This window comes from Methanofervidicoccus sp. A16, assembly GCF_003351865.1.
In the GTDB taxonomy this organism is placed as follows: Archaea; AGJL01; Methanococci; order Methanococcales; family Methanococcaceae; genus Methanofervidicoccus.
This window is the reverse complement of the sequence record NZ_CP022242.1, coordinates 1,210,260-1,440,945: the sequence shown is the minus strand read 5'-3', so window position 1 is coordinate 1,440,945 and position 230,686 is coordinate 1,210,260. Positions and strand designations below refer to the sequence as shown.

At 35.0% G+C, this 230,686-nt stretch carries 204 protein-coding genes, 4 tRNA genes and 1 pseudogene (2 of these 209 only partly in view); 74 read left to right on the top strand and 135 right to left on the bottom strand.

What is annotated here, in order from left to right; genetic code table 11:
- From tes to CFE53_RS06565, 5 genes are all read right to left on the bottom strand, one after another.
- Positions 1 to 472: the beginning of a tetraether lipid synthase Tes gene (gene tes / locus CFE53_RS06585; RefSeq protein WP_148121049.1), read on the bottom strand. Its footprint begins 1,007 nt before the window's first position; 472 of the gene's 1,479 nt are visible here — the first part of the coding sequence; it begins with the start codon at positions 470 to 472; its stop codon lies off the left edge, out of view.
- Positions 473 to 574: 102 nt separating this feature from the next.
- On the bottom strand, positions 575 to 964 hold the full coding sequence (locus CFE53_RS06580; RefSeq protein ID WP_148121048.1) for a CGGC domain-containing protein: 390 nt from the start codon (positions 962 to 964) through the stop codon (positions 575 to 577).
- A 16-nt stretch (positions 965 to 980) separates the two neighbouring features.
- Entirely contained in the window at positions 981 to 1,223 is a 243-nt protein-coding gene (locus tag CFE53_RS06575) for an MTH895/ArsE family thioredoxin-like protein (RefSeq protein ID WP_148121047.1), read from the bottom strand.
- Positions 1,224 to 1,286: 63 nt separating this feature from the next.
- Positions 1,287 to 2,384: a permease gene (locus CFE53_RS06570; protein ID WP_148121046.1), complete on the bottom strand. Its 1,098-nt coding sequence runs from the start codon at positions 2,382 to 2,384 to the stop codon at positions 1,287 to 1,289.
- 284 nt (positions 2,385 to 2,668) lie between these two features.
- Positions 2,669 to 3,082 carry a hypothetical protein gene (locus CFE53_RS06565; protein ID WP_148121045.1) on the bottom strand — a complete coding sequence of 138 codons (414 nt, stop codon included), beginning with the start codon at positions 3,080 to 3,082 and terminating at the stop codon, positions 2,669 to 2,671.
- A 182-nt stretch (positions 3,083 to 3,264) separates the two neighbouring features.
- Between CFE53_RS06565 and CFE53_RS06560 the strand changes: the two genes are divergently transcribed.
- Positions 3,265 to 3,353, top strand: a tRNA-Ser gene (locus tag CFE53_RS06560).
- Between the two features lie 43 nt (positions 3,354 to 3,396).
- Here the strand turns inward: CFE53_RS06560 and CFE53_RS06555 are convergent.
- Positions 3,397 to 4,437, bottom strand: coding sequence for an AI-2E family transporter (locus CFE53_RS06555; RefSeq protein ID WP_148121044.1), 1,041 nt, complete (start codon positions 4,435 to 4,437; stop codon positions 3,397 to 3,399).
- A 680-nt stretch (positions 4,438 to 5,117) separates the two neighbouring features.
- Between CFE53_RS06555 and gatD the strand changes: the two genes are divergently transcribed.
- Positions 5,118 to 6,383 carry a Glu-tRNA(Gln) amidotransferase subunit GatD gene (gatD, locus tag CFE53_RS06550; RefSeq protein ID WP_148121043.1) on the top strand — a complete coding sequence of 422 codons (1,266 nt, stop codon included), beginning with the start codon at positions 5,118 to 5,120 and terminating at the stop codon, positions 6,381 to 6,383.
- Here the strand turns inward: gatD and CFE53_RS06545 are convergent, their stop codons facing one another.
- On the bottom strand, positions 6,384 to 6,836 hold the full coding sequence (locus CFE53_RS06545) for an HAD family hydrolase (RefSeq protein ID WP_148121042.1): 453 nt from the start codon (positions 6,834 to 6,836) through the stop codon (positions 6,384 to 6,386). It lies immediately after the preceding gene.
- Between the two features lie 1,065 nt (positions 6,837 to 7,901).
- Here CFE53_RS06545 and CFE53_RS06540 point away from each other — a divergent pair.
- Positions 7,902 to 8,615 (top strand): 6-carboxyhexanoate--CoA ligase, encoded by a 714-nt coding sequence (locus tag CFE53_RS06540; protein ID WP_148121041.1) that lies wholly within the window; start codon positions 7,902 to 7,904, stop codon positions 8,613 to 8,615.
- A gap of 571 nt (positions 8,616 to 9,186) precedes the next feature.
- Here CFE53_RS06540 and cbiB read toward each other — a convergent pair.
- From cbiB to CFE53_RS06520, 4 genes are all read right to left on the bottom strand, one after another.
- On the bottom strand, positions 9,187 to 10,116 hold the full coding sequence (cbiB, locus tag CFE53_RS06535) for an adenosylcobinamide-phosphate synthase CbiB (RefSeq protein WP_148121040.1): 930 nt from the start codon (positions 10,114 to 10,116) through the stop codon (positions 9,187 to 9,189).
- A gap of 2 nt (positions 10,117 to 10,118) precedes the next feature.
- Positions 10,119 to 11,555 carry a DUF530 family protein gene (locus CFE53_RS06530; protein ID WP_148121039.1) on the bottom strand — a complete coding sequence of 479 codons (1,437 nt, stop codon included), beginning with the start codon at positions 11,553 to 11,555 and terminating at the stop codon, positions 10,119 to 10,121.
- A gap of 580 nt (positions 11,556 to 12,135) precedes the next feature.
- On the bottom strand, positions 12,136 to 12,300 hold the full coding sequence (locus CFE53_RS06525; protein WP_148121038.1) for an RNA-protein complex protein Nop10: 165 nt from the start codon (positions 12,298 to 12,300) through the stop codon (positions 12,136 to 12,138).
- A gap of 13 nt (positions 12,301 to 12,313) precedes the next feature.
- Positions 12,314 to 13,105, bottom strand: a complete 792-nt coding sequence (locus tag CFE53_RS06520) for a translation initiation factor IF-2 subunit alpha (protein WP_148121037.1) — start codon at positions 13,103 to 13,105, stop codon at positions 12,314 to 12,316.
- An 85-nt stretch (positions 13,106 to 13,190) separates the two neighbouring features.
- Between CFE53_RS06520 and CFE53_RS06515 the strand changes: the two genes are divergently transcribed.
- From CFE53_RS06515 to CFE53_RS06495, 5 genes are read left to right on the top strand one after another with little or no spacing between them, the layout of a single operon-like run.
- Positions 13,191 to 13,772 carry a FumA C-terminus/TtdB family hydratase beta subunit gene (locus CFE53_RS06515; protein ID WP_148121036.1) on the top strand — a complete coding sequence of 194 codons (582 nt, stop codon included), beginning with the start codon at positions 13,191 to 13,193 and terminating at the stop codon, positions 13,770 to 13,772.
- Positions 13,773 to 13,782: 10 nt separating this feature from the next.
- Positions 13,783 to 14,259 (top strand): RNA-binding protein, encoded by a 477-nt coding sequence (locus tag CFE53_RS06510; RefSeq protein WP_148121035.1) that lies wholly within the window; start codon positions 13,783 to 13,785, stop codon positions 14,257 to 14,259.
- A gap of 7 nt (positions 14,260 to 14,266) precedes the next feature.
- Complete coding sequence (locus tag CFE53_RS06505; protein WP_148121034.1) at positions 14,267 to 14,905, top strand: HemK2/MTQ2 family protein methyltransferase; 639 nt, start codon at positions 14,267 to 14,269, stop codon at positions 14,903 to 14,905.
- Positions 14,905 to 15,651, top strand: a complete 747-nt coding sequence (locus tag CFE53_RS06500; RefSeq protein ID WP_148121033.1) for a Nif3-like dinuclear metal center hexameric protein — start codon at positions 14,905 to 14,907, stop codon at positions 15,649 to 15,651. Before CFE53_RS06505 ends, CFE53_RS06500 begins: the two co-directional genes overlap by 1 nt.
- Positions 15,652 to 15,660: 9 nt before the next feature.
- Complete coding sequence (locus tag CFE53_RS06495; protein WP_148121032.1) at positions 15,661 to 16,074, top strand: DUF356 domain-containing protein; 414 nt, start codon at positions 15,661 to 15,663, stop codon at positions 16,072 to 16,074.
- A 175-nt stretch (positions 16,075 to 16,249) separates the two neighbouring features.
- Here CFE53_RS06495 and CFE53_RS06490 read toward each other — a convergent pair whose 3' ends face one another.
- The 8 genes from CFE53_RS06490 to CFE53_RS06455 form a co-directional block, all read right to left on the bottom strand.
- Complete coding sequence (locus CFE53_RS06490; protein WP_148121031.1) at positions 16,250 to 17,260, bottom strand: TRC40/GET3/ArsA family transport-energizing ATPase; 1,011 nt, start codon at positions 17,258 to 17,260, stop codon at positions 16,250 to 16,252.
- A gap of 4 nt (positions 17,261 to 17,264) precedes the next feature.
- Complete coding sequence (locus CFE53_RS06485) at positions 17,265 to 17,915, bottom strand: DUF116 domain-containing protein (RefSeq protein WP_148121030.1); 651 nt, start codon at positions 17,913 to 17,915, stop codon at positions 17,265 to 17,267.
- Positions 17,916 to 17,930: 15 nt separating this feature from the next.
- Entirely contained in the window at positions 17,931 to 18,713 is a 783-nt protein-coding gene (locus CFE53_RS06480) for a 4-phosphopantoate--beta-alanine ligase (protein WP_148121029.1), read from the bottom strand.
- 4 nt (positions 18,714 to 18,717) lie between these two features.
- Entirely contained in the window at positions 18,718 to 19,518 is an 801-nt protein-coding gene (locus CFE53_RS06475) for a CBS domain-containing protein (RefSeq protein WP_148121028.1), read from the bottom strand.
- 12 nt (positions 19,519 to 19,530) lie between these two features.
- On the bottom strand, positions 19,531 to 19,794 hold the full coding sequence (locus CFE53_RS06470) for an RNA repair domain-containing protein (protein ID WP_148121027.1): 264 nt from the start codon (positions 19,792 to 19,794) through the stop codon (positions 19,531 to 19,533).
- A 248-nt stretch (positions 19,795 to 20,042) separates the two neighbouring features.
- Positions 20,043 to 20,762, bottom strand: a complete 720-nt coding sequence (locus CFE53_RS06465) for a 4Fe-4S binding protein (protein ID WP_253254749.1) — start codon at positions 20,760 to 20,762, stop codon at positions 20,043 to 20,045.
- A 461-nt stretch (positions 20,763 to 21,223) separates the two neighbouring features.
- The gene (locus CFE53_RS06460) at positions 21,224 to 21,580 is read right to left on the bottom strand and encodes a hypothetical protein (protein ID WP_148121026.1); all 357 of its coding nucleotides are present in this window, start codon (positions 21,578 to 21,580) and stop codon (positions 21,224 to 21,226) included.
- Between the two features lie 283 nt (positions 21,581 to 21,863).
- Positions 21,864 to 23,330, bottom strand: a complete 1,467-nt coding sequence (locus CFE53_RS06455; RefSeq protein ID WP_148121025.1) for a DHH family phosphoesterase — start codon at positions 23,328 to 23,330, stop codon at positions 21,864 to 21,866.
- Between the two features lie 195 nt (positions 23,331 to 23,525).
- On the opposite strand from CFE53_RS06455, the gene topA reads away from it, so the two are divergent.
- The gene (gene topA / locus CFE53_RS06450) at positions 23,526 to 25,430 is read left to right on the top strand and encodes a DNA topoisomerase I (protein ID WP_148121024.1); all 1,905 of its coding nucleotides are present in this window, start codon (positions 23,526 to 23,528) and stop codon (positions 25,428 to 25,430) included.
- Positions 25,431 to 26,491: 1,061 nt separating this feature from the next.
- Here the strand turns inward: topA and smc are convergent.
- Both smc and prf1 read right to left on the bottom strand, forming a co-directional pair.
- Positions 26,492 to 30,049, bottom strand: a pseudogene (smc, locus tag CFE53_RS06445) (chromosome segregation protein SMC); the annotation flags it as partial.
- Between the two features lie 148 nt (positions 30,050 to 30,197).
- Complete coding sequence (gene prf1, locus CFE53_RS06440) at positions 30,198 to 31,463, bottom strand: peptide chain release factor aRF-1 (RefSeq protein ID WP_148121022.1); 1,266 nt, start codon at positions 31,461 to 31,463, stop codon at positions 30,198 to 30,200.
- A 108-nt stretch (positions 31,464 to 31,571) separates the two neighbouring features.
- Here prf1 and CFE53_RS06435 point away from each other — a divergent pair, with 108 nt between their 5' ends.
- The 3 genes from CFE53_RS06435 (at position 31,572) to hdrB (ending at position 34,689) form a co-directional block, all read left to right on the top strand.
- Entirely contained in the window at positions 31,572 to 32,297 is a 726-nt protein-coding gene (locus tag CFE53_RS06435) for a TIGR00297 family protein (RefSeq protein WP_148121190.1), read from the top strand.
- 896 nt (positions 32,298 to 33,193) lie between these two features.
- The gene (gene hdrC / locus CFE53_RS06430; RefSeq protein WP_172456376.1) at positions 33,194 to 33,781 is read left to right on the top strand and encodes a CoB--CoM heterodisulfide reductase subunit C; all 588 of its coding nucleotides are present in this window, start codon (positions 33,194 to 33,196) and stop codon (positions 33,779 to 33,781) included.
- A gap of 11 nt (positions 33,782 to 33,792) precedes the next feature.
- Positions 33,793 to 34,689 (top strand): CoB--CoM heterodisulfide reductase subunit B, encoded by an 897-nt coding sequence (gene hdrB / locus CFE53_RS06425; protein WP_148121020.1) that lies wholly within the window; start codon positions 33,793 to 33,795, stop codon positions 34,687 to 34,689.
- A 633-nt stretch (positions 34,690 to 35,322) separates the two neighbouring features.
- On the opposite strand, the gene dph2 is transcribed toward hdrB, so the two are convergent.
- Together dph2 and moaC are read right to left on the bottom strand one after the other, a co-directional pair.
- Complete coding sequence (dph2, locus tag CFE53_RS06420) at positions 35,323 to 36,285, bottom strand: diphthamide biosynthesis enzyme Dph2 (RefSeq protein ID WP_148121019.1); 963 nt, start codon at positions 36,283 to 36,285, stop codon at positions 35,323 to 35,325.
- Between the two features lie 10 nt (positions 36,286 to 36,295).
- On the bottom strand, positions 36,296 to 36,754 hold the full coding sequence (gene moaC, locus CFE53_RS06415) for a cyclic pyranopterin monophosphate synthase MoaC (RefSeq protein WP_148121018.1): 459 nt from the start codon (positions 36,752 to 36,754) through the stop codon (positions 36,296 to 36,298).
- 94 nt (positions 36,755 to 36,848) lie between these two features.
- Here moaC and CFE53_RS06410 point away from each other — a divergent pair, with 94 nt between their 5' ends.
- Positions 36,849 to 37,283 carry an ACT domain-containing protein gene (locus CFE53_RS06410; RefSeq protein ID WP_148121017.1) on the top strand — a complete coding sequence of 145 codons (435 nt, stop codon included), beginning with the start codon at positions 36,849 to 36,851 and terminating at the stop codon, positions 37,281 to 37,283.
- Positions 37,280 to 37,849, top strand: coding sequence for a class IV adenylate cyclase (gene cyaB, locus CFE53_RS06405; RefSeq protein ID WP_148121016.1), 570 nt, complete (start codon positions 37,280 to 37,282; stop codon positions 37,847 to 37,849). Before CFE53_RS06410 ends, cyaB begins: the two co-directional genes overlap by 4 nt.
- A gap of 122 nt (positions 37,850 to 37,971) precedes the next feature.
- Here cyaB and CFE53_RS06400 read toward each other — a convergent pair whose 3' ends face one another.
- Positions 37,972 to 38,190, bottom strand: coding sequence for a hypothetical protein (locus tag CFE53_RS06400; protein WP_253254748.1), 219 nt, complete (start codon positions 38,188 to 38,190; stop codon positions 37,972 to 37,974).
- Positions 38,191 to 38,349: 159 nt separating this feature from the next.
- Between CFE53_RS06400 and CFE53_RS06395 the strand changes: the two genes are divergently transcribed.
- Positions 38,350 to 39,294: a malate dehydrogenase gene (locus CFE53_RS06395; RefSeq protein ID WP_148121015.1), complete on the top strand. Its 945-nt coding sequence runs from the start codon at positions 38,350 to 38,352 to the stop codon at positions 39,292 to 39,294.
- Positions 39,295 to 40,010: 716 nt separating this feature from the next.
- On the opposite strand, the gene CFE53_RS06390 is transcribed toward CFE53_RS06395, so the two are convergent.
- On the bottom strand, positions 40,011 to 40,511 hold the full coding sequence (locus CFE53_RS06390) for a type II toxin-antitoxin system VapC family toxin (RefSeq protein ID WP_148121014.1): 501 nt from the start codon (positions 40,509 to 40,511) through the stop codon (positions 40,011 to 40,013).
- Positions 40,512 to 40,606: 95 nt separating this feature from the next.
- Positions 40,607 to 41,734: a signal recognition particle-docking protein FtsY gene (gene ftsY / locus CFE53_RS06385; protein WP_148121013.1), complete on the bottom strand. Its 1,128-nt coding sequence runs from the start codon at positions 41,732 to 41,734 to the stop codon at positions 40,607 to 40,609.
- A 93-nt stretch (positions 41,735 to 41,827) separates the two neighbouring features.
- On the opposite strand from ftsY, the gene CFE53_RS06380 reads away from it, so the two are divergent.
- Positions 41,828 to 42,289, top strand: a complete 462-nt coding sequence (locus CFE53_RS06380) for an RNA-binding domain-containing protein (protein WP_148121012.1) — start codon at positions 41,828 to 41,830, stop codon at positions 42,287 to 42,289.
- Positions 42,290 to 42,937: 648 nt separating this feature from the next.
- Positions 42,938 to 44,266 (top strand): radical SAM protein, encoded by a 1,329-nt coding sequence (locus CFE53_RS06375; RefSeq protein ID WP_148121011.1) that lies wholly within the window; start codon positions 42,938 to 42,940, stop codon positions 44,264 to 44,266.
- On the opposite strand, the gene CFE53_RS06370 is transcribed toward CFE53_RS06375, so the two are convergent.
- Entirely contained in the window at positions 44,260 to 45,732 is a 1,473-nt protein-coding gene (locus tag CFE53_RS06370; RefSeq protein ID WP_148121010.1) for a replication factor C large subunit, read from the bottom strand. The two genes, CFE53_RS06375 and CFE53_RS06370, sit on opposite strands and share 7 nt — an antisense overlap.
- 389 nt (positions 45,733 to 46,121) lie before the next feature.
- On the opposite strand from CFE53_RS06370, the gene purF reads away from it, so the two are divergent.
- Entirely contained in the window at positions 46,122 to 47,489 is a 1,368-nt protein-coding gene (gene purF / locus CFE53_RS06365; protein ID WP_148121009.1) for an amidophosphoribosyltransferase, read from the top strand.
- A gap of 1,201 nt (positions 47,490 to 48,690) precedes the next feature.
- Here the strand turns inward: purF and CFE53_RS06360 are convergent.
- The 4 genes from CFE53_RS06360 to CFE53_RS06345 form a co-directional block, all read right to left on the bottom strand.
- Positions 48,691 to 49,863 (bottom strand): preprotein translocase subunit SecD, encoded by a 1,173-nt coding sequence (locus tag CFE53_RS06360; protein ID WP_148121008.1) that lies wholly within the window; start codon positions 49,861 to 49,863, stop codon positions 48,691 to 48,693.
- A gap of 20 nt (positions 49,864 to 49,883) precedes the next feature.
- Positions 49,884 to 50,732 (bottom strand): protein translocase subunit SecF, encoded by an 849-nt coding sequence (locus CFE53_RS06355; RefSeq protein ID WP_148121007.1) that lies wholly within the window; start codon positions 50,730 to 50,732, stop codon positions 49,884 to 49,886.
- Between the two features lie 1,360 nt (positions 50,733 to 52,092).
- Positions 52,093 to 52,857, bottom strand: a complete 765-nt coding sequence (locus CFE53_RS06350) for a TatD family hydrolase (RefSeq protein WP_148121006.1) — start codon at positions 52,855 to 52,857, stop codon at positions 52,093 to 52,095.
- Between the two features lie 622 nt (positions 52,858 to 53,479).
- Complete coding sequence (locus CFE53_RS06345) at positions 53,480 to 54,742, bottom strand: tRNA (N(6)-L-threonylcarbamoyladenosine(37)-C(2))-methylthiotransferase (RefSeq protein ID WP_148121005.1); 1,263 nt, start codon at positions 54,740 to 54,742, stop codon at positions 53,480 to 53,482.
- A 510-nt stretch (positions 54,743 to 55,252) separates the two neighbouring features.
- Between CFE53_RS06345 and argF the strand changes: the two genes are divergently transcribed.
- Positions 55,253 to 56,173 (top strand): ornithine carbamoyltransferase, encoded by a 921-nt coding sequence (gene argF, locus CFE53_RS06340; protein ID WP_148121004.1) that lies wholly within the window; start codon positions 55,253 to 55,255, stop codon positions 56,171 to 56,173.
- On the opposite strand, the gene CFE53_RS06335 is transcribed toward argF, so the two are convergent.
- The 4 genes from CFE53_RS06335 to CFE53_RS06320 form a co-directional block, all read right to left on the bottom strand.
- The gene (locus tag CFE53_RS06335; protein WP_148121003.1) at positions 56,174 to 56,599 is read right to left on the bottom strand and encodes a cell division protein SepF; all 426 of its coding nucleotides are present in this window, start codon (positions 56,597 to 56,599) and stop codon (positions 56,174 to 56,176) included.
- A 20-nt stretch (positions 56,600 to 56,619) separates the two neighbouring features.
- Positions 56,620 to 57,189, bottom strand: coding sequence for an Era-like GTP-binding protein (locus CFE53_RS06330; RefSeq protein WP_148121002.1), 570 nt, complete (start codon positions 57,187 to 57,189; stop codon positions 56,620 to 56,622).
- 48 nt (positions 57,190 to 57,237) lie between these two features.
- Positions 57,238 to 58,680 (bottom strand): RtcB family protein, encoded by a 1,443-nt coding sequence (locus CFE53_RS06325; RefSeq protein ID WP_148121001.1) that lies wholly within the window; start codon positions 58,678 to 58,680, stop codon positions 57,238 to 57,240.
- 336 nt (positions 58,681 to 59,016) lie between these two features.
- Positions 59,017 to 59,703: an SWIM zinc finger domain-containing protein gene (locus tag CFE53_RS06320; protein ID WP_148121000.1), complete on the bottom strand. Its 687-nt coding sequence runs from the start codon at positions 59,701 to 59,703 to the stop codon at positions 59,017 to 59,019.
- Between the two features lie 123 nt (positions 59,704 to 59,826).
- Here CFE53_RS06320 and CFE53_RS06315 point away from each other — a divergent pair, with 123 nt between their 5' ends.
- From CFE53_RS06315 to CFE53_RS06300, 4 genes are all read left to right on the top strand, one after another.
- Positions 59,827 to 60,909 carry a glutamine amidotransferase family protein gene (locus CFE53_RS06315; protein WP_148120999.1) on the top strand — a complete coding sequence of 361 codons (1,083 nt, stop codon included), beginning with the start codon at positions 59,827 to 59,829 and terminating at the stop codon, positions 60,907 to 60,909.
- Positions 60,910 to 60,929: 20 nt separating this feature from the next.
- Positions 60,930 to 62,462 (top strand): glutamate synthase-related protein, encoded by a 1,533-nt coding sequence (locus CFE53_RS06310; protein WP_148120998.1) that lies wholly within the window; start codon positions 60,930 to 60,932, stop codon positions 62,460 to 62,462.
- Positions 62,463 to 62,636: 174 nt separating this feature from the next.
- Complete coding sequence (locus CFE53_RS06305; RefSeq protein WP_148120997.1) at positions 62,637 to 63,422, top strand: hypothetical protein; 786 nt, start codon at positions 62,637 to 62,639, stop codon at positions 63,420 to 63,422.
- Positions 63,423 to 63,440: 18 nt separating this feature from the next.
- The gene (locus CFE53_RS06300) at positions 63,441 to 64,535 is read left to right on the top strand and encodes a Coenzyme F420 hydrogenase/dehydrogenase, beta subunit C-terminal domain (protein ID WP_148120996.1); all 1,095 of its coding nucleotides are present in this window, start codon (positions 63,441 to 63,443) and stop codon (positions 64,533 to 64,535) included.
- Positions 64,536 to 64,944: 409 nt separating this feature from the next.
- On the opposite strand, the gene CFE53_RS06295 is transcribed toward CFE53_RS06300, so the two are convergent.
- Complete coding sequence (locus tag CFE53_RS06295) at positions 64,945 to 66,678, bottom strand: bifunctional NADP phosphatase/NAD kinase (protein ID WP_148120995.1); 1,734 nt, start codon at positions 66,676 to 66,678, stop codon at positions 64,945 to 64,947.
- A gap of 288 nt (positions 66,679 to 66,966) precedes the next feature.
- Between CFE53_RS06295 and CFE53_RS06290 the strand changes: the two genes are divergently transcribed.
- The 4 genes from CFE53_RS06290 to CFE53_RS06275 all read left to right on the top strand — a co-directional run bounded on the left by CFE53_RS06290 (position 66,967) and on the right by CFE53_RS06275 (position 71,966).
- Positions 66,967 to 68,820: a S16 family serine protease gene (locus CFE53_RS06290; protein WP_148120994.1), complete on the top strand. Its 1,854-nt coding sequence runs from the start codon at positions 66,967 to 66,969 to the stop codon at positions 68,818 to 68,820.
- Between the two features lie 9 nt (positions 68,821 to 68,829).
- On the top strand, positions 68,830 to 69,765 hold the full coding sequence (mptA, locus tag CFE53_RS06285) for a GTP cyclohydrolase MptA (RefSeq protein WP_148120993.1): 936 nt from the start codon (positions 68,830 to 68,832) through the stop codon (positions 69,763 to 69,765).
- A 552-nt stretch (positions 69,766 to 70,317) separates the two neighbouring features.
- Entirely contained in the window at positions 70,318 to 71,343 is a 1,026-nt protein-coding gene (locus CFE53_RS06280; protein WP_148120992.1) for a H(2)-dependent methylenetetrahydromethanopterin dehydrogenase-related protein, read from the top strand.
- Positions 71,344 to 71,480: 137 nt separating this feature from the next.
- Positions 71,481 to 71,966 (top strand): GTP-binding protein, encoded by a 486-nt coding sequence (locus CFE53_RS06275; protein WP_148120991.1) that lies wholly within the window; start codon positions 71,481 to 71,483, stop codon positions 71,964 to 71,966.
- A gap of 210 nt (positions 71,967 to 72,176) precedes the next feature.
- Here CFE53_RS06275 and cobM read toward each other — a convergent pair whose 3' ends face one another.
- From cobM to CFE53_RS06225, 10 genes are all read right to left on the bottom strand, one after another.
- The gene (gene cobM, locus CFE53_RS06270; RefSeq protein ID WP_148120990.1) at positions 72,177 to 72,944 is read right to left on the bottom strand and encodes a precorrin-4 C(11)-methyltransferase; all 768 of its coding nucleotides are present in this window, start codon (positions 72,942 to 72,944) and stop codon (positions 72,177 to 72,179) included.
- Positions 72,945 to 73,280: 336 nt separating this feature from the next.
- Positions 73,281 to 74,783, bottom strand: coding sequence for a phenylalanine--tRNA ligase subunit alpha (locus tag CFE53_RS06265; protein ID WP_172456375.1), 1,503 nt, complete (start codon positions 74,781 to 74,783; stop codon positions 73,281 to 73,283).
- 278 nt (positions 74,784 to 75,061) lie between these two features.
- Complete coding sequence (locus CFE53_RS06260; RefSeq protein WP_148120989.1) at positions 75,062 to 78,466, bottom strand: Eco57I restriction-modification methylase domain-containing protein; 3,405 nt, start codon at positions 78,464 to 78,466, stop codon at positions 75,062 to 75,064.
- The gene (locus CFE53_RS06255) at positions 78,426 to 82,142 is read right to left on the bottom strand and encodes a helicase-related protein (protein WP_148120988.1); all 3,717 of its coding nucleotides are present in this window, start codon (positions 82,140 to 82,142) and stop codon (positions 78,426 to 78,428) included. Before CFE53_RS06255 ends, CFE53_RS06260 begins: the two co-directional genes overlap by 41 nt.
- A gap of 164 nt (positions 82,143 to 82,306) precedes the next feature.
- Positions 82,307 to 83,374, bottom strand: a complete 1,068-nt coding sequence (locus CFE53_RS06250) for a type I restriction endonuclease (protein ID WP_148120987.1) — start codon at positions 83,372 to 83,374, stop codon at positions 82,307 to 82,309.
- A gap of 4 nt (positions 83,375 to 83,378) precedes the next feature.
- Positions 83,379 to 84,308 (bottom strand): topoisomerase DNA-binding C4 zinc finger domain-containing protein, encoded by a 930-nt coding sequence (locus CFE53_RS06245; RefSeq protein WP_148120986.1) that lies wholly within the window; start codon positions 84,306 to 84,308, stop codon positions 83,379 to 83,381.
- A 68-nt stretch (positions 84,309 to 84,376) separates the two neighbouring features.
- A complete protein-coding gene (locus tag CFE53_RS06240; RefSeq protein WP_148120985.1) occupies positions 84,377 to 85,861 on the bottom strand; it encodes a thiamine pyrophosphate-binding protein in 1,485 nt (494 codons plus the stop codon).
- Positions 85,862 to 86,117: 256 nt separating this feature from the next.
- Positions 86,118 to 86,501 (bottom strand): type II toxin-antitoxin system PemK/MazF family toxin, encoded by a 384-nt coding sequence (locus tag CFE53_RS06235; RefSeq protein WP_148120984.1) that lies wholly within the window; start codon positions 86,499 to 86,501, stop codon positions 86,118 to 86,120.
- Between the two features lie 20 nt (positions 86,502 to 86,521).
- Positions 86,522 to 87,211 carry a hypothetical protein gene (locus CFE53_RS06230; protein ID WP_148120983.1) on the bottom strand — a complete coding sequence of 230 codons (690 nt, stop codon included), beginning with the start codon at positions 87,209 to 87,211 and terminating at the stop codon, positions 86,522 to 86,524.
- 316 nt (positions 87,212 to 87,527) lie between these two features.
- Complete coding sequence (locus CFE53_RS06225; protein ID WP_148120982.1) at positions 87,528 to 87,983, bottom strand: 30S ribosomal protein S15; 456 nt, start codon at positions 87,981 to 87,983, stop codon at positions 87,528 to 87,530.
- Between the two features lie 155 nt (positions 87,984 to 88,138).
- Between CFE53_RS06225 and sucD the strand changes: the two genes are divergently transcribed.
- The 4 genes from sucD to CFE53_RS06205 all read left to right on the top strand — a co-directional run bounded on the left by sucD (position 88,139) and on the right by CFE53_RS06205 (position 92,892).
- Positions 88,139 to 88,999: a succinate--CoA ligase subunit alpha gene (gene sucD / locus CFE53_RS06220; protein ID WP_148120981.1), complete on the top strand. Its 861-nt coding sequence runs from the start codon at positions 88,139 to 88,141 to the stop codon at positions 88,997 to 88,999.
- A gap of 373 nt (positions 89,000 to 89,372) precedes the next feature.
- A complete protein-coding gene (locus CFE53_RS06215; RefSeq protein ID WP_148120980.1) occupies positions 89,373 to 89,822 on the top strand; it encodes a universal stress protein in 450 nt (149 codons plus the stop codon).
- A 168-nt stretch (positions 89,823 to 89,990) separates the two neighbouring features.
- Positions 89,991 to 91,826 (top strand): methyl-accepting chemotaxis protein, encoded by a 1,836-nt coding sequence (locus CFE53_RS06210; RefSeq protein WP_148120979.1) that lies wholly within the window; start codon positions 89,991 to 89,993, stop codon positions 91,824 to 91,826.
- Positions 91,827 to 92,010: 184 nt separating this feature from the next.
- On the top strand, positions 92,011 to 92,892 hold the full coding sequence (locus CFE53_RS06205; RefSeq protein WP_148120978.1) for a radical SAM protein: 882 nt from the start codon (positions 92,011 to 92,013) through the stop codon (positions 92,890 to 92,892).
- On the opposite strand, the gene CFE53_RS06200 is transcribed toward CFE53_RS06205, so the two are convergent.
- The 3 genes from CFE53_RS06200 to fni all read right to left on the bottom strand — a co-directional run bounded on the left by CFE53_RS06200 (position 92,889) and on the right by fni (position 96,569).
- Positions 92,889 to 93,848 (bottom strand): polyprenyl synthetase family protein, encoded by a 960-nt coding sequence (locus tag CFE53_RS06200; protein WP_148120977.1) that lies wholly within the window; start codon positions 93,846 to 93,848, stop codon positions 92,889 to 92,891. The genes CFE53_RS06205 and CFE53_RS06200 overlap by 4 nt on opposite strands.
- Before the next feature lie 118 nt (positions 93,849 to 93,966).
- Positions 93,967 to 95,313, bottom strand: coding sequence for an RNase J family beta-CASP ribonuclease (locus CFE53_RS06195; protein WP_148120976.1), 1,347 nt, complete (start codon positions 95,311 to 95,313; stop codon positions 93,967 to 93,969).
- Between the two features lie 185 nt (positions 95,314 to 95,498).
- Positions 95,499 to 96,569, bottom strand: coding sequence for a type 2 isopentenyl-diphosphate Delta-isomerase (gene fni / locus CFE53_RS06190; protein WP_148120975.1), 1,071 nt, complete (start codon positions 96,567 to 96,569; stop codon positions 95,499 to 95,501).
- 69 nt (positions 96,570 to 96,638) lie between these two features.
- On the opposite strand from fni, the gene CFE53_RS06185 reads away from it, so the two are divergent.
- A complete protein-coding gene (locus tag CFE53_RS06185) occupies positions 96,639 to 97,298 on the top strand; it encodes a metallophosphoesterase (protein WP_148120974.1) in 660 nt (219 codons plus the stop codon).
- Here CFE53_RS06185 and CFE53_RS06180 read toward each other — a convergent pair whose 3' ends face one another.
- From CFE53_RS06180 to CFE53_RS06140, 9 genes are all read right to left on the bottom strand, one after another.
- A complete protein-coding gene (locus CFE53_RS06180) occupies positions 97,299 to 98,126 on the bottom strand; it encodes a protein-glutamate O-methyltransferase CheR (protein ID WP_253254747.1) in 828 nt (275 codons plus the stop codon).
- Positions 98,127 to 98,188: 62 nt separating this feature from the next.
- Positions 98,189 to 99,601: a methyl-accepting chemotaxis protein gene (locus CFE53_RS06175; protein ID WP_148120973.1), complete on the bottom strand. Its 1,413-nt coding sequence runs from the start codon at positions 99,599 to 99,601 to the stop codon at positions 98,189 to 98,191.
- A gap of 312 nt (positions 99,602 to 99,913) precedes the next feature.
- Positions 99,914 to 100,375, bottom strand: coding sequence for a chemotaxis protein CheD (locus tag CFE53_RS06170; RefSeq protein WP_148120972.1), 462 nt, complete (start codon positions 100,373 to 100,375; stop codon positions 99,914 to 99,916).
- A gap of 10 nt (positions 100,376 to 100,385) precedes the next feature.
- Positions 100,386 to 103,280 carry a chemotaxis protein CheA gene (locus CFE53_RS06165; RefSeq protein ID WP_148120971.1) on the bottom strand — a complete coding sequence of 965 codons (2,895 nt, stop codon included), beginning with the start codon at positions 103,278 to 103,280 and terminating at the stop codon, positions 100,386 to 100,388.
- Positions 103,281 to 103,289: 9 nt separating this feature from the next.
- Complete coding sequence (locus CFE53_RS06160; protein WP_172456374.1) at positions 103,290 to 104,387, bottom strand: chemotaxis response regulator protein-glutamate methylesterase; 1,098 nt, start codon at positions 104,385 to 104,387, stop codon at positions 103,290 to 103,292.
- A gap of 21 nt (positions 104,388 to 104,408) precedes the next feature.
- Positions 104,409 to 104,861 (bottom strand): chemotaxis protein CheW, encoded by a 453-nt coding sequence (locus tag CFE53_RS06155; protein WP_148120969.1) that lies wholly within the window; start codon positions 104,859 to 104,861, stop codon positions 104,409 to 104,411.
- Positions 104,862 to 104,880: 19 nt separating this feature from the next.
- The gene (trmY, locus tag CFE53_RS06150) at positions 104,881 to 105,507 is read right to left on the bottom strand and encodes a tRNA (pseudouridine(54)-N(1))-methyltransferase TrmY (RefSeq protein ID WP_148120968.1); all 627 of its coding nucleotides are present in this window, start codon (positions 105,505 to 105,507) and stop codon (positions 104,881 to 104,883) included.
- Positions 105,508 to 105,516: 9 nt separating this feature from the next.
- Positions 105,517 to 106,335 (bottom strand): 4-hydroxy-tetrahydrodipicolinate reductase, encoded by an 819-nt coding sequence (dapB, locus tag CFE53_RS06145; protein ID WP_148120967.1) that lies wholly within the window; start codon positions 106,333 to 106,335, stop codon positions 105,517 to 105,519.
- A 9-nt stretch (positions 106,336 to 106,344) separates the two neighbouring features.
- Entirely contained in the window at positions 106,345 to 107,085 is a 741-nt protein-coding gene (locus CFE53_RS06140) for a hypothetical protein (protein WP_148120966.1), read from the bottom strand.
- A 273-nt stretch (positions 107,086 to 107,358) separates the two neighbouring features.
- On the opposite strand from CFE53_RS06140, the gene CFE53_RS06135 reads away from it, so the two are divergent.
- Positions 107,359 to 108,447 carry a formate--phosphoribosylaminoimidazolecarboxamide ligase gene (locus CFE53_RS06135; protein WP_148120965.1) on the top strand — a complete coding sequence of 363 codons (1,089 nt, stop codon included), beginning with the start codon at positions 107,359 to 107,361 and terminating at the stop codon, positions 108,445 to 108,447.
- Here the strand turns inward: CFE53_RS06135 and CFE53_RS06875 are convergent.
- Both CFE53_RS06875 and CFE53_RS06130 read right to left on the bottom strand, forming a co-directional pair.
- Positions 108,444 to 108,620: a hypothetical protein gene (locus CFE53_RS06875; protein WP_172456373.1), complete on the bottom strand. Its 177-nt coding sequence runs from the start codon at positions 108,618 to 108,620 to the stop codon at positions 108,444 to 108,446. The two genes, CFE53_RS06135 and CFE53_RS06875, sit on opposite strands and share 4 nt — an antisense overlap.
- A gap of 282 nt (positions 108,621 to 108,902) precedes the next feature.
- Positions 108,903 to 109,850 carry a tyrosine--tRNA ligase gene (locus CFE53_RS06130; RefSeq protein ID WP_172456372.1) on the bottom strand — a complete coding sequence of 316 codons (948 nt, stop codon included), beginning with the start codon at positions 109,848 to 109,850 and terminating at the stop codon, positions 108,903 to 108,905.
- A 203-nt stretch (positions 109,851 to 110,053) separates the two neighbouring features.
- Here CFE53_RS06130 and CFE53_RS06870 point away from each other — a divergent pair, with 203 nt between their 5' ends.
- The 7 genes from CFE53_RS06870 to fwdC all read left to right on the top strand — a co-directional run bounded on the left by CFE53_RS06870 (position 110,054) and on the right by fwdC (position 115,360).
- Positions 110,054 to 110,227 (top strand): hypothetical protein, encoded by a 174-nt coding sequence (locus CFE53_RS06870; RefSeq protein WP_172456371.1) that lies wholly within the window; start codon positions 110,054 to 110,056, stop codon positions 110,225 to 110,227.
- Positions 110,228 to 110,561: 334 nt separating this feature from the next.
- Positions 110,562 to 111,029, top strand: a complete 468-nt coding sequence (locus tag CFE53_RS06125; RefSeq protein WP_148120964.1) for a 4Fe-4S binding protein — start codon at positions 110,562 to 110,564, stop codon at positions 111,027 to 111,029.
- 1 nt (position 111,030) lies between these two features.
- Entirely contained in the window at positions 111,031 to 112,116 is a 1,086-nt protein-coding gene (gene fwdF, locus CFE53_RS06120; RefSeq protein ID WP_148120963.1) for a tungsten-dependent formylmethanofuran dehydrogenase subunit FwdF, read from the top strand.
- A gap of 18 nt (positions 112,117 to 112,134) precedes the next feature.
- The gene (locus CFE53_RS06115) at positions 112,135 to 112,374 is read left to right on the top strand and encodes a 4Fe-4S binding protein (protein ID WP_148120962.1); all 240 of its coding nucleotides are present in this window, start codon (positions 112,135 to 112,137) and stop codon (positions 112,372 to 112,374) included.
- A gap of 9 nt (positions 112,375 to 112,383) precedes the next feature.
- Positions 112,384 to 112,776, top strand: coding sequence for a tungsten-dependent formylmethanofuran dehydrogenase subunit FwdD (gene fwdD, locus CFE53_RS06110; RefSeq protein WP_148120961.1), 393 nt, complete (start codon positions 112,384 to 112,386; stop codon positions 112,774 to 112,776).
- Between the two features lie 17 nt (positions 112,777 to 112,793).
- Entirely contained in the window at positions 112,794 to 114,497 is a 1,704-nt protein-coding gene (gene fwdA, locus CFE53_RS06105) for a tungsten-dependent formylmethanofuran dehydrogenase subunit FwdA (protein WP_148120960.1), read from the top strand.
- A gap of 47 nt (positions 114,498 to 114,544) precedes the next feature.
- On the top strand, positions 114,545 to 115,360 hold the full coding sequence (gene fwdC / locus CFE53_RS06100) for a tungsten-dependent formylmethanofuran dehydrogenase subunit FwdC (protein WP_371677973.1): 816 nt from the start codon (positions 114,545 to 114,547) through the stop codon (positions 115,358 to 115,360).
- A gap of 595 nt (positions 115,361 to 115,955) precedes the next feature.
- On the opposite strand, the gene CFE53_RS06095 is transcribed toward fwdC, so the two are convergent.
- The 3 genes from CFE53_RS06095 to gatB all read right to left on the bottom strand — a co-directional run bounded on the left by CFE53_RS06095 (position 115,956) and on the right by gatB (position 120,188).
- Positions 115,956 to 116,609 (bottom strand): protein-L-isoaspartate O-methyltransferase, encoded by a 654-nt coding sequence (locus CFE53_RS06095; protein ID WP_172456370.1) that lies wholly within the window; start codon positions 116,607 to 116,609, stop codon positions 115,956 to 115,958.
- A gap of 4 nt (positions 116,610 to 116,613) precedes the next feature.
- Positions 116,614 to 117,840 carry an MFS transporter gene (locus CFE53_RS06090; protein ID WP_253254746.1) on the bottom strand — a complete coding sequence of 409 codons (1,227 nt, stop codon included), beginning with the start codon at positions 117,838 to 117,840 and terminating at the stop codon, positions 116,614 to 116,616.
- Between the two features lie 932 nt (positions 117,841 to 118,772).
- On the bottom strand, positions 118,773 to 120,188 hold the full coding sequence (gene gatB, locus CFE53_RS06085; protein ID WP_148120959.1) for an Asp-tRNA(Asn)/Glu-tRNA(Gln) amidotransferase subunit GatB: 1,416 nt from the start codon (positions 120,186 to 120,188) through the stop codon (positions 118,773 to 118,775).
- Positions 120,189 to 120,842: 654 nt separating this feature from the next.
- Between gatB and CFE53_RS06080 the strand changes: the two genes are divergently transcribed.
- Together CFE53_RS06080 and rnz are read left to right on the top strand one after the other, a co-directional pair.
- Complete coding sequence (locus CFE53_RS06080; RefSeq protein WP_148120958.1) at positions 120,843 to 121,235, top strand: helix-turn-helix domain-containing protein; 393 nt, start codon at positions 120,843 to 120,845, stop codon at positions 121,233 to 121,235.
- A gap of 17 nt (positions 121,236 to 121,252) precedes the next feature.
- The gene (gene rnz / locus CFE53_RS06075) at positions 121,253 to 122,245 is read left to right on the top strand and encodes a ribonuclease Z (protein ID WP_148120957.1); all 993 of its coding nucleotides are present in this window, start codon (positions 121,253 to 121,255) and stop codon (positions 122,243 to 122,245) included.
- On the opposite strand, the gene CFE53_RS06070 is transcribed toward rnz, so the two are convergent.
- Complete coding sequence (locus CFE53_RS06070) at positions 122,219 to 123,325, bottom strand: DNA repair exonuclease (protein WP_148120956.1); 1,107 nt, start codon at positions 123,323 to 123,325, stop codon at positions 122,219 to 122,221. The two genes, rnz and CFE53_RS06070, sit on opposite strands and share 27 nt — an antisense overlap.
- An 86-nt stretch (positions 123,326 to 123,411) precedes the next feature.
- Between CFE53_RS06070 and CFE53_RS06065 the strand changes: the two genes are divergently transcribed.
- Together CFE53_RS06065 and CFE53_RS06060 are read left to right on the top strand one after the other, a co-directional pair.
- Positions 123,412 to 124,206 (top strand): RlmF-related methyltransferase, encoded by a 795-nt coding sequence (locus CFE53_RS06065; RefSeq protein ID WP_148120955.1) that lies wholly within the window; start codon positions 123,412 to 123,414, stop codon positions 124,204 to 124,206.
- A 306-nt stretch (positions 124,207 to 124,512) separates the two neighbouring features.
- The gene (locus tag CFE53_RS06060; protein ID WP_148120954.1) at positions 124,513 to 125,778 is read left to right on the top strand and encodes an MBL fold metallo-hydrolase RNA specificity domain-containing protein; all 1,266 of its coding nucleotides are present in this window, start codon (positions 124,513 to 124,515) and stop codon (positions 125,776 to 125,778) included.
- Here the strand turns inward: CFE53_RS06060 and CFE53_RS06055 are convergent.
- Entirely contained in the window at positions 125,770 to 126,147 is a 378-nt protein-coding gene (locus CFE53_RS06055) for an Sjogren's syndrome/scleroderma autoantigen 1 family protein (protein WP_253254745.1), read from the bottom strand. The genes CFE53_RS06060 and CFE53_RS06055 overlap by 9 nt on opposite strands.
- Positions 126,148 to 126,272: 125 nt before the next feature.
- Between CFE53_RS06055 and CFE53_RS06050 the strand changes: the two genes are divergently transcribed.
- From CFE53_RS06050 to CFE53_RS06040, 3 genes are all read left to right on the top strand, one after another.
- Entirely contained in the window at positions 126,273 to 127,397 is a 1,125-nt protein-coding gene (locus CFE53_RS06050; protein ID WP_253254744.1) for a DNA double-strand break repair nuclease NurA, read from the top strand.
- 370 nt (positions 127,398 to 127,767) lie between these two features.
- Positions 127,768 to 128,550 (top strand): proteasome assembly chaperone family protein, encoded by a 783-nt coding sequence (locus tag CFE53_RS06045; protein WP_148120952.1) that lies wholly within the window; start codon positions 127,768 to 127,770, stop codon positions 128,548 to 128,550.
- Between the two features lie 185 nt (positions 128,551 to 128,735).
- Entirely contained in the window at positions 128,736 to 129,596 is an 861-nt protein-coding gene (locus tag CFE53_RS06040) for a radical SAM protein (protein WP_148120951.1), read from the top strand.
- On the opposite strand, the gene CFE53_RS06035 is transcribed toward CFE53_RS06040, so the two are convergent.
- Positions 129,580 to 130,248 (bottom strand): TIGR00266 family protein, encoded by a 669-nt coding sequence (locus tag CFE53_RS06035; protein WP_148120950.1) that lies wholly within the window; start codon positions 130,246 to 130,248, stop codon positions 129,580 to 129,582. The genes CFE53_RS06040 and CFE53_RS06035 overlap by 17 nt on opposite strands.
- A gap of 149 nt (positions 130,249 to 130,397) precedes the next feature.
- Here CFE53_RS06035 and CFE53_RS06030 point away from each other — a divergent pair.
- Positions 130,398 to 130,474 (top strand) — tRNA-Cys (locus CFE53_RS06030).
- Between the two features lie 187 nt (positions 130,475 to 130,661).
- Positions 130,662 to 131,696: a 5,10-methenyltetrahydromethanopterin hydrogenase gene (hmd, locus tag CFE53_RS06025; RefSeq protein WP_148120949.1), complete on the top strand. Its 1,035-nt coding sequence runs from the start codon at positions 130,662 to 130,664 to the stop codon at positions 131,694 to 131,696.
- A gap of 398 nt (positions 131,697 to 132,094) precedes the next feature.
- On the opposite strand, the gene CFE53_RS06020 is transcribed toward hmd, so the two are convergent.
- A complete protein-coding gene (locus tag CFE53_RS06020; RefSeq protein WP_148120948.1) occupies positions 132,095 to 132,856 on the bottom strand; it encodes an AAA family ATPase in 762 nt (253 codons plus the stop codon).
- Positions 132,857 to 133,004: 148 nt separating this feature from the next.
- Here CFE53_RS06020 and CFE53_RS06015 point away from each other — a divergent pair, with 148 nt between their 5' ends.
- Together CFE53_RS06015 and CFE53_RS06010 are read left to right on the top strand one after the other, a co-directional pair.
- Positions 133,005 to 136,265, top strand: coding sequence for a hypothetical protein (locus CFE53_RS06015; RefSeq protein ID WP_148120947.1), 3,261 nt, complete (start codon positions 133,005 to 133,007; stop codon positions 136,263 to 136,265).
- Between the two features lie 411 nt (positions 136,266 to 136,676).
- Positions 136,677 to 137,147, top strand: coding sequence for a YkgJ family cysteine cluster protein (locus CFE53_RS06010; RefSeq protein WP_148120946.1), 471 nt, complete (start codon positions 136,677 to 136,679; stop codon positions 137,145 to 137,147).
- Between the two features lie 609 nt (positions 137,148 to 137,756).
- Here the strand turns inward: CFE53_RS06010 and CFE53_RS06005 are convergent.
- Positions 137,757 to 138,806 carry a methyltransferase domain-containing protein gene (locus CFE53_RS06005; RefSeq protein ID WP_148120945.1) on the bottom strand — a complete coding sequence of 350 codons (1,050 nt, stop codon included), beginning with the start codon at positions 138,804 to 138,806 and terminating at the stop codon, positions 137,757 to 137,759.
- Between the two features lie 5 nt (positions 138,807 to 138,811).
- Positions 138,812 to 139,129: a helix-turn-helix domain-containing protein gene (locus CFE53_RS06000; RefSeq protein ID WP_148121181.1), complete on the bottom strand. Its 318-nt coding sequence runs from the start codon at positions 139,127 to 139,129 to the stop codon at positions 138,812 to 138,814.
- Between the two features lie 344 nt (positions 139,130 to 139,473).
- Here CFE53_RS06000 and larB point away from each other — a divergent pair, with 344 nt between their 5' ends.
- A complete protein-coding gene (larB, locus tag CFE53_RS05995; protein WP_148120944.1) occupies positions 139,474 to 140,274 on the top strand; it encodes a nickel pincer cofactor biosynthesis protein LarB in 801 nt (266 codons plus the stop codon).
- A 1,137-nt stretch (positions 140,275 to 141,411) separates the two neighbouring features.
- Here the strand turns inward: larB and speB are convergent.
- Together speB and CFE53_RS05985 are read right to left on the bottom strand one after the other, a co-directional pair.
- Positions 141,412 to 142,260, bottom strand: coding sequence for an agmatinase (gene speB / locus CFE53_RS05990; protein WP_148120943.1), 849 nt, complete (start codon positions 142,258 to 142,260; stop codon positions 141,412 to 141,414).
- 404 nt (positions 142,261 to 142,664) lie between these two features.
- A complete protein-coding gene (locus CFE53_RS05985) occupies positions 142,665 to 143,432 on the bottom strand; it encodes an NAD+ synthase (RefSeq protein WP_148120942.1) in 768 nt (255 codons plus the stop codon).
- A 100-nt stretch (positions 143,433 to 143,532) separates the two neighbouring features.
- Here CFE53_RS05985 and CFE53_RS05980 point away from each other — a divergent pair, with 100 nt between their 5' ends.
- Positions 143,533 to 144,399 carry a ribose-phosphate diphosphokinase gene (locus CFE53_RS05980; RefSeq protein ID WP_172456369.1) on the top strand — a complete coding sequence of 289 codons (867 nt, stop codon included), beginning with the start codon at positions 143,533 to 143,535 and terminating at the stop codon, positions 144,397 to 144,399.
- Between the two features lie 864 nt (positions 144,400 to 145,263).
- Here the strand turns inward: CFE53_RS05980 and CFE53_RS05975 are convergent.
- The 9 genes from CFE53_RS05975 to fbp form a co-directional block, all read right to left on the bottom strand.
- The gene (locus tag CFE53_RS05975) at positions 145,264 to 145,677 is read right to left on the bottom strand and encodes a 4Fe-4S binding protein (protein WP_148120941.1); all 414 of its coding nucleotides are present in this window, start codon (positions 145,675 to 145,677) and stop codon (positions 145,264 to 145,266) included.
- A 10-nt stretch (positions 145,678 to 145,687) separates the two neighbouring features.
- Positions 145,688 to 146,200, bottom strand: coding sequence for a 4Fe-4S dicluster domain-containing protein (locus tag CFE53_RS05970; RefSeq protein WP_148120940.1), 513 nt, complete (start codon positions 146,198 to 146,200; stop codon positions 145,688 to 145,690).
- Positions 146,201 to 146,231: 31 nt separating this feature from the next.
- On the bottom strand, positions 146,232 to 147,125 hold the full coding sequence (gene porB, locus CFE53_RS05965) for a pyruvate synthase subunit PorB (RefSeq protein ID WP_148120939.1): 894 nt from the start codon (positions 147,123 to 147,125) through the stop codon (positions 146,232 to 146,234).
- A gap of 11 nt (positions 147,126 to 147,136) precedes the next feature.
- The gene (gene porA / locus CFE53_RS05960) at positions 147,137 to 148,300 is read right to left on the bottom strand and encodes a pyruvate synthase subunit PorA (protein ID WP_148120938.1); all 1,164 of its coding nucleotides are present in this window, start codon (positions 148,298 to 148,300) and stop codon (positions 147,137 to 147,139) included.
- A gap of 10 nt (positions 148,301 to 148,310) precedes the next feature.
- Positions 148,311 to 148,571: a pyruvate synthase subunit PorD gene (gene porD, locus CFE53_RS05955; RefSeq protein WP_148120937.1), complete on the bottom strand. Its 261-nt coding sequence runs from the start codon at positions 148,569 to 148,571 to the stop codon at positions 148,311 to 148,313.
- Positions 148,572 to 148,584: 13 nt separating this feature from the next.
- Positions 148,585 to 149,115, bottom strand: coding sequence for a pyruvate ferredoxin oxidoreductase subunit gamma (locus CFE53_RS05950; RefSeq protein ID WP_148120936.1), 531 nt, complete (start codon positions 149,113 to 149,115; stop codon positions 148,585 to 148,587).
- Between the two features lie 301 nt (positions 149,116 to 149,416).
- Complete coding sequence (locus tag CFE53_RS05945; RefSeq protein WP_148120935.1) at positions 149,417 to 150,100, bottom strand: ScpA family protein; 684 nt, start codon at positions 150,098 to 150,100, stop codon at positions 149,417 to 149,419.
- Positions 150,101 to 150,118: 18 nt separating this feature from the next.
- The gene (locus tag CFE53_RS05940) at positions 150,119 to 150,715 is read right to left on the bottom strand and encodes a site-2 protease family protein (RefSeq protein WP_172456368.1); all 597 of its coding nucleotides are present in this window, start codon (positions 150,713 to 150,715) and stop codon (positions 150,119 to 150,121) included.
- A gap of 1,337 nt (positions 150,716 to 152,052) precedes the next feature.
- Positions 152,053 to 153,162, bottom strand: coding sequence for a fructose-1,6-bisphosphate aldolase/phosphatase (fbp, locus tag CFE53_RS05935; RefSeq protein WP_172456367.1), 1,110 nt, complete (start codon positions 153,160 to 153,162; stop codon positions 152,053 to 152,055).
- A 132-nt stretch (positions 153,163 to 153,294) separates the two neighbouring features.
- On the opposite strand from fbp, the gene CFE53_RS05930 reads away from it, so the two are divergent.
- The 6 genes from CFE53_RS05930 to CFE53_RS05905 all read left to right on the top strand — a co-directional run bounded on the left by CFE53_RS05930 (position 153,295) and on the right by CFE53_RS05905 (position 159,289).
- Complete coding sequence (locus CFE53_RS05930) at positions 153,295 to 154,098, top strand: GTP cyclohydrolase III (RefSeq protein WP_148120933.1); 804 nt, start codon at positions 153,295 to 153,297, stop codon at positions 154,096 to 154,098.
- A gap of 11 nt (positions 154,099 to 154,109) precedes the next feature.
- On the top strand, positions 154,110 to 154,907 hold the full coding sequence (locus CFE53_RS05925; protein WP_148121178.1) for an MJ0144 family RNA dihydrouridine synthase-like protein: 798 nt from the start codon (positions 154,110 to 154,112) through the stop codon (positions 154,905 to 154,907).
- Between the two features lie 351 nt (positions 154,908 to 155,258).
- On the top strand, positions 155,259 to 155,927 hold the full coding sequence (locus CFE53_RS05920; RefSeq protein ID WP_148120932.1) for a thymidylate synthase: 669 nt from the start codon (positions 155,259 to 155,261) through the stop codon (positions 155,925 to 155,927).
- A 4-nt stretch (positions 155,928 to 155,931) separates the two neighbouring features.
- Complete coding sequence (locus tag CFE53_RS05915) at positions 155,932 to 156,759, top strand: pantoate kinase (RefSeq protein WP_148120931.1); 828 nt, start codon at positions 155,932 to 155,934, stop codon at positions 156,757 to 156,759.
- Entirely contained in the window at positions 156,752 to 158,701 is a 1,950-nt protein-coding gene (metG, locus tag CFE53_RS05910) for a methionine--tRNA ligase (protein WP_148120930.1), read from the top strand. Before CFE53_RS05915 ends, metG begins: the two co-directional genes overlap by 8 nt.
- 213 nt (positions 158,702 to 158,914) lie before the next feature.
- On the top strand, positions 158,915 to 159,289 hold the full coding sequence (locus CFE53_RS05905) for a dihydroneopterin aldolase family protein (protein ID WP_148120929.1): 375 nt from the start codon (positions 158,915 to 158,917) through the stop codon (positions 159,287 to 159,289).
- Positions 159,290 to 160,022: 733 nt separating this feature from the next.
- Here the strand turns inward: CFE53_RS05905 and leuS are convergent.
- Complete coding sequence (leuS, locus tag CFE53_RS05900; protein ID WP_148120928.1) at positions 160,023 to 162,893, bottom strand: leucine--tRNA ligase; 2,871 nt, start codon at positions 162,891 to 162,893, stop codon at positions 160,023 to 160,025.
- Positions 162,894 to 162,996: 103 nt separating this feature from the next.
- Here leuS and purQ point away from each other — a divergent pair, with 103 nt between their 5' ends.
- The gene (gene purQ, locus CFE53_RS05895; RefSeq protein ID WP_148120927.1) at positions 162,997 to 163,677 is read left to right on the top strand and encodes a phosphoribosylformylglycinamidine synthase I; all 681 of its coding nucleotides are present in this window, start codon (positions 162,997 to 162,999) and stop codon (positions 163,675 to 163,677) included.
- Positions 163,678 to 163,986: 309 nt separating this feature from the next.
- Here purQ and CFE53_RS05890 read toward each other — a convergent pair whose 3' ends face one another.
- From CFE53_RS05890 to argC, 5 genes are all read right to left on the bottom strand, one after another.
- Positions 163,987 to 166,185, bottom strand: a complete 2,199-nt coding sequence (locus CFE53_RS05890) for a CDC48 family AAA ATPase (protein ID WP_148120926.1) — start codon at positions 166,183 to 166,185, stop codon at positions 163,987 to 163,989.
- A 166-nt stretch (positions 166,186 to 166,351) separates the two neighbouring features.
- Complete coding sequence (locus CFE53_RS05885) at positions 166,352 to 166,708, bottom strand: hypothetical protein (RefSeq protein ID WP_148120925.1); 357 nt, start codon at positions 166,706 to 166,708, stop codon at positions 166,352 to 166,354.
- Between the two features lie 165 nt (positions 166,709 to 166,873).
- Positions 166,874 to 167,170, bottom strand: coding sequence for a HesB-like protein (locus CFE53_RS06940; RefSeq protein WP_305791425.1), 297 nt, complete (start codon positions 167,168 to 167,170; stop codon positions 166,874 to 166,876).
- Between the two features lie 595 nt (positions 167,171 to 167,765).
- Positions 167,766 to 168,866 (bottom strand): Ni-sirohydrochlorin a,c-diamide reductive cyclase catalytic subunit, encoded by a 1,101-nt coding sequence (cfbD, locus tag CFE53_RS05880; protein ID WP_148120924.1) that lies wholly within the window; start codon positions 168,864 to 168,866, stop codon positions 167,766 to 167,768.
- A 238-nt stretch (positions 168,867 to 169,104) separates the two neighbouring features.
- Complete coding sequence (gene argC / locus CFE53_RS05875) at positions 169,105 to 170,130, bottom strand: N-acetyl-gamma-glutamyl-phosphate reductase (protein WP_148120923.1); 1,026 nt, start codon at positions 170,128 to 170,130, stop codon at positions 169,105 to 169,107.
- Between the two features lie 604 nt (positions 170,131 to 170,734).
- Here argC and rsmA point away from each other — a divergent pair.
- From rsmA to CFE53_RS05860, 3 genes are all read left to right on the top strand, one after another.
- A complete protein-coding gene (gene rsmA / locus CFE53_RS05870) occupies positions 170,735 to 171,595 on the top strand; it encodes a 16S rRNA (adenine(1518)-N(6)/adenine(1519)-N(6))-dimethyltransferase RsmA (RefSeq protein WP_148120922.1) in 861 nt (286 codons plus the stop codon).
- A gap of 557 nt (positions 171,596 to 172,152) precedes the next feature.
- On the top strand, positions 172,153 to 172,827 hold the full coding sequence (locus tag CFE53_RS05865) for a selenouridine synthase SelU-like subunit (RefSeq protein ID WP_172456366.1): 675 nt from the start codon (positions 172,153 to 172,155) through the stop codon (positions 172,825 to 172,827).
- Positions 172,809 to 173,540 carry a selenouridine synthase SelU-like subunit gene (locus CFE53_RS05860; protein ID WP_148120921.1) on the top strand — a complete coding sequence of 244 codons (732 nt, stop codon included), beginning with the start codon at positions 172,809 to 172,811 and terminating at the stop codon, positions 173,538 to 173,540. Before CFE53_RS05865 ends, CFE53_RS05860 begins: the two co-directional genes overlap by 19 nt.
- Before the next feature lie 1,251 nt (positions 173,541 to 174,791).
- Here the strand turns inward: CFE53_RS05860 and CFE53_RS05855 are convergent.
- The 23 genes from CFE53_RS05855 to CFE53_RS05745 form a co-directional block, all read right to left on the bottom strand.
- Positions 174,792 to 174,986: a hypothetical protein gene (locus CFE53_RS05855; RefSeq protein ID WP_148120920.1), complete on the bottom strand. Its 195-nt coding sequence runs from the start codon at positions 174,984 to 174,986 to the stop codon at positions 174,792 to 174,794.
- Positions 174,977 to 175,213 carry an Asp-tRNA(Asn) amidotransferase subunit GatC gene (gene gatC, locus CFE53_RS05850; protein ID WP_148120919.1) on the bottom strand — a complete coding sequence of 79 codons (237 nt, stop codon included), beginning with the start codon at positions 175,211 to 175,213 and terminating at the stop codon, positions 174,977 to 174,979. Before gatC ends, CFE53_RS05855 begins: the two co-directional genes overlap by 10 nt.
- 12 nt (positions 175,214 to 175,225) lie before the next feature.
- Positions 175,226 to 176,098: a 4-hydroxy-tetrahydrodipicolinate synthase gene (gene dapA, locus CFE53_RS05845; protein ID WP_148120918.1), complete on the bottom strand. Its 873-nt coding sequence runs from the start codon at positions 176,096 to 176,098 to the stop codon at positions 175,226 to 175,228.
- 22 nt (positions 176,099 to 176,120) lie between these two features.
- Entirely contained in the window at positions 176,121 to 176,312 is a 192-nt protein-coding gene (locus tag CFE53_RS05840) for a 30S ribosomal protein S17e (RefSeq protein WP_148120917.1), read from the bottom strand.
- A 256-nt stretch (positions 176,313 to 176,568) separates the two neighbouring features.
- Positions 176,569 to 177,189, bottom strand: a complete 621-nt coding sequence (gene hisH, locus CFE53_RS05835) for an imidazole glycerol phosphate synthase subunit HisH (protein WP_148120916.1) — start codon at positions 177,187 to 177,189, stop codon at positions 176,569 to 176,571.
- A 2-nt stretch (positions 177,190 to 177,191) separates the two neighbouring features.
- Positions 177,192 to 177,737, bottom strand: coding sequence for a TATA-box-binding protein (locus tag CFE53_RS05830; RefSeq protein WP_148120915.1), 546 nt, complete (start codon positions 177,735 to 177,737; stop codon positions 177,192 to 177,194).
- Between the two features lie 123 nt (positions 177,738 to 177,860).
- The gene (gene rpl12p, locus CFE53_RS05825) at positions 177,861 to 178,178 is read right to left on the bottom strand and encodes a 50S ribosomal protein P1 (RefSeq protein ID WP_148120914.1); all 318 of its coding nucleotides are present in this window, start codon (positions 178,176 to 178,178) and stop codon (positions 177,861 to 177,863) included.
- Between the two features lie 61 nt (positions 178,179 to 178,239).
- Positions 178,240 to 179,259, bottom strand: coding sequence for a 50S ribosomal protein L10 (locus tag CFE53_RS05820; RefSeq protein ID WP_148120913.1), 1,020 nt, complete (start codon positions 179,257 to 179,259; stop codon positions 178,240 to 178,242).
- A gap of 10 nt (positions 179,260 to 179,269) precedes the next feature.
- A complete protein-coding gene (locus CFE53_RS05815) occupies positions 179,270 to 179,911 on the bottom strand; it encodes a 50S ribosomal protein L1 (protein ID WP_148120912.1) in 642 nt (213 codons plus the stop codon).
- 187 nt (positions 179,912 to 180,098) lie between these two features.
- A complete protein-coding gene (locus tag CFE53_RS05810) occupies positions 180,099 to 180,518 on the bottom strand; it encodes a UPF0146 family protein (RefSeq protein WP_148120911.1) in 420 nt (139 codons plus the stop codon).
- A gap of 82 nt (positions 180,519 to 180,600) precedes the next feature.
- Positions 180,601 to 180,894: a phosphoribosyl-ATP diphosphatase gene (gene hisE / locus CFE53_RS05805; RefSeq protein WP_148120910.1), complete on the bottom strand. Its 294-nt coding sequence runs from the start codon at positions 180,892 to 180,894 to the stop codon at positions 180,601 to 180,603.
- Between the two features lie 14 nt (positions 180,895 to 180,908).
- Entirely contained in the window at positions 180,909 to 181,334 is a 426-nt protein-coding gene (ribH, locus tag CFE53_RS05800) for a 6,7-dimethyl-8-ribityllumazine synthase (protein ID WP_148120909.1), read from the bottom strand.
- A 14-nt stretch (positions 181,335 to 181,348) separates the two neighbouring features.
- Positions 181,349 to 181,633 (bottom strand): hypothetical protein, encoded by a 285-nt coding sequence (locus CFE53_RS05795; protein ID WP_148120908.1) that lies wholly within the window; start codon positions 181,631 to 181,633, stop codon positions 181,349 to 181,351.
- A gap of 9 nt (positions 181,634 to 181,642) precedes the next feature.
- Positions 181,643 to 182,494 (bottom strand): UTP--glucose-1-phosphate uridylyltransferase GalU, encoded by an 852-nt coding sequence (galU, locus tag CFE53_RS05790; protein ID WP_148120907.1) that lies wholly within the window; start codon positions 182,492 to 182,494, stop codon positions 181,643 to 181,645.
- Between the two features lie 136 nt (positions 182,495 to 182,630).
- Positions 182,631 to 182,774, bottom strand: a complete 144-nt coding sequence (locus CFE53_RS05785) for a 50S ribosomal protein L40e (protein ID WP_148120906.1) — start codon at positions 182,772 to 182,774, stop codon at positions 182,631 to 182,633.
- 39 nt (positions 182,775 to 182,813) lie between these two features.
- Positions 182,814 to 183,329 (bottom strand): DUF367 family protein, encoded by a 516-nt coding sequence (locus CFE53_RS05780; protein ID WP_148120905.1) that lies wholly within the window; start codon positions 183,327 to 183,329, stop codon positions 182,814 to 182,816.
- Positions 183,330 to 184,364: 1,035 nt separating this feature from the next.
- The gene (serS, locus tag CFE53_RS05775) at positions 184,365 to 185,903 is read right to left on the bottom strand and encodes a serine--tRNA ligase (RefSeq protein ID WP_148120904.1); all 1,539 of its coding nucleotides are present in this window, start codon (positions 185,901 to 185,903) and stop codon (positions 184,365 to 184,367) included.
- 225 nt (positions 185,904 to 186,128) lie between these two features.
- A complete protein-coding gene (gene ilvN, locus CFE53_RS05770; RefSeq protein WP_148120903.1) occupies positions 186,129 to 186,662 on the bottom strand; it encodes an acetolactate synthase small subunit in 534 nt (177 codons plus the stop codon).
- Between the two features lie 12 nt (positions 186,663 to 186,674).
- On the bottom strand, positions 186,675 to 188,525 hold the full coding sequence (locus tag CFE53_RS05765) for an acetolactate synthase large subunit (protein WP_148120902.1): 1,851 nt from the start codon (positions 188,523 to 188,525) through the stop codon (positions 186,675 to 186,677).
- Positions 188,526 to 189,365: 840 nt separating this feature from the next.
- Positions 189,366 to 190,085 carry a class I SAM-dependent methyltransferase gene (locus tag CFE53_RS05760; RefSeq protein WP_148120901.1) on the bottom strand — a complete coding sequence of 240 codons (720 nt, stop codon included), beginning with the start codon at positions 190,083 to 190,085 and terminating at the stop codon, positions 189,366 to 189,368.
- Positions 190,086 to 191,425: 1,340 nt separating this feature from the next.
- Positions 191,426 to 192,274: a carboxylating nicotinate-nucleotide diphosphorylase gene (gene nadC / locus CFE53_RS05755; RefSeq protein WP_148120900.1), complete on the bottom strand. Its 849-nt coding sequence runs from the start codon at positions 192,272 to 192,274 to the stop codon at positions 191,426 to 191,428.
- Positions 192,275 to 192,534: 260 nt separating this feature from the next.
- Positions 192,535 to 192,723 carry a 4Fe-4S dicluster domain-containing protein gene (locus CFE53_RS05750; protein ID WP_148120899.1) on the bottom strand — a complete coding sequence of 63 codons (189 nt, stop codon included), beginning with the start codon at positions 192,721 to 192,723 and terminating at the stop codon, positions 192,535 to 192,537.
- A gap of 472 nt (positions 192,724 to 193,195) precedes the next feature.
- Positions 193,196 to 194,608: an FAD-dependent oxidoreductase gene (locus CFE53_RS05745; protein WP_148120898.1), complete on the bottom strand. Its 1,413-nt coding sequence runs from the start codon at positions 194,606 to 194,608 to the stop codon at positions 193,196 to 193,198.
- Positions 194,609 to 195,044: 436 nt separating this feature from the next.
- Between CFE53_RS05745 and bioD the strand changes: the two genes are divergently transcribed.
- The gene (gene bioD / locus CFE53_RS05740) at positions 195,045 to 195,692 is read left to right on the top strand and encodes a dethiobiotin synthase (protein ID WP_148120897.1); all 648 of its coding nucleotides are present in this window, start codon (positions 195,045 to 195,047) and stop codon (positions 195,690 to 195,692) included.
- Here bioD and CFE53_RS05735 read toward each other — a convergent pair.
- From CFE53_RS05735 to CFE53_RS05730, 3 genes are all read right to left on the bottom strand, one after another.
- A complete protein-coding gene (locus CFE53_RS05735; RefSeq protein WP_216360696.1) occupies positions 195,681 to 196,379 on the bottom strand; it encodes a VWA domain-containing protein in 699 nt (232 codons plus the stop codon). The two genes, bioD and CFE53_RS05735, sit on opposite strands and share 12 nt — an antisense overlap.
- A 107-nt stretch (positions 196,380 to 196,486) precedes the next feature.
- Positions 196,487 to 196,618 (bottom strand): hypothetical protein, encoded by a 132-nt coding sequence (locus tag CFE53_RS06935; RefSeq protein ID WP_256386800.1) that lies wholly within the window; start codon positions 196,616 to 196,618, stop codon positions 196,487 to 196,489.
- 27 nt (positions 196,619 to 196,645) lie between these two features.
- Complete coding sequence (locus CFE53_RS05730) at positions 196,646 to 197,719, bottom strand: ATP-binding protein (protein WP_148120895.1); 1,074 nt, start codon at positions 197,717 to 197,719, stop codon at positions 196,646 to 196,648.
- Positions 197,720 to 198,086: 367 nt separating this feature from the next.
- Between CFE53_RS05730 and CFE53_RS05725 the strand changes: the two genes are divergently transcribed.
- From CFE53_RS05725 to pssA, 5 genes are all read left to right on the top strand, one after another.
- Positions 198,087 to 198,311, top strand: a complete 225-nt coding sequence (locus tag CFE53_RS05725) for a hypothetical protein (protein WP_150131696.1) — start codon at positions 198,087 to 198,089, stop codon at positions 198,309 to 198,311.
- 241 nt (positions 198,312 to 198,552) lie between these two features.
- Positions 198,553 to 199,179, top strand: a complete 627-nt coding sequence (thiE, locus tag CFE53_RS05720; protein ID WP_148120893.1) for a thiamine phosphate synthase — start codon at positions 198,553 to 198,555, stop codon at positions 199,177 to 199,179.
- A gap of 542 nt (positions 199,180 to 199,721) precedes the next feature.
- Entirely contained in the window at positions 199,722 to 200,582 is an 861-nt protein-coding gene (locus CFE53_RS05715) for an ATP-binding cassette domain-containing protein (RefSeq protein ID WP_148120892.1), read from the top strand.
- A gap of 11 nt (positions 200,583 to 200,593) precedes the next feature.
- A complete protein-coding gene (locus CFE53_RS05710; RefSeq protein ID WP_148120891.1) occupies positions 200,594 to 201,376 on the top strand; it encodes an AAA family ATPase in 783 nt (260 codons plus the stop codon).
- A 1-nt stretch (position 201,377) separates the two neighbouring features.
- Entirely contained in the window at positions 201,378 to 202,004 is a 627-nt protein-coding gene (gene pssA, locus CFE53_RS05705) for a CDP-diacylglycerol--serine O-phosphatidyltransferase (protein ID WP_148121176.1), read from the top strand.
- Positions 202,005 to 203,004: 1,000 nt separating this feature from the next.
- Here the strand turns inward: pssA and CFE53_RS05700 are convergent.
- From CFE53_RS05700 to CFE53_RS05690, 3 genes are read right to left on the bottom strand one after another with little or no spacing between them, the layout of a single operon-like run.
- Positions 203,005 to 203,457 (bottom strand): DUF1890 domain-containing protein, encoded by a 453-nt coding sequence (locus tag CFE53_RS05700; protein WP_148120890.1) that lies wholly within the window; start codon positions 203,455 to 203,457, stop codon positions 203,005 to 203,007.
- A 9-nt stretch (positions 203,458 to 203,466) separates the two neighbouring features.
- Complete coding sequence (locus CFE53_RS05695) at positions 203,467 to 203,778, bottom strand: DUF1894 domain-containing protein (protein WP_148120889.1); 312 nt, start codon at positions 203,776 to 203,778, stop codon at positions 203,467 to 203,469.
- An 11-nt stretch (positions 203,779 to 203,789) separates the two neighbouring features.
- Entirely contained in the window at positions 203,790 to 204,179 is a 390-nt protein-coding gene (locus CFE53_RS05690; RefSeq protein WP_148120888.1) for a class III signal peptide-containing protein, read from the bottom strand.
- A 94-nt stretch (positions 204,180 to 204,273) separates the two neighbouring features.
- Between CFE53_RS05690 and CFE53_RS05685 the strand changes: the two genes are divergently transcribed.
- The gene (locus CFE53_RS05685) at positions 204,274 to 205,293 is read left to right on the top strand and encodes a TrkA family potassium uptake protein (RefSeq protein WP_148120887.1); all 1,020 of its coding nucleotides are present in this window, start codon (positions 204,274 to 204,276) and stop codon (positions 205,291 to 205,293) included.
- A 562-nt stretch (positions 205,294 to 205,855) separates the two neighbouring features.
- Here CFE53_RS05685 and CFE53_RS05680 read toward each other — a convergent pair.
- From CFE53_RS05680 to eno, 3 genes are all read right to left on the bottom strand, one after another.
- Positions 205,856 to 206,128 (bottom strand): ACT domain-containing protein, encoded by a 273-nt coding sequence (locus tag CFE53_RS05680; RefSeq protein ID WP_148120886.1) that lies wholly within the window; start codon positions 206,126 to 206,128, stop codon positions 205,856 to 205,858.
- A gap of 19 nt (positions 206,129 to 206,147) precedes the next feature.
- Positions 206,148 to 207,020, bottom strand: a complete 873-nt coding sequence (locus CFE53_RS05675; RefSeq protein ID WP_148120885.1) for a radical SAM protein — start codon at positions 207,018 to 207,020, stop codon at positions 206,148 to 206,150.
- 313 nt (positions 207,021 to 207,333) lie between these two features.
- Positions 207,334 to 208,587, bottom strand: a complete 1,254-nt coding sequence (eno, locus tag CFE53_RS05670) for a phosphopyruvate hydratase (RefSeq protein WP_172456384.1) — start codon at positions 208,585 to 208,587, stop codon at positions 207,334 to 207,336.
- Positions 208,588 to 208,757: 170 nt separating this feature from the next.
- On the opposite strand from eno, the gene CFE53_RS05665 reads away from it, so the two are divergent.
- The gene (locus CFE53_RS05665) at positions 208,758 to 209,141 is read left to right on the top strand and encodes a metal-dependent transcriptional regulator (protein WP_148120883.1); all 384 of its coding nucleotides are present in this window, start codon (positions 208,758 to 208,760) and stop codon (positions 209,139 to 209,141) included.
- Here the strand turns inward: CFE53_RS05665 and CFE53_RS05660 are convergent.
- Together CFE53_RS05660 and CFE53_RS06955 are read right to left on the bottom strand one after the other, a co-directional pair.
- Positions 209,138 to 209,953: a DUF63 family protein gene (locus CFE53_RS05660; protein WP_148120882.1), complete on the bottom strand. Its 816-nt coding sequence runs from the start codon at positions 209,951 to 209,953 to the stop codon at positions 209,138 to 209,140. The genes CFE53_RS05665 and CFE53_RS05660 overlap by 4 nt on opposite strands.
- A 307-nt stretch (positions 209,954 to 210,260) precedes the next feature.
- On the bottom strand, positions 210,261 to 211,379 hold the full coding sequence (locus tag CFE53_RS06955) for an ABC transporter substrate-binding protein (protein WP_371677946.1): 1,119 nt from the start codon (positions 211,377 to 211,379) through the stop codon (positions 210,261 to 210,263).
- Positions 211,380 to 211,691: 312 nt separating this feature from the next.
- Here CFE53_RS06955 and CFE53_RS05650 point away from each other — a divergent pair, with 312 nt between their 5' ends.
- Complete coding sequence (locus CFE53_RS05650; protein WP_148120881.1) at positions 211,692 to 212,525, top strand: F420-dependent methylenetetrahydromethanopterin dehydrogenase; 834 nt, start codon at positions 211,692 to 211,694, stop codon at positions 212,523 to 212,525.
- A 616-nt stretch (positions 212,526 to 213,141) separates the two neighbouring features.
- Here the strand turns inward: CFE53_RS05650 and CFE53_RS05645 are convergent.
- The 13 genes from CFE53_RS05645 to CFE53_RS05585 form a co-directional block, all read right to left on the bottom strand.
- Entirely contained in the window at positions 213,142 to 213,831 is a 690-nt protein-coding gene (locus CFE53_RS05645; protein WP_148120880.1) for a peptidylprolyl isomerase, read from the bottom strand.
- 136 nt (positions 213,832 to 213,967) lie between these two features.
- Positions 213,968 to 214,043, bottom strand: a tRNA-Gly gene (locus CFE53_RS05640).
- A gap of 10 nt (positions 214,044 to 214,053) precedes the next feature.
- Positions 214,054 to 214,126: transfer RNA gene (locus tag CFE53_RS05635), tRNA-Gly, on the bottom strand.
- A gap of 450 nt (positions 214,127 to 214,576) precedes the next feature.
- A complete protein-coding gene (locus tag CFE53_RS05630; RefSeq protein ID WP_148120879.1) occupies positions 214,577 to 214,906 on the bottom strand; it encodes an MGMT family protein in 330 nt (109 codons plus the stop codon).
- On the bottom strand, positions 214,907 to 215,479 hold the full coding sequence (gene hisB / locus CFE53_RS05625) for an imidazoleglycerol-phosphate dehydratase HisB (RefSeq protein ID WP_148120878.1): 573 nt from the start codon (positions 215,477 to 215,479) through the stop codon (positions 214,907 to 214,909).
- 8 nt (positions 215,480 to 215,487) lie between these two features.
- The gene (locus CFE53_RS05620) at positions 215,488 to 216,273 is read right to left on the bottom strand and encodes a DUF166 domain-containing protein (RefSeq protein ID WP_148120877.1); all 786 of its coding nucleotides are present in this window, start codon (positions 216,271 to 216,273) and stop codon (positions 215,488 to 215,490) included.
- Positions 216,274 to 217,627: 1,354 nt separating this feature from the next.
- Positions 217,628 to 218,554, bottom strand: a complete 927-nt coding sequence (gene nadA, locus CFE53_RS05615; protein WP_148120876.1) for a quinolinate synthase NadA — start codon at positions 218,552 to 218,554, stop codon at positions 217,628 to 217,630.
- 9 nt (positions 218,555 to 218,563) lie between these two features.
- On the bottom strand, positions 218,564 to 219,178 hold the full coding sequence (locus tag CFE53_RS05610) for a ThiF family adenylyltransferase (RefSeq protein WP_148120875.1): 615 nt from the start codon (positions 219,176 to 219,178) through the stop codon (positions 218,564 to 218,566).
- Positions 219,179 to 219,488: 310 nt separating this feature from the next.
- Entirely contained in the window at positions 219,489 to 220,826 is a 1,338-nt protein-coding gene (cfbB, locus tag CFE53_RS05605; RefSeq protein ID WP_148120874.1) for a Ni-sirohydrochlorin a,c-diamide synthase, read from the bottom strand.
- 521 nt (positions 220,827 to 221,347) lie between these two features.
- Complete coding sequence (priS, locus tag CFE53_RS05600; protein ID WP_148120873.1) at positions 221,348 to 222,403, bottom strand: DNA primase catalytic subunit PriS; 1,056 nt, start codon at positions 222,401 to 222,403, stop codon at positions 221,348 to 221,350.
- A gap of 541 nt (positions 222,404 to 222,944) precedes the next feature.
- Entirely contained in the window at positions 222,945 to 223,244 is a 300-nt protein-coding gene (locus CFE53_RS05595) for a DUF211 domain-containing protein (protein WP_148120872.1), read from the bottom strand.
- A gap of 110 nt (positions 223,245 to 223,354) precedes the next feature.
- Complete coding sequence (locus CFE53_RS05590; protein ID WP_148120871.1) at positions 223,355 to 224,308, bottom strand: replication factor C small subunit; 954 nt, start codon at positions 224,306 to 224,308, stop codon at positions 223,355 to 223,357.
- A gap of 18 nt (positions 224,309 to 224,326) precedes the next feature.
- Complete coding sequence (locus CFE53_RS05585; RefSeq protein ID WP_148120870.1) at positions 224,327 to 226,255, bottom strand: OB-fold nucleic acid binding domain-containing protein; 1,929 nt, start codon at positions 226,253 to 226,255, stop codon at positions 224,327 to 224,329.
- Positions 226,256 to 226,389: 134 nt separating this feature from the next.
- Between CFE53_RS05585 and thrC the strand changes: the two genes are divergently transcribed.
- A complete protein-coding gene (thrC, locus tag CFE53_RS05580; RefSeq protein ID WP_148120869.1) occupies positions 226,390 to 227,607 on the top strand; it encodes a threonine synthase in 1,218 nt (405 codons plus the stop codon).
- A 12-nt stretch (positions 227,608 to 227,619) separates the two neighbouring features.
- Positions 227,620 to 228,126: a 3-isopropylmalate dehydratase small subunit gene (locus CFE53_RS05575; protein WP_148120868.1), complete on the top strand. Its 507-nt coding sequence runs from the start codon at positions 227,620 to 227,622 to the stop codon at positions 228,124 to 228,126.
- 418 nt (positions 228,127 to 228,544) lie between these two features.
- Here CFE53_RS05575 and CFE53_RS05570 read toward each other — a convergent pair whose 3' ends face one another.
- Complete coding sequence (locus CFE53_RS05570) at positions 228,545 to 228,904, bottom strand: hypothetical protein (RefSeq protein ID WP_148120867.1); 360 nt, start codon at positions 228,902 to 228,904, stop codon at positions 228,545 to 228,547.
- A 668-nt stretch (positions 228,905 to 229,572) separates the two neighbouring features.
- A protein-coding gene (hmdC, locus tag CFE53_RS05565) for a 5,10-methenyltetrahydromethanopterin hydrogenase cofactor biosynthesis protein HmdC (protein WP_148120866.1) crosses the window boundary here: on the bottom strand, positions 229,573 to 230,686 show its 3' portion. Its footprint extends 428 nt past the window's final position; 1,114 of the gene's 1,542 nt are visible here — the last part of the coding sequence; its start codon lies off the right edge, out of view; it ends in the stop codon at positions 229,573 to 229,575.

The window sequence follows — 230,686 nt, the reverse complement described above, 5'->3', positions numbered from 1 at the left end:
CGAAGAGGTCCTTCCTCAGTGTAGGCTCTCCCCCTGCAAACTGTATGGCGGGAGTAGGTGGAATCTCACTTCTTAAGATCTCCATCATCCTCTTTACTTCCTGAAAAGTTGGCTCATAGACTACCCCAGTTTTACCTGCATTTGCAAAACATATGGGACAGTTCAAATTACATCTGTTAGTTAAATCGATATTTGCAAGTACAGTTGTTGTTTTATGGTTGGGACATAATCCACAGTCGTATGGACAGCCTTTTTCTGTCTTACTATGGGTTACCTCAATACTACTTATATACTGATAACTGTTATACTTCTTATATAACTCTGCATCACCCCAGTAGATATCTCTAAATTTTCCATGTTCAGGGCATGTTTTTTCTATAAATACCTTACCATCCTCTTCGTAGAGGGTGGCAGGGATCTTTTTATAACATTTAGGGCAGATAGATACTGTTGTGCCTACAACCTCCTTCATTATACATCCCTCAAAAAAGTTTATAAAATAAGTTTTAACAATAATTATATAATAAATTTAATTATAATTAAATAAAAAAGATAAAATAATAATCCAATCTTTTTACTCTTTTTCCTCATCTCCACAGGTACATACTACAATATCTTTTTTTATAGCCTTATGTGTGCCCAATACTATAGGAATCTCCAACTCCCTCATTAACTTTTCAGTAATTTTTTCAATATCTATATATGGACATTTAGGCTCTAAAAGAGTGCAGTTTGCTATATGGACAGCCTCTGCATCACAGGCATTTTTAAGGAGTTTTATTCTAGATGGGAATCTCTTACCTGGACACCCTCCACAGGTGGTGAATGCCACTAACTCCACATCTTTGTATCTTTCAAAGGCTCCACTTTTTTCATTTATAGCCTTAAAACAGGATACACATGCTTCCTTTCCAGGACATCCTGCCATAACCATCTTTTCACATGCTATTATTCCAACCTTCATAATATCACCATCATCTTTAACCTTCTAGATACTCCTTTAATCCTCTCTTTACATCCTCTACAGTTGGTATCTTCCCCTCAAATACTACGACATCGTCAAAAACCACCCCTGGAGTAAGCATTACCCATTCAGATATCTCGTCTATGTTTTCAACCTTTATAATTTCTGCATCTATACCTAACTCCTCTACAGCCTTCTTAACATTCTCATAGGTTTTCTTACACTTGGGACATCCTGTTCCTAGTACTCTGATTATCACATTATCACCAGTTATTTTTTCCTTTACCTACAATCTATTGTCGCTAAAAATTTTTATAATTTTTTATTGTAATATAATACCAGTGATATACCCTGCAAATGTGGAGAGTATCACTACAAGGGCTAAGTAGGTAATAGCCTTTATACTTCCAAATACCCTAGAGATTGTAAGTACAGTAGGGATACTTAAACTTGGACCTGCTAAGAGTAGAGCCATAGCAGGCCCAACACCCATCCCTAGGTCCATCAACGTTTTTACAATAGGCACCTCGGTCAATGTTGCAAAGTACATAAGGGCTCCTACTAGGGAGGCTATGAAGTTAGAAAATATGGAGTTTCCACCAACGTATCTACTAATGTACTCAGGTGGAACGAATACACTTATTAAGCCTGCAATGGCCACCCCTATTATTAGGAGAGGGAATAGCATCTTCATTAAGATATAACTCTCTAGGAGCCAGGCTTTTATCTCCTCAGGTTTATACCATCTCTTTACCACTATAGCCAAGATTACAATGAGGATGGCTGTAACAATATGTTTAGTTAGTATTCCACCATAGACAGGTATATTTAGAAGAGGTACAAACTTTGGAGAGGCTGTTATAACGATGAGTATCAACAACTGTATTAGGAAAAATGTCAGAGTTTGATACCAAGGTCTAGAGGTAATACTACTTACACTTCTCCTTATACCTTTACTCTCTCTCTTTTTACCCCCTCTTTCAAAAAGTAATTCCATGGCTAGACCTATAACTATAGAGAAGGATACAGCATATAATGCCCTTAAAAATCCAATGTCCCATCCAAAAACTGCGGCAGAGTAAAAAATTGCAAGGACGTTAATAGCAGGTGCTGAAAAGAGTAAGGTGGTAACAGGCCCTATACTTCCTCCCCGCTTGTAGAGACTGGAGATCAGTGGTAGAATAGTACAGGAACATACTGCAAGGATACATCCACTTACGGCGGCAACGAGGTAGGATATCCTCTTAGGTGTATCTGGACCGAAGTACTTCAATATAAATTGCCTATTTATCATCGTAGCAATACCACCTGCCATAAGAAAGGAAAATGTTAATGCTATCACTCTATTGATACTTAGGTAATCCAATATTGTTTTTATCATGGTGTTTAGGGTGTAGATAAGTAGTTCCGAGATGTCCATAATATCCTCTCTGTTTTTATATTTAGTTAAATTTTTTATTTTATTTTTAATTTTTTAATTTTATATAATTTATTAGTCGTTATTCTTGATCTTTTTTATCTAATACTTTAAAAATATATAAAAATATTTTATTTATCAAGAATTTTAATAAAAATAGTGATAAAAAAATAGTTATAGAGAGATTGAAGTCCTCTCCTTATCGGCTGAAAACCTGTAAAAACAGGTAGCGACCTTATTAATTTTAGTTTTAGTATTTATAGAGAGATACAGGTAAAATAAGATAATTATAAATTGGAGATTATCAACTTTGTTAATATTTTACTTAGGTAGGCAACCTTCTTTGGTTTTAGTATTATTGAGGAGTGATTATTTCCCTTATGGAATCCTATAAGTATAGATGCACTTCTCCTCTCATCGGCAGGGAGGATGGCAATAGATACCCTATTACCATTACCTGCAAAACATGTTCCAATATCCTTTATTCTTCTTAGCATTACACCGTCTTTTTTGAAATCCTTGGTTATATTCTCTGCAGATATGGCGCCATAGTCTAGTAAAGTTGTAAGTAGAGATGCACTTTCAAGATCCATCTCTATTGATTCTATCTCTTTATCATTTTCATCTACCATCTTTAGTTTAATAGCACCCTCACTGTATTCAGGAACTATTGCTGTCCCACGGTTGCTAACCACCCTCATCCCTTCACCTTCTCAATTTTTAACAGTATAAAAGTAAAGATACTCATTTCTATTTTATCTTAGTATATATAACTTACGTTAGTATCTTTTATTAACTAGTATTCTTTAAAATTATGATATTGATGATCATTAATCGAAAAGTTTATATAGTAGTAATATATTTTTACTATAATGGATTTGGTGCGGAGGTGGCCCAGCCTGGTACGGCGCGGGACTGCTAATCCCGTTGGGCGTATGCCCTTCCCGAGTTCAAATCTCGGCCTCCGCGCCATAAGATATTTTTTATATTTCCTATAATTCATATTTTTAGATATTTAAATTGTCTGATTATTCTCTTCATCTTTATACTTTTCCTCCTCTAGTTTTATCCTACATATAGCATCGAAGGCTCCAATAATCAACGGCCCTATAGCAAAACCTCCAAGTCCTAAGGTGAGAGGTCCCATTAAGAAGGCTATTAAAACGAGAGAAGGATGGATATTACTCTCATTTTTTACGATAAGAGGTCTTACTACGAAATCAGGTAGAAGGGATAGAAATATTGAGCCAAAGATAAATATCCCTATACCTTTTAAGATCTCCCCTATTAAGATATAGTACAAAGATAAAGGTATATAAACAGTCCAGCCTCCTACTACTGGCAACAGTGCAAATATACCTGTTAAAACTGCTAATATGAAAGGATTAGGTACGTTAAATATGTAGAACCCTATACCTGCCATGATTCCGATAACAATGGATGTTAAAGCATTGCCTATGAACAAATTTTTATAAGATTCATTTAGTTTATCCAAGAATATCTCTGTCTTTTGATGATATTCCTTAGGAACATGGGAAATTATTACTTTTTTAATGACATCTCCATCTTTTAAAAGATAATAGGTTAAAAACAAAATTACAAGTACCTTTATAAGAAGTATTGGAAGAGCCATAACTTGAAATGCCAATTCTCTTATATGAGGCTCTAAATATGTCCAAATCTGTAATATATTTTTTACTACAGTACCTTCGTTTATATGGAGGTTATAACCTAGTTGGTTGGATATTTCAGTTAAAGTGGTATTTAAAGAGTTAATAGCACTCTGAATATCTATCTGAAGTATAAACATTGTTAAATCTCTCAACACTATAATACCTACTAGTACCGTTGGAATTATAAAAATAAGAAGACAGATCAGCGCAGAAGTAGATCTTCCAAGGTATTTCCTAACTCCATCGTATATAGGTTTGCCCATATATGCAAATGCGCAGGAGAGGGCTATAGCGTCTATAAAAGGATATATTAAATATAAAACTAGGAGAAATACAGATGCCACAAAGATTCTCGTTAATATTTTAAACTCTGTATTATCCATGATATCCCATAATTCTTTATAATTTAGATCTGTATATATTTTTTAGAAGTTAAAATAGTTATAGTTTATGACAATAATAAAGAAGTTATTATTCTAATTATAATAAAATAATTATTATAAAATTAATTAATAAAATTGGAAAATAATAATAAAAAGGACTAATAGGGTATTTTTAGATGCTCTTGGTACCAAAAATAAAAGGTATGGATTCTTCCCAATAAGATTATCGTTTCAATTGTTATTTTTGATGTGATGGTCATATAACAAAGTAGTAATTGATATTAAAATGGAAAAATTTTAACTATTATTTTTTAAAATATTTCTCTTAAAGATATACAGATTCTATAGGAGTTATAGATGGAATTCTACCAAAAGAACATAAAATTATCCTTTTTTTATAGTGTTTTAAGATTATTATTAAGATAAAGCATAATGTATGAGATTTTTTACATACTTATTAATAAAATAACATTATTATTATAATTTTTAAATTTTTTATTTAAATTTTTTATTATTTTTATTATGAAACTGTTGAATTGGAGCATATTTTTATTAATGTTGGTAATTTTAGTTTATTATATTAAATTTATAATAAATATAATAAAACCTAACTTGTTCCTATTAACATATATCTATATTTTTTACTTCGAACTGTAAAAATATCCTAAAATGGTGGAAAAATGGACAACTATCAAATTGGAGACCTAGTCTCTGTAAAAACAGAAAATACTCAATATACAGGTATAGTAATGCCCTCCTTAGATGAAGATATCCTCGTTATCAAGATGAAAAATGGATACAACGTAGGTATTTCAAAGAGGCGGATAGTATCCATAAAAAAGATAGAAGGTGGAGAAACTCCAAAGTATACAAAACCAGAGATTGCCCTTGAAAAGAGGGAAAACCTAAAAAACATCTCTATTCTATCCACTGGTGGTACTGTTGCGTCACGGGTGGATTACAACACTGGTGCAGTTCATCCAGCATTTACTGCAGAGGATTTAATACTTACATTTCCAGAGTTGTTGGAGATTGGAAATATATCAGGTAGGCCCCTTATGAACATACTAAGTGAGAATATATTACCTCTCCATTGGAAAAGGATTGCAGAGGAGATAAAAAGAGAGGTGGAAAGTGGAGCAGAGGGGATCGTTATAACCCACGGTACCGATACTATGCACTACACATCTGCTGCACTTTCCTTTATGGTAGAAACTAACATACCTATCGTACTCGTAGGTGCCCAGAGGAGTAGTGATAGGCCCTCCTCAGACGCCTCTCTGAACCTTATATCTGCAGTGATGGCTGCCACGGAACCTATAAAAGGAGTCTACGTTGTTATGCATGGAGAAAGTGGAGACACCTTTACATACCTCCACGAGGGTGTAAAGGTTAGGAAGTGCCACACCTCCAGAAGGGACGCCTTTAGATCTGTGAATACTATACCCCTTGCAAAGATATACCCAACTTTAAGAAAGATAGAGTATCTAAAGGATGTAGAAAGGGTAGAGGGAGAGGATCCTAAGGTTGAAATAAACACCAATTTAGAGGAGAGAGTGGCCCTAGTAAAGGTATATCCAGGAATAGATGGGGAGATAATTAACTATTATGTAGATAGGGGGTATAAAGGTATCCTACTTGAAGGCACCGGGTTAGGACATGCTCCAGAGACTATCTTCGATAACATAAAGTATGCTGTAGATAGGGGTGTTTTAGTGACTATGACCTCCCAGTGTATAAATGGTAGGGTAAATATGAACGTATACTCCAATGGTAGAAAACTTCTAAGGTTAGGTGTAATACCCTGTGAGGACGTGCTCCCTGAAGTGGCGTTAGTTAAGATGATGTATCTACTTGGAAACTATCCATTGGAAGAGGCTAAGAGGCTACTAACTAAGAACCTCAAGGGAGAGATAACACCATCTACAAGGTTTGACTGCTACTAACTACCCCCTAAGTGTTGCTATCAATCTTTTTTCCTTCAGTAGTAGATTTATGGCATCAACTATATCACATACTACAACATCTGCAGAGAGGAGGAGTTTAGCACTACATCCCTCTCTTCCTATAACTGCTATACTTAACTCTGCATTTTTAAATACTCCTATATCGTTGTTGCCGTTGCCTATTCCAATGTATGGAGTGTATTTTTTGGCAACTTCTGTTTTTTCTTCAGTATCTCTTATAACCTCCAAGGTTATACTATCCAATTCCTTAAATATTTCCTTGGCATTTCCAAGGGTATCTGCAGTTAGAACAACTATCTTGTAAGTTTTACTTAGTTCTTTCAAGAGATCCAATACCTCTTTATCTATATGTCCGTCTACTGCTAATGTACCGTTTAAATCGAATATAACATTTCTGGCTGTGATTCTCTTGTAGTTTGGAATGTCTAACATGGAGATTACCTGATAACTTTTATAGAGAATTGAATAAAAACTATTTTGAACCTATATAAATTATTAATAGTTATGATAAAAATAATAGTATTATAAATATAAATAAACAATTAAAATCAGAAAACTAAATGTGATTATAATTCTCCATTTACATTGAGTACTGGGAACGGGTCAGTTTTTGTTAACCTTTTTAAAATATTACTTTTTAACTTTATTTTATTTTTTATTTTATAATTTCACTTTTTATAGTCCTCTAATTCCTATCAAAATAATAAATTTATAAAAAAATAATGATAAAATTGCCCTAGTTCCCACCAAAGTGATAATATAAAAAATATTAATAAAATAAAAATAAGGATAAAACTAAAAAATTAAAAAGTAATCCTACCTCTGTTTCTTCAGTGTCTAATATATGAAGAAAGGGTTATTTTATTTTTTACATTATCAGAATTTTATTCCTTTTATTATTCCTCTTAGAAACTTTTATTATCTTATCATAATAAAATTATTATCCTAGTTCTCATCAAAAAAATAGTTTAAAAATAATAATGATCAATAAAATTATAATAATTAAAAAAATTAGAAGAAATTAAAAATAAAAAACTTCTATTATCCTAGATACAAAATTTTAAAAAGAAGATTGGAGGTGAATGATCCTCTGAAGATCTTCTAATATGGTGGATACCAAAATAAGATTTCTTATCTTACCTAAGTGTTCAGAAAGATCCCTAAGGGTATTTAATAATTTTTATATTGGTTATTTTCACTGTTCTTTTAATCCCTACTGATGGAAACTAAGGTTTTTTCTAGTCTTTTTTATTATTCTTATTTTTATTATTTAAATATTATTTAAATCGTTACTTTGATGGGAATTAAGGTTTAATTTAATAATTTTATTATATAATTATTTTATTTATTTTATTATTTAGTTAGTTTGTCATTATTATTATAGAGATTTTAAAGCAATAACTAAATTTTTTCCTTTAACTAAATTTTAGAAGGGCAGGAAAACTCCTGAAAAAATGGGTAATTAGTATAAATACTATAAAACCTATAGATAGATGTATGTACAGCATAAAGATGAGAGCATCGAAAAATGGTAGACATATCTCAGGGGCAGAAACTATAGTTGAAAAGGAGAAAATAGAGGAGTACGCCATTAAATTCATAAGGAGGGCATTCTCTCACGAGAATGGAGTTCCAGATTTCATAAACATAAAGATCGAGGAGATTAAAGAGGATATAAAGTACATAGATCATCTACCTATTAAAACTATTGAGTCTAAAAGTAAGGAGGAAGCCAGAGAGGTTGCCAAGGATATTTTGAAAAAAGAAGGGATAAAGGAGGATATAATAGAGAAAGCATTTAAAATAGTAGATAAAGGAGGTATGAGGGGAGCAAGTATAATGAATTTAGAGGGAGATAGGCTGGAACCTGACAGGGAGAGAGGTGTGAGGGTAAAGTGCATATCTACATCTGAGGAGTTAAAAGAGAGGATATTAAAGGATAATCTGGGAACAGAGAGAACTGTAGATGCTATAGCAATAGCAACTAAGGTTATAGATCTGGGAGTTGTTGCAGAGTTGTGTATCTCAGATAATCCGTCCTATACCACAGGTTATGTAGCCACTAAAAAGGGATACTTTAGGATTACAAATTTAAAGGAGAGGGGGGAACCGGGGGGCAGGGTGTTCTTTGTAGATATTCCTAAGGAGGATAGGGAGAGGTTGGAGAGGTTGATAAGGGATCTGGAGAATAGGCCCTATATTGTGAGATAAAAATTAATAATTATCTGGAGATTAAAATAAAATCCCTGATTCCTAATTAAAATAATATTAAAAATAATAAAACAATAATTATAAAAGATATTAAAAATTCTACTCAAATTAAAAATAATAAAAATAAATGTAGGATGATATTCGTTTATTTCTTTATTTATTTAAAATATTTTTTATATTACCTTAGTTCCCATCAGTAGTGATTAAAAGAACAGTGAAAATGATAATTGTTATAATAAAAATCACGATTAAAATATCAGATAAGACCATTAAACTATAAGGATCTTTCTGATCACTTAGATAAAGATAAGAAATCCTATCTGATATCTACTATATTAGAAGGTATTTAAAGAACTATCCCTCCAATCTCCTTTTTAAATTTTGTATTTGGTAATGATAGAAGTTTTTATTTTAAAATCTTTTCTTTATTTTATTTTATAATTATTTTTATTATTCTTTAAACTATCCTTTTGATGGAAACTAGGGTTTTTTATATTATTTTTATCAGAATTTTTTTAGTAATATGTTATTTCTCCATTACTATTCTTCCCATCCAGATCCCCAATAACCACTATTTAATTAATAACCAATACAAAAGAGTATAAAGTACAAGGAAAGATATCACCACAATATCTACTGCCTTTAAAGAGTCGTAAGCCTTCTTAAGATCTATCTTTCCCTCTCCCAGTTTGTAGTATCCTATTTTCTCAAGGGTCATATTTAAACTGTTGGCAACCGTTGCCATGGTATAGCCTGAATTTGGAGAGGGAGTTTTAGAACCCTCCTTAAGGAAACCGTATAGTGCCCTCCTTACACTTCCACCATAGAGTGGCGAGGTTATTACAAGGAGTAGTCCTGCAACACGTGAAGGTATAATATTTAATATGTCATCTAAGCGAGCAGCTAACTTGCCGTAGTATTCATATTTCTCGTTTCTGTATCCTATCATAGCGTCTAAGGTATTCACAGCCCTGTAGAGAAAGGCTCCAGGAAGTCCAAAGAGTGCTCCATATATTAGAGGAGCGATAATACTGTCTGTGATATTTTCAGATAGACTCTCCACCGATGCAGATAGGATATGTTCAACATCTAACTTTGAAGTATCCCTACTTACGATACACTGAAGATGTTTCCTTGCACCCTCTATATCTCCCTCTTTTATACATTCTATAGGTCTCCTTGAAAAGTCCAGAAGAGACTTATACCCTATTGTCGTCGAGAGAATAAGGGAGTAGAGAGGGTACTGAAGAATCTCAGGTAATCTATTTATAGATATCTCAAGGGCGTAGGATAATAAAAGTACCACTGTTAAAGTAATTAATGTAGTAAGGGATCCAAAAAGGAGATCTCTAACTTTATTCCTTGAGTAGGTAGATTTAAAAATATCCTCCAGAAAATAGATCAACCTACCTATCCAAACTACAGGGTGTATCCTCTCAGGAGGTTCTCCAAGAACTCTATCCAATATAACAGCGCCCCAGAGTATTAGAGGATTGAGCATAGTTACAACCTACTGAGGGCATCTAAGAACCTCTTTGTCCTCTCCCTCTTTATAGAGTTGTACTTCTCTAACTTCTTTATATCTATTCCCTTTTTACTCAAAAGGGATTTCAATTTATCTATAGGAGCCATATTTTTAAGGATCTCCTCAACATCCTCCCTTTTGAATCCGTACCTCTCCACCTCGTCCCACCCATGGACTAGATATAGGGCTACTCCTCCAAGGTTCTTAATAGGAATGCTGTACTTTGGAAGTTCCCTCTCAAGTAGGAATTTAACATCTAAAACATTTACAGGATCTATTCCATCTATCTCCATCCACTTAAGATTTAAGGGAGAAGGTGTAGTAAGAATAGATGGGAACATACTAGACCTATCCCTCTCATCGGGAGTCTTATAGAGGTAGTATTTAAAGACATCTTGAGAGAGATACTTTACAACTGTACTGTATGAGAGATTTTCCGAGATCTCCCTCTCAACCTTGAGAGCACTCTCCAACTCCTTTACTGGTTTTCCTCCTCTGTAGAGTCCCAACCTCTCCAACTCCTCCCTCATCCTTATCCTCTTTATCTTCAACTCCTCCAATACCCTAATATCTATAGTTCCCTCATCTACATCCTCCCTTAGATCTAACACAGTACTCCTATATCTCTCTATTAATTTTCTCTGATGTTCAGAGAGTTTTTCCTCGTAATTCTTTTTTATCTTCTCCTCTATCTCGTTCCAATAAGCCAGTAAATAAGTCAGTGCCAAGGTTTTCCTTACATAACCGTCGGATATCAGTTTATTTTTAGTGTAGTTTTTCTTTATAGAGGTTATAAGTACATCTCCGTAGTTTTTCTTAAGGTATCCCTCATAATCTTCCTCTTCTATCTTTACCCTTTTTAACTTCCTCTTTCCATCCTCCATTACTAGAAATGTTATAGTAACAGAACTAACTGCCCCCTTGCCCTCGGACTCCAATATATTTAAAAGTCTCTTGTACGTCCTAATAAAGAGAGTTGGCATATTGAAGAGTATATCTTTATTGGAGCCGTCGTAAGGTAGAAAATGTACTATTCTCCTATTTCCCTCTTTCTCCTTTAGATGTCCTAAGGCTATCCTGTGGGACACTATAGCGTACCTTACCCTCTCCAGTACCCCCTTCTTCTCATCCACCATCCTCCTAAGGTAGGAGACGTAAGACTTTATCTCGTAGAGATCCTCCTCATCACACCCCTTTAACTTCCCAACACCTATAAAGGGAGTATCGAAACCCTGTAATTCCATCTTCTCCTTTAACTCCTCTAAAATTTTTAAATTCCTACTTAAAATATCTATTAAATTATTATAGAAATCACTATCTAAATTCTCTGAAAATTTTAATGATATTTCCTCTCTAAATTTTGACAACTCCTCTAAAAATTCATTACATCTCCTGATCAAAACACTACTATCCATAATTTCACAACCTTAAGCCTCACCTCTATAGTGAGAGGTGGCAACTGAAAAGTATGCAATTAAAACTATCCTTGGGACCCCTAAACATTGAAAGATGGTACTTCCAGGAGTTTTTATTTTTCTTCTTCTTTATTAAATTAATATTTTTTAATTTTTATAATAATTGTTTATCTTAGTTCCCATCAGTAGTGATTAAAAGAATAATAAAAGATAATATAAAAATCATTAAATATCCAAGATCTTTCCGGAGCCCTTAGTTAAGATAGGAGATCTTATTCTAATTTCCTGTATTAAAAGATATTCAGAGGATCATTTTCCTTCAATCCTCTTTTTAAAATGTTATATCTAGGATAACAGAAGTTTTTTATTTTTTAAACATTTTTATTTTATTTTTATTTTTAATTTTTTCTTATTTTTTATCTTATTATTTTTATAATTCTTATTATTTTTTAAACTATCCTTTTGATGGGAATTAGAATAATTTAAAATAATTGTTAAATATACAAAAGAAGTTATTGAGCAACATTGGACACTTATTCTTTATAGAGACATTCTGAAAGGAGTAGAATAGGGAATTTTATTATTCCTTACCCTTTAATCTCTTCTTCAACATCCTCCTGTACTTGCCATATCTGTCCTCTAAGGAGAACCTCGGTGGTTTAACAGTTACAGTCCTCTCTCCACAGGCACTACAGATATCCTTCAAGGTGTATCTCTTACATTTTGGGCACTTTCTTATCCTCATGTTTTCAACTTATTTAGTGGTACTCCCTTACGAAACTACCTTCTCCTCCCTTGTACTTCTTTATATGTTTTATAGCGGTATCTGCAACTTTCTTCAGTACCTCCTCCCCACTCTTATAGTCTGGAGCCTCAACCTCTATCCTGTACTTTGGAGCCCCGATGTATCTTATATCTACAACAACATCCTCGTAGGGATTGGCCTTTAATGCCTTCTTCAGAACTTTCTTTATAACCTTGATACCGTCAGGTTCTGTTGTAGTAATTGTTAATACACCATCCACCTTTACAGTAGGCAACTCTATGTTCTCCACTGCCACCTCGTAGAGTACATTTCTCCACTCCTCAGGAATATCCAACTCCTCTAAGATCTCTTTACCCTCTATGGCGATACACTCTAAGGCGTTGTAGAGTTCTCCAAATTCTTCCTCTAACTTGTATCCTACCTCCTCCCATGCCTCCTCAAGGGACTTCCCAAGTTTCTCCCCTGCAAACTGTAGCAACTTCTCCGCCCTCTGGAATCTCTTCCACTCCTGGATTTTAGCCTTTTTCTGCTGTTCTGTAACTCTCTTTAGGGATAGATCTATATGTCCCTTCTTCCTATCCACCCTCATTACCTTTGCCACTACCCTCTGGCCCCTTTTAACATGATCCCTTATATTCTTTACCCATCCAGAGGATACCTCAGATATATGAATCATTCCCTCTCTATTTGGATACTCCAACAACTCTACAAATGCCCCATAAGGTTTAACATCTACAACTGTACCTATAACCAACTCTCCCTCCTCTGGGAAATCCTTTCTCATCCTCTCACCTAATCATTTTTAAATATTTTTAAATGATGATTATTATTATAATTATTAATAAAATATATAAATCTATGGTGAAAATGTGAAGTTAAAAACCCCTATATCAAAGGATACAGTGTATAAATTGAAGGTTGGAGATATAGTTTATCTCAATGGAAGGATATATACAGGTAGGGATGAGGCTCATATAAATATTATAAGGGGGTCCGATAGAGAGGATATAAAGGAGATCGTAAATAAGTTAAAGGATGGTGTGATATACCACGCTGGACCAATAATGAAAAAAGTAGGAGATAGATGGAGATGTGTATCCATAGGACCTACAACCTCTGCAAGGATGAACGAGGTAGAGGAGGACTTTATAAGGATTACTGGCATCTCTGCCATAGTTGGGAAGGGAGGAATGAAGGGAGATCTACTAAATGTCTTTAAAGAGTATGGAGTTGTCTACCTCGCCGCCCCTGGAGGGTGTGCAGCACTACTTGCAGATGCAGTGGTAGATGTAAAGGGAGTATATCTAGAGGAGTTAGGTATGCCAGAGGCTATATGGGAACTTGAGGTTGAAAACTTCGGTCCCTTAATAGTTGCAATGGATTCCCATGGGAGGAGTATCTACGAGGAGGTAAATAGGGAGGTAATGAGAAAACTTAAAGAGTTGATTTAACGGTGAGATGTTGGAGATAAAGAGGAGACATCATTTAAAAAAGAAGGAGTTGAAAAAGGTATTGGAGGAGTTGAGAGACGCCTTTGGAGTGGAGATCCCTAAGAAGGTTAAAGGCGAGGTTTTAGTAGTAGATAACTACGAGGTAATGCTCATAGATGGAGAACCTACCCTTTTCAAGGTAGAGGATAAATTGTACCCTACACTTCACTGTATAATGAAGTACAATATAGAGAGGGGAAAGGTTGTGGTGGATATGGGCGCTGTGAGGTTCTTAGTTAAGGGGGCAGATGTTATGGCTCCAGGTATAGTAGATGCAGATGAGGATATTAAGGAGGGAGACATGGTCTTTGCAGTAGATGAAACCCACAACAAACCTCTTATAGTTGGTAGGGCGTTGATGGATGGAGTTACGATGAAAAACTCCAATAGAGGTAGGGCTATAAAAACCCTCCACTACGTTGGAGATGCCATCTGGAACCTTAAGTAGGGATATGATGGGGGGAGTGATAAAGATAAGGGATATTGTTTTAAAGGTTCATCCCTTAGTGTATGAACCTGCAGAGGACAGTATCCTCCTCATGGATAACTTGGTGGATGTTAGAGGTAAGAAGGTTTTAGATATGGGGACAGGTACTGGCATACAAACTATAAATGCAGTGAAAAAGGGCTGTGATGTTGCTGTGGGAGTAGATATAAATCCCTATGCAGTGGAGTTAAGTAAGGAAAATGCAGAGTTAAACGGTTTAGAAGTAGGTAGAGAAGTATTTTTCTTTCAGAGCGATCTATTTAAGGGTATGGATAGAATAATGGAAAATCTTAATATAGATAAATTTGACGTTATCCTCTTTAATGCACCTTACCTCCCAACCTCTCAGGAGGAGAAATTAAAGGATTGTATAAACTACGCCTTTGACGGAGGGATCGATGGAAGGAAGGTATTGGATAGATTCATCTCGGAGGTTGGAGAGTATTTAAAGGAGGATGGGATAATTCAGATAGTACAGTCCTCCCTAACTGGAGAGAGGAGAACCTTTGAAATGTTGAAGAGATACGGATTTAAAGGTGAAAAAACTGCAGTTATGAGATTCTTCTATGAGGAGATACAGTTAATAACTGCTAAAAGGGTGAAGTGATGGAGAAGGTACTGGCAAGGGATGTGATATCTTTCATTGAAGAGTTTGCCCCACCTGATCTGGCGATAGAGGGAGACAATACAGGACTTCAAGTTGGAGGAGATTTAGAGAAACCTGTTAAAAAGATAGGTGTAGCACTGGATCCTTCATTGAAGGTTATAAAGAGAACTGTTGATGAAGGAGTGGATTTTCTATTTACCCATCATCCACTTTTAAAGGATGGAGTAAAAAACTTCGAGGGAATAATCTACGAAAAACTGAAGAAACTAATAAGTAAGGATATTATTCTCTACTCTGCACATACCAATTTGGACATCTGTGAAGGGGGATTAAACGACGCCTTGGCTGAACTCTACAATTTAAAGGATGTAAAGTATCTATACGAGAATGGACTGGGAAGGGTGGGAATCTACGAGGGAGATTTAGAGGAGATATTAGATATTACAGAGAGATATATCTGTAAAAATCCTACAGTTATAAACAGTGAAGTTGTAAAGAATAGGGACATCTTAAAGGTGGCTGTACTCTCAGGTTATGGACTGTCCCAGAAAAATATAGAGTACGTGTCTAAGGTGGCAGATGTTTATATATCAGGTGATCTAACACACCATGCAAGAATACTGGCGGAGGACCTAAACCTTTGCGTTATAGATGGAGGACACTACGGCACTGAAGTTTATGGATTGAAGTATTTTTCAAATTACCTTAAAGAGTTAGGTGTAGAGGTAATAACTTTGGACTTTTAAGGTGAAATTATGGTTCTACTACTAATTAGAGGAGACAACTACAAGAAGATCAAAAACGCCCTTGCAGATATTCACAGACATGGAAAACTTACAATCATTGGAAAACCGAGGATCATAGTCCCAGAGGCTGCAGACGAGATTTTGAGACATATACTTGGAAGTATTAAAAAACCTTGTAAGAGAGCCTGTTTAGTTAGAATCCAGGAGAGTGCACCAAAGGCAATTGACAGAATAAGGAAGATACATCCACCTGCACACATAGTGGTTATAAGTGAGAGGTACGAGCCTTACCATTATTTAATGAGGGATCTTCCTAAGATGCCAGTGTTAAAGGGCTTTTACAAGAGTAAAGATAGAGAGGAGAAAGGTGAGAACAATATTAAAAACCCTAATTCTCATCGAAAAGCAATAAAAAATAAATAATTATACTTATTTTAAAAACTCACTAAATAACTTACAGTAATTTAAGATATTTCCAAAAAAAGATTAATATTTATTATTTTTTAATAATTTTAATAATTAGTTTAAAAAATTAAATAATAAATTTTATCTGCTTTTTGATGAATAGAATTTAAAACCTACTTTTATAAAAAAGTAATTAACTATTGTTCTCCTTATCACCGTAGAGTATCTTGGCTATCTCCCTGAGGGTTTCTACACCCTTAGCCTCTGTCTTTAAAAGAGGTACATGGGCTATAACCTTATCTCCAAACTTCTCCTCTATCATCTTCAACCTACCCATCTGAAGTTTTCTCCTAGATCTACAGAAATCACATTCAACGTCCTCAGGTATAACCTGATTTACTATAACTGCATCTATAGGTATGTTGTACTTCTCGAGAGCCTTCATCGCCCGTTCACTCTCTAATATACTCATCTCCTCAGGTATTACTACCAACCTAAAGGAAGTTCTATTTGGATCTGCAAGTATCTCCCTGGCTCTGGTGATCTTCCTCTTCATTTCCTCTAATTCCTTCAGGACTTTGTCGTAATCTATGTCTTCATCTCCTCCACTGAAGGGCATCAACTTCTTCATCATCTTCATCATTCCGCTGATCTGTTTTTTAAACTTGATCATCTTCGTCATATACTTGTCCATCAACTCAGGTAAACCTAAGAATCTCAAAGTGTGTCCAGTTGGAGCAGTATCGAATATAACTACATCGAAGTCGTTGTTGTCTATATATTTAAGGAATACATCGAAGGCTGCACTCTCATCAGTTCCTGGAGATAGGGCTGCCATCTCCATCTGTTCCTCCAACAAACCTCCAAGCATAGGATTCTCATCTAACTGCTTCTTCAACTTCTCCTTATACTCCTCCATGGCCTTCTGAGGATCTATCTCCACAACGTAGAGGTTATCTACTTCCTTTACCTTAGTAGGTTCATGGCCAAACTCCTGCTCAAAACTATCCCTTAAAGAGTGTGCAGGATCTGTAGATACTATAACAGTCTTTAATCCCTGGTCTGCACAGTATATACCAGTTGCAGCACTCATGGTGGTCTTTCCTACTCCTCCCTTACCTCCAAACATAATATACTTTGTACCCTCCTGCTCCAACTTTTTCTTAGTTATGTTCTTTAATGTATCCTTGATCTTAGATAGCACTCTATCACCTGTTATCTTTTATCCTTGTAATTAACTCCTCAACATCTACAGAGGTACGTATGCAACCATCCTTTAAAAGAGGTTGTCCCTGTACAGGTATGCCCTTTCTAGATAGGTAGTTCATACCGTAGAAGAGATCCCTGTAGCAGGAGACACCAAAAACTCCTGTAGGTTTCTTCTCTTTTAATATTCTCTTTATGAATGTAGAGCCTGGGATTATATATACCTCGTAGTTGTTCTCCTTAGCAACTTTTATTATATATCCTAAGGGACATCTTTTGCAGAAAACACACTCTACACCGTTTATTCCCAACTTGGCAGGACACTTTATATCCCTTAAACAATGAGGAAGTATAAGTACTTTCCTCTCGGCGTTCTTAAAGGGTTGGTAGTAGTACCTGTTGTAGAAGTCTATACCTATCCTGTAGAATGTGTCCTCTGTACCTACCATTAGACATAACTTTAAAAGTATAGGATGGAAGTTATCCATTATATATAAAAATACCTCTGGAAAGAGTAATTTATTTCTCTTTACTAGGAAATATCCAAGTATTAAAGTTGTAAGTACTATGATAAACCCTAAGAGTATAATTAAAGCTGCCAGTATTCCTAAAACTTCTAAGAAACCTGACAACCCCAACCCATCAAAAAACATGCTCTTCACATATTTTTAATTGAATTGTAAATTCCTCAACCTGTTGTATATATGATCCAGCATATCTTTTAAATTTTTCCTATTGTCGAATTCCTCTACAATTCTCTGGAGTTCTTCCCTACCTAGGTTCTTATACTCTTTAACATACTTCCTAAGAAGTGGCAGGCATCTAGTTAGTTCATCTACTATGGTAACTGTAGATCTCTGGGCAGTTCTAGAGAGTGGATTTAGATCTATGGATATTACCTTCTTGCCCATCTTCACAAGAGCCTCAGTTCTGTCTCCGTCCTCCAAGGGTACAAGGACAACATCTGCAGAGTATATTCCCTCCTGGGAAACCTTTCCCCTTGCACTCTCCAAGTTAGGTATCTGTTTGTTGGCATCTTCTACCCCTAAGATCTTAATTTTACCCTTTCTTATTTTCTCCCTAATAACAGGATCCTCCTCGAAGAACTCCTTAATCCTTCTCAACCTTTCCTCACTTCTATAAAATAGATTCACCTCAATCTTCCCATTCAACTCCTCTGCAAGTTTAACGATCTCCTCCCTAGCCAATGCCACTGTATTGCCGTTAACTGAGATGACAGGGTTCTCAGCCAGTACCAACATGGCAGAGGCAGTTTTTATAGCCCTTAGGGCAATATCTGTAGTCTTCTCTCCTATGAGGTAGTCGAAGGTCTCCCCTCTACCATGGGCTATAAGGCCTGCCTTTGCAAGTATTCCTCTATCTAACGCCTCAACTATCTTCTCTCTATTTAGGAGGGATTTATACCTTGGATGGCTCTTTGGGATATTCATAGTATCAAGTTATATGGTTTCTTTTCGATGTAAGTTCGTATATTCCACAGGAGTCGTTGTTCTCCTCATCAACTATCTCGATATCCTCGATAGATTTTAAACCTAAACTGTCGGCAGTTCTCTCTATCCCTAACTTTCTATCTGTATCGATCTCTATAACGTAGGCTTCCAATGTAGGGATCTTAAGGATATTACAGGCGACAGCCCTATGGTGTCCATCTACAAGGATGTACTGATCGTCTCTATCCTTCTTCTTTATAACAATTATGGGCTCAGCGAGGCCCCTCTTCAACTCGTATATTCTACCCTGCAATTCATCCTCGTAGATCTTACCCTGGGTTGGCCTGATTTTATTCACTGGAATGGTATCTGTATACACCTTAACATTGAATCCCAACTTTCTATAGGCGTCCACTATCTTATTCAACTTCTCTGGAGTAGTTTTCTCTATCTGGGATCTTATAACGTCAGTGTTGGTGATTATACCCAATAGTCTATCTTCCTCGTCTATAACAGGCAGTTTTGAAAACCCTGTCCTAAACATTAACCTTCCAACATCCCTTATATTAGCATCTGGCCTAGTAGTTATCATCTTTTCTCTTCTAACCATTATATTCTCTATCCTCTCATTCTCATCCCTACCTATTAGATCGTGAACTGAGACAATACCCACTACTTTCCCTTTAGAAACCACAGGAAATGTATCGTGGGATGTTTTCTTAATAAGTTCAATTACATCTCTCACAGTATCCTCTGGACTGACATAACATACATTCCTCGTCATATACTCCTCCACTTTAACCATAGACGACCCTTCCTATCTTGTACTCTTTCTATATAGAACCTCTCCAGTCTTTCTGTTTCTGATCTCAAGTATCCTATGGAGTGGGATAGATGTAGTTTCACAACCTCTTTCAAATACTATAAAGGATCCTTTAATACTTATCTTATCTATTGGGACTATCTTTTTAATATTACAATATTTACCGTCCCTTTCCTCTCTATGCAAATATACTATCTCGTAATCTTCGGGAGAATAGTTAGGATGCCAAATTATCTTGTTTATCAGTTTTTTTAACATAATTTTATAAAAAATTTTTATTATTAATTTTAATTATTTATTATTTATAAATTATAGTCATCTAAGAAACGAAATTAGTTTCTTATGTAGAAATATTATATAAGGGATAAAAAGCATCTCTACGCCGGTATGACTACGATAGCAGGAAAGTTCTTTTTATTTAAGTTTTTATGTTTATATACTGAGGATTTGATTATAATTTATATAGAAGTAGGTTTTAGGCATGGTCCTAATTTTTATTTTTTAGATTAAATCCCGAACTTAACAGCATCCTTATTACAGGCGGTTTTACATTCAAAGCATCTTATACACTCATGTTGAGGTATATTTTTCGTTAATTCTATCTGTACTGGACATTTTCTATCACATAACTTACAATTTACACATTTTTCATTATCAATTTTTAATTTAAATAAGGGTCTAATTGAAAATATACCTAACAACGCCCCTATTGGACAGAAGTATCTACAGAAGAACATAGGATATACAAATCCCATAATTAAGAAAAATACAAGGAGTATTATAGATATTACAGTTCCATAGAGGTTTGTTAAGGTACCAAGGGGACATACCTTACAGAATGCATAAATTGATAATTTATAAGTTAAATATAAAAATAATATTAATAATATATACTTTAGATAGATCAACTTACTGTGGATCTTCTCTGGAACTGTTGGGAGGAACTTCAAATTGGAAACCTTCATCCTCAACTTATAGGTAATGTCAAATATAAATCCGAGAGGACATACCCATCCACAGAACACCCTACCTAAGATAAGGGTAAGTAAGAGGACAACTAAGGTAGAAGTTAGATAGAAATCTCTCATTAAAATAAACTTCTCTATCACACCTAATACACATAGACACAAGTTAGATGAATATATAAAATAGACAAAAAACAGTAGTTGTATCAACTTTCTTACTGATTGTAGATGCTCCTTAAAGAATTTGTATATCTTCAGCACCTTGCCACCCAATAAAAATTATTAACTAACCTTAGTTCCCACCAAGTAGTGATTAAAAGAAGAATGAAAATAACCAATATAAAAATATCCTTAGGATCTTTCCGAACCCTTAGGTAAGATAGAATATCTCATTCTGAATTCCTGTATTAAAGATAATCCAGAAGATTTTCTCCTTCAATCTTCTTTTTAAAATGTTATATCTGGGTTATAGAAGTTTTATTTTAAAATCTTTATTGTTTTTATTATTCTTTAAACTATCCTTTTGATGGGAATTAGGGTTATTAACTATCATCTATACTAATTAAATAAAAAAGAAGTAAAAAAATTCTATATTTATTATTTTTTTCAGTGTTCATTTGATTTTATTTTTATAATATTTTTATTAGAGGTTTTTAAAAATAGTTTAAGGAATTGTCTTTTTAGTTAAATAGTTTTTGTTCATATTACAAAAATTTCATCTTTTATCTAAATACCCCCTCTAACAGACTTAACAATACTTCCTTGAGATCAACCTCTATAAATAGAAACTCTATTATTTTATCAATAAGGGGTTTTTCATCTTGATCATCATTTCTAAAGATGGAATTATTCGACAATTTACTTTCAGAGGCGTTTGTATCTTCTCCCCTAGGATCTCCTATACTCTCTGGTGCTGGCTCACTATGATCACAGATGTTGTTGTTATTTGTATCTATATATCTTGAACAGTATCCTGGAAAGTGGCAGGAGGAGTTTGTTATCCCGTAGGAACAGTCGTTCCAGGCGAGACTTAAGGGCAATATTGTAAAAATTATTAGTAAAATAGTGAATTTTTTCATAGCATCACCTGATAAAAATAAATAATAAAAAATTAGTTATAAATAATAATCATTATTTTTATACTAGTTTAATATTTAAAAAATATTATTTAAATTGAAGTTATCCAGAAATTCCCTATATTTTCCTGAAACACCCCCAAAGTCAGCCTGATCGATGAGGAAATTGTCTCAGTAGGGTATTTAATAGTTAACTCTAATAGGATTAAAAATAAAGTTAAAATCCAAATAAAAAGGTTTCTAAATAGTAATAAAAGAAGAAAATGAGACATATTAAAAAATACTATTAACTTTTAACCTTTTCCTCCTCCTCACTTATTCCCATCACCGTCAATATCTTAGTCTGTATGGCCTCCTCAACTAATTTTCTAAGTGAGTCCTTATCTGAGACAGATTCAAATATTCCAAGATCTATACTCGCCGCTGCAGCCTTTTGATGTCCTCCTCCTCCAAAGGCCCTTCTCATAATCTCTCCTACATCTATCCTCAGATCCTTCGTCCTGGCACTTATGTATATTTTATTTTCAGATATCCCAAATACAAAGGTTGTGGTTATACCTTCCATCTTAAGTAAGAAATCTGCAGCCTTGGCCAATGCTCCTCTGTTTTTAATAGTGCCGACATAGGATAGGGCTATACTACTTCCAACTACCTTTCTATTTAAAATAGATCTTGCAAGAATCTCCATAGTTTCAGTATCCATCTCAGGGTTCTCTATCATCTCTAAGGTTTTTGGATCCATGAGATCCTGTAGGTATCCTGCAGCCTCAAAGTCTTTTTTAGAAGTCTTTCTTCTAAAGTAGTTGGTATCTGAACATATGGCATAGTAGAGTGCTGTTGCCAAATCCTGTTTTGGAGTAATATTTAACTCATTTAAGTACTCCAACATTATCGTAGCAGTTGCTCCAATATCTGGCCTTATATCCATATATTTCGCAGTTAAATCTCCGTTCTCATGATGATCTATTAGAATATCTATCTCACGCTCTGGATTTATAGGAAGTAGTTTTGAGGAGGAAGTGTCTACAACTGCAATACCATCGTACTTGTTAATATCTATATCCTCGATTGGTATTAACTTTATACCAAGTAAATTGACCATGGCCTTATTTTCGTCAAATTCTATCCTCCCTCCATAACCTATGTCTGCCCTTACCTTCCATCTCTCAAGTATCCTCTTCAGAGCCATTGCACTGGCTATGGAATCTGGATCTGGATTGTTGTGCATTAGTATTAAAAAAGATATACTACTATCGTTGTTAACTCCACCTTCCTTTAAGTTATCCACGTCCATCGTAATTCCATGTTTCAACTTTAAATCCAGTATCACCTTTTCTAAATCCATCAATCTTTTTCTCAATTTAGATTTTTCTATTTCAGATATTATCTCCTTGGCAGCACAATCAATGGGATATATTACCCTATCTACCTGAATCCCAGAATATAGATCTGGATACTTAGGAATACCCCTGGCAATTAAATAGGCTGTAGGATTTAACTCTTTTATCAGTTCTACTATCTTTTTGTTTGCTGTATGGTCGTTGGTAAGTATTAATACAGTATCTGCCTCTTTAACACCAGCCTTCAGAAGGATCTCTTTTTCACAGGCATCTCCTACGATGTATTCAAAGTCTAACTTATCTACAGACTCGAAGACTGTTGGGTTTTTATCTATTACTCTTACTCTATCTAAGTTTTTAGCATAGTTTACAACTTTACGACCAAAAGAACCATAACCTATAATGAGTATCATATTCTCCTCCAGAAAGAGAGGTTATTAATAATTATAGTAAATATTTTTAAGACAGTTAATACTTTAAAAATTTTTTCTAAAACATATCCATTAAATTAAATATAAATATGTTTAAAATACTTCTGAAATGTTAAATAGGTTTCTTTCAATGTTATATAATATTTATGGTTTAATTATGATTTTAAGGGATTGACTATGACAAAGTTAATAATCTGCGAGAAACCTAAGGTTGCGAAGAAAATAGGTAGTGCTCTAGGAAAGGTAAAAAAGAGATCCTACAAGGGAGTACCTTACTACGAGGTAGAGAGGAAGGGAGAGAAGATCATCGTAGCCTCTGCAGTTGGACATCTCTTTACATTGGAGGAAGAGAATAAAAATAGGAGATTTGGAGAGTATCCAGTATTCGATGTTAGGTGGGTACCTGCATGGACGGTAAAGGGAAAGGAGTACGTAAAGAAGTACATAGACACTTTAAAAAAACTCTCAAAGGATGTAGATGATATCTATATAGCGACAGATTGGGATATTGAGGGAGAGTTGATAGGCTATCATGCCCTCTATCACATCTGTGGAAGAAGAGATGCAAAGAGAATGAGATTCTCCAGTTTAATAAAGGAGGAGATAATAAGGGCATATGAAAACCCAGATAGGATAGACTCTGGTCTCGTAGATGCTGGAGAGAGTAGGCATAAGTTAGATTGGTACTACGGTATCAACGTCTCAAGAGCCCTTATGCAATCTCTCAAGGCTGTAAATAGATGGAGAACAATGAGCACCGGAAGGGTTCAAGGTCCAGCCTTAGCCTTTTTAGTGGAGAAGGAGTGGGAAATAAAGAACTTCCAGAGTAGAAAGTACTGGGTAATAGAGGGAATATTGGAAGAGGATATAAAGGCTATCCATAGTAGGGAGAAATTTTGGGATGAAAAAGAGGCAAAGGAGATATACAGTAAGATAAAGGATAAAAAAGAGGGTAAAGTTCTAAAGGTGAAAAGAAGGGAAAGAAGTATAAAACCTCTTCCTCCCTTCGACTTGGGAACTCTACAGAGGGAGGCATATAGGATATATAAACTCTCTCCAAAGGAAACCCAGGAGATTGCCCAGAAACTCTACGAAAAGGGATACTGTTCCTATCCAAGAACAAGTTCCCAGAAACTTCCTGATAACTGGAAGTATCTAAAAAATATGTTGGAAAAAATAAGTGAAATTGAGGAGTACAGAAAATACGCTGAAAGAATACTTAAAGAAAGTAGAAAGCCTGTTAAAGGTAAGAAGGAGGATCCTGCCCATCCTGCAATACACTTTGTAGATGTACCTGAGGAGCCTCTAACTTCTAAGGAGAGGAAGGTCTACGATCTTATAGTTAGAAGGACTTTGAGTGCATTCTGGGACGATATGAGGAGGGAGTATATAGAGGTACATCTAGATATAGGTGGTGAGTTGTTTAAACTCAGTGGTGCCAGAACCTTATATAATGGTTGGCATGAAATATACTACTTCAGCAACTTTGAAGAGAAGGAGATTCCCAATTTCAGAGAGGGAGATATTGTATCTATTAAGAAGATAGAACTAGAGGAGAAAAAAACTAAACCTCCTAAGAGATACAGCATGTCCTCTATTATTAAAGAGTTAGAAAGGAGGAGATTGGGAACAAAATCTACAAGGGCGGAGATTGTAGAAAAACTTATAAAGAGAGGTTACGTAGTTGAGGAGAAGGGACATCTTAGGGTAACCAACTTAGGTATGGCTGTAATTGAGACTTTAAAGAAGTACTGCCCCGAGATAGTAGAGGAAGGGATGACAAGGGATATGGAGGACAAACTGGAGAAAGTACAGAAAGGAGAAATGAAGAAAGAAGATGTTTTAAAGATGGCTGAGGAGAGATTGAGGAAGATACTCCAGGAAGTTAAGAGTAGAGAGGCTGATATTGGAAGAGAGTTGATAAAGAGGATGGAAGAGGATGAAAATATAGAGAACTCTAAAAAGTGTCCAAGGTGTGGAGGGAATCTTGTAGTTAGAAGGAGTAAGTACGGAGAGTTTTTAGGGTGTTCTAACTATCCAAAATGTAGGTATATTGGGAATATAGGAAAAAAAGGTGGGTAAAAATTAATTTATAAAATGTTTAAAAAATTATCTAAGAATACCTTAACTCCCACCAAGTAGCGATTAAAAGAATAATGAAAATAATAATTATTGTAATAAAAATCATAATGAAAATATCAGTCTACCTATATATAAAAAATCATTAAATATCCTAAGATCTTTCTGAACACTTAGGTAAGATAGGAGATCATATTCTGAATACCTATATTAGAGGGTATTCGGAGGGTCATTCTCCTTCAATCCTCTTTTTAAAATTTTATTATCTAGGATAATAGAAGTTTCTGTTTTTTAAACCTTTTCTTTATATTTTTTATTTTTATAATTATTTTTATTATTCTTTAAATTATCCCTTTGATGGGAACTAGGGTCTAAGAATATGATTTCTATTAAAATAATATTGACAATTTCTCATTAAAAGTGATATTAAAATATACTATTTATTACATTAAATTATTAATTAAAAAATTAAAATTACAGTTTTTATGAACAACATATTATAATTTATGATGGATAAATAAAAAATCTCCTTGGATCAATACTCTTCAATGTTTAGGGTAAGTAAATGCCTATCTGTTTAACGTTTAACAAGATTTATTTTTAAAATTTTATATTTTTTAAGGCAAAAAATTAGGAGTTTTTTATTTTAAACAACTTCTTAATTATTTTATTGTATTATAATAATTATTATTTTTTAATAAAAAATAGAAATATACGATTATATCAAAGGTTAATTAAAAAATAAAAAAAATCTTAATAAGTTAATAAAAAAGAATATAACCCTAAATAATTGAAAAAATAAAATTTTCATTAATAGAAGTTTTACATTATCATAGAAAATGATTAATGTGTTTGTAAGACTTATATTACTGAACCCTATTGGAAATCCAACCCTCCTTTTTCCAAGATCTAAGAGATCTTTTTTATTTTGATCATTTTTATTAAAATTTTTAATTAATAATTATTTTTTATTTAACGAAAACGAAATATTATCATTCTTTAGCACAGGTCGTTTTACCTATAACTATATCTCCCTGAGAATTGTTTTTACCCTCCTCCAGATCCAACCTTATTCCAACTACCTTGCTTATTCCATTCTCCATATAAACACCATACAGAGTATCCGCCCTACTTATCATCTGCTCCCTGTGGGATATCACTATAAACTGGGATTCCTTTGAGGCATTCTTTATCATATCTCCTATTAAACTTGCATTTTTAGTATCTAATGTAGCATCTATCTCGTCTAAAACATAGAAGGGGGCAGGTGTCAACCTCTGAATAGCAAATAAAAAGGCCAGCGCCGTTAGGGATTTCTCCCCTCCACTCATCATATCTAAACTTTGAAGTCGCTTATTCTGTGGAGAGGCATCTATTAAGAGTCCTCCTTCAAATGGATTCTCTGGATTCTCCAATCTCAATCTTCCTCTACCTCCAATACTCTTATAAATATCCTCGTAATTTTTAGATACCTTTCTAAATACCTCCATAAATACCTCTTTTTTCCTTCTTTCAACCTCCTGGATTAGTTGGAGATATTTTTCTTCATCCTTCTCGTACTCCTTCCTCTTAGAGAGTAGTTCCCTATAACGTTCCTCTATGTATCTATAGTCCTCAATAGATCTCATATTTACAGGTTCAAGTTTTTTGATGGCTGTTTCAACTTCTTGAATATATCTCTCCAACTCCTCAACTTCCATTTTCTCTAATTTATCCGCCACCACCTTAGGTAGATCTCCCACAATTTCTAAGAGTTTCTTTTCCTCCTCCTCTAACTTAGTCTCCCATTTAACCTTCTCTAGGGATAACTTATTTATCTCCCTATTTATATCCTCGATCTTTTCTGAGAGTATCTTTTTTCTACTGTAAAGTGTTTTTATTTCATTTTCGTATTTTTCCTTTTTCTCTGTAAGTTCATTTAGGTTCTCACTTAGCCTTAAATATCTCTCCCTCTTCTCTCTCAAGGTTTTAGCTCCCTTTTCAATACTGTTTCTGTAGAATTCAACGTTTTTCTCTAGTATCTCTATCTTTTTATTTAACTCCTCTATTTTTTCCTTAGTCTCTTCTATCTTTGGAATAAGGACTTCCTCTATTAGTTTTTTATTTCCTTTTATATCGTTCTTTAAGGTATCTCTTCTCCTCTCCAGTTTCCCTATCTCCTCCTCCAACTCTCTGATTCTTCTTATAACTGTAGAGTCCTCGTAGGATTTCAATTCCTTTAATATATCCTCCCTTTTACTGATAGTCTCTTCCACCTTTTTCTCCAGATCCTCTATCTTGCCTTCTAACTCTTCCTTCAACTTCTCCAACTCCTTCAACTCTTCCTGAAGTTTTTTGTTGATAGTTCGAAGTTCTTCTATTTTTCTGTTGTACTCCCTTACAGTCTCTATCTTTCTTCTCTCCCTATCTCTTATAAACTCCAATTTACCCTCCAACTCCAACTTTTTACTGTAGTAGTAGTTTATCCTTTCATTTAGTCTCTCTATCTGAACTATCAACCCATCTCTACCATTTAACCTCTCCTCTATATCCTCCAACTCCTCTTTGATCCTCTCAAGTTTTTCAGTGTTTATTTCAACCTTTATACTGGCAGAGGGCTTAACACTACCTCCCACCATAGCACCTGAAGGTTCTATAACGTCTCCCTCGAGGGATACAAATCTGGCCCTGTATTTTTTTGAAAGTTCCTTGGCAGTTCTTAGATCCTTAACTATATAGGTGTTGCCAAATACGTAGTTGAATATTCCTCTGTACTCCTCCTGAAACTCCACTAGATCGATAGCCCTTCCCACTACACCTTCCTCTAAGATATGTTCTGGTTCCCTACCTTTTACTCTATCCATAGGTAGGAATGTGGCTCTACCCAACCTGTTCCTCTTAAGGTACTCTATAGCCCTGACACCATCCTCCATACTTCTAACTACGATATACTTCAACCTACTGCCCCCTGCAACCTCTATTGCCACCTTATACTTCTCCTTCGTTTTTCCTAAGTTTCCCACCATATCTACAACTCCTGGAAGGTTAGCCTCCAATACTCTCCTTACTGTGTTGTCTATGGTGTAATTCTCCATCTCCTTTAACGCCTTAATTCTCCCATTTTCCTTAGCGTATTCACTGTATAACTCCTCCCTTCTCCTTTGAAGTTTTTTCTTCTCTTCCTCAAGTTTCTCTACCTTCCTCTTCAACAGTTCCAACTCCACAGATACATCCTCCAACTCCCTGTAGATAGACTTAGTATCTAACTCCTCATTCTCCAATGCCTCTAACTCTTTCCTAAGTTTTTCTATCCTCTCTGTATTTTGGGATATCTGGAAGGATTTTCTATCTATATCTCCAAGGACTTTACTTAACTCCATCCTTAACCTGTGAAGTTCCCTCTGATAGGTGTTGAACTTCTCTGTAAGTTTCCCCTCCATCCCTTTAAGTATATTTATACGAGTTTCCCATCTCTCTATCTTAGATTTTAAGGAGTCTCTCTCACTTTTTAGAAGTTCTATCTTCTCCTCTATAGATTTTAACTCCCTCTCTTTCTCTAGTATCTCCTCTTTCAACTCTTCAACCTTTCTTCTGGTACTATCTAACTCCTCTCTTTTATTTTTTAACTGTAATTTACTATTCTTTAATTCATTCAATGTGTTGTCGAGGTTCTTCCTATCACTTTCAAGGGTTAACTCAAGTTCCCTTATAGTTTTGTGTAACTCCAAGATCTCCTCATTTCCCTTCTCCTTCAACTCTTCAACTACATTATCCAACTTATGCCTTAAGTTAGATATCTTACCTTCTATCTCCTCTAATTCCTCAATGTACCTCTCTCTGGATCCCTCCAGTTCCTTTATATTTTTCTCAATGTCCTTTATCTTCTTTTTCAACTCCTCTACTTTTTTAGATGTTAAAACATACCTGGCAGTTTTCAACTCCTCACTTAGTTTTATGTATCTCTCAGCCTCCTCCTTCTCCCTTTTAAGTTTATCTAGATTACTTTTTACCTCCTTTATCCTTATATCTATCCTCTCTATGTACTCCCTAGCCCTTTCTAACTCCCTCTGAGCCTTTTCCTTTTTTTCGTCGTACTCTGAGATCCCACTTATCTCATCTAAGAGTTTCCTCCTCTCCTTTGGAGACATCTCCACTATTTTCGTAACATCTCCCTGAAGTATAACGTTCAATCCCTCTCCACCAAGGGATAACCTACTGAATATATCCATTACCTCAGATTTTCTAATCTTTCTCCTTCTCTCAATAAACTTTTTTTCACCATCCTCCACTTTCTCCTCGTACCAAATAAGGTAGTAGTTATTCTCCCCCTTCAACTTTACCTTCCTGGAGATGCCTACTTTATCTGAATCTACCGGTATCTTTCTGTCTCTGTTGTCAAAAAACAGTATTACCTCGGCGTATTCTGCTCTTTTCCCCCTGTGGTAGGTGATCAACTCGTTAAATCGTTCAGCCCTTAGGGATCTTGCAGAGGTTTTTCCCAGAACAAAGGATATCCCATCTACAATGTTAGATTTTCCAGAGCCGTTTGGTCCTACTATGGCGGTAAATCCCGGAGGTATCTTTAATTTAATGTCTTTAAAGGATTTGAAATTTTTTAGATGTATTTCGGATAAAAATACCATATCTTCACCTGTAAATTAGAGCAATTTTTATATAAATGTCATTTCTACTAGAAAGTAATATATGTAAAATTCTATATATAAAAATATTAAATAATTATTATAAAATATATTGTTATTTTCTTAGAAATTAAAGGGTATTTATTAAAATTTAATCTAACTTATACCTCAAAATAGCAGCTATACCTTTAAATGCCTTGTATATCTGACTACCTTCTTCAGTATCTGTAGACACTATTTTCAAGGTTGTTCCAGTCTCTTCACAGAGTTTTGCAAAGTATTCGATAATGTCCTCTTTATCGGCGATATACAACATCCCACCACACTGTGGGCAGGATTTCGTTTTAAGATCCTCTTCAAATTTTGGAAGTTCATCGTTTTTCACATTTACCTCCTGGGCAAAATCACAGTTGTTACACTTTACAGTTACCCTGGACATATTTATGTTATCGGTAATGATAAGGGTATCTACGGCACCCATCTGGAGATATCTCATAACCTCCTTTTCACCGTAGGCTGCGAGGCCACCGTCCTCCTTTATAAGTTCTTTGAAGAATCTCTGAACAACTTCCCTCTCCTTCATCAACTCTAAATCTCTTAAAACACCAGAGGCTTTTTCCAACAGTTCCCTAATTCCAAACTCCTCAGTATAGCATATATCAAATGTATCGATAACTATTTTTCTCAATTCATGGTTGAGATATCCCTTCTTTACAAACTCGATCTTCGTATTTCCAGGACCTCCTACAAGTATGCCCTTTAACTTCTTCTCCTTCAGTAGAGGTAGAAACTCCTCATTTGCATACTCCCCTACCCTCTTCATAAACTGGTGTGCAGCGTCATCTATCAGCCTCTCCAACCTCCTTGCAGATTGTCCACCAGCCTTGAACTTTCCAGGAACTCCACTGGTTAGTCTCTTCAGTATCTGAATATTTTTACCCTTGACTATCCCAATTGTAGCCTCATTTCTATCTATAAGTATGATACCGTATACATCCTTCTCCTCTAGGAAGTCCTCCAAGGGCTCCGTATAGAACTGGGAATCACATCTGTATATAAATGTCTTTATAGGTTCAGGTGGCTCCAAAACGTAGGTTTCCATCTTCTCAGTCCCTGGCCCTCCCCTGGGAACCATTCCTGAAAATATAATAACTCCCTTCTCAAGGGGTTCTTTTAGAAGTTTCAACCTTTGGAGAATTGCCTCAATTGCAGACTGAACGTTCTTCCTCGTTGTTTTACTTTTAATGTTAGAGGACTGGGAGAGTTCCTCCCTTAGGTACTGGGCAACATCAGATATTCTCCTTCTTGCAGGTATATAGAGACTTATCAACTCAGTACCTTTTCCTTTTTTACTCTTCAACTCCTTAATAGTTTTTTTAAATAGATAAAGATCCTTTTCTCTATTACCGCTCTCCATGGATATCACCGTATTCTTTTTATAAAACATCGGGATATTTATTAAAATTATATTTTATTTCATATTGTGCATAAGGTTGAAACAACTTTAATCCTCTGGTGAAAGATGATGGATATATATATAAAATTTATATATACCCTTGTTGTGGTGGTAATTTTAGCCTATATAATAAAGAAGAAGAACTACTTGGACGATATCGGTGTAGTAGTCTCCACCCTTATGGCCTTTATTATACTTATGGGGACAGATATAAAATGGTTGTTGATAATATTAAGTTTCTTAGTGTTAGGTAGTTTAGTCAGTAGAGTAGGATGTTCTAAAAAAGAATCTATGAAACTTTACGAGTGTAGAAGATCCTTAAAAAATGTGCTAGCAAATGGGTTAGTGGCGATTTTAATAGTGATAATGTATATTATTGGCATCCTAGATTACAACACAGCTCTCGTTGGATACGTGGGTGCTATAGCTGCCGCTACTTCAGATACATTCTCTTCCGAGTTAGGAGTCCTATCTGAGGAGACTCCAATATTGATAACTACCTTTGAAAAGGTTGAAAAAGGTACTGATGGAGGTATAACGTTAGGAGGTACTGTTGCAGGTTTGATAGGTGGTCTCCTCATAGGACTTTTAGCCGCTTTACTGTTTAACAACTTCTATCTTGTCGTAGTTGGTACTATATCAGGTATCTTAGGAAACCTCTCAGATAGCATCTCTGGAGCGCTCTTTGAGAGGAAAGGGCTGCTGAACAATGAACATGTTAACTTTATATGTACAATAGTGGGATGCATCTCTGCAGTGGTGATATATTGGTTTTTAACACTTCTAAGCATATAATTAGAGATTTATATATTATTAATTTTTGATTTTTATATCCTACTTTCTATTTAAAAATTATGAAATTATAATAAAATAATTAAGACATAAATTAATAAAATTTTTGAGAATAAAACCTCTTTATATACTCTTGAATATTTTGGAGGAGAGAATGTTTTTTCCTAAATAGATTTGGTTTTATATTTTTTAGATAATGTTCTAAAAAGATAGATATTGACCCTAGTTCCCATCAAAAGGATAGTTTAAAAAATAATAAGAGTAATAATAAAAATAAAAAATAAAAAAATGTTTAAAAAATAGAAAACTTCTATTATCTCCGATATAAAATATTTTAAAAAGAAGATTGGAGGAGAATGATCCTCTGAATACCTTCTAATATATAGTGGATACCAGAATAAGATCTCCTATCTTATCTAAGGGTTCGGAAGGGTCTTAGGATATTCAATAGTTTTTATATAGATTTTATACTAGTTATTTTAATCATGATTTTTATTATAATGATTATCATTTTCATTATTCTTTTAATCACTACTGGTGGGAACTAAGGTTTTTTCTAGTCCTTTTTATTATTCTTATTTTTATTATTTAAATATTATTTAAATCGTTACTTTGATGGGAATTAAGGTAGATATTGATAATTTTTAATGATTTCTCTTTTCTTTTTTATATCTCTTTTATTAATTTTTTTAAATTAATATAATAAATCTAAAAAATTTTTATTATTTTTTTAATTACTGATCCAATAGAAATTAAGGATTTTATTATTTAGTTAAAAATATTGAAAAAATAAATAATCCATAACTATAACTAAAGGGTTTATACACCTGTATTATAGAAAGATGTCAACAAATATCATTTAAATATATCTCCCTTCATACATCAATAGGGGTGATATCATGGTTATAAGTGTCAAAGATTTCAATCCAAAACTTCCAGAGAAATTAGTAGAGATTGGAAAAAAGATAGGAGAGGAGGATGTAATAAGATCCTTTACCAGGTGCTACCAGTGTGGAACCTGTACAGGAGGATGTCCAAGTGGAAGAATAACTGCGTACAGAACGAGAAAATTAATAAGGGCTGCCATATTTGGATACGGAGATTATATAAAAAGTGAAGATCTCTGGAAATGTACTACATGTTATACCTGCTACGAGAGATGTCCAAGGGATGTGAAGATTACAGAAATTATTAAGGCTATGAGAAATATAGCATTCCAGATGGGGTATGTTGCCCTTGCCCATAGAAAAACTGCACTTTACGTATTTTTAACTGGTCATGCAGTACCTATAAACGATAAAATGAAAGAGGTTAGAAAGAAGTTAGGTTTAAGTGAAGTACCTCCAACAACCTACAAGTATCCTGAGGTACTGGAGCATATAAGGGGAGTTATGGAAGATACTGAATTCTGTAAAAATGCAGGTATCAGCCCTGAAACTAAGGAGTTAGAAGAGATTGAAACTAAGGACTGGACAGAGATTAATTAAAAGGTGAAACTATGAAGGAGTTAGAGTTTTTGTTCTTCTTAGGATGCATTGCACCTAACAGGTATCCAGGTATAGAGAGTGCAACCTATAAGGCGTTGGATAAGTTAGGTATAAAGTTGTATCCTTTTGAGAAGGCATCCTGTTGTCCTGCTCCAGGAGTATTTGGTTCCTTCGACCTACTAACATGGCTAACCCTTGCAGGAAGAAACCTCTGTGTTGCAGAGGAGAGGGGACTGGATATACTAACTATCTGTAACGGTTGCTACGGTTCCCTCTACGAGGCAAACCACATACTCCATGAGAACGAGAGAGCAAGGGAGAAAGTAAATAAGATCCTCTCAAAGTACGGCTACGAGTACAAGGGAAAGGTACGTGTTAGACACCTGCCAGAGGTACTCTACTTCGACTACAGCCCAGACGCCATAAGGGAGAAGGTTGTAAGGCCGTTGGACTTAAACGTGGCAGTTCATTATGGATGTCACTACTTGAAACCAACTGATATAAAAAATTTAGAGAGTGCAGAGAGGCCAAAATCCTTTGACGTTCTTGTGGAGGCTATAGGTGCCAAATCTATATACTACCCAGATAAACAGATGTGCTGTGGTGCTGGAGGAGGTGTAAGGGCTAGAGACTTGGAGACTGCACTGAAGATTACAGAGACAAAGATAAGAAATGTAATTAATGCTGGAGGAGACTGTATTACAGAGGTATGTCCATTCTGCCACTTACAGTTTGATAGAGGGCAGATAGAGATAAAGGAGAAATTTGGAAGGGAGTATTCGTTGCCAGTTATACACTACTCCCAGTTGTTAGGTCTTGCTATGGGTATGAAACCTGAGGATGTTGCACTGGATCTACACTTTATATCCTGTGATCCAGTACTTGAGAAGTTGGGACTGAAAGGATAAGGGAAGTTATATTCCATAACTACTTGACTTTTTATTTTTTAACTTTTTATAATAAATTTTAAAGAATAATAAAAATAAAATAAAAAAGAGTAAAAAATCCTGAAAAAGGGGGTCAGCGGAATTTACAGGACTAAGGGTATTCCAAGAGATAACGGTGAGATTTTACTCTTTTATTCTTCCAACCTTTGTCATTTTCTTCTTTCTTAAGTAGATAGCAATTTTTTTGAGATTTTATATTTTTCTGATTTATTACAAAAATAAAATAAAACTTTTTTAAATCATATATAATAATATCGAGATCTTAAATAATAATTAAAATAATAGAAAAATAATTGAAATTAAAAAAAATAAAGACCCTAAAAAACTGTTAATACTTAAAATAATAAAAATAAAAATAATAAAAATATATATATATATTAGTTAAATTATGACTTTATCCTCAGGTTTATAGTATGTAGTGAAGGAGTAGGGCAGGATTTCTGTTAAACCCTTTTCTTAAGAGAATTTTTGTTCCTTTTTTATATTTATTAATTTCTTTTATTATTTTTTTAACTTTAATATATTTTTTATAATTATTATTTTAATTTTAATAATGTTATGTTCTTAACATGTTCTTTATGAATATTCACCTACTTAAAAATCCTCAGGCAATATTTCATCCAACTGATAATCGAAATTGCCAGTTATATACATTTCAAACTCCTTAGGTGTCAAAAGTATCTTCTTATAGTTGATATAATCGTCTAACACCACCCTTGGACAGCCACATACAACGTAGGCGTCTACATTGTATATTAGATTTTCAGGGGCTATATTGTCTAACACTATAGGAATATATTTTATACCTCTCTCTCTAAGTATTTTAATTACTCTCTCAAACACATGAATTCTACATTGGCCCTTCTTTGTAGATAGTACAACTCCGATTTTCCTCGGAGGATTTAAATGCAATTTAGATATTACTCCCAGCCTCCTCTTTATAAAACCTTCGACCTCATCTCTCCTTATCTTCGAGAACTCCCTCGTTATAGGGTTGTATGTAAGTACCTCCCTTCTAAACTTATATGCCAGCATTAATGGGTGAAACCTCCCACTTCCTATATAAAGGATATCCCTATCCCCTTCCAAGGTTATATTTGCCCTACACCCAAGTACTAAATAGGGATTGTACCTCTCAAGGATCCTTTTAAACTGCACCGTAGTAGTTATTACAGGATCTCCGTACTCCTCAAGTATTCTATCGATATCCCTGAATATCTCCATCAGATGTTCCCTATCAGGTTTGTAATAAACTGGAATATAGACAACAGGTATCTCCGATCTTACGTAAGGCAATTCCTCATGTCCATAGTGTATAATAAGATCCACATTTAGATAACTTCCCTCCCTATCACATACATCACAGGCTCCAAAGGCACTACCACCCCATATTATAAGTTCTATATCCTCCCTACCTCTATCTTTAAAGTACCTCCTTATCTCCTCTATCTCCCTCTCAACCTCTAACTTCAACCCTTCAGGAGCCTGGAAGAGTATTCTCTTTCCCTTATGCCTTAATATCTCTCTTATAACCCTATCCCTCTCCAAGTCCCACATCCTATCAACCTTACTCCTTTACCTTACTTACAACTTTTATACTACGTATCTCAGTATCTGGATACTGCCCATCTTCATCCTTTTCAATAGATTTTACCATATCCCATATTGTTAGAAGTGCTACTGAAACACCTGTAAGTGCCTCCATCTCCACACCTGTTTTATAGGTAGTTTTTACCCTTACCTCCACCTCTATACCGTCTCTTTCTATTTTAAATTCAACATTTACTCCAGTTATAGGAATAGGATGGCATAAGGGAATTATATTTGAGGTATTCTTTACTGCCATTATCGCTGCAACCTGGGCTGTAGTTAGCACATCCCCTTTTATTATCTCTCCCTTAGAGATCGCCTCCACTGTAGAGGGTTTCAACTTGATAAAGCCTCTTGCAATGCATTCCCTATGTTTATCCTCCTTATCTGAGATATCTACCATCTTCACTCCCTTTTCATCCACATGGGTTAACATCTTTTCACCTTTTTAAACTGTTAAAATTAATAACAAAGTAATAATTAATAATAAATAACAGTTACGATATAGTAAGTTATGTCTCTGTGGGAGGATGAAAGTTGAGGGCACAACTAAAAAAATAATGGAACTTCTAACTGAGTGCAACACAGTTAGAGAGATCTCCAATAGGTTAAATCTACATCCGAAGAATGTAGATAGATACATAAGAGTTTTGAGGGATTTAGGTTTAGTAATTACAAAAAAGGGTAAAAATGGAGGAGTTTATTTAACAGAGGAGGGGAGATATCTAATAGAGAAGGGCTATATCAGTTTGCTAACTAGGAAGATCAGGATCGTAGCTGAGGATAGAATAGGATTACTGGCAGATATATCCTCGAAGATATCGGAGATAGGGGGCAATATACTATCTACAACCCTTGAAAAGGAGAAGGATCATGTGGTCATATGGCTTGAGATAGAGAACGTGGATGTGGAGGAGTTAAGGAAGGTGTTAAAGCCCTATATTAAAAGTTTGGTGGTATTATGATCGAAGTAGAGTTAAAAGTTAGATTGGAGAAAGATGAAATACCAAATCTTACCCGTAATCTAGAAAATTTAGGATTTAAAAAATATACTAAAATTGAAGAAATCGATACCTACTTTAACGGTATAGATAGGGATTTTAGAAAAACTGACGAGGCACTTAGGGTAAGGAAATCTGTAGATTTCTACAAGAAGTATATAAATTACTATTTAACCTACAAAGGGCCAAAGATAGACGATAAATCAAAGACTAGGGAGGAGTATCAGGTTATTGTAAATGACGGAGATGTTACCAAGGTGATACTGGAAAAACTTGGATTTAAACCACTACCTCCAATTAAGAAGATAAGGGAGATATACAAAAACAGTGAAGATATAACTGTGTCTATTGACGAGGTGGAGGGGATAGGATACTTTGCCGAATTTGAAAAAACTGTTAAATCTGAATCTGAGAGAGAAGAGGCTATGAAGGATCTTATGAATCTAATTAAATCCTTAAATATCAGTGAGAAGAGACTGGTAAGGTTATCTTACCTGGAACTGAGGGATATCCATGAAAAGGAGAGGTAAAAATAAATATAATAAAAGTAATAAAAATTATAAAGATAAAGAATTAAAGAAGTTATTAACTATATTCATAGGAATAATTATGATACTTTCCCTTATACCTTACTTCCTAATGGGTTGGTAAGTTAGTACTTCATAGTTAACTGGTAGGCTCTACTAGCCCAGTCGTCTAATATCTCATTGACACTTTTGTAATTTGCCATCTTCTTTTTTCTTGCTATTTTTTTCAGTTTGCATACGATACATCTCATCTCGTACTCAGACATCATAGGGGCTGTGAGTAGTAATCCAATAGCTAAAATATCTATCTCCTCTATATCTGGGGTTCTATTATCCCTTTCCATAGTAAAAACCTCCTAGATATAGTATTTATTAAAGTATACTTTAGATATGTTAAAAAAAACTTTAACTATATATTACTTTCTAAAGATAATCGTATTAATACTAACACTATTAGTAATAATATTTAATATTTTCTATCCAAAAGTATTACAGGTGGAAGGATGAAGATATCAGTTATTGGAGCCTCTGGAAGGATAGGATCTACAGTGTCCTTTTTACTTGCAAGAGATCCTATTATAAAACATATAGTTCTTATATCCAGGGAGAAATCTCTAAAAAAATTAGAGGGTATTAGGATGGATATGTACGATGCCCTTGCAGCAGAGTCCAGGGATGCAGAGATAGAAATCTACAGTGATAAGGAGATCCCAGATGCTGTAGATGGTAGTGAGATTACAGTGATTTCTGCAGGGGTGCCGAGGAAGGATGGAATGTCCAGGTTAGATCTTGCAAAGATAAATGCAAAGATTATCAAGAACTACGTTAAGGACATATCTAAAACCTGTGATACCAAGTTGTTCATAGTAACAAACCCTGTAGATATTATGACTCAGAAGGCACTCTTTGAGAGTGGCTACGACAGGAGCCAGGTATTTGGATTAGGTACTCACTTAGACTCTATGAGGTTTAAGGTATCTATTGCAAAGTACTTCGGGGTACATATAGGGGAGGTTAGGACGAGGATAATAGGGGAGCATGGAGATACAATGGTGCCCCTTTTAAGTGCAACTGCTATTGGAGGGATACCTATAAGTAGGATGCCTGGTTTTGAGAATTTGCCCTATAAGGAGATAGTGGAACTTGTAAAGAATAGGGGAGAGGAGATAATTAAGTTAAAAGGGGGATCGGAGTACGGTCCTGCCTCTGCGGTGGTTAATGTAATAAGAACGATAATCAACGACGACAAGAGGGTATTGACACTATCTACATACTTAGATGGAGAGATAGACGGTATAAGTGGTATATGCATAGGGGTGCCAGTTAAGTTAGGTAAAAAAGGTATTGAGGAGATAGTACCTATAAAGATAAGCCCCGAGGAACTTGAAACCTTTAGACACTCTGTCCAGGTTTTAAAGGCCTGCTGGGAGGAGGTAAAGGATATTTAAAAATAAAATAATAAAAATAATAATAATTTAAAACCTTAATTCCCATCAAAAGAATAGTTTAAAGAATAATAAGAATAATTATAAAAATAATAATAAATAATAAAAAATAAGAAAAAGATTTTTACCTAAGTGTTCGGAAAGATCTTAGAATATCCAAATACTGATTATTTTCATTGATCACTACTGATGGGAAGGAAGGTTTATTTTTATCTCTATCCCTTTTTATTGTTATTACTTTTAAATTTTTATTATTCTTATTATAATAACCATATTTTATTATTATTCTTCTAATCACAATCTTGATGGGAACCGGGGTATAATAATTAAAATAATTATCTTAAAATGTAAGAAGAACCTTTAGCTCTATTATATTTTTTATTTTTTATTAGAAATAATAAAATATTTTAAAAAATAATCATAAACAAAGTATAAAATTCTAGCTATTATCCCTTTGACTACTTTGAACGCTGGGGAAGGAAATATAACCTTTATCAAATCTCTCCCGATAATACAAAGATTTATATAAAAATAATAAAAATTTCCAATAAAAAATAATTGTCATCATTAGGAGTCTGCAATATTCTCTTCATTTATATTTTTATTATTTTTATTAAGATAATAGGATTTTTTATTTTTAAATACTTTTTTTATTTTTAATAATAATTATTAATCTTTTAATTTTTTCATAATATTTTTTAATAGAAAATGTTATTTTATTATTTGTCATATTTCTTATAATTCCTATCTTTTTTAATCATTTTTCTCTCTAAGGGACTCCCACAGATCTCGCAGATATCCTCTTTGTGATCTATTCTGTATATTTTCTTACATCCCTTACATACCAACCTCCATCTCAACTCCTTCCTTATACCCTTAGATAGAATAGGTCTAAACGGGACAGAGAGTTTTCTCGCTACATTCTGTAGGCCGTAGTCATCGGTATAAAGTACTCCACCTAGATCTATGGCTAATGCAAGTATCTCTATATCACTCTGGGATAGAGTGTCTCCAGTTTCTACAGAGACTCTTTTTACCATCTCTACAGTCTCTCTCTTAGGCTCTCTGATAAATAACTTTCCATATTCCAGGGCAAGGTGGATAATATCTCTCTTACTCTTTACCTCCTCAACTATACTATTCGTTGTATAGTGCTCTCCTTCCTCTAAGGATGGGTTGTATCCATGGATAAAAGAAGAGGCATCTAGTACTTTTATCATAAATATCGCCTGTAATTTTTATCTTATCCTCTTAGATATTCTACACAGTTGAAAGAGTAAAGTAGGATTCCGGAAAAAATATTAAAAATCACTATCTACTCTTTTCTATCACCAAACAGTTTATCTATCATCCACTCTACACTGAACTCTTCTAAATCCTCATAATTCTGTCCAGTTCCCAAGAATAAAATAGGTTTTCCAATGGCATAGGCAATAGAGAGTGCAGCACCACCTTTGGCATCTGCATCCACCTTTGTTAGAATAACGCCGTCAAAATCTACAACCCTATTGAACTCTTCAGCCTGTACTATGGCGTCGTTACCTGTGAGGGCATCTCCTACAAATATTACTAAATCAGGCTTTGTTACCCTTACAACCTTTCTGATCTCCTCCATGAGATTTACATTTGTGGCCTGTCGCCCTGCAGTATCTGCCAGTACCACATCTATACCTCTCGCCTTTGCATGCTCAATAGCATCGTAGATTACTGCCGCACTGTCAGCCCCCCTAACCTGTTTTATTACCTTAACACCTATTCTTTTACCATGTTCTTCAAGTTGTTCTATAGCACCAGCCCTAAAGGTATCGCCTGCCGCCAAGACTACAGAGTAACCCTTCTTCTTCAGTAGGTATGCAAGTTTTGCTATTGTGGTGGTTTTCCCAGTCCCATTTATCCCGACGAAAAGAATAACTGTAGGTTCTCCTTTCTTTTTTTTCTCCTCGATAACCTCATATATATTTATAGTCTTTTGAGATAGTACCTCCTTTATAGCGTTCTTCAGGGCCTCTGTAATTACCTTCTCAGGATCATCCTTAGGTCCGATTTTCTTACCTATCAACTGATCTCTCAGGGATTGAATAAGTTTCTCAGTAACCTCGTAGGCCACATCAGCCTCTAACAATTCCAACTCCAACTCCTCTAAAACTTCCTCTACATCCTCCTCAGTTAGCACAACCTCCTTTCCAAGAACCTTTTTTATTGTTCTAGTTATCTTAAATCTATCGAAGAAGCCTATATTTTTATCAACTTTCTCTTTACTCTCTTTTTTATTATCCTCCTTTTTTACATCACTAGGTAAACTCCCAACTTTTTTCTCACTTACAGTTGTACTCTCTATGTCTTTTTTATCTTCCGTCTCCTCCTTACTCCCTCCCTTTGAGTAAATCATATCACTTAATTTAGATATTGTTTTATTCAGTTTTTCCTTCAAACTTTTGAACAAGATATCACCATTTTTATAGTTAAAGTTTAAAAAATATATGGAAAATATGATTATAATATTTATAAATAATTAAATAAAAATAAAGGGATGCACATGTCAAAGGTAGATATATCTAATATCCAAATCTCTACCATATCTCACGCTACAGAGGACGATGACAAGGTATTGGAGGCTATGATCTACTTTTTACCAGAAGATATTGATGAGGAAGATGTATATATCGAGACAGTTGAAAATGAAGGATGTTTCGGAAATCCAATAAAGATCCATACAATCACCATAAATAAGAGCAAAGTGGCTAAGAAGATATTTAAACGTATTATGGATTTAATAAAATCCAAGGAGAAAAATGTAAATATGTTAAAGGGAGATATAGATTTAAGAATAGAGAAAAGTAAAATATATCTTAGATTTAATAAACAGAAGGCCTATCTTGGAGAGTGTGATTTAGTTGATGGAGATGATGTGGTAAGAATAGTGATAAACTTTAAGATATTCTCTCCTAAGAATAAAGAGGAGAAGGTTAAGGAGGTAGTGTTAGGAGAGTTGGAATAGGATTTTTAAATTATTGTTCCTCTAGGATGTTTGTGAACGTTGGAGGGCAGAATCTTAATTATGGTTCTCTTAAAGTGTTTCAAATAAAATAAAATTAGAATCTAAAAAGAATAACCATTAGAAAGTAAAGATCCTTTTTACTTAATCTTATGAATTTAATAGTCATATAAAAGATTTTATCTTTTATACCTTAATTTATTTAATCAATATTAAAACCCTAGTTCCCATCAAAATGATAATATAAAAAATAATAATAAAATAAGAAATGAGAATAAAAACTAAAAATATAAGAAGAATGTATTAAAATCAAAATAAGAGATAATCTTTCTGGGACGCTCTAAGATACTATGGAAGTAGAGTAGATCCTTTATAACAGGTTGCTATTATTAACTTTATTATCTTTTTATTATTTAAATCGTTACTTTGATAGGAATTAAGGTTTATTTTATTATTCCTCTTAAGATTTTTATTATTTTTTATTATGATTGTTATTTTTATTATTCTTCTAATCACAGTCTTGATGGGAATTAAGGTAATATTAAATTTTTTACTATTATATATAATATTTCCTTCTTTTTTATAAATTTTTTATTTTTAACTTAAAATTTTTACAATTTTCACTAAGAACAGAAATTAAAAGGTGTATCTATGAAAAACTTACTCATAGATTTCAACGAATTTAAAATGATAACTGATGTTAAATTAAAAGGTGATACCTTAAATATTGAGATTTGTAAGAATTACGAGATCTCCCTACCTCTAGACAAAATACTTAATCATCCATATCAATTAGAGGATAACAAACTCCTAATAGAAGGTAAAACAACAGAGTACAAATTACACTCCCTTAAGGCGAGTATCCTTAATCTAATTTCACTCTCCATCTCTCAAGGTATGAAAAGTAAAATAACTGGTAGAAAAACGTATTATATCTGCGATCCAGTGCCTCTACTGGGACATACAGCCTTTGGCTTAATAGATAGAGGTACAAACATAATTCAAGTTAGAGGACTATGTGGTTGCAACATAAACTGTCCCTTCTGCTCCGTTGATGAGGGTAGGTACTCTAAAACAAGAAAGAACGACTACTACGTAGATATGGATCACCTGTTGAAGTGGTACCTGAAAATAGTGGAGGTTAAAGGTAATAAACACCTAGAGGCTCACTTAGATGGACAGGGGGAGCCAACACTCTACCATCCTCTCCCAGATCTTGTACAACATCTCCATGAGATCAACAGTAAGGGAGATGGGATAGTAACTATCCAGACAAATGGAGTAGGTTTAACCTATAAGTTGATAGATGAGTTGGAGGAGGCAGGACTACACAGGATAAACCTCTCCATAAACGCCATAGATGAAAAGATGAGTAGAGGTTTGGCAGGTAGTAGATCCTACGATATAAAAGGTATATTGGAGATAGCGGAGTACATCAAGAATACAAAGATACACCTTCTGATAGCACCTATCCTCCTCCCAGGTATAAACGATGAGGAGTTCAAAAGGGTGATAGATTACGCTGTAGAGTTGGAGAGGAGGAGCCCTCAAAATACTATAAACCCTATCACAGGTAGAAAGGATCCAATACTTGGAGTTCAACTGTGTCAGATATACCAGTTTGGTAGAAGGATGAAGAGGATGAAGTTATGGAATTTTAAGAAGTTCTATAAACTACTGAGAAATTACGAAGAGGAGTACAGGAAAAAAGGTATAGATATCCAACTGATAACTCCACTCTCCAAAGCCTTTGGAAACCATAGGAGAAAGAGGTTTCCTATACCATTTAAAGTAAATAGTAAAGTTAAAACTAAGGTTATACTAGATGGGAGAATTAAGGGAGAGGTAATTGGATGTGCCAAGGATAGACTTATACAGATAATAAATGTAGAGAACCCTGAAAAATGGATAGGAAAGGAGGTTAAGGTAAGGATACTTAGTACTAAAGATGGCATATTTGTAGGAGAGTTGTCTCATTGAAAGAATGCCTCCAACGTCATCTGTTTTCCTTTAGTCTCTTTTTTATCCTTTTCTTTTTCCTTTTTCTTTTTATCTTCATCCTTCTTTTTTATTTTATCACTTTTGATATCTTTAGTTTCCTCCCTTTTCTCAACCTCTCTTTTATCTATCTCCCTCATTTTTACCTTATCCTCTTTAATATCCTTAACTTTTTCCTTTTTCTCTATCTTTTCAGTTTTCTTTTCTTTATCCTTAAGTATCTTAAATATCTTCTTAGCAGTGTTCTTATCTGTTAGGTATTCCACCTCATCCTCTGTAAATTCGTAGAAATCTACAAGTTGGGCTCCTAAGTTAGGATCGTTCTTCAATATAGTAGATAGATAATGTAGATCCTCCTTCGCCCTCTTAGTGGATACATGGGTTTTTGAACTGATCTTGGAAAGTATCTTCTTTAGAATATCTCTCTCAGATTTAGTCTGTAGTAGTTTAGTAAATACTTTTGGCCTTACATATGGTGTAAACCCTCTGTACTTTTCCTTCTTTGCAAGAGCCACTCCAGCACTCATAAGACCTGAAGCGTATCTCCAGAGACTGTAATTCTGTCTCCTATTTGCCCTTCCTAAGAAGAGATCTGCCTTTGAGAGGTAGTCGTAGGCAGTGGCAACCTCTTCCATCTTTTTATATTCCCTTGGAATGTTTTCAGCCAGCCACTCCTCCAGGGTTTCAAGATCCTCCTTTAAATCCCAGAGTGCAAGTAGTGCGATATTGTAGTTTGTAGTTTTCAGTATCATTCTTATAGCATCAAAGATGGTCTTTTCAACGTTCCTATTATCTAGTTTCTTAGCATCCTCTAGATTTAAACTCCCTCCAAGTGCCAAAGATTCCAGATCGTTAATTGCAGCCCTCAGATCTCCCTCGGCATGTCTCGCTATAACTTTGAGGGTTTCCTCATCTACATCTAAACCTTCATTACGTGCAATCTTTTTTAAGACGGTGAGGATTACACTTGTAGGTATGGGCCTTAAGTTGATAACTTTACAAATCTCCCTGAGAGGTTTAAGGGATGGTTTGTAAATATCGTTTGCAGTCATTATTATTGGATTCTTTGCAGTCTTTACTATCTTCAGTATCTCCTTTAAACCACCTTTATCACTACTTCCTGATATCCCATCTACCTCATCCAGTACTACAAGTATCTTTTTACCAAAGATAGATTTAGATCCTGAAGCATTTCCTACGATACTCCTGATAACTTCGGCACTCCTGTTATCACTTGCATTTAATTCTATTATATCGAAATTGTAATCCCTTCCAAGTGCCCTAGCCATTGTTGTTTTACCACATCCAGGGGGGCCGACAAGGAGTAGAGGTTTTCTATCTTTACCACTGATATAATCCTCTATCCATCTTTTTAACTCCTCTTTAGCCTCCCTATTACCAACCACCTCATCTAAGGTTTTCGGTCTGTACTTCTCAACCCAATTCATGTAATCACCAGAAAGATTATTAAAGAAAAGAGAATAAAGAGAGGGAAATAAAAATATCTAATTCTAATAAACATTTTACTAATTTTTATAGTTTTTTAAAATAAAATAATAATTATTATAAAAATAATAAAAAATAAAGTTGTTAAAAAATAAAAAAGAGGAACAAGATTACAATGAGAAGATGATAAAATTATAAAAAGTCAATTTTATTTTTTGAATTATTTTTATAATTACACTTATTAATACAAGGTCATCAATAGTTGTTTAATTAAACAATTTTTGTCTAAGGCTTTTATTATAATTTTTAAAAACTATATATTGAACAGGAATTTAACGTAATTATCTATAACTTTATGGGCTTATAAAAACCAAAAACATCATGTGATATCATGTGTGGGATATTTGGTGTCTACTCCTTCTCAGGAGAGGATGTAGTTAAAAGGATATACTACGGTCTCTATGCACTACAACATAGAGGACAGGAAGGTGCAGGGATTGCTGTAAGTAATGGAGATAGTATTTACAGTTATAAGGGTCTTGGATTGGTATCGGAGGTATTCAATAAGAAGATAATAAACTCCCTCAAGGGACAGGTAGGTATAGGCCATGTTAGATACTCTACTACAGGAGGCACCTTCCTTGAAAATTGCCAGCCATTCATTGTAAATAGTTCCCTTGGAAATTTGGCGGTAGCCCACAATGGAGATATTCTAAACTCCCATATTCTAAGGAAGGAGTTAGAAAAACAAGGCCATATATTTACATCCTCAACAGACTCTGAGGTTATAGCCCATCTCCTTGTAAAGGAACTACTTAGGACTGGAGATATCATCCAATCCATAGAGGAGGTTTCAAAGAAGATTGTAGGTGCCTACTCCCTTGTTATTCTCTACAACAACAGTCTTATCGCAGTTAGGGACCCTCATGGTTTTAAACCCTTATGTATAGGGAGGGATGAAAGGGATAACTACTACATCTCCTCTGAGAGTTGTGGTTTAGATGTTATAAATGGAGAACTTATAAGGGATGTCTGTCCAGGAGAGGTGATAATGATAAACAGGGATGGCATTGAGACCTACAGGATAGGAGAGGATCCAAAAGGATCTACATGTATGTTTGAGTACGTCTACTTCGCCAGACCTGATTCTATAATAGATGGTATAAGTGTTTATAACGTTAGGAGGAAGTTAGGAGAGATACTTGCTAAGGAGGAGCCCTGTGAGGGAGATATTGTATCTCCTGTTCCAGACTCTGGAATCACCTCTGCTATAGGTTACTCTGAGGAGTTAGGTATTCCCTACTACGAGGCACTGATTAAGAATAAATACGTAGGTAGAACCTTTATTCTTCCATCTCAGGAAGAGAGGGATCTCGCTGTAAGGTTGAAATTGAACCCTGTAAAGCCTATAATAAAAGATAAAAAGGTGATATTAATCGACGATAGTATAGTGAGAGGCACAACCTCTAAGAGGATAGTAAATATGGTAAGAAAGGCTGGAGCAAGGGAGGTACATTTAAGGGTAGGTTCTCCAAGGATCATCTCCCCCTGCTACTACGGTATAGATATGCCAACTAAGGAGGAGTTAATAGCCAGTTCTAAATCCCTAGAGGAGATAAGAAGGTATTTAAATGTAGATTCCTTAGGTTATCTCAGTGTCCAGGGGCTGATAAAAGGTATAGGAAGGGAGGATCTCTGTTTAGCCTGTGTCACAGGAAAGTATCCAACTGATGTATCCTGTAAGTTCTGTTGTAAGTGAAAAAAAAATAATAAAGTAATGATTAAAAAATAATAATAAAATTAATAATAAAAAAGTAAAAATATAATTAGATAAAGAAAAAAGAGAGAAAAAAAGAGATAAAAACTCTTAAGAAGGAGAATTAATAGAAATCCCGTCCTCTCCAGTACTTAATGTAGGTTTCACTTTTTACCTGTTAATTCTTATTTTTTGATTTTACTTATTCTTTATTGTTATTTTTTATTTAAGATCTTAGATTGGTTATTGTTTAGTATAATTAATATCGTCTTTACCCTAATTTCCATCAAAAAAATTCTGATAAAAAATAATAATATATCCTTAGTTCCCATCCAAGTAGTGATTATAAGAATAATGAATAATGATTTATTATTATAATAAAAAATAAATAAACCCTACTTCCCATCAAAAATTCTGATAAGAATAACAATAATCATAAAAAAAATAAAAGTATAAAAGGAAGGTATTAAAATCAAAATAAAAGACAATCTCCTGAGACGTTCTAAGATACTCTAAGATACTCTATGGAGTGGAGTAGATCCTTCCTAACAGTTTGATGTTATTAATTTTATTATAAATATTATAAGACATTAAATTTTAATATTTTCCCAGTTTTTTATTATTTAAATATCTTAGTTCCCACCAAGTGTGATTAAAAAATAATAAAAAGATAATAAATTGTTATAATAAAAATCATAATGAAAATAACCAAATATAAAAATCATTAAATATCCTTAGGATCTTTCCGGAACCCTTAGTTAAGATAGGATATCTTATTTCTGAATTCCTATATTAGAAGATCTTCAAAGGATCATTCCTCCAACCTTCTTTTAAAATTTTTGTATCTGAAATATAGAAGTTTTTTATTTTTTAAACATTTTTATTTTATTATTTATTTTTAAATTTTCTTTTTTATCATAATTATTTTTTTATAATTATTTTTATTATTCTTTAAATTATCATTTTGATGGGAACTAGAGTATAATAATCATAAAAAAATAAAAGTATAAAAAGACGGTATTTAGATCCAAATAAGAGATAAATAATATCTCTTCTAGGACGCTCTAAGACACTATGGAAGTGGAGCAGATCCTTCCTAACAGTTGCTATTATTAATTTTTATTATAATTTCAGTTTTATTATTCTTATTTTTATTATTATTCAAATTATTAACTTTGATGAATTAAAGTTTAAAATAAAAAATTTAAAACTCTCTCTTAGCAATGTACTGGATTATCCTTGCAAATGCTGGCCTGGTAATAAATATTCCTATAAGTACTCCAATTATTGTGGTGATTGCAAATCCTTTTAACATCCCTATACTCATTACAAAGAGTGGAAGCATTGCTGCGATTGTAGTTCCTGCAGCTGCAAATATTATAAAGAACGCCCTCTTGATACTACTTTTAATCTTTTTTGATCCCTTAGACAGGGTTTCATCGGTGATGACGATCTGATCATCCACTCCAGTACCTACAGAGGCTATAATACCTGCAATAGATGCCAGATCCAGTTTCCAATTTATCAGAGATGCCACTCCAAGTATGATTAAAATCTCAGAGGCGCAGGTAATAAGTATAGGAATTACAATTGAAGGTTTTTTATACCTAAATGCTATAACAGTTCCTACGGCAAGGAATGCAAAGAAACCTGCTATTAACGCTCCTTTTATAAACTCCTCTCCTAAGGTTGGAGATATGGTATTTATATACTCTATTTCCAACTTCACTGGAAGAGAACCTGATTTAAGTGCGGTATAGATAGCCCATGCCTCATCAATTTCTTCCTTAGTAGGATTGCTCCCTGCAACTGTAATTATCTGATCCCTATGGGGCCTTCCATCTGCCAAACCTGGAGATAGTACTGGAGCACTTATCAACTTACCGTCCATGTAGAGTTCTACTCTGTGGCCACCCTTTCCATAGGCCACCTCTGCAAACTTCCTTGCACCCTCCTCTGTTAACTTAAGTACCACTCCGTAGCCATTTGGTGTTAACTTTGGTTCCTCTACGTACTCTATATCCCTTCCTGTGTAGGCAGTTTTATTGTCGATCTTTGCTACAAATACTCCCTGTTGAGTTAATATCTTCTTTATTCTCTCCACATCAGCATCCTTTGGGATCTCAACTACAATTTCATCGCTACCCCTAGAGTAGATAGTAATATCACTTAAACCGTAAGCATTCAACCTACTTCTTAGTACCTCGGTAATTACAGTCATATTCTCCTGGGATACTGGCTCACTGGTTTTCAGTACTATAACGGTACCTCCACTTAGATCTACCCCAAAGGATATCCCCTTAAAGGCGATTATCAGTATAGAGAGTATTACTGACACAACCAGTACCAATACTTTACTATCCTTCAGTATATCCATCCTTATCCCTCAATGGTAAATTATTCTCCTTTTCTATACTCTACAAGATAGTACTTTAATATACCAACGTTCGTCAGCCAGGTTGTCAGTAGATCTGCAATCAAACCAAAGAGTATAACCAGTGCTATATCCCTCAGTAGGATCGCTGCAGGTACTAAATAGGTGACCACTAAGTAGAGTACTAACATGGCCACTATAGTAGTTAAGGACATAGTTATACCAGTTTTCATGGCCTCCTTTATCCTATCCTCTATGTTTCCAACTTTTCTCTTCAGTACCCTTGTAGTTAGTAGTATATCTGTATCTACACTGTATCCTATAAGCATAAGTAGGGCTGCGATTGTTGCTGTAGAGACAGGTATACTAAAGAGGCTCATAAAACCTAATGCCATAACTATGTCAGATATTGCGGCGAGGATCACCGCCAGGGATGGTACAGGAGACCTAAATACTAAATACACAACAACAGCCATAAATAGAAAGGCAAAGGCGATGGCCTTTAATCCATCGCTCCAGAACCTCTTACTCAATATAGGACTTATCTCCTTCTGGGAGTACTTCAGTTCTTCCAAGTTAGATACCTGGAAGAATTCTTTTAACCCATTTAGGATCTCCTCAGTATTTACATCACTCCCAGCCCTTATTATAATAAAGGTTCCAGATGGAGAAAGGGATTTCTTTACCTCAACACCTGGAGGAAGATACTCCTTTAATTTCTTCACATCTACATCCTTAGGAGCGGTAATTGTTATCTCCACACCTCCACTTACATCTACACTCTCCTTCAATCCCATTGTATATATGATCACTCCTGAGATTAAAGTTAGTATTATGGGAATAAGTGCCAGAACCTTGTAATCCAACTTCATTTAAATACCTCCTTTAATATGATGATAAAAATAAAAAAATATAAAAAATATATAAAATTAATTGTAGTGATGAAATAAAATAAAAAGAATAACATATTTCAGTCAAAGTAATAGTTAAGAATAATAATAGAGTCGCGAACAAAAACAGTTATTACTAAAAAAATAATAATAAATTATAACTAATAACTAAAATAAGGAATATAACAGTTTAAAAAGTAAAATATAACCTTTATTCTCTAGGTTATTTGAGTACTGGAGGGGGTTGGATAGGATTTCTCTTTTATCTCTTTTGTTAATTCTTTATTTTATTATAATCATTAATTTTATTCTAACCCTAATTCCCATCAAAAAATTCTAATAAGAATAGCAATAATAATAAAAGTAATAAAAAGAAGGTATTAAAACCAAAATAAGAGATAGATAATCTTTTCCTGGAATACTCTAAGATACTATAGAAGTGGAGCAGATCCTTCCTAACAGTTTGATGTTATTAATTTTGTTAGATTATTAGATATTATATTTTTATTTTAATATTTTCTTAATCTTTTTATTATTTTTATTATATTTAAATTATTAATTTGATGGAAATAAGGTTATTCACTTTTTTATCTCTCTCCCTTCAGAATTATTTTATTGTTATTACTCTTAAGATCTTTATTATTCTTATTATAAACCTTAGTTCCCATCCAAGTAGTAATTAAAAAATAATAAAAAAATAATTATTAAACTAAAAATCATAATGAAATAATCAATAAATTCTGATAAGAATAATTATAATAAAAGTAATAAAAAGAAGGTATTAAACTCAAAATAAAAGATAATCTCTCCTGGGATACTCTAAGATACTAAATGGAAGTGAGACAGATCATTCTTAGCAGGTTGTTATTATTAATGCCCTACTTTCCATCAAAGTGATAATCACTTGTTTATCCAGTATCCAAATTTTATTACATTTTATTATTATTCCTCATTAAGATTTTTATTATTCTTATTATTTATTATTCTTATTATAATAATCATTATTTTTATTATTCTTCTTACAATTTTGATGGGAACCAGGTTAATGTTAAATATCTTTAGGATCTTTCTGATCACTTAGGTAAGATAGGAGATCTTACTCTGAATCCCTGTATTAGAGGGTATTCGGAGGGTTATTCTCCCCCAATCTTCTTTGTTAAAATTTCTGTATTTGAGATAAATAGAAGTTTTTTATTTTTAAACATTTTCTACATTTTTTATCTTATTATTTTTATAATTCTTATTATTCTTTAAACTATCCTTTTGATGGGAACTAGGGTTTATTATAATAATCATTTTTATTATCATTCTTCTAATTAACAATCTTAATGGAAACTAAGGGTTAAACCTTTAAATTAAACAACTCCTTAGCGTTTATATAAGACACCTTTTTAATAATCTCTTCCTCTATCCCCTCTATCTTCATCTTTAGAACTGTCCTCGGTACTGCTAAAACATCAGAGGGCGCCGAAGAGGAGTCGCTATTTAATAGGAATCTCTCTCCTCCGTACTCCTTCACTATATCCACTGCCTCACCAGGTGCCAACTTACCAGGTTGTACAGTGAGTCCTAAATACATCTCTGTGTCGTAGACCATTGGAACTATCTCCCTATTGCAGTGATCTATTACTATTCTTCTCTCCATCTCCTTCTTTAAACCTAAGGAGTCGATAACCTCCAATATGGTCTTTGTAATCTCCTTTTTGTTTCTCCTAGGAGTATGGACAACTGCAGGTAGATTCAACTCCTGGGCTATCAACAACTGTTTTTCAAAAACCTCTATCTCCTCCTTACTACCCTTCTCTAAACCTATCTCTCCAACACCTACTACATGTTTATTTTTTAAATACTCCTTTAACATACTGTAATTTACATCTGGAGGTATCATTCTGGGGTGAATACCTAAGCAGATGAATACCTTTAAACCGTTCTTCTTTCCTCTCTCTATTTCACCCTCTATCAACCTATCAAAGTGGGCTCTAAGTACATCCATAGAGTAGGGCTTTAAGGGATCGTGGGCCAAGGTAATTACTCCATCTAAGGAGAGTGCCATCCTTTCAAAGTCTTCGTATGGTCTTGTATCTGAGTGGATATGAGTGTCTATCATATTTTCTCACCTTATAGTAATATCTTATTTTTTTACAATAATTCTTATAAAAATTATTTATATATTAATAGTTAAGCACATAAGAATTATAAATATTATTATATTATTGTAATAAAATAAAGTTAAAGGTAAAAAGAAGGAATTGCCTTTCTCTAAAAGTTAGATTTTTTCGTTTATAGGGTTCTATCCATAAAAATGTTTCTAAGGAAAAGGATTAAGAGGATCCTCTCTCATTCTTCCCAGTGTTCAGAGCCTTCTAAGAATAACGACGAGATTAATTCTTTCTGCTCCTTTTATAGTCAAGAACATAACTTTTAAACTGTAATAAAATAATAATAAAAATAATTAGAGAGAGTAAAGAACAGTAAAAATTGATAGTAAAAAAGGTAAAAAACTTCTAAGAGGGGATTACAGAAATCCTATTCTACTTCTCCAGTACCCAATGTAGTCTAGGGGATAGGAGTTTATTTACTTCTTATCTGTATTTATTATTTATTAACCTTTTAAGATTTTTTATTTTAATTTATTTTTCTTATAATTATTATTTTTATTATTTTTTTATTTAAGATTCTCCATGTTTAGTTTAAAAACTTCTGTTTACCACTATAATTATAAGATTCCATTAACATAATACCTCCCCAAACAATCCAAAGGTTTTAGCATCTGTTATCTTTACGTCTATAAAGTCTCCAACCTTTAAATCATCCTCCCAGTTAAACTTTACTACTTTACAGTTGTGGGCGATACCCTTTCCCTTCTCGGTAATAAGCACCCTTAAAGTTTTGCCTATATACTTTCTATTGTTCTCATAACTAAGTTCTCTTCTTAATCTATCTAAGATCCTCGATCTCATCTTCCTTATCTTGGTATCAATCTGTTTCATTTTACTGGCTAATGTATGTCTCCTTGGAGTGAATTTAGCCCCATGGATGTAGTCAGGTTTTATCTTCCTCAGCACCTCTAAAGTATTCTCAAAGTTCTCCTCACTCTCTGTAGGGAATCCAACGATTATATCTGTATTGAAGTTAAGATCCTTTACCTTCCTCTTAAACTCCTTAACTATGTCTATAAACTCATCTACAGTGTAGTCTCTCTTCATATCTTTTAGTACTTTATCATCTCCACTCTGAAGAGGTAGATGTAAGAATTTTGCCACCTTATCACTTCTATAACATTCCAAAAGATCGTCTAATATCTTAGGTACATTCTTGGCGTGCATCATCCCTATTCTCATGGTGTAGGTACCTTCAACTGAAGATATTATATCGTTCAGTAGATCCGGAAGAGTGTATCCCTTGTCAAATCCGTAGCATGCAGTATCCTGGGCAGTTATAAGTATATGCTTTACACCACTATCTACATACTCCTTCGCCTTTTTAACTAAGAGATCCCTATCGTAGGAGAGGAGATCACCACGGGCAACCTTCACTATACAGTATGTACATCTTCCAACACATCCCTCGGCAATGGGAAGGGGCATAATCAAACCTTCAGGTTTCAGATATTTTAACTTCTCATTTATATTCACATTTAAGGGCCTAGATACTGTTTTATCTCTGAAGTATCTATAGATCATCTCTCCACTTAGGTGGGCCTCTCTAGGCATTATAAGAAGATCTGCCTTATCTATAACCTTCTCCTTTAGAGCCTTTGGCATACACCCTGCAACTACAACTTTTTTGTTTAGGGATCTGAAGTACTCTATCCTAGAGAGCATCCTGTTCTCAGTTTCCAGTCTAACTACACAGGTGTTGATAACTACAACATCAGCATCCTCTAAGTTATCCACTATCTGGAGATCTTTAAAGGATTTCAGTGAATTTTTTATGATCTTGGTATCTGCAGTGTTTAAGGTGCACCCATATCCCTCTATATAGATCTTCATAATTTCACCGTGATATTTAATAAATATTTTTATATATAAATTTTAAAATATAAAAGTTATAATTCTAAGTATAGGCACTTAAAACAGCAAGATATCAGAATTTTAAATAAGGAATAGTTTATAATAAACCTCTTCTTCACTGAAGTAATAAAAATCCTAATTTTAACATCGATGTAATGATTTAAAAATGATAAATAATAATATATAAAAACGAATAATAATCTTAATTATAAAAATATTAACAGAATAAGAATCTAACAGTTTTTTCTAAAAGGCTCAAAAGTATTCAAGGAGATATTATATCTTTTTATAGTATATTGTTTTAATTTTATTTTTATATATAATCTTATATTTTTGACAACTTTTTTTGATAGTATGTAAAGTCATACAAAAAAATCCTGTTAATCAAAAACTAACGTATCCCTAGTTTAGAAAAATAATCCATAGGCAATCTACGAAAGAGAGAAACTCACTTCTTAGTACTTGTCAATAGACAAAAGAGGTGATCCTATGCATTTACTGACGCTCTATCAGTTGGAGAGAGAAGATGTTCTCAATATCATAGAAGATGGTATTTACTTTAAAAAACATAGGGGGGAGGAGGACCCCATATTGAAGGGCAAAACTATAGCGATGATATTTGAAAGTCCCTCTACTAGAACTAGGGTAAGTTTCGACATAGCAATAAGGGAGTTGGGAGGACATTCTTTAATACTAAATGCTGGAGAAACTCATCTAGGGAAAAAAGAGAGTATAAAGGACACTGCTAGAGTTTTAAGTAGATACGTCCATGGTATTGTTGCAAGAGTAAAAGATCATCGGATTTTAGAGGAGTTGGCAGAGTATGGAAGTGTTCCTGTTATAAACGCCCTCAGTAATCTCTCTCATCCCTGTCAGATACTTGCAGATCTACTAACGATATATGAGTATAAAGGTAAATTCAAAGGTCTTAAACTTTCCTTCCTGGGAGATGGGAACAATATCTGTAATTCACTGATGATAGGAGGTTCCTTAGTTGGGATGGATGTATACGTGGCCACTCCAAGGGGCTATGAGCCAAATGGGATGTTTGTAAAGAAGAGTTTTGAGATTATAGAGAGATATGGAGAGGGTAGTTTAACATTGACTAACGATCCTATAGAGGCTGTTGAGGATGCAGATATTGTATATACAGATGTATGGATAAGTATGAGTGATAGAAACAAGAATTTAGAGGAGGTTAAAAAGGTATTCCCTCCCTACCAGGTTAATGAGAAACTTCTAAGTTATGCAAAGGATGACGTCATTGTAATGCACTGTCTCCCTGCAAATAGAGGTATGGAGATAACAGATGATGTGATAGATGGAGAACACTCTGTAGTATACGATGAGGCAGAGAACAGGCTCCACATACAAAAGGCTATATTTAAATATATTTACTCTAAAGACTAATTATTTTTTATTATTCTTATTTTCTTCTTCCCTCTCCTTAATAGCCTTCTCTATTATTACATTTCTAGGTAGTACCAGTATCTTGTTGCTACATACCCTAACAATCTTACCTCCCATTTTTATTGTTTCATCCCTTAGATATTTAATGACATGCAGATATTTTTCATCTATATTCTTCTCCAGATCCAAGGTATTTGCAATTACTATACATCCATTCTCCACCCAGATCAATATCTCGTTGGCATCCTTCTGATCCTCTAGATCTAAAACTTTTATCCTAATGATATTCTCTTCTTCGTCAATATCTAACTCTACAGGGAGTTCTTCATACCTCTCAACTGATAAGATACCGTTGTTAGGTTTTTTTTCAAGTTCTACATTTTTCTCCTTTCCTTTTAGGAGTTCCATAAGGGATTTAAATACCATATCCTCACCACTTCTTTAAATTAATACTTTTTTAAGATATTAATAATAGTGTTTATCAGATCAGGTATTCCCTCGTAGGTTACTGCAGATGTGAAGATACACCGGTTATCTAACCTATCTTCAACGTACCTTTTTAACTCTTCCCTTCCCTCAGCATCTAATAGATCACACTTGTTTATTACCACTATAATAGGTTTTTGATAACGGAATTTGAGGTTGTGATGTATCTTTTCAAAACTCTTAAGTAGTCCCTTCTCTCCATCTATAACGTGGATTATAAGGTCTGCATCCTCTATCTCCTTATATGTTCTCTCCAACACCCTTCCAACCATTACAGGAGATCTCTTCTCCCCTGCAAAGAGTCCTCCTAGATCCACAAACATTACATTTACCATCTTTGGATGTCTCTTAGATCTGCCATACTTTAACCTGCCCCAGAACTTTCTAACAGGGTTCTTAGTAGTACCTCCAACCTCGGAAACCCTTGAGATATTCCTACCAAAGATAGCGTTCACCAGTGCAGATTTTCCTGAGTTCTCAGGTCCTATCATTACAACCTTAAACCTATTCTCTCTATGAGTCTCTTCCATAGTTATCTTTTAATTTTTAATTATTATTATAATAATTGTTATTTATTTTTAACCCTTAATAACACCCATAGGTCTCATTCTACAAACCTTCAGAGATATACCTGCATTATGGACTATATCTGCCACGATGTCAATATCTTTATAAGCGTCAGGACACTCCTCTGCAAGAACACCTCTAGAATCGGCCATAACGTATATACCCATATCTTCCAATTTACTTTTGATCTCCTTTGAACTGTAGATCTTCAGTGCCTTAGCCCTACTGAGAACTCTCCCAGCTCCATGGGCAGTGGATCCAAAGGTCTCCTCCATAGCCCTCTCTGTACCATGCATTAGATAGGATGCAGTTCCCATATCTCCTGGGAGTATGACAGGCTGGCCAACACTTTCATACTTTGCAGGTATATCCTCACAACCTGGACCGAAGGACCTTGTAGCACCCTTTCTATGTACCATTAGTTTCTTCAATTTACCATCTACCTTATGTTCCTCCCTCTTTGCTATGTTATGGGCTACGTCGTATATAATATCCATCTCCAGATCCTCTGCAGGTATCCTTAGTACATCCTCGAAACTCTCCCTTACCCAATGAGTTATAAGTTGCCTATTTGTCCAGGCGTAATTTGCACCACAGTTCATGGCCTTAAAGTATCTTATACCCTCCTCCGAGGTTATTGGAGCACATGCCAACTGTCTATCTGGTAGTTTTATACCGTACTTTTTAGCGGCCTTCTCCATGTACCTAAGGTAATCTGCACATATCTGATGGCCTAATCCCCTTGAACCACTGTGGATCATCACCAATACCTGATCCTTTTCAACACCGTATACCTTTGCAACCTTCTCGTCAAATACCTTGTCTACGTACTGGATCTCTAAGAAGTGATTACCACTACCGAGGGAACCTAACTGAGGTAGCCCCCTCTTCTTAGCACTGTCAGATACTAGGGAGGCATCGGCTTCTCTTACACATCCATTCTCCTCTATATACTTAACATCCCTCTTCCATCCGTAGCCATTTCTAACTGCCCAGTAGACTCCCTCCTCCAGTACCTCGTCTATCTCTCCCTTACTTAATCTTATCTTTCCCTTACTACCTAAACCTGAGGGTATATTCCTAAAGAGGGTCTTAACTAACTCCTTCATATAAGGCTGGATCTCCTCCCTTGTAAGGTTTGTCCTTATAAGTCTAACACCACAGTTTATATCAAAACCTACTCCTCCTGGACTTATTACACCACTTTTCTCATCAAATGCTGCAACCCCACCTATACAGAACCCATAACCATAGTGACAGTCTGGCATGGCAAGAGAGTACTTCTGAATTCCAGGAAGGCAGGCCACATTTGCCACCTGTTCTAATACCTCCCTCTCCAACTGCTCCACAAGTTCATCGTTTAGATACAATCTTCCAGGAACTAGCATACATTCCTTATACCCCTTTGGAAGTTCCCAGATATATTCATCGATTTTAACTAGTATATCCTCCAAGGTATCACCTTAATTTTTGATAATATTTGATAATAAATAAGTAAAAGATTAAGGTATAAATATTATAAAAGAGGTTGGAGATATTATTCTTTAGAACAGTTTTACTACTAGAGAAGTGGAATAAGATTTTTTATATTTTTTTATAATAATATTTTTTAGATTATAATTATTTTTATACCTTAACTCCTAATAAATGATTTTATAAAAGAAATGGAAATTATAATAGGGATCTTGTAAAGAAACTTATCTCGCTTCATTTAGTATTCATTTTCTTTTAAAAATATTTTTAATAATTATAATTTTCTTATCAAGTATTTTTTAATAGGATAAGAATTTTTATATTCCCAAGTCCTCATCTATGTAGTCGTAGTAATACTCCTCTACAAACCACAGTATATTATATCTTTTTGCCAGGGTAAATAGTTTCTCTATAATTTTCCTATTTTTTCTCTCGAATATCTCCTGAAGCATCATATCTAGTATATCGTATAGATCTTCATCCTCAAAATAAGAGGAGGATAATACCTCCTCCAAAAGTATAAGTAGTTCCTCGTCCTTGGAGTTCTTTAAAAACCTATTTTTCAGAAATGATCTAAATGTATAAACATTTTTTCTCTCGTAGGGAATAAGTTTTAAAATAGAACGACCTTCCTCTAAGAGACTGTTCTCTCTTTTGATGATCGCCTCCCATAGGTTGTACTCTACAACTATATTCTTTAAGATCTCCAGTATTTTCTCCTTTGATTCTCCTTTTAAATCTTCAAATACTTTATCTCCATCTATATAATCATTGTTTAAGAAAGCCTCTATTAGCGCATAGGCATGTTTACAGTTGTACCTGTAGGGACAGGAGCAGATACCTGAGAAATCCTTCAAATTTACAACAGTATTGTACAGTTCTCCTCCTAATACCTTACCGTATAGTTTGTTGTTAAACTTTACACAGTATTTTACTAGGTTGTTACTATAGTACTTTTTGCCCCTTTCTATTATTTTACTATCATATATTCTCCTATACTCCATGTTAAAACCATAATAAAATTTTTATAATATAAATAATTTTTTATATTTTTACAATAAACTAAAACTTAAGTACTTTCATTATAACAACTCTTTTTATCCACATTACTTAAATGGAGGGTTAATATGTGTGGCATTATAGGATTTATAAGTAGAAAGAAGAGGTTGATAAGGGGAGATAAAATAGCGATAGCGTTGGATAGTTTAAAGGAGAGAGGAAATGGACAAGGTTCAGGATACGTAGGTTATGGGATCTATCCTGATTATGAGGATTACTACGCTCTCCACGTCTTCTTAAAGAATACTCCTACATATCACAAGATAATAGATAGGGTAAAAAGTATACTTGGAAAGTATGGAGTTGTTATAAAGGATGAGGAGATCCCTGTAAAAGAGGGGGTCTTAAAAAAAGAGTTTATCCCCTGGAGGTTTTTCTACCACTTCCATGACTCTTACAAGGATATTGAGAACGATCTAATGGTAAATATAGTAATGGAGATAAATGACAAGGTCAGTGGAGCCTTTGTATTCTCCAGTGGTAAGAACTTAGGGGTCTTCAAGGCGACAGGATGGCCTAAAGAGGTAGCAGAGTTCTACAGGTTAGATGAGTACGAGGGTTATATGTGGTTGGCCCATGCAAGGTATCCTACAAATACAAGGGGATGGTGGGGAGGTGCTCATCCCTTCAATATACTCAACTGGTCTGTAGTACATAACGGAGAGATAACAAGTTACGGTACAAATAAGAGATATGTAGAGAGTTTTGGCTACAAGTGTAGGATGTTCACAGATACTGAGGTTGTAGCCTATATCTTCGACCTCCTCATTAGGAAGCATAAACTACCTGTAGAGTACGCCCTAAGTGCCATAGCACCTAGGTTCTGGGATGAGATAGATAGAATGGATGAGGAGGAGAGAAAGATACATGAGGCCATAAGGATGACCTACGGTCCAGCAGCCCTAAATGGGCCCTTTGCTATAGTGGTGGGGACCCATGAGGGAATGGTATTCATGAATGGAGATATAGAGAAAAACAACACCATGATAGGACTTACAGACAGGATAAAACTTAGACCTCTTGTAGCCGCGGAGAAGGATGATTTAGTATTTGTATCCAGTGAGGAGGCCGCTATAAGGAGGATATGTCCTGAGTTAGACAAGGTAGAGATGCCCGATGCTGGGACCCCTGTAATTGTTAGAATTGAGTAAAAGATGAGGAGGAGTGTAAGATGATACCCTCAGCAGTTCCACCAAAGTACAAGGTAGAGATAGATAGAGATAGGTGTATGCTCTGTGGGAGATGTGTAGTGGAATGCTCCTGGGGAGTTTATAGGAAGGAGAAGGATAGAATAGTTATATACCCTAACAGATGTGGAGCCTGTCAGAGATGTGTAGTTATGTGTCCAAGAGATGCTATAACGGTAAGGAGAAATATAACATGTTGGAGAGATCATCCACTTTGGACAGCAGAAGTGAGAGAAGATATTATAAATCAGTCTAAGACTGGTTGTGTATTGCTAAGTGGTATGGGAAATGCTAAGGAGTACCCCATCTATTTCGATCGTATAGTACTGGATGCCTGTCAGGTTACCAACCCATCTATAGATCCCCTTAGAGAACCTATGGAGTTAAGGACCTACATTGGGAAAAAACCGAAAAAATTAGAATTTGAATTTGTGGAGGAGGAAATAGACGGTAAGAAAATTAAGAAGGCCAAGTTAAAAACTAAGATAGCACCTAATTTAAAGTTGGAGACTCCTATCATGATAGCCCATATGTCCTATGGGGCCCTATCCCTAAATGCTCACCTAGCAATGGCAAAGGCTGTTAAGGAGTGTGGAACCTATATGGGTTCTGGAGAGGGAGGACTCCACAGGGCACTCTATCCATATGCTGATCACATAATTACCCAGGTGGCAAGTGGTAGGTTCGGGGTAAATGTAGATTACTTAACCAGAGGGGCTGCAATTGAGATAAAGATAGGGCAAGGTTCAAAACCTGGAATAGGTGGCCATCTACCAGGGGAGAAGGTAACTGCAGAGGTTTCTATGACGAGGATGATACCTGAAGGTAGTGATGCCATATCTCCAGCCCCACATCACGATATCTACTCCATAGAGGATCTTGCCCAGTTGGTAAGGAGTTTGAAGGAGGCTACAAGGTGGAAGAAGCCTGTCTTTGTGAAGATTGCAGCAGTACATAACGTAGCAGCCATTGCAAATGGTATTGCTACATCAGATGCAGATGCAGTTGTAATAGATGGATTTAGAGGGGGTACAGGGGCAGCTCCAAAGGTATTCAGGGATCATGTTGGAATACCTATAGAGATGGCAATTGCTGCAGTTGATGAGAGACTTAGGGAGGAGGGCGTTAGAAACGAGGTAAGTATTATAGCCAGTGGAGGTATTAGGAACTCTGCAGATGTGTTTAAGGCTATAGCCCTTGGGGCTGATGCAGTCTATATTGGAACTGCAGCAATGGTAGCTATGGGCTGTAGGGTATGTGGTAGGTGCTACACTGGACAGTGTACCTGGGGTATTGCAACACAGAGACCTGAGTTAGTTAATAGGTTAGATGTAGAAGAGGGGGCTAGAAGGGTAGCAAATCTTATAAAGGCCTGGACTCTCGAGATCAAGGAGTTACTTGGAGCGGCAGGAATTAATGCCATAGAGAGTTTAAGAGGTAATAGAGACAGATTAAGAGGTGTTGGATTAAATGAAGTGGAATTGAAGGCTTTAGGAATTAAACATGCTGGATTTTAATAAAAAAATAATTATTATTATGGGAATAATTGAAAATAACTAGATAAAAATTAAAGGATAATAAAAAAGGACTCCCAGGTGATAAGTCCAATATTGGCCATTATAGCAGGATTTTACTCCCCTATAGGTTCATGAAAGGTATGACTATAATTTTAATTTTTTAAGGTGGAAGTTATGGAAAATGACGAGGTAGTTGTAATAGATGCTAAAGATATGAACTATAGAGAGTTAAACGAAAAGATCCATGAGGTGCTGGATAAAAACCCCAAGGTAAAAAAGATCCTCTTAAAAAATGTTTTAGGGCAGAGATACATAGGAAACGGCCTTCAAAAGAAGGATCTAACAATAGAGATCTACGGGGTACCTGGGGGAGACCTTGGGATGTTCATGAGTGGTCCCACTATTATAGTCTACGGTAATACAGAGCATGCGCCGGGAAACACTATGGACGATGGTAAGATCATAATCCATGGAAGTGGAGGGGATGTAACTGGGCACTCCATGAGAGGGGGTAAGATATTTGTAAGGGATGACGTTGGTTATAGAAGTGGTATCCATATGAAGGAGTATAAGGATAAGTTTCCAGTACTGGTTATAGGAGGTAGGGCTAAGGATTTTTTAGGGGAGTATATGGCTGGAGGTATGATATTGGTGCTGAATATAGATAAAGAAGGAAAGGATCTTGGAAAGATTAAGGGGAGGATGATAGGGACAGGTATCCATGGGGGAAGTATCTACATAAGGGGGGAGATAGAGGAGTTCCAACTTGGTGTGGCGGCAGATATTAAGGAGTTCACAGAGAAGGATAGGGAAAAAATAAAAGGATATATCGAGGAGTTCTGTAGTTATTTCAACTTAAATGAAGATATAAGGGAGAAACTGATAAACTCAGAGTATACCAAGATAGCACCAGTATCTAAGAGACCCTTTGGGAAGTTATACACCCATGATTTAAGATAAAAGATAAAGGTGGAAGGGATGAAGTCCTATTTAAATCTAAAGGAGGAAGTGTGGGATAAGAATATATGTTCAGGATGTGGGGCCTGTGTCTCAGTATGTCCTGTGGATAACATATACTTCAAGGAGGAAAGTCCTGTAAAGTTCGTATGTGATGAATGTGCCTGCATTATAGTACCTGTGGAGAGTGTAGAGCATCCAGTATCTGCAGAATTCTGTAAAACTACACTCTACGATGTAAGATGTGGAGCCTGTTACGACTCCTGTCCAAGGACGGAGAAATCTCATATTCCAAACACTAAATCTGGTTTAGGTAGGATATTAAAAAAATACAGGGCTAAGGCAAAGATAGAGGTAAAGAACGCCCAGAATGGAGGAGTAGTAACAGCAATACTTGCCAACGCCTTCGACGAAGGGTTGATAGATGGAGCACTGGTTATGAGAGAGGATAAATGGACCTTGGAACCAGAGCCCTATCTTGCCACATCAAAGGAGGAGGTTATAGAAGCTGCTGGGAGTAAGTACAACTGGAATGTCCCTATACTTAGAACCCTTAAGGATGCTGTAATGAATAAAAAACTGAAAAGATTAGCAGTGGTGGGAACTCCCTGTGTAATGAATGCAATATATCAAATAATGTCCTCAAACAACGATCTACTAAGACCATTTAAAGATGCCATAAGACTGAAGATAGGGCTCTTCTGTTTCGAGACCTACGACTACGATAGGATGATAAAGATACTTGAGGAGAGAAATATCGAACCTTGGACAGTGCGGAAGATGGAGATAGTAAAGGGAGAGTTGAGGATTACCCTTATAAATGGAGATACAGTTAGACTTAACCTAAAGGATATAGAACATGCTATGAGAGTAGGTTGTAAAGTTTGTAGGGATTTCACAGGGATCACTGCAGACATATCCGTTGGAAACGTGGGAACACCTCTTGGGTTCTCCACTGTACTTGTAAGGACACCTTGGGGTGAAGGGTTTATAGACAGGGCCCATAGAAATGGATATATCTCAATCGAGGAGGATGTAGATTTAGAGGTTATTAAGAAACTTGTGGAGTTGAAGAGGAAAAGAGGTATAAATAGCAACCATCAAGGATCCCAGTAAAAATTTTATAAAATTAATAAGAATGAATAAAAACAAAATAAAATCTCTACTATTTTTATAAAAGAATAAACATTTATGAAAATTGGTGAAATCGGTATTATTCTCCTCAAAATGCTCTTGAACGTTTAAATGTATTGGAAATTTTATATTCTTATTTTTTATAATAATTTTAATAATTTTTATTATAGAAGGTTTAAATGTTTATTTTAAAATAAAACATATAAAAAGAAATGTTATTTTTTAAGGTATCTCAAAGCACTGAGGAACAGATCCTGTTAACTCCTTAATTAGAGGGCATAAAACAAGTGATTTACAATTAGAACATAGTTATAAGAAGATCTTTTTAGGATATCCAATAAAAAAATATAAAAAATAGTTAATGATTTAATGTTATCCATCTTCTATTTTATCAATTTCCCAACTTTTTCAATTTACTGTAGAATTTCCTACCTTTAACAAAATAGGCGTAGGCATCTGACTTTCTAAGTACAACCTCATCTCCCTTTTTTAAAGTCTCCTCTACATTTCCATCTATCACTGCCAGTACAGATTTTCTCAGTATCCTTATTAAAATCTCGGAGTTTCCATCTACTACGATAGGACGGGAAAAGAGTTTAAAGGGACATATAGGTACTACTACAAAGGCATCCATTGAGGGCTCTAATATAGGACCTCCTGCACTTAAAGAATAGGCAGTTGAACCTGTTGGAGTTGATACTATAATTCCATCTGCCCTAACCTCCTCTACAAACTCTCCATTTATATATACCTCAAAGTGTATCATCTTTGCAGGACTTTTCGTTATCAGCACTACCTCATTTAAGGCATCTGGGAGTACTTTCTGACGATAATCTTTCCTCTCCTCTTCCCTGAATTTAACTACACAACTACATTTAGTTCTCCTCTCGATCTCGTAGTTTCCCCTTATAACCATATCTATAGCCTTAAATACCTCATCCCTACTGAACTCTGTAAGAAAACCAACGGTACCCATATCTATACTGATTATAGGTACCTCGTTTCCACCTATCAGCCTCGATGCCCTTAATACAGTACCATCGCCACCTATGGACAACATATGGGATATTTCTCTAATATCCTCCATCACCTTACAGTCGTATCTATCTATATCCATCTTATCCTTTAAAGTTTTATAGAGTTCCTCCTCTAAGAGATAGCCTACACCTTTAGATTCTAAATAATCAATAATCTGAACAACGAGATCTAATGCTTCCTCCCTATCTATCCGAGATATTATTCCAAACTTTGTAGGTTTCAGTGCCCACTTGTTCCCAAATATACCTACTAACTTCCTGTGGAGTGTTCTATTTGAACATATTAAAGATGTCCTCTCCTTCACATCCAATCTCATATTTAAGGGTCTTCCATCCCTATCGGTAATAACCCCTCCAGATTCCCTAAGTATAACGTAGCCCCCTGCAATATCGCATAGTCGTGTAGTTTCGTTTACATTTATAAATGCATCTAAGGCTCCTCTGGCCACATAGCACATCTCCAAGGCTGCAGAGCCAAATATCCTTATCCTCCTTACCTTTCTATCCTTTATAAAATTCAGTGTATTAGTTGTTAAACCGTAGGCAAAGACACCTACTGAAGCATCCTTCAAATTTTTAGTATCAGATACCTTTATTCTTTTCCATTCCTTCTCATTTTTCTCTAAGATATAAGCACCCTTATTAGCCCTTCCGTAGTATATCTCTCCTGTTGCAATATTCTTTACCATTCCTAACTCCAGATCTCTTATATCCATACTTTTTATTGCATCAATATCTCTATTTCTCCTAGGTATCTCACCTATAGCTATAGAGACGGAATAGATAGGAAGATTGTTCAATGCGTTATATGTGCCGTCTATAGGATCTAATACAATAAGGTACTCTGGTGGTCCATCTCCCACCTTTTTAATCCCTATCTCCTCACTTATAAGTACTGCACTACAGTGCCTCTCGATGGAATTTATTGCAATGTTCTCAGCAATTACGTCTATTCTCTTAGTTGGAGTACCATCTGCCCCAATTTTTACCACTTCGTCAGATCTCTCCCATCCAATTAGAGGTTTTACTCCCTTTTCAATACTATCTACCACTTTTTTGGCAATATGGAACATATGATCATAATCCATAATTTTCACCGAATAAGTATAAGGAGAGAGTTCTTTTATTGATTTTAGGATATTCTAAGAGTGATTATCGTTAAAATAATAGACATTTATAGTAATAATAAAAAATAGATTACTATAAATCTTTAAAACCTCTTTTTTCCTTTCACTGGGAAGATCGATAAACCTATTTTAATAACCAAAAAAGGGCTCACAACTGTATTTACACTACATTTATAATAATATTTTTTATAATATTTATTACTTTTATTATCTCTATTTAAAAAACTTAAACAAAGAGGTAGATAAAACATGAAAAAGTATCTACTTTTTCTCTTAATATCTATCTTCCTCAATATAGCCTTTGGAGATGTAACTATAACAGTACCAGCAGTTTCTAAAACAGATTATGGATATGTAGGAACTACTATCAACATCGATGTAAGGGTATCCAATGGAAGCGGCCATGTCTTTATAGATACACTACCAGTAACTGAGATGGATATGCAGAGTTCAGCGAGAATTGCTGCAAAGGTGGCATTTGACGTATGTAATAAGAATCAGAAGGACTACGATGTGTACTATATAGTGAGATCAAAAGTTCCAATAGTTGGAGGTCCCTCGGCAGGAGGTGCCCTCTGTGTGGCCACTATTGCAGAGTTGAACAACTGGAGTATCAATAGGGACGTTATGATGACAGGGATGATATACCCAGATGGAGGTATTGGACCTGTAGGAGGAATATTGGAGAAGTTAAAGGCTGCCAAGGTGGCAGGTGCCAGGTACTTCTTAATACCTTACGGAGAGCGATACGTTACTTTAGAGGGTCTATCTACTGAAGGTGGTAATACCACTATTGATGTGGTAGAGTATGGAAAAAAATTAGGAGTAAAGGTTGTTGAGGTTAGGAGTATATACGACGCTATCTACTACTTTACAAATTACACCTTAGTTGAGGAGAACTACACTTCTAATCCTATACTTGAGGAGGCTTATAGGAGAAAGATGAAAAATCTTGCAGATGAGGTATTAAAACTTACTGAGAATAGTTATAACTATGTAAATGATAGATTGAATAACAACCTTAACGTTGGACTGAACTATCAGATGGAGACGAACCTTAAGAAGAGACTGAAAGAATGTAGTAATGATTTAAAAATGGCGAAGAAGTTATACTCTCAAGGTTATTACTATGCTGCCACCTCAAAGGCCTTTGGAGTTATGATCAATCTTGAGACTATAAACACCACCTTAAACTATATTGAGAGTACTGATAAAAGAAGTTATTTAAAGAATTACTTGATAAATATACAGGAAGATATCGAAAATAAAAAGAAAATAATTAAAAATAAAAAACTTACTAAGAATAACTTTGAGTATATTTTGGCATCTAAGAGTAGAATCTATGAAAGTGAAGATCTAATAGATAAGGCCTGGAAGGAATACTACAACGATAATCCTTTCTCTGCCATAGAGTACGCCTCCTATGGAAAATGGAGAGGAAAAAGTGCTATTTGGTGGCTGGGACTCTCATCAGATGAAGGTATTCTTCCAGATGGTGAGCACATAGATGAGTACCAACTGATGCCCCTAGCCCAGAAGTACCTCGATAACGCCGAGGTAGTAGTCCTCTACTGTTCCATGGTACTACCTGAAACTGGACTTATAGAAGATGCTGAGGAAAAGTTGGATAAGGCTAAGGAGTACTATGAAAAGGGAGAGTATCTTCTCTCCATAACAGAGAGTATAGATGCCTACGTGTATGCTACTACGTATCTTAACTACAATACAGACACAGATTATCTAAAAGAGAGAGCAGAGAAGAGAATATACAAAGTAATGGGTAAGTATAGATACCTACCAGTAAGTGCTATGGGGTACTATGAATACGCCAACTCCTTTAACAATACCTTTTATAAGGCTCTCTACTACAAATACAGCATAGCCTACGCCCAGATGGATATAGATATACTTAAGGAAATCAATCACAACTATACAGGAGAGGGAAACTTCTTTATTTTGCGAAATTTAAGTTCCTCTCCAGGGACAATTTGTTCTGTAAATAACCATGGGTTCTATGCTGTAGTTATAGATATTGCATATTTATTTATAGGTCTATTCTGTGGAGTTCTGCTAGGGTACTTTATTGGGAAAAATAACAATTAAGGTGTCATTATGTTCTGTGATGTCCAGGCTACAGAACCTGAGATCAAAATATCTCTAACAAGGGTAGGGATCATCAACTTAAAGAAACTTGTAAAGATACATAGAAAAAACAAGAGGCCTATAATACTACTTCCAACCTTTGAGGTATTTGTAGACTTGCCAAGTTCCCAGAAGGGCATACATATGTCTAGAAGTCCAGAGGTTATCGAGGAGGTTATAGAGAAGTTGGTAGTCAAGGAGATCTACGGAATAGAGGAGTTGTGTGTAAATATTGTAAAGAAACTCTTTGAGAGGCATGAATATGCAACAAGGGCAGAGGTTCTTATGTATGGAGATTACGTTCTAGAGGAGAGATCTCCCATAACTAACAAACCCTCACAAGGAATATGTAAGATCATAGGTAGGGCCTACGGAATAAAGGACAATGAGGGAAACATTCATATTAAGAAGATGGTTGGTGCAGAGGTTGTAGGTATTACAGCCTGTCCCTGTGCCCAGAATCTCCTAAAGGAGAAAACTGTCCAGAATTTGAAAAAGAAAGGATTTTCAGATGAGGATATAGAAAAGATACTAGATGCTGTAGTTGTTGCAACCCATAATCAGAGAGGTATAGGAACGGTAATGATAGAGGTTCCAGAGGGCTACAATGTAAGTATTGGGAAGATTATAGAGATTATAAGAAAGTCCATGAGTGGAGAGGTATATGAACTACTGAAGAGGGTTGATGAGGCGCATGTGGTAGAGACTGCCCATAGAAATCCAAAATTCGTTGAGGATTGTGCAAGAGAGATGATAAAGAGAATAGTAGAGGAGTTTAAATATTTGCCTGACGATACCCAGGTGTTAGTTAGACAGATTAACAAGGAGAGCATCCATAGACATGACGCCTTTGCAGAGAGGCGGTCTACTATGGGAGAGTTGAGAAGGGAATTAAATATTTCATAAAAATATTAAAAAAGGTGTTAATGGGTAAAAAGTAAAACAAAATAGATTAATTCTCTTCTTTATTCTTGAACATTGGAAAAGATGGATTTTCTCTAACAGAATATGGTAGATTTTTTGTTAGTGTTTTGGTATTCAGAAAGATTTGGAATAGTTATATCTTCTCTTTTAATTGGTATTAATAATCTTTTTTACCCTAGTTCCCATCAAAAGAATAGTTTAAAGAATAATAAAAATAATTATAAAAATTAATAAAAATAAAAAATAAAGAATAATATTTAAAAAACAGAAAAATTTAAAAAGAAGAATGAAGAAAAATGATCCTCTAAATATCTTCTAATACAGGAATTCAGAATGAGATATTCTATCTTACCTAAGTGTTCAGAAAGATCCTAAGATATTTTTTATATTGATTGTTTTCATTGTTCTTTTAATCACTACTTGGTGGGAACTAAGGTTCTTTTTTATATTTTTAATTATTTTGATAACTATTTTTATAAGAATTATTATAAACAATAATATCTAATTTTAATAAAAGAGTATTTAGGTGAAAATATGAAAGTTTCAATATACGGCGCAGGTAATCAAAACCTCTATATCAACAAACTTAAACTTCCAGAACTCTTTGGAGGGGAACCTCCATATGGTGGAAGTAGAATGGCCATAGAGTTCGCCGAAGGAGGACATGATGTTGTACTTGCAGAACCTAATAGAAACATGCTTAGCGAAGATATGTGGGAGAAGATTGAGGAGACAGGAGTAAAAGTTACTAACGACGATATAGAGGCTGGAAAGCATGGAGAGGTACATATACTATTTACACCCTTTGGACGTTATACTATAAATATTGCCAAGAATATAATACCCTATCTACCAAGGGATGCAATAATCTTAACCACCTGTACCATTTCTCCAATCGCCCTGTATTCATGCCTTAAGTATGAACTAAGAGAGAGAAAAGATATAGGTATCTCATCAATGCACCCTGCTGCAGTTCCAGGTACACCTCAACATGATCACTATGTTATAGGTTGTACCTCCTTAGATGGAAAGGAGTATTTAACAGAAGAGCAGTTGAATAGGTGTATTCAACTGGTGGAAAGTATCGGTAAAAAAGCCTATATAGAGCCTATAGATGTGGTATCTGCAGTCTCAGATATGGGAGTACTTACAACTGCTATAGCACTGGCAGGGATTTTAGAGTACTACAAGGTAGGTAGAAAAGTTATTGGTGCGCCCAAGAAGATGGTGGAACAGCAGATAGTTATGGCACTCCAGACCTTAGCCTCTATAGTGGAGACATCTGGAATTCATGGTCTTTTAAAAGCCCTCAATGTAGAGTTGGTTATAAAGAGCGCTTCCTCTATGAATCTCCTAGAAGATCAGAAGGGATTAAAGGTAGCATTAGATGTATTAAACAACATAGACGAAGAATTGATAGAAAAGTCCAAAGATATTAAAATAAACCCAACAACACCTGTGGCATCCCAGGCACTTGTAAAGGAGATAAAAGGTATGATGGGGGAGAGGGCAGCAGAGGGTGTCATCGAGAGGAGTAGGAGAAAACTCTTTATGAATTAATTTTTTATTTTTTTAATATTAATGAATTGAATATCAAAAATCTCTTTTTTAGGTATTGTAGAAATAAGAGGATATTATTTTTTATTAGAAATTAATAAAGTATTAGAAAATACAGGTTATGAATATACAGTGATACTATGGGAAATTGGAAAGTTGTAATTTTAGGTGTAGAGAATGTTGGAAAAACTACAATAATGGAAAGTATACTTGATAAAATAGGAAAAACAGATTATAAAGGTACTACTGTGGCCATAGATTATGGGAACTTGGTATTAGATGGAAAGAAGATCCATATTTTTGGTACTCCTGGCCAGGAACGTTTTCAGTTTATGAGGGAATTAACTCTTGCAGGTGTTGATTTCGCTGTTGTAGTATTGGATGGGAGTAGAGGGGTAATAGAAAGGGATAAAGAGATAATAGATACTTTAGAGAGTATGGGAGTACCTTATTTGATATTTGTGAATAAGATAGATATAGCAGATAGGGAACAACTCGATAAACTGTTAGATGAAATTAGAGAGTACTGTAAAAGTTGCCACTGTATAATTGAAGGTTCTGGACTTAGGGGGGATGGGTTAGATAAACTAAAAGAGGTTATAATTAACATATGTGATGGGAAATAAAATAACTAATTAAGTAAAAAATAAACTTTAATTTCCATTAAAAAATTCTGATAAAAATAATAATTATAATAAAAGTATAAGAAAAGGTATAAAATCAAAATAAGAGATAAAGATTGCTATTATTAATTTCATTAAAGGTATTATATTTTAATTTTTTTTATTATATTTATTGTTTATTATTTAAATCATTACTTAATGGGAATTGAGGTTTTATAACTTCCTTTTTCTATACTCCGTTTCAAAGTCCTTATCGTAAAGTTTTGAATAATCGTAATCTTTTGGATCCAGTACATCACCCACTATTATCAATGCAGTTTTTCTTATATTTGCCTCCTTAACCTTAGGAACAATATCCTCCAATGTACCTCTAACGATCTTCTCCTCTTTCCAGGAGGCTTTATATACTACTGCAACTGGAGTATCTCTCCTATATCCTCCCTCTATCAATTGAGATACAACCTTATCTATCATACTTACTCCTAAGAATATGGCCATAGTGGATCCATGTTTAGCCAACTCCCTTAAATTCTCCCTCTCAGGCATCGGTGTTCTTCCTTCAGGTCTCGTAATTATAACAGTTTGAGATACCTTTGGAAGTGTTAACTCTACCTTCAAAGAACTTGCCGCTGCAGATAGGGAAGTTACCCCAGGTATTATCTCAACATCTATATTGTACTTCTTTAACTCATCTATCTGCTCCTTGATTGCACCGTAAATAGAGGGATCTCCAGTGTGGAGTCTTACTACCTTTAAACCCTTTTCCACCCCCTCTACCATAACCTTAACTATCTCCTCCAGATCCATAGTTGCACTGTTGTAGATCTTAGCGTTTTTCTTGTTGTATTTTAGGATCTCCCTATTTACAAGAGAACCTGCATATACGATAATATCTGCTTCCTCTATGGCTTTCTTTCCCTTTAAAGTTATCAACTCAGGATCTCCAGGTCCTGCACCTACTATTATTACTTTTCTTGTCATTATATCCCAATATAAAAAATTGAAGTTGAGTATTCAGTGAGAAAAGGTAATTGGATTTCTACTCTTTTTTTTATTATTTATTACAATTATTTATATATTAAATATTAACTGTTTATACTTATAATAAAAAAATAATCAACATTAAAAATAGAAAATCTTAAAAAATGTTTATTAAAGAGTAAATACAAGGTAAAAAAGTAAAATCTATCCCAATTATCTATTCTACATTGAGTATTAGAGAAGTAGGACAGGATTTTATTAACTTCTCTTTTTAAGAATTTTTAGTCTTCTTTTATAATTGATTATTAATATTAAATATTATTATATTATTAAAAACTAAGGTGCATACCTAACACTTTTCAACCATTTCAAGTCGTTCCTATGTAGTTCCCTTATATCCTTCAACCCCAACTTAAGCATCGCCAACCTACTTAATCCAATTCCCCAGGCCAGTACAGGTTTATCTATACCTAAGGGCTCAAGGACTTCAGGCCTAAATATACCTGCCCCCAATATCTCGAGCCAACCTTTGCCCTCTAGATAGACCTCTGCCTCTAAGGATGGTTCTGTAAATGGGAAGTATGCAGGCCTAACTCTAACCCGATCAAAGCCTAATTTTCTTAGAAACTCCACCAATATTCCAATAAGGTTATCGAAATTAACATCCTTATCCATAACTATACCGTCACACTGGTAGAACTCAGGTAGGTGTTTGTAGTCTATGGCCTCGTTTCTAAATACTCTATCGATACAGAATACCTTATGAGGTTTCTCCCTCTCCTCCTGGGATAGGGACGCCAAGTATCTAATAGAGGATACTGTAGTATGGGTCCTTAAAACTGTTCTTCTAGATATCTCCTCCTGAAACCTATAGTTCCATCCCTTGGATATCCTCCTCCCATCTACAGTACCTCTTTCATGTACCTCTTTAACCTTCCTTAGAAGTTCCTCAGGCACCTTTCCACTTTTAGGATACTTTAAGAAGAAGGTGTCCTGCATATCCCGAGCAGGGTGATCCTGAGGTTCAAAGAGTACATCGAAGTTCCAGAACTCTGTCTCCACTATTGGACTCTTTACCTCCTTGAATCCCATACTTAATAACACTTCCCTAATCTCATATATCACTCTAGTTAATGGATGATACTTTGCAGGATAAACCTCCTCTGTGGGAACTTCTACGTCGTAGGGCCTGATATAGCACTCTTTCCATCTACCGGTGATGATATCCTCCCTTGTTAGTTGGGAGATCTCCTCCTTAATCTCTATAGGCTCTTTTATGTATTCCTTACCTTTTTCAGTCAATCTAATAGATCTCTCCGTTATCTCCTCTACCTCAATAAGTCCTCTCTTTTTAAGTACCTCTAGAATCTCAGGAGAGTATTTTTCTATACTGCCATTTGTTTTGATATTTTTAAGTACTTCTTCCTCCTCATCTCTATAGTCTAAACTTTTAAAGTGTACAATCCCTTTCTCGATTTTGGCGATATCTTTTCTTTTTAGGTGTCCAAGTGCAGGGTTTATCTCTGATCTATCTAGGATATCTTTGATGTCCTTTACAGGGATAGATGTAATGCCCTTCTCCTTAAGGTACTCTGCTATCTTCCTTTCAGGGAGTCCCTCCTCTAAGGTTTTTTCCCCTCTCTCTGTTAGTTTTACATATTTTCTTTTCCTCTCTACAATATCTACTAACCCCTTACCTGAGAGCCATAGGGCACTTCTCATAACCTTTGTCTCAGATCCCATAAGTTCGTTTTTGGATAACTCCTCGACAGGTATCTCCTCTTTTCCAGTGTCTTGGAATATCTTTAGAAGTTTTTTCTCGTCTATGTGCAACTCCATGGTATCACTTAATGTTTATAGGTGTAGGGATGTAAAATGTGAGATCAACGTGATATACTATTTTCCTCTCTACTTTATAGAAATTATTTTTTTATAGAATCTCTCCATAACTTACTTCATTATAGGCCCTTAAATTTTTAAATATATGCCTTTCTTATTTTAATAATTTTAATTATTTCTAACTCCTCAATTAGAACACTATTTTTTATTTTTTTAATAATTATTTTTATAAAAATATTAATTATAAATTAAAATATATTTAAAAAATATTCAAAAATTTAGAGTTTTTCCTCTTCTGTTTCGCCCTCTATCACTTTAACCCATTTATGGGATTTTATTTTTTCAATCCATTTTTTAACTTCTGAATTGTTTTTTATAGAATTATAAACTTCTTTAATAGTTTTTAGGTTTTCTTCTTCTAATTTTTTAAGTTCTTCCTCTTCATCTTTTGATATGTTTTCTTCTAACTGTTTTTTCCAGTACAACTCTGCCCATCTATCGTAGTTTATTGGTTTGAGGAGTTTTGAAACTGTTTCCAGTAGGTACTCCTTTGGCTCTGGATATAAACCATCTTCTGCGAATTTTTCTTTGAAGTAAAGTTCATAAATGATATAATTTATTATTTTATAATCAAAAAGATTTTTATTAATATGACAATCAAATAATACAATTTCTATTAGTCTATCAAGAATTACGGGTATTTTTCTGCCATTTCTTATAATATCGTCATAATTTAAAATATAATCAATCTCTTCTTCTGTAAAACCATATAACTTTCCAAGTAGAATATCACAAATGTCTATGAGTGGCTTAATATTAGAAGTATTAAACCGATTATGTTCTTTATCAAAATTATAGAATAAGAAATCCATTAAAAGATTTGAAATATGTGATAGGAGTTTATTAGAAATAATTATTTTTTCTTTTGGTGGAATGGGTAATGCCTTCATTATATCTAATGTCATATTATGCCCATCTCCATATATTCTAAACCATAAATAATAAAGACTACTATTTATAAGCAATAATAAGAAATATTTATAACCATTAGCTACAGATATAGGAGTAATAGCTTCTCCATCATATGGTTTAATATTCCAAGCATTATACCAATAATTTCCTGTTTTTCTTATCCATATTTTATCATTTGAATTATTTAATAAGATATCTTTTACACAATTATTATTTGTTAATATTTTTTTTAAAATTTCTAAAGTTAATTTATCGCCTATTTTTGGCAACCTGTGCGGATCTGAGAATGGAACTCCGATTTTTTCACCTAAAAGATAATCATTAGCAAGTTGATATTCTATTTTATCAATTTCAGGCATTCTCCTAAACATTTTGGATGTGTAAAATTGTCCTTGAGAGTAAGGCACCTTCTTTTTACATAATATTATAGAAACTGACTGTGACATTCCTTCAAAGAACCTGCATTTATCTCTATCAAAAGTAGATATAATACACTCCTTATAATTTTTATAAATCATATTTCTGACTCCTGATAAACCTTTATGAAATGTTATTGCATAAGTTATAATAAAAGAAAAATATCCATTCCCCCTGTTTAATGGAATAATTCTCTCAACAAAAACAGCTGCAGTTTCATTTGCAGCTGAAGAATAATCGTAGCATATATTTTTTTCTATTTGGCTAAGAGTATTCCCATAAGGCGGATTCCCAATAACAACATCAAACCCTCCCCTCTCTAAAAACACCTCTGGGAACTCGAAGATCCAATGGAACGTTTTTACCTTCTTTAAATCCTCTAAGTCAATTCCATACTCCTCTGCAAATTTTTCATCTAACTTCTGATTAAAGATCTCTGTAATATCCCTCAACAACTCATTTAAAGGTATTGCGTATTTGGAGTTTAAAGAGGCGATAAGTATGGTTATTAACTTCTCCTTCACCTCTAAAACCCTTTTAAGATCCCCCCAGTTAATTTTATCTTTAGAGAGAATTCTATTTAACTCTTCGATTTCCTTTAAAATATCCCCCTCCATATCTAAGGATTTTGCTATTTTTTTAAGGTATGGTTTTAACTCCTTAACTACCTTTATCCTCTCAACGATATGATTAACCTCTCCCTCCCCTAAGAACATATCGAGTTTAACCTGTTCCCCTCCCTCTTCCCTCTTAAGATCAACGTATCCAATAAGGGAATTTCCCACTCTAAGATTAAAATGTACATTTGGAAACCTAATGAATAGATCCCTCCCCTTCCTAACTTTGAAGTGCTTAGCAAGGGTTAAAAACAACCTTGCCTTCGCCACCTTTATTGCAGATGGGTTTATATCCACCCCATAGATGTTCTTTGAGAGAATTATAAAGAACTTTACCAACAACTGAAATTCATCCTCATTTTTAATATCCATAAGATTTATCTTTTTAATATCTCCCCTTTCATCTGTTGTAATAATATCAAGTTCCTCTATCCCAATGTCCTTTGCCCTATACCATATTTTTTCATATACATCTAAAAGGGTATTTATTGCACTCTCTAAAAAGTGGGCAGATCCTACTGCAGGGTCGAGAACTTTTATTTCCTTTAACTCCTTAAAAAGATATAGAATTATTTCTTTATCGCCCTCCTCTATAGTATGATCTATATTTTTAAACTCCCTACTAAATCTCTCATTAACTCTATCTACCAAATAGGGTTTTATCGTATTTTCACAGATATAGGAGGTGATCTCCTCAGGAGTGTAGTAGGCACCTAACTTTTTCCTTTCCATATAGTTAATCAACTTTTCATAGATCGCCCCAAGTACAAATTCATCGATATTCCCCTCGGTCCAATCTCTACTTTCAAAGAGATTAAAAAGAGGGACTTCATCACCAACTTTGTTTGGAGGAGTCTCTATAAGGACTTCTGTTATCCCTTCCCTGTAGAAACATTCATCAGGTATTGTAATTGCCTCATTATGTCCCCCATTTAAAAAAACAGCGGGCCCAATAACAACAACCTTTCCAGTGTATTCATCTTCATAATATTGAGCATCCTCATATCCACTAATTTTCTCAAATAGATAGTTTAAAAATTGATAGTAATTATCAAATACAGGGAAAAGTTTTTTCTGATACATCTCTTTGAATTTTGTTATAAAGTAATTGGTATCGTTGTTGAAAAAACCTCTCTCCTGGAGATACCACAAAGTGAGCATCTGCATCATAAAGTTATCAACAAATTCCTCCCTCTTCTCCTCCTCAGAGATCCCTTTGATATTTTTAAGTAAGTACTCCCTAGATTTCTTATAAAGTATATAGAACTCCTCTATAACGTCAGTCCTATCAAAAAGTTTCTTTAAATTCTCCTCTGTAGGGTCCCTTATGGCTTTTTTAAGTTTATTTAAAAATGTTCTGTTGATCTTCTTTAGAGTTTTTATAATATGTTTATTTCTTCTATAGTCTTTGATCAATAAATAATTATCCTCGTAAATAATAAAGGCCAACCTTGGAGCGTAACCATCAACAGGAGACTTATATTTTGTTTTAAAATATGAAATTTCCTTTTTATCCTTTGTTTTAACAAACAAAAAGCCCTCGTATAGGTTTATATCTTCATCACAAAAATCGGGCACAACGTAAAGGTTGTATTTTTTACCACCTATCTTAATCTCTTTAACTTTTTTATACCTTTCAAGTTCTTTTTTTATTATCTTCTCTATCTCCAACTTCATAGTACCACCCAACATGATTCACCTTTATTTTTAAAGATTCTATATCTGTAAGTCCCTTCTCCTTAAAAAATTCAAAGAGAGTTTCTACTGTCCCTTTGAAATCTTTTATTTTAATATCGTTATTCCTCCTTACTTCAATTAGTCCTTTGGAAACAAGTAATGGCTTTATCTCTTTTGAGTACAGGTAATGAGGGATTGTTCTAAGTACGATCATAACAGTTTTAAGTTTATTTTCAATATTCTTAATTTCCCTTTCTCCAACTTCCCTTCTTTTAAAAATTAAAGTACTGTATAAATTGTACAAAAATCCCTTTTGCCTGTGATTATAACCTTCTTTAAGTTCTTCCTTTATTTTATCTACTTCCTCTTTCACTATTTTTAATTTCTCAATGGCATTCTCAATCTTTTGTGGAGATCTTTTCCTCTCCCTTATTAAATCTAAGAAAACTAGAGGAGTCTCGTAGGTTATCTCTCCATCTTCCCCTATACTTAAAATCTTTTTCATAACCTTATACTTACCACGATAAAATTCATAGACACTTATAATTTTATCACTACCTTTAATATATGAATAGTAAGGTCCCTTATCCATCCCTATAACTTCTTCAAAGTCCTCCTTAGTATATCCAAGTTCATACTGAATTACATTTAACAACTTATACTCATCAAGTTGCTCCTTCGGTATCCCCTCTGGAATAAAATTCTTAAAGTCTTCAGAGATGTTGTAGGATTCTAGATCTGTTATAGTACTCCTCGATATATCCCTTATTTTTTCTCCAAAGGTTTCAATACTTATCTCCTCCTCCGGCGAAAGTATTTTTACATCCTTTCCTACAATTAAAGTTATATCGTCAATTTTTTCCTTTAACTTTCTAAGGATACCAACGATTACCTCTATCTCTTTTGAGGGCATGTAGTTTATCATGTATATTTCCTTCTCATTACCTATTCTATTAACCCTCCCCACCCTCTGGATAATAACCATCGGATTCCAGGGCAGATCATAATTTATAACTACATCTGCATCCTGTAAATTTACCCCCTCACTTAGAGTATCTGTTGATATTAAAATATCGATCTCCCCGTACTTATTCACCTCCTCATAACCACTATTGGCTCTAGGAGAAAATCTTTTAATATAGTTAATTTTAGCATTTATATCAGTGTCCCCTGTTACAATTCCAATTTTAACTCTATTATTTTTATCTTTGAGCCATCTATGGATGTCAGTTTCTTTATTTATCCAATTTAGGAGATTATGATAAATATAATAGGCAGTATCCTTATATTGAGTAAAAATCAATATTTTTTTACCATATAGGGAAGGAATGTCCTTTAACTTTTCAGATTTAAAAGAGGGAAGTCCAATAATCTGTTTCAATGTTTCAAACTTTGGATCATTTTGATAGAGGTATATGGAAGGTTCAATAACATCTTTTTTATCTGTAGGTAATTTACCAACTATTTTTATTTCCCCATTCTCCTTTTCTTTAAGTTTATCCAATTCTTTAAATATCTCTTCCATATATCGTAAATCTTTTTCTAAATTTTGAATAACTACTTCTAAACCAAGTTTAAATAAATCCACATCTGAATATCCCTTTTCCTCCTGTGCCTTCTCCCCATATTCAGAGATTAACTTTATAACCCTGTTAAACCAGGTTTTTTCATTTTCCTCCTCAATGTTGTACTCCTCTTTAACTTCTTCAAGTTCCTTCTCTATTTTTGCCCTATCAACTGCCCTCTTAATCACCTTTTTTAAATCCTCCATATCTTTTATTCCCTTTATTTCCATTTTAAAAATATTATAAAAGATCTTTTCTTTTTCATAGATTCTCCTAAGTGTAGTTTCAAAGGAAAATATACTACTCTCCAACCTTTTTCCAAGTAAAAGTTTAAATAGATCTGCCACCTCTATAAATTTTTTATCTGCCTCCTCCCCATCTAAGGTATCCTCCTCAAATACTACGTACCTTGTACCGTAGATCTTAGTATGTTCAAATAAGATCTTGTTAAGATTGTTGTTAATTACCTCTATAAGGGACTTGTAGTCCTTTGTATAAAAGGGAGAGTAGTCGAGACTGTAAGGTATTGGATCCTTAAAAACTAGCGGTTTATCGTTTATCTTTATATCTTTGAACTGTTCCATAATATACTTTCTCGTCCTAAGGATCATTATCTCATCAAGTACCTTCTGCTTTATCTCTGTTGCCACCTTTTTTAACTCCCTTTTTATTTTAGTATCTCCCTTCTTTTGAAACTCTTTTTTTAAATCCTTGTATCTCTTTATCAGATCTACTATTGGAACCCCTTTAATCATAAAGGGCGTAAAGGTATCATCCATAAACAACCTTATAAGGTTAAAAATATCGTTAATTGAGTTATTAAGAGGCGTCGCTGTAAGAAGTAAAAATTTATTGGAAAAGCCACTCTCTTTCTTCTGCAATTTTCTAACGTTTCTCCATCTATTCGTATTTTTATTTCTATACTTATGTGCCTCGTCTATTACAAAAAAATCGTACTCTTCTGCAAATTTTTTTAGATCATGTTCCTTTAAATTTTGGAATTTTCCCAAGGATAAAAAGGCGATTTTTCCAAGGTATTTATTTTCTTTATCAAATACCTTATAAATTTTAAAATTACCTTTATCTTTTACTTTATCTATCTTGTTATCCTTCAAAAAATACTGTGAATAAATTAACAACTCCTCCCATTGATTTATTATAGATGGAGGTAGTATTAACATAACAGAGGGATCTTTATCCTCAGGAACCCAGGCAGGGTGTTTCTTATTTAAAAACTCCCCTATTATCGTAGACGCTATAAAACTTTTTCCAAGACCAACGGAATCTGCCAGTATTACTCCATTGTAAAAATTGATTTTATCAACGGCATTAACTACCCCTACAAGTTGAAACTCTAAGAGAATATCCTTTTTTAGAAGGTTCAATACCCTCCCTTCAAACCATCTATACACTAGATATTTAAAGAGAGTCTGGGAATCGATTAACTTACCGATCTTTGGATAGGGACTCCCAGGTAGTACTCCAGAGATATCTATAACTTTTAATAGATCCTCCCTAAATTCGACAGATTCCTCCCACAACTCATCAAACCATCGATCCAAATACAAAACATCCTCTCGTGAAGTAAGTAAAATATTTAACTCTTTATTTCTAACAAGGCCCTCCCTTGTAAAGTTGGAGGATCCTACCACTGCCAAACCTGGCGAACTGTACCTCTCCTCAGGATCCCTTAGAAATAGATACAGTTTTGCATGTAATCTAGATCTATCGTAGAGTCTTACATCTATTATATTTTTTGCTATAAAATCTCTTAGTGTTTTTAATTGTTTTATCTGATCCTCACTGAATTCTTTTTCTTGCAATTCCTCTATCATCCTCTGTTTAAATAACTCCCTTAAATTATATCCCTCTACCAACTCCTCCTTTGTGGAGTATGTTGTTTCATTTCCCATTATAATTTTCAAAAAAGGACGTTTTGAAAATTCTTCTGGAAAATCTTCCCTAACTAAGGAAAACCCACTTAGAAAGAAATACCCTATTGCAAATTTTGCCTCCTTCGATCTTTTAAGTTGATCCTTTATAACCTTCAACAGTTCCCTACCTGGACTGTTATCTATTATATGTGGTGCAATTTTTCTTTCATTTATCATAATTATACCCCAAAGAAACAATAATCTTTTCTATTATGCAATATTTAGAAAATATCCTAATAGAATAAAATATAAAATTATTAAATATTTTCACTCTTTTTTATTTTTTTAATAATTTTTATAATAATAATTAATTTAATAACATAGTTAATTATCCATTCCACTTAAACCTCCCTTCCCTCCTTAGTCTCAATTATAAGATCCTCCTCCTTATACCCAAAAAGGGATATTATTCTCTTAGAGAGTCTAACTACACCATCGGCACTGAAACGAGTTTCCATATAGATATCTGTATTATCTATCCTATAGGGAACTTTTAAATCGTTGGGATTCTTTGTAAAATAGGGCCTCTTTCGTCCCCTTAACTTAAAAACTTTCTCCTCAAACTCCTCTTTATGTAGGGAATACATTATTTCAGCGATCTTTATTAACATACCTCTCCATGTATGTACAGGATATTTAACACCTTTAAAGGTAAATCCCACTATAGATTTTCCCACGTAGTTTTCCGGAGATATCACCGAGTTTTGATTTGTATTTGACTCTGTAAATACTATCTGACATATCTTTTTTATCTTCTCTAGGAATCTCTTTACAGTATCATTATCAGGTTTATAACCACATAGTTTCTCTGTTGTACTGGCCAAAATCTCAACTAGATGATTATCAGGTTCTGTCACTATCTTCTCCCAGGCCTTTGGAAGTGTTTCCTTTATTAGGTACTGTTTCTGAATACTTTTGTAGCGCCTCTCACCATTTTCTACAGCCTTGTCTGAAATTACATTTTTTTTGGATAGAAACTCTTCAAATTTATCCACAATATCTTTACTATCCTGTTCGTATATCTCGATTGTATAGAACTTTCTCTGTTCCCAACTTCCCTCACGTAGTGGTAGATAAAACCACCAACTTATACCATTTGTTAATACTGCAAGTTTAACACCTTCCTGAAAGGAGTACTTTAACAGTTGTTCCTGATGTCTTTCCAAGTTTTCATTTGCCTTCTTAACTTCGATGAACACTTTGATTCTACCGTTACATCTAAGGGCGTAATCTACCTTCCCACCACCTACAGAGTACTCTGGATAGACCTCATCTATATTGAAGGGATCCCACCCCAAGGCCTTTAAAATCCTTAGAACTACAGCCTGTTTAGTAGCAGCCTCATCAAGATATTGAAGACGCTTATCCCTCTTAAAGTCCTCTATAAGCTGATATAATTCTTTGTTCATACTATCACCTTATGGGAAGGGACTGATCCTTTGGAGCACTTCCACCCCCTTCAACTTTTACCCTCTCTTCCTTCTTTAAAAATCTCCTGTAGAGACATCCTGGATAGTTGGAACATCCTAAGAACTCTCCTTTTTTGGTCTTGATCAGTCTAAGTTTCCCACCACACCAAGGACATATGTCGTCCCTCATCTGTTTTCTTATCTCATCTACCAGTGAAAACCCACTTTTACACAATCTGCGTCTGTTGTATCTAACTACGCCGGTCTTAGTATCTACATACACTATATAGTTTTTAAAGAGTTCCACACTCTCCAGATCTACAACGATCTCTTTCTCTGTTACCTTGAGCCCTTTGGTGATCTCCATATTTGTTTTAAGAGGCAATAACCAATAACCCTCTCCAGAATAGTTGAGAAGCCCAGCCTTGTACTTCAACCTTCCTATTAACCAGTTGTAATCCCTATTAGCGATATACCTAATACTCTCCTCTATACTGTTAAATACATTTCTATCTTTCATCTTCTCTAAAACCTCTACTATGTGAGGATCTCCACTTCTGTACTCTTGTACAAGTAGTTTTTCAGCAATTTTTACAAACTTATCTTTATCTATCTTAATACATAGGAGGAGACCATGGAACCCATTTGCAACAATATATTTTTCTTTCTCCAGAATATCCTCCCTATCGAATTTAAAATACACCCTTACATTTATGAATTTATTACCATTCTCAGAGATCCCCTTATTTATTACGTACTCCTCTTTGTAGTTACCTGTAACTCCGTAGTAGAAAACTGGATTCTTTCCATTTTTTATGCCTATTATGGATATAAGACCTTCAGGTACTCTCCAGTTCTGATTCCAGGTTTTACTACTTAACTCTGTTACATTGAAGTGTATGTTCCTCGTAAGTAGTTGGAACAACTCCTCCATCTCTGATCCCTCTGTATTCTATTGTATTTATATTATTAAATATTTAAATTAAAATAATTTTTAAAATATTATACAAATGGCTTAGGCAATCTTTCATCCTCACACTCTACAACTATGAGGTAAGGTTTATTCTTTTTTAGATAGTATCTTATATTTGGCTTAATATCATCGATATCTTCGATATACGTGTTATCTATACCGTATCCTTCTGCTATTTTGTTGAAATCTGGATTCTTAATTCTACAGAAACCGTTTAACTTATTGTTCTTCATCACTATAAGAAGTATTTTTAAGTTGTTCTCCTCCAAAGTGGAAAGTTCCTGGAGGTTCATCTGGAAACCTCCATCCCCACTTATGGAGATAACCTCCCTCTGGATGTTGTAATCTATACATCCAAACTTAACACCTATAGAGGCAGGGAGTCCAAAACCCATAGTACCCATACCATGGGAGGAGATAATACTCCTAGGTAGTTTGCACAATCTAAGTAGTGATACAAAGACTGTATGGTTCCCAGCATCTGTAACAACGATACTATCTTCAGGTATGTTTTTCAGTATTTCCAGTACCTTCGAGGAGTAATCTCCTAAATCTAACCTAGAGGTATCTTTCTCTGGGGACTCTACCTCTGGAAGGGTTTTCTCTATCTCCTCGATGATATATTTAATGTCATCTAGGGAGTTAATCCTTACATTAATGGGTGTTGTCTTTTTTAAGGTATCCTCCCTTATACTCTCAGGTATAGTGTTGTAGGACAAACTTGCTCCGATGGAGATTATCCTATCGCTCTCTAGGAGGTATCTATTTGCAGTAGGAGTTCCCCTCCTTCCAACTAACCCTAAGTTATAATTATGAGTCTCCTCGATAACTCCCCTTGCAGGAAAGGTGGTAACGAAGGGAATGTTTAACTTCTTAAGTATTTTGTTTATTTTTATTAAATCCCTATATTTTAAAGTGCCGTATATTCCCTGGCCTATGAGTATTAAAGGTTTTTTAATATTATTGTTATCTTTGATCTCAATTTTTTCTTTTAAAATATTATCTTCCATATTATAATCGTTGTTATCTACTATAACCTCCATATTATTAATATCCTTAGGTATGCTTAGAGATACAGGTTTTTTACTATTTAAACATTCGTTAAATGCTTCAACGATAACCTTAGGATCTGGTCTATCTAAGAAATATCCTCTGTATATATTTAGAAAACCTGTATCTACCTCTTGAAAGTAGTTCTTATTTATATACTTCCTTTCACATCTTCCTGTAATGGCTAAAGTTGAGGAGGAATCTTTATAGGCAGTAAATATTCCAGTTGTTAGATTTGTGGCTCCAGGTCCAGCAGTTGCCAAACATATACCTAGGTAGTTGGTGATCCTGGCGTATCCATCTGCCATGTGCACTGCTCCCTGTTCATGTCTAACCAGGATATTCTTTATAGGAGAATCTTTCAGTTCTCTGTATATATCAACTATCTGCTCTCCAGGGTAGGAAAATACAGTTTTTATACCACTGTCTAATAAAAAATCTACTATATAATCACTGAACTTCATATAAATCCCTTTAAAAGAAAAAATAGTATAAATTAATCAAACCATAATTATAATTATTATATAATTATATTCAAAATAATTTCCCCTTATATGATAAAAGGCTAGATAAAAGGGTATAAAAGAAATTGTAGTTAATATATTTAAACTTTTTCATTTGGAGAGATAAGGATTCATATTCTCTGGACTTCTACGGTTTATGATAGTTAATAATAATGATAAATTAAAAGTCAGTGGTAAAATTGAATAAATATTCCCTTTAAAATAGGTTATAGATTTTGTTTAATAGATTTTGAAGTGTTTGTTGCTTGAGTTCTCCTATATATTTTCCTTTTAGTAAATTATCTTTGGGAATTGTGAATAATTTGAATGGCTTGATTATACTGATGTTTCTTAGTCCTACTCCGGCTTCAGGTAACAAGTCATCGGAAGTAATTACCAACACTTTATTTTTAAGTTCCAGTGGGAGTTTTAGTATTCGTCTTTGATCATGTCTTGAAATCTGACAAATTATGACATCAAGGTTGTTAGCATTTATTTTGTTTTTTGAAATGATTATAACAGGTCTTATTTTAACCTGTAATTCTTTTCTATTATTATAATATGGAAAAGGAGCAGTCCATATTTCTCCCTGTTCCAACATTACTAACCCCTTCTGTAAATTCACTCTTCTTCTAAAAGTTCCTTTATAAAGTAATCATCCAATGCTTCTGGTTCTTGAATTACAGATTTTATTTTTCTAGCTACAACTTTGAAGTCATCTTTGAGTTCTGCTATATCTCTGTTCTCAATAACAATTTTTATAAACCTTATCATTAGTATGTAACAATATCCTATTAACTCTCTTATTACTTCAATATCCCTACTTTCAACCATTATCCCAAGGATATTGGACTCCAAAAAGAAAAGTTTGTCAATAAATTCAAACTGTTTTATTTCTTCTTCTGTTAGTTCTTTGGTTAGTACTTTTTCCCACAAAATTTTATTCGTTTCATCAATTTGTTTTTTGATTTCTAAAATCTTGGAGATTAAAATATTGAGTATCTCTTTTTTTAATTCTTCAAGTTCTTCAGGAGTTAAATGCTCTCTTTCCATAATTTTTGCTATCTCCTCAATCCTTGAGGAGTTTTCTGTAATGAGGTATTCACGTAGTTTTTTTATCGCTTCTTCATAAGACTCCTCAGTAACTTTTTCTGGAGCGATTTTGATAAGATCTGATAACAATTTTTTATATTTTTCGTTTTCCTCTTCTAATGAGAATTTTGGACTTTTAAATCTAGCAGATAAAGATGTAATATCATTAAAGGGTGATAATGTTATCCTTTGGAAAAATTCCAACACTTGAATATCCATAATAACACCTTCTCTGAACTCTATTATATTATTATATTTTAGTATGATGTGCTTAAATATGTTATGTTAGTAATTAGAACCTATCTAAATCTCTTAAAAAAATAGTAAAAACCTTAGCTCCTATTAAGAAGTATTAAAAAAATAATAAATTATTATAAAATAATAAAAAAGTAAAAAAGTTTAAAAAATAAAAAAAATTCTAACTTCTGAGCATCTTCTGATACCATTTGTAGGTTTCTTTATGTTTATTGAAAAGATTAATTCTTTTAATTACAGCCTCGATAAAAACTAAGGGTTTAAAATAATATTAAAGTATTTACTCTACCAACAACCTTGCAGTCTCTGGTGTGTACTTCCAATTCTCAGGTAGTACCTTTTTCCTTCTGTAATATTTAACCAATCTTCTAATTTTTGACTCTATTAGTTGTAATCCCCTCTTAGAATGTAGATCTTTTGGATGGTTCTCTAGGTGGTTTCTTAAATTAACTGCTCTTCTCATTAAATTCAATAGATCTTCAGGTACCTCTGGGTAGACGTTGTGTTCCTTCATTATCTTACTTATACTCTTTCCAGTGATCAATTTTACATCTGGGATTCCGTAGGTGTCCCTTAAGATAAGTCCTATCATTGCAGATTGATATCCCTTCTTTGCCAGTTCAACAACTTTGTTCTCTACTTCTTCAGGTGTTAGAGTAACCCATTTTGGAACTTCTGTTCTTAAAGGCTTCTTGGAACCAGAGGAACCTCTTTTTCTTGCATGCATCCTTGCCATGTTTTCACCATCTATCCATTATCCTCGATTTCTTAGAGGATATTCATTGATAATATAAATAACTTTTGGTAAAAGTATATAATATATTATTAGATAAAAATTTTTGCCTCTTTTATCTTTTTTAGATTAACTATAATATTTTTTAAGGTGGAACTGTGATATTGATGGATGAAAATACTAAGGCTATCGTTCAAGGTATAACTGGAAGACAGGGGAGTTTTCATACCAAGGAGATGTTAGACATTGGGACTAAGATAGTTGCAGGAGTTACTCCTGGAAAAGGTGGAAGGGAGGTACATGGGGTACCTGTTTATGACACTGTAAAGGAGGCTGTAGAGGAACACGGTGCAAATGCCTCTGTACTCTTCGTCCCAGCACCTGCAGTGAAGGATGCAGTGTATGAGGCCATAGATGGAGGTATAGAGTTAATAGTAATCATTACTGAACATGTTCCTATACATGATACTGTGGATATAGTAAACTATGGGAGAAAAAAAGGTGTTAGGATTATAGGACCAAATACTCCTGGTATAGCCTCTCCCAAGGTTGGTAAGTTGGGAATAATTCCCGCCAGGGTTTTAAAGGAAGGGCATATTGGAATGGTCTCCAGGAGTGGTACCTTAACCTACGAGATAGCCAATGAGTTGGTAGTTAACGGTTATGGACAGTCCACCTGTGTTGGAATAGGGGGAGATCCTGTAGTAGGTACAGATTTTATAGATGCCCTTCAGTTATTTGAAGGGGATAAAGATACAGATGCTGTTGTAATGATAGGAGAGATAGGAGGTAGTAGTGAGGAGAGGGCAAGTGAGTATATAAAAAAGATGAAAAAACCTGTAGTTGCATACATTGCAGGAGTTAGTGCACCAGAGGGAAAGAGGATGGGCCATGCAGGTGCAATAATTGAGAGGGGGGTAGGTACTGCAGAGAGTAAGATGAGGGCTTTAAAGGACGCAGGTGCCTACGTTGTAAGGAGGATCTCTGAGATACCTAAGGTGTTGAAGGAGATTGTATAGAAAAACTTAATTATTTAAATAAATATCATTTTGAATTATCTGGAATAATTCTTTTTAATAAAATAAAAAATCTTAAACTTAAATAAGGGACAAATATTTAAGAAAAATAAAGATTTCATAGGATCTATATGTTAAAAAAGGACTAATTTTTAGAATTATTTTTTAGACGTAGGGTATTTAACTTTAGTATTTAATCCTGGTCTTAAGATAAAATATAATTTTTTATAATTTTTAACAATAATTTTTAATTTTTATAATATTTTTACTTATGGCTAATTAGAATAGATAAAGTACAGTATTACAATCTATTATAAATATTATAACCACTATATTGTTGTACTATATTGAGGAGATAACTACAATAGGAGATAATATGCTATACAAAAAGATACTTATACCTACAGATAACTCTAAGGTCTCTATAGAGGCTGCACGACATGGTTTGGAGATAGCGAAACTGATGAAGTCCAAGGTTTATGTAATATACGTAGTAGATATTATGCCCTTTGTAGGACTCCCTACTGAAGGGTTTTGGGAGGCTATGAGGGAAGTGTTAGAAGAAGAGGGTAAGGAGGCATTTAAAAAGATAGAAACTATAGCAGAGGAGATAGGAGTTAGTATTACTACAGAGATTTTAGAGGGCAGTCCTGCTAAGGAGATAGTAGAGTATGCAGAAAAGAAAGGTGTGGATCTTATAGTTATGGGAACATCTGGGAAGAGTGGAATAGATAGATTACTGTTAGGTAGTGTGGCAGAAAAGGTTAGTAAAAAGGCTCAGTGTCCAGTACTCCTTGTAAAGATGAGAAAAGATAAGAAGGAATAGTTCAAAGGGTCTATTTTTTGATTTTCTATTAATACTTTTTTATTAAAAACTTACATGATTATCTACACAAACAGTTTATATATTAAATTTTTAAAATATTAAATTAAAAACTAAAAATGTTTTTTATAATTTTTAATCTTCGCAAATAAATTGTAGTGAGGGAGATCTATGAAAATTAATAATATATCTGTAAAAACTAGGCTGTTTGCCACCTATTCATTACTGGTTCTTCTTCTCATAAGTGCTGCTGTCTTTACTGTCATATCTCATGGTCAGATAAAAGAAGATGGAAATGTTATAAATATTGCAGGAAAGCAGAGAATGTTAACTCAGAGAATGTCAAAAGATGCATTTATGGTAGGTATGGGATATACAGAATATAAAGAAGATATGATAAAATGTGCACAGGAGTTTGATAAGACCCTAAAGGATCTAATTAACGGTAATCCTGAGAGAGGGATCTACCCTGCTCCAGAGGATATTAAACAGCAGTTACTTAAAGTTAAAGAGATATGGGATCCCTTCTATGAAAAAATTAAAATAATCTATACAAAAGATCCCAAAGATCCAGAGTTTAAGGAGGCGCTAGAGTATATAAAAGACCACAATATGGAGTTATTAAGTGAGATGCACAAAGCTGTCTTAATGTATAATGAAAAATATGAGAATAAAATTGATAATATAGATAAAAGTTCTATAATGGCTAGTATTGTTGGAATTTTGATTGCTGTCTTATCTATGGTATTTGTTAGAAAGACAATTATTAGACATTTGGAAGAATTGGATAGAATTACTACTGAAATGGCCAATAGGAATTATAATGTTGAACCTAAAATAAAATTCTACAATGATGAAATAGGAAAAATATATAACAACATATTAAAGGTACTCAACAACCTAAAGGAAGATATGGAGAAAGAGATAGAGAAAGAAGAAAAATTAAGAAAATTGTTTGATAAAATATCCAAAATTATGAATAATTTGGCTAATGGAGATCTAACTGTAAGAATGGAAGAAGAGGGTGAATTTAAGTCTATAGGAAAGGCCATCAACAAAGCAGTGGAAAACGTAGCACAACTTATTAAAGATCTAAGGGATCATATAAATAAGTTAAACGCAGAGATAGAGAAACTCAAAGAAGAAGCAGAGAAGGCAAAGGAGATCTCAGACCAGGTAGCAGACGCAGCCTCCCAGGTAGCCACTGCAGCCACAGATCAGTCCACAAAACTCCAGGACATCTCCCAGGAGTTGGAGGACACCACCAGGTTAATTGAGAACACAGCCCAGAGTGCAGAGGAAGGGGTAAAGGCTGCAGAGGAAGTAAGCAACTACTCAGAGGAGGGTGTAAAGAAGGTAGAAAATGCAATAACAACCATGCAGAATATCGCAAATGTAATAGACGAGTTAGGTAAGGCTATACAAGAACTTGGTGATGAGAGTAAGAAGATCAACGAGATTACAGTACTCATTAAAGACATTGCGGAGCAAACTGGACTCCTGGCCCTTAACGCTTCCATAGAGGCTGCCAGGGCCGGAGAGGCTGGGAGAGGTTTCGCAGTTGTTGCAAGTGAGATTAAATCTCTGGCGGAGGAGATCGGGAAGTCTGTAGACGATATTAAGAAGACAATCTCCGAGATACAGAGTAAGATTGAGAAGACTGTAGATCTAGGTCTAACTGGAAAGGATGAAGTTGACAAAGGAGTTATTGCAATAGACGAGGTAAATAGTGCATTCCTCAAGATCAAGGATGGGATTTATACCACATTGGAGAAGATAAATGTTATTAAGGAACATGCTGAAGAATCTAACAACAACATCCACAGCGCCCTCAGAAACGTCCAAGATATCGCCTCTATCTCTGAGGAGTTTGCAGCAACTGCAGAAGAGTTGACCGCTAGTGCTGAAGAGCAGAATGGAGTTGTTGAGGAGGTCAGTAAGGCTATCGAGGAACTTGCTAGGATATCAGAAGAGGTCTCCGAGAATGTAAGTAAGTTCAGGGTTTAATATCTTAATCTTTTTAGATAAATTCTTCCTTTAAAGTCTATTCTTTTTATTGCAACTCTCTTTTTATTCTAAATACGTTTTTTAGTTATTTTTCTATTATAGAAATAATAATAAAATCAAAATTTCTAAAAATACATCAAAGTACTTTTTTGTAATTAATATTAAAAATAATAAAGGTGAAACTATCAAAATAGTCCTTAGGAACGAGATCTGTGATAGGTTGGAAAATATTGTAAAGAATCTAAAGGTTTCAAGGCACTGTATAGGTTGTCAAGGTTTAGATATAAACAATCCAAATCCCTTCCACCATCCCTCCATAGAGATCACCCAAAGGTGCCAACATAACTGTATATTCTGCTATTCCAGGTTAGTTAAGGTAAAGGAGGGCATATACGGTATAGATCCAAAAAATCCTAATACTAAAAACTGCACAGCCATAACTATAAGTCAGTACGGAGAACCTCTACTTTACCCAGAGAAGGTTAAAAAATCTATTGAATTTACAAAATCCCTTAACTTAAGGTGCGATCTTCAGACGAATGGTGTAAATCTAAATGAAGAGTTAATAAAAGAGTTTAGAGATCTAGGGCTGGATATCATCATGATAAGTCTAAGTACCTCCACACCAGAGACTCATGAGAGGATAACTGGATCTAAAACCTTCGAGAGAGTTCTTGAAAATATAAAACTGGCGTCTAAGTATCTCTATACTATAGTGAGATGTGTGTATATTCCAGGCTTCAACAGGGAGGAGTTGATAGAACTCTCGGAGATGTTAAGTAGGGAAACCCAGGTTAAGGAAATAATGGTACATCAGTTGATTGTCCATAACGGTAATAAAAAAAGATTAGAAAATATCTGTAATATTAAAGGTGTGGGAAAGGTTAAGGATCTTCTACTTCTCGTAGATGAGATGGGAAAGAGGGCGCCTGATATCAAGGTGACTGTCAAGGGATGTCTCCTAGTTAATCTAAAGGGTATGGATGGATACCTACTGAACTCCATAACCTTGGACTGCCTCTCAGAGGTGCCAACGATAAAGAGAGAATATTATCCCTTCTTTTAATAAACCCTCTCCATTATAAAGTCTGCTATATCTTCCAACTTTTTCCTCCTCTCTTTATCAAATATCTTCAGGTACTCCTTGGATTCTGTAATATACTTCTTTACCATCTCCCTTGCAAACTCTATAGAATCCCTCAGTATCTCAATAGCCTCCTCTATCTCTTCATCTTTAGCATCTCTCTTTCCAAGAATCTCCAACAGTCTTTTCTTTTTATCCTCTGGTAGATGTTGAAGGGCATGTATAACTATGAGAGTTTTCTTACCCTCCCTTATATCACTACCTATAGGTTTTCCTATCTTATTTTTATTACCTACTAGATCTAAGATATCATCCTGTATCTGGAAGGCTAAACCTATCCTCTTGGCGTACTCCCTTAAAGATTCTCTCTCCTCTGGAGAACATTCTCCCATTATAGCACCAACTTCCACAGAGGTTACAATCAGGGCACCTGTCTTCTTGGAGATCATCTCTAAGTACTCCTCCATTGTAATATCTTCTCTCTCCTCAAACTCCATATCCATTGCCTGCCCAACACATACATCTACACAGGATCTAGAGAGTACCTTCAATACTTCATGGGCCTTTTCAGGATCCCTTATATCAGATACTGCAACAAATGCCTCTGCATAGAGGAGATCCCCTGCAAGGATTGCCATAGGTTTTCCATATACAACATGGACTGTAGGTATTCCCCTCCTCCTGTCGTCGTTATCCATTATGTCGTCATGAATAAGGGTGTAGTTATGTATCAACTCAACTGCAAGGGCTGCAGGGAGCACCTCTTCTATACTGTCTTTCTTTAGCATATAGGTGAGTATTGTTAAGTAGGGCCTTATTCTCTTACCCCCTGCCATTAGGAGATGTTTAGAGGCTTTGTATATAGTACCTTCACCTTCTAAGTATCTGTTTAATTCTTTTTCTATTAGGGACAAAATGTTTTTATCAAAGAGTTCCATCTTTTTCACCTTCTTACTATTGAGATAATCACTATTAGAATAAATAAAAATATAATAATTGATGAAACAGTTTTTTATAATAATTATTTTTATTTTTATCAGAATTTTTGATTAAAAGTTATATAATCCTCTCAAACTTCAAACTTTGACCGTTTCTAAGTAAATGTACATCCTCCCCTAACCTATACCCCTCCTCCTCTGCCAACTTGGCATAGGCAGTTGTAAGGTTGAAATCCCCATGAGAGGGTATTATATGCTCAGGGTTAACCCATCTTATCATGTCCCTGTGATCCTCCTTTGAGGCATGTCCAGATACATGGGCTCCCTTGAATACCCTTACTCCCAATCTCTTTAAACGGGCCTCTAACATATACCTCTGGGCGGCGTTCATAGGATTAGGTATTACATCTGCAGAGAATACAACCTGATCGTACTTCTCAAATTTAAAAGGTGTCTTGTCAGTTGCCATCCGAGATAGAACTGCCCCCTCCTCTCCCTGGTGTCCCGTTACTATAAGTAAATAGTTCTCCTTGCCCTCTTTCATTATCTCCCGGAATATCCTATCTACAGCAGAGGGATCTCCAGCTATCCTTGTATCCTCTGGAAACTTTACAATACCAATATCCTCAGCTATACCACAGTACTTCACCATGGATCTTCCTATAAGTATAGGTGTTCTACCCATCTTCTCTCCAATCTCTGTTGCAGACTTTATCCTGGCTATGTGAGAGGAGAAGGTTGTAACTATCACTGCATTTGACTGATTGTCTGCACCTAATAGATCGTTTTTTAAAAGATCTGAGGCTATCTTTTCAGAGGGGGTTTTTCCCTCATACTCAACTCGTGTACTCTCCGATATCATACATAGTACTCCCTCCTTACCTACCTTCTTTATGGCTCTATAATCTGGCCTCTCCCCTACAATAGGAAAGTTGTCAAATTTGAAATCGTTTCCATAAACTATGGCACCGTAAGGTGTATGGAGAACTGGGAGAACTGCATCTGGGATACTATGGGTTATCTTTATAAATTCCAAGGTTAAATTAGGTGTTAGATCTATGGACTCCTTTGCATTCAGTGTAACTAAAGGGTTTCTTACATCAAACTTCTTTTCACTTAGTATCTCTCTCTTGATAAGTTCTATAGTATAGGGAGTCCCGATAATTGGAGCGTTATATCTATGGGCCAACTTCGTTATCGCCCCTATGTGATCTAGGTGTCCATGGGAGACCACTATAGCCTTGACCTCCCCTTCGATATTCTTCATAACTGTATCATCTGGAATTATCCCCATCTCAATTAAATTTAAACTGTGCATTTTCGATATATCTGTATCCTCATGTATCAGTACTCTATCTAACATTAAGCCCATATCGAATATTATTATTTCACCGTCTACATTAATAGCAGTCATATTTTTTCCAACTTCCTCGTATCCTCCAATAGCAACTATTTCCAACTGCAAATCCACCACTTCCTTGTATTTTTTTAAAATAAAAAATAATAAGTAATTTCAAACAATATTAACAATGTTAATTGTTTCCACTAAATCTTAAACCATAAAAAGTTTATTAATGTGTTTAATGATCTTTAAAGATTTAATTTTAATTATAATTCTTATTATTAATTTTTTTTATTATATTTTTAACCTCATTTCTTTATATCCAACCACTCCCTTAATTCACCCTTTATTATATAATTAGCCCTTCTCAATTCCTCAATATTCTCACAACCTACTAAAAACATTGTTGTCTTTAACTCCTTAATCATCCTCTCAAGGACCTTTACAACCTCCTTACTATCCTTCAGGGCAGCCCTTAGTACAGGTAGTGCAACTCCACAACAGTGGCCACCTATAGCGATAGACTTTGCCATATCTATACCAGATCTTATACCACCACTTGCGATAATGGTACCTGGAAAAACATCCTTAACATAGAATAGAGAAACTGCAGTAGGTATGCCCCAATCTAAGAATCTCTCTGAAAACTCTCTAAACTCCTTTTCTTTTATCCTGTAGTACTCTACCATGGCCCAAGAGGTACCACCACTTCCAGCCACATCTATTCCATCAAAACCTATCTCTTTTAATACTATGGCATCCTCCTTAGAGAATCCCTCTCCAACCTGTTTGGCTATAAACGGTATATTTCTATACTTTTTCTTATATCGGGATATAACTTCTTTGAGTATATGCACCCCCTTGAAGTTAGTATCCCCCTCTGGTTGAATAGCCTCCTGAAGTGGGTTAAAATGTATAGCCATAGCATCTCCATCGATCATCTCAACAGCCCTCTCTACAATCTCCTCATCCCAGCCATCTTCTATAAAGTTAACAGCCCCTAAATTACCTATAACAAGAGGTATATCGTAGTCTCTTACCACTCTATAGGTATCTACAACACTACTGTCCAATATACCTGCTCTCTGGGAACCTACACCCATTCCTAAGTTAAGTTCTTCTATAGCCTTTGCTATATTCTTATTTATCTCTTTAGCCTTTGGATGGCCTCCAGTTATTCCAGTTACAATGAGAGGAGCATCTAACTCTTTCCCAAATAACTCTGTTGTAGTATCAATATCTTCTAAATTACAGTTAGATATTCCCCGATGTATTAACTTTATATCATCAAATAATGTACTTTTTTTATACTCCACATTACAATGATTACATATCCATATATGCTCCAACTTCCTCAGATGGATATCTTTATTATCCATTGAATCACCTTTTTATAAAAAATATAATAAATATAATAAATTTTAATAATAATATCTAAAGGGGATACTATGAGAATAGTGGGAATAACTGATCTACATGGTAAATATCACCATCTTAAGAAGATACTCTTATATGATCCAGATGTGCTAGTTATCTCAGGTGATATTACACACTTTGGTAGAGATTTAAAGGTAATAGATTATCTAAGATATTTACAGGAGAAAGAAGGGATAAAGATATTGGCAGTTCCTGGAAACTGCGATACTTTAGAGGTGATAGATAAGATCAATAAGATAGGAATAAACTTAGACGGGAGATATGTAAATGTAGGAGGTATCTACTATGTAGGTATAGGGGGAAGTAATAGAACGCCTTTTAACACTCCTAACGAGTATTCTGAAGAGGAGTTGTATTTTAAATTTATAAATACAGTTAAAAACATTGGAGAGGAAATAAAAGATAGATTTATACTGATAACTCATGCTCCACCTTTCAACACTATGGCAGATAGGACGTTAGAAGGTAATGTAGGTAGTGTATCCATTAGGAAGATTATTGAGGAGTATAGTCCCATTTTAGTAGCATGTGGGCATATACATGAAAGTAGATGTATAGATAAATTAGGGAATACCTATATTGTAAATCCCTCCCCAAGATCCTTTTTCGTATCTGACATATATATAAAAGATAAAATAATTGTCAAGGGTATCGAGTTAGTAGATTTTTAATTAAGGCTTTTGATATATTCTTTCTCGGTGGTTAACTGTTTTAAAGAGTTCCTTTGCCTTTCCACGTAAAATTTCTGTTTTTCCAAGTACCAAGTACCCTCCACTTACCAACGCCTCATAGAATTTTAGGAATATCTTTTCCTGTACCTCTTTATCGAAGTATATAACTACGTTTCTACAGAGTATCATGTCCATATTCTTTAAAGGAGGATCTTTAATTAGATCATGTATTCTAAATTGAACATATTTTTTTATAATAGGTTTAATCTGATACTCGTACTCACTTATTTTAGTGAAATACTTTGATATCAAAGGTGGGTCTATGTTCTTAAGTTGTTTATCTAAATAAATTCCTTTTCTAGCCTTTTCTAGAACCTTTCTATCTATATCAGTACCTATAATTGTAACCTTTAGAGATTTTCGTTTATGTTTTTCTAACAGGTTATCTATTATTATTGCAATTCCATAGGGCTCCTCACCAGAGGAACATCCTGCACTCCATATTCTAATGGATCTTCTAGATTTATCTAAAACCATTTTTTCTAGTATTTTTTTAATTTCCTTATAGACTGTTACATCTCTCCAGAACTCTGTAACATTGACTGTTAAAACATTTTCCAACTCTTTATATTCCTCAGGATGTTTTAAAAGATACTCATAATATTCTTTATAGGTTCGACATTTACATGCCCTCATTCTAACAGCTATCCTTCTTTTAATATATGCCTCTTTGTATTGATCAATATTTATTTTTAATTTTAATTTAATCTCCCTTCTAATTTTGTTGAAGTATATATCCTCTTCATTATTGGTACTTCTAATAGCCACTATTTCACCATAGTAAAATTGATATTATACTTAATTATGCCTATAGTTTATATTATTTTCTTTTAAACCCTGAACTTACTTACATTCTCGGAGACCTCTTCTGATATCCTAGCAAGTTCCTCGATAGCCTTACTGACCTCCTCAACAACTCCATTCTGCTCTTCAGCACTAGCGGTCAACTCTTCTGCAGTTGCTGCAAACTCCTCAGAGATAGAGGCGATATCTTGGACGTTTCTGAGGGCGCTGTGGATGTTGTTGTTAGATTCTTCAGCATGTTCCTTAATAACATTTATCTTCTCCAATGTGGTATAAATCCCATCCTTGATCTTGAGGAATGCACTATTTACCTCGTCTATTGCAATAACTCCTTTGTCAACTTCATCCTTTCCAGTTAGACCTAGATCTACAGTCTTCTCAATCTTACTCTGTATCTCGGAGATTGTCTTCTTAATGTCGTCTACAGACTTCCCGATCTCCTCCGCCAGAGATTTAATCTCACTTGCAACAACTGCGAAACCTCTTCCAGCCTCTCCGGCCCTGGCAGCCTCTATGGAGGCGTTAAGGGCCAGGAGTCCAGTTTGCTCTGCAATGTCTTTAATAAGTACTGTAATCTCGTTGATCTTCTTACTCTCATCACCAAGTTCTTGTATAGCCTTACCTAACTCGTCTATTACATTTGCGATATTCTGCATGGTTGTTATTGCATTTTCTACCTTCTTTACACCCTCCTCTGAGTAGTTACTTACCTCCTCTGCAGCCTTTACCCCTTCTTCTGCACTCTGGGCTGTGTTCTCAATTAATCTGGTAGTGTCCTCCAACTCCTGGGAGATGTCCTGGAGTTTTGTGGACTGATCTGTGGCTGCAGTGGCTACCTGGGAGGCTGCGTCTGCTACCTGGTCTGAGATCTCCTTTGCCTTCTCTGCTTCTTCTTTGAGTTTCTCTATCTCTGCGTTTAACTTATCTATCTCGTCTCTTAGATTTTTGATAAGTTGCGCTATATTTGATATGGCTCTATTAAATATTTTCTGAAGTCTGTTATACTTTCTATTTTCATCCAGTCTAACTGTCAAATCTCCCTTTTCAAGTTTAGATACTGCATCTATAATTTCACTGATAGTATGTCTAATTTCTTTTCTATAATTTATAAGTTCTATATGGGATTTTTTTAGTTTCTCTATCTCTTTTGTCACTGTTTCAAATACGCTGGGATCGTCTATAACAGAGGGATCCATTTCTAATACTGAGAGTATATTTTGAAGTAAAGTATGGTATTTATCCAATCCTCTAAATAATTTGGATGCGACAATATATGATATACCTACTGCAATTACTATCCCCACAACTATAAAGACAATATTTTTGAGAATAACAGGAATAATATCGGGAGTAATTAAATAAAATAGTGCCAATAATATTATAAAAAATAAAAAGACAGGTAATATTAGAATCACTATTAGCAATTTCTTACAGTCCATTTTATCACCTTCATAATCTATCCAATGTAAATTAAAGTTTTTCCATAACCTAACACTACATAAGATTAAAAACCTAAACAACAATAAATATTCATACACTACTTAATTTTGAAGAGAAGTTATAGAATGTAATGTAAATTTTTTAAATTTTATTAATATATGGAAATTCTAATGAGGGATTGTAGATCATAATCATTTTATCAATTCTACTCTTCTTCCAATTATTTTAAAATCTTGAGAATTTTTTTATTTTTTATTGTTATTATTTTATTTTATAATTTTTTAAATTAATATAATAGATATGAAGTAAATTTATATAATCTTAGTCTTTCCTCTATGGTTTACTACAACCTTTCCATCCTTTAAAAAAAATTTAACAGTTCTACTGCCCTCTCCTCCTACATCCTCGCCCACTATCCTTATTTTATACTTGCTTAACTCTTTCTTTGTTGCCTCCACATTTTTTTTTCCGATATTCATAGTATTGGAAGTTTTAAACATTGCAGCTCCCCCTGCTATCTTAGCCACTAACTTATTAGGTCTTGCCCCCACTACAGTCATTTTAGTTATTAGTGCAGGTACTGCAGTGTTTGCATACTTACCAGGATCTCTCACATTTGGATCGTCGGTATGGGGGAGCATTATATGTGCCATACCCCCTATCTTTTTCCCCCTGTCGTATAGCATCAGGGCTACACAGGATCCTAATATAGTTTCAAGAACTTCTGGACTTTTTGCTACTTCCAAACCCCCTATTTTTACCCTTATTACCATTATAGACAACCTACACGTTGTTTAAATCTAGGATAAATGCTACCCTTCCATCTCCCAATATTGTAGCCCCTGCAAAACCCTGAATATTCTTTAGAATACCTTGAAGAGGTTTTACTACGATCTCCTCACGTCCTATAACGTCATCTACTACAACACCCAATTTACCTTTGTTTCTCTCTATAACCACGATATATATCTCATCAGGCTCTTCTTCATCAACCCATGGGAAGTTAAGTATATCCTTCAACCACACTACTGGTAGTATATCTCCTCTGTAGAGTATAGCATCCTGACCCTCTATGTTTTTTATCTCTTCTCTTTTAACATGTGTAACGTCTAAAACACTTGTTAGTGGTATAGCATAAACCTGATCCTTCAGCCTGATCAGTAGCGCCAGCACAATAGCCATCGTTAGAGGTAACTGAAGCACTACTCTTGTACCTTTACCTTTTTCAGAGTAGACAGTTACACTTCCTCCAAGGGACTCTATTTTTGTCTTTACAACATCCATCCCCACTCCTCTTCCAGAAACATCTGAGACCTTTTCAGCAGTACTGAACCCTGGTAGGAATATTAAATTAATAGCCTCCTGGTCAGACATCCTCTTAGCTTCTTCTTCTGTAATAAGGCCCTTCTCTATAGCCTTTCTCTTTATAACCTCTGGATCTATACCTCTACCATCATCCTCTACAATAATAAGTACATGGTTTCTCTCTCTCACTGCCTTCAGTATTAACTTCCCTTTTCTAGGTTTACCTAGTTTCTCCCTCTCTTCAGGAGGTTCTATTCCGTGATCTATTGCGTTTCTAATAATATGGGTTAGAGGTTCAGCAAGTTCGTCTAATACCGTCCTATCTAACTCGATATCTGAACCTTCAATTATCAACTCTACCTCCTTGTTAAGGGCCTTTGCAAGATCCCTCACCGTCCTTGGAAACCTGTTGAATATAAAGGATACTGGGATCATTCTCATTGCCATGACTTCCTCTTGAAGTTCAGTTATCAGCATGTTAAGTCTATTTACTGCATTGTGCAACTCCTTTATATCGTACTTCTCTGCTATCTGAGCGAAATTAGCCCTGTTTATTACCAATTCTCCTACTAAGTTCATAAGTTTGTCTAATTTTTCAATATTTACCCTTACAGTTTGAACTGTTGAGGATTTTTTTGTAGTTGTTGTTGCTTTAGGAGCTTTTTTTGCAGGAGTTTCTTTTTTCTTTTTATCTTCTTCTTTTTGTTGAGGCTTAGGTTCTGTCTTTTTAGTTTCTACCCCTTCCATGTATTTTGGAGGTTCTACGTAAACTTCTTTTATCTCAGGGATGTTTAATACAGCCTCTTTTATGTCGTCAGGTTCTCTATTCGTTATAAGGTAGATAGTAACCTTTGTATCTTTAAACTCCCCCTTCTGAATCATTTCTAACGAAGGTTCTACTTTAACAATTTCCCCTAAATCTTCAAGTTCTTTTATAACCATGTATGCTCTAACTGATTTCAATAAACACTCTTCGTCTATTATTACCTCTACTTTATAGGCATCCTGTAAATCCTCGTCAACTTTTTTCTCTTCTTTTTCCCCTTTCTTTTCTTCTTCCTTTACTTCCTCCACCTCTTCTTCTTCCACTTTCAACTCTATATCAACAGGGGAGATTGCTATATATTCTATTTCACTGATAGCATCTAACTCTTTCTGGATTTCTTCCATAGGCTTGTCTGAAAGGAAGAGGATCTCTAACTCATCCCCTCCCTCTCCCTCCTTAAGTACCTCCTCCTTAGGTATTGTATCTAGTACTTCACCTATTTTTTTTACCGTATTCAACACCATTAGTAGTGTAGCACATTTTAGGGCACAGTCTTCAGTAGTTTTAGCCTTTAGGTGGTATAGTTTATGTCCTTTTTCAAAGAGTTCTTTAATACGTTCTCCATATTCCTCAATTTTAAACTTCGTATGATCTAAAGTTACCTCGTACTCTTCGACCTTTTCTGAAACTTCTTCCTTAGATTTAGTTGCTAAAGCCTTGTCTAAAATATCACTTAACTCTGATAAATCAACACCTATATTAGACAGATCTTTACCCTCTTCTACAGTCTTGGCGATCTTCTCCATAGCATCTAAGGAACACTTTAAAGCCTCCATCACTGACTTAGTAAAGACAATACTGTCGTCCATTACCTTCTTTACTAATTCTTCTATCTTTTTGAGAACAGTTTTTAATTCACTGTATTCGAGGGCCTCTGCGATTATACTAAGAACTTCAACAGATTTACTCATCTGTTCAAGGATTTCTTCTAAATTTTTAGGTTTCTTTACCTCCTCTTCTTCAGACGTTGTAGGTACCTTCTCTACCTTTTTAACCTTTAGAGTAGTAGTAGGATTCTTTAAAATAACTTTAATTTTGGTTTTTTTCGAAGGTTCTTTTTCAGGTTCTTTTTTCTCTTCTTCTTTTTCTTCTTTGGTAGTGGGTGTAGTATCTTCTTTTTTCTCTTCTTTAGGTTTTGTCTCTACTCCCGCCCCTGAGAGATACTTCTCCTTTAACTTTTTTATCTTCTCAACTATTGAATCTACATCTACAGACGTTTCTGTAATACCCTCTTCAATTTCATTTACCATTGTTTCAAGGGCATCGAGACACTCAAAAAGTAAATCCATAATTTCTGAAGTTACAGGTATCTTTCCCTCCCTCAGATAATCTAAGATATCTTCCATATGGTGGGTAAGATTGGATATATGGTCGAATCCTACAGTTCTCGCCGATCCTTTTAAAGTATGGGCAGATCTAAATATTAAATTAATTATTTCTAAATTTTCAGGGTTGTTTTCAAGTTCTACTAAATATTGGTTTAGAGCCTGAAGATGTTCCATCGCCTCTGCCAAGAACAGTTCCCTATACTGTTCCATCTCATCCATGGTTATCCCTTACGCCATACTCTTGATGAACTTGACAATGGCCTCAGGTATCTTTGAGGGAGGTAATATAGCATCTGCAATACCTAACTCGATAACAGCCTTTGGCATTCCAAATACAACACAAGAATCTTTATCCTGGGCTATTATCTTCCCTCCCTTTTCTTTTATCATCTTATATGCATCTGCTCCATCTCTACCTATTCCCGTTAACATCACTGCCACAGTTTTTCCACCGTAAATCCTTGCTACGTATTCGGCAGTAACCTCAACAGAAGGTTTTGTACCATGAACTTTAGGCATATTCTTATCTAGCACAATATACACGTTGTTTCCTCTCTTTTTTAACAACATATGATAGCCTCCTGGAGCCACATAGGCGTATCCTGGTCTTACTAACTCCCCATCTTCAGCCTCTTTTACAATTAGTTGAGACTCTGCGTTCATCCTCTCTGCAAACATCTTTGTGAATCCTTCTGGCATATGTTGGACTATGAAGATTGGTGGCATATTCTTTGGGAGTTTTGAAATTATCTGAGTTACTACAGGTGGACCTCCTGTTGAAGAACCTATCATTACAGCCATTTTGGATAGTCTCTCAGGTGGAATATCCAATTCAAGTTCAGGTGAAACTTTCTTTTCTTTTTTAGGAGTTTCTTCCTTCTTTTCTTCTTCAGTCTTAGGTTTTGTAGGAATTCTTCTTCTTACTCGTGCCTTAGCCGCAGCCTTTACTTTTTTTATTAATTCCTCTCCAATTTCCCTAATATCTAGGGATATTGTACCAGATGGTTTTGGAATAAAATCAACTGCCCCTGCCTCTAAAGCCTCTAAAGTCTCCTTGGATCCTCTCTTAGTAAGTGCCGATAACATTACTATTGGTGTTGGCTGAATCTCCATTATCTTCCTAACAGCCTCTATTCCATTCATCCTGGGCATCTCTACGTCCATGGTGATTACATCAGGTTTCAATTTCTTAGTAAGTTCAACAGCCTCTACTCCATCCTTTGCAGTACCTACTACCTCTATTTCTTCGTCAGAGTTTAATATATCTGAGATTACCTTTCTCATAAATGCGGAATCATCTACCACTAGAACTCTTATTTTTTTCAAAAGTACCACCATTTTGATTTTTTAGAAGCCTTCTTGAGGTTTAATTAGTTTATTAATATTTAATATTATAATAAGTCTATTATCTATTTTTCCAATACCTTCTATATAATCTACACCCATATTATTCCCAACACCATCTACCTTCTCTATGTTTTCTTTGGGTATCTGTATAACATCACTAACTCCATCGACTAATATTCCTACAGGAACACCGTCGATCTCTACGACCATAACTAGCATTTCCTTGTCCCTTTCACTATCCTCTCCGTAGTATCCAGGGATGTTCAATTTTTTCCTTAAATCTATAATGGGAGTTATCTCTCCTCTTATATTAGTGACTCCTATTACATAATCTGGACTGTTAGGTAAAGCAGTGATATCTTGAAGTTTTAGTACCTCTCTCACTTCATCAACTTTTAGAGCATATTCATTAGGGCCCAACCTAAAAACCACCATTTTAGGAGCCTCTTCCATTTTTATCACCTAAAAAATTCTATTTTTCCATATACTCCAACTTGTCCAGTACGTTATGAACTATATCTATACACTGGTTTGCATGCAACTCTAAAGGTGATATAGATATTCTCTCTATTTTTAAATCTCTTAAGAATCTTTCATCCTCTTCAGTCAATCCTATATGATCCCCAAGTATAAAGACAAAGCCTCTATCTTTTATCTCATCGTAGGTTTTGGGATTAATAACTTCCTCAATAGGTTTCCCCTTTAGATGTAAGAGGTAGACCTTTCTTCCCTCCTCTAATTTCTCAAGTACTATATCTTTAAAATCCCTCTTGGCGTGATATATACCTGGAGTACTCTCCCTCCAGTGGGTATCATGCTCCTTACTTAGTGCCTTCTTTATAAATATAGCTATACTTCTCTCGTCAGGGCTCACTCTTTTCAATTCAGATCCTACAAATTTCAAAGCCACTGGAGGGTTAGGTTCTCCGTAGTGTACAGAGTAAAAAACAGTATCCCTTCTTATATCATGGGAGAGGAAAAATGCACTACTTACACATCTACATACGAGATCCAACCTGCCACAACTCCCAGGAAGATCCTTGAGGTTTACATCCCCAGAGGTTATGGCCTTGTTGGCCTTCAGTATAAACTCCCTCAAACTTCCACCTTAATCTCTAAGACCTAGTACATCGAAGGTATTGTATATTCCCTCTTTCTTTCCAGCGATGAACTTAACAGCCAATATTACCCCATTTACAAAGGCCTGCCTACTACTAGCCCTATGAGTGACTTCCAACCTCTCACCGTCACCTGCAAAAATAACTGTATGATCTCCTACAACATCCCCTCCCCTTATAGCATGGATACATATTTCATCTTTTTTCCTCTCTCCTAGGATCCCTACCCTACCGTAGATAATGGAGACATCTCTATCTAAATTATTCTTTATAATCTCTGCAGCCCTCAGTGCAGTACCACTTGGTGCATCCTTTTTATATCTGTGGTGCATCTCCACTATCTCTATGTCGTAGTCTCCAAGTTTCCTAGCCAAAAACTCCAGAACCTTAAAGAAGATATTCACACCTATAGCGTAGTTTTGGGATATCACCGCAGCAACGCCATGTTTCTTTATAGTATCTTCTATCTCCTTCCTCTGTTCTTCAGTGAATCCTGTAGTTCCAATAACTAGATTTACACCATGTGAAGCAGATACTTTAACAGTTTTTACAGTGGCTTCAGGAGCCGTAAAATCAACGAGTACATCTGGCTTACTCTCCTTTAGAACATCCTCTAACCTATCAGCAGTCTCCAGTGCAACCCCTATTTCACCAATACCTAACAACTTACCAACATCTTCTCCTCTCTTCTCATGATTGGGGACCTCAACTGCAGCAACTAATTTGAGATCTGGGTGCTGACATATAGTTTTTATTATTCCACTTCCCATCCTTCCAAGGGCACCAGTTACAGCGACTTTGATTACCATTTGATCACCTTATGCTACACTTACAGACTCATTAACAATTTTCTCAAACTCCTTTAAGTAGGTATCCATCTTGTTGTTCAAATTATCTGCTATCTCTATAGCCCTGTCTATCTCTTCATACCTGTAAGTACTTAAAATTTCTTTTATTTCACAGATTCCACTATGGATCTCTCTAATAAGATTTATAACATCCAGTACAGTTATACCGCCACTTTCGTATAACTTTACCATCTTTTCAGATATATCTTCTAGTTTAGAAATAATCTTATCTAATTCTTCAATGATTCTATCTAATTTTTTGGCATTTTCCGTATTTTTATCTATAAGGACGTTGATCTTTTCTAATATCTGGTTTAACATTTCTTCTATCTTAGGATTACCCATTTCTCCTATAGCCTTTGGTAACTCTTCCAATTTTTTACTGATCTCCTCTAAATATTCTCTCTGATTAATTTTCGTTTCTTCTTTTTCAGGTTCTTCTTTTTTCTCTTCTTCTGTAGACTCTTTACGCTCATCCTCTAACTGGAGACCTATTACAGCCTTTTTTATCCTATTTTGTAAATTTTCCACTATTTTTTTTAGATTTTCAGATTTTTTAATCAATTCTTCTTCATCTAAATTGCTATCAACAGTATCAACATTTTCATCAGATTTTAAATCATTACTTAAATTTTTAGATTCCATAATATCTCCCCTTATTTTTTGGAGATGACGATGCATTCTAGATAATAAAGGATCTGAGGTACCCATCAACGCCCCCTATTTATATTTATAGTAAATTTATCAACGACACCATTAAATATTTTTTGTGTAGATAGTTGTTCATGTTTATTGAGAGATAGTTATGGAGTTTGGAATGCGATATACTAGTCCTAGTGCTAAAATAATAGATAATTTCTATTAAATTTCTAATTATAATAATATTAATAATATTATAAAAAATAAAAAGTATACTAAATCAGAAAAAATGACATCATCTTAGTGTTTCTGTAATAATGATTACTAAAGATCAAAGGTGAAAATATGGTAATCTCTAAAGAAGAGATATTAGAAATATTTGACAGGTACAACAAAGACGAGATTACTATAGCCACCCTGGGAAGCCACACCTCCCTCCATATACTCAAGGGTGCCAAGTTGGAGGGTTTCTCCACTGTTGTGATTACTACTAAGGACAGAGACGTTCCCTATAAGAGATTCAAGGTAGCAGATAGGTTTATATACGTAGATAAATTTTCGGATATCTCCAAGGAGGAGGTACAGGAGAAGTTAAGGGAGATGAATGCAATAGTAGTGCCCCATGGTTCCTTTATAGCCTACTGTGGATTGGATAATGTTGAAAATGACTTCCAGGTGCCTATCTTTGGAAATAGAAGGATACTTAGATGGGAATCTGAGAGGGATCTCGAGGGAAAACTTCTAAGGGAGAGTGGTTTAAGGGTTCCAAGGAAGTACAACAGTCCAGAAGAGATAGATACTCCTGTAATAGTTAAATTCCCAGGGGCAAGAGGAGGAAGGGGATACTTCATCTGTTCCTCAGAGGAGGAATTCTGGAAAAAGATAGACACACTAAAAGAAAAGGGAATAATCTCCCAGGAGGATGTGGAAAATGCCCATATAGAGGAGTACGTTGTTGGTACCAACTTCTGTCTCCACTACTTCTACTCCCCTCTTAAAGATACAGTGGAACTTATGGGTATAGATCGTAGGTATGAGAGTAATATAGATGGAATAGTTAGGATCCCTGCAAGGGATCAGTTGGAGTTAGATATAGAGCCCTCCTATGTAATCACAGGTAATATTCCTGTGGTTATCAGGGAGAGTCTCCTCCCCCAGGTATTCGAGATGGGGGATAAGTTGGTGGCAAAATCTAAGGAGATGGTGCCCCCTGGTATGATAGGTCCTTTCTGTCTCCAGACACTATGTAACGAAAACTTAGAGTTGATAGTATTTGAGATGAGTGCAAGGATAGACGGGGGAACAAACTCCTTTATGAATGGAAGTCCTTACTCCTTCCTCTACCATGGAGAGCCTCTAAGTATGGGCCAGAGGATTGCTAGGGAGATCAGATTGGCGTTGGAGATGGATATGGTAGATAGGGTGATATCTTAACTCCTTAATTTTTCCCTTAATTTATCGTTTTCCTCTTTTAACTTGTTGTATATTGTTTTATATGGTTCAGGGTTGTAATTGCACTCCTCGATATATTTTATTAATTCCTCGAAGTGCTCCTCTGTATGTTTTAAGATGTGGAGTAATTTTTTGATTTTTTTGTTCTCTTCCATAGATATCTCCTATTGAAGTTATTGTTTATTTTATATTTGGAGTAATAACTATTTAAAAATAATTATTGAGTAATAAGAATACTTTCTGACTGATCAGGTAATAATTAATATAACAAAAAATAAAATAATAAAAAAGAATATAAAAAAGAATGAGGACCTTCTCTTAAGAAATCTTAATCTGTTTTTTAGTGTTTAGAATATTCCAAAAGAAAAGACAGAGTTTTTATTTCCATTTATATATCTCTTTATTAATTATTATAATAAATTTGAATTTTTTATCATCTACCTTATTCTTTTCCTAATAGGTTCAAGTATCCTAATTATCTCCTCTGCAACAGTGTTCTTTAGATCCATCGGGTGGATCTCTTTCTCTCTATATAACCTTTCCAACGTCTCGTAGTTTTCAACGTAAATATCCCCTCCAAATTTCTCAGGCCTCTCTACAGTTAGTGGATATTCCAAGAAGTACCTCGCCATCTCCAGTACAGGATTCCCCTCTACAACCCCCATAGGACAGTAAGCCTTCCTTATCTTGGATCTGATAATATCTGGATCGTCATCTACCCCTATGAAGTTATCCTTAGAGGAGGACATCTTCCCCTTTCCATCTAAGCCTGTAAGTACAGGGTTGTGGATACATATTGGAGATTTCCAACCTATAGATGGCAGTATCTCCCTTGCCAACATGTGTATCTTCCTCTGTTCCATACCACCGACTGCCACATCTACCTCTAAGTGTTTTATATCGTTTACCTGCATCAATGGATATATTACCTCTGCAACCTTAGGATTCTCCTCCTCCCTTGCTATCAACTCCATACTCCTTCTTGCCCTCTTTAAGGTGGTCTTCAGTGCTATCCTATGAACGTCTAATACGTAATCTTTTTCTAACTGGAACTCACTGCCGTAGATGTACTTTGCAGATAACCCCATAGCCTTGAATACTTTTTTGTTTTCCTCTGCCAACTGGTGTATCTCCTCCATACTACCCTTCTGATTAAGATAGGCATGGAGATCTGCCAGTAAGATCACTATCTCAAAACCTGCCTCCTGAAGGTCTATCATCTTTTTAATCTGTAGGTAGTGTCCTAAGTGTATCCTTCCACTGGGCTCAAACCCTATATAGGCTTTTTTATCTTCTTTCTCTAGAATCTCTTTTAACTCCTCGATGGTTACTATCTCTACAGTGTTTTTTACTATTTTTTCTATGATATTCTCTACATCTACCATATAACTCCCTCATTTATTTTTAATATTTAATATCACACCTTTTTATTATTTTTTAATTTTATAATTTTTATCATTATTTTTAATTACAAAAAAAGATTTGTCATTATTTTTAATGAGCAAAAAGGCATATATATGAGTTTTTTCACTTTTATAATCGAAGATAAAAGTTTTACTATCAAAAGAAAAATTAAGAGGGTGATACTATGAATATAAAATTAGACGTTATAACCTTTAAAGATGATGAAAAAATTAAGGAAATCGATGAATTCTCAAAGGATCTAAAAAGACCCTACAGGATGGATAACAGGATAAAGGTGTTGGCATATATATTTAGTATATTGGTTGTAGTATCGACGTTGTTTAGTGTACTATATTAAGGTTATAGAAAATGCAGACAAGAGTAAAATAGAAAATATATGAAGAGTAAAGAGTAGAATGGAAGTATAGTGTTGGGCTCTTTTTAGTAAAAGAATGGGAATAACTTAGAGATCTATAATGAATAATCGTGATGGTTTTAGGTGGTTAACAAATGGTAATTTACAAACAACTCACAGTTATATCAGTTTATCCAAATATATAAATGTTTAAGATGTTAGTATTACTAACTTAGATATATATAATTTACTATCCACTGATAGAAAAAAATTATATAAAATATTAAAAAGAATGTTAGTTACACTAACATTTTGAATTGACGTTAGTGAATTCACCATGCCAGAGCATATCCTATCGGGGATCAAAGCTATAGTAAGTATGAAACTTAGAAGGGAGGGGAAATTACAGAAGGAGATAGCAGAGTATTTAAATACAAATAGAACTGAGATCTCCCACTATCTACAGGGAAGACATCCATCGAAGAGGGTATTAAAGGTGTCTGAGGAGATCCTAAGACTGCCTCCTCAGTATGCAGTGAGGGTCATAAACGCTCTCAGTGAGGATAAGGAGATCACATCGAAGATTATCAAAGTGTTGTACAATGCCAAGGTAGAGATAGAGGTGGATAAGTGTATCTTCTGTGGAGAGTGTTTAGAGTGTCCCTACAAAGCCATAAAAATGGATAGCAGTGATACGATTGTTGTAAATAATAACAGATGTAAAATATGTGGAAGATGTGTATCTCTATGCCCAACAGGTGCTTTGAAATTGGTATTTCTAAATAACAATAAAATGGAGGAATAAAATGGCATTGGTAAAGAAGAAAGTTATTGATGTAAAAAAGGAGAAATTAGGTAAAGATTTTAAAATAATAAGGGAAGGATCTGTTGAAAAGAGAGTACTCTATTGGAGCGATGATTACTGTGTTGGTTGTGGTATCTGTGAGGATATCTGTCCAGTTGGAGCCATAGAGATGGGTCCCTTAGGTGCCATCTTCAAGGGGGTTGTAGACGCTCCAAAGTTGGATGTGGATAGTTCAAAGTGTGTACTCTGTGGTATGTGTGCCTCTGTATGTCCCTTTAACGCAATGGACTTAGAGATAAACGGCACCTCCATAAAGAAACTCCCACAGTTCCCAAAGATCAGAAAGGATATTACTGTAGATCAGGATGTATGTGTTCTATGTAAGCAGTGTGAGGTGGTATGTCCTCAAACTGCCATACATGTTAAAAGAGAGGTCCCTGAGAGGAAAACCTTAGTCCTAGGGGAGATATACATCAATAAAGATCTCTGTGTATTCTGTGGAATATGTGCAGATTACTGTCCTGCAGATGCTATAACATTGGTGCCTAACGAAGAAACTCCATTAAGTTTGAACCCTTACAAGGATATCGTTGTAGATACTGATGCATGTGTCTACTGTAAGGTATGTGAAAAGGCATGTCCTCATGGAGCCATAGAGGTAGTATGTTATAAGTGTCCCTTTGTAAAGAGGATAAAGACACCTGAAATACATAAGGAGATAAAGGGGAAAGTTGTTGTAGATAAAGACACCTGTGTCTCCTGTAGTTGGTGTGAAAGGGTATGTCCAGTAGATGCTATAAAGGTGGAGAAGCCATTTGAAGGAGAGTTAATTATAAAGGAGGAACTGTGTAGTGGTTGTGGTGCATGTGTTGCCATATGTCCCTGTAATGCATTGACATTCCCAAAACCAAAGGAACAGGGAGAGAAGGTCCCAAGGTTAGTTGTAAATCAGGACGTATGTATCCTCTGTGGTGCATGTACAAAGGCATGTCCTGCAGGTGCATTGGAAGTTAAGAGATCTAAAAGAAACATGACAGATACCAAGATCCTTGCATGGAAGAAGGCTTTTGATAAGTTGTTAAATTAAAAAATTACAGGTGATCCCATGTATAAGTTAGAGGTATATCAGGAGAAGTGTCATGGATGTGGAAACTGTGTTATAGTATGTCCTGTGAATGCTAGAGATCCCAACGTATTTGGAGGAAAAGGACCAGAAGATGACAGTAAAGTTGTAATGAGGATTATAAATGGAGTTGTTACCGTCATCAACGGGGATCTATGTAGAGGATGTGGGGCATGTGTTGAAGCATGTCCTGTAGATGCTATAAAACTCATAGTAGAGTAAGGTGATAGGATGAAGTTTATACTTAATACGGCCAGGACTATCTGGCAGGGAGAGGCTATTGAAGCAGGAAAAAATCTTGAGATGTATAGAAAGGCAGCAGCAGTTTGCTATATAAATAAAGAGGATATGGAGAAGTTAGGTATAAAGGATGGAGATACTGTAAAGGTAATATCAGAGTATGGAGACGTTGTTGTCTATGCAAAGGAGGCAAATGAACCTATGCCTGAAGGTATGGTTTTCATACCTATGGGCCCCTGGGCAAATTGGGTAGTTTCACCTGAAACTGACAGTACTGGAATGCCCTCCTATAAAGATGTGCCTGTTGAAATAGTAAAGGCTGAGGGGGAGAAGGTTCTTTCAATGGCCGAACTGATGAGAAAAAAGTACATAGAAAGGGATTAATCCTTGAGGTGATTTAGATGGAATACATTATAAAAAACGGGATTGTATTCGATCCCCTAAATAAAGTTGATGGAGAACAGATGGATATCTGTATAAAGGATGGAGTAATTGTAGAGTCTGTTTCTGAGGACGCCAAGGTAATAGACGCCAGTGGATGTGTAGTAATGCCTGGAGGTATAGATTCCCATACCCATATTGCAGGACCTAAGGTAAACACTGGAAGGTTGATGAGACCAGAGGACAGTTATAAGGATCTTTACTTGAAGAGGGGATTAAAACCAGGTACTGGATTCTCCATCCCTACAACTTATAAAACAGGGTACGAGTACTGTGAGATGGGGTACACTACTGCAATAGAGGCAGCTATGCCACCACTGAAGGCAAAGCACGTCCACGATGAATTTGTAGATACCCCCCAGATAGACAAAGGGGCGTTAACACTATTTGGTAACAACTGGATGGTTATGAGGTATCTTAAGGAGAAGGACTATGAACTATGTGCAGCCTATGTAGCCTGGGTTTTAAAGACTGTAAGGGGGTTTGCCATAAAGATTGTAAACCCAGGTGGAACTGAAGCCTGGGGATGGGGAAGGAACGTCCATGGTCTCGACGATCCTACACCGTACTTCGGTATAACTGGAAGGGAGATAGTAAGGGGGTTAGGGATAGTAAACGAGATGTTAGGGCTACCTCACTCCATCCACGTCCATCCAAACGACTTAGGACATCCTGGGAACTGGAAAACAACTATAGAAACCATGGACTGTGTTAAGGATATAGAACCTAAACCTAAGTATGGAGAGAGGGAGACTACATACTACAACGCCCACGTCCAATTCCACTCCTACGGAGGAACATCCTGGAAGGACTTCGTAAGTAAGGGGGTTGAAATTGCAGAGTATGTCAACAAGGTAGATCATGTAGTTGTAGATGTAGGTCAGATCACCTTAGATGAGACGACAACCATGACTGCGGACGGACCTATGGAGTACGACCTCCATATGTCAACAGGTAACAAGTGGGCAAACTGTGATGTTGAATTGGAGACAGGATCTGGAGTTGTACCATTCTACTACTCTCCAAAGGGACCTGTATACTCTGTACAGTGGGCAATTGGTTTAGATATATTCCTCAACACAGATCCAAGTAAGGTATTACTGGCTACAGACCATCCAAATGGGGGGCCATTTACAAGGTTCTCAAGGATAATAGCCTGGCTGATGAGTAAGAAGTACAGGGACTACTGGTTAAATGAGAAGGTCCATAAGTGGGCGAGAACTAGATCCTCAGTTGGAGACAACGATAAGGAATACACCATGTACGAGATTGCACAGATAACCAGGGCAAATCAGGCAAAGGTATTGGGGCTTAGTTTAGAGAGGGGACACTTAGGAGTTGGAGCCATAGCAGATATTGCCATCTATGACATAGGACCTGAGGAGAAGGATCCAAAGGTTATAGAGAGGGCATTTAGATACGCTAAATACACCTTCAAGAATGGAGAGATAGTTGTTAAGGATGGAAATATAGTTAAGGAGGTATTTGGAGATACCCTATACGTAGATGTGAAAATAGATGAAACCTTAGAGAAGGAGTTGATGAAGGACTTAGAGGAGGTATTTAAGAAGGACTACACAGTACAGATGGAGAACTACAAAGTTCCAGAGTATTTGGCAAACAACTGGAAGGTTATCCAGATAGACAACTCCGAAATTAGTTAATTAATTATTTTTATATTTATATTAATTAAGTATAATAGGTGAGAATAATGGAGATTATACTTACACTTAGGGAGGATATTACAGTCCCAGTAGAGTTAGATGCACTACTCCCTGAAAAGATGCAGGATATGGACGTAGAGGAGATTAAGAATATAGAAGTGCCTCAGGGAAGGACAACTGTAAAGGTAGGAGAAATATTCGACGTTAAGGTAATAGAGAGCGATATACCAAAGATGACAATAAAGAACTCCTCCATTAAGTTAAAGAGAGTTGGAGAGGGTATGACTACCGGGGAGATCGTCATAGAAGGAGATGTAGGTATGCACGTTGGTGCGGAGATGAAAGGGGGCAGGATAGTTGTAAATGGAAATGCAGATAACTGGGCAGGACAGGGGATGAAAGGGGGAGAGTTGATAATAAAGGGTAATGCAGGGAATTATATAGGTTCTGCCTATAGAGGTGGATATAAGGGAATGTCTGGAGGTCTTATAGTGGTAGAGGGAAACGCCGGCCATGAGATAGGAGAGCATATAGTGGGAGGTATGATACATATAAAGGGAAATGTTGGGTACTTTGTAGGCATCCATGCAAAGGGAGGGATCATTAGGATAGATGGAGACGTCCCTGGTAGGTTAGGTGCCGAAATGATAAAAGGGGCCATAGTTGTAAATGGTAAGGTTTCTGAGGTACTGCCATCCTTTAAATACGAGGGCATAGTTGAGAATCCAGTTATTAAGATAAAGAAGAAGGATGAAGGCACTAAGATAGAGGGGGTTTATCACCTATTTACAGGGGATTACGTAAATAACAAACCTAAGGGACAGCTGTACATATCTGTAGCTAGTAATCCTCATTTAGGATAAAGATTTTTCTCTATTTTTTAAAGAATAATTAATTTAGTTTCTATCAAAGTGGTAATTAAAAAAAAATAATTAATAAAATAATAATAAAAATTATTAAAAATAAAAGAATAAAAAACTAAAAAGGGCAATATAGGATATCTCATCTTTTTTATAATAAATTAATAATTACTATAAATAAGGAAATCTCATCTGTTTCTCCAGTGTCTAGTGTAGTTTAGGAGAATGAGAACTTATTTTACTTTTTTCTTACTATTATTTAGAATATCTCATCTATCTCAATATAGTGTTCAGAAGTTGATTTAATTTATTATTACCCCAGTTCCCATCAAGATTGTGATTAAAAAATATAATAATAATTATTATAATAATAAAAGTTTTAAGAGGAATAAAATGAATAAAATTCTGATAGAGGTATAAAAGTAAAATAATTTTTTCTTCCTATATTGGACATTGGATAAACAAGCAAGGTTCCTTTTTAATTTTCTTTTTTAGTCATTATAATTTTTCATTTTTTAATTATCAACTTTGATGGGAACTAGGGTTTTATTATTATTTTTTTAACATTATTTTTATTATTCTTCTTCTAATCACTATTTTAATACTCCCTCCATCCTTCCTCTCCAATAAGCGGGACAAATGCAACCTCACATAACTTTTTTTCAAATATTTTACCTCCTCTTTTTTCCAGGAGTATTAACTCCTGAACTCCTCTACTACCTACCGGTGCCACCAACTTTCCTCCATCCTTCAACTGATCAATTAAAGGCTTAGGTATCTTCGGTCCCCCTGCAGTGATATAAATCCTATCGTAGGGAGCGAGAGGTGGATATCCCAAGGTACCATCTCCACATACAACTATCACGTTGTCATAACCTAACCTCTTAAGTACCCTCTTAGCCCTCTCTGCCAACTCTGGAATCCTCTCTATGGTTACCACCAACCCATCCTTTCCAACGATCTCAGACACTACAGCAGCATGGTATCCTGAACCTGTGCCCACCTCTAAAACCTTCTGTCCCTCCTTTAGATCTAATGCCTCACACATCATACCTACCATGTGTATAGCAGATATAGTCTGGCCGTATCCAATACTTAGAGGAGTATCCACATAGGCGTATTCCTTCAACTCCTCCGGTAGGAACTCCTCCCTTGGAACCTTTAAGAGGGCCTGGATAACTTTCTCACTCTTTATGTATCCCTCCCTTTTCAACCTCTCCACTATTGGAATCATCTCCTCTATGATCTTCATATTTTCACTCTCCTCTAATGTAAAAGTAAGCGAACACACCTACAACAGTTAAAATAATGGAGGATATCTTATACATATTTGATAATCCAAAGAGATCTGCAAGGTATCCCAACACTACAGCACCTAAGAACATTCCAATATTTAAACTTGTGCTAAAGAGCCCCATGGCCATTCCCTTATCCTCCATACTTACCCCTTTCATGGCTAAGGAATTTACAGCGGGAAGGTACATGGCTCCACCGATTGCCACCAGTTCTAAGGCGGAAAATATCTTGAGAATCGGGGAAAGGGTTGTGAAAAATGAGGAAAATATGGAAAGTAGATAGAACCCTAAAGCACTTAGGAGAAGTCCTCCACACACCAGTAAAGTACCATATGTACCTCCCCTATCGTATATCTCCCCAAACTTCCTCTGGAGAGCGCCCATAGTTAAGTTTGTAGAGGCTATTAAGATCCCAACCTGATCCAACCCTATATAATCACTAGCATATACTGCCAAATAAGCTATAATACCTGTATTTACAATGTAGTATATCAGATTTATAATATAGGCAGAGAAAAAACACCTATCCCTTAAAAACTTCGTAGAAAAAAATCCTCTTTTAACAGAACCCTCGTATTTTACAATGAGTTTTGAGACGTATGTAAAACTTCCATCTCTATTTATCTTTATATTTTTCAACTTAAAGAGGCATACAAGGAAAGATACAAAACTTAAAGCACCACAGAAGTAGAAAGGTGCCTCTATTCCATACCACTTTGCAATTACACCCCCTATGAGAGGTCCCAGAGAGAAACCTAAAGGTAGTGCAGAGTTAAACAATCCCATATACTCTCCAAGTTTACCCTTAGGTGCAACTGTGGCAACGTAGGCTCCAGCCACTGGATTTATAAAGGATGAGGAAATACCGTTGAGTATCCTTAACACCATTAGATGTACCACAGAATTTGCAAAGGGATAGAGTATAGTAAAGAAACCATAGAAGAAGGTACCTATCAAGAGAAATATCTTCTTACCGTACTTATCTGAGAGGTATCCTACAGGTATCTGTGCAATAGTCCTTGCAAGGGCAAATGAACCAAAGATGATGCCGATCTCGAAGTTTGATGCCCCAAGTAGTTGGGCGTACTTTGACATCAGTGGTGCAATTAAACCTATCCCGATCATGGTTATAAAGGATACTAACCACAGTATAATTACAGTCTCCTTGGGATTGTACTCTTTCTTCAAATTATTCACCGTTCTAAGTGAAAATTAATATTTTATAAATCCTAATATCTCTATCAAAGAAGATAATAATAATTGTAATAATTACTGTAAAAATAAAAATATTAAAAAAGAGATAGTTATTGAAAAATCAGATAGAATTCTATAGGGATGGAGTGAATTCTTCCTTTTTTACTTTTCCACCTGTTATAACCCTTTATTAGGTTAATAGTTTAATATTTTTTTATTTTTTTAATTTAATTATTCTTTTTAATTTAATAATTATTATAAATTTATAAATTTATTTAAAAAACTTTAGTTCCCACTAAGTAGTGATTAAAGATAATAAAAAGATAATATTATAATTAAAAATCATGATGAAAATAATCAATATAAAAACCTTAATTTCCATCAAAGTAATAATTTGAATAATAAAAAATAAGAATAATAAAAAAAAGACTGGAAAAATATTGAAATATGATACCTTATAATAAAATATTATTATAAAATATATAATAGCAACCTGTGAGGAAGGACCTGCTCCACTTCTATAGTATCTTAGAGCGTCCCAGGAAATTATCTTTTATTTTGATTTTAATACCTTCTTTTTATACTTTTATTTTTTTATGATTATAGTTATTTTTATTAGAATTTTTAATGAGAATTAGGGTTCAATATAAAAACTATTAGATATCCTTAGGATCTTTTTGATCACTTAGGTAAGATAGGAGATCTTATTCTGATATCCGCTATATATTAGGAAGGTATCCAGAGGATCATTCTTCTTCAATCTTCTTTTTAAAATTTTGTATCTAGGATGATAAGAGTTTTCTGTTTTTTAAATATTATTCTTTATTTTTTATTTTTATTAATCTATTATTTTTTATAATTATCCTTATTATTCTTTAAACTATCCTTTTGATGGGAAGTAGGGTTTATTTAAAAAATAAAGAGTCTTAAGTCATAGCATCCAACTTCTCCTTCAGTATCTTAACAACCTTCTTAGGTTCTGCCCTTCCCCTTGTTAATTTCATCACCTGGCCCATGAGGAAGTGAAGTGCCTCTTTGTTTCCATCTAAGTAATCCTTAACAGCCTTGGGATTGTTTTTGATCGCCTCCTCACAGGCATTTACAAGTACATCGTCCTCGGTAATTACAGTTAATCCCATCTCCTCTACGATCTCCCTTGGAGACTTCTTCCCCCTATGTTCCACCATTATCTCGATAACCTTTTTACCGATCTTCTGACTTATTGTATTGTCAATGATAAGTCTTATAAGTTCCGTCAGATGTTCAGGTTTTAGATTACTTTCTAAGAAGTCTATCTTGTTGTAGGCCAAAACTCTCTTTAACTCGTTTCTTATCCAGGTTACTGCAAGGTTTACATTTCTCTCATTCAATCCTAAATCATGAACAACCTTCTCAAAAACTTCTGCAAGGGCTAAATCAGAGACTAAAACCTTAGCATCCTCCTCCTTTAATCCATACTCCCTTATAAACCTCTTCTCCTTCTCAAGAGGCGTCTCTGGCATCTGGGATTCTACCTCTTTAACCCATCCCTCGTCTATTACAACAGGTTGGATGTCTGGATCTGGTATATACCTGTAGTCCTCTGCAGTTTCCTTTGTTCTCATAGATCTCGTGATCATCTGGGATTCCATAAACGCCCTCGTCTCCCTCTTAACCTCTCCCCCTCTCTTCAGAATATTTTTCTGCCTTATGAACTCGTACTTTAGAACCTTGTAAACCCCCTTGATAGAGTTGATATTCTTAACTTCAACCCTGTTCCCTTGAATACCCTTGTAATTAACAGAGATATTCACATCTGCCCTCATGGTACCTTCTCCCCTGAGGTGCCCGATGTATCTAAACAACCTCATCAACTGTTTTAGAAACTCTCTAGCCTCCTCGGGAGATCTTATATCTGGTTCAGTGACGATCTCAATTAACGGGATTCCACTTCTGTTGAAATCTACGAGACCTAAATCAGGTTTGTACTGCCCAGGATCCTCCTCCAAGTGTACCTCTGCTATTCCAACATTTAAGAACCTCCCATTTACACCGATTGGGACAGTTGTCCTCTGATATCCACTTGGTAGATCTGGGTAGTCGTAGTGTTTCCTCTGGAAGTAGATGTCCTTATTGAGTACTATCTCACAGTTTAGCATCTTTGCTACCATGATGGCGATGTCTATAGCCTTTTTATTTGGAGGCATAGGTCTTGCCCCAGGAAGTCCATAACATACAGGACATACGTTAGTATTTGGAGGCACCTCGTTGTAGTTAGTTGGACACCTACAAAACAGTTTGGATCTAGTCTCCACCTGAACGTGTATCTCTAAACCACACTTCATAGTAGTTTCTTCATCCATAAATAATCACCTTTTGTATTTTTTGAAAAAGTTGTACACTTATTTTACTTAGATATATAACATTTTTGTAATTAATAATAATAAAGCAAAAATCTATATTTTCTCTCCTACAGGAAATTTCAGATACTTACTGTCTTATTAAACAAGATTCTACTTATATTTCAGTACTATTATTTCATAGAGATTAAGAAGACTTCTTTCTTTTTATTTTTGATGATAATTTTTATATTATTTAATTTATTTTTATAAGTATACTCTGTATTATTGGAACTTTTAATAGTCTTGTCTAGTATGAACAGTTTGTTTATTATAACAGATTATTATTCACCTCGATGTAAAATCAGAAAATGAGAGTCTTCTAAAAATACTCTTTTTTAATCATGATCCTGAAGTTTATCTTTTCTAATGCTCAAAATATCCTAGGACTGTAGTATAAAGTATAGATTTACCAATAGGAATTTCTTCATATTAGAAAAATGGATAAATTAAATATAGATAAATTATCGATATTATTAAATATATTTATATTACTTTAGCCCATAATTGTTATTTTTAGAATTATACCAATAAAGAGGTTTATTCTTATTTTGGGAACAAAAGTGAATACTTAATGTATTTATATTATTACATCACAAAAATTATAGTGGTGATTTAATGAAAAAACCTATCTCCAAATCACCTACTCTATCCTTAGAAAATATAATGTGTTGTATATTTGACATAAAACCCTTGGATGTTGCGGTGTATCTTACACTCTTAAAGAATGGGCCTTCCAAAGTGAGTACTATTGCAGAGTTGTTAAATAGGGACAGGAGTACAATCCAGAGATCTATGCAGAATCTAATAAGGGCAGGTCTTGTAAGGAGGAAGCAGATAAATCTTAGAAAGGGAGGTTATTTCTATAGATACGAGGCAATTCCTTTCAGTGAGGTGAGGTCCAAAGTATTAGAAACTATAGAGAAGTGGCGTGATGAGGTTAGAAAGTGGATAGATGATATCGACAATAGGGATTTGGAGGAGTATATAGAAGAATATATTAAAAAATAAAGGATAAAGGAGATACTATGAAAATAGTATTCTTAGGAACAGGTTCTTCTATACCTACAAAGAAGAGAAACCAGCCCTCAATAGCACTTAAATACAACGGAGATGTGCTCCTCTTCGACTGTGGAGAGGGCACTCAGAGACAGATGGTTCATACAGATGTCTCCCCTATGAAGATAAAACATATATTCATCTCACACCTCCATGGGGACCACATACTGGGGATATCAGGTCTCCTGCAATCTATGGGACTAGGTAAGAGGAAAACCCCTATCCATATATATGGACCTCCTGAAACTGAGGAAGTAATGAGATGTATGATGAAGTTAGGTTTCCATACAACCTTTGATATACATATTCATGAGATCCCTACTGATAGCCCTCAGTGTGTCATAGATGGGGAAAAGTATCAGGTATACTCCTATCCCATGAGACACTCAGTACCTACATTAGGTTATATATTCAAAGAGAAGAAAAAACCACAGTTGGACATAAAGAGGGCTATTGAGTTGGGAGTGAAGATGGGGCCAGACCTGAGGAGGTTGAAGGAGGGTTATCCAGTGATATCCAAGGATGGGAAAAAGATATATCCTGAAGATGTCCTCCTTCCACCAAAGAGAGGAATATCTGTGGCATACAGTGGAGATACTCTGCCAGTCAAGGGCTTTGGAGAGTTTATAAGGTCTTTAGACTGCAGAATACTGATCCACGAGGCTACATTTGACAGTACTAAAGAGGACCATGCCATTGAAACTATGCACTCTACAGTAGAGGACGCCATAAATATAGGTAGTATTGCAAAGGTGGAAAAACTTATACTAACTCACCTCTCTGCAAGATATGACGAGGAGACAGAGAACTATCTAAGGGAGGTTGAGACATTTAGAGAAGAGAAAGGTGTAGATACCATAGTGGCAGAGGATCTTATGGAGTATCCACTTATCTCTAAAGGAGAGGAAAATATAGGAGTTAGCGTTGCCTATCATTTAAAAGCATCTAAAGTAATCCTCTAAGTACTTGTATAGATCTCTTCCTCTTATCACTTCGTCGTATATTCCATATACAAAATTTACATCGTAATTCCTACTCTTCAAAAATTCCCTAAATACTTCCTCAATGTCCATATGGGCAATGTCCAATATCTCCTCCTCAGATATTCCATCTAAGTATGTTATCCTATTGTAGAGAGTTTTTTTACTTTTCAGTGCCCTTTCCAACCTCTCAGATAGATCCCTAAGAACGGAGCAGATAACTACAGGTTCGTTCTTAGATTTTAACTTTTCAAGGAATCTCTTAAAAGACTCTTCATCTGTTATGCCCTTCTCCACTACAAAATCCCTACATTTTATATCTATCCTATCTACATCACAGTCCTCTCTACTGATATCTACTAGGTAGAACCCCTTTCCATTTTTCTCGTAATCCTCGTATTCGTCGTAAGTATATATCTCTGTGGAGCCACTGTAGGCTAGGATTCCATCCCCCACATTTCTCAATATCCTCTGGTGGATATGCCCTCCAGCGTAATATTTAAATCCCTGGGGAAGATCATCCAACTGTATTTCATAGGTTGGAAGATTAGAATAGGAGTATAGACTTTGATGGAAAAGGAGTATCCTGTCTTTGTAGTTCTTGGAGTCCACCTCTATCATCTTGTAGGTTTCATGAAGAGTGGATACATTACTTCTCGAAGTGAAATCATTGCCTCCTATAAATACCTCCCTACCCTCTTTTTCAAATATATGACACTTCTTTCGAAAGAATGTCTTAAAACGATCACCTAAAACTTTTTTGAGTATTGTAAAGGGAGATTTCTTGAAATCCCTCCTAGGTTTGTCATGGTTTCCATGGATTATATAGATAGGTATGTTATGTTCCATTAATTTCTTAAAACCTTCTATCGCTGTATAGAGGGCATTAACTGAAGGCTCAGGGTGTTCAAATAGATCTCCACTGTGTACAACAAAGTCTGGCTTTATCTCAATTATCTTATCGATGCACTCCTTAAATGCTCTGTATATATCTTTTTCTCTTTCGTCTAAGTTGTACTGTCTATACCCAAGGTGGTTGTCTGCTATGTGGACAAACTGCAAGGTATCACCTATCATTATTAAAATATAATATATAATAATAATTGTTATTTAGACTTAAAAATATTTTTAATAATTATGGGATCCCTATGAAGTTAGGACTAAAAATAGAGGACGCCTTAAAGTTAAATCCTGAACTAAAAAAATACACATACTACAAAAATGGAAAAATAAGGATAGATTTTAAAAGTAAGGAATCCCTCTATCTCTACAACAAAACTGTACTGAAACATGTATTTAACATAGATATGGATTTCCACAGGGACGCCCTAATACCAACACCTGTCAGTAGATATCTCTTTATAAAAAACCTATGTGAGAGTTTTAAAGAGGAAAACAGTAGAGATATAAAAGATGTACTGGAGATCGGGACAGGTTCAGGTATCCTCGCCATAATGATTGCAAAGTACTACAGGTGTAACGTCTACGCCACAGAGGTTGTAAAAGAGTATATAAAGTTAGCCTGGGATAACGTTATAAGGAACAACTTAGAAAATAGAGTAAGGATAATAGACTCCAAGGGCAAGATCGTTGAGGGGATACCTGAAATTGAGGGTAAAAAGTTCGATATAATTCTATCCTATCCTCCATTCTATTCTCCTCATTCTGTACCATCTAAGAGGAGTTTTGGAGGAGCCTACGCCAGAGAGGTGGAGTTAATCGGTGGAGGAAAATACGGAGAGGAGTTCTCCTTAAGGATCCTCAGAGAGGGCATAAAGTATTTAAGAAGAGGGGGAATTATAGGGTTGATGATGCCCCATAAACCTAAGGAAAGGAGGAAGATAATAGAAGAAGAGATAGTTAATTTAGGACTAAATTTGAAAACTGATAAGATAGAAGTTGGTAAGAGGAAAAGATATATTATAAAAGGGTATTTTCTCTAATAAATATAATAAAAACTAACCTTTATAATAGTACTAGGAAAATATAAATGAAATTTTCTACTGATCCTTTTTTATAGATAATTTTTAATGTATTATTTTTGCTTTTTTAATTACAATTTTTATAAAATCAATTTTAATTAAAAGTAAAATAAATTTTTAAGGAAAGTATAAAAGATTAAAAATAGATTACTACCTCCAATCTGATAGCCTTTAAAACCTTGCACACCTACAATCTATAAAGAACCTCCATTTTAATAGTTGTGAGAACTACTATATATACTTTTACAAATCAAAAAACGTGAAAATATGCCGATAATTAGATTTCACGGAGGATGTCATCAAATAGGAATGTCCTGTATGGAGATAGATACGAAAAAATCTAAGATACTCTTAGATTGTGGTATGGATCCAAACAAGAATGCAGTACCAAATATAGACACCAAAGATATAGACGCTGTATTAGTATCCCATGCCCACCTAGACCACTCTGGGGCTATACCCTGTTTCAACTTCAGAAAGGTATACTGTACAACACCCTCTGCAGATCTCATGTATATACTCTGGAAGGATGTTTCAAAACTCTCGAAAATTTACGGTGAGAAGGAGATAAAGAGAGCCTTAGATGTTATAGAAACTGTAAATTACAAGGAGAAAAAGAGGATAACTGAAGATATCACAATGGAGATGTACGACGCTGGCCATATCCTTGGAAGTTCCTCTATATACTTAGATATAGAGGGGAAGAAATTACTCTATACTGGAGATATAAATGAGAGAGAAACTAGGACGTTGAAACCTGCAGATACAGATATAGAGGAGATAGATACTCTTATAATAGAATCCACCTACGGCTCACCTTTAGATATAAAACCTGCTAGGAAGGCTTTGGAGAGACAACTTATAGAGGAGATCTCAAGTACTATAGAGAAGAAAGGTAAAGTAATAATACCTGTATTTGCAGTAGGCAGAGCCCAGGAGATAATAGCAGTTATATATCACTATATGAACAGTGGAGTCTTAGAGGAGGTACCTGTATATGTAGATGGCTCTATTATCCATACTACAGGAGTTTATCTAAGTTATTCCCAGTGGTTGAATCCAAAGATAAGGAGGATGTTAGAGTGTGGACAGAATCCCTTTGGATACGTAAAGAAGGCTGACAGTGATGTTTTCAATGAAGGTCCATGTATTATAATATCCACCTCTGGGATGCTCCAAGGGGGCCCAGTACTCCAGTACTTAAAACTCCTGAAGTACCCTCAGAATAAACTTATCCTAACAGGGTATCAGGCAGAGGACACCTTAGGGAGGGCCTTGGAGGAGGGGGCAAAAACGATTAAGCCTTTCAAAAATGAGATACCTGTTAGGGGAGAGGTGGTTAAGATAGAGTTCTCTGCACATGGTGACTACAACTCCCTTATAAGGTATCTGAAAAAGATACCTACTCCAAATAAGGTATTTGTAGTACATGGAGAGAGGTATCAATCACTATCTCTGGCTATGACTATATGGAAATCCCTTAAGATACCTACCTTTGCTCCTCCTGTGGGGAGTGTACTACCTCTATTCTAATTTGGACTTTAACTTAATAAGTGCTTTAATGACTTCGGTGATCTCCATAATTCTGGCGACGTCACACTCCTCCTCTAATCTTTTAAATAAATAATCTATCTTTTTATCTATTATTTTTATGTAAGTATTTTGACTGTATGGAGGTGCCATATCTCTTTTATCTTCTCTACAGATCTCTATCTTGTCCCTTTTGTTTTTCTCCTCCCTTTTCTTCAATGTCCTACAACGTACACAGTACTTATTTCCTTTTCTATCCTGAAATAGAGGAAAACCACAAAATTTACAATGTTCTCCCAGCATTTTAGAACCTTTCAACATCTCATTTGCGGCTATCTTTATAATATCCATCTCATTTTCTCCATCCTTCATATTATCACCATTTAACCTATCTATTTAAAGATTAGATTTATATATAACTATTATAAAAACTATATATAAAAATATTAAAAGATTGGTATCTAGGATTTATTTAGATTTTTTAATAAATTAATAAGGTGTCTTCTTTGAAGTATTTTTACATCCTCAGTAAAAAGGAGGAAATTTCCAAGTTGATAGAGAGGATAAAGAGGGAGATCGATTATAAAAAACAGGTAATAAATGACTGTTGGATAAACTGCAACTTCGAAGGTAGCGGACAGAATTATACATTTGGAGGGGGAGACGGTAGTTTCAACAGGATAGACTATATTGATTTATGTCTCTACTTAGTGGGATCTGTCTCCTACACTAACAAGGTAGGAGAGGGATTAGAGGACTCTATCTCCTTCTGGGAACCTGGAATTGTTATTCCCTACAAATATGTGGAGTATAGACTTAAACTATACATGATCAATATGGAGTTGAAAACTGCACTCTGGAACCTTAAAAACAGGGATATAGATTGCTATCTATTTGACGGCTCCCTCTACTCCCTCATTATACAGAGCCATACATACGGTGGTAGGGTTAATGGAGAGGTAAGAGAAGACTACAGGATAATAGAAGAGTACTATAAGGACTATAAAAGGGATATAAAAGAGGAGATCTATCAGGATTTAGACAGTAATAAATTAACACCTGTTACAACAACTGTTAAAGATGCTGAAGATGAGAAACTTAGGATTATATTGGAACAGGTTGAGTATATAGTGCTACTGAGGGAGATAGTTAAAAACTACTGGGATAAGTTTGTAGGAGTGTCAAAAACCTCTAAGATGAGTATATACTTCAAAAAGTACAATAACAATGGTACATCTATCATTAAAACCATCCCAGATATGGGTATTTTTTCAAGTGTTGAAGGTACTGGATACTCTAAACCTGTCAATCTGGCAGATAAAAATGAGGTGGATTACAACATATACTACAACATACACTACTTAAAGAGGTTCAATCTTGATATAGATGAGTTGTACTATCAGTTTGTAAGGTTGGATAGTAGAGGAGGTGTTCTAAATATCACATCCCTTAAAAAACTAGATGAGGAGTTCTTTATAAATCTAAGGGATATATCTGTAGGAGGATATCCCTATATACTTAAGAGGAGTCATGAGGATGTGAAGATCAGTGATAAAGATATGGAGATCTGTGCCAAGTTGTTAAAGTTATATGAAAGTAGAGATAGGGATGTAGTGATATAAATAATAAGTCCATCAAGTAATAGTTTAAAATAAATAATGATGATAATAAGAATAATAATTATTAAAAAATTTATTAAAAAATAAAGATATATTTAATCCTGAACATTGGAGGAAAGAATATTCTCTGAACATCTCCTAACTACAACTGTTGATATCTTATATTATAACAGAATTTCTCTCTTTATCTTAGTGTTCAGAAAAGATCCTGAAATGTAGTTCATTTTTACTAATTGATTTATTGGGATTTTTATTATAATTATTATTCTTTACTATTCTTTTAATTACTACTTTGATGGAACTAAGGTATAATAATAAAAAATAATAATGATAAAATAATAATTATATTATTTAAAAAAATTAAGGTGTAATTATGGTAGAGATTATAGAGAGGATAATAAAGAAGGTTGAACCTCTAAAAGATGCTGTACTTATAGAGGGACTTCCAGGGATAGGGCATGTTGGTAGGATAGCGGCGGAACACCTTATACAGGAGTTCCAGGGAGAGAAGATTATGGAGATATACTGTAATGACTTCCCTCCTCAGGTACTGGTAAATGAGGACGGTACAATAGAAAGTATGAACAATGAGATCTATATTATAAAGGAACCTATTCCAATGGTGGTAGTTACTGGGAATACTCAGGCCCTATCTCCTATAGGACAGTATCAACTCTCTAAGAGGTTAGTTGAGATCGGAATTAAATATGGTGCAAGGATAACCTATACTCTTGGTGGATTTGGTATAGGGCGTATAAAAGAGGATCCATTGGTCTACGTTGCAGCAACTTCAAAGGAACTTGCAGATAGGATAAAGGAACATGGTGCACTATTTAGGGCAGATGGAGGAGGTATAGTAGGTGCTGCAGGTTTGATGCTTACATTCTCAAAGTTAATGGGTATCGAAGGAGCCTGTCTTATGGGAGAGACACCTGGTTATCTCATAGATCCAAAATCTGCAAGGAAGGTACTTGAGGTACTCTCCAAGGTTCTTAACATCGAGATAGATATGGGAGAGTTGGAGAAGAGGGCTAGAGAGATGGAGGCCTTCTTAGAGAGGATCAAGAGATTTGAGAAACAGTTAGAGCAGAGCCATTTCATGGTTAGGGAGAAGGACAAGAGACAGAGAGAGGAGGATCTAAGATATATTGGATAGATTCTTTTAATTTTTTATAGAGTATTTTCTTTAATTCTCATTAAAAATCCTCTTGACAGTGCAAATACATTTTATTTTTAAAATTTTAAGAAAAATTATTTTTATATTTTTTATTATTTTTATTAAAAAATTAAAAATAAATAAAAGTAAAATAACAGGTTCCTCGACATCTTCTCTGTGATAAAATGAAGTTTTTAATACTGAAGATAACCAACAACTGTAATCTAAGGTGTATATACTGTTATAGGGAAAACAACTCAAGTAAAAAAGATATGGAATTTAAAACTGCTAAGAACGCCATAGACTACATTTTAAAGAGTGATGATAGATTAAAGATCCAATTTACTGGAGGGGAACCTCTCTTGAACTTTAAATTAATTGAGAAGGTTGTAGATTATTGCAATGATCAATATCCAGATAAAAATATTTCCTACGCTATTCAGACTAACGGCACTTTACTGAAGGAAGGAACTATCGAGAGGATCAAAGAGTTGGATATAAAAGTAGGTGTAAGTTTAGACACCATAGATCCCAGAGATGCTACTTTAAGGCCCTATAAAAATGGAAAACCCTCTACCTTGGATACCTTAAAAGGTATATACCTACTAAGGAAGAAGAACGTGCCCTTTGGAATTACAACTGTAGTAACTAGTAAAAACCTTCCACATCTACTGGATCTTGTCTATTACCTTATCTCCATAGGGGTAAGAAGTATAAGTTTCGACCTATTGAAACCTAAGAAAAGGGAACATCTCTCCCTGATGCCAATGGAGGGAGAATTTAGAAAGATACTAGAGGAGATGAAAGATCTTCCCATATATATAAAGAATTTAAGGAGAAACTCCCAGGATAAGTACTGCTATTTAAACAGTGGAGATCTCCTCTTCGTCAACGAGATAGGGGATATATATCCCTGTCCCACCTTAGAAGGCTGTTTCTATGGGGGGAATATCAACAGTGGGGAAGGTATTAAACTATTTAAAGTTAAATGTAATTACTGTTTTGCTAGAAGTTATTTAATGAAGGTTGTTAACGATCCTTCCTAACAATATACTCAGATAGGAACTCTCCAAATTCTAAAATATTTCTAGTTTGGATGAATATCTTACCTGTACCTCTAAACTCATACACTCTACCCTCCCCACTGAAGATTGTAGTTTTTAAACCTCCTCCTATTTTCTTTAAGGAGTACTCAAGACCTTCTGTAAATCCTACAAGGTTTCCGTTATCCACTATAACCTCCTCATCTTCTAACTCGATAGTTTCAAGGGCTCCAAAGGAGGAGAGGAATACATCCCCCTTACCTTCAAGTTTCATCAGAAAAAGTCCCATTCCACCAAATATCATCTTTAAGTCGCCAAGTTTAGTATCTATCTCTACATCTGGTGAAGATGCTAAATAGGCACCACTTTGGACGTAGAGAGTCCCATCTAACCTGTAGTGGGTAATATCCCCTACATATTTTGGAGCCAAGGCCAAGGTACCAGTTCCATAGAATTTATTTAAAAAGAGATTCTCCCCCACCACCATCCTCTTTAATGCCCCTATTAAACCTCCCTTTATATCCGTATCCACCTGGATACCCTTGGACATATAAACCATGGCACCAGTTTCCCCTATTATACTCTGATCTTTAAGGTTTATCTTCAGTAGGGAGTAGGCTGGACTGTACTCTATTTTAAAATCATACTCTGTCATACCTATCTCTTCAATAATTTTTACAATAATTTTAGAATTAGACATATTTATTGTTTTTTATTTCACTTTCTTAGTATGTTTTATAACCGAAAAGTTTATATATTAGATATGATTATTACCATAGTGGATATTCTCAGAACGGATATTGAGCCAGGGTAGTCTAGTCTGGCGAGGCGGCGGACTGCAGATCCGCTTTAGGAGGGTTCAAATCCCTCCCCTGGCTCCATTTTTTGTAAGGATTATATTCGTATATTTAAATATATAAATAGAGGAAAAATAACTTTTCATTATTAACTTATTAAATATCATATCCTAAGTTGGTTAATAGGTATTTCAATAATTTCAAAACGACAACTTTTTATAATATATCGTTATAGATAATAATAACGATTAACAAAAAATAAGGTGATGGTATGAAAATCGCCATATTAGGAGCAGGGTGTTATAGAACCCACGCTGCCTCAGGAATTACAAACTTTGCAAGGGCTGTAGAGGTAGCAAATAAGGTAAATAAACCAGAGATTGCATTAACCCACTCCTCTGTTACCTACGGAGCAGAATTACTACACCTTGTCCCAGATGTAGATGAGGTTGTACTCTCCGATCCTTGTTTCTCAGAGGAACCAGGACTCGTTGTAATAGATGAGTTCGATCCACAGGAGGTTATAGAGGCACACCTATCTGGAGATCCTGAAAAGGTAATGCCTGCTATTAGAAAAAAGGTAATGGAAAAAGCTAAGGAACTTCCAAAACCACCTAAGGCATGTATCCACCTGGTACATCCAGAGGATGTAGGATTGAAAACAACCTCCGATGACAGGGAGGCTGTAAGTGATGCTGATATTGTAATAACCTGGCTACCAAAGGGTAAGAGTCAGCCAGGTATAATTAAAAAGTTCGCAGATGCAATAAAGGAAGGTGCCATAGTAACACACGCCTGTACAATATCAACTCCAAAATTTGCCCAGATATTTAAGGACTTAGGAAGAGAGGATCTAAATATTATATCTTACCATCCAGGTGCAGTACCTGAGATGAAGGGACAGGTATTCCTGGCAGAAGGATTTGCCTCTGAAGAGGCATTGGAGAAACTATACAACATAGCAAAGATGGCAAGAGGTAACGCCTACAGACTACCTGCAAACCTTATAAGTCCAGTATGTGATATGGGATCTGCAGTTACCGCTACAGTCTACGCAGTATTGTTGGCATACAGAGACGCTGTTACAAAGATACTTGGAGCACCTGCAGACTTTGCCCAGACTATGGCAGATGAGGCTATCAGTGTTATACTGGAGTTAATGAGAGAAGAAGGTATAAACAACATGGAGAAGAGATTAGATCCTAAGGCTCTAACTGGTACAGCAGACAGTATGTGCTTTGGACCTCTCTCAGATATACTACCTCATGCCTTGAAGGTATTGGAGAAGTACGGTAAGAAGGAATAATTTAGATAAATTCTTTATTTTTTAATCTTTTTTGTTAAAGAACAGTTAAAATTAATTTATAATAAAAAATAGTTATAAATACGTTTTTTATATTTAACAGTGGGTTAATTATTTTTAGAGTTATGACTCATTTTTCTATTTTCTAGAGTATTTAAGGTACCTTTATTTACTTTATTTTTTACTGTTTTATAAATTTTTGTAATTATAATTAAACTAATTTAATTCTTATTTTTTTAGTTTTTAATACTTTAAAAATTTAACCTAGAAATTTAATTAAATAAATATAAAAATTATTATAATTGTTTTTATAAATTATTATTAATATAATGTATTTTATTATTAAAAATAGAATAAAAATATAGACATTATTTTACCATCTTTTTTTTTTAACAACCTCTTTAAGATACAATATACTTATCTACTATTTTTTCCACTTCCCTATAAACCTCGTTATTCTCATCTATGTTAAATAGAGGTATCCCTAGGAGATCGTACTTAGCAATTTCTTCACTGTAGGGCAACTTTCCAATTAACTTAAGTCCCAATTCTTTGGCATATTTCTCCACCATTTCAGCACTTTTCTCATCTACCTTGTTAGCCACTACATAGATATTTTTAAACTTAATATCTAACTCCTCTGCCAACTTCTTTATCCTCTTTGCAGTTCCAAGTCCCCTTTTCGATGCATCAGTCACTACTATCATAGTATCTACGTTCTGGGTAGTCCTCCTACTTAGATGTTCCAGTCCAGCCTCAGTGTCTATCACTACGTAGTCGTAAGACGTTGATAGGTTATCTATTATCTGCCTTAACCAGTTATTTACACTACAATAACAACCACTACCTTCGGGCCTTCCCATCACCAATAGATCGTAGTTATCAGTCTCCACTATTATCTCGTATATCTTTCCCATAAGGTACTCCTGTTTAGATATCCCTGGAGGTAACTTATTCTCCTCTATCAACCTCTTCAATTCCTCCCTTATATCACCTATAGTTTTCTCCACCTCTACACCAAGGGTTTCTGGCAGGTTCGAATCTGGATCTGCATCTATAACAAGTAGATTTTTATTCCTTTTAGACAGTGCCTTTACAAGAAGGGTTGAAAACATAGTTTTTCCAGTGCCTCCCTTTCCACTTACAGCGATTATTTTTGTCAATATATCACCACAAATGTTATATAATTTTTGAATAATTTTTATAATGAGTATTATACTTATTTACCTACACAAAAAATTTATATTTATCATTTTAACATTGTTGTTCTATGTATTTGTTACTTAAATTGATCTATATATAGGGATTTATATGTATGAACAGATGTCTTCAAAAGAACTCTCAAAATTGTTCTTGGAATACTATCAACAAGATTGGAAAAAACGATCTGAAGCTGCTAGGATATTGGGGTATATTAACGATCAGGAGGAAATTAACAGATTAACTCCATATATTATGGAGTTGGCCTTAGATACAAATAGATTTATTAGAATAAATCTAGCCCACTCTATAAAGAGGATAGTATTAGAATATAATATTATAAATGAAGATATCTTTGTCCTGTTATATCTTTGGGCCAACACCCCTATTGCAATACTCTCGGAAATGGCTAGAAGAATTATCTCATCTTTAGACATAGAAATAGTATCAAGATATGTTCTCTCTCTATCACTGAAGTTATACTCTTCAGAGCCTATTAAAGTAATGTATGCTCTATTTAGTATGGGACTAATCTCTACGATAAACCCCGAATATATTACAAATACACTACCTGAAATAATAGCCATAGCCACTGGACACAGGTATAAACTTATACAGTTACTTGCCATTGAGATATTAGAAGAGTTTGCAAATACAGAAAAAGAGCATATAGTATCAAAATTTGTATACGTTTATAGGGTATATGTATATCTTGAATATAAAAAAGAAAAACCACAATTTAAAAGAGGGACTGTTGAGTATATTCTTTATAAGTACTTTAAAAAGCAGTTAACAAAGGAAGAAATAGATGATTTAATTTACGATTTGACACAGTTTAAAACTCCGGTCGTAAAAATAATTTTAATGCTGTTCTACACTCATTTCAAGCCCCTTAAGGAACTACTAGATGAAAATAAAAACCTTAGTAAGATGCTACTAGAGGAGGTCTTACAACAGATAAAGAACGACAATTTTATGATTAAGCTCTCTGCAATATTGCTCTTTTCCAAGATCGTAACTGTAGAAAATGTCTACCAACATCTAAGTAAAAGGGATATTGATGAGTTCTTCAAAATAATAGAGGATGTTTTAGCCACCGAGAGCAACTATCTTCTCAAAGGAACTTCTCTTGAGGCTTTATGTAATCTTGTAAAATGGAGCGGTTTTCAGTATATCTTAGAAAAAATAGAAGAAATAATTGATAAGGTTGATATAGAAAGTATCATGAATGAAGGATATCTATGTTACTACAACGGAGTATGTGTACTGTTAAAGTTAAATAAAAAGTGCCCTTCAACTAAAAGTTCCCCTTACTTTGATACAGATACAATAAAAGAAATATCTTCTCTAGGAATTGATGACTATAGATACTTGATGCTTGATATAATTACTTCTGTAAGGAGATCTGTATGGATAGGAGGATGGTTAGATAGGTTCTACTCTGGAAAATATCTAGGTAATTTGCTCCATATAAAACCTGAATACAGTACTAACGTTTTAGATACTATAAAATATCTAATACGTGATAATTATTTTATAGTTAGAAGTTTAGGAGCCTGGATATTAAGAATCGTCGCTCAATTAAATACCTCCATTCCAGAAGATCTAATAATAGACACTCTCATCCTATTCGATGATAGGTTTTCTCAAGGTAGGTTGGAGTATGTACTATTCTGGAAAACAGTTTTAGAGAAGTCTCCCCATCTCTTTGATAATGAAAATATATGTAGGGAAGTCGCTTACGAGATGATTACAAAATATTTAAATGATAGACATGAGGTATTAAGAGAGGCATATTTAAATATACTAGAGGAAAGCGGTATAGTTGAAAAATACCCCTCAATTAAGTATTTCAAAAATTATCATAATATTTCCGAAGAGGAGCGAAAAGAGTTGTTTAGAAAGTATTGGGATCATAAGGAATTAAGAAAGGCAATAGCAGTGGCCATTAAATTAAAACTGAGGGGGTCTATTAAAAATAAAAAATATAGTGCTATAGGGGAGTATCTAGATATGATATCTCATATGGAAATCCATAGAGAAATATTCTATATACTGTATGAACTTATTTTACTAAAACATATGGGATTTAAAGAGGCAGATGAGATTATAAAGAAAATAAGAGATAAGCATTCTACTATTCCCTATTATTTAGAGGAAAAATTATTCTTAAATATAATGGAACCTATAATTGTTGTTAGATATTATAAACTTAAAAGATTACTGGCAATGATTAAAGAAAAGTTCCATATAAGTTATAATTTAATAAATAAAGTAAAAGAGATAGCAATATATGAGCATATCTGTGGAAAAAATGCTGAAATGGCATTGAAAATTCTATCTAACATAGAAGATGACGAAAGTAAGGCCATCGTTAAGGAAGAATTAGAGTTAAAAGAGTATATGGAAAAAAAGTCTATAGTGGAGATCAAATACAAAAAATTAGAGAATATGGATTGGAAAGATATCTATCTTATTATACAATATCTACCAACTGAAGGGAAATTAATAATTCCAGATCATCTTAATCTTGAGGATTTCCTAAATAAAGCCATGGATATATTAGAGAATGAAGATAAAGTCACAGTAAAAATTAAAATTATAGACTACCTTATAAGCGAAATTCAGGAAAATGAAAGATTGTTAAATATGTTGCTAGGCAATAAAGATCTATTCAGGATACTCTATAACCTCTGCTCAGATAATAACCACCTACTATTTAAGAGGGTTATAATATTATTGGAGGAGTTAGCATCAGTAGAGGAAGGATGGTTGGAGAGGAACATTATAGAGTACTACAAAGGAGAGTGGGGCAATAAGAAACCGTTGAGGCATTTACTACATATGTTATATGAAGATATACCAATGTACTTCAAATTAGATATTTTGAGGGCAATAAGAGAGATTATAAAAGATAGAGTAGAACACTGTAAAAGACTCTGTGGAGAGATCCGTAAAATGCTCGAAGAAGGGAAAATTTCAAAAGAGGAGATACTATCTAAGTATATGGATATGATAGGCATCCATACTATAACATCCCCCCATAATATAATATGTCAAAATATGGACAATGTAGCGCTTATAGTAAATGCAATATTCTCTGGAGATATAAAGAAGCAACCTTGGGACCTTATTAAAAGTACATTAGATATTATACTCCTAATGTGTGAATCTGTACTATTAGATGAAAATATTGTAAGTACGGTATTGAAGAAGTTATTGGAATACTACGAAGTATTGAAGGATGAAGAAATAACCTATCTATACCTGTATATAAAAAGACTTTTGGAGAGAAGTAACTACAATATTGAAAAGTTAGGGGAAGAATATCTCAAGAAATATAGGGAACTTGAAAGACGTATAGTTATCTAAGAAATCTTTCTTAATCATAAATTAAATTTTTATTATAAAAATTATTAAAAAATCAGAAAAATAAAAAATGGTATTCTATAAAAAACAGTGTAAATTGTTCTTAACTTAATAATAAGTATTAAAAAGGAACTCTTCCCTTAAAGAAGTTATTACTACAGTGTTATAAAAGATGTTAAGTTTTTCCCTTTATTTATTAATTTTTACTAATTTTTTACTTTAATCGTTATTAGAATCGTTATTAATTAGTATAATATTAACCCTATTATAAGAGTTTTAGGATTTATTATAAGCGTTTAAAAAATTAATAGGACAATGAATTAAAAATAAAAAACTTTTAATCTCAATTTTTTCAACTATATTTATTTTCAATAGACCGACAAAATAGATTATAAAAAATATCATGTGAAAACCATGGGAGATATTAAAATAGATACAAAAAATATCTCATGGGCATGTAGAAGATGTGGAAGATGTTGCGATCCTCCTACCATAACAAAGAAAGATATTGGAAATATATGTGGATACTTAAAAATTCCCTTCAAAGAATTTGTAAAGAAATATGTAAATTACTTCAACGGCACTATAGGAGAGTTAAAGGGAATAAAAAATAGATGTATATTCTTAAAGGGCAATAGATGTTCTATATACCCAGTGAGACCTCTAATCTGTAGACTTCGCCCCTATTCCATCCAGGAGATAGATGGTCAGTTGGTGTTAACCTACGACAGTTGGTTTTTAGAAAAGTGTCCGGGAGTCTTTATGGGAGATCTTCCAGTTGAGGAGGAATATATAAGGTACGGTCTACTGGTGGCTAAGTATTTAGGTATTGAGAGAAAAACTCCTGAGGATGCCTTTAAATCTGTAGTAGATAGATATAAGTAGTAGAAGAGTTGTAAAATATTTAGGTACTTATATCTACCTATGATGAGAATCCTATACTGATTTATGATGATCCGTATGAGCTCTGAGGTAATTTAAACTATAATTGGCAAAAAAAGAATTTCTCCCTTAATAGAAGGTTATTATTATAAGATATTATCAAAGATGTAAGTTTCCTTTATTTCTTAATCTTTTACAATTTTTATTATTCTAGTTATATTATCAATATTATTAATTTTTTATAAGATTTTTAAAGGTTTATTTTATATTAGGTATTTTAAAAATTATAGGATAAAAAATAAAAATAAAAAATATTAAAATAAAAAGGTAAAAACTTCTAAGAAGAAAATAACAAAACTCCGCTTACTTCTTCAGTACTAAGGTAAGTCTAGAAAATAAAAAATTATTTTTATTTTTTCAATTCTGTATTGTTATTCTCTATCTAAATGTTTTGAGATTTGTTTTATTTTTTTATAGTTATATTAGTTCAAAAGTCTAACTTATAAACATAAAATCCTTATTTAATCTTTTTAGAAACATTTCCTTCGGTATATAAATAGTTAGAATCCTGATCCTCGGTAAAAAACCTAAATTCATATAAAAATTTTAAAATTATACCTTCTCAATAACCAACATACCGCTACCTAAGACCTCATATTTGAAATCGTATCCCATCATCTCCAAGGTGTCTAAGATCTCCTGTTTTGAGAGATATCTCTTAAAGAACTTGTTCAACCTATTGTAGAATTCAAAGAGTTCTACATTAACGTCCTTAGCTAAATCTGTGAAGAACTCCTCTGCAATGAATAACTTACCTCCTGGACAGAGAGCATCCATCATCTTTTTAAGGAATATCTTAGGTGAGGAGACGTACTTTAAGGTATAGGTACAGATAACGTAGTCGTATTTATTTTTAATTATTGCATCGTGGAAATCCATAGGTTTCAGTACAACATTTCCAAAGTTCCATCTTTTAGTTCTAATTTCAGCTATTTTTAACAGGTTCTTTGATATATCTATACCTGTATACTTCCCCTTTGGACATATCTTGGAGACGTAAAACTCAGGAGATCTAGATCCACAACCTACATCCAATACATGGTCCCCACTACCTAAATTTAAGTAGTTAGCCACCACATTCCTACATGATCTCATATAGGAGGTGTTTAATATAATATCCCACATATCTGCATCCTCTATAAAGTTCAGCCATATCTTAGGATGGTTGTATCTTATAAGGGCGTACTTTGTGAGTTTAGTCATATAGTCGTAGTTTATAGAGTAATCCTCCATAAATTTATCGTACTCTGGATGTCTTATAGTTATCTCTTTGTCCATGTTTAACTCTAAGGTGCCGTCATCATTTTGATACACTATCTCCAAACTAATGGCTGTTTTAATATAGTTGTAAAGGAAATCGCTGTTGGGATATCCCAACAGGGCATTTACCTCCTCTATTTTTGGCCTGTACTTACTAATTACTCCATATATTCCAAAATCCATTCCCTGTCTAAAGAATGCAACTAAAAGTTCGTTACTTAGATACCTTATTGTAAAGTCCATGGATTCGATAAGTTTATTTATATCGTCTGTCTGATACTGGTACTCGTAATTACTTTTACCAAATATCCTCTGAACATCATGATTGAAATCGATATTCATGACCCTCACCATTTACTTATTTGATCATAATCCTTTAAATACTCTACGACGTTTCTTCCATAGTCGGTGATGGTATAGATCTTCATACCATTTTCATCAATACATTTTACTAAACCTAATTCGATTAAAGAGTAATGACCGTTGTACCTTGTACCCATTCCCTTTAAACATCCAAGTACATTACTTGGATCTGATTTCACCCATCTTGACAGTTCAGAGAGATAAACCCCTTGGGGATATATCTTATATAAGAAAAACAATATTTTCTTTCTCAACTTACTTTTATTTAATGATCTTATAATGGTGGGATTTATAAAAATCATGTCTCGTTTTGTCATAGAGTTTGTCATAGAAGACACCTTATAAACTAGATTATATTGTTTTTACTTAATTACTTAACTCCAATATCTAAAAATCCCAATTCCCATGCTAATTTTCCAATATATTGTCTCTAATTTTATTTTATTTGGTTAGAATTGTTATATAAAATTTACTTCATTACCATTATAATTAATTTTATCACCGTTGGTATATATCTATACATCCCAAAGTACAGTCTTAACTTCCTTTATAATCCGCCATCCTTTTATAAGACCTTTAATCTTTATTATTTTAATTAATATAATTTCAATATAAAAATTTTTCTTATTAGATTTCAAGGGATAATATGAAAAAAAAGTTAAGAGATATTTTAAAAGATCTATCGGAGAAGAGGATCTCAGTTGAGGAGGCTGAAACTCTTTTGAAGATCTATCATATTGAAGAGATTGAAGATAGAATAAAATTAGACATCTCCAGGGAGTTAAGATCAGGTATTCCAGAAGTAGTATACGCCAAAAATAAAGATTTTAATGATATAATCTTGGCGTTAAAGAGATCTGCAGAGAAGAATGGCATAGCACTTGCAACAAAGGTTAGAAAAGAACATATTCTAAAACTTGAGAGGGAAAGGGAAGATATTATTAAAAATTTAAATATACAGGACTACGAATTTATTATAAATTATAAAGCCTGTACTATAGTACTTAAAAAGAGAGGTTATAAACAGAAAATTTATGGAAAAATAGGTCTCCTAGCTGCAGGTACAAGTGATATTCCCATAGCAGAGGAAGTGAGAGTTACAGGAGAGTTCTTAGGTTGTGAAGTTATACACTTCTACGACGTAGGTATAGCAGGCATCCATAGACTATTCCAGCCCTTAAAGAGAATTATCGAAGAGGATGTATGTTGTATAGTAGTGGTTGCAGGTATGGAGGGAGCCCTACCCTCTGTAGTAGCCAGTTTAGTAGACATCCCTGTAATCGGCGTCCCTGCGTCAGTAGGGTATGGAGTTGGAAAGGATGGTAAAGCTGCACTGTACTCTATGCTAACATCCTGTGTTCCAGGTTTGGTAGTGGTAAATATAGACAACGGTTTCGGTGCAGCATCTTTCGCTGCACTACTGGCAAGGAGGGTTTATAAATCTTAATTTCGAAAGTAATAATTTAAATTAGGTTCTAATTCCCACCAAATAGTGATTAAAAGAATAGTAAATTAATAAAAACCTTAATAAAAAATAATATATCAACAGTAGTAAAATAAGAAGAGAATCTCCCTATCTACTCAGACGAATTACATATTTTCTAAAAAAAATTATATTTATTCTTTTGAAAGTAGCTCTTATAATATACTTCCTCTCACAATTCCCATTTTTTACTTCATTACCATTATAATTAATTTTATCACCGTTAAGATATACCTACGCACCTCTAATTACACTACTTAACTTCCTTTATAACCTGTTATCCTTTTATAAGACCTTTAATCTTTATTATTTTAATATACCCTAGTTCCCATCATAAGAATAGTTTAAAGAATAATAAAAATAATTATAAAAATAAAAATAAAAAATAAAGAAAAAGGTTTAAAATAAGAACTTTCTATCTCTCAAATATAACATTTTTAAAAGAAGATTGGAGGGGAATGGTCCTCTGTACACCTTCTAGTGTAGTGGATATCAGAGTAAGATCTCCTATCTTATCTAAGTGATTAGAAAAATCCTAAGATATTTTTTATATTGATTATTTTCATTGTTCTTTTAATCACTACTTGGTGGGAACTAAGGTTATAATTAAAATATAATATCTTTAATAAAATTAATAATAGCAACCTGTTAAGAAGGATCTGCTCCACTTCCATAGTATCTTAGGACAATCTTAGGAGATTATCCCTTATTTTGATTTTAATATCTTCTTTTTATATTTTTATTATAATTAACTTTTTTATTATGATTATTATTATTCTTATCAGGATTTTTTGATGGGAATTAGGGTTTTAATATTATTATAATAATACGATAGTAAAAATTTTTCTTTTTACTGATCTCAAGGATATTGTATGAAAAAAGTTAAGGGATATTTTAAAAGACCTATTGGAGAAGAGGTTTACCTTATTATCTTAATTATTATTTTTATAATTATTTTTTTATAGAATTAATAATAACAACCCTGTTAAGGAGGCTTACCTACTTTTATAGTCTTCAAAAGCATTTCAGGAGAACATTTGTTTTTATATTTTTTTATTATTATAAAGTTTTGTAGTATATCAATAAATTACAATAGGATTCTCATCTCCCAAGAGTAAGTATAAGTTCTCTTATTATCTTTGCAGCTGCGATGGAGGTAATACTATTTACATCACAGGGTGGGGATACCTCTACAACGTCGAAACCTACTATCTTATCCCTCAGATCTCTAAATAGATAGAGGGCATCTATTAACTCCTTGGTGGAGTATCCACAGGGCTCAGGGGTACCAGTTCCAGGAGCATAGGCAGGATCCAACACATCTATATCTATGGTGATATAGATATACTTATCTAAGGATTTTATCTCCTCAATATCCTCCTTCCTCGGCAACCTAGTGAATATGTTTGTATTCCTCCAGGCAAATTCCCACTCATCCTTATCTCCACTTCTAATACCAAATTGATAAATATCCCTTGTGATTTCATAACATCTCCTTATAACTGAGGCATGGGAATATCTATTTCCTAAGTATTCCTCCCTTAGATCACAGTGGGCGTCAAATTGGATAAGTACTATATCCTTATAGACATCTTTTGCAGATCTCACGAGAGGATACGTAGTAGAGTGATCTCCTCCTATCATCACTACCTTTTTCCCCTCCTCCATAATTTCACGGGTTGCCCTATAGGTTCTATTTAGGATTTCCCTTTGGTCTCCCTCTATTATAATGTTGTTTAAGTCTGAGACCTTTACCTCTGTTAAGTCTCTCTTTAAATATGGACTGTAAGTCTCTAATGCCCAGGATGCCCTTCTAACCTCATCTGGCCCAAATCTCGCTCCAGGTTTATAGGTAGTTGTACCATCGTAGGGTACTCCAAATATTACAAATTCACACTCCTGATAATCTGAGTAGGCACATAGGTATCTATGATACTCCTCGAAGTATATGTTCCCACCTTTTTATTTTTATGAAATATATCAAGAAAGGAGAAAATCTAAAAAATATAAAAAATTATTGATAATAATAAAAAAGATTAAAATAATAAATTTAAATTATTATTTTCGAACTGTTAGAAATTATAAAAAACGAATAAATACCTTATGGATACTTTTTTAACGTTGGGAAGAGAAATATAGTTCTCTCTTAATAGGGATCGTTATTAGGAACTTTATATCTAGATTTGACTTTTAGATTATTTATAATTATAATTAAAAATTATTAAAAATTAATTATATTCAAAATAGGGCGGAGATACTCCAAATATAAAAAGAAATGTGTACTAAATATTATCCTCCTACAGTGTTTAACAGTTTTTGAATGATTCGTTTTTTTATTTTTTACTTTTCTTACATCACTCTGGAGGGAATATGGGACCTAACTTGTGCTTATTTGCCTCTATTCTATTTAGTATTTCCTCCACCTGAGACAGTGGAACATTTAAATTTTTAGATATCTTCTCCTTATCTTCCCCTTTCTCTATTCTTTCAAGTATCTTATCTAGTAATTCGTAGGTTATCCCTAACTCGTCTTCATCTGTCTGTCCCTTCCAAAGTCCTGCTGATGGTGGTTTATCTATTATCTCCTGAGGTACTCCTAGATACCTTGCTAACTCCCTAACTTCGCTCTTAAAGAGGTTGCCTATTACGAGGAAGTCGCTACCTAAGTCTCCATACTTAGTTCCATATCCCATATAGAGTTCTGACTTGTTGGAGGTACCAGCAACAAGAAGATTTCTCTTATTTGCAAAGTAGTAGAGAATACACATTCTTATTCTAGCCTTTAGGTTTCCATCTGCTATTCTGTCAAACTCTCTTGTAGGGACATAACCTCCTGCTCCAAAGGCCTTTAGTACATCTGTAATATCAGATATTATGTATTTTATACCAAGTTTCTCTGCGACCATCTTAGCATGTTCTATATCCCTAGGATCTGAATCCCTTTCAGGCATTATTACTCCCAATACCCTATCCTTTCCAAGGGCCTTTGTACATAACGTGGCCACAACTGAACTGTCTATACCTCCACTTAGTCCAACAACAACACCGTTGGCGTTGGCTCTTTTTACAACGTCCCTTATAAAGTTAATTAGTTTTTCAACTGTTTTTTCTACATTATCCATCCTTTCACCTAATTATAACAAAAATTTTTATTGATATGTTAAATTTTTTATAATAATTAAAATATAAAACCTAACATACATAAATCTATAAGGTGAGAATGTGATAATAGTACCAGGTATAAATTCCCAGGAGTTAGCCTACAGGGTTTCGAAGTTAATAGGTTGTAAACTTCTAAGGACAGAGTTTAAAAGGTTTCCAGATGGAGAATTATACATAAGAGTTCTAGACAACGAGGCCATAAAGGATGAAGATGTTATTTTTATCCAGAGTCAGAGGAACCAGAACGACGCCGTAGTAGAGAGTATACTGATGAGTGATATACTTAGAGATGAAGGTGCTAAATCTATAACCTTGGTAGCGCCCTACTTAGCATATACGAGACAGGATAAAAAGTTCAACCCTGGAGAACCTATAAGTATCAGGGTACTTGCCAAGGTATACTCCCAACTCTTCGACAAGGTTATTACTATAAACCCTCATGAGACTCATATAAAATCCTTCTTTGAAGTGCCCTTTATATGTGGAAGTGCTGTAAAGGAGTTGGCAAGGTATGTTAAAGATAAGTTAAATAATCCAGTTGTACTGTCTCCAGATACTGGAGCAGTGGAGTTGGCTAGGGAGGCTGCTGAAGTTATAAACTGTGAGTACGATTACTTAGAAAAAACTAGGATATCGCCCACAGAGATAAGAATAGCCCCCAAGAACTTAGATGTAAAAAATAGAGAGGTACTTATTGTAGACGATATAGTATCTACAGGAGGAACTGTAGCAACTGCCACTAAGATGTTGATGGAACAGGGGGCGGATAAAGTGATGGTTGCCTGTGTACATCCCGTCCTTATTGGAGATGCTCTCAATAAACTCTATACAAGTGGAGTAAGTGAAGTAATAGGTACAGATACCTTCCCATCCCCTGTAAGTAAGGTCAGTGTAGATAAGGTTATAGTAGAGTTGATTGAAAAATAATAGTTCTAGTTATGGCCAATATATATTAAAGATAGGGTCCTTGAAATCTATATGTTTTTAAGTTTATTGGAAAATAGTAAAATTCTGTCCTTAATAATATTTTTTATAAAAAATCTTTTTTTAAGATTATAATAATTTATAATAACAAAAATAACAACCTATTAGAGAGAATATATCTCACTACATGATATTTAAAAGCGTCTTAAAAGAACATTTATTTCCTCTTTATGATTTTTTAACATTTCTTTTTTTAATTTATATTATTATAAACTCTAGTTCCCATCAAGATTGTAGTTAGAAGAATAATAAAAATAATAATCATATAAAAAATAATAAAAATCATGATTAAAATAATCAGTATAAAATCTATATAAAAACTCTTAAATATCCTTAGGATCTTTCTGAACCATAGGTAAGACAAGGAATCATATTCTGATATCCACTATATTAGAAGATATACTGAGGATCATTCTCCTTCAATATTATTTTTAAAATTTTTTGTATCTAGGATAATAGAAGTTTTTATTTTAAAATCTTTTCTTTATTATTTTTATTTTATTATTTTTATAATTGTCTTTATTATTCTTTAAATTATCCTTTTGATGGGAAGTAGGGCATTAACAATAGCAGACTGTTAGGGAGGATCTACTCCACTTCCATAGCATCTTAGAGCATTCCAGGAAATTATTTTTTGTTCTGGATTTTAATACCTTCTTTTTATACTTTTATTTTTTATAATTATTGATATTCTTATCAGGATTTTTTGATGGGAATTAGGGTTATTATAATTATTATCTTTATCCAAAATCTAATGGAAATAGAGCAACTAAATTATTATTGGTAAAATTTAAACTAAAAAGAGACTTAGATATAACTATATATCCTTTTAAGTTTTGAGGCCAGTTTTTCCCTCTTACTTACTACACTTTCCTCCCTGTACTGCAGTGCTCCAGTTGGACATGCCATTTTACACATCTCTACCTCATGCATATAGCACCCATGACATTTAAAGGCCTTTCCAGAATTAGGATCTATTCTTATGATCCCAAAGGGACATGCATCTACACATAAGCCACAACCTATACATTTCTCATTTACTACTACTTTATCTCCTATCCACTCTATGGCTCCAACAGGGCATACATTATAACAGGGGGCGTCTTCACAGTGCATACACTTTATAGGTGTATTATCTATTACCACTATTCCGTTTGTTGGACATGCCCTTTCACAGTTTCTACAACCTATACAGAGTTTAACGTTAGGTATTAATTTCATCCTTCCACCATTAAAGGGATTGTAACTTACTATCAACCTTGGCAGGAATAATTATCTTTGAAATTATAGAATCTTTCTTAAATTCCTTTTTCCTCAATTTGCCCATAATCTCAAGGTTTTTACTTCTCCTCTCAAATATGATATCGTTTATATCTACTATATCTAAACATCTTTTAGAACATGCTTTAACACAGGCGCATTCATCGTCTCTTTCAACACATAGGGAACATTTATGGGCTATATCCATCATAGTTATAGCACCGAAAGGACAGGCTAAAGCACACAATCCACAACCTATACACTTGGATCCATCTAAGTAGATTACTCCATCTCTACTTTCAATAGCCTCTACTGGACAAACATCCTTACATGGAGCAGCAGCACACTGTTGGCATACTATAGGGAGGTATCTCCCGTTGTGCTCCATTATCCCTATTCTACTTACACCATGTAGAGAGGCACACGCCTTAATACAGGCGCCGCAGTTATCACACTGATCGTTAACCATTATAAGTTTCTTCATCCTATCCCCTTCCTATAAAAATTTTAAAAAATTATTCCAATCCTAAAAGTTTACATTTTTCATCTACGTACTTTTGAAGGATTTCAATATCTTCATCTGTTAGATGTCTGTATCTCTTCTGCATCCTTATATACTCCTTTAGAGGTTTTCTCTTTGCTGGTCTGTAGGTTATCCTTAATTCTCCATGTTCAATCTCATAGAGTGGAAAGAAACCTGTTTCAACTGCCAGTCTTCCTATCTTTATGGTATCCTCTGGGTTATACCCCCATCCTACAGTACATGGTTGTAGTACATGGATAAATGCAGGCCCCTCTATCTCGTAGGCTTTTTTAATCTTCTTCATTAGATCCTCGGGATAACTGATACATGCAGTTGCAACGTATGGAATTCCATGGGCTGCTGCAATCATGGCCATGTCCTTCTTAGGTCTATCTTCACCTTTACTCCTCTTTCCTGCAGGAGCTGTTGTTGCAGAGGCAAAGAGTGGGGTGGCACTACTCCTCTGGACTCCAGTGTTCATGTAAGCCTCGTTGTCATACATTATATATACCATGTCATGTCCTCTCTCCAGTGCCCCACTTAGGGCCTGGAAACCTATATCTGCAGTACCTCCATCTCCAATTATAGGCATAACTGCTATCTTCCTATCCTTGAACTTACCTCTCTTCTTTAGTGCCTTTATCGCCCTCTCTATACCACTTGCCACAGCCCCTCCACACTCAAAGGCTGTATGTATCCAAGGTACTCTCCAAGCAGTCTCAGGGTATGGGGTTGTAAATACCTCTAAACATCCTGTGGCGCTTACCACTATTACATCCCTTCCTGTAGTTTTCAACGCCATCCTTACAAGGATAGATGCCCCACAACCTGCACATCCTCTATGACCAGGGGCAAATAACTCCTCCCTTGGAAATCTTTTATCCATAATATCACCTTTTATTCTTTAAGACCTATCCACTTAGTTTCTCCATCATCTTCAGATTCCTCTAGATGTTTAATTATCTCCTCTATGTTTTGAAGGGTGATGTCCCTTCCTCCCAATCCTACTATGTAGTTACACACCTTCTTATTCCTCAACGTTGCCATTACCTCTATACCTAAGGCCCCCATGTTGAACCCTAAGGAGATATTCTTATCTAACACCCCAACGTTTTCAGCCCCCTCTAACATCTCCTTTATATCTTTCTTTGGAAATGGTCTGTAGGTTCTTACTCTCAGGAGCCCTACATTCTTCCCTTTCTCTTTAAGCCTGTCTATCACGTACTTTATAGTCCCACAGACACTGCCCATGGCAACAAGTACAGTATCTGCATCCTCTAAGTTGTAGCCCTCTACTAACCCGTTTCCATACCTTCTGTTGAAAATCTCGTAGTATTCCTCATTTACCCTCTTTATAACATCTTTAGCCCTCTCCATAGCATCGCTTATCTGCTTCCTAGTTTCCATATAGCACTCAGGTACTCCTACTGGTCCCTGGGTTATAGGCCTATCTGGATCTAAATAGGCATGCTTAGGTTCATAAACTCCCAGATAATCTCTAACCTTTTTCTCATCTGGTATATGAACAGGCTCTACAGTGTGGGTTAGTATAAACCCATCTATACACACCATAACTGGTAGTAGGATATCCTCATCTTCAGCGATCTTGAAAGCCTGTATTATACTGTCCAGTGTCTCCTGGTTATCCTCTGCATAGATCTGTATCCATCCAGAGTCCCGCTCAGCTATGGAATCCTGGTGATCACACCATATATTTATAGGTGCTGAGAGTGCCCTGTTTGTATTGAGCATAACTATAGGTAATCTCATTCCAGAGGCAATGTACAACATCTCATGCATCAGTGCCAAACCCTGGGATGCAGTTGCTGTAAATGTCCTCACACCAGTTGCAGAGGCTCCTATACAGGCAGCCATTGCCGAATGCTCACTCTCTGCCTTGATATACTCTGCATCCAACTCTCCATCTGCAATAAACTTTGCCAGTACCTCTACACACTCACTCTGAGGAGTTATAGGGTAGGCTGCAATAACCTCTACGTTGGATAACTTTGCGCCTATCGCAGCAGCGGTAGTTCCAGTAATAACATCTACCTTTTCCATAGTATGCACCTTACCATTCTTCCCTTACCTTGGTTATAGCATTTGTAGGGCACTCCTTGGAGCATATTAAACAGCCCTTACAGTAGTCGTAGTTTATCCTAAAGTTCTCCTCCTCATCCTCGTATATTGCCCCCTCTGGACAGAATATATAACATAACTCACACTTTATACATTTCTCAGTATTTAAGATGGGCCTGAAGGTCCTCCAGTTCCCAGTTTTATTTCTAACTGTACTTCCAGGTTCGTAGATTATTGCCCCTATAGTTACCATATATTACACCCCTTTAGTTTTCTGAGATAATACTGTAGGCTACCTCTGCAGCCTTGGCATTTTTCTCTCCAAGTTTTCCCTTGAAGGTATCCAGTATCGCCCTTTTAAGAGATTCAAGGGATATCAACTTAGTAGCACCTACAAATGCTCCTAACATAGTAGTGTTAACGATAGGGACACCAAGAACATCTAACGCTATTCCTGTGGCGTCTATGGTGTACGTCTTAAAACCTAGATCTAAATCTTCCTTAGTTGTATTTACAACTACTATCCCATCTCCTTTCAACCCCTCTACTACATTGACAGCATCTAAAAGTGTAGGATCCTGAACTACTACATAATCTGGATTATATATCTGGGATCTAACGATAATTTTCTTATCGTCTATTCTCGTAAATGCCATAACTGGGGCCCCTCTTCTCTCAACACCAAAAAAAGGAAATCCTTGGGAGTATTTACCGTCGTAAAAGGCAGCCTTTGCTAAAATTTTGGCAGCGGTGACTGCTCCCTGACCACCTCTACCATGAAATCTAATCTCTATCATACCTCCACCTCGGAGAAATAATTGGTCATTATTAATCATTACAAAAGTTGGAATAGTGATATATAAATCTTTTTATTTTTCTACATTTGTCGAATTAAAATAACACATTATTATAAATAAGATAACAACTATCGAGAATTTCGAAATATTAAAATATATAAAAATAATAAAAAAATAATTGGATTAAAAAATAAATATTTTAAAATGTTAAAGTATAAAAATAAAAAATAAAATAACTCTTTTTTATTGAAAAATCTCCTGTTTCTTTTTCTATTTTTATTGATATTTTCTCTATTTGTAATTATTTTTCATAAGAATTATTTTCCCTATACTTAACTATCATATCTTTAAATATCTCCTTCTGAAAGATCTCTACTTTCCCTTCATTTGCAAGATATAGACAGGGTAAAAAGTTTTTAATAATATCCTTTCTATCTGAAAACCTCTTCTGAAATACTATAATGCCTTCCTTCCTTAATTCTAAAATTAAACTCTCCATAAGTTCAGAGATATCGTATTTCTCCATTTCTTCTATAATATCATAAATTACATCTTCCTTTTTATTTTTCTTTTTTTCTCTGCTTCTTTTTACTTTTTTAAGTTCTGACTTCAAGGTATCTATTAGTTCTTCGACTGTAATCTGCTTTTTATCCTTTAAATGCTTCTTACTTGGGACACCTTTCTTTTCTTGAGGGTTTTTCTGAACAACATTACTATAATTCCAAATATCCTCGGGAGGATTATCTTCAACATCATCATCTTCAAGGGTAGATTCACATTTCTCGTAAAGGACTTGAGATTTCATCCTAAGCAGTATTCCTCCAACTAATATAACATCTGCAGAGAGCCTTATATCGAATCTTTCAAGTTCTTTAAGTGTTTTTATATACTCATCTGCTACCTTGGCAACGTTAATATCCCAGGGATTAATATTTCCCTTTTGGATACTCTCCTTAACTATTCTTACCCAAAGTTCAAACTCCATAATACCACAGTAATAACTTTAGAAGAATATCCAGTAAAATAAGGGTAATGACACAACTGCCCACACTATAGGATTCCAGGATAGAACCTTAGACCCATCAAAGGGAGGGATAGGTAGTAAGTTAAAGGCTGCCAAGTAGAGATTTATATACACTCCAAAGTGTAGTATCGAGGAAATAAGTGTAAATGGAGGCACGAAAATGGAGAGTATATAGAAAAGGATCGCCAAAAGTACATTGGATAAGGGACCTGAGAGGGCAATTATACCATTTTCCCTTGGAGTTAGATAATCTTTAAAGATATATACAGCCCCTGGAGCTATGAATGTAAATCCTACTAGTATCTTGAGAATTAGTGCTAAAACTAATCCTTCAAACCATGCTCTAAATTCGCTGTAGGCTCCGAAATATCTTGCTACCGTTCTATGGGCTAACTCGTGGAAAATAAAACTACTACCTACGATAATTATTGCTACTATAAGTCTATAAAAAAATGTGGGATCGTCAAATATAAGAAATCCCCTTCCAGGCCATGCAAATATCAGTGCTATTGCAACTGTAGAAATGGTTAGATCTCTGATCTCATCGGGGGAAAAGTGAAATATGTTATAACTCATGATATCACCAGATTAAAAATCATAACAAATTTTCATGTTATTATTTTTTAAATATTTATTAAATGAAAATTGGGATCTTTTACAAAAAGGTTAAGTTTTTATTATTCTTTCGATGGATTTAATTACCTCGAAGAATTTTTTTATTGAAGAATATTAACACTAACTAATTTACATGTTCAGAATATCTTTTTTATTACTAGGTTTATATATATGGGTGTTATCCATAATCAAATCTTCATTAGGAAATTTTGATATATATTATTAATAAAAAAAACTAATTCCCGTCAGAAAATTCTTAATAAGAATAACAATAGTATATAAAAATAAAACAATAACAACTATAAAAATAAAAGTATAAAAGGGAAGGTATTAAAATCAAAATAAGAGATAAATAGTCTCTCCTGGGATGCTCTAACATACTATGGAAGTGGAGCAGATCCTTCCTAACAAAGTTGTTATTATTAATTTTTAGTATAAGGTATATCATATTTCAATATTTTTTTCTAACCTTACTTTCCCATCAAAAGAATAGTTTAAAGAATAATAAAGATAATTATAAAAATTAATAAAAATAAAAAATAAAGAATAATGTTTAAAATAAAAACTTCTATCATCTCAGATATAGCATTTTAAAAAGAAGATTGAAAGAGAATGATCCTCTATACCTTCTAATATATAGTGGATACCAGAATAGGATTTTCTATCTTATCTAAGTGATCAGAAAGATTCTAAGGATATTTAATGATTTTTATAATTGATTATTTTTATAATCCTTTTAATCACTATTTGGTAGAAACTAAGGTTTTTTCTAGTCTTTTTTATTATTTTTATTATTTAAATCGTTACTTTGGTGGGAATTAAGGTTATTCACTTCTTTTTTATTTCTATCCCTTCAGAATTATTTTATTGTTATTATTTTTTTCCTGATTTTAATTATTTTTTTATGATAATCATTTTTTTTATTATTCTTCTAATTAACAATCTTAATGGGAACTAGGGTGGTTATATTTATGACTATTAAAAAAGGTAGGTGCATCTATCCTTGGACTACATTAGCACTGAGAGAGAAGTAGGATGAGACTTTACTAATCCTTTTTAACAAATAACAAATCTCAAGGACCGTAAATAAAATAACAATAAAAAAATTAAAATAATTAGATAAAAAAATAAAAAATCTTAAAACATATCTTCTTAGAGGTTTTTTTATCACTTTTTTGGTCTCTTAACTTTATTATTTTTTTACTTTTTATTTTTATTATAATCATTATTTCTATCTTATAAAAAGAAAAAGAATAATTAAAATAAAAACATTATATTACTTTGATAGAATTAATAGTTTATTTCTTCTTCTCAACCTCTACAAATCTCCCCTTCAACTCCTTCATAATCTCAGGTACTGTGGTGTACTCCAACATAGTTTCAGGTAGTCTGTGAGGCTGGAAGGGTCCCATGCTTCTTATCATATCTGCCATCTTTAAAGCCTTCTCCCTTGCCCTCTTGAAGGCCACATCATCGAATAGATCATTTGGCCCTATTAATCTTCCATTTGAAAGCTGGAATCCTAAAGCCATAATCCTTGGAGGTCCGTCGAACCTTGTAGGCCTTGCATCATCTTCACTAACTGGCATCAGCGGGCCCCAGTGGGATCCTCTCATCCATCCAGGTACAAGGTGTGGGTTTGCAAAGGGTTCTAAAATCTCTCCTACTGCGGGCATTCCACTTTGAGCCCTGACAATTGCAACTGGATCGTCCTTACCTATATACTTCCCTGCAATAAGGTTCAACTTCTCGGAACTTACAACTGCTGCAATCTCGTTATCTTTAGCCCTATATACTCTCTTTATACAGTACTTCTCCAAGTTTCCTATGAGGGCCAACAACTGATAGGACTCCTCAGGTGCCTTTAACGTTACCTGTTTATTATCAATTATATCCAAAACGTCGAATTTAAAACCGCCGATCATGGATTTGTCATAAACTAGCCCTGCAGTGTTGAAGGGATCTGCAAATATTTTATACAGTGGTAAGTTGAATGCAGAGGGATCTGTCTTATCACAGCAGAACACTATTACAGGCTCACTTGGTCTCTCAACAAACTCCATCTCTGCACATCCTGGTCCCATTCCTCTCACATTACCACTGAAGGCCTCTGCAAGTAGATCCTGACCTGCTCCATAGAGTTTCAACTCTTTAGCAACCTTAGTAGCCTCTTCGAATGCCCTCCATGCCAATCCATGAACCTTCTCGTTATCTACACCTAACTTATGGGTCATAATGAGGTTTATATCGTCTCCACATCTTGTAACGTAATAATCTATAAGTATCTCATCAACTGCCTCCTCAAGGATGCAATCACATACATCCAATAACTCTTCTGGAGCCTCAGTATGACCACAGAGCCCTCCAACATCTGCTTTGATAACACTTATTGTAATCTTTTCCTCCATTATTACCCCTCTTTTTATTATTATAGTAATTTTTATTAATAATTTTTATTTTTATATCTTTCTATTAGAATAAATACATTTTTATATCCATGGTGTAAAAAGAGATATATTATAACACATCACGATGATAGTATGATACAGATTACTGTTATTCAGATCGACAACTACGGACCTTGGACTGTAACTCCAAATCCTAGAAGGGAGAGCGACCTACAGGCACTTCAGTCAAGACTGTACGGAGATCTAAACCTTCAATTTGGTGCCCACAAGGGCCTTGTGTTTTATACTAGGTTTGACAACTTAATTGCCATAACTAACGGTATAGACCTCAACACCCATAAGAGGATCCAGGAGAGTATAAAGAACAGATATCCCTTTACAGTGAGTATGGGAATTGCCTCGGCAGAGACTCCCTACGAGGCCCAGAAATTAGCCACAGAGAAGATCCAAGAACATGGAAGTGCTCAAGATAAGTACAGAAAAGAAGTATTAGACGTTGCAAATGACTTTATCCTGGAGGAAGAGGGATACGTCCAACTGGCACATGTGGATGTAAACAACGTCACGGAGACTCTAACAGATATGGAAAGTGCCTATGATACCTATCTACGCATTAACGAGATCCACCTAAGACTTATTAAAGAGTTGAAAAAGTACGGTGCTATGGTATTTTTTATCGGTGGCGATAACTTCATGTGTCCCTGTAATGGCATGACTGAGAGTGATTTTATCACTATTTTTGAGGATATAAGGGAGAAAACAGGTATTCAGTTGAAGGCAGGAATAGGAATAGGGAAAACTGCAGAGGATGCATCCAACATGGCAGATATTGGATTGGAACTTATAAGGGAGGGGAAGGTAGAGGGTCAGGTATGTACATTAAACTATAAAAATTACAATATAAGGAGGAAGTTTAACACGTTATGTCCTATATAGGTGGAGCAGGTATGGATGTTCTTCAGAGATGTGGAGATAAAAAGGTAGTCCTTGCTCCGATGGCAGGGATCACAGATGGATCCTTCTGTGGGAAATACAGGGATCTATTTGGAATAGTCACCTTGGGAGGTCTCAATTTAGACGGTGCCACACTATCTGCCAGTAAAGAGATGGTGAAAAGAGGTAGGAAAGAGTTTTTATATAATTTAGATGAATTTGAGGACATTGTAAAGAGAGAGGTAAATAGGGCTAGAGAGAGTAACGCTCTCATTTCTGTAAATATAAGGTTTAAAGATTTCGAGGAATCTAAAGGTAGGATAGAAATCTTGGGAGAACACTGTGATATAATAGAGTTAAACTGTCACTGTCGCCAGGAGGAGATTGTCAGGTTAGGTATAGGGCAGGAGTTGTTGAAGAGGGAGAACCTTGAGATTCTTAGGGATTTTTTAAAGAGTATTTGGGAGTTGGAGATGGAAAAACCTATCTTTTTAAAGGTGAGGGCAAACGTTGTACCTGTAGAGGAGTTGATAGATAACTTAAATAAGGTTAGGAGATACTTCCATGGGATCCATCTAGACTGCTTCAATCCAGGTAAGGATTATCCAGATATTAATTATATCCAAAAAGTAAGGGACTGTTTTAAAGAGAAGATAATCATAGGAAACAACTCTATAAACTCTATTAAAGATGCAGAGAGGATGTTGAGATATTCAGACTTAATATCTGTTGCAAGATGTGTTTTAAGGGGGAATATTAGGTGGATATATGAGTTTAACAGGAAGATAGGTAGTAAAGGTAATAAACTCTAGTTCTCTCAAAGTGGTAATTAAAAATAATTATAATAATAAAAATTATAAAAATAGAAGAATAAAAAGCCTAAAAAGGTATAATAAAAAAGTAATACTTTTTATAAATTAAAAAGAAATCTACTTTGTTTCTTCAATGTTCAGTATAGTATAGGAAATAGTATTTTATTTTTACCTGTGTTTATTTTAGATCGCCTTTATCTATTCTGAATATTTTTCTAATCATCATCTTGATAGAAACTAGAGTTATAAATTATAAAAATAATATGATACAACTTCTCTAAGATTTTTTAATATTTTTTAAATAGTAATTATTATTCTTATTAATTTTAAACAAAAAACTAGAGGACTACCATGCTCTCTATCAGAAAACCCTCAGTAAGGGCCAGTTATGAATATCTAGTTAAAGAGGTTCTGGAAAAAGGAGAAGATATGATAACTGAAGATGGGGAACTCTGTAGGGAGATCAGAAATGTTGTTGTGGAGATAACCAATCCAAAGTTAAAGAGTATCAGTCCAAAGTATCCCTTTGGAAAAAATGCAGTGGAACAGTACACTAAAAATCTACTTTACGGCTCTGATAATAAGTTCTCCTACGACTATCACAGTAGGCTCTTCAAGTATCCTGTAAATGGCATCTGTGTAGATCAGATAAAATATATTATAGAAAAATTAAAAGAGGAGAAAAACTCCAGAAGGGCTGTGGCGATAACCTGGCAACCTGTTATAGATATAGAAGTAAGTAAGAGGAGGAGAGGTAGTGTTCCCTGCCTTCAGTATATCCAATTCCTTATAAGGGATGGAAAACTTCATCAGACTGTACTCTTTAGGAGTAACGATCTACTACTGGCATACCATGCCAACGCTCTTGGATTGATTGCCTTGGGGGAGATGGTGGCTGAGAGTTTAGGGGTGGAGTATGGAACCTATACTCATCATGGGGTGAGTATGCACATCTACATAGAGAGGGATTACGACTACATCTCTAAATACTTTCCAGAGTGTTTAAAGTATCTAAGGTAATATTATGTTTATCCCTGGACATATCACCGGGTTCTTTACCATACATCGGGAGAGGGATCCTCTAAGGACAGGCTCGACTGGAGTAGGGATAACTGTAGATAAGGGAGTAATTACAGAGGTGAGATCAGGGAAGGGGAAGATATACTTCAACGGTAGGGAGATGGATCTATGTCCTATTAGGGAGGTTTTGAACAATATAGGTATAAAAGGGTACGACATCATACACAGATCCCAACTTCCCTTAGGTTGTGGTTTAGGTATCTCTGGAGGTTGTGCCTTAGGATGTGCCTACGAGTTGGGAAAGATTATAAACCCACAGATGGATAAATTAGAACTCCTAAAGATAGCCCATATAAGTGAAGTAAGATGTGGAACTGGCCTTGGAGATGTGATAGGACAGTACTTCGGAGGATTTACCATAAGGAGAAAACCAGGTTTTCCTCTAGATGTAAAAAAAATTAATATAAGGGATAAAAATAGATACTATATAGTCATCGAGGTACTTGGGAGGAAGGAGACTAAGGATGTTATAGAGGATCCTAACTGGATAGAGAGGATAAATAGGGTGGGAGATAGACTGTTGAAGGAGATACTGAAGGATCCTACTCTGGAGAACTTTATGAGACTCTCCTACGTATTTGCAAAGGAGACCAGTTTAGCATCTGAGGAGGTACTCTCCCTATGTGAAGATCTCAGTTTTAGTAGGGGAGCCTCCCAGGCTATGCTCGGAAATACCCTATTCGTTTTATGTACAGATGAGGAGATAGAGGATGTGCTATCTGTACTTAAAAACCCTATAACCTGTAGAATATACGAGGGAAAACATGGGTGAGAAGTACTTAATTACAACAGCCTTGGCATATACCAACGGGCCACTACATCTAGGACATGTCAGGAGTACCTACATACCTGCAGATGTTATGAGAAGATATTTGAAGATTATAGGTAAGGACGTTATACATGTTGGGGGTACTGACAACCATGGAGTTCCTATTACTATAACTGCAGAAAAAGAAGGCGTCAGTCCCGAGGAGATCGTAAATAAGTACCACAAGGAGATAAAGAGGGATCTAGATAGTTTAAGTATAGAATTCGACAGTTATGGGAAGACCCACAGTGAAATCCATATAAAAACTGCCCAGGAGTTCTATCTAAAACTAAAAGAAAATGGCTACATCTACGAGAAGGAGATCGAGCAGTTCTACTGTCCTCACTGTAAGAAGTTCTTAGCAGATAGGTACGTTGAAGGTACCTGTCCCTACTGTGGAGGTGAGGCTAGGGGGGATCACTGTGAGGTATGTGGGAGACACTTAGAGCCTACGAAGTTGATAGATCCCTACTGTGTAATCTGTAAAGGTACTCCAGAGATAAGGAGGACTAAACATAGGTTCTTTAAGTTAAGTGCCCTAAGTGAAGAATTAAGGGAATATATTAAGAACTCCAAGATACCAGATTACGTCAAGAATATGGCATATAGATGGATAGAGGAACTCCACGACTGGGATATCTCCAGGGATATAGATTGGGGTGTCCCTCTACCAGATGATGATAGTCAGGTTATGTACGTATGGTTGGAGGCACCAATTGGGTATATATCCTTTACAAAGATGTTGGGAGATGTCTGGAAGGACTACTGGTTAAAGGAGAGAGGCAAGGACGTAAATATATGGCACTTCATAGGGAAGGATATCGCCATTCACCATTCAGTGTTTTGGCCAGGTATGTTAATAGCCCATGGTGAGTACAACCTCCCAACCTCGGTGATAAGTGGAGGTTATCTAACATTGGAGAAGAAGAAGATGAGTACAAGTAAGAGATGGGTTGTTTGGGTGAAGGACTTTATAAGATACTTCCATCCAGATTACCTAAGATACTTCTTAATGATCAACGCACCTCTCAATAAGGACTGTGATTTCTCCTTTGAAGAGTTTCAGAAGAGGATAAACACCGAATTAATTGCAATTATAGGAAACTTCATCCACAGAACACTTGTATTTACATACAGGAAGTTCAAGAGGATGGTAAAGGTAGATGAAGATCAATTAAAAGAGGAGGATCTGAAATTATTGGAGAGATGTAAGGAGATAAGAGAGAGATACCATAAACATATGATGGAGTTCAACTTCAAGGAGGCACTTATGGATATTATCCACCTTGCACAGGAGGGTAATAACTACTTCCAGAGGATGGAGCCCTGGAATGTAAAGGAGGAGGAGAGACTTAAGGAGATCCTCTACACCTGTGGAGTAACTGTGAAGTATATAGTGTATCTCCTCTATCCATTTATGCCTAACAAGTGTATGGAGATCTTGGATATAATGAACGAGGAGTTAGATCTTAATATAAGAGGTAACGAGTTGAAGAAGGTAAAGGTGGTGTTTAAAAAGATAGAGGATAAAGAGGTAGAACTTGCCAAAAAGGAGATACTGAATATAAAGGATAAAGAGGAGGATAATATGATCACAATCGACGACTTTGCAAAACTCGATCTCAGGATCGGTAAAATACTTGAGGCAGAGGAGATTCCTAAATCAAAGAAACTTTTAAAGTTGATAGTGGATATTGGAGATGAGAAGAGGCAGATAGTCGCCGGTATAAAGGGCCACTATACTCCAGAGGAACTTGTAGGTAAGAAAGTGGTAGTCCTCTGTAATCTAAAACCTGCTAAGTTATGTGGTGTGGAATCTCAGGGGATGATATTGGCAGGAGGGGAGGAGACCGTAGCGCTTTTAGTACCTGATAGGGATATTCCTGTAGGGAGTAAGATTAAATAGAGAAGTTAGATAATTAAAAAAATTATAAAAAATTATTTTTATAATAAAGATAAAATTAAAAAATAAGTCTAAAAATTAGATACAAATGGAGTAAAAGGTTCTGATCCTATACTATCGCCTTTTAAATACTTTCTATCTTTTTAAATTTTTTATATTTTTACTCTTATTTTTTTATTATTTTTATTTTTAATAATTCCCTAACAGGTGACTCCAATGAGAATAGAAGAAAAAGATTTATTCAAAAGTTATTTTAAAAATCTTACTCCAAGGGAGAGGGCGGTATTTGAGGGAGGCATCACCTTGGGAGCCCTATTCCACCAGTTCATAGGTACTCCTGTGAGTTTAAAAAATAAGGAGATACTGGAGAGATCTATAGAGGAATCTATGAAGAATCAGCCCTGTGTCGAAGATATATCTGTTAAGATAGTGGGAGATTTGGAAAAGGATGAATATGTATCTTTAGATGGGAAAATGTTAGATGTAAAGTTAAAGGTGAGAGTAGAGAATACAGTTGCATACTTGAGATTGAGATATATTGAGGAGTTAAACTATCCTTTAATGTACGTTGAAAAGATAGAGGAGGAATGATTATATACCTTAACTATTATCAAAGTAGTAATTTAAAAATAATAAAAAGATAATTATTATAATAAAAATCATAATGAAAATGATCAATATAAAAATATTAAATACCCTTAGGATCTTTCCGAACCCTTAAAGATAATATAGGAGATCTTATTCTGAATTCCTTTATTAAAAGATATTTAGAGGGCCATTCTCCAATCTTCTTTTTTATAATGTTATATTTTGGGATGATAGAAGTTTCTGTTTTAAATCTTTTCTTTATTTTTTATTACCCTAATTCCCAATAAAAAATTCTGATAAGAATAATAATTATAATAAAAGTATAAAAAGAGGATATTAAAATAAAATCAAAATAAGAGATAATCTCCTGGGACGCTCTAAGATATAATGGAAGTGGAGCGGATCCTCCCTAACAGGTTACTATTATTAATTTTATTATAAGGTATTATATTTTAATATTTTCTTAGTCTTTTTTATTAATTTTTATTATTTAAATCATTACTTTGATGGGAACTAAGGTATTAATATTTTATATAATATCCAGGATATCCAATAAAAAAATAATAGTTTAAACTGTGTATTAGAGAAGTAAGGTAGGATCTCTGTTAATTCTTCTTTTAAGAATTTTTTCTTTTTTATTTACTAATTTTTTATCCTAATTATTCTAATTATTTTTATTATTATTTTATTCACGATCCTTGAGGCTTTTGTTAATTAAAAAAATTTTTAATAGAAACTAGTTCTCTAAATATATAGCCACCCTGTAAGGTATCGCCTGTCTCTTTTTGTTATTTTTGTCTTCACCGTTTATTATAACTTCACATCCAAACTCCCTCTCAATTAGGGATTTTCCATCTTTGAGTATCTCCTCCTCATTAATTACAGGTTTTACACCTACTTCCATAAGATCCCTTACCAGTTTTGGTATCTCTTTCCCATACCTTCTAAATTCTGGATTCTTCATTATTATAGGTATCAACTCCTTAATACCCTTATCCCTGTTTTCGTTCATTATCTTAAGTACCTCGTACTTCCAACTCTCTGCGGTATAGAGGTATATTCTCTTAGGTTCTATCTTTGCTATCTCAACTATCCTCCTTATATCCTCTATAGTTGAAACTAAAAACTCCTCTCCTAACTCTAAGGTATCATCTATATATTTCTCCTCTGCCACTGGGAAGGTTTCCAAGGAGATGTATGTTTTCTTTCCAAAGAGTTCCCATATCTCCTCACAGAGATGAGGCGTTATCGGTGCAAGGATCTTTGTCCATGTCTCTGCAACTAATCTAAGTAGTTTTTTATTATCTCCTCCTCTTCTCCTGTACCATCTTAAGTCGTTGATCAACTGGTAGAATAGGACACCTACCTTTCTAAGTTGGAAGGTCCTATATGATTCATCTGCAATTTTTATAGATTTATGAAGTCTATGGAGGAGGTACTTATCTATAATACTTAACTCATCATAGTTCAGATTCTCTGGAGAGACATCTGCTACCTCCTGGGCAAACTGATAAAATTTCTCTAAGTTATCCTTAACCTTCTCTATCTCCTTAAACTTTACATCTGCATCATGTGGAAGTTCTGCACAGGTGGTAATGTAGAACCTTCCAACATCTGGTCCGTACCTCTCTGCAACCTCCTCCACTGGAAGGAGAGGTCCCTTAGACTTCGAGAGTTTCTTACCCTCTATGGTGACGTACCCATTTACCACGATACCTCTAGGCCAGAACTCCTCTGGAAAGAGTGCAACGTGGTTAAATATCATAAATGTTAAGTGGTTGGATATTAGATCCTTGGCGGAGCACCTCCAATCTAATGGATAGAAGTAGAGGAACTCCCTCCTCATCTCCTCTATTAACTCCTTAGGGATCTTTGTCGTCTCTGAGATCTCCTCTATATCTCCCTTACCGTAGAATATGTAATCGAAGAGTTGAGGAGTAAGTTGCTCCTCCTTTATATTGTGCATGTTTATAGTCTTCCCTATGGTGTAGTAGGCCATATAGATAGTACTGTCTGAGAGACTCTCTATCACCCAGTCTTTATCGAAAGGTAGTCTCGTACCAAGACCCCTCCTCCTTGCACATGCCTTATCCTTCATCCAGTCTATCTTGTTGTGGAACTCCTTTCTTAAGGATTCTGGGATAAACTCCATCCTATCTACGCATTTATGGGCTAACTTCTTCCACTCCTTATCGGAGTAGGTGATAAACCACTGTCCCTTAACTAACTTCACAACACATCTAGATCCACATCTACAGACAACATTAGGCTCTGAAAACTCGTAGAGAACTTCTCCAATTCCTTTTTCTAAAAGATCTCTTGTAATAACATCCTTAACCTCCCTAACAGGCATTCCACTGTATTCACCACAGTTCTCGTTAAGTATTCCCTTGTGATACTCCTCCTTGTAGATCTTACTTGTAGCCTCCTCTAACTTCTCCCTCTCCTCCTGATTCTTTATACCCATCTTCTCCACTATCTCCTTTGCAGGATACTTCCCATAGTTTTCCAACTTTATAAGTGGTATAAGATCCTCATCCCTCAACTCTTTACCTACACTTCTATAGTAGTCCCTAAGGGCCACATAGTCGTAAGGTGCATGGGCAGGGACACTCATAACACATCCAGTACCAACAGAAGTATCTACGAACTTAGCAGGATATATAGGTACCTCCCTGTTATTTACAGGGTTTATTACAGTTTTCCCTACAAGTTCTTCTCCCTTTATCTCCCTAATAACCTCTACAACTCTACCCTGGTTCCTTAACTTCTCAGCAGATTCCTCACTAACTATCCAGATACCTCTATACTCTAACTTACCTTCCTCATCAACTTCACTGTACACCTTAACTACAAGGTACTTTCCATCTGGATTTATCCAGGCGTTTACCACTCCAAAGACAGTCTCTGGCCTGAGGGTAGCCATAGGTATTATACACTCCTCCTCCTTACCATTTATCTCTATCTTACCCTTAAACTTAATGAGAATATACTCTACAAGTGTTGCATCCTCTCCCTCTAGGAGATCGTGATCCTCAACTGGGTTATCACAACATGGACAGTATCTAACTGGATGAGAACCTTTTTTTATGTACCCTTTCTCCTTCAACTTTAGAAACTGCCACTCTATAAACTTCTTAAATGTCTCGTCGTCTGTTGTGAAGTTCCTCCTCCAGTCTAGGGAGAATCCCATCTTTTTAAAGGCGTTGGTTGCCCTCTTGGAGAAGTATTCTACTATAGCCTCAGGACTCTCTAACTTTAAAAGTGTCTCCATAGGTATATTATGTAATTTGTTGTATGCTATCAGTGTTTTTTTATCCCTCTTCTTTATAAGTTCTGCTAAACCTATGATAGGTGTTCCACTTACATGATATCCCATAGTCCAGAGTACCCTCTTCCCCTTCATCCTCTGATACCTTGCCACAACCTCCGGTATGGTAAATGTCCTCAGATGTCCAGCGTGGAGAACTCCGTTAAGATATGGGAAGGCTGCAGTTATAAAGAACTTGTTTTTATCCTCTGGGTCTCCTGCATCTACTTCGAATATTCTATCCCTTTCCCATCTATTCTGCCATTTCTCACCGATTTTGACGAAATCTACTGCCATAGTTATCCCTTTATTTTTTTATTTTTATAATTATTATAAAAGTATTTAAAAATATATAGGGACATATATAATAATACCCTATACAGGTTTTTTAAGTGATAAAATGAATATCGCAGTGATAAAGTTCCTAGGTACAAACTGTGAAGAAGACGTCTATCGTAGTATAAAATTAGCAGGAGGATATCCAGAGATTGTATGGTTCACAGAGAGGGATCTAAGTAGATTTGATGGCGCAGTTATTCCTGGAGGTTTCTCCTATGGAGACTACCTAAGGGCAGGTGCCATAGGTGCTAGGACACCTGTAATAGAGGGATTGAGGGATATGATAGAGATGGGAAAACCAGTTTTAGGTATCTGTAATGGTGCCCAGATAGGATTGGAGGCAGGATTTTCAAAGGGTGCACTTACTAACAACATCAACTGGAGGTTTGTATGTAAGTGGGTTTATCTAAGGGTAGAGAATAATAAAACTCCTTTTACAAAGGGATATAAAAAAGGAGAGGTTATAAGGATGCCTATAGCCCATGCAGAGGGCAGATTTTACATAGATGAAGATGGTCTCCAGGAGATGTATAAAAAGAAGATGATCGTATTTAAATACTGTAACGAAGATGGAGAGGTCACTGAAGACGCCAACCCTAACGGTTCCATAGACAACATAGCAGGAGTATGCAACGAGAAGGGTAACTGTGTCCTACTGATGCCTCACCCTGAGAGAGCCTCAGAGGAAATACTTGGCTCCACAGATGGACTTCTAATGTTTAAATGTATGTTGGAGAAGTGAATAAAAAGATAATTGTATTTTCATATATCAATATTTAGTTGTAAAACATTATAAAAAATACAAAAAATGATTTTAGGTTATTATTTATATAGACTCCATAATATTCAGGGATTAAGATATATTCTTTGTAACTCTTTTCTCCTCTTAGGTTGTAATAGTCTCAATAATATAACCGTTTTTAATTCTTTTTTTTTGTTATTTATTTTTATAATTATTTTATTGATTATTAAAAAATTAAAAATAGGATTTAAAAAAAATTAGAATTAAATAAAAAAATAAAAAAGAAAAGAGTAAAAACCCTTTTATCCATTATCTATGGTACTCTGAATAGTCCTTATTACTGGAGATTCTCTCTGTTGTTCCCCTTCCGTACTCCTCTGCCAACCTCTTGTATATCTCCATATCCTCCTTTCTTACAGATGGTCTTATCTTCTTCATAGCCTCCTCGAAGTGTCTCATCTCTACCTTCTCTGCATTGATGTTCTCCCTCAGTGCTATCATTGCAGCCTCTCTACATATAGCCTCTATATCTGCTCCAGTGTATCCCTCTGTCTTCTCTGCCAACTTCTCAAGATCTACGTCCTCTGCAAGGGGCATCTTTCTAGTGTGAACCTTGAATATCTCCAACCTTGCCTTCTTATCTGGTAGTGGTACTAACAGTACCCTGTCCAACCTTCCAGGTCTTAGAAGTGCTGGATCTAGTATATCAGGTCTGTTAGTTGCAGCGATTACCACTACATCTTTAGGCTCTTCGAGACCGTCTAATTCAGTTAGCAACTGGTTAACTACCTTCTCAGTTACATCGCTACCTCCAAGGTCTCTACCTCTTCTTGGAGCTATACTGTCTATCTCGTCGAAGAATATTACTGTTGGAGCAGCCTGTCTAGCCTTTCTGAATATCTCCCTTATTGCCTTCTCACTCTCTCCAACCCACTTGGAGAATATCTCAGGTCCCTTTACACTTATGAAGTTTGCATCAGACTCATTTGCAACAGCCTTTGCAAGGAGAGTCTTACCTGTTCCAGGTGGTCCGAAGAGTAATATCCCCTTAGGAGGTCTTATACCCATTCTTTCAAATACGTCTTTGTGTTTCAGTGGCCACTCAACAGCCTCCCTCAACTCCTGCTTTACATCCTCCAATCCACCAATATCCTCCCACTTCACATCTGGAACCTCTACAAGAACCTCCCTTAGAGCAGAAGGTTCTACCTCCTTCAGTGCCTCCTTGAAGTCCTCCATTGTTACCTCTATCTTATCTAGGATTTCTTTAGGTATTTCCTCTTTCTCAAGATCTAAGTCTGGGAGTATTCTCCTTAATGTCTTCATTGCAGCCTCCTTACACAGTGCAGCGAGATCTGCCCCTACAAATCCATGGGTGATTTCTGCTAAGTACTCAAGATCTACGTCCTTAGCCAATGGCATGTTTCTCGTGTGTATCTGAAGTATCTCCAACCTACCCTTCTTATCTGGAACTCCTATTGTGATCTCCCTGTCAAATCTACCTGGTCTTCTCAATGCTGGATCTAGTGCATCTGGTCTGTTAGTTGCAGCTATAACTACAACTTGCCCTCTACTCTCGAGACCATCCATCAAGGTTAGAAGTTGTGCAACCATTCTCCTCTCAACTTCTCCACTGGCCTCATCTCTCTTTGGTGCTATAGCGTCTATCTCGTCTATGAATATTATAGATGGTGCGTTCTCTTCAGCCTCCTTGAATATCTTCCTCAGGTTCTCCTCAGTCTCCCCTACGTATTTACTCATTATTTCTGGACCGTTTATACTGTAGAAGTTGGCCCCTGCCTCATTTGCAACAGCCTTTGCAAGGAGAGTCTTACCTGTTCCAGGTGGTCCTACAAGGAGTACCCCCTTAGGTGGCTCTATACCAAGTTTCTCGAACAACTCTGGGTGTCTCATTGGGAGTTCTACCATCTCCCTAATCTTGTTAACCTCCTCTTTCAGTCCACCTATATCTTCGTAGGTTATGTCTGGTATTTTTGCCTCCTTAACCTCTGATACTGGCTCCTCCTTCAATTCAACCTTTGTTAACTCTGTTATTTTAACAACGCCCTTAGGTGTTGTTGAAACTACTATAAATGGAATAGCGGTACCAAGTACACCTATCATTACTTTAGATCCCTTACTTACTACCTGACCAATTAATCTACTTTTAACGTACTCTTCAAACCCACCACTGAATCTAATAGGCTGCATTGGAGCAAGTACTACCTTTGTAGCCTCTTTGATCTCTACCTTCTTTATTTTAACCTTATCTCCAAGTCCTGCCTTAGCATTTTGTCTTAGAATACCATCCATCCTTATAATGCCCCTTCCTTTATCCTCTAAATATCCTCTCAATACAGTAGCGTAAGCCTTTGACTTACCTGCTATCTCTACAACATCTCCAGGTTTTAGGTCCAATTTTTCCATGATTTCAGGATCTACTCTTACAATCCCTTTACCAACATCCCCCTGATAAGCCTCTGCTACAGTTAACTCTACTTCTGTCATAACTATCACCTAAATGGTCTAATTTTATTACTTTATAATATGTTATTATTAATTTTTATACTATTCTATCTTTTTAGACAATTTCATTTTTATATAAATTATGCCTTTGAAATTCTATATAAAACTTTCGTTTATGTGCATTAAAATTCACAACTGCATTGATACCCTATTCCTGCCCTATGTATGCCATATTAAACCTATAGTATCGTGTAAATTTACACATCCTACATCTTATATACACACCAGCCATTGTAATTAAAATGTCTTGAATAGCGTATCTTTTACAGTTGTGACATTTTACCTCTTTTTCCAGCAGCCAGTTATCATATCGGAATTTTTTATTCTTTTCAACCTCTATGACGTTGTTACTGTCGATATACACACTTTTAATAACATAACATCTTGTAGCTCCACAGTTAGAACACTTAACAAAGACCTGAGTTGGATATACTTCTATTATTTGATCTACCATTTGGCCACAGTTATAACACTTACTTTTATTCCTTAGGGTCCAAGATTCCATAAAAATATCACTCCTTTTAGAGATTTTAAATTATTTTATAAAACTTATAAAAAATAATATTTTTATTTTCTATATTTAAATTATTATATTAATTAAAAAAGCAAAAAACAGATCTCTTTTAGAAGGTGCCAAACCTAATCCCTTTAAAGGGTTCTTAGGTTTGGCCTAGCATAATCTTCTCCCGGCATTTTTAAGGGCAAGGTATTTACCGTAGAATAGGGACTTTTTCAGAGTTAGATCTATCTCATTGAGGAATTGTCTTCCTATCTTGTCAAGATAGATTTTAAACTCTCCATCGTATATTAGTTCGTCCCCTTTACCGGGAGTTTTCAAACTTATATTGAACTTAGGACCCCCTCATCCAAAACCTTCAAAGGATATTACTAAGGTATCGATTCCAGTCTCTTCAACTTTTTCTTTTATAAACTTTAAAGCATCCTCAGATATTTTAACAGGTATCATTTTGTCACCTAATGGGATACTCCTTCCTCCGTTCTGGTTATCCGCTACTTTTGGAACTTGTAAACCAATCGTAGCGGATAACCTTCCCTCCTCTCAGTTTCATCGGAGGGCTTTCGGGGGGAACGGAACTCCCCACATCTTCAGGACTCTAACAGGGATATTTCTATTTCCAACTATATCTCTACCCCCTTCAAGATCGCAGTTTCGCAGTTGATACTCCCAAACTCTGTGCATATTTGTTTAGTTTTCCCTCATATATCGAGACAGGGGGATATATGAGCAGGATCAATAAAACCCTAATTCAATCCCTGAGTTTAACTAATTCTCACAGTAAACCCCCCGTATTTTTCACCTAACTTAGCAATTTGTTAGCCAGTTTGCAAGTTGATATAAAGACATTTAAAAGTTTTACTCATTATCAATTTACGAAACAGTCTACTCTAAAGAGCCAGATAGAGTTCTTTCTAAGATACACTGCTATATCTTTTCTTAAAGAACTAGTTTTTATCAACACTTTATCTTCATCCTCATTTAAATAGATTATCGTAATATTCAAAAATATTCACATTAGCGATGAATAAAAAAATAAAAATTCTTAGTTTATATCTGAAATACACCTTAACACTTCACCAAATCTAGACTTTACTAAGGTTCTCCTACCTAACACCTTTGCATGGGCATCTAACTCAATTACACTGTAGTGATAAATCTCCTTTATTGGATAGTAGAGTCTAGGACCGTCACTTATACCTACAGTTATTCCATTATCCTTTATCTCTTCAATAGGTACTGCATGGGGCACTCCAGAGACCACCACTAAATCTCCTCCAATCTCCTTCAGTATATCTACAACCCTCTCCCCACTTATAGGGTACTCGTCTAATCCCCCCGTAATGTAATCTATATCTATGTTTCTTTTCCTGTACTCCCTAAGTATGTTGTTGGCATCCTCCCTTATCTTTTTAAGACCTACATTTGGATCTAAGTTGGCTATGTTTATTACCTCTATTCCTCTCCTCTCCATATATCTGTTGATCTCTATTAAGGGATGGGCAAAGAGATATCCAGTCTCTTTCTTGGCATTTAGTACACAGACTACCTTTGCACCTTTCTCTAAATTTTTAACAGTCTTTATAACCTCCTCCAGGTCGTCCTCGTAGGTAGGTTTTAAGTATCTATTCTTAGCCATTCCCCTTTTTTTCTCCACCTCTGTAGCCTTTTGAAGTATGTACTTCTGTCTTTTGAACTCCTTCTCATCTATTAAACCTGCATTTAAGCAGGCTTCCATAGTTTTTATAGCCCCTATTGTATTGTCTCCCATACCACTATGTACCTCTACTGGAACAATGATAACACTGTCGTCAGAGTACCTCTTACAGGGTAGATGGAGATCCTCTCCAATTATCATACTGGGACAGGTGCCCACTATACCTATGATATGCCTCTCCTTCTTCTTATGTTTTTTCAGATAATCTATAACGTATCTTACAGTACTCTCTAACTTTTCACTCCCTCCAAATATGAAGTCATTCTCATCCATTCCAGTTGTAAATACTCTAACACCATCTAACTCCAACAACCTAGCAGTTCTAAAGGAACATCCACTTGGGCCATGAAGTATTATAGCATCTGCTCCTACATCTCTTAGTTGATACATAGATGCAGCTATCGGTGAAGGCCTAGGATGTAGTATCATTGTTTCCCCTTCCTTTTATAGTAGGATCTTAAGTCTCAGGTTTTCCATTAAATTTATCAGAATTTTAAATTTCATTAGTTATAATTGATTAATATTATAATTAATAAAAATAAAAAGTAGAATTTAAAGAAACGGTTGACAGTGTTACTATTTTTTATTTCCTCCCTTAAGATAATCCCAACTATTTTTATAACCCTATTGTTTTTTATTTATAATTATTAATAATAAAAAACAAAAATTAAGGTGCTAAGCCCCCAAACCATAATCCCTCCCTCTCATCGAATCCCATTATTATATTCATGTTCTGGACTCCTTGACCACTGGCTCCCTTAACAAGGTTGTCTATTGCAGAGATTAAAACTACCCTCCTATCCCTATCCACCTCGAGGGCAATATCACAGAAGTTACTACCTCTAACCCCAGTTAAAGAGGGCATGCCCTCCTCAAGTATCCTTATAAATGGTTCTCCCCTGTAGAACTTTCTATATATCTCCATCAATACCTCCTTATCCATCTCCTCACGTAGGAATACATGGGCCGTTGTAAGTATGCCCCTTGTAATAGGTACTAAATGGGGTGTAAAAAATACCCTTATATCTCTTTCTGATAACTTCTTCAACTCTTTCTCTATCTCTGGTGTGTGTCTATGGGAGGTAACCTTGTAGGGCATAACATTCTCATTTACATTGGGGAAGTGGGTAGTATCTGTAGGAGTTATCCCTGCTCCACTTACACCAGTTTTGGAGTCTATAACTATCCTCTCCTCAACAACATCCTCCTTAATTAAAGGTGCCAAGAGTAAAATGGCCCCTGTTGGGAAACATCCAGGATTTGCAACTAGTTTTCCTCTCTTTATAGACTCCCTATGAAGTTCAGGTAAACCATAGACTGCATCAAGTTTTCCCCTGTGTTTTATACCGTACCATCTCTCATAGACCTCTATATCCTCAAACCTATAATCTCCACTGAGATCTATAATCCTTACATCCTTCTCGTAGAGGACAGGTACTATCTCCATAGATACTCCATGGGGGGTGGCACAGAAGACAACATCTGAATCTATATCCTCAGGAGAGATATTTTTAAATGTTAGGTCCTCCAAAGGTTCAATACCCTTTAGGTTTTTATGTACTTTAGTTACAGGCACTCCATCCAACTTCCTGGAGGTAATATATTCTATCTCTACCTTTGGATGGTTAGAGAGGATCCTCAAAAGTTCCCCTCCTGTGTATCCAGATCCTCCTATAATAGATACCTTTATCAAAGTATCACCTAATTTTTCCATATAGTAAGGTATAGTAAATATGACAGAAAAGAGACAGAAACTCTTAAAAAGAAGAATTACAGAAATCTCTTCTGTTTTTTCCAATACGCAGTGTAGGGCAGGGATAAGAATCTATATTTACTTTTTATCTGTAATTTATTCTGTTTGATATTTTTCACTTTTAATATTTTTTACTTTTATTTAGATTTATTATTATAATTATTATTATTTTTTATTTTTATAAAGGTTGATGTAATAAAAATTTGTAGTATAAAAACCTAGTTTTTATCAGTTAATAAAATTAACAATTAAAATCTTATTAAACAAAAAATTGAAAATAACAACTATTAAGAAATCTCGATAAATTAATAAAAGATAACTATAATATAGTAAAAAATAAAAAATTTTAAATCTCAAAAATTAATATTTAAAGAAATTAACTGAAAAAATAAAACCTCATTTTTATTCCCTAACCTCCACTAGGCACTAAAGGAGTTCTAATTGTTCTATTAGCCTCTTTTTCTTATTCTATCGTTAATATTGAACTATTTCAATATTTATATTTAATATCCTATTTATATACTTGAAATGCACCTGTGATACTATGAGATACAGTAAGAAGTTGGGACAGTGTTTTTTAAAGGATAGAAATATAGTAAAAAAAACTGTAGATGCTGCCCAGATAAATAGTGATGATAAAGTACTAGAAATAGGGCTGGGAAAGGGAATACTTACAAGGGAACTGGCTGAGAGATCTAAAAAGGTGTATGTTATCGAGATAGATAGGAGATTGGAGCCCTTTGCAAGGGAGATAACCTCTAAGTATGACAACGTTAAGATTATATGGGGAGACGCCCTGAAGGTGGATTTTAACTCCTTAGATTTTAACAAGGTTGTGGCAAATTTGCCCTATCAGATATCCTCCCCTATAACCTTTAAACTTCTAAGGCATGACTTTGATCTGGCTGTCCTTATGTATCAGTATGAGTTTGCTAAGAGGATGGTGGCTAAGAAGGGTACTGAAGATTATGGTAGGTTAAGTGTAGCAATCCAGTACTACGCAGATGTGGAGTTTGTATGTAAGGTGCCTCCCCAGGCTTTCTTTCCAAGACCTAAGGTGTACTCTGCAGTTGTGAAGATCACAAAGAAGAAACCTGAGAATATGCTCCCTTTGGAGGATCCCCAGTTCTTCGAGGATCTACTTAGGGCTCTCTTTCAACATAAGAACAAAACTGTAAAGAGGGCACTACTTGATTCGGTGCATGAGATCGGTTTAGAGGAGAGGGAGTTAAGGGAGTTATTGGAAGATTTAGATTTTAACTTAAAGGAGAGGGTATTTAAATTAGGGGTTGAGGATATTGTTAAGTTAAGTAATTTACTCTATAGGAGGATTAAAAATAACCCTACTTCCTATCAAAGTGATAATATAAAAAATAATAATAAAAAAATAAGAAATAAGAAATAATAACTAAAAAAATTAAAAAGTAATTCTATTTGTTTATCCAGTATCCAATATGGGAAGAAAGGATTATTTTATTTTTTACCCTTAATCAGAATTTTATTAATTTTATTATAATAATTATTATTTTAATTATTATTCTTCTAATCACAATCTTGACGGGAACTGAAGTTAAAAATAATTATTAAAAGATAAAAAATAAAACAAATTTATTATAAATCTTAATAGAATAAAAAAATAGAAAATAATAATCATAAAATTAAAAAATCACTTAAAATAATAAAAACTAAAAACATAAAAATAAATCTTATTGTTTATCTAGAATGTCCTGAGTACTGAAAAAATAGGATGAAATCTTATAAACTTTTCTCCCTTTAAAGGTATATTAACTTTTAATAATGTTATGGGATAAAATCCTGCTAACTAAGGGAATTTCGTCCTTTTATCAAATACTAGAGTAAGAGACAGGTATAATTTTATTTATCTTTGTCCTATTACTCTTTATTTTACTATTATTATCTTATTTATAATGATTATCCAATAAAAATTTTAAGTGATCTTTTATGGTGGTTATCTTTGGGTTGTTTGGAAAAACTGGCTGTGGAAAAACTGAAATACTCCAGAGGTTAAAGAGAAACCATCCAGTAATAGATATAGAGGGCATAGCGAGGACGAGGGGTAGTATCTTGGGAGATCTTTACCATCTAAATATGGCGAGTCAGGAAGAGTTTGACAGAGAGATCAATGAAAAGATAAGGGAGGCTCAGGAGGTAGGATACCTTATTGTAGAGTACGAGGGTAGGAAGATAGGGGGTGTAAAGAAGTTGAAGATACCTGAGTTATTGGCAGATGTTAAAAATTATACATATAAAATACTTATAGACTGTCCATATAACTACCAGATAGAAAACTTAGTATCTTGGTATAAACCTAAGAATGAAAAAGAGAAAAAACTTCTCCTTGAAAGGATCCTTTTATTGAGGGAGAGTTTTAAAAATCCTGACATTATAAGGAAGATAGATGAGATAATAGAGAAGATCAGGGAGGATAAATACTACGAGGCTGCAGAGTTAATTGAGAAGGAGTTGTATAGATCCCACTATATGAGAAATATTAAGAAGATAGAACCAGATCTAGTGGTTTATAACAGGGATATAGAGGAATCTGTAAAAAAGATAGAAGAGTTTATAGAGGAGAAGTTAAAATATCATGGGATAACATGGAGGAAGAGATCTTAGCAAGACTAATAACCTTCAGAAGGGATGTAGTTTTAGCCATAGTGTTGAATACTGGAAGAAAGATGATAACAGACGGTAGTAAGATACTGGCCGGAAAGTTAAGTGGAGATTTGGCATCCTTTATACTGAGATCCTCTAAGGAGTTCCTCGAGGGTAAAGATTTCGGTGTAAAGAGATATGGAGAGTACGATATTTACTTCGAGAGGATAGATGTAAAGAGGTTCTTGAAGGCTATTGGTGGTGAATTGGTGGAGGATGTGATCACCTTAGATGAGTTTATGAGGATGGATAAGGAGGATGTGATAGTTGTAGATGTTAGGAGTCCAAGGGAGTATAAAAGGAGTACTATACCTAACGCTATAAATATACCTCTCTTCTTAGATGAAGAGTATGAGATCATAGGGAAAACATACAAAAAAGAGGGAAAAGAGAAGGCTATAGATTTGGCACTTGACATCGTAGAGAAGAATCTAAAGAGGATATTAGGGGAGATAAAAAAGTTAGATAGGAGTAAAACAGTTGTGATCTTCTGTGCAAGAGGTGGGTTGAGGAGTCAGATAATGGCTACAATACTTAAGTTGGCTGGTTATAGGGTGAAGAGGCTTATCGGAGGATTTAAAGGTTATAATTTAGATTCTAATTACTCTAGTTCCTATCAAAATGATAATTTAAAGAATAATAAAAATAATTATAAAAATAATAAAGAATTTTAAAATAAAAACTTCTATTATTCCAATACAAAATTTTAAAAAGGAGATTGAAGGGAAATGAACCTCTGTATATTTTCTAATATAGGGGATATCAGAATAAGATCTCCTATCTTACCTAAGGGTTCGGAAAGATCCTAAGGGTATCTAATATTTTTATATTGAACCTTACTCCCATCAAACAATTCTAATAAGAATAATAATTATAATAATAAAAATAATAAAAAGAAGGTATTAAAATCAAAATAAGAGATAAATAACCTTTCCTGGGACGCTCTAAGATACCAAATGGAATTGGAGTAGATCCTTTATAACAGATCGCTATTATTAATTTTTATTATAAGGATTGTATTTTAATATTTTTCCAGTCTTTTTTTATTATTCTTATTTTTATTATTTAAATCGTTACTTTAATGGGAATTAAGGTTTTTACATTGATTATTTTCATTTTATGATTTTCAATTATAATAATTATCTTTTTATTACTCTTTAATTACTACTTGATGGGAACTAAGGTTATTTACTTTCCATCCCCTATCCCTTCAGAATTTTTTTATTATTACTCTTAAGATTTTTTGTTATGATATTTTTTATTACCTTAGTTCCTATCAAAAAGATAGGTTAAAAAATAATAAGGATAGTTATAAAAATAATATAAAAATAAGAAAAAACTTCTATCATCCCAGATACAAAAAATTTTAAAAGACGATTGAAGGAGAATAATCCTCGAAATATCTTTTAATACAGGAATTCAGAATATTTTTCACTGTTCTTTTAATCATTACTGATGGGAAGTAAGGTTTATTTTTTTATCTCTATTCTTTCAGAATTTTATTACATTTTATGTTATTATTTTTAAGATTTTATTATTTTTTATTATGAATAATTATTATTTTTATTATTTTTTAAAACTATCCTCTTGATGGGAACTAGGATCTTTTATTATTATTCTTCTAATTACAGTCTTGATGGGAACTGGAGTTATAATTATATGAACAAAAATTAATCAAACTAGTAAAACTATCGAGGATCTCCAATAAGAGTAATAATTATAAAAAGAATAATATATAGGTAAAAAAGTAAAATATAACCTTTATTCTATGTAATACACTAAGTACTGGTGAGACAGGATATAGAATTTTCTTAATCTTCTTCTTAAGTACCTTTTACCTCTTTTTCTGTTATTTTTATTATTAACTTTAATTTTTTATTCTAATTATTATAATATTATTATAAAAGTTATATTTTTGACTAAACTTACTTGTTTCTTCTCTCTCTTTTTCTTCTTCTCAGTCTCTTCTTGTAGTGCCTCCATCTCATTCTACCTTTCTTTTTCCATCTTCTTGAACTCCTCTTTATGTTATCACGCTCCTCTATTTTTTTAATATCCTTTCGAAGTGTCCTTTCGAGTATATTACTGTTGAGATAAAAATGTTTCTGTCTTACTCCCACTTACTCTTCTCAACGACGATGTAACCATCCCTTGTTTTTGGGGCTATCTTGAGAACTTCCTCTCTGAAGGATGGATCTACTGAAGGTTCAGAGTCTTCCCTTAGGACGTTCTTACTCTCAAGTATATAGTACTCCTCCACATCCTCAAAACTGTACCTCTCAAGGACCTCAGAAAACCTCTTCACGATCTCCTCTGCCTCCCTCTCTACCTTTTCTCTATCAACCATCTTATCACTTATCTAATCTTTTAAGAGCCCTATATCCTCAAGGGCCTTTTTTAACTTCAGTCTATTTTCCTGGGACATCTCACACAGTGGAAGTCGCAACTCACCTGCAGGCATACCTAACATATTCATGGCGGTTTTTATAGGTATCGGGTTAGTCTCTACAGTCATAAGTTTCATAAGGTTGTAAAGTTTGTAGTGTATCTCCCTAGCTTTAGAGAAGTTGCCCTCTAGGGCGTAATTAACCATATCCACAAACTCCCTCGGTAGGATATTTGAGAGGACACTTATTACTCCCTTTCCTCCCAACGCTATTATTGGGAGGGTTAATTCGTCGTTTCCAGATAGTACATCGATGTCGCAACTACTTATAATTTCCGATACACGGGAGAGGTTGGGGTTTGCCTCCTTTATGGCTACTATATTGCTACACTCCTCGTGGAGAAACTTTACAGTCTCAGGTGAAATGTCTACTCCTGTCCTTGAGGGTATGTTGTAGAGAACTATAGGGAGATCTACAGTCTCTGCAATCTTTACAAAGTGTCTCTTTAGGCCCTCCTGAGTAGGTCTGTTGTAGTAAGGTGCTACCAGTAGTAGTGCATCTGCTCCCACATCCTTGGCAAATTTAGAGAGTTCTATAGCCTCCCTTGTGGAGTTTGAACCTGTACCTGCGATAACCTCCACTCTCCCATCTACAAATTCAACGGTCTTTTCGATGATCTTATTATGCTCCTCGTAGGACAGGGTTGGAGATTCACCTGTAGTACCTACTGCTACAATACCACTAACGCCGTTTTCTATTAAAAAATCTATGTTTCTTTTTAGCCCCTCGTAATCTACAGAGTTGTTTTTAAATGGGGTCACTATTGCAGGAAATACCCCCTCCATAAAAAATCATCTCCAAAGTTAATTATTTTTTTAACTTTTTTATCTTTGAGGCAATATATCCTGCAATCCTATTTCTTAACCTCTTTGTAGATATAAGGGCCACTTCCTCTACGATCTTTTTATTTGTATCGAAGTCTGTTGTAAACCTATCTCCAAACTTCTCGATAAGTTCGTTACCAGCCCTTTTTATAAACGCCTGTCTAACTCTCCCCAATCTATCACCTATATGTGTTTTAATTTTTTGATGATGTGTCAAATAACTATAGATTTATTATTTAAATATTTTTTGTTTATCTAAAGAGAAGGTGTTTATAGGTGGATATACTAACATTTTAAACGTACTTTATTAATGTTAATCTTAAATAAAATTAATATTAAAAGTTAACAAGGATTCTAAAAATAAAAATATTATAATAATTTTAAAGAGAAGAACTAATAAGATTTTTAATTTAATTATTATAAATAAAAAATTAAATCAACTCTAAGAAATTCTCTATTACCTTCAAACCTATCTTACTACTCTTCTCTGGATGAAACTGCGTCCCATATACATTACCCTTTTGAATAACACAGGGGAACCTATAACCGTATTCAGATACACCGACTACAACATCGTTATCTAAGGGATTTACATGGTAGGAGTGCACAAAGTAGAAGTACTGGTTGCTCCCTATACCTTCAAATAGTGGGATGTCTTTCAGTAACTCTACACTGTTCCAACCCATATGAGGTACTTTATCCACTTCTCTGAATCTTATAACGCTACCCTCTATTACACCTAAACCTTTTGAATTTCCTCCCTCCTCACTACTCTCCATTAACAGGTGCATACCTAAACAGATGCCTAAAAAGGGCACTTTATTTTTTATACTCTCAAGTAGAGCGTCCCTTAGCGACATCCTCCCTTCTTTCTTAGATAGATTCAACACTGCACTTTTGAAGTTTCCTACACCTGGAAATACTATCTTATCTCCACTTAATACCTCCTCTGGATCCTTAGATACTTTAACGTTTTCCCTTCCCGTATATATCTCAACAGCCTTTGTAATACTCCTTAAGTTCCCTGCGTTGTAATCTACTATCACTATCACTTCTATCCCTTTATTTCTTCTAACTCTTTCAACATATTTAGAACATTTTCTAAAGCTCTATAAGCGTCCTCCTCCCTTTTTAAACCTGTAATAACGATCTTCCCACTACCGAATATAAGTATTACAACCTTGGGATCCTTCATTCTATAAACCAACCCTGGAAACTGTTCAGGTTCGTATTCGGTTCCCTCTAAAGTAGATATCCTATCTAAGTTTGGTTCAATACCTAACTCGGCAGTGGCAACCATATTTTGTACCTTAATCTCTGGATTTTCCTCGATGTCAAAACCTGCATCTTTCAACTGTTTTATAACCTTTTTTATTGCGATTTCAGCCTCTTCCTTACTCTTAGCCCCTGTACAGTTTAACTTCCCACTTCTGAATATTAACAGTGCCACCCTAGGGTCGTTCAATCTACAGACCAACCCTGGAAACTGCTCAGGTTCATACTCTGCATTATCCAACACGTCTGCAACACGTTCAAGATCGATGTCATCTCCTATCTTGGTAGATACTACAACATTCACAATATTTATTTTAGGTTCCACAGTTCCACCTTAATGTTGGATTTTTATTATATATAAAAAATAATTGATATAAATATTTATAGGATTATTTTTTATAATGTATTTAAATATTTGGATATAGATTATAATAAAAAAATAGATAATTTACATGAAGAGAGCTCCAAGACCTGCAGCTGCTGCCATTGCAGAGTCTTCTTTCTTCTCCTCTTCCTTCTTCTTCTCCTCTTTCTTTTCCTTCTGCTCTTCCTCAGGTGCAGGTGCTGGAGCAGCTGCTGCAACAGGAGCTATGGTAGCCTTTTCTAGAACTTCGTCAATGTTTATTCCTTCCAATGCTGTTACTAGAGCCTTAACTCTTGCCTCATCTACTTCTACTCCTGCTGCAGAGAGTATTGATTTTATACCCTCTTCTGTTATCTCCTTACCTGCTGAGTGTAGTATCAATGCAGCATATACATATTCCATCTTATACACCTCCAAATTTGTTCTTTATTTACATTAATTTTTTTATATATAACATTTTCTATTAGAAGAGTAGGCCTAAACCTACTGCAGCTGGGGCTTCCTCTTTCTTTTCCTCTTCTTTCTTCTCCTCCTTCTTCTCCTCTTTCTCTACATCTTCAGTGGTTGATGTGGCAGTGGAGGAGATTAATTCCTTTAACTCCTCATCGAGAGCATCTTCACTAAGTTCTGATGCAAGGGCAAGCATCTGGGAGTATCCTTTGGCAAGTATGTCTCCAACAGTCTCCTTTGTTGGGTATGCACTTTCAATGGACAGGGTTCTAGCGTTGTTAAAGGCCTTCTGAAGGATAGTTTCTATAGTCTGTGCAGTTGGAATGACTGCCTCAACAGAGAGGTTAAATGCGTTGGTAAATGCCCTCTGAATATCCTGGATAATCTTTTCTTCATCTATCTTTAGTATATCTGGTGTATAGATAACACCATCTTCATAGGCTGCTAGGAGGTCTATACCAACTTTAACTGGTTTTATACCTAAGTTGGCTAGAACTACTGCAACTTTATGAGGTACTACCTCCCCCTCTTTAACTACAACAGTATCCTCTTTTATCGCTATCTTACCCTTTTCAATAACTGCAGGTATACCAACACTCTTCAACTCCCCCAAGAACGGTCCTGGAGGCATCCCAGTGGACCCCTTCTCTACAACTATATCACAAGGGGCAATAGCACCTCCCCTTATAGGTGCAGGAGTCTTACTCTCCTCTAGTGTCTTGTAGAGTTTAAAGGGATTCATATCAGTAACTATGATGGCAGCCCCCCTTGCTATATAGTTGGCAAGTTTGGCAAATTCCGGGTTGTTGGTCTCCTCAGCAACCTCCTTAATCGCCCTCTCTATCAGGGAGTTCCTGGACATCCTCAGTATCATCTTCCCTCTAATCTTATCCCTAATCTCCTGAAGTTGCCTGGCTGGTACATCCATAAGATCTGCCAGGGCTACAACCTTACCCTCTTTAAGCAACTTCTTTAACCTGTTTACCTCCTCTATCTTCCAAGGGGCAACATGTTTAGCTCCCACTGCTGACATTTTTATCCCCCTACTTTTCTATCGGGACCGCCGGTCCCATAGTTAATTTAACATAGGCACTTTTGACATGATAGAGCCCCTTCTCGTACTTCTTAGGTAGTACGTTTAAAACTGCCTCTATATTTTCAGCCAATTCCTCATCACTCATCTTCTCGTTACCCACCAACGTTTTAAAGAAGGGCTTATCTCTAGTGTTTATAACCACGGTCTTTTTAAGCCTCTCTACCAATGGCTTTAAATTAGCACTTGGTGGCACAGGTTGAGGCATCTTTCCTCTAGGTCCCAGTATTGGACCTAACAACCTACCAACAAGAGGCATCATATCTGCCTGGGCTATAAAGAAGTCATGTTCGTTTGCTATCTTTTTAGCAAGTTTTTTGTTTCTCCCCAACTCTTCCAAATCCTCCTGTCTTATTACAGTGAGCCCCAACTCTTCAGCCTGTGCCGCCAGATCACCCTTTGCAATAACTGCTATCTTTGCCTCCTTACCCCTTCCATGAGGTAGTACTACCTGTTCCTTCAACCTGTTCTCAGGTTTTGTAAGATCCAACTCCTTTAAATTTACTATCAACTCTACAGACTGTGTGAAGTTACGAGGCTTGGCACGGGCACGGGCCTCCTTAACCGCCTTTAGTATCTTTTCTCTGTCCATATTTATAGCCTCCTGTAAATAACTACTTTATAAAACAGTAAGTAGTGTTTTTAAAAAAATTAAAGTGTTTCAAAAAATACTTTAAGAGTAAAATTAAAGCAAACCTACTATTTAACAACTATTATATAAAGATTACGCTAAAAAAAATTAAACATAATAGTAATTTAGAGAACAGAGTATATAATCTTTACTGTTCATAGAGGTAGAGCACTTCCCCCCTATAGTTCACTAACTTTAAACCATCTATAACAAACTCACCAGCGAGAGGTCTTACAAGTAGTGGGACTCTGTATTCCTTAGAGAGTTTCAAGAGTTGATATTGAAGATCCCTAGGAGGCCTTATGGAGTACATTAGATCGACGTACCCATATATATCCAACTTAGGATTGAATATGTCCTCTAGTTGTGCATTTAAGCCCTCCCTTTTCGCTCTTTCTATAACATCCCTTTTTATGTCTATTACTGTCACCTTTATTCCATAATCTTGAAGGGCTTTTGCTACCTTAAAGTAATATCCTACTCCAATTTCTACTACATTACTGTTTTTAATATAGCCTTTCTTATTCTGAATGTAATTTACAATATACTTGGAAACATTTATTTCCATACTAGTCCCAAATACAACAATTTCAGTCCCTATTTTTATTTATTTTTATAATAATAATTAATAAATTATTAAAAAATAGAGTTTATTTTTTCCTTCTCCTCTCAAACTCCTCAAGTAACTCCTCGTACTCCACTCCTGAATATACCAACAGTACAAAGAGGTGATAAATCAGATCTGCACACTCGTATATAATATCTTCCTTTATTCCATCCTTTGCCGCCAGTATAACCTCTGTAGTTTCCTCCCCTATCTTCTCACATATCTTGTTAATGGCCTTCTTATTATCATCTGTAGTTAAGTAGGCAGTGTAGGAACCTTCAGGTTTATTTTTTATCCTATCCTTTATTATCTCGAACTCCTCCCGAAGTACATCCATAGTATCCCAAAGTATTATTTCCTCTCCAACTCCTTCAATCTCCTTACCATCTTTACAGCAGACTCTACAGCCCTCTTACCATAATCTACTCTCTCCTCAGCCTGTAATCTTGTCATCCCAGGCCCAGAGACCCCTAATGCTACAGGTTTATTGTACTGTAGGGAGAGATCTGCCATCTTCCTTGCAGCGTTGTGAAGTACTATCTCGTCATGTTCTGTTTCCCCCTCTATTACACAACCTATAGTTACTACGGCGTCTACATCCTCCTTCTCCAACAACCTCTTTACCGCCAGAGGCATGTCAAAAGTTCCTGGTACTATAATCTTATGGGTAACTTCAGCACCTAAGAACTCTGCATGCTCCTCTGCCAACTTTTCCATCATGTAAGTTATCTCCCTGTTAAATTCTGCCACTACAAATCCTAACCTTACCTTATCCATATTTTCACCTAATTTTATTTTAGATTACTTATTTCAACATCTAACATACGGTCCCATCTTCTCTCATACTCATCCATAAATATTAAGGTTTTCTCCACCTCTATAGCACATATATTGTCAAAATTAATTATTGCAAATTTCTTTTCATTTTCATTGAATATTATCGTTCCATGGCCTTTACCAGTTTCCAAATATCTTAAATACTTATCCTTAAGTTTTACTACAGCGTCGAAATCAAACTCCCCCTCCAATACACTCCCAGGGAAATAGATCTTTATCTTTAATACTGGCCTTTTCATACTTATCCCTTAATTTTCTATTAACTTTTTTAGATACTCTTTAAATTCAGGTATCTTCTCCATGGCAATTTCAACATTTGCCTTCAACCACCCTTCGATATCCCCTATATCGTACCTCTTGCATTTTATCTCTACACCTACTATTTTCTCCTCCTCCAAGAGAGATCTCATGGCGTCAGTTAACTGTATCTCTCCCCCTTTTCCAGGTTTTGTATTTTCTAAATGTTCAAATATCTTTGGAGATAGGAGATATCCCCCTGTAATAATTAAATTAGATGGAGCCTCTTCCACAGAGGGCTTTTCTACAAGATCCTCTATCTCGAAGATACTATCTTCAACTTTCCTACCAGATATTACCCCGTACTTATACACCATCTCCCTAGGTATTCTCTCCAAGGCTATAACTGAACAGCGGTACTTGTTGTACACCTCCAACATCTTTTTTACCACGTTCTCAGTATATATAGTATCTCCAACCATAGTTATAAAATATTCATCTCCCACGAATTCTTTTCCACAGTATACAGCGTCCCCCAATCCTTTAGGCTCTTTCTGTCTCGTATAAAAGATCTTTGCAATCCTGTCGATCTTACAGATCTCCTCGAGTAGATGATGCTTTCCACTCTCCTTTAACTTCCACTCCAACTCAAAATTCCTGTCGAAGTGGTTTTCTATGGCACTCTTTCCCTTACCTGTAATAATAAGTATATTGTTTACACCTACCTCCGCCAGATCCTCAATTACGTACTGGATTATTGGTTTACCAACTACACACAACATCTCCTTCGGCTGGGCCTTAGTCATTGGAAGTAGCCTTGTACCAAATCCTGCTGCAGGTATTATTCCCTTCTTTATCTTCATCTACCCACCTTCGATATGGAGTCAAATATTAATTATTGATATTTGGTTTAAATATTTTTATATTATACAAAATATTTAAATCTATAAATATTGTTTATAAAAAATAATTGTGGAATAGAGAAAAAATAGTAATAATTTATCCTCTCGGTTCCTTTGCCTTAGGTCTTAACTTTGAGTATCCACACTTTCTACATCTCTTAGCTCTCCAAGGATTTCTTGCATTACATCTTAGACAGATCTTCTTTTTAAATAACCTGTTCATAGCCTCTTCAAATGCCATACTATCACCAAGATATTTTTGTAATGATAACTAAGTTTATTACCTTTTTGCTATTCTACTTAAAAAATCTTTCTCTATCTCATTAATCTCTTCATACCCTCTACCTGCATAACTTTCAAGTAGATCCCTGTTTAAATCTATAAATGTCTTTGCCCATTTGAAACCATTTAATAGAGATAATGCCTCATTTTTATAGTTTGCGATATATAGGGTTGCAATACATGCCTCCAATGTTGAAAGTTTGCAGGGTTTTCCATAGTTTACAGGGTTGGCAGCTATTAGGAAGGGAAGGCGCCTAGGGTTTTTAAACCTTATCCTTTTAAATACTTCCTCGGCATGTTGCCAGGAGCAGTCAAGGGCCAATATGCCGTACTTCTCTATGATGTCCCTATCTTCAATAGAGACTGGAGTTTTGGAGTAGGGATCTAGTAGTAGGGCCCTCCTAGGTATCTTGCGATAGTCCTTTATAATCTTTGCCATATTTAACTTTCCCATCTTGAGGGCAGTACATCTTTTAGGATCACACTGGTTTTTATGGTATATGTATATTTTCAAGAGATCCACCTTTGTAGAATGTTATTATAAATATAGGTCTTATTAAAGTAGTAATTAGAAGAATAATAAAAATAATGATTATTATAATAAGATTATTAATAAAATTAAAATAATAAAAATCTTAAGAGTAATAACAATAAAATAATTCTGAAGGAATAGAGATAAAAAAGTAAAAACTTAGTTCCCATCAGTAGTGATTAAAAGAATAATGAAAATGGGATAATAGAAGTTTTCTATTTTTTAAATATTTTTTTATTTTTTTATTTTATTTTTATAATTATTCTTATTATTTTTTAAACTATCCTTCTGATGGGACTAGGGTAATCATAAATAAAAATGATAAACATCTTAAGAGGAATAATAATTAAAAACCTTAATTCCTATCAAAATAAAAATTAATAATAGCAGACTGTTAGGAAGGATCTACTCCAATTCCATAGTATCTTAAAGCGTCCCAGGGGAAATATTATTTATCTCTCATTATGATCTTAATCCTTCTTTTTTGATAGGAATTAGGGTAAAATAATAATTATTACAATAAAAAATGATAAAATTAAAATCCTGTAAAAATAGTGAATAAGATCTAACATTAGGAAGATATTCAGAGGAGTATCTTCTTACAGAGTTTCAGTGGTAATGGGAAGGTGTTTATAATCTAACAATTTATATTGGAATGGATAAGAGTTTTTTATTTAAACCTATTCTTTATTTCATAATTATTATTTTAGGATTTATATTCTTTATGATTAGGGACATGATCTTTTAAACTCATGATCATGAAAATAATTATTATAATAAAAAAATAAATAATAGAATAAAAAAAATAACAAAAAAGGAGATAGAAAACTTCTAAGAAGAAGAGTTAACAGAGATCCCCCTTACTTCTCCGCTATTGGGGTATATAAAACTATATATTTTGCCCCCCACCTGTTAAATAATTTTTTTATTTAAACCAATTTTTAAATATTTTTTACTTTATTAATTTTTATCTTCTTTTTTTAATTTTTTATAATTATTATTCTTTTATTTTTATCATTATGGCCAGTTGATCACCTTTGGAATCTCAGGCATCTTTCCATACTTTTTCTGAATGATCTCTGGCCAGTCCTCGTAGTTGAAACCGTACTGTGCTAAGAACCCCACAACCCACCTTGTTATACCGTAACCTGTACATCCAGTCCATACCTTTCTCCCCTTGTAATCCCTTATGTTAAAGCCCTCTACAAAGTGGGTTCCATGGACATTTGCAGAGGTTACTGCAACCCCCTTTCTCTCCTCCTTTTCATAAGGTACCCATAACCTCATCTCGTACTTAGGTACCTCTGGGAACTCTATATCCCTGTCCTCCTTTTTCCTACCTTCTAAATAGAAGGGATCGTCTCCAACCTCAGTCCAGTACTCTAAGTCAAGTTTCTCAGCCAGTTTCTCGGCGTATCTCAATGTATCGTCCCTAACCTTTTCAACGAACTCTGGACTACCTAACATTACACACTCAACCCTTAAGAATTCATTAACCCTGTCAAGTCCCCTAGCTCCACCTCCTTCCCATCTGTAGGTCCAACCACTTCTATCTACGAACTTCACAGGTTTATCTACATCTACCAACATATGCTCGAAGAACTGGTAGAAGGGCTCACACTGGGCAGGGGCCAGTACATAACTAGGATCCCTAAGTAGATCCCTCAACTTCTTGATAGGTATCTCCCTCTTTACCATCATCTCACTGACAAACTCCTTAAACATCTCAGGGTCCCTCTTTGGAGGAGAGACGTAGTACATCCCCTCTGGGAGTCCCTCTAAGTACCTCATCTTGTACATAATCTCCAAAGGTATCAACTTGGGAAAGAGACACTCCTGAAACCCAAGTTTATAAACACACTCCTCCATTATAAGTTCTTCAAATACCCTAAACAATCTTGCCATTGGAGGAGTGTAGAACCACTGCCCCTTACCTGGAAACCTCTTTATCCATCCCAATCTCTCTGCAACATCTGTAGGGTCCTCCCTAAAGGTTATACTTCTCTTTGCCTTATACTCCCTTACTATTGTACCTGGTTCTATGGCACATACACGGCGAGTTAGATCCTCCTGGGATTCTAAGTAATTCTTTACAAACTTTATAGCCCTGTCGATGATATTTCTCTTAAGTTCTTTTTCACCTATGTTTCTGAATATAAGTTTTAATGTACCATCTTCATAGATCGCCTCTTCACATTCAGGTACCTTTATATCTTTCACTGTATTGCCCTCTACAGGTATGGAGATCTCGTAGTCCTCAATTGAAATGCCCCTAATACCTACCTTATGTTTTTTCCCGATCTTCTCAATTATAGGTTTCCTCAACCTTATAAGGGCGTCATGTGCCCTGGTGTATCTACCTGATACTATATGAAGAATAAGTTCGTTACCTTGAAATGAATAATCCACTATCTTAGATGCCTCATCCTCCTTTCCCTTAGGAACTCCCTTTAGGAATATCTCCCTACTACTTTTGAGAACCTCCTCTATATCCTTTATCATCTCACTGTTTAACTCCTTACTAAATATAATCTTCCCCCTTAGATCGAATCTCACTCTCTCACCCAGTATAAGTTATATAAAAACGGTTGGATTCTTATCTCTAGTATTTAAGAACGAAAAGATATAAAAAGTAAGTTGTATCGACTCTAAAACTACAATACTCTCCTAGTATCTAGGTATATAAGAAAAAATAAACATTCCTTTTTTAAGTGATTTTATTAATCATTTTTATTTTTTAATTATTATTATTTTTATTATTAAAATAATTATTTTAAAAGATTAGGATTTCTTAGACTTTAACACCTTAGGCCCCCTCATAAGTGCAGTTAATCCAGTACGTGCTACCTCCTTAATCCCAAAGGTTCTGACCAAGTCGATAAATGCATTTATCTTATCACTCCTTCCAGTTATCTCCACAGTTAAGGACTCCTGGCTTAGATCCACTATCTTACCCCTGAATACGTTGGTGTATTGTATTACCTGGGATTTACTACTCTCATCTGGTGTATGGATCTTTATAAGACAGAGTTCCCTCTTTACACACTTATTCACATCTAAATCACTTACCTTGATAACCTCTATAAGTTTGTTAAGTTGCTTCACCACCTGCTCAAGTATCTTATCGTCCCCCTTAACCACTATGGTCATCCTAGCCATATTAGGGATCTCTGTAGTACCTACTGTTATGGAGGATATATTATACCCCCTTCTACTGAAGAGTCCCGCTATCCTCTGAAGTACTCCTGGATTGTTCAATACAAGTGCAGATATAATATGAGTGGAGAGTTCCTCTTTTTTTGGATGCCTTCCCATAGAATCACCTTTTTAATACATTTCCTTCTCTACGGGAGAGTTTAGATCCTGAAGAGATTCCTGAGGGATACTTCTATCTTTAGAATCTCCTAATAACTTCCTCTTTATCTCCTGGAAACATGGGATCCTCTCCCTGGGACGTTCCCTAACTGGATCTATTATATTCTTCAACTTCCCACCTGGAGGTACCATAGGTAGCCCTTCTGCAGGATCTATAGCGAAATCTATAAGGTAAGGTTCATCACTGAGAAGTGCCTCCTTAAGTACATCCTTTATGTCATTGGGATCTGTCACCCTCTGAGCCTCTATACCGTAACCCTTTGCAACCTTTACAAAGTCTGGACTCTCTCCAAAGTTAACATTACACTGTCTCCTCCCGTAGAAGAGGTTCTGCCACTGATAAACCATCCCCAACGTCCTGTTGTCAAATACACATACTACAACAGGTATTCCATAGTCTGCAATAGTACCTAACTCCTGAATGTTCATCATCAATCCACCATCTCCAGTGACACATATAACCTTGGAATCTGGTTTTGCTATCTTAGCCCCTATTGCAGAGGGCAGTCCAAAACCCATAGTACCTAAACCCCCAGAGGATAAGAATGTCCTAGGTAGATGTACCTTGAAGTAATGAGCCATCCACATCTGATTCTGTCCAACATCTGTTGTTATAATAGATCTATCCTTTAACTTCAACTCCTCGATTACATCCATAAGTTCCTTTACGATCCTCTGAGGTTTTATAGGGACGTCGTCGTAGTCCATCTTTGGAATGTTGGATCTCTTCAGAGACTCTAAGTACTCCAACCACTCCCTTCTACCCTCACTACTTAATTCTCTACCACTCTCCCTATACATTTTAAGGAGATGGGATATTATATCCCTCATTACAACTTTTGCATCCCCAACTATAGGTATATCAACATCTACGTTCTTCCCTATCTCTGCAGGATCTATATCTATATGTATGATCTTTGCATAGGGAGCAAAACTACTAACGTCTCCTGTTATCCTATCTGAGAACCTACAACCTATGGCGATCAGTAGATCACACTCTGACACTGCATAATTTGCAGGTTTTGTCCCATGCATTCCAACCATTCCAAGGGAGAGGGGATGCTCCTCGGGAAAACTCCCCTTTCCCATTAAAGTAGTACATACAGGAATACTGCATAACTCTGCAAGTTTTAAAAGTTCCTCTGTTGCATTGGCTATATTTACACCACCACCTGCTATAATTACAGGCCTCTCTGCAGTCATGATGGCATTTACAGCCATTTTGATCTGCTTAGGATGTCCCTTTATAGTAGGTTTGTATCCAGGAAGATCTATCTTTGCAGGTATTGGGTTCTCCTCTATATCAAACTCCTCCTCCTGGACATCCTTCGGTAGATCTATATGGACAGGTCCTGGTCTCCCAGTTTTCGCTATCTCAAAGGCAGCCCTAACTGTCGTAGGTATATCCTTACTACTCCTTATCTGGAAGTTATGCTTCACTATTGGCATAAATATACCTAGGGCGTCTATCTCCTGGAAGGCGTCGTTCCCTATCAACCTCGTAGGTACCTGGCCAGTGATTGCAATTATAGGAGAGGAATCTGCATAGGCTGTTGCAACACCAGTTACTAGGTTTGTGGCTCCTGGTCCTGAGGTTCCAACACATACTCCAACCTTTCCACTTGCCCTGGCGTATCCATCTGCTGCATGGGCTGCCCCCTGCTCATGCCTTGTAAGTATATGTATAAGATCACTGTCGTAGAGTGCATCGTAGAAGGGAAGTAGTGCTCCCCCTGGATATCCAAATATAACCTTTACACCTTCATACTCCAGTGCCTTTATAAGAGCCTCTGCTCCTCTCATGACATCACCGTTAGGTAGTTAAAAGATTGAAAAATAGAGTTGTTGAATAACTTATAAATAACTTACCTCACTTTAATTAATTCCACTATCTGGAAAAGGATTAAAGGGATAGTAATATCTACTAATAGATAGGTGTTAATAGATTTTTAATTAATATTATATTAACCCTAGTTCCCATCAAGATTGTAATTAGAAGAATAATAAAAATAATAATCATATAAAAATAATAAAAATCTTAATGAGGAACAATAATAAAATTGTAATAAAATTCCAATAGAGGCAAAAATAAAATAACCCTTTCTATTTATATTATCACTTTGATGGGAAGTAGGGTATTAATAATAGCAGACTGTTAGGGGGATCTGTTCTACTCCCATTTAGTATCTTAGAGTATTTCAGTAGAGATTATCCTTTATCTGATTTTAATACTTTCTTTTTATTACTTTTATTATTATAATACCTTAGTTCTCATCAGTAGTGATTAAAAGAACAGTAAAAATGATAATTATTATAATAAAAATCACGATTAAAATATCAGATAAGACCATTAAACTATAAGGATCTTTCTAATCACTTAGATAAAGATAAGAAATCCTATCTGATATCACTATATTAGAAGGTATTCAAAGGACTATCCCTCCAATCTCCTTTTTAAATTTTATATTTGATAATGATAGAAGTTTTTATTTTAAAACCTTTCTTTATTTTATTTTATAATTATTTTTATTATTCTTTAAACTATCCTTTTGATAGGAACTAGGGTTTATAATTATTATTCTTATTAGAATTTTTTTGATGGGAATTAGGGTTATATTATTATTTTTATTTAGATTTATTAAACTAACTTTTCCTTAAAACCACACATAGGAATTGGCCCCTATCTTTAAAAAGATCTCTTAATCTGTACTCCAACTTTAAGTATATTCTATCTATGAAGTAATTTAGGGCGAATATTGGAAGTATCTTAAAGATAGGTGGTAAAAAATAAAAGGTAGTATATTTTACCATTTCGAACCCATCAACTTCGAAATCCCTTAGAGACAGCCCTCTATGGTATATCTTAAAATCGTTAAATATTTCCTCCCTTATTATACTCTCTCTGTTGACTGCTACCACTAAAAGAACACCTTCATCTTTTAACACCCTATGAAGTTCCTTTAACGCCCTGTCGATATCCACCACATGCTCCAAGATGTTTATACAGAGGATGAGATCAAAAGTGTTATCTTTAAAGGGAAGATTCAGTATATCACCACAGATCCTATTACTACGCAGTCCATATATCTTTCCAAACCTTTTAAGTTGGTTGTAAGATAGATCGAGATAGAGGGTATTTAGATCCTTAGTGAGGGAGTAGTAGGATCCAAATCCACAACCACAGTCCAATACTATACCTTTCTTCCTTTTAATATCTCCATACTCCTCTAAACTTTCTATAATACTCACTACCAACTTCTCCTCTAAATCCATAAGTGTTTTAATATAACCTGGAAATGTCTCAGGAGTCCAACTGTCGTAAAACTTCCTTATATCCCCTTTGATGTTCTCTTTTCTCTTCATAGCAACAAAGATATGAAGATGTGGGTTTTGCCTTTGTCAACTGTTCTTTTTAAGGGAAATCTTTAAAAGTTTTTATGATTAAATATGAGTGTATGGTAGGAAGTGATGCAGGGTGTAAAAGTATAAATCATCCTGTGAGTTCTCCGCCTTGCGAAATTGTTAAATATTTGTAGAACGATCATAGAAACAGAAGTTTGTCCAGATGTGGTGGGAAAATAAAGCACCGAAAGGGACAGGTTAAATGCAAAACCAGGGATGTGGGGGTTTCCTCCTTCAATGAGGGTTTGGAGGATATAATCCTCTCAATCCTGAGAGGGAGTGGGGTTACCCTGAAGGGGTACGAGACCGATGATATGTCCCCCATGAACCCAGAGGGGACTGAGGTTGATGTGCACCAAGGGGGATATTCGCTCATCAATGGGGACATTTGCTGAACCCCATTAATTATCTGGAATACTAGAATTTTGTTTATAATTAATATTATAATCTTTTAAAATATAATAACAATACCTTAGTTCCCACCAAGTAGTGATTAAAGAATAAATAAAAAGATAATTATTATAATTAAAAATCATAATGAAAATAATCAATATAAAAAATAAAAACCTTAATTCCCATCAAAGTAATGATTTGAATAATAAAAATAAGAATAATAAAAAAGGACTAAGAAAGTATTAAAATAATATTAAAAATAATACTTTTAATATTAATAATAACAATCTGTTAGGAAGAATCTACTCCACCTCTATAGTATCTTAGAACATTCTAGGAGAGATCATCTATCCCTCATTTTGATTTTAATACCTTCTTTTTATACTTTTATTTTTATAATTATAATTTTTATTTAGGATTTTTAATGAGAATTAGAGTTCAATATAAAAAATCATTAAATACCCTTAGGATCTTCTGAACACTTAGGTAAGATAGGAGATCTTATTTCTGAATCCCTGTATTAAAAGATATTCAGAGGTTCATTCCCCTCCAATCTTATTTTTAAAATTTTTGTATCTGGGATGATAGAATTTTTTCTGTTTTTTTAAAATATTTTCTTTATTTTTTAATTTTTATTATTCTTTAAACTATCCTTTTGATAGAAACTAGAGTATAAAAAGAGATAAAGATTCTTAAAAAAAGAAAATTAACAGAAACTCCTTCTGTATTCTCCAATAGGTAGTGTAAGGATAAAAATCTATTTTACTTTTTATCTGTATTTTATTCTTTCTTAGAGTATTAACAGTTTTAAGATATTTTTTTATTATTTTGATTTTAATTATTATTATCATAATTATTTTTTATAATATAATATTTTATAAAGATCCTCCAGGTGTTATTTAGTACAATTATTTCAAAATATTTAAACTCATATCTACCGCTGGAGCAGAGTGTATAAGACATCCCATAGATATTATATCCACGTCATACTTCGCATACTCCAAGACGTTATCCTCCCTTATACCTCCACTAACCTCAACTAAGGGCTTATATCCTACTTTATCCCTGAAGGAGCCTATTATTTCTAAAGCCTCCCCTATCTCCTTAGGTTTGAAGTTGTCTAAAAGTACTATATCAGGTTTATAGGGAAGCACCTTCTCTAATAAGTATATACTATCCACCTCTACCTCCACCTTCTTTGTGAAACTAACCTTCTTTACTCTCTTAAAACACTCTTCCACTCCAAGGGCCTCTATATGGTTGTCCTTTATCATCACCATATCATCCAACCTAAACCTATGGCTATCTCCTCCTCCTACAACCACGGCGTACTTCTCAAGGGGTGAAAGGAGAGGTAGTGTTTTCCTAGTACAGGCTATTCTAACTTTTTTATTTACCTCCCTTACCTTCTTCACAACCCTGTAGGTTTTAGTTGCTATACCTGAGAGGTGCATCAAAAAGTTTAAGATTGTCCTTTCAAGGGATAATATTTTTCTTGTGTTGCCTTCTATCTCCATAACTTTACTATCTTTTTCTACAAATTTCCCTTCTCTTACAAGTAGATCGCACTTTAAGTTATAATCCCTTAAAAAATCTAAAATAAAGTTTATACCACAGATTACAGCATCCTCCTTAATAACTATCTCTCCCCTGGATTTATGGTCCTCTGGGATGATCAACTCTGTAGTGATGTCTCCATAACCCACATCATTTATAAGAGACTCATTTAGAACCTTTTTGGCGTATAAGGAAAGCATAGGATCACCATTTTCAAGTACACAGTTTCTATTTGCCCTTAAAATGAATATAATCTTAAATTTTTAGAACTATACAACAATAAAAATTATAAAAACGATAAATAAAAAGAAATGAAAATAACTTGAACACTTCAATAAAAATTTTACATCCATTTTCCCTACTGGAAAAAATATATCTGGGAAAGTATAGAAACAAAAGATTTCTGTTTTAATGTGTTTGCTTCCTTTATTTATTATTTAAAAATTATAAAAGATGGGCATTATTCCTCTCTAACCTCTATAGCATTCTCTAAGCACACGTCTTCACAGACCATACAGAAGGTACAAACATCATCATTTGATACTACAACTTTATCATTCTCTATTTTAAATACCTCCATAGGGCATATATTTACACACTCTGCACAGTCCAATCCTTTACACTTATTGTAATCAATTATTACAACCATAGTATCACCTTAATTTTTAATTTTTATTTATAATTATTATAATTATCAATATAATTTTATAATTTTTTATAATTTATATACATATAGTCTTCATCAAATTCTGATTAAAATAACAAAAATAAGAAATTACTACTATATATCTTTAAGTTCTCTGGATACTAAATATTGAAGGAAACAGGCAAAATATTTATTAATCTTCCTTCTTTAAAACTCTTTTACCTCTCTTTTTTATTTACCGACTTTTTACTATTGCTCTAATTATTTTTTAATTAGTTTAAATAATAATCTTTTATAAAAGGAATTAGAGGTATATAGTTCCCATCAAAGTAGTAATTATAAGGGATAATAATTATAATAATAAAAATCTTAAAGGCAATTAATAAAAATGTATTATTAAATTTTTATTAAATATTTTTTACTTCACGTAAATTATAAATTTTTTAACTATTATTGATGAAGACTATAATAATTTTTATAATTTATTATTTTTCAACGACCTCTCAAACTCAGACAACATCACCTCCACAGAGTACGCAGCCCTTGTAATACCCATACTCCTTGGATCTGCATCTGTACCTACAACGTAGAAGTCGTCCCTTATCTTGGGATATACGAAGTACTGTCCTACAACACATGACGCCTGTTCTGGAATACACTCCTGGAAATGTACCATATGGGCTTTATCTACATCTATGTTCAACTTGTTCTCTATGACACTTAGAGCCTCCTCTCTCTTGGTATTTACAAAGGAGAATCCTAAGAGATGCTTTCCAGGAGGTGCCAAACTTTTGTCGTAGTTGGTTACACAGGTTGCCCAGCAGGGATAATCGATCCATATCTCTGAACCAAGGTAAGGAAGGGGGTTCTCGTCGTATCCTATCCATACTGTAAGGGATTTTGTAAATTTTATACTTTTTAACTTATCCTTTTTCTCCTGGATCTCTGGGATATCGGTAATGTCTGGGAGAAGCCTGGAAGGGGCTGAATATATAACTACATCACAGTAATAACTGTTATCCTGTGTATAAAGGATATAACCTGGATTTTCCCCATCTTCTCTATATTGGGCTATCTCTACAACCTCCTCTCCTTCTATGATCTCTGTTCTATCTAAGGAGTAAAGTATAGAATTACATATAGACTGGACACCTCCAAAGGGATATCCCTGGGTCCAATACCTCGATCTATTAATAAATTTACTTAAATACTTTCTAGATCCATTCTTTATTGAAGATAGAAAACCCTCCTTTAGAATCTTTTTTATCCTCTCTCCGTTTATCTTCCTAAAGAGTACAGTCTTCAATGGATTTATTTTCAGATCCTCGTAATATATGAAGGGGAGAATATCGTCCTCTGGAATGTATCCTGCCCCTGTAAATAACCTCCAGAGAGGGGTTTTTTCCATATTCTCTCCACTTAGGAAGTAGCAGATGGTGTTGAAGAAATCTATTGAGACTTTACTTAGGTTCATATCTTTTATAACGTCATAAACAGAAGTATCTTTTGAAAATCCTGAAGTCATGAGATCTATCATCTTACTTATAATAAGAACCTTATCTTTGTTGGGAATTATAGGGGTAGATGTCCACTCCTGCATAGAGACAGGGATGCTGTAAAGTTTATCCAATCTGACGTAGTAGTCTCCGTAAGGTTTAAAGTTTGGGATATATTTCGCATATTTTTTTAGTAGTCTTATAAGGGGTCCGTCGTTCAACATGGTGATTGCATGAACTCCTATATCTACTGTGTAGCCATCGATATATTCACTTCTACAGAGACCTCCTATCCTGTTTTTCTCTATAACTGTAATATCATGCCCCTTTTTTTCTAAGGCTAAGGCAGAGAGTAATCCAGATGTCCCTCCTCCAACGATTCCTATTTTCATTGTATCACCTTTTTGATATTAAGAATTCTAATTATTAAAATCTCATTTCCATCAAAGTGTAGTTAGATTTATATTAAACAACAAATAGTTATAATTATAAAAAATAAATAAAAATAAAATCAGAAATAGAAAATCTTGAAGAGTATTACATCTAAAAGGGGTAAATAGATATAAAGGATGCTCGAGTACTGGAGAAAAGGTAATGTCCTCCATCATAAATTATAGTTTAAAGTCTAAATAGACTTGACACCCTCCTCAGTGGGAGAGAAAAGAAGAAGTATCTCAGTGTTCGGATTATTCGGGGGAATAATAGCGGGATTTTACCTTTCTCAACCTTTTAGTAATCTTAGAGATTTTTCTAATTTTATTTATTTTTATACTTTTATCAATTTTTTAATTTTTTATAATTATAAAAATCAAAATAAGGTGAAATCCTATGATATTCATCACAGGAACAGATACAGGAGTTGGAAAAACCTACGTCTCCTCTATAATAGGAAGTCACCTAAAATACAAAGAAAATATAAAGGTAGGCTACTTAAAACCTGTAGAAACTGGTGGTGTAGAAGATACTTTAACACTTAAGAACACCTTAAACTTAGAGGAAGATCTAAGTATTTTAAATCCCATAAACCTGAAAAATCCCCTATCTCCAAACATCGCCTTCGAGGTTGAAGGATACGATATAACCTTAAACGAAATAAAAGATAGAATAAAGAGATCCTTCGATATACTAAGTAAAAAATACCAATACCTCATAGTTGAAGGGGCAGGAGGAGTTGCAGTACCTATAAGGGATAACTTCCTAATGTCAGATCTAATAAAGTTCTTAGATCTCCCTGCAGTTGTTGTCTCTAGACCTAACTTAGGCACTATAAACCATACACTCCTAACAGTTGAACATCTGAGGAATAAAGGGATTGAGATCAAGGGGGTTATTATCAACTGTATAACTAGATTAGAGGATGTTTTATACTATGAAAAAACCTTTGAAACTATTGAGAAATACGGGAATGTAGAGATAATAGGGGTGGTAAAGAGTAAAGAGGATTACAACATCCAGTTTAAAAAACTACTGGAGTAATTCCAATATACTCTCGGAGGTAAGTTTATCTATATGGTAGTACGGAAAACCGAATTTTTCTGCTATTCTTTTTCCAATACCTATCTTTACAAAGGAATCAACCTCTGTATCTATAAGTATAACGTTTATACCCTCTTCTACAAACCTCTCACATACCTGATATATCTCCTCTAGATAGTCCTTAGCAACAGATACGTTAGGTTTAAAATCACTTATAAATATAACCATAGGTACTATATCTGGATCCCTCCTGATAGCACCTTTAACAACCTCGTAGGATTTTAAGAATGCCTTTGAAAGAGGAGTTCTACCTCCAGTTGGAATATCCCTTAAACACCTCTCTGCCAACTCCACCGAGGAGGTAAAGGGCAGTACTACTTCAGCATCCTTCCCTCTGAATGTTATCATACCTACCCTGTTCCTCTTCTGATAGGCGTCCATGAGGATGGAGAGGATAGCCCCCTTAACAGCCTCCATTCTCCTCATAACACCCATGGAACCACTTGCATCTACAACGAAGAGTATATTTGTAAGTATCTTCCTCTTTCTAACCTTCTCCCTTATATCCTCCTCTTTGATTATTAACTTCACATCTCCTGAGGATTTTTCTAACCTACTCCTCTGATAGGGAGCACTTGCCTTGATTGTGGCATCTAGTGCTATATCTCTTACCTTACCCTTAGGCATCTTATAACTTACATACCTCCCCCTTCTACTTAGACTATCTACATGTCTCCCCTGGAAGTGTCTAAGGGTGTTGTCCCTAAGTTTGACCTTCAGTATATTCCTGGGATCTATTCCACCCTTAGGGTTGAATACCCTTTCAGAGGAGCCCTCTCCATTCTCTCTCTCCTCTCCCCCCTGAATACCCCTGTATTCTCTATCTCTGTCCCCTTCTCCCTCTCTATCATCTTTATCTCCTTCATGTCTTCTACTCTCAGTACTATCTATTTCTACATCTTCAGAACGTTTTTTTTTAGATCATTATTCTCATTCTTTAAATTATTATTATTTTTAAAATCCTCTATTATCTCATTTATCTTCTCCTGATTTAACTGTGGAGGTTCAAAGGGTTTTCTCCTCATCCTATGAGGTAGTGCCAACTCACAGGCCTCCTTAATATCGTCGATATTTACGTATGTTCTTCCATTGAAGGCTGCTATTGCCTTTGCAGTTCTCACCACAGTTATATCTGCCCTACTCGTTGGTATGTTCAACTCAACACAGATCCTGGCGATCAACTCCAGTAGATCGTCTTTAATTACAACATCCTTTAGAATCCTCCTTCCATTCTCTATCTTTTTTCTCAGTTTATTCTGTTCCTCCTCAAATTTCTTATAGAACCCCTCTGGATCCCTGTTGAATTCCTCAACCCTCTTAACAACCTCCACCCTGTCTTTAACATCCTCCAAACCTTCCACATCAACCATTAAACCGAACCTGTCCAGTATCTGAGGCCTAAGTTCCCCCTCTTCAGGATTCATAGTACCTACAAGTATGAACCTGGAGGGATGTTTTATCTTTATTCCCTCCCTCTCTATGATATTCCAACCCATCGCCGCAACATCTAACAGAATATCCACTATATGATCGTCTAAGAGATTTACCTCGTCTATGTAGAGTATATTACCGTTAGCTTCTGCAAGTATTCCAGGTTCTAACGCCTTCACACCCTCTTTTATAGCCCTCTCTATATCCAATGTACCTATTACCCTATCCTCTGTACAACCTATAGGGAGATCTACAACCCTCATCTTCCTTTTAACAGTTTTTAGATTTCCCTTTTTAATATTCTCCCTACAGATATCACATAGATCTCCATCAACAGTACAGTTAAATGGACAGTTCTCCACAACCTCTATCTCAGGTAGAAGATCCGCTAAAGCCCTAACTGCAGTGGATTTTGCAGTACCTTTCTCTCCTCTAATTAAAACCCCACCGATCTTTGGGTTGATAGCATTCAGGATAAGTGCCTTCTTCATCTTCTCCTGTCCAACTATTGCGGAGAATGGAAATACCCTGTTCATAATCTCACTCTTTTAAAGATGTTAAGTTTGTTTATCCTTAGGATGCCTCTTGAACACTTTTCAGGGACAGGTGAAACTCTAACTGACAGATTAGTATTATGAACCTTGTAGTTAAGGTAGGTAAAACTAGACAGTTTCACAGTCCTATAAAAAGTATTAGATTATAAAATTATAAATATTATTGTATTAGTCCCTACCTATGTAAGATTAAAAAATAAACTAATAAAACAACACTAATAATAAATTAATAAATATTTAAAAATATAATAAAAATAATAAAAATCTTTATCTTAAAAGGGTATCTTAAAAGGGTGTAACTATGAAAAGTAAAATACTAAATCTATTGTTATTAACGACGATACTCTTAATGCATTTGGAGAGTGTTGCGGCGCCTATGGCACCACAGCCTCCTCCAGATTCAAATCTAGGGGACCCAAATGATAACGAAGAAAATAATAATGCAGATACAGGAACAGATGCAACACAGTTAAATAATAATCCAACGGTAAGAGCCCCTGCGCCTATAGGTGCAGTAGTTGTATCTATTGCAGTTGTGTTATATATAGTATATAGAGGAGTAGAACAAGATTAAAATAAAGAGTACTTTAGGGATCTTACATCTATATTAACTCTTTTCTAATGTTTAATAAATTGTATATAAAACCCCTTTTTTGCCTCCATATGTATAAAATCAGAGAGATAATTTAAACCCTTTAAGATATATACTAGTAAGTAAAAATTTTAATTCGATACAATTAATTTCGAATTTTATTATTATAATTTTTATAATAATTATTATTTATTCAAATATTTGCATTTATGTAGGTGAAAAGTTGAACCTAAGAAAGAAACTTAAACTCTACGTTATAACTGATAGGAGATTTAGGGATGAGGTGGAAAGTGTAAAGGAGGCTTTAGAGGGAGGGGCAACTGCAATACAGTTGAGACTCAAAGGAGTACCTACAAGGGAGATGGTAGAGGTAGGTAGGAAGATCAGAAAACTAACTGAGGATTACGACGCCCTCTATATAGTAAATGATAGGTTGGATGTTGCCCTGGCTGTAGGTGCAGATGGGGTACATGTGGGACAGGAGGATATGCCAGTGGATATAGTGAAGGAGATAGCACCGAATTTGATAGTAGGTGTTTCTGCATCAAATCTAAGGGAAGCACTGGAGGGGGAAAAAAAGGGTGCAGACTACATAGGTGCTGGCAGTGTATTCCCTACAAGGACTAAGGAGAATGCTAAACTTTTAGGTTTAGAGGGATTGAGGGAGATAGTGGAGAATGTTCATATTCCAGTTGTTGCAATAGGTGGTATAAACCATGAAAATGTTAAGGAGGTTCTAGAAGTTGGTGTAGATGGTGTGGCTGTTATCTCTGCAATAGTTGGATCTGAGGATGTGGTTGAGGCTACGAGGAGGATGATGGAAATGATAGAGGAGTACATTAAACAATAATACGGGATTAATTAAAGATAGAAAACTAAAAGTAGTTTTTTACTATTTTTTATTTTTATTATTATAATTTTCATAATAAGAATTAAAATTTATAAAAATATTAAAAATAGGAAATAATCATGGATAAAAAGAAGAAAAATGAAGGAATTAACAGAAGAAGATTATATTGGCTTTATTACAGAATGGGATAGTATAATAGTTAAAGATATGGGGATAAAACTTCAAAAGAAATAGAATATAAAGTTTTTAACACTTCTGAAAGATTACAAACTAGAACGTACCACAAATGGAGTTTTCCAGATCAGAGAAGTTATTAAATTACTGTTAAATATATGACTACGAGGGAGAGGTGGCAAGGTAGGGAGTACGATTTTTATATGGTGGAACATAAGCATACCTTTGTCTTTAGGAAAGCTAAGAAGGAAAAAGAAATATAGGAAGTATAAGTTTTAGTGCTTAATATAGTTTAAAGAGAATAATTTTTATATTCATTAAAAATAATTTTATAAGTCTTAAATTTTACTAGAGAAAACGGTGAATTTATGTCTAAAAATGAGGTTATCCTAGAGGCAAGAAATATATACTACAAATACCCAGATGGGACCCTAGCCCTAAAGGGAGTAAATTTTAAAGTTAAAAGAGGAGAAATGGTAGCACTCTTAGGTCCAAACGGTGCTGGAAAATCTACTCTATTTTTACACTTCAACGGGATCTTAAAACCTCATAAGGGAGAGATACTGATAAAGGGAAAACCTATAAAGTACGACAGTAGATCTCTCTTAGAGATTAGGAAAACTGTAGGGATAGTTTTTCAGAATGCAGACGATCAACTATTCGCTCCAACAGTGATGGAAGATGTGGCATTTGGTCCTTTAAATCTGGGATACAGTGAGGAGGAAGTTAAGAAAATAGTTAAAGAAGTTCTGAAGGCTGTAGGGATGGAGGGATATGAAGATAAACCTCCCCATTATTTAAGTGGTGGGGAAAAGAAGAGGGTTGCCATAGCAGGAGTACTGGCTATGAAGCCTGAAATAATGGTACTTGATGAACCTACAGCAGGTTTAGATCCCTTAGGGGCGTCTAAGATCATGGAGTTACTCTACAAGTTGAACAGGGAGGGGATGACTGTAATAATATCTACCCACGATGTAGATCTGGTACCTGTATATGCAGATAGGGTTTATGTTATGAACAAAGGGGAGATTATAACAGAGGGTACTCCAAGGGAAGTATTCAGTAAAGTGGATCTGATAAGGAAGGCGAATTTAAGACTCCCCAGGGTGGCCCATCTAGTAGAGATACTGAATAAGGAGGATAATATACCTGTAGAGATGGGATACACTATAGGGGAGGTAAGGGCCAATATATTGGAGTATCTTAAAAGAAAGTGTCAGAAAACCTAACTGGTGATACCTTGAAGATCGCCGTTACTGGAAAGGGAGGAGTTGGTAAAACCTTTATAGCCTCTACACTGGCAAGACTCTTTGAAAAAAACAACTACAAGGTTATTGCAGTTGATGCAGATCCAGATATGAATCTCGCCTGTGCCCTGGGAATAGAGGAGGAGATTACTCCTATCTCTAAGATGGAGGATCTTATAGAGGAGCGTACAGGTGCAAAGGTTGGAGGATATGGAAGTGTATTTAAGGTAAATCCCAAGGTAGATGATATAGTGGATAAATACTCCTACAGAGTAGGTAATATATACCTTCTGGCGATGGGAACTGTTGAACAGGGGGGAGAGGGATGTGTATGTCCTGCGTCAGTTCTCCTTAGGAGACTTTTAAGGCACCTTATATTGAAGAGGGATGAAGTTGTAATTATGGATATGGAGGCAGGTATTGAACATCTAGGGAGGAAAACCACAGAGAACGTAGATATGATACTCGTTGTAGTGGAACCTTCTAAGAAGGCTATTTTAACTGCCAAGAGGATAAAAAAATTGGCAGAAGATCTAGGTATTCCAAGGATTTATGCGGTTGTGAATAAGGTAAAGGAGGATATGGATAGGGAGAGATTTAAGGAGATCTTTGAGAAGGAGGTAGGTATTCCTATACTTAAGTTTTTACCATACAGTGAGGATGTTGTATATATGGATCTAAAGGGAAAACCTGTAGATCTAAACTCTTCCATTGGAAGGGAGATGGAGGATCTACGTAGGAAGATAGTGGAGGTTGTCCATGGGGAGGGAAATTAAGATATTCAGAATAAGGGAAATAATTACCGTTTCAGACTATCTAACTATGGTGAATATTGTACTAGGGATGCTGGCAATACTCTTCCATGATTTTAGATATATCTACTTAGCCATAATATTCGACGCCTTAGATGGATACGTAGCCAGGAAAACTAATACAGTATCAGATTTCGGAGCCCAGTTGGACAGTATATCTGATGTTGTCAGTTTTGGAGTGGCACCCTCCTATCTACTATATCACTACTTTGGAGGTATATGGAGTTTGATAGCATCTATAATATTTCTCCTATGTGGAGCATTAAGACTTGCAAGGTTCAATATATTAAATGTTAAGGATTTTGTAGGCCTACCTATACCTGCTGGAGCCCTTCTCCTCTCCACATCCTGTGAGATGGTTTTAAAATACGGGGGGATGTTAGGAACTTACCCCTGGGATGTGATCATCTCCATAATTGGAGTGTTGATAGGGTTGTTGATGGTAAGTGATATAGTATATCCCAAGTATCCAGGGAAATGGCATCTAGTAGTCTTTGGGATCTCTTTGATGTTATCCCTTTTTAACATTCCTGAAGGCTTATTTATATGTGCTCTAGGTTATACACTTTATGGACTAGTGAGGGGCAAATAATTTACTTATAGAGAATTTTATACTCCTAAAAACTATAGGATATTAATTAAACATTATAAAGATATATATAAAAATTCCATTATTATTACCACTTTAACAATAATCCTGAATACTTACAGAGTGGGCAAACTTGCTAATCTTTTTTAAAAGATGTAGGCTCTTATCAACTATGGAATTTGTTTTTTTTTAGATGTTAAAAAGTAGTAGTCTTGGGATAGAATAACACTTAGGTAGAAGTTTTTATCTTTTTTTATTAAATTATTATTTTTTAGCCTTAATGCCCATCAAAATAACGATTTAAATAATATTTAAATAATAAAAATAAAAATAATAAAAAAGACTAGAAAAAACCTAAATTCCCACCAAGTAGTGATTAAAAGGACAATAAAAATAATCAATATAAATCATTAGATATTCTTAGGATCTTTCTGAACACTTAGGTATGATAGGAGATCTTACTCTGATATCCACTACACTAGAAGGTCTACAGAGGATCATTCCCCTCCAATCTTCTTTTAAAAATGCTATATCTGGGATAATAGAAGTTTCTGTTTTTAAACATTTTTTTATTTTTTATTTTAAAATCTTTTCTTATTTTTTATTTTTATTATTTTTATAATTATTCTTATTATTTTTTAAACTCTCCCTTTGATGGGAAGTAGGGTTAGAAAAAATATTGAAATATAATACCTTATAATAAAAATATTAAATAATAGCAACCTGTTAGGAAGGACCTGCTCCACTCCATAGTATCCTAGAGCATCCCAGGAAATTATCTCTTATTTTGATTTTAATACCTTCTTCTTATACTTTTAATTTTTATAATTATTATTTTTATCAGGACTTTTAATGAGAATTAGAGTTATTAAATTAATATAATCAACTTTAATTAAATATAAAAATTTTAATAAATAACATAATTATTTTAAAAAACTTTTTTTAATTTAAATACCTAGAAAAAAGTTAAATCCTAACTAAAAAAAACTTTATCTTAATCTTACTATTTAAAAATCATCTCCCTTAACATCTCCTTTAATTTAGCCACAATAGGAATAGGGTTGTGGAAGGCCCGAGCAGAGTATGTTGTTATTCCCTCCTCCTCTAAATCCTCAATGTATTCCTTTTTTACCTCCCTACCAAATACTATAGCATAGGTTTTTGCATCATATACTGATTTATAGGATATAATATAATTTACTGCAGCATCGTTGTGGGCGAATCCCACTATAGCATCTACCTCTAACCTATTTTTCAATCCCATCTCTATATCCTGAAATCCTACACCTTTTAAATAGTACCTTTCTGGATCAGCAGTTTCAAGGAGTTTTAATGCTGCAGGATTTGCAGATAGGATAACCTCACATCCACGATTTTTCAACATATTTAACAAGTATATGGTAGAGGGGACCAAAACAGGAGGTTCAGGGCACCCTATGATAACAAGCACTCTCAAAGATACCACCTACCAAAACTTTAGTATAGATAAAAAACCTCCTTTTTTATCTTTATTATCTTTCTTTTCCGAAGAAGATTCACTAAGAGGTACTTTTAAAACAAAAGTCCCATGACATGGTTTTGTATAGGGAAATATAACAAAATCTTCCTCATAGGCTACAGGTATTGGAGGTTTCCCTATTAGAAGTACTCCCTTTAGAACCTCCTCTCCCGCCTTCAAGTACCTTATATTTTTAAAGTTCTTTTTGATATAGTCGGAACACTTTTTAAAGGATCCTTTAAATAGGATCTCGTAGTCGTATTTTTCTATACAGGACATGGTCTCACTTTTTAATTTACTATAACTATTGTTATATTGTATTCATCAGGATCTACGCCTGATCTATCGTATATCAGTCTCTCTATAAGATATAGAGTTGAAGCGTCTAAGGGACTTTGATTCCTTATATAGATGGAAATATTGGTTCTATTTGAATCGTAAGACATACCAAGGTATAGTATAGGATATCCTACATTACTCCCGTTGTATCCCGAATTTACAAGGGAAATGGCAGTTTTAGCCCCCATATCTATATTATCTAGGTCCCTACTCCTCTCATCTAAGTTATTATTTATAAAATGATAGATAGATGCAAGAGAGAGAATAAGTATAACAAACAGTAATAAAGAAAATTCTAAGGATAGTTGTCCCCTTTTTTTAAGTAAGGTTTTTATAATCATAGTTCCCACTGATATAATGTCATCAAATATTATTTATTATAATATTATATTATAATATTTATTTTAATGTTTATAAATCTCCTCAGGGTCTTAAATGGAGGTTGTTAACAGGATAAAATTAAGTATATTAACTATGATCCTACTTATTTTAATTTACGCCCTTGTAATGATGTATTTAGAGGGTTTATCTTTTACCAATGCCCTCTATTTTTCGATAGTAACTATCTCTACAGTTGGATATGGAGATATTACACCTACAACAGAACTTGGAAAGGTAGTCTCCTCTATTTATATCCTATGTGGTGTCGGTATAGGGTTGTACGCCTTAGGTAATGTTGCCGAATTTTTTGTAAGTGGATACTTTAAAAAAACAGATAGGATGAGAAAGATGGAAAAGAGAATAAAAAATCTGAAAGATCACTATATTATATGTGGATATGGTAAATGTGGTAGAGTAGTAACTAAAAAACTTAGAAGATCTGGAGCTAAGTATGTAGTTATAGATATCAACGAGAAGATTTTAGAGGAGGAGTTGGAGAACAATCCTAATTTTAACTACATTGTAGGAGACGCCACCCATGACGAAGTACTGATAAAAGCTGGAATTAAAAAGGCCAAAGGATTAATATCTGCAGTATCCAGGGATTCAGATAATGTATATATAACACTTTCTGCCAAGAGACTGAATCCTAATGTATTCGTTGTAGCAAAGGCTGAGGAAAAGGTATCTATGGATAAATTGCTGATTGCTGGGGCTGATAGGGTAGTTTCTCCCTATGTTATAGGAGGACTTAGGATGGCTGCACTTGCCCTGAAGGTTGATATACTTGACTTTATCTCCACCTTTATGTCTATAGCAAGATACGAGTACGATGAAGATTTAGAGATAAGGAAGATAGAGGTCAGAAGTAATTCTCCCTTGGCAGGTAAAAAGTTATATGAATCTAGGATTCGAGAGAAATTTGGGGCGAATATTATCGGTATAAAGAAGAAAGATAGGGTGATAATAAATCCATCTGCAGATGCTGAAATATCCGCTGGAGATATTATATATGCCTTTGGTACTGGTGAACAGTTGGATAATCTTGAAAAGGTTGCGAAGGGAATTCTATAATTGATGGTGGTGAGTAAAAATCTCAATGTTTTTATTTTTTGGAATGTTTCTAAGTGAGGATAGTAGAATCTTATTGTTATTTCTTTTCAATGTTTTTAGTTCTCTATTATAATAATAACAATTAATATAATTACGAGTTGTAGATAACATTAAATGATACCTTAATTATCATCAAAGTAATGATTTAAATAAAAAAATAATAAAAACTGAAAAAATATTAAAATATTATTAAAATATAATACTTTTAACAAAATTAATAATAGCAACCTGCTAAGAAGGATCTGCTCCACTTCCATAGAGTATCTTAGAGCGTCCCAGGAGATTATCTTTATTCTGATTTTAATATCTTCTTTTTATATTTTTATTATAATTAACTTTTTTATTATAATTATTGCTATTCTTCTCAGGATTTTTTGATGGGAATTAGGGTTTTAATTTTTATAATTTTTATAAATTCTAGTTTTCATTAAAATAATAACAAAAATGACAAAAAACTTTAAACCCTCAAAGAAGAGTGTTAACCAATTAACCATGTTTATTACGAAAAAATAGAGTTCAAATATTATATCCTGTGCATATACTTAAATATGTCTTCATGCTGTACTATTACCTTTACTCCTATTTCTTCACCAACCTTATCTAATTTCTTTACCAACTCCTCGAAATCACTCTTTGACTTAGATATATCCACGAGCATTATCATAGTAAAGAGATCTTCCATAAGAGACTGCCTTATGTCCAAGATATTTACATTATTCTCTGCAAGTGTAGAGGCTATCTTTGCTACTATCCCTACTCTATCTTTTCCAGTTACCGTTATAACAACTCTCTCCATTCAATACCACCTAACTCTTTTAATGGGAGAAGTGCTTTAGATCGTAGATATTCAGTTTCTTTTCAGATAGCAACCCTACAGCATCTGATCTACACTGTTGACATGCTCTAAACTGAGGTAAGTATTTTTCACATTTTTCCCTTATATTCTTTATCTCCTCACAGGTAGGAGGTCTTAACTCCTTCATCTTGTACAGTGGTATAAGTGGAATGATATTCTGAAGGTGTGCTACATCCTTGAAGGTTTTGGCAATCTCTACAATATGATCCATATTTATCTCAGGTATCAGTACAGTGTTTATCTTCACTATCAGCCCTAGATCATGAGCCTTTTTAATACCCTCCATCTGATTCTTAATAAGTATAGATGCCCCCTCTTCCCCCCTGTATATCTTCCCATCGTAGTATATCCACTCTACAATATCTTTAAGGATCTTAGGATCTATAGCATTTACAGTCACTGTTACAGTTTTCACACCTAAATCTGCTAATTTCTCTGCATACCTAGGAAGTAGTAGTCCGTTGGTAGAGAGACACCTTATCAGATCTGGAAACTTCTCCTTTAATATCTCCAAAGTTTCAAAGGTTTCCTTGTTAAATAAACTGTCCCCTGGACCTGCTATACCTACAACCTTGAGATTAGGTATCTTTTTTAATAACTCTCTTACATAGTCCTCCACCTCCTCAGGTTTCATAATACCCTTTGCCACCCCTGGCCTCTCCTCACAACATTCTCCACCTATACTCCTCCTACAGAACTTACAGGCAATGTTGCACCTAGGGGCGACAGGTAGGTGAACTCTCCCCACCTTGTCATGAAGTTTCTCGTTATAACAGGGATGTACCTTCAGTATATGGGCAAATTTAGACATTTTTTTACTTTTACTATTCATCCTTTCACCTATAAAGGATAATAAAAAAAAACAGATAAACAGTAAAAAATAAAACCTTAACAGTAAAACCTCTATTGTTTATCTCTTATATACGATTCCTGGATCTCCAAAGAAGTACTCCTTTTCTACTACTTAGAAATTGGAAAATATTGTAAGTAAGAGGAGCATCTATCTATTTTATAAACAGTTTTTTATAGTTTTATGTTGGATTAAAGTTCTATATCTTAACCTTTTTCCATGTTTTATAACACTTATTATTTTAGTATTTTTAATTAACATTATTTGAATTTTTAATTTATCCTAGTAAAAATATTTAAAATGGACATCTGAAGTTTCTCCCTGCATACTTAGGATACCCCAACTCCTCCTCGATCCTAATAAGTTGGTTGTACTTTGCAGTCCTCTCCCCCCTAGCAGGTGCTCCAGTTTTTATCTGCCCACTGTTTAGGGCAACTGAGAGATCTGCAATAGTGGTATCCTCAGATTCTCCACTTCTATGGGACACTATAACCCCATAACTATTTCTAAAGGCTAAATTTGCCGCATCTATTGCCTCTGTCAACGTCCCTATCTGGTTCACCTTCAGAAGTAGTGCATTTGCAGCACCCCTCTTAATGCCCTCCCTTAATCTCTCAGTGTTTGTTACAAATAGATCGTCCCCCACTATCTGTATCCCCTTCAACTCCTTTGTAATCATTGCAAAGCCTTCAAAGTCATCCTCATGGAGTGGATCCTCAATTGAAACGATACTGTACTCATCTACTATCTCCCTGTATAGGGATATGAGATCGTCTCTCGATAACTCCCTTCCCTGTATAATATAACAGTCCTTCTCTTTGTTGTAGAACTCTGTAGCAGCACAGTCTATGGCATACACTATCTTGTCCTCATAACCTGCCAACTTTACAGATTCATCCAGTAGATCTAACGCCTCCCTGATATCCTTTACAGGTGGGGCGAATCCCCCCTCATCTCCAACGTTTATTGCATCCCTACCGTACTTATCTAAGATTACCCTTTTCAAAGTATGGTACACCTCTGAAGACATCCTTATAGCCTCAGAGATGGAGTCTGCACCTATAGGCATTATCATAAACTCCTGGAACTCCAACTGATTGCCCCCATGAACCCCTCCGTTGAGTATATTCATCATTGGAACTGGCATAACGTAGGAGTTGCAACCTCCAATATACTTATAGAGAGGCAGGGATGCAGTGTCTGCAGCAGCCTTTGCAACTGCAAGGGATACGGCAAGTATGGCGTTGGCACCTAACTTACGCTTATCCTCTGTGGAGTCAAGTTCCTTCATCAACATGTCAATCTCTCTCTGCATACGGGAGTCAAATCCTACCAACTCAGGTTTTATGATGGAGTTTACATTATCTACTGCCAGGAGTACCCCTTTACCTCCAAATCTCATCTCCCTGTCTCTAAGTTCCATAGCCTCATGGGCACCCTTTGAGGCACCACTGGGCACTATAGCCCTACCGTATCCTCCCCCCTTTGTTATAACCTCTACCTCTACAGTAGGGTTCCCTCTGGAGTCTATAACCTCCCTACCTACCATATCCTTTATTTCAAATGATTCATCTACGTTTTTTAGCAATGTATCACCTGTTTCTATTTATCCAGAAAGTTTATTATAATACCTTCTTATTTTTTATACTTTTTTAATAAATTTTAAAAAATGATAAATAATTTAATAATTATTACATTAATATTCTTATTGGTGGTTCAATGTCTGAGAGTATAGAAGATTTCTTAGAGAAGGTCTATATATTCACCAAGGATAAAAATAGGCCTGTAAAAACTACCGAGTTAGCCAAACTGTTGGATATTAAACCTCCTGCTATTACAAATATGGCTAAAAAACTTCATAAATTGGGATATGTAGAGTATGAGCCCTATATAGGCATAAGACTAACGGAAAAAGGTATGGAAAAAGCAAAAAATGTTATAGATAAACATAAGACGATAGAGACATTTTTAGTTGAATGTTTAGGATTGGAGAGAGAAATTGCCTATAAGGAAGCCTGTCGATTGGAACATGCCATGTCTGATGAAGTATTTGAGAGGTTTAAGGAATTTGTAGAGAACTGTATAAAGGATAAAAAGAGTTAAACTCCCATCACAATCCTGAATAGATTTCTAAGTCCAGGAGCAAGACCTAAGGCCATAACTGTAATCTTCAAGATATTTCTCAGATCCCTATTCTCCACCTCACTGTTTAGAATATAGAGGACAGTTATAACTGCCACCAACTTCAAGGGTATCATAATAAAGGGACCAAAGTGATCCATAAAGAACCTTGGCAAGGGATGTTGTTCCCAGTATCCATACAACCCAATTCCAATGGCAGTGGCCACACCATCTGTAAGTTGGGCCAGTATTACGTATCTATCTATAGATTGGAATTTTAGGATATTTTTTATAGATTCTATCCTTTCAAGGAGATAGTTAAAAATAGCATATATTAAAACCACCATAAATAAGACGTAAAATAGCGCCTCGATATGGACCATGTTCTTTAAAAAGATGAATATTAAATATGTAAGAGGTAGTACTGCCATAATTGTTGCCAATATATAATACCTCTCTTTAAGTATTAAAGCAGATAAGATAATTGCAATAAGGTAGTATAAACCTATCACTATTACGATACCAGGAGTTACAGTGTAGTAAGTATGAGGGATATAACCACCATCTACAAGGGCCCTTATAAGGGATATGAGAACTGTATAAAATACAGTAACCACTGCAAACCTCCTATCTATATCTATATGAAATATTTTACATGTTCTGTAAAATATGTACACCATAAAAAACAGTAGTATACCGTAAGTTATCTCCTGAATGTAGTTATAACCTGACTGTTTTTCTATAGGCTCTATGTAGTACTTGTAGATAAATTTTTTAACATTAGATAGATCCATACATTCACCTGAGAAACTTAATTTAAAATAATAATTAAAACCCCTAATTGTAATAATAATTTTTATAAAAATCCCTTTATATTATCCACTCCTAAAAACATTTTAAATACTTTAGAAAAGGATAGAATGTGTTATTTAATATTTATCCTTTTAGAAGAGTTTCTAGAGAGAAAAAATAGTTATAAGGTGTTATAAAATACAAAAGAGTGGTTCTATACTTTTTAATTCAACCTACAAAGGATTTTTCACTAATTATTTTTATTATTATTAAAATCCATTACACTCTTAATAAAAAAGTAAAAAAGAATTATTCGCTGTAAGTTATACCTTCAGCATCAAGGGCACTCTTTAACATTACATACTGTATAGCCACAGGTAGTGGATAGCCTATTTTTACAACTTTCCCTTCTTTATGCTGTTCTTTAATCCAATCTACAAATTCATCCCAGTTGTTTACAGGGATGTCCTTTCTTACAACAACTGCTGAACCTTCACTGTTGAGGGCACACACGATCTTTCCTTCTGTACCCTTATCAATGGCGAATACAGCAGGAGGTACTCCGTTAAGTCCTATATCTATCTGCTTCTGAGCCATTAGTGTCATTATCTTTGCTCCTCCTTCAACTACCAGTGTCAATTCAACGTCAGCCACCTTCTTACCTTGGCTATAGAGAATATACTTCTTCTTAGGCTCTACCTCCTCTAGGTATATGCCATACTTCTTTTTGAACAACTCTGGATAGGTTGCTGCAACAGAGAGTGCGGCGTGGTGATCAGATGGAAGATGTGCAACCCTCAAGGTAGGTGCCTCTGAAGGTGGATAAGGTGGATCTACTGCGACATTGTTCTCTATCTCCTTAACTACCTCGTTGTAAATCTCGAAGTCAAAGAGTGTATTAAGTATCTTATCCCTGTCGGTGGTATTCAATCTACCGCTAAGTGCATTCTGTTTTCTCATAACCTCTACAAAGTTTAAAGTCCCATTAACTATAAGTTTAGGATCTGAGATGAACTTAATGGTAGGTATAGATTTTTCTTCTACCTCCTTATCCACTCCTAACCACTTAGCACTTGCCTCTATTGCCAAGGTCTTGTTTTTCTCCATCTCCTTTGCCGACAGTACCATTAACTTTACAAATTCACGGACTGCATAATCCTTATTTTTTAGAGCATCCTCTGAAACTACCATTACACAGCAAGGGTGATTCTTCCACATACCCTTTGGAGGAAGATCTCCACTGTAGATTACAACCTTTCCTATACCTTTAGTTTCCAGTACAGCAGGTGTTGGCTGCCATGCAATCACTGCATCAAGTTCTCCTGTACTTAAAAGTTGTGGCATTGCTCCCTGTCCTTTACAGTTTACTAGTTTTACCATAGTGCTGGTTTCTGTGGTGGTATTTCCTCCAATACATCCTGCTAGCATCACTCCTAAAACAAGGAGTCCTGCAACAGACAGGGCTATTAACTTCTTAATAGTATCACCTCTTAAAATCCAATGTAAAGGAACTTTTATACAGTAATATATAAATTTTACGATTTTTTTACATTAAAATAGCAATAAAATTTCTTAAAATGAAATTTAAAAGATAAGATGTATTTAAAGAGTGAAAATATTTTTACTATAATAAATCCCATCTTAATAAAGTTGATAAGGTATATTAAAAGTATTAATATATATCAAAATAAAAATAAGTATAAATAAAAGGATTTATTAAAATAATAGTTAGGTGACAACATGGTAGTAAAAATAGGAATTATCAGATGTGGAAATATAGGAACCTCACCACTGATCGATCTAATTTTGGATGAGAGGGCTGACAGAAAGGATATAGATGTGAGGGTATTGGGAAGTGGGGCCAAGATGGGTGTAGAACAGGTAGAGGAAGTTACTAAAAAGATGATTGAAGATATAAAACCTGATCTTATAGTATTCATTAGCCCAAACCCTGCTGCACCAGGTCCAAAGAAGGCCAGAGAGTTATTAAGTAAGTGTGATATTCCTTCAGTTATTGTAGGAGATGCTCCAGGGTTGAAAGTAAAGGAGGATATAGAAAAAGAGGGTTTAGGTTATATTATAGTCAAATGCGATCCTATGATAGGTGCAAGGAGGGAGTTCTTAGATCCTGTAGAGATGGTGCTCTTTAATGCAGATGTGTTAAAGGTGCTCGCTGGAACTGGAGCTATAAGAGTTGTTCAGCATGCAATAGACAGCATGATAGATGCTATAAAGGAGGGTAAAGAGGTAGAACTTCCTAAGATAGTTGTAAATGAGAGTAGGGCTATAGAATCTATGGAATACACCAATCCTTATGCAAAGGCTAAGGTAATGGCTGCCTTCAAAATCGCAGAGATGGTTGGAGACATCAACGTTAAAGGATGTTTTATAGTAAAAGAGAGGGAAAAATACATCTCTGTGGTAGCATCTGCCCATGAGATGATAAGGTACGCTGCCAAGTTAGTAGAGGAGGCAAGGGAGATGGAGAAGGCCCTAGATACTGTAAGTAGGAAACCACATGGATCAGATGGAAGGATACTTAGCAAGAATAAACTTCTGGAGAAACCTGAATAAGGAACTATATTTTTGCTTTTTTTCCTATATTGTTCTTTTTTAGGTAATTTAATATTTTTATAATAATAGTTATTTATTTAAAATCCTTAAAGTTGTAGTTTTAGTTTAAAAAGTTTTGTCCATAATTATAAAAATAATAAAAAAGGAAGGAATTGAAAAAATTTTATTCTTTTCTTTATATTATAAATTAGTCGTGGTAAAATGTTGAAAAATATTTAAATGTGTTATAAATTTCAATTGTCGTGTTATAGAGAATAACTAACTTCCTCTCCTTAGAGATGTATCTGTCTATCACAGTCCATAAACAAAGGGTTTTTAATAGAGAATCCACCTTTTTAAGTATCTAGGGTATCCAAAGGGTACAACCTAGAGGGATTTTATTTTCTCTCCTGTTTTTTAAAGATTTTTATTTTTTAATAATAGTTATTATAATAATTAACGTAAAATAAGAATAAACCAATAAAAGACGGAAGAACTTAATGAAGTCCGAGATAGAAAACCTTATACATTCTCCACTAGGGATTTTAAAATAAAAGGATTAAACAACATTATATTATAAAATTCCCCGTCTTCACCAAGATTTAAAAATTTATAAAAAAAGGTAAAAACTACCTATTTATTGAGATTCTTCATCTTTTCTTTCAAACTCCTCTATAAAAGATACCTTTTCAACATCTAATCTCTTCAATATCTCATCGGCAACTACCTTTTTGATTATTCCTACATCTCTCAGAGGTACTAACATCTCTCCAGGCACGGTAATATTGACCTCCTTCTCTCCTACTTCAACTTTTATCTCATCTATATTTAGAGTAGGTATGAAGAGTTTTAACAACTCCTTTACTATATCTTCAGGTTTCTCCACTACCTCCTCTACCTTAAAGATATATTTTACAGTCTTTCCAGCCAATTCATGGTTGAAGTCTACTAAAACCCTTCCTCCATTTATACTTACGATCTTCCCTACCTGGTTGTTTATTGTAACGGGCATACCTACAACTGGCGTTATTTTATGCTTTTTGAACTCTCTAAGTGGTATCAATTTGATCTTTGAGGGATCTCTCTTACCAAATGCCTTTTCAGGTGGAAGTTCTAATTCCTTTTCCTCTCCCACATTCATCTCTAACAGTGCCTCATCCAATCCTGGTATCAACATACCCTGTCCCACTATAACAGTAACTGGACCGTATCTGATCCCTGGGTTGTATATTCCTTCTTTTTTAGCCAACTCTTCATCGGTAGTATCGAAGAGTTTTCCATCAACATAACCACTGTAAGACACCTTTACAATGTCTCCCTTCTTCATATTAACACCTTATCTCTTTATTAAAATTGATAGAATCCTAATTAATAGATAGGGGTATATATATTTTTGTTAAAATTCCACTTATATCGTTATATTTAAATATATAGATATAGAGGACTATAAAAAATATAATATATGGTGCGCCAGTCGGGATTTGAACCCGAGTTGCTGGCTTGGAAGGCCAGAGTGATACCAGGCTACACCACTGGCGCACTGCAAAAGTGCGGCCTCCGGGATTTGAACCCGGGTACCGGCCGTGGCAGGGCCGTATGATACCAGGCTACATCAAGGCCGCTTTCCCTCCACCACAGGCAAAATATATAAGAAAAATTGTAATATATATAAATTATGGTATAGTGCAGGAACAGACACAGGTAAGTTTGTAAATATCGATGGATATAGATGATATGTACTCAGAGGTATTTTTATCTGGTTTCTAGTTTCTATCAAGGATCCTAATAAAATATTAATAAAATAAGTAATTAAAAGACAGTTAAATAGTGATAAAAAGAACAATTTTTATATTATTTGAATAATACTATTTTAGACTTATAAAAAATAATAAAAATTAAATAATAATAAAAAGTAAAGAGGTCTAAAAGTAGAGTTGATAAAAACCCTATCTCTCCCGTAGCGTCCAGTGTATGGTAGAATTTAACAATTTTTAAATTTTTTTATTATTTTTTTTTAATTTAAATTATAATAATTCTTATTATTTTTTGTTATAGTTATCTCTGTTCCTAACCTATAAATCATTTTCATTATCTATTTTTAACCTAAAAAAGTACCTCTCAAAATCCACTATCCTCCCATTCTCAACAGGTATGCCCTCAGATCTCAAAAGTTCTACCTTCTTCTCAACACCCATTATATAACCCCCTACCTCACCGTTGGATTTTACCACCCTATGGCATGGTATCTCTATCGGCTTAGGATTCTTACTAAGCAACATTCCCACAACCCTATACCCTCTGATTCCAAGGGCCTCTGCAATCTCTTTATATGTGGTGACCTTTCCCCTCGGTATCTTACTGACTAACCTATAACACCTCTCTCTAAGGGAGGTACCTTCCATTTAAACCACTCCCTTTGTACTTATTATCCCCTTCCTCTCATCTACCTGGGTGGCCATATCTAAGGCTACACCAAAGGCCTTAAAAAGTGCCTCTATCTTATGGTGTTCATTTTTCCCCTTTACCTCAAAGTGTATATTCATCTTTCCATTGTTTGCAACAGACTGGAAGAAGTGGATCACATTCTCCGTTGAGAAGTTCCCGATATTACTTCTGTTTGGGGTGTACTCTCCAACAACGTAGGGCCTCCCCCCTAGATCTATGGACACCATGGCACGGGCCTCATCCATAGGGATAATAGCCCATCCAAATCTCTTTATATTCTTTCTCTCAATTTCTTTTAAAGCGAGACCTAAGGTTATACCTACATCCTCTACAACGTGGTGGTCATCTACCTCCAAATCTCCCTCTGCGTATATGTAGAGATCGAAGGATCCATGTTTTGCAAAGGAGGAGAGTACATGATCAAAAAAAGGTATCTTTGTGGATATCTCATACTCTCCAGTACCGTCAATGTTTATTGTTAAGGTTATATCAGTCTCCTTAGTTTTCCTTTTAATTTCGAAGATCCTCAAGTTATCACCTATGGCTGTATCAGACACCCTTTACTACAGTATTTATTCCCACACCTGTAAGGTAAAAGAGCCCTTCTTACACTTTCCAGTGCTATATATCCCGCCTCATGGAGTATTGTATCCTCCAACTCCTTGTCATACTCCATACTTCCTAGACATGGGTAGTTATGATGTGCATTGAAGATCTCCTCCTTCAACTCCCCCAAAGTTTTCCCTTTAATCCTCTTTGCTATGTAGTAGGTAATACCACAGGGTGCCGATACTATTACTTTAACATCTGCCACTTTATGTTCCTCTACCTTTATCTCCATCTGAGGATATCCTATTTTGAAGTAGTCTATAAACTTGTTAAGTACCTCCCTACTCTCTCCTTTCTTTAAGGCACAAAAAGGTTTTGGATTCTCAAAGTCTATGCCTAACTTCTCACAGTTTTTCTTTAAGGAGTTTCTCATAGATAGAGATAAATCTTTGGGACTTTCAGAAGGTACTATAAGCAGTTTATACCCTTTATCATTTATTATGTAGGGAATTTCATAGAGGAGATCCTCATGAAGTTGGGCCACTAATACATCTCCTCTAGGGATATCTGGGATATATTCAGAGGGATCCTCTATAAATGCTTCCCTATCTACTGGAGGGACGACAACCTTCTCAACATCTTCCTTATAACTCCAATCTCCACGACAGTTATAACAATCTTCACATATTCTACAAAAATCTTTATCGTTTATTAGATGGTTGTAGAATCTCTCCATTCCCTCGTTACCTTCATGATATATAAAGGTAAGTTTCATAATCTTCACCATCTGTAGGATAAAAAAGAATAAGTATAAACGTTAAAAACAGGAAAATAGGTGCTATCCCTCAACATTAACCCCATTCCTCATCCTTGGCCTACGCCACGTCAGAATGGTTAACCCTATGTTGAGGGTTATAGGGATTTTTACTGTACCCTGATCATCCTAAGGGAAATCTTCCCTGTCACAGGGCTCGCCCTAAAAATCCCTTTAATAATTATCCCTTCAATATCGAACCCGCTATCATCGCAAGGTAATACCCATGTGCTCCATGTGGGTCGGTTTATTGAAGGGTGATATATAATATATGGGATCTGATATATAAATTTTAATTTTGTTATTTTTAATAGGATTTTTAAATCTTTGTCATTACTGTTATTTTTATAACCACTAATAACTTTTTAAACTTTATAATAAAAATAATTATTATTATGATAAAAATAAATAAAATAAAAAATAACTGAAAAAAGGGAATAAAAACTTCTAAAAATAAGGATTAGCAGAAATTCCGCCCTACTTTTTCAGTACTTAGTGTAGTCCAGGAAATAATATCTATATTTCTTCTTTTATCTGTATTTTTTCTTTATTAAGTGTTTTAATATTTTTTACTTTGTTTAATTATTATAATTTATACTTGTTCTTTTATACCCTAACTCCTATCAAAAATGATAATATAAAAAATAATAAAAATAATTATAAAAAATAATAAGATAAAAAAATAAAGAATAAGGTTTAAAATAAAAACTTCTATCATCTCAGATATAACATTTTAAAAAGAGGATTGGAGGAGAATGATCCTCTGAATGCTCTCTAATACAGGGATTCGGAAATAAGATCTCCTATCTTATCTAATGGTTCGGAAAGATCTTTAAAAGAATAGGTTTTATATTGATTATTTTCATTATGATTTTTATAATTATATTGATTATCTTTTTATTATTTTTTAATTACTCTTTGGTGGGAACCAAGGTTTTTACCTTTTTATCCCTATTCCTTCAGAATTTTATTACATTTTATCGTTATTCCTCTTAAGATTATTAATATTTTTTATTACTATCTTGATGGGAGGTAAGGTTAAATAAAAAAACAAAAATAACTATGAAAGTATAAAAACTTTTGAAAAGAATGATTAACTAAACTTTACTCTACTTCTTCAGTACTGATGTAGTCCAAGAATAAAATTATATTTTATTTTTTTATCTTTATTTTAAGTGTTTTTAAGATTTTTAATTTTTATTTTAATTATTTTTTCTTATAATAATTATTATTTTTTATTCGAAATCTTGATGGTAGTTGTTGATTTAAAAGTTCCGTTTGCCACTATTATTACTCTTAGATGAAAATATAATTTTTACCTTCCACTGATAGATAGCATATAATCAATAGCCCTCTTCGCCCTCTCTATTATCTCTTCATCTAATACAACTTCATACTTCTCCTCCAATAAACACCTCTCCAACTTCTCAAGGGTTATCCTCTTCATAGGTTCACAGATAGCATCCTCCCTTAGAGGTATCAACCTTTTCTCCTCCCCTCTCTTCTCCAACTCTATCTTCAACCTAGTTATCATATCTACCTCTGTACCTATTATAAACTCCTTCTCAGGAGAATTTAAAACATGTTTAACCATCCCCCCTGTACTATAAACATAATCTGCCATCTCCTGAACCTCAGGATCACACTCAGGATGCACCAAAACCTGGGCATTTGGATACTTCTCCTTAGCCCTTCGTATATCCTCAACTGTAAACTTCTTATGTACGTAGCAGTGGCCATCCTCAGGCACTGGGATAATCTTTTTCTTAGTCCTCTTCTCTACGAAATATCCAAGGTTTCTATCTGGCCCAAATATGATCTCATCCTCTTCAAAGGAATTAACCACTATATGGGCATTTGCAGAGGTGCATATCCCATCTGCCAGTACCTTTGCCTTGGAGAGAGTATTTATATATATAACTACCTTGGCGTTAGGATGTCTCTTTTTAGCCTCTATTAACATCTCGGGAGATAGTTGATGAGCCATGGGACACTGTATATCTTTAATCTCAGGTATCAGTACTTTTTTATCCTTATTTAATATCTTTGCAGTCTCTGCCATGAAATCTACACCACAGAATACCACAATATCTGCATCTGTCCTCTCGGCAATCCTACAGAGTTCTAATGAGTCTCCAATAAAATCTGCAACCCTCTGGATCTCCTCAGGCTGATAGTTATGGGCAAGTATTATGGCGTTCTTTTCCCTCTTTAGTTTATTTATTCTCTCTACTATATTCATCTCCATCCCTCATCTGTATATACTGTTTAGAACCTTTAAGCATTCTATTACCATCTTCCTCCCTATCTCATCTAAGGTATAGGGAGTTATAGGTTCCCCGTCTTTTATATATTTCCCAGTACCTACAACTGTATGCCCCTCCTCTTTAAGGTTGAGATACCTTGCAGGACCCCGTGTATATTTGGCATCTGAGACTTTAATCTTCTCATCTATCCCAAAAACCCCATCTGTACCTATGGTTTTTATCCCTCTCTCTTTACAGTACTCTATTATTTTACATCTTATTGGAAGGGTATCTCCTCCAGCTATACATATTATAACAACATCACCCCTTATTAAATGTAGATTATCCATGGTTATATATTCAGGAATTCCTACGACCTTCTCACTGTAAAACCTCTCTAAAAATTTAACTTTATACTCCCCAACCTTACCTCCCAGTCTCCTATGAATAATATCATCCCTCTCTATCTTTGCCCCGTCAAATAGGTATATCTTTTCAGGACCTCCCCTATGAACCTCCATTAAATCCATTGCAACACGAACCCCCAACCTGCCACATCCGATTATGGATACCTCTCCCCTTGGGCGTAATTTTTTTTCTAGATTCTCCACATCTTCCATAGAGATCCCTATTGTTCCACTGTCTTAAACGATTTTTTATAATAGTTTTTATTAATAAATTATTATTAATAACATTTCTAAACACTAACAACAAAGTTATTAAAAAATAAAGAACTATCAAAAATAACTAATGAAATAAAACAAAATAAACAGTATAAGACAGAAAAATATACCCACCCTTGGAAAATCGTATGTTCATCGAAACCCTATGGCTACTCTATACGACCGCCGTATAGGTGGGCCTGTCTTCGCAGTATCATCTTGAATCAACTGCGTAATAATATTATATCTTTTCAGTAGTATATAAACTTTAACCTTCAACTAAAGAGGATGCAAAGTAGGGATTGGCAACAGGGTGCTGATGTGCATAACCTCCAAGTACTCTGCCATCTGAGGATAACAACCCATCCATATTATCTACTATACCCCTACCTCTTTCTATTCTATAGGCAAACCTCCCTCTGATATTAACCACCTTCGAGTAGTGAAACTCGTGGGCTCTAAAAGTAATATCCTTTTTACCGATGGGACAGTTCTCTAAGAAGGTGCCAATTACATAACTTAGTCCCTGCACCTCCTTAGTCATTATACTATCACACTCTAACAACCCCACCATCTCAATTCCATCTATAGATCTACTTAGGTACATAAGACCTCCACATTCTCCGTAGATCTTGCCGTCAAATTTTCTTATAGACTCTATCATAGATCTATTACCACTTAACTCCTTAGCAAATATCTCAGGGTATCCTCCACCGAAGTAGAGTATATCACAGTTGGGAACTTCAGCATCCCTCAAAGGACTGAAAAACTTAATATTTCCCCCGTTCTCCCTTAGGGCGTCGAAGGTGTCCCAGTAGTAGAAGTTAAATACCTCATCATAGGCCACTCCTATGGTACATCTCCTTTTATCCACATGCCATAAAGTGGTATCCTCCCTATCTCCAAAGTCTATACTGTCACTTATCTCCAATAACTTCTCTAAATCCAAATACTCCTCAACTAATGAACCCCAGAGATCTATACATCTCTTTATTTTTTCCCTACCTTCAGGTGTTGGGATAAGGCCAAGATGTCTCTGGGGCACCTCAAGGTTTTCATCCCTAGGTATTCCCCCTATTATCTCTATATCTGAGATATAGTAGGATATAGCATCCTTTAATTTCCTGTAGTGATTCTCCCCTCTAACCCTGTTGAATATAACCCCTTTGATATTTACATCCCTGTCAAAACTTCTAAATCCCTTTATAATTGCAACTGCACTTCTCGTTAAACTTCGAGCATCTACTATTAACACCACAGGAGATTTAAGAGCCTTAGATATAGAGGCAGTAGAACCTACATCGTTGTAGGGAGATATACCTTCATATAACCCTCTAACACCTTCTATAATACTTACATCCTTTCCCTTAGAGTTCCTCCAGAACAACTCCCTTATCTGCCCTCTATCCATAAAGAAGGAGTCCAAGTTCCTACTGTAGTTTCCAGTTGCAGTGGTGTGATAGGTTGGATCTATGTAATCTGGACCTACCTTGTAAGGTTGTACATTGTACCTCTTAGATAGTGCCCTCATTATTCCAGTGGATATAAGTGTCTTACCTACCATGGAGGACGTACCTGCCAACACTACCCTTTTTAAATTCTTCATCTTTTCACTCTTTATAAAAATATAATTACAGTAATAACACTATCGGGAAATCGTGAATAAAAAATTATAATAAAATAATATAAATAAAAATATTTTATAAAGTAAAGATTAGGATAAAATATATAGTAACCTTAATTCCCATCAAAAAAATCCTGATAAAAATAATAATAATTATAATAAAAGTAACAAAAAGAAGGTATTAAGATCAAAAATAAGATATGGATAATCTCTCCTGAATACTCTAAGATACTATGGAATCGGAGCAGATCCTCCCTAACCAGTTGCTGTTATTAATTTTATTATGAAGATTTTTCTCCTTCAATTTTCTTTTTAAAATGTTATATCTTCGATTATAGAAGTTTTTATTTTAAACATTTTTTTTATTATTTTTATAATTATTTCTATTATTCTTTAAATTATCATTTTGAATGGGATTATAGTAAAGAATCGAGGATTTCGATAAAAATAAGGATTTTCAGGTAAAAGTAAAATAATTATTCTTTTATTTTAATATAGATTCCTCAACAGATCTCGAAATCTACACCATGACCAAAGAGATAGAGTATTACACTTACAGGTACTTCCCTACTCCTATAGGTATAGAGATTATCTCCTATTCTTAAGGAATCTATTCTCTCCTTTATCTTGACGTTGTAGTACTCCCTATTGAACTTGGGATACACTGCATCCTTGAGAGGATCGAAGTACTCTAAGGAGTTGTACTTCACCTCTTTAACGACAAAACCTGTGTATCCATGTAGGGACCCTATAACTCTCAGTAATCTAATGTCGTCCTCCATCACCTTCTCATCTAACTCCAACCTATTTTTAACATCCTCTATAATTTTTAATATCCTTTTTTTCTCCCTTTCACTTTTCCTCTCTATAATACTTTTCCAGTTATTACTCCTTTCCAACTGTGCCAACAACCTCTTATTTTTTATAGCCTTAAGTATTCTCCTCCTCCAACCACTTCCCACATAGTTTAAATTTAGATTCTTCCCTAAGATGTACTCTATAAGACACCTCCTCTCCTCCCTACCCCAGTGTTCGATAGTATTCCTTATGTCCTCATCCCTGGGCTTTATGTAGATATGATACCCCCTGTTTCCACTGAACACTATCCTTATGTCCTCCTTAGAGAGGCCAAAATCGGGAATCAGAAATTCATCTATAAGTATAAAAACCTGATTCTTCCCCTCCTCTAAGCAGTGATTACATACCCATCCATCATCCTTGTGTGTACACCTCTTTACCCTATGGACATCTATATCGAAGGCTATCTCCCTTCTGAATAACCCCTTCTTCTGGGCACCTCCAACTGAACTGGGATGCTCCATATAGGCTAGAGACTTATAGAGATGGAAGGGACTTCTATCTAAAACCCACCTTAGATACTCCCTTTCAGAGTCGAAGGAGAGATTCCTGTTATCCACCTTTTTTAAATATCCGTAGCCTATTTCCCTATGTCTTATATCCTCTGGAATCTCCAACCATCTATTTTTCACAGCATCTTTAAAGTACTCTCTATAGTACCTCTTTATTAGATTTAGTTTTTCTCCATCCGATGTTTCCATATGGACCCTTGGATTATTTTATAAGTTAAGTAATCAACATTTTAAACTTATAATAATTAGAAATAAAAAGAGTAGAAACTTTTTAAAAAGTAATTGAGGGAATCCTATTTTTTCTACAGTACAAAATTTTATATTTTATTATTTTTATCTAACTCTAATTCCCATTAAAAAAATCCTGATAAGAGAATAATAATAATTATAAAAGATAAAAGTATAAAAAGTAAGGTATTAATAAGAGAGATAAATAGCCTCTCCTGGGATGCTCTAAGATACTATGGAAGTGGAGCAGATCCTTCCTAACAGTTGCTGTTATTAATTTTATTACTTTTTTATTATATTTTTATTATTTAAATTATAGCTTAGAATGGAAATTAAGGTAATTTATTTTTTGTCTCTATCCCTTCAGAATTATTTTATTGTTATTACTCTCAGATTTTTATTATTTTTATTATGATTATTATTTTTATTATTTTTCTAATCACAATCTTGCTGGGAACTAAGGTTTTTATCTAAATAAAATAATAAGTTTTTTAGGCTGTAATTAGAAATACTTTCTATCCTGAGGTGTTTTTACCTCGTTGACTATCTTCCTACCTGCTGCCACTTCGTCTATACTGTGTATTACCCCGTTCATGGACTCTACAACCTTCTTTATCTCCTCGTAATCCAACATATTCCCCTCTATAGTAATTTTAATATTCTCTGTAGATTTGTCTATCTCATGTACTGTTATATTTACCCCATCTACACCCTCTAAATTACTCAACTTTAGAGCCAAATCTGTTAGTTTAGGTTCGTGGGTTTTTAAGACGTCCAATACTATCCTCCTTAGTCCCTGCAATTTCCACTCCTCCTCCTTATATTTTTACTCTATTCTATAGCAAGATTTAGATTATAAAATTTACGATTTATAAATGTTTATAATAATTTTATTTTTTTAATTATCTTTTTTTAATTATCCTTTAACATCCCAAGTTTGGCCAGTAGTGCACTAAGTTGTATCCTCTCGTTGGCACCTTCCACTATCCTATAATCACACTCTCCAATAGCCTCAAGAATGGCCACCTTTTTTCTCTCGTCTATATCTAAGTTTGGAATTTCCCTGAACATCTGCACCAGTACATCCTCTCCACTCATACCCCAATCTATCATAAGTTTGTATAGAAGATCCCTCGCCTCGTTGAATTTGCCCTCTAAAGCCAAGTTCATCATCTGGCGAACCTCGGTAGGTCTAGCCCTGGAGGCCACTTTATAGACGATCTCATCTGTGATATTCTTAGATACAGTTGCCGCCGTCTGTAGTACGTTTATAGCCTTTCTAAGGTCTCCCTCAGATACGTATATTATGGCATCTAAACCCTTCTCATCTATGGTAAGTCCCTCCTTTTCACATATCTCCTTAATCTTCTTTGCAATATCCTCTTTCTTTAATGGTGAGAACCTAAATATGGCACATCTGGACTGTATAGGTGGTATAATACGACTTGGATAGTTACAACTTAGTATAAATCTACAGACGTCTGAGTACTTCTCCATGGTTCTTCTCAGTGCATTCTGGGCATCACTTGTAAGGGCGTCACTCTCATCTAAGAAGATTATCTTAAATGGAGCATCTCCAATAGGTTTAGTTCTTGCAAAGTCTTTAACCTTTGTTCTTATCACATCTATACCCCTTTCATCGGAACTGTTTAACTCTAAGAAGTTGTCCCTCCAGTTCTCTCCAAATAACTCTCTAGCCAAACATAGTGCTGCAGTAGTTTTACCCACTCCTGGAGGTCCACTGAAAAGTAGATGAGGCATAGACTTCCTTTTAACGTAGTTCTTAAGTCTCTTTACAATCTCTTCATGCCCTGTGATCTCATCTAACCTCTTTGGACGGTACTTCTCAACCCATGGGATATCCATCTTTCCACCCCTATAGAATTACATCATACTATTTTTAATCTTTTTAAGGAGTTCAATCTCTCTGTCAATGTTGAAACTTAATACTCCTCTAACTAAAAATTCCAATCTGTCATTTACTGTACCACTGAATATAAACTCTTCTCCTAAGGTTCTCTCAAACACTTCTATACCCATCTCCTTTAACTCCTCTCTAGGCATCTTCAATACCTTCTCCACCACTGTACCATAGAGTCTACAGAGTATATTCCCTGTACCGTCGTCTAAGATCAATGCACATACTGGTACCTCCCTTGGCTCCACCTCTCCACATTCACTACATACATACCTCCCTTCCTCGTCTAAGGTAGTTCTCCTGTTGCAGTGGGGACAGAGATAGAGAATAGGTTCCTGTTTTATATAATCTACAACTGTACCTCTGATCTCGGCACTCTCTCCTTCCTCCAACTCCTTTATAAATTTCCTCTTTATATCTACAACCACACCTTCAGGATTTACTATAACCCTACCATACCTTCCTACATTCAACTCCATAACATCCTCTCTCATATACCCGTTTATTATCTTTACTATATCCCCCTCCTTTATATCTATGGTAGCGTTTTCGTCCCAGAGTGCCACCCTTATACTCCCAGTTTCATCCTCAATTACTATATTCCTCACCTTTCCAGTACTCCCATCCTCCCTTTTAAACTCCCTTATATCCTGAACATCTATTACCCTTCCAACTGTTGTGATATCCCTTTTAAACCTCTCATCTAAGTATTTGATATCTCCTATTTTTATCAACTCCTCGGAATAATCTGGAACTTCTACAGTCTCATCCTTTACCACCTCAGAGTAGGACTGGGCAGAGAGGGTGATAACCTCCTCCCCCTCTGGTGTAAGGTAGGATTTTACCTTACAGTGTTTAATAAGTACAGTATCTCCCTCCTTTATATCCCTTAACTTCTGTATACTTCCTCCCCAGAAGGATACTCTAACACTCCCGTATTTATCCATCAGTAGAACATCCTGCACCTTGCCCTCCCTATCCTCAAATTCAACAGTCCTTGGGGGGAATATACGAAGAATCCTCCCCTTTATAGATACAACCTCTCCTACATAGTTAGGCAGTTGGGAGGTATCGACAATGGGACTTTCTACAGGTCCTCCCTTCTTTAAGATCTCTATATTATCAACCTGTATATCCAGCCCTCTCATACCCTCTCTAACGTATCCCTCTACCTCAACTATATCACCGATATTTACCTCTACCTCACTTAGATCGTCCCAGAGGGTGCATCTAACTACACCAGTGTCGTCTCTTAATATAAAGGCCTTCACCTTTCCAGGAGTGCCGTCTCTCCTCTTAAACTCCCTCTTCTCATAAACTGTGGCAACTTCCCCCTTTACTCTAGCCCTTATTCCTGGCATAAGTTCCCCTATGGTATAAGTCTCCTTTATCTCAGGGTATCTCTCCTCTCTGTATTTATCGAGTTTCTCTATTGTGAAGTTAATACCGCTACTTAACTCTATTCTATCCCTCCACTTCCTAGTGTACGCATTCTCTATCCTAACTACATCTCCTACCTTTAAATCCTCTGCCAACTCTACCTTGTCGTCCCAAAGTACCAACCTAATAGTCCCTGTGTTGTCTGCAATTGTGATATTTCTTACTCTACCAAGGGTTCCATCTCTCTTTCTAAACTCTCTTACATCTGATATATCGACTATCTTTCCAGTTATCTCTACGTTGTTCTGTCCCTCTGATATATCCTTTATAGAGAAGTTGAACTCCTCATCCTCGTAATCCTCAATATCTATGTTTAACTCACTGGCTATAATGGAGATTGCAGCCTCCCTACTTATCAATCCACCACTTTCTTCTATCTTCTCCTCAATCCTTCTTTCAAGTTCCTCCTTAGGTATTTTTTTCAGTATCTCCTCTATTAATTTACCAGTGTCCATAGAATCACCGAAAGGATTTTATAAGTATGTTATTCCTAAAACTATAAAAATAATTATAAGATACTTATTAAACATAGATTAAAAGTAATTATAATTTTAAATATATAAAAATTTTTGTTTATATAGGGGATATAATGATCCAGAAATGTATATCTTGTGGTAAAGAATATAATGTAAACGATATAATCTACACCTGCCAATGTGGGGGGTTGTTAGAGATAGTTTATGATTATGAGGAAATCAAAGATAAGGTATCTAAAGAGAACCTTAGAAAGAGGGAACTTGGAGTTTGGAGATATCTAGAGTACCTCCCTGTAGAGAATCCCGAGAAAATAGTATCCCTTCATGAGGGAGGAACTCCACTATACAGGTGTAAGAACTTAGGTGAGGAGTTAGGACTAAAGGAACTATACGTAAAAAATGAAGGTGCCAACCCAACTGGAAGTTTTAAAGATAGAGGTATGACTGTAGGGGTAACTAGGGCAGAGGAGTTGGGAGTTGATGTTGTTGGTTGTGCTTCAACTGGGAATACCTCTGCCTCCCTCGCAGCATACTCTGCAAGATCTGGAAAGAAGTGTATAGTACTACTTCCAGGGGGAAAGGTAGCCCTTGGAAAACTTGCCCAGGCCATGTTCTACGGTGCAAAGGTTATTCAGATAAGGGGGAACTTCGACGAGGCACTTGAGATGGTGATGGAACTTGCAATGGATAGGAAACTCTACCTCCTCAACTCTATAAATCCCTTCAGGTTAGAGGGGCAGAAAACCATAGGCTTTGAGATATGCGATCAGTTAAATTGGGAGGTGCCAGATAGGGTTATAGTACCTGTGGGAAATGCGGGAAACATAAGTGCAATATGGAAGGGGTTTAAGGAGTTTAAGGAGACTGGTATAATTGAGGATCTCCCAAAGATGACAGGTATCCAGGCAGAGGGTGCAAAACCTATTGTAGATGCATTTAAGAGAGGTTCTAGAACTATAGTACCTGTGGAGAACCCTGAAACCATAGCAACTGCAATAAGGATAGGAAATCCAGTTAACTATCCAAAGGCCCTAGATGCAATATACTCCTCTGGAGGTTATGCAGAGAGTGTAAGTGATAGGGAGATCACAGAGGCACAGAAACTCCTTGCAAGGAAGGAGGGGATATTCGTTGAACCTGCATCTGGGGCGTCCATTGCAGGACTTATAAAGTTGTTGGAGATGGGGATAATAGATAGGGATGAGAAGATCGTATGTGTTACAACTGGTAACGGTTTGAAGGATCCAGATGCTGCTATAAGGGCAAGTGAGAGGCCCATCGAGATAGAGTGTGATATGGAGATACTAAAAACTGTTATTGAAAAGTTATAGGAGGTGTAAAGTATGGAGTGGATAATAGAGGGTAGAGCATGGGTATTTGGCGATAACATAGATACAGATGCCATCCTGCCAGCGAGGTATCTGGTATATACCACAGAGGAGGAGTTGGCAAGGTATGCGATGACTGGTGTAGATCCTGAGTTTCCCAAGAAGGCTAAAGAGGGAGATATTATAGTAGGGGGAAAGAACTTCGGTTCAGGGAGTTCAAGGGAGCATGCTCCAATGGGTTTGAAGGGTTTAGGTATTTCCTTAGTGATTGCAGAGAGTTTTGCAAGGATATTCTACAGGAATGCTATTAATATAGGCCTTCCACTTTTGGAGTGTAAGGGGATAAGGAGACATGTTAAAGAAGGGGATATTTTAAGGGTGGATCTTAATAGGGGGATTGTGAAAAACCTTACAACAGGTGTAGAGTTAGAGGCTCAGAGATTGCCAGAGTTTATGATGGAGATCTTAAAGGATGGAGGGTTGATGCCCTACTTAAAGAAGAGGAAGTTAAAGGGTTATTAAAAGTTCTGGTAAAAAATAAAAAATAAATATTTAAAAAATAGTTATTAAATTAATTATTAAAGAATAATGAGTCTTTAAAGAAATTAATTAGAATAGATAATTGCTCTCCCTCATATTTTGGAAATATAGACAATGAGATTTTAACTCTTTTTTATATTATATTTCCAATGTTATCATAATAATAAAACATCCGATGATGAGAGTCATCCCTACTGATCTATGAGGAGACCTGGGGTATCTGAGGATACTTTATCCACTATTCTTTTTTTTGAGTAAAATCTCTAAAAAGATTAATTAGGAGTCATTTTACCTTTAGATTATCTTTAGATATTGATCGGGATTTTTTAAATATTAGTACTGTTGGTAATAATAAATCTGAACGATCCTTTTCCTGCATTTTGAAAGATGTAAGTACTATCTACAGGTGGCGCAGGTATAGAGCCCTATTAATCACCATATCTATCTTTATTCCTAGAATGTTTAGGTGGATCACTGTCCTTTCAGGTATGGTACTTACTTTGTAGGAGTACTTGAATATACTATCCTTATCTACAAAGAATCCATAATCAGGGAATAGTATTACTATTGGGTTAATTTCAAACCTTATATGACAGTTAATTTCTTCGGAGGAATTAACCTTTTTAGTGATTACCATCACACCTCCAACCTTAGAGTCTGAAGAATTCGTTGTTATGTTTATATTTAGATTTGATAACCCATATACGGGAGAAATAACTATAGATAGTATTAGTCCTAAAATTATAAGTGATTTTTTCATTTAAACCACCTATTAGAGATTTATAAAGTCAATATTTTAAAAATAATTATAATAAAACCTTAGTTCCCATCCAAGTAGTGATTAAAAGAATAATGAAAATAATAATAATCATTATTAATAAAACTCATGATTAAAATAATCAGTATAAAATCTATATATAAAAAATATTAAATATCCTAAGATCTTTCTGATCATTTAGATAAGACAGGAGATCTTATTTTGAATCCCTGTATTAAAAGATATTCAGAGGATCATTTTCCTTCTATCTTCTTTTTAAAATGCTGTATCTGGGATAATAGAAGTTTTTTATTTTTAAACATTTTCTTTATTTTTTTATTTTATTATTTTTTTATAATTATTTTTATTATTCTTTAAATTATCATTTTGATGGGAATTAGGGTTTTTGTTATTATTTTTTATATTATTACTTTGGTGGGAACTAGGGTATAATAAATTTTTTTAAAATATAATTTTTAATAAAAATTAGAATAGTAGTTCGTTGGAGTGTTTAACCTTTTTATGCAAAGACTTAGGTTGTCCTGAGTAGGATTAATGAATCCATAAAAGAGTTGAAACTAATGAAACCCAAGTCCATTGTGAGGGTGGATTTAAAGGATAGAAGATTTACTCACGTATCTACTTAATCCCTCACGAGGGCGGCTCCTATCTTATATCAAACTCTCTAAATTCCGTTCGCCCTTGAATCTTCTTTTAATCTTCAGTACTATCTCAGGGATAAAGGAGGTTATATAAGTCTTATCTGCATTTTTCAGTACCTCTTCATCCCTTCCATTGCATCCATAGGCATCTATCCCAGCGTCTCTAAGTACCTTTACAGTAGATCTCTCCACCCAGGGATCTGGATCGCTGATATACACCTCCTCAGGTTCTAAAACCTTTGACATTGCCCAGGCTATATACCTACCTCCCAGTAATCCCAGTCTATCAACCCTTTCAATATCGTCCAAGGTTTTATCGTATCTCTCTATCCTATAGAAATTACTATTTCTAAATGCCACCCAGTGGGCATCACCTATAAAGAAGCTTCCAAGGGTGTTAGGATATATCATACTATCTCCTCTATAGTTTAAAAACTTACATCCTCTCACTATAGCCTTAGATAGGGTACTGTCCATTAGAGCAGTATCCAACTTATTACCCTCAATCTCCTCCTTTATTATACTCAACACCCTTGGAAGTCCAAAGTTCCCCCTTTTAGCACTCCTTGGGGAGTATCCACACATATAACCATGGTGGTTATCCTTAAAACCACTGAGTATTACATTTAACCCACTTCTAAGTCCCACTCTACACTCATCCTCGTAGGCACCATTTGTACCTACAACCCCTCCCTTAACAAGTATACGACTTACAGTTGTCGCCTTTGCAAATGCCTTCAATCTATCCTTTGCACAGTTAAATGGTGCCCCCTCGATGACAAATACATCTACATCCAATTCAATACAGGATTTAATACCCTCTATAAGATCATCGTATCCATCCCCAATATGAAATATTCCCTCTAACCCTTTACCGTATTTTTTACAGGCCTCTGCCACAACCTTCATCTCCTCAAGTGGAGGGGCATGTCCCGTCCCCCCCTGCTCCTCTACAACGTTTATACACACTGTGGAGGCAAGTTCTATCCACTGGTGGAACTCGTGGGAATACTCATTCTCCTTCTCTATCAGTCTCCCATGTATCCTACCCCTTGGACACTCTCTAAAGGGCCCTCCAAGGTAGTAGCACTCTCCATAACAGTGGGTTATTTCCTTGGGAAAC

Coding starts and splice junctions, on each gene's coding strand:
- CFE53_RS06580 (WP_148121048.1), bottom strand. CDS start 964: ATGAAGGTTGGAATAATAGCATGTGAAAAGATGGTTATGGCAGGATGT.
- CFE53_RS06570 (WP_148121046.1), bottom strand. CDS start 2,384: ATGGACATCTCGGAACTACTTATCTACACCCTAAACACCATGATAAAA.
- CFE53_RS06565 (WP_148121045.1), bottom strand. CDS start 3,082: ATGAGGGTGGTTAGCAACCGTGGGACAGCAATAGTTCCTGAATACAGT.
- CFE53_RS06555 (WP_148121044.1), bottom strand. CDS start 4,437: ATGGATAATACAGAGTTTAAAATATTAACGAGAATCTTTGTGGCATCT.
- gatD (WP_148121043.1), top strand. CDS start 5,118: ATGGACAACTATCAAATTGGAGACCTAGTCTCTGTAAAAACAGAAAAT.
- CFE53_RS06545 (WP_148121042.1), bottom strand. CDS start 6,836: ATGTTAGACATTCCAAACTACAAGAGAATCACAGCCAGAAATGTTATA.
- CFE53_RS06540 (WP_148121041.1), top strand. CDS start 7,902: ATGTACAGCATAAAGATGAGAGCATCGAAAAATGGTAGACATATCTCA.
- cbiB (WP_148121040.1), bottom strand. CDS start 10,116: ATGCTCAATCCTCTAATACTCTGGGGCGCTGTTATATTGGATAGAGTT.
- CFE53_RS06530 (WP_148121039.1), bottom strand. CDS start 11,555: ATGGATAGTAGTGTTTTGATCAGGAGATGTAATGAATTTTTAGAGGAG.
- CFE53_RS06525 (WP_148121038.1), bottom strand. CDS start 12,300: ATGAGGATAAGAAAGTGCCCAAAATGTAAGAGATACACCTTGAAGGAT.
- CFE53_RS06520 (WP_148121037.1), bottom strand. CDS start 13,105: ATGAGAAAGGATTTCCCAGAGGAGGGAGAGTTGGTTATAGGTACAGTT.
- CFE53_RS06505 (WP_148121034.1), top strand. CDS start 14,267: ATGGGGGGAGTGATAAAGATAAGGGATATTGTTTTAAAGGTTCATCCC.
- CFE53_RS06500 (WP_148121033.1), top strand. CDS start 14,905: ATGGAGAAGGTACTGGCAAGGGATGTGATATCTTTCATTGAAGAGTTT.
- CFE53_RS06495 (WP_148121032.1), top strand. CDS start 15,661: ATGGTTCTACTACTAATTAGAGGAGACAACTACAAGAAGATCAAAAAC.
- CFE53_RS06485 (WP_148121030.1), bottom strand. CDS start 17,915: ATGTTTTTTGATGGGTTGGGGTTGTCAGGTTTCTTAGAAGTTTTAGGA.
- CFE53_RS06480 (WP_148121029.1), bottom strand. CDS start 18,713: ATGAATATCCCAAAGAGCCATCCAAGGTATAAATCCCTCCTAAATAGA.
- CFE53_RS06475 (WP_148121028.1), bottom strand. CDS start 19,518: ATGGTTAAAGTGGAGGAGTATATGACGAGGAATGTATGTTATGTCAGT.
- CFE53_RS06470 (WP_148121027.1), bottom strand. CDS start 19,794: ATGTTAAAAAAACTGATAAACAAGATAATTTGGCATCCTAACTATTCT.
- CFE53_RS06460 (WP_148121026.1), bottom strand. CDS start 21,580: ATGAAAAAATTCACTATTTTACTAATAATTTTTACAATATTGCCCTTA.
- CFE53_RS06455 (WP_148121025.1), bottom strand. CDS start 23,330: ATGATACTCATTATAGGTTATGGTTCTTTTGGTCGTAAAGTTGTAAAC.
- topA (WP_148121024.1), top strand. CDS start 23,526: ATGACAAAGTTAATAATCTGCGAGAAACCTAAGGTTGCGAAGAAAATA.
- prf1 (WP_148121022.1), bottom strand. CDS start 31,463: ATGGAGAGCGGTAATAGAGAAAAGGATCTTTATCTATTTAAAAAAACT.
- CFE53_RS06435 (WP_148121190.1), top strand. CDS start 31,572: ATGGATATATATATAAAATTTATATATACCCTTGTTGTGGTGGTAATT.
- hdrC (WP_172456376.1), top strand. CDS start 33,194: ATGGTTATAAGTGTCAAAGATTTCAATCCAAAACTTCCAGAGAAATTA.
- hdrB (WP_148121020.1), top strand. CDS start 33,793: ATGAAGGAGTTAGAGTTTTTGTTCTTCTTAGGATGCATTGCACCTAAC.
- dph2 (WP_148121019.1), bottom strand. CDS start 36,285: ATGTGGGACTTGGAGAGGGATAGGGTTATAAGAGAGATATTAAGGCAT.
- moaC (WP_148121018.1), bottom strand. CDS start 36,754: ATGTTAACCCATGTGGATGAAAAGGGAGTGAAGATGGTAGATATCTCA.
- CFE53_RS06410 (WP_148121017.1), top strand. CDS start 36,849: ATGAAAGTTGAGGGCACAACTAAAAAAATAATGGAACTTCTAACTGAG.
- cyaB (WP_148121016.1), top strand. CDS start 37,280: ATGATCGAAGTAGAGTTAAAAGTTAGATTGGAGAAAGATGAAATACCA.
- CFE53_RS06400 (WP_253254748.1), bottom strand. CDS start 38,190: ATGGAAAGGGATAATAGAACCCCAGATATAGAGGAGATAGATATTTTA.
- CFE53_RS06395 (WP_148121015.1), top strand. CDS start 38,350: ATGAAGATATCAGTTATTGGAGCCTCTGGAAGGATAGGATCTACAGTG.
- CFE53_RS06390 (WP_148121014.1), bottom strand. CDS start 40,511: ATGATAAAAGTACTAGATGCCTCTTCTTTTATCCATGGATACAACCCA.
- CFE53_RS06380 (WP_148121012.1), top strand. CDS start 41,828: ATGTCAAAGGTAGATATATCTAATATCCAAATCTCTACCATATCTCAC.
- CFE53_RS06375 (WP_148121011.1), top strand. CDS start 42,938: ATGAAAAACTTACTCATAGATTTCAACGAATTTAAAATGATAACTGAT.
- CFE53_RS06370 (WP_148121010.1), bottom strand. CDS start 45,732: ATGAATTGGGTTGAGAAGTACAGACCGAAAACCTTAGATGAGGTGGTT.
- purF (WP_148121009.1), top strand. CDS start 46,122: ATGTGTGGGATATTTGGTGTCTACTCCTTCTCAGGAGAGGATGTAGTT.
- CFE53_RS06360 (WP_148121008.1), bottom strand. CDS start 49,863: ATGGATATACTGAAGGATAGTAAAGTATTGGTACTGGTTGTGTCAGTA.
- CFE53_RS06355 (WP_148121007.1), bottom strand. CDS start 50,732: ATGAAGTTGGATTACAAGGTTCTGGCACTTATTCCCATAATACTAACT.
- CFE53_RS06350 (WP_148121006.1), bottom strand. CDS start 52,857: ATGATAGACACTCATATCCACTCAGATACAAGACCATACGAAGACTTT.
- CFE53_RS06345 (WP_148121005.1), bottom strand. CDS start 54,742: ATGAAGATCTATATAGAGGGATATGGGTGCACCTTAAACACTGCAGAT.
- argF (WP_148121004.1), top strand. CDS start 55,253: ATGCATTTACTGACGCTCTATCAGTTGGAGAGAGAAGATGTTCTCAAT.
- CFE53_RS06335 (WP_148121003.1), bottom strand. CDS start 56,599: ATGGTATTTAAATCCCTTATGGAACTCCTAAAAGGAAAGGAGAAAAAT.
- CFE53_RS06330 (WP_148121002.1), bottom strand. CDS start 57,189: ATGGAAGAGACTCATAGAGAGAATAGGTTTAAGGTTGTAATGATAGGA.
- CFE53_RS06320 (WP_148121000.1), bottom strand. CDS start 59,703: ATGGAGTATAGGAGAATATATGATAGTAAAATAATAGAAAGGGGCAAA.
- CFE53_RS06315 (WP_148120999.1), top strand. CDS start 59,827: ATGTGTGGCATTATAGGATTTATAAGTAGAAAGAAGAGGTTGATAAGG.
- CFE53_RS06310 (WP_148120998.1), top strand. CDS start 60,930: ATGATACCCTCAGCAGTTCCACCAAAGTACAAGGTAGAGATAGATAGA.
- CFE53_RS06305 (WP_148120997.1), top strand. CDS start 62,637: ATGGAAAATGACGAGGTAGTTGTAATAGATGCTAAAGATATGAACTAT.
- CFE53_RS06300 (WP_148120996.1), top strand. CDS start 63,441: ATGAAGTCCTATTTAAATCTAAAGGAGGAAGTGTGGGATAAGAATATA.
- CFE53_RS06295 (WP_148120995.1), bottom strand. CDS start 66,678: ATGGATTATGATCATATGTTCCATATTGCCAAAAAAGTGGTAGATAGT.
- CFE53_RS06290 (WP_148120994.1), top strand. CDS start 66,967: ATGAAAAAGTATCTACTTTTTCTCTTAATATCTATCTTCCTCAATATA.
- mptA (WP_148120993.1), top strand. CDS start 68,830: ATGTTCTGTGATGTCCAGGCTACAGAACCTGAGATCAAAATATCTCTA.
- CFE53_RS06280 (WP_148120992.1), top strand. CDS start 70,318: ATGAAAGTTTCAATATACGGCGCAGGTAATCAAAACCTCTATATCAAC.
- CFE53_RS06275 (WP_148120991.1), top strand. CDS start 71,481: ATGGGAAATTGGAAAGTTGTAATTTTAGGTGTAGAGAATGTTGGAAAA.
- cobM (WP_148120990.1), bottom strand. CDS start 72,944: ATGACAAGAAAAGTAATAATAGTAGGTGCAGGACCTGGAGATCCTGAG.
- CFE53_RS06265 (WP_172456375.1), bottom strand. CDS start 74,783: ATGGAGTTGCACATAGACGAGAAAAAACTTCTAAAGATATTCCAAGAC.
- CFE53_RS06260 (WP_148120989.1), bottom strand. CDS start 78,466: ATGAAGTTGGAGATAGAGAAGATAATAAAAAAAGAACTTGAAAGGTAT.
- CFE53_RS06255 (WP_148120988.1), bottom strand. CDS start 82,142: ATGATAAATGAAAGAAAAATTGCACCACATATAATAGATAACAGTCCA.
- CFE53_RS06250 (WP_148120987.1), bottom strand. CDS start 83,374: ATGAACAAAGAATTATATCAGCTTATAGAGGACTTTAAGAGGGATAAG.
- CFE53_RS06245 (WP_148120986.1), bottom strand. CDS start 84,308: ATGGAGGAGTTGTTCCAACTACTTACGAGGAACATACACTTCAATGTA.
- CFE53_RS06240 (WP_148120985.1), bottom strand. CDS start 85,861: ATGAAGTTCAGTGATTATATAGTAGATTTTTTATTAGACAGTGGTATA.
- CFE53_RS06235 (WP_148120984.1), bottom strand. CDS start 86,501: ATGTTGGAACAGGGAGAAATATGGACTGCTCCTTTTCCATATTATAAT.
- CFE53_RS06230 (WP_148120983.1), bottom strand. CDS start 87,211: ATGGATATTCAAGTGTTGGAATTTTTCCAAAGGATAACATTATCACCC.
- CFE53_RS06225 (WP_148120982.1), bottom strand. CDS start 87,983: ATGGCAAGGATGCATGCAAGAAAAAGAGGTTCCTCTGGTTCCAAGAAG.
- CFE53_RS06215 (WP_148120980.1), top strand. CDS start 89,373: ATGCTATACAAAAAGATACTTATACCTACAGATAACTCTAAGGTCTCT.
- CFE53_RS06210 (WP_148120979.1), top strand. CDS start 89,991: ATGAAAATTAATAATATATCTGTAAAAACTAGGCTGTTTGCCACCTAT.
- CFE53_RS06200 (WP_148120977.1), bottom strand. CDS start 93,848: ATGGAACTCTTTGATAAAAACATTTTGTCCCTAATAGAAAAAGAATTA.
- fni (WP_148120975.1), bottom strand. CDS start 96,569: ATGGATAATAAAGATATCCATCTGAGGAAGTTGGAGCATATATGGATA.
- CFE53_RS06185 (WP_148120974.1), top strand. CDS start 96,639: ATGAGAATAGTGGGAATAACTGATCTACATGGTAAATATCACCATCTT.
- CFE53_RS06175 (WP_148120973.1), bottom strand. CDS start 99,601: ATGGACTGTAAGAAATTGCTAATAGTGATTCTAATATTACCTGTCTTT.
- CFE53_RS06170 (WP_148120972.1), bottom strand. CDS start 100,375: ATGGTAATAAGGGTAAAAATAGGGGGTTTGGAAGTAGCAAAAAGTCCA.
- CFE53_RS06165 (WP_148120971.1), bottom strand. CDS start 103,280: ATGGATGAGATGGAACAGTATAGGGAACTGTTCTTGGCAGAGGCGATG.
- CFE53_RS06155 (WP_148120969.1), bottom strand. CDS start 104,861: ATGGAAGAGGCTCCTAAAATGGTGGTTTTTAGGTTGGGCCCTAATGAA.
- dapB (WP_148120967.1), bottom strand. CDS start 106,335: ATGGTAATCAAAGTCGCTGTAACTGGTGCCCTTGGAAGGATGGGAAGT.
- CFE53_RS06140 (WP_148120966.1), bottom strand. CDS start 107,085: ATGGGTACCTCAGATCCTTTATTATCTAGAATGCATCGTCATCTCCAA.
- CFE53_RS06135 (WP_148120965.1), top strand. CDS start 107,359: ATGGTAATCTCTAAAGAAGAGATATTAGAAATATTTGACAGGTACAAC.
- CFE53_RS06875 (WP_172456373.1), bottom strand. CDS start 108,620: ATGGAAGAGAACAAAAAAATCAAAAAATTACTCCACATCTTAAAACAT.
- CFE53_RS06130 (WP_172456372.1), bottom strand. CDS start 109,850: ATGGTAGATGTAGAGAATATCATAGAAAAAATAGTAAAAAACACTGTA.
- CFE53_RS06870 (WP_172456371.1), top strand. CDS start 110,054: ATGAATATAAAATTAGACGTTATAACCTTTAAAGATGATGAAAAAATT.
- CFE53_RS06125 (WP_148120964.1), top strand. CDS start 110,562: ATGCCAGAGCATATCCTATCGGGGATCAAAGCTATAGTAAGTATGAAA.
- fwdF (WP_148120963.1), top strand. CDS start 111,031: ATGGCATTGGTAAAGAAGAAAGTTATTGATGTAAAAAAGGAGAAATTA.
- CFE53_RS06115 (WP_148120962.1), top strand. CDS start 112,135: ATGTATAAGTTAGAGGTATATCAGGAGAAGTGTCATGGATGTGGAAAC.
- fwdD (WP_148120961.1), top strand. CDS start 112,384: ATGAAGTTTATACTTAATACGGCCAGGACTATCTGGCAGGGAGAGGCT.
- fwdA (WP_148120960.1), top strand. CDS start 112,794: ATGGAATACATTATAAAAAACGGGATTGTATTCGATCCCCTAAATAAA.
- fwdC (WP_371677973.1), top strand. CDS start 114,545: ATGGAGATTATACTTACACTTAGGGAGGATATTACAGTCCCAGTAGAG.
- CFE53_RS06095 (WP_172456370.1), bottom strand. CDS start 116,609: ATGAAGATCATAGAGGAGATGATTCCAATAGTGGAGAGGTTGAAAAGG.
- gatB (WP_148120959.1), bottom strand. CDS start 120,188: ATGGATGAAGAAACTACTATGAAGTGTGGTTTAGAGATACACGTTCAG.
- CFE53_RS06080 (WP_148120958.1), top strand. CDS start 120,843: ATGAAAAAACCTATCTCCAAATCACCTACTCTATCCTTAGAAAATATA.
- rnz (WP_148120957.1), top strand. CDS start 121,253: ATGAAAATAGTATTCTTAGGAACAGGTTCTTCTATACCTACAAAGAAG.
- CFE53_RS06065 (WP_148120955.1), top strand. CDS start 123,412: ATGAAGTTAGGACTAAAAATAGAGGACGCCTTAAAGTTAAATCCTGAA.
- CFE53_RS06060 (WP_148120954.1), top strand. CDS start 124,513: ATGCCGATAATTAGATTTCACGGAGGATGTCATCAAATAGGAATGTCC.
- CFE53_RS06055 (WP_253254745.1), bottom strand. CDS start 126,147: ATGAAGGATGGAGAAAATGAGATGGATATTATAAAGATAGCCGCAAAT.
- CFE53_RS06045 (WP_148120952.1), top strand. CDS start 127,768: ATGGTAGAGATTATAGAGAGGATAATAAAGAAGGTTGAACCTCTAAAA.
- CFE53_RS06040 (WP_148120951.1), top strand. CDS start 128,736: ATGAAGTTTTTAATACTGAAGATAACCAACAACTGTAATCTAAGGTGT.
- CFE53_RS06035 (WP_148120950.1), bottom strand. CDS start 130,248: ATGACAGAGTATGATTTTAAAATAGAGTACAGTCCAGCCTACTCCCTA.
- hmd (WP_148120949.1), top strand. CDS start 130,662: ATGAAAATCGCCATATTAGGAGCAGGGTGTTATAGAACCCACGCTGCC.
- CFE53_RS06015 (WP_148120947.1), top strand. CDS start 133,005: ATGTATGAACAGATGTCTTCAAAAGAACTCTCAAAATTGTTCTTGGAA.
- CFE53_RS06010 (WP_148120946.1), top strand. CDS start 136,677: ATGGGAGATATTAAAATAGATACAAAAAATATCTCATGGGCATGTAGA.
- CFE53_RS06005 (WP_148120945.1), bottom strand. CDS start 138,806: ATGAATATCGATTTCAATCATGATGTTCAGAGGATATTTGGTAAAAGT.
- CFE53_RS06000 (WP_148121181.1), bottom strand. CDS start 139,129: ATGATTTTTATAAATCCCACCATTATAAGATCATTAAATAAAAGTAAG.
- larB (WP_148120944.1), top strand. CDS start 139,474: ATGAAAAAAAAGTTAAGAGATATTTTAAAAGATCTATCGGAGAAGAGG.
- CFE53_RS05985 (WP_148120942.1), bottom strand. CDS start 143,432: ATGGATAATGTAGAAAAAACAGTTGAAAAACTAATTAACTTTATAAGG.
- CFE53_RS05975 (WP_148120941.1), bottom strand. CDS start 145,677: ATGAAATTAATACCTAACGTTAAACTCTGTATAGGTTGTAGAAACTGT.
- CFE53_RS05970 (WP_148120940.1), bottom strand. CDS start 146,200: ATGAAGAAACTTATAATGGTTAACGATCAGTGTGATAACTGCGGCGCC.
- porB (WP_148120939.1), bottom strand. CDS start 147,125: ATGGATAAAAGATTTCCAAGGGAGGAGTTATTTGCCCCTGGTCATAGA.
- porA (WP_148120938.1), bottom strand. CDS start 148,300: ATGGAAAAGGTAGATGTTATTACTGGAACTACCGCTGCTGCGATAGGC.
- porD (WP_148120937.1), bottom strand. CDS start 148,571: ATGGTAACTATAGGGGCAATAATCTACGAACCTGGAAGTACAGTTAGA.
- CFE53_RS05950 (WP_148120936.1), bottom strand. CDS start 149,115: ATGATAGAGATTAGATTTCATGGTAGAGGTGGTCAGGGAGCAGTCACC.
- CFE53_RS05945 (WP_148120935.1), bottom strand. CDS start 150,100: ATGGAGTTTGAACTTTGGGTAAGAATAGTTAAGGAGAGTATCCAAAAG.
- CFE53_RS05940 (WP_172456368.1), bottom strand. CDS start 150,715: ATGAGTTATAACATATTTCACTTTTCCCCCGATGAGATCAGAGATCTA.
- fbp (WP_172456367.1), bottom strand. CDS start 153,162: ATGGAGGAAAAGATTACAATAAGTGTTATCAAAGCAGATGTTGGAGGG.
- CFE53_RS05930 (WP_148120933.1), top strand. CDS start 153,295: ATGATACAGATTACTGTTATTCAGATCGACAACTACGGACCTTGGACT.
- CFE53_RS05925 (WP_148121178.1), top strand. CDS start 154,110: ATGGATGTTCTTCAGAGATGTGGAGATAAAAAGGTAGTCCTTGCTCCG.
- CFE53_RS05920 (WP_148120932.1), top strand. CDS start 155,259: ATGCTCTCTATCAGAAAACCCTCAGTAAGGGCCAGTTATGAATATCTA.
- CFE53_RS05915 (WP_148120931.1), top strand. CDS start 155,932: ATGTTTATCCCTGGACATATCACCGGGTTCTTTACCATACATCGGGAG.
- metG (WP_148120930.1), top strand. CDS start 156,752: ATGGGTGAGAAGTACTTAATTACAACAGCCTTGGCATATACCAACGGG.
- CFE53_RS05905 (WP_148120929.1), top strand. CDS start 158,915: ATGAGAATAGAAGAAAAAGATTTATTCAAAAGTTATTTTAAAAATCTT.
- leuS (WP_148120928.1), bottom strand. CDS start 162,893: ATGGCAGTAGATTTCGTCAAAATCGGTGAGAAATGGCAGAATAGATGG.
- purQ (WP_148120927.1), top strand. CDS start 162,997: ATGAATATCGCAGTGATAAAGTTCCTAGGTACAAACTGTGAAGAAGAC.
- CFE53_RS05890 (WP_148120926.1), bottom strand. CDS start 166,185: ATGACAGAAGTAGAGTTAACTGTAGCAGAGGCTTATCAGGGGGATGTT.
- CFE53_RS05885 (WP_148120925.1), bottom strand. CDS start 166,708: ATGGAATCTTGGACCCTAAGGAATAAAAGTAAGTGTTATAACTGTGGC.
- cfbD (WP_148120924.1), bottom strand. CDS start 168,866: ATGATACTACATCCTAGGCCTTCACCGATAGCTGCATCTATGTATCAA.
- rsmA (WP_148120922.1), top strand. CDS start 170,735: ATGAGATACAGTAAGAAGTTGGGACAGTGTTTTTTAAAGGATAGAAAT.
- CFE53_RS05865 (WP_172456366.1), top strand. CDS start 172,153: ATGGTGGTTATCTTTGGGTTGTTTGGAAAAACTGGCTGTGGAAAAACT.
- CFE53_RS05860 (WP_148120921.1), top strand. CDS start 172,809: ATGGAGGAAGAGATCTTAGCAAGACTAATAACCTTCAGAAGGGATGTA.
- gatC (WP_148120919.1), bottom strand. CDS start 175,213: ATGGTTGATAGAGAAAAGGTAGAGAGGGAGGCAGAGGAGATCGTGAAG.
- dapA (WP_148120918.1), bottom strand. CDS start 176,098: ATGGAGGGGGTATTTCCTGCAATAGTGACCCCATTTAAAAACAACTCT.
- rpl12p (WP_148120914.1), bottom strand. CDS start 178,178: ATGGAATATGTATATGCTGCATTGATACTACACTCAGCAGGTAAGGAG.
- CFE53_RS05820 (WP_148120913.1), bottom strand. CDS start 179,259: ATGTCAGCAGTGGGAGCTAAACATGTTGCCCCTTGGAAGATAGAGGAG.
- CFE53_RS05815 (WP_148120912.1), bottom strand. CDS start 179,911: ATGGACAGAGAAAAGATACTAAAGGCGGTTAAGGAGGCCCGTGCCCGT.
- CFE53_RS05810 (WP_148120911.1), bottom strand. CDS start 180,518: ATGGAAATAAATGTTTCCAAGTATATTGTAAATTACATTCAGAATAAG.
- hisE (WP_148120910.1), bottom strand. CDS start 180,894: ATGGATGTACTTCGGGAGGAGTTCGAGATAATAAAGGATAGGATAAAA.
- ribH (WP_148120909.1), bottom strand. CDS start 181,334: ATGGATAAGGTAAGGTTAGGATTTGTAGTGGCAGAATTTAACAGGGAG.
- CFE53_RS05795 (WP_148120908.1), bottom strand. CDS start 181,633: ATGAAAAGGCCAGTATTAAAGATAAAGATCTATTTCCCTGGGAGTGTA.
- galU (WP_148120907.1), bottom strand. CDS start 182,494: ATGAAGATAAAGAAGGGAATAATACCTGCAGCAGGATTTGGTACAAGG.
- CFE53_RS05785 (WP_148120906.1), bottom strand. CDS start 182,774: ATGGCATTTGAAGAGGCTATGAACAGGTTATTTAAAAAGAAGATCTGT.
- ilvN (WP_148120903.1), bottom strand. CDS start 186,662: ATGGGAAGGCATCCAAAAAAAGAGGAACTCTCCACTCATATTATATCT.
- CFE53_RS05765 (WP_148120902.1), bottom strand. CDS start 188,525: ATGAGAGGAGCAGAGGCTCTTATAAAGGCACTGGAGTATGAAGGTGTA.
- CFE53_RS05760 (WP_148120901.1), bottom strand. CDS start 190,085: ATGAAGAGAAAAGAGAACATCAAAGGGGATATAAGGAAGTTTTACGAC.
- nadC (WP_148120900.1), bottom strand. CDS start 192,274: ATGCTTTCCTTATACGCCAAAAAGGTTCTAAATGAGTCTCTTATAAAT.
- CFE53_RS05750 (WP_148120899.1), bottom strand. CDS start 192,723: ATGGTTGTAATAATTGATTACAATAAGTGTAAAGGATTGGACTGTGCA.
- CFE53_RS05745 (WP_148120898.1), bottom strand. CDS start 194,608: ATGAAAATAGGAATCGTTGGAGGAGGGACATCTGGATTACTCTCTGCC.
- bioD (WP_148120897.1), top strand. CDS start 195,045: ATGATATTCATCACAGGAACAGATACAGGAGTTGGAAAAACCTACGTC.
- CFE53_RS05735 (WP_216360696.1), bottom strand. CDS start 196,379: ATGCCTAAGGGTAAGGTAAGAGATATAGCACTAGATGCCACAATCAAG.
- CFE53_RS06935 (WP_256386800.1), bottom strand. CDS start 196,618: ATGAAGGAGATAAAGATGATAGAGAGGGAGAAGGGGACAGAGATAGAG.
- CFE53_RS05730 (WP_148120895.1), bottom strand. CDS start 197,719: ATGAACAGGGTATTTCCATTCTCCGCAATAGTTGGACAGGAGAAGATG.
- CFE53_RS05725 (WP_150131696.1), top strand. CDS start 198,087: ATGCATTTGGAGAGTGTTGCGGCGCCTATGGCACCACAGCCTCCTCCA.
- CFE53_RS05715 (WP_148120892.1), top strand. CDS start 199,722: ATGTCTAAAAATGAGGTTATCCTAGAGGCAAGAAATATATACTACAAA.
- CFE53_RS05695 (WP_148120889.1), bottom strand. CDS start 203,778: ATGTCCTGTATAGAAAAATACGACTACGAGATCCTATTTAAAGGATCC.
- CFE53_RS05690 (WP_148120888.1), bottom strand. CDS start 204,179: ATGATTATAAAAACCTTACTTAAAAAAAGGGGACAACTATCCTTAGAA.
- CFE53_RS05685 (WP_148120887.1), top strand. CDS start 204,274: ATGGAGGTTGTTAACAGGATAAAATTAAGTATATTAACTATGATCCTA.
- CFE53_RS05680 (WP_148120886.1), bottom strand. CDS start 206,128: ATGGAGAGAGTTGTTATAACGGTAACTGGAAAAGATAGAGTAGGGATA.
- CFE53_RS05675 (WP_148120885.1), bottom strand. CDS start 207,020: ATGAATAGTAAAAGTAAAAAAATGTCTAAATTTGCCCATATACTGAAG.
- eno (WP_172456384.1), bottom strand. CDS start 208,587: ATGGTAGGTAGGGAGGTTATAGACTCCAGAGGGAACCCTACTGTAGAG.
- CFE53_RS05665 (WP_148120883.1), top strand. CDS start 208,758: ATGTCTGAGAGTATAGAAGATTTCTTAGAGAAGGTCTATATATTCACC.
- CFE53_RS05660 (WP_148120882.1), bottom strand. CDS start 209,953: ATGGATCTATCTAATGTTAAAAAATTTATCTACAAGTACTACATAGAG.
- CFE53_RS06955 (WP_371677946.1), bottom strand. CDS start 211,379: ATGCTAGCAGGATGTATTGGAGGAAATACCACCACAGAAACCAGCACT.
- CFE53_RS05650 (WP_148120881.1), top strand. CDS start 211,692: ATGGTAGTAAAAATAGGAATTATCAGATGTGGAAATATAGGAACCTCA.
- CFE53_RS05645 (WP_148120880.1), bottom strand. CDS start 213,831: ATGAAGAAGGGAGACATTGTAAAGGTGTCTTACAGTGGTTATGTTGAT.
- CFE53_RS05630 (WP_148120879.1), bottom strand. CDS start 214,906: ATGGAAGGTACCTCCCTTAGAGAGAGGTGTTATAGGTTAGTCAGTAAG.
- CFE53_RS05620 (WP_148120877.1), bottom strand. CDS start 216,273: ATGAAACTTACCTTTATATATCATGAAGGTAACGAGGGAATGGAGAGA.
- nadA (WP_148120876.1), bottom strand. CDS start 218,554: ATGAATATAGTAGAGAGAATAAATAAACTAAAGAGGGAAAAGAACGCC.
- CFE53_RS05610 (WP_148120875.1), bottom strand. CDS start 219,178: ATGGAAGATGTGGAGAATCTAGAAAAAAAATTACGCCCAAGGGGAGAG.
- cfbB (WP_148120874.1), bottom strand. CDS start 220,826: ATGAAGAATTTAAAAAGGGTAGTGTTGGCAGGTACGTCCTCCATGGTA.
- priS (WP_148120873.1), bottom strand. CDS start 222,403: ATGGAAACATCGGATGGAGAAAAACTAAATCTAATAAAGAGGTACTAT.
- CFE53_RS05590 (WP_148120871.1), bottom strand. CDS start 224,308: ATGGATATCCCATGGGTTGAGAAGTACCGTCCAAAGAGGTTAGATGAG.
- CFE53_RS05585 (WP_148120870.1), bottom strand. CDS start 226,255: ATGGACACTGGTAAATTAATAGAGGAGATACTGAAAAAAATACCTAAG.
- thrC (WP_148120869.1), top strand. CDS start 226,390: ATGATCCAGAAATGTATATCTTGTGGTAAAGAATATAATGTAAACGAT.
- CFE53_RS05575 (WP_148120868.1), top strand. CDS start 227,620: ATGGAGTGGATAATAGAGGGTAGAGCATGGGTATTTGGCGATAACATA.
- CFE53_RS05570 (WP_148120867.1), bottom strand. CDS start 228,904: ATGAAAAAATCACTTATAATTTTAGGACTAATACTATCTATAGTTATT.